The sequence below is a fragment of the Paenibacillus rhizosphaerae genome (genome assembly GCF_014192015.1).
In the GTDB taxonomy this organism is placed as follows: Bacteria; Bacillota; Bacilli; order Paenibacillales; family Paenibacillaceae; genus Paenibacillus_AQ; species Paenibacillus_AQ rhizosphaerae.
On sequence record NZ_JACHXJ010000006.1, the window covers coordinates 115344 to 346029 of the forward strand.

Annotated in this window: 201 protein-coding genes, 1 tRNA gene, 1 pseudogene, 1 riboswitch and 1 other annotated feature (2 of these 205 only partly in view); of the genes and pseudogenes, 65 read left to right on the forward strand and 138 right to left on the reverse strand. The window is 54.2% G+C overall.

The features are described from left to right. From FHS19_RS28290 to FHS19_RS28310, 5 genes are all read right to left on the reverse strand, one after another. Positions 1-463, reverse strand: the 5' portion of a protein-coding gene (locus FHS19_RS28290; RefSeq protein ID WP_183585461.1) for a class I SAM-dependent methyltransferase. Its footprint begins 326 nt before the window's first position; the window shows 463 of its 789 coding nt (coding positions 1-463); its start codon is at positions 461-463; its stop codon lies beyond the left edge, outside the window. Positions 464-627: 164 nt separating this feature from the next. Beyond that, positions 628-885 (reverse strand) — a binding site (T-box leader). 175 nt (positions 886-1060) lie between these two features. Continuing rightward, complete coding sequence (gene atzF, locus FHS19_RS28295; protein ID WP_183585464.1) at positions 1061-2794, reverse strand: allophanate hydrolase; 1734 nt, start codon at positions 2792-2794, stop codon at positions 1061-1063. Continuing rightward, positions 2791-6423, reverse strand: coding sequence for an urea carboxylase (gene uca / locus FHS19_RS28300; RefSeq protein ID WP_183585466.1), 3633 nt, complete (start codon positions 6421-6423; stop codon positions 2791-2793). The genes atzF and uca overlap by 4 nt, the downstream gene beginning before the upstream one ends. After that, positions 6416-7084 carry an urea amidolyase associated protein UAAP2 gene (locus FHS19_RS28305; protein ID WP_183585468.1) on the reverse strand — a complete coding sequence of 223 codons (669 nt, stop codon included), beginning with the start codon at positions 7082-7084 and terminating at the stop codon, positions 6416-6418. The genes uca and FHS19_RS28305 overlap by 8 nt, the downstream gene beginning before the upstream one ends. A gap of 2 nt (positions 7085-7086) precedes the next feature. Next, entirely contained in the window at positions 7087-7809 is a 723-nt protein-coding gene (locus FHS19_RS28310; protein WP_183585470.1) for an urea amidolyase associated protein UAAP1, read from the reverse strand. 117 nt (positions 7810-7926) lie between these two features. After that, positions 7927-8034: riboswitch (guanidine-I (ykkC/yxkD leader) on the reverse strand. A 260-nt stretch (positions 8035-8294) separates the two neighbouring features. On the opposite strand from FHS19_RS28310, the gene FHS19_RS28315 reads away from it, so the two are divergent. Next, positions 8295-9626, forward strand: a complete 1332-nt coding sequence (locus tag FHS19_RS28315; protein WP_183585472.1) for an APC family permease — start codon at positions 8295-8297, stop codon at positions 9624-9626. Positions 9627-9754: 128 nt separating this feature from the next. On the opposite strand, the gene FHS19_RS28320 is transcribed toward FHS19_RS28315, so the two are convergent. The 3 genes from FHS19_RS28320 to FHS19_RS28330 form a co-directional block, all read right to left on the reverse strand. Beyond that, positions 9755-10363 (reverse strand): YdcF family protein, encoded by a 609-nt coding sequence (locus FHS19_RS28320; protein ID WP_183585474.1) that lies wholly within the window; start codon positions 10361-10363, stop codon positions 9755-9757. A gap of 153 nt (positions 10364-10516) precedes the next feature. Then, positions 10517-10590: transfer RNA gene (locus FHS19_RS28325), tRNA-Pro, on the reverse strand. A 151-nt stretch (positions 10591-10741) separates the two neighbouring features. Further along, positions 10742-11119 (reverse strand): MerR family transcriptional regulator, encoded by a 378-nt coding sequence (locus tag FHS19_RS28330; RefSeq protein WP_183585476.1) that lies wholly within the window; start codon positions 11117-11119, stop codon positions 10742-10744. 100 nt (positions 11120-11219) lie between these two features. On the opposite strand from FHS19_RS28330, the gene FHS19_RS28335 reads away from it, so the two are divergent. Continuing rightward, positions 11220-12083: an SDR family NAD(P)-dependent oxidoreductase gene (locus FHS19_RS28335; RefSeq protein ID WP_183585485.1), complete on the forward strand. Its 864-nt coding sequence runs from the start codon at positions 11220-11222 to the stop codon at positions 12081-12083. Positions 12084-12219: 136 nt separating this feature from the next. On the opposite strand, the gene FHS19_RS28340 is transcribed toward FHS19_RS28335, so the two are convergent. Continuing rightward, positions 12220-12711: a hypothetical protein gene (locus tag FHS19_RS28340; protein ID WP_183585487.1), complete on the reverse strand. Its 492-nt coding sequence runs from the start codon at positions 12709-12711 to the stop codon at positions 12220-12222. Between the two features lie 162 nt (positions 12712-12873). Between FHS19_RS28340 and FHS19_RS28345 the strand changes: the two genes are divergently transcribed. Beyond that, positions 12874-13089: a hypothetical protein gene (locus FHS19_RS28345; RefSeq protein ID WP_204797575.1), complete on the forward strand. Its 216-nt coding sequence runs from the start codon at positions 12874-12876 to the stop codon at positions 13087-13089. Between the two features lie 97 nt (positions 13090-13186). On the opposite strand, the gene FHS19_RS28350 is transcribed toward FHS19_RS28345, so the two are convergent. The 9 genes from FHS19_RS28350 to FHS19_RS28390 form a co-directional block, all read right to left on the reverse strand. Next, complete coding sequence (locus tag FHS19_RS28350; RefSeq protein WP_183585489.1) at positions 13187-13696, reverse strand: metallophosphoesterase family protein; 510 nt, start codon at positions 13694-13696, stop codon at positions 13187-13189. Positions 13697-14056: 360 nt separating this feature from the next. After that, entirely contained in the window at positions 14057-14374 is a 318-nt protein-coding gene (locus tag FHS19_RS28355; RefSeq protein ID WP_076175515.1) for a cupin domain-containing protein, read from the reverse strand. A 36-nt stretch (positions 14375-14410) separates the two neighbouring features. Further along, entirely contained in the window at positions 14411-16726 is a 2316-nt protein-coding gene (locus FHS19_RS28360) for a heparinase II/III domain-containing protein (protein WP_183585491.1), read from the reverse strand. Positions 16727-16823: 97 nt separating this feature from the next. Beyond that, positions 16824-17591, reverse strand: coding sequence for an SDR family NAD(P)-dependent oxidoreductase (locus FHS19_RS28365; RefSeq protein WP_183585493.1), 768 nt, complete (start codon positions 17589-17591; stop codon positions 16824-16826). After that, positions 17588-19441: a sensor histidine kinase gene (locus tag FHS19_RS28370; RefSeq protein ID WP_183585495.1), complete on the reverse strand. Its 1854-nt coding sequence runs from the start codon at positions 19439-19441 to the stop codon at positions 17588-17590. Before FHS19_RS28370 ends, FHS19_RS28365 begins: the two co-directional genes overlap by 4 nt. Before the next feature lies 1 nt (position 19442). Next, positions 19443-20483: a response regulator gene (locus FHS19_RS28375; protein WP_183585497.1), complete on the reverse strand. Its 1041-nt coding sequence runs from the start codon at positions 20481-20483 to the stop codon at positions 19443-19445. 105 nt (positions 20484-20588) lie between these two features. Continuing rightward, positions 20589-22160, reverse strand: coding sequence for an extracellular solute-binding protein (locus FHS19_RS28380; RefSeq protein WP_183585499.1), 1572 nt, complete (start codon positions 22158-22160; stop codon positions 20589-20591). A 125-nt stretch (positions 22161-22285) separates the two neighbouring features. Continuing rightward, on the reverse strand, positions 22286-23158 hold the full coding sequence (locus FHS19_RS28385; protein ID WP_183586266.1) for a carbohydrate ABC transporter permease: 873 nt from the start codon (positions 23156-23158) through the stop codon (positions 22286-22288). Between the two features lie 25 nt (positions 23159-23183). Next, complete coding sequence (locus tag FHS19_RS28390; protein WP_183585501.1) at positions 23184-24155, reverse strand: ABC transporter permease; 972 nt, start codon at positions 24153-24155, stop codon at positions 23184-23186. Between the two features lie 132 nt (positions 24156-24287). On the opposite strand from FHS19_RS28390, the gene FHS19_RS28395 reads away from it, so the two are divergent. Continuing rightward, positions 24288-24476, forward strand: a complete 189-nt coding sequence (locus FHS19_RS28395; protein ID WP_183585503.1) for a hypothetical protein — start codon at positions 24288-24290, stop codon at positions 24474-24476. Positions 24477-25598: 1122 nt separating this feature from the next. On the opposite strand, the gene FHS19_RS28400 is transcribed toward FHS19_RS28395, so the two are convergent. After that, positions 25599-26411, reverse strand: coding sequence for an SDR family oxidoreductase (locus tag FHS19_RS28400; protein ID WP_183585505.1), 813 nt, complete (start codon positions 26409-26411; stop codon positions 25599-25601). Between the two features lie 270 nt (positions 26412-26681). Then, positions 26682-27089 carry a MerR family transcriptional regulator gene (locus tag FHS19_RS28405; RefSeq protein WP_183585507.1) on the reverse strand — a complete coding sequence of 136 codons (408 nt, stop codon included), beginning with the start codon at positions 27087-27089 and terminating at the stop codon, positions 26682-26684. A gap of 180 nt (positions 27090-27269) precedes the next feature. Here FHS19_RS28405 and FHS19_RS28410 point away from each other — a divergent pair, with 180 nt between their 5' ends. The 6 genes from FHS19_RS28410 to FHS19_RS28435 all read left to right on the forward strand — a co-directional run bounded on the left by FHS19_RS28410 (position 27270) and on the right by FHS19_RS28435 (position 31807). Beyond that, entirely contained in the window at positions 27270-27650 is a 381-nt protein-coding gene (locus tag FHS19_RS28410; protein ID WP_183585509.1) for a carboxymuconolactone decarboxylase family protein, read from the forward strand. A gap of 239 nt (positions 27651-27889) precedes the next feature. Then, entirely contained in the window at positions 27890-28648 is a 759-nt protein-coding gene (locus FHS19_RS28415; RefSeq protein WP_183585512.1) for a YheC/YheD family protein, read from the forward strand. Positions 28649-28820: 172 nt separating this feature from the next. Then, on the forward strand, positions 28821-29303 hold the full coding sequence (locus tag FHS19_RS28420) for a DUF2975 domain-containing protein (protein ID WP_183585514.1): 483 nt from the start codon (positions 28821-28823) through the stop codon (positions 29301-29303). Positions 29304-29313: 10 nt separating this feature from the next. After that, entirely contained in the window at positions 29314-29538 is a 225-nt protein-coding gene (locus tag FHS19_RS28425; protein WP_183585516.1) for a helix-turn-helix domain-containing protein, read from the forward strand. Between the two features lie 22 nt (positions 29539-29560). Then, positions 29561-30331, forward strand: a complete 771-nt coding sequence (locus tag FHS19_RS28430) for a DUF817 domain-containing protein (RefSeq protein ID WP_183586268.1) — start codon at positions 29561-29563, stop codon at positions 30329-30331. Between the two features lie 351 nt (positions 30332-30682). Then, entirely contained in the window at positions 30683-31807 is a 1125-nt protein-coding gene (locus tag FHS19_RS28435) for an L-dopachrome tautomerase-related protein (RefSeq protein WP_183586270.1), read from the forward strand. Here FHS19_RS28435 and FHS19_RS28440 read toward each other — a convergent pair. The 3 genes from FHS19_RS28440 to FHS19_RS28450 form a co-directional block, all read right to left on the reverse strand. After that, positions 31804-32928: a response regulator gene (locus FHS19_RS28440; protein WP_183585518.1), complete on the reverse strand. Its 1125-nt coding sequence runs from the start codon at positions 32926-32928 to the stop codon at positions 31804-31806. The two genes, FHS19_RS28435 and FHS19_RS28440, sit on opposite strands and share 4 nt — an antisense overlap. A gap of 1 nt (position 32929) precedes the next feature. Further along, on the reverse strand, positions 32930-36055 hold the full coding sequence (locus FHS19_RS28445) for a hybrid sensor histidine kinase/response regulator (RefSeq protein WP_183585520.1): 3126 nt from the start codon (positions 36053-36055) through the stop codon (positions 32930-32932). 346 nt (positions 36056-36401) lie between these two features. Further along, positions 36402-36902, reverse strand: a complete 501-nt coding sequence (locus FHS19_RS28450; protein WP_183585528.1) for a CYTH domain-containing protein — start codon at positions 36900-36902, stop codon at positions 36402-36404. A 406-nt stretch (positions 36903-37308) separates the two neighbouring features. Between FHS19_RS28450 and FHS19_RS28455 the strand changes: the two genes are divergently transcribed. After that, the gene (locus FHS19_RS28455) at positions 37309-38058 is read left to right on the forward strand and encodes a class I SAM-dependent methyltransferase (RefSeq protein WP_183585529.1); all 750 of its coding nucleotides are present in this window, start codon (positions 37309-37311) and stop codon (positions 38056-38058) included. 123 nt (positions 38059-38181) lie between these two features. On the opposite strand, the gene FHS19_RS28460 is transcribed toward FHS19_RS28455, so the two are convergent. After that, positions 38182-38775 carry a TetR/AcrR family transcriptional regulator gene (locus FHS19_RS28460; protein WP_183585531.1) on the reverse strand — a complete coding sequence of 198 codons (594 nt, stop codon included), beginning with the start codon at positions 38773-38775 and terminating at the stop codon, positions 38182-38184. A 221-nt stretch (positions 38776-38996) separates the two neighbouring features. Here FHS19_RS28460 and FHS19_RS28465 point away from each other — a divergent pair, with 221 nt between their 5' ends. Next, positions 38997-39917: an NmrA family NAD(P)-binding protein gene (locus tag FHS19_RS28465; RefSeq protein WP_183585533.1), complete on the forward strand. Its 921-nt coding sequence runs from the start codon at positions 38997-38999 to the stop codon at positions 39915-39917. Positions 39918-40214: 297 nt separating this feature from the next. Beyond that, complete coding sequence (locus FHS19_RS28470; protein ID WP_183585535.1) at positions 40215-41192, forward strand: ring-cleaving dioxygenase; 978 nt, start codon at positions 40215-40217, stop codon at positions 41190-41192. Between the two features lie 31 nt (positions 41193-41223). Here the strand turns inward: FHS19_RS28470 and FHS19_RS28475 are convergent, their stop codons facing one another. The 18 genes from FHS19_RS28475 to FHS19_RS28560 all read right to left on the reverse strand — a co-directional run bounded on the left by FHS19_RS28475 (position 41224) and on the right by FHS19_RS28560 (position 67664). Next, on the reverse strand, positions 41224-42717 hold the full coding sequence (locus tag FHS19_RS28475) for an FGGY-family carbohydrate kinase (protein WP_183585537.1): 1494 nt from the start codon (positions 42715-42717) through the stop codon (positions 41224-41226). 177 nt (positions 42718-42894) lie between these two features. Next, positions 42895-43773 (reverse strand): hypothetical protein, encoded by an 879-nt coding sequence (locus FHS19_RS28480; RefSeq protein WP_183585539.1) that lies wholly within the window; start codon positions 43771-43773, stop codon positions 42895-42897. Positions 43774-44210: 437 nt separating this feature from the next. Then, positions 44211-47750, reverse strand: coding sequence for an FAD-dependent oxidoreductase (locus tag FHS19_RS28485; protein WP_183585541.1), 3540 nt, complete (start codon positions 47748-47750; stop codon positions 44211-44213). Positions 47751-47796: 46 nt separating this feature from the next. Next, positions 47797-49968, reverse strand: a complete 2172-nt coding sequence (locus FHS19_RS28490) for a Sip1-related alpha-galactosidase (RefSeq protein ID WP_183585543.1) — start codon at positions 49966-49968, stop codon at positions 47797-47799. 141 nt (positions 49969-50109) lie between these two features. Beyond that, positions 50110-51159 (reverse strand): ROK family protein, encoded by a 1050-nt coding sequence (locus FHS19_RS28495; RefSeq protein ID WP_183585545.1) that lies wholly within the window; start codon positions 51157-51159, stop codon positions 50110-50112. Next, on the reverse strand, positions 51156-51785 hold the full coding sequence (locus tag FHS19_RS28500; protein ID WP_183585547.1) for a D-sedoheptulose-7-phosphate isomerase: 630 nt from the start codon (positions 51783-51785) through the stop codon (positions 51156-51158). Before FHS19_RS28500 ends, FHS19_RS28495 begins: the two co-directional genes overlap by 4 nt. After that, positions 51769-53211: a four-carbon acid sugar kinase family protein gene (locus FHS19_RS28505; protein WP_183585549.1), complete on the reverse strand. Its 1443-nt coding sequence runs from the start codon at positions 53209-53211 to the stop codon at positions 51769-51771. Before FHS19_RS28505 ends, FHS19_RS28500 begins: the two co-directional genes overlap by 17 nt. After that, the gene (locus FHS19_RS28510) at positions 53208-53873 is read right to left on the reverse strand and encodes a class II aldolase/adducin family protein (RefSeq protein WP_183585551.1); all 666 of its coding nucleotides are present in this window, start codon (positions 53871-53873) and stop codon (positions 53208-53210) included. The genes FHS19_RS28505 and FHS19_RS28510 overlap by 4 nt, the downstream gene beginning before the upstream one ends. Before the next feature lies 1 nt (position 53874). After that, positions 53875-56304, reverse strand: a complete 2430-nt coding sequence (locus tag FHS19_RS28515) for an alpha-mannosidase (RefSeq protein WP_183585553.1) — start codon at positions 56302-56304, stop codon at positions 53875-53877. Between the two features lie 48 nt (positions 56305-56352). Further along, positions 56353-57282 carry a class II fructose-bisphosphate aldolase gene (locus FHS19_RS28520; protein WP_183585555.1) on the reverse strand — a complete coding sequence of 310 codons (930 nt, stop codon included), beginning with the start codon at positions 57280-57282 and terminating at the stop codon, positions 56353-56355. A gap of 72 nt (positions 57283-57354) precedes the next feature. Further along, positions 57355-58077: an aspartate/glutamate racemase family protein gene (locus tag FHS19_RS28525; protein ID WP_183585564.1), complete on the reverse strand. Its 723-nt coding sequence runs from the start codon at positions 58075-58077 to the stop codon at positions 57355-57357. Positions 58078-58084: 7 nt separating this feature from the next. Continuing rightward, positions 58085-59473 (reverse strand): sedoheptulokinase, encoded by a 1389-nt coding sequence (locus FHS19_RS28530; RefSeq protein ID WP_183585566.1) that lies wholly within the window; start codon positions 59471-59473, stop codon positions 58085-58087. A 442-nt stretch (positions 59474-59915) separates the two neighbouring features. Beyond that, positions 59916-61967 (reverse strand): YyaL domain-containing protein, encoded by a 2052-nt coding sequence (locus tag FHS19_RS28535; protein WP_183585568.1) that lies wholly within the window; start codon positions 61965-61967, stop codon positions 59916-59918. Positions 61968-62016: 49 nt separating this feature from the next. Beyond that, positions 62017-63273, reverse strand: coding sequence for an amidohydrolase family protein (locus FHS19_RS28540; protein WP_183585570.1), 1257 nt, complete (start codon positions 63271-63273; stop codon positions 62017-62019). 99 nt (positions 63274-63372) lie between these two features. Then, complete coding sequence (locus tag FHS19_RS28545) at positions 63373-64680, reverse strand: ABC transporter substrate-binding protein (protein ID WP_183585572.1); 1308 nt, start codon at positions 64678-64680, stop codon at positions 63373-63375. 255 nt (positions 64681-64935) lie between these two features. Further along, positions 64936-65757 (reverse strand): carbohydrate ABC transporter permease, encoded by an 822-nt coding sequence (locus tag FHS19_RS28550; RefSeq protein ID WP_183585574.1) that lies wholly within the window; start codon positions 65755-65757, stop codon positions 64936-64938. A gap of 14 nt (positions 65758-65771) precedes the next feature. Further along, positions 65772-66644: a carbohydrate ABC transporter permease gene (locus FHS19_RS28555; protein WP_312887358.1), complete on the reverse strand. Its 873-nt coding sequence runs from the start codon at positions 66642-66644 to the stop codon at positions 65772-65774. A 15-nt stretch (positions 66645-66659) separates the two neighbouring features. Next, complete coding sequence (locus FHS19_RS28560; RefSeq protein WP_183585576.1) at positions 66660-67664, reverse strand: LacI family DNA-binding transcriptional regulator; 1005 nt, start codon at positions 67662-67664, stop codon at positions 66660-66662. Between the two features lie 644 nt (positions 67665-68308). On the opposite strand from FHS19_RS28560, the gene FHS19_RS28565 reads away from it, so the two are divergent. Then, positions 68309-68743, forward strand: coding sequence for a ferritin family protein (locus FHS19_RS28565; RefSeq protein WP_183585578.1), 435 nt, complete (start codon positions 68309-68311; stop codon positions 68741-68743). A 192-nt stretch (positions 68744-68935) separates the two neighbouring features. Here the strand turns inward: FHS19_RS28565 and FHS19_RS28570 are convergent, their stop codons facing one another. Beyond that, entirely contained in the window at positions 68936-69700 is a 765-nt protein-coding gene (locus FHS19_RS28570; RefSeq protein ID WP_183585580.1) for an SDR family NAD(P)-dependent oxidoreductase, read from the reverse strand. A 122-nt stretch (positions 69701-69822) separates the two neighbouring features. Here FHS19_RS28570 and FHS19_RS28575 point away from each other — a divergent pair, with 122 nt between their 5' ends. Further along, a complete protein-coding gene (locus tag FHS19_RS28575) occupies positions 69823-70227 on the forward strand; it encodes a MerR family transcriptional regulator (RefSeq protein ID WP_183585582.1) in 405 nt (134 codons plus the stop codon). 168 nt (positions 70228-70395) lie between these two features. Here FHS19_RS28575 and FHS19_RS28580 read toward each other — a convergent pair whose 3' ends face one another. From FHS19_RS28580 to FHS19_RS28590, 3 genes are all read right to left on the reverse strand, one after another. Then, positions 70396-71169 (reverse strand): SDR family NAD(P)-dependent oxidoreductase, encoded by a 774-nt coding sequence (locus FHS19_RS28580; protein ID WP_183585584.1) that lies wholly within the window; start codon positions 71167-71169, stop codon positions 70396-70398. A gap of 193 nt (positions 71170-71362) precedes the next feature. Continuing rightward, on the reverse strand, positions 71363-72088 hold the full coding sequence (locus FHS19_RS28585) for an SDR family oxidoreductase (RefSeq protein ID WP_183585586.1): 726 nt from the start codon (positions 72086-72088) through the stop codon (positions 71363-71365). Then, complete coding sequence (locus tag FHS19_RS28590) at positions 72085-72465, reverse strand: MerR family transcriptional regulator (protein WP_312887359.1); 381 nt, start codon at positions 72463-72465, stop codon at positions 72085-72087. The genes FHS19_RS28585 and FHS19_RS28590 overlap by 4 nt, the downstream gene beginning before the upstream one ends. A 272-nt stretch (positions 72466-72737) precedes the next feature. On the opposite strand from FHS19_RS28590, the gene FHS19_RS28595 reads away from it, so the two are divergent. Together FHS19_RS28595 and FHS19_RS28600 are read left to right on the forward strand one after the other, a co-directional pair. After that, complete coding sequence (locus tag FHS19_RS28595; RefSeq protein ID WP_183585588.1) at positions 72738-73667, forward strand: copper amine oxidase N-terminal domain-containing protein; 930 nt, start codon at positions 72738-72740, stop codon at positions 73665-73667. A gap of 97 nt (positions 73668-73764) precedes the next feature. Beyond that, a complete protein-coding gene (locus tag FHS19_RS28600; RefSeq protein ID WP_246426877.1) occupies positions 73765-74313 on the forward strand; it encodes an AAA family ATPase in 549 nt (182 codons plus the stop codon). 52 nt (positions 74314-74365) lie between these two features. On the opposite strand, the gene FHS19_RS28605 is transcribed toward FHS19_RS28600, so the two are convergent. The 3 genes from FHS19_RS28605 to FHS19_RS28615 form a co-directional block, all read right to left on the reverse strand. Then, on the reverse strand, positions 74366-74734 hold the full coding sequence (locus tag FHS19_RS28605) for a sensory rhodopsin transducer (protein WP_183585590.1): 369 nt from the start codon (positions 74732-74734) through the stop codon (positions 74366-74368). A 203-nt stretch (positions 74735-74937) separates the two neighbouring features. After that, positions 74938-76098 (reverse strand): MFS transporter, encoded by a 1161-nt coding sequence (locus tag FHS19_RS28610; protein WP_183585592.1) that lies wholly within the window; start codon positions 76096-76098, stop codon positions 74938-74940. Between the two features lie 121 nt (positions 76099-76219). Then, on the reverse strand, positions 76220-76771 hold the full coding sequence (locus FHS19_RS28615) for a PadR family transcriptional regulator (protein ID WP_183585594.1): 552 nt from the start codon (positions 76769-76771) through the stop codon (positions 76220-76222). Between the two features lie 319 nt (positions 76772-77090). On the opposite strand from FHS19_RS28615, the gene FHS19_RS28620 reads away from it, so the two are divergent. The 5 genes from FHS19_RS28620 (at position 77091) to FHS19_RS28640 (ending at position 83809) form a co-directional block, all read left to right on the forward strand. Then, positions 77091-78848, forward strand: a complete 1758-nt coding sequence (locus tag FHS19_RS28620; protein WP_183585596.1) for a cache domain-containing sensor histidine kinase — start codon at positions 77091-77093, stop codon at positions 78846-78848. Then, entirely contained in the window at positions 78841-80406 is a 1566-nt protein-coding gene (locus FHS19_RS28625) for a response regulator (RefSeq protein ID WP_183585598.1), read from the forward strand. Before FHS19_RS28620 ends, FHS19_RS28625 begins: the two co-directional genes overlap by 8 nt. Positions 80407-80524: 118 nt before the next feature. Next, positions 80525-81865, forward strand: a complete 1341-nt coding sequence (locus FHS19_RS28630) for an ABC transporter substrate-binding protein (protein WP_183585600.1) — start codon at positions 80525-80527, stop codon at positions 81863-81865. 199 nt (positions 81866-82064) lie between these two features. Further along, positions 82065-82964 carry a carbohydrate ABC transporter permease gene (locus FHS19_RS28635; RefSeq protein ID WP_094597237.1) on the forward strand — a complete coding sequence of 300 codons (900 nt, stop codon included), beginning with the start codon at positions 82065-82067 and terminating at the stop codon, positions 82962-82964. A gap of 5 nt (positions 82965-82969) precedes the next feature. Beyond that, complete coding sequence (locus tag FHS19_RS28640; RefSeq protein ID WP_376771989.1) at positions 82970-83809, forward strand: carbohydrate ABC transporter permease; 840 nt, start codon at positions 82970-82972, stop codon at positions 83807-83809. A gap of 363 nt (positions 83810-84172) precedes the next feature. Here the strand turns inward: FHS19_RS28640 and FHS19_RS28645 are convergent, their stop codons facing one another. Then, complete coding sequence (locus tag FHS19_RS28645) at positions 84173-84550, reverse strand: hypothetical protein (protein WP_183585602.1); 378 nt, start codon at positions 84548-84550, stop codon at positions 84173-84175. Between the two features lie 459 nt (positions 84551-85009). Beyond that, entirely contained in the window at positions 85010-85141 is a 132-nt protein-coding gene (locus tag FHS19_RS35405; protein WP_281382601.1) for a hypothetical protein, read from the reverse strand. A 229-nt stretch (positions 85142-85370) separates the two neighbouring features. Here FHS19_RS35405 and FHS19_RS28650 point away from each other — a divergent pair, with 229 nt between their 5' ends. Beyond that, entirely contained in the window at positions 85371-85817 is a 447-nt protein-coding gene (locus FHS19_RS28650; RefSeq protein WP_183585604.1) for a DUF6843 domain-containing protein, read from the forward strand. Between the two features lie 204 nt (positions 85818-86021). Here the strand turns inward: FHS19_RS28650 and FHS19_RS28655 are convergent, their stop codons facing one another. Together FHS19_RS28655 and FHS19_RS28660 are read right to left on the reverse strand one after the other, a co-directional pair. Then, positions 86022-87518, reverse strand: coding sequence for a DEAD/DEAH box helicase (locus FHS19_RS28655; protein ID WP_183585606.1), 1497 nt, complete (start codon positions 87516-87518; stop codon positions 86022-86024). A gap of 332 nt (positions 87519-87850) precedes the next feature. Next, the gene (locus tag FHS19_RS28660; RefSeq protein ID WP_183585613.1) at positions 87851-93109 is read right to left on the reverse strand and encodes a phosphodiester glycosidase family protein; all 5259 of its coding nucleotides are present in this window, start codon (positions 93107-93109) and stop codon (positions 87851-87853) included. A 900-nt stretch (positions 93110-94009) separates the two neighbouring features. Between FHS19_RS28660 and FHS19_RS28665 the strand changes: the two genes are divergently transcribed. The 4 genes from FHS19_RS28665 (at position 94010) to FHS19_RS28680 (ending at position 100681) form a co-directional block, all read left to right on the forward strand. Then, on the forward strand, positions 94010-94909 hold the full coding sequence (locus FHS19_RS28665; protein ID WP_076173809.1) for a carbohydrate ABC transporter permease: 900 nt from the start codon (positions 94010-94012) through the stop codon (positions 94907-94909). Between the two features lie 15 nt (positions 94910-94924). After that, positions 94925-95797, forward strand: coding sequence for a carbohydrate ABC transporter permease (locus tag FHS19_RS28670; RefSeq protein WP_183585615.1), 873 nt, complete (start codon positions 94925-94927; stop codon positions 95795-95797). A gap of 117 nt (positions 95798-95914) precedes the next feature. Beyond that, entirely contained in the window at positions 95915-97267 is a 1353-nt protein-coding gene (locus tag FHS19_RS28675; protein ID WP_183585617.1) for an ABC transporter substrate-binding protein, read from the forward strand. 156 nt (positions 97268-97423) lie between these two features. After that, on the forward strand, positions 97424-100681 hold the full coding sequence (locus tag FHS19_RS28680) for a carbohydrate-binding protein (RefSeq protein ID WP_183585619.1): 3258 nt from the start codon (positions 97424-97426) through the stop codon (positions 100679-100681). A gap of 116 nt (positions 100682-100797) precedes the next feature. Here FHS19_RS28680 and msrA read toward each other — a convergent pair whose 3' ends face one another. Beyond that, the gene (gene msrA, locus FHS19_RS28685) at positions 100798-101781 is read right to left on the reverse strand and encodes a peptide-methionine (S)-S-oxide reductase MsrA (protein ID WP_183585621.1); all 984 of its coding nucleotides are present in this window, start codon (positions 101779-101781) and stop codon (positions 100798-100800) included. A gap of 275 nt (positions 101782-102056) precedes the next feature. Here msrA and FHS19_RS28690 point away from each other — a divergent pair, with 275 nt between their 5' ends. Beyond that, positions 102057-102728, forward strand: coding sequence for a YitT family protein (locus tag FHS19_RS28690; protein WP_246426878.1), 672 nt, complete (start codon positions 102057-102059; stop codon positions 102726-102728). A 61-nt stretch (positions 102729-102789) separates the two neighbouring features. On the opposite strand, the gene FHS19_RS28695 is transcribed toward FHS19_RS28690, so the two are convergent. After that, positions 102790-104091: an MFS transporter gene (locus FHS19_RS28695; protein WP_183585625.1), complete on the reverse strand. Its 1302-nt coding sequence runs from the start codon at positions 104089-104091 to the stop codon at positions 102790-102792. A 188-nt stretch (positions 104092-104279) separates the two neighbouring features. Between FHS19_RS28695 and FHS19_RS28700 the strand changes: the two genes are divergently transcribed. Both FHS19_RS28700 and FHS19_RS28705 read left to right on the forward strand, forming a co-directional pair. Beyond that, positions 104280-104549, forward strand: coding sequence for a hypothetical protein (locus FHS19_RS28700; protein ID WP_183585627.1), 270 nt, complete (start codon positions 104280-104282; stop codon positions 104547-104549). Between the two features lie 77 nt (positions 104550-104626). Then, positions 104627-105073 carry a LytR/AlgR family response regulator transcription factor gene (locus FHS19_RS28705; RefSeq protein WP_246426901.1) on the forward strand — a complete coding sequence of 149 codons (447 nt, stop codon included), beginning with the start codon at positions 104627-104629 and terminating at the stop codon, positions 105071-105073. Between the two features lie 59 nt (positions 105074-105132). Here the strand turns inward: FHS19_RS28705 and FHS19_RS28710 are convergent, their stop codons facing one another. The 16 genes from FHS19_RS28710 to FHS19_RS28785 all read right to left on the reverse strand — a co-directional run bounded on the left by FHS19_RS28710 (position 105133) and on the right by FHS19_RS28785 (position 131787). Continuing rightward, positions 105133-108288 (reverse strand): hybrid sensor histidine kinase/response regulator, encoded by a 3156-nt coding sequence (locus FHS19_RS28710; protein WP_312887362.1) that lies wholly within the window; start codon positions 108286-108288, stop codon positions 105133-105135. Between the two features lie 208 nt (positions 108289-108496). Beyond that, entirely contained in the window at positions 108497-109735 is a 1239-nt protein-coding gene (locus FHS19_RS28715; RefSeq protein ID WP_183585637.1) for an ABC transporter substrate-binding protein, read from the reverse strand. Positions 109736-109879: 144 nt separating this feature from the next. Further along, the gene (locus tag FHS19_RS28720) at positions 109880-111505 is read right to left on the reverse strand and encodes a response regulator transcription factor (RefSeq protein WP_183585646.1); all 1626 of its coding nucleotides are present in this window, start codon (positions 111503-111505) and stop codon (positions 109880-109882) included. 33 nt (positions 111506-111538) lie between these two features. Further along, complete coding sequence (locus tag FHS19_RS28725; RefSeq protein ID WP_246426902.1) at positions 111539-113335, reverse strand: cache domain-containing sensor histidine kinase; 1797 nt, start codon at positions 113333-113335, stop codon at positions 111539-111541. Positions 113336-113375: 40 nt separating this feature from the next. Continuing rightward, positions 113376-114377, reverse strand: coding sequence for a carbohydrate ABC transporter permease (locus FHS19_RS28730; RefSeq protein ID WP_183585650.1), 1002 nt, complete (start codon positions 114375-114377; stop codon positions 113376-113378). A 2-nt stretch (positions 114378-114379) separates the two neighbouring features. Beyond that, positions 114380-115258, reverse strand: coding sequence for a carbohydrate ABC transporter permease (locus FHS19_RS28735; protein WP_183585652.1), 879 nt, complete (start codon positions 115256-115258; stop codon positions 114380-114382). Next, positions 115255-117618, reverse strand: a complete 2364-nt coding sequence (locus tag FHS19_RS28740) for a DUF5696 domain-containing protein (RefSeq protein WP_183585654.1) — start codon at positions 117616-117618, stop codon at positions 115255-115257. Before FHS19_RS28740 ends, FHS19_RS28735 begins: the two co-directional genes overlap by 4 nt. Before the next feature lie 11 nt (positions 117619-117629). After that, complete coding sequence (locus FHS19_RS28745) at positions 117630-118244, reverse strand: YIP1 family protein (RefSeq protein ID WP_183585656.1); 615 nt, start codon at positions 118242-118244, stop codon at positions 117630-117632. Beyond that, complete coding sequence (locus FHS19_RS28750) at positions 118241-119740, reverse strand: hypothetical protein (RefSeq protein WP_183585658.1); 1500 nt, start codon at positions 119738-119740, stop codon at positions 118241-118243. The genes FHS19_RS28745 and FHS19_RS28750 overlap by 4 nt, the downstream gene beginning before the upstream one ends. A 12-nt stretch (positions 119741-119752) precedes the next feature. Continuing rightward, positions 119753-120616 carry a carbohydrate ABC transporter permease gene (locus FHS19_RS28755; RefSeq protein ID WP_183585660.1) on the reverse strand — a complete coding sequence of 288 codons (864 nt, stop codon included), beginning with the start codon at positions 120614-120616 and terminating at the stop codon, positions 119753-119755. 2 nt (positions 120617-120618) lie between these two features. Then, positions 120619-121581: a carbohydrate ABC transporter permease gene (locus FHS19_RS28760; RefSeq protein ID WP_183585662.1), complete on the reverse strand. Its 963-nt coding sequence runs from the start codon at positions 121579-121581 to the stop codon at positions 120619-120621. Further along, positions 121578-124568, reverse strand: a complete 2991-nt coding sequence (locus tag FHS19_RS28765) for an extracellular solute-binding protein (protein ID WP_183585664.1) — start codon at positions 124566-124568, stop codon at positions 121578-121580. The genes FHS19_RS28760 and FHS19_RS28765 overlap by 4 nt, the downstream gene beginning before the upstream one ends. A 103-nt stretch (positions 124569-124671) precedes the next feature. Continuing rightward, positions 124672-126111 (reverse strand): ABC transporter substrate-binding protein, encoded by a 1440-nt coding sequence (locus FHS19_RS28770; protein WP_183585673.1) that lies wholly within the window; start codon positions 126109-126111, stop codon positions 124672-124674. Between the two features lie 315 nt (positions 126112-126426). Then, positions 126427-128274: a family 43 glycosylhydrolase gene (locus FHS19_RS28775; RefSeq protein ID WP_183585675.1), complete on the reverse strand. Its 1848-nt coding sequence runs from the start codon at positions 128272-128274 to the stop codon at positions 126427-126429. A gap of 306 nt (positions 128275-128580) precedes the next feature. After that, positions 128581-129978, reverse strand: coding sequence for a family 43 glycosylhydrolase (locus FHS19_RS28780; RefSeq protein WP_183585677.1), 1398 nt, complete (start codon positions 129976-129978; stop codon positions 128581-128583). A 57-nt stretch (positions 129979-130035) separates the two neighbouring features. Further along, a complete protein-coding gene (locus FHS19_RS28785) occupies positions 130036-131787 on the reverse strand; it encodes a glycoside hydrolase family 2 protein (protein ID WP_183585686.1) in 1752 nt (583 codons plus the stop codon). A gap of 176 nt (positions 131788-131963) precedes the next feature. Here FHS19_RS28785 and FHS19_RS28790 point away from each other — a divergent pair, with 176 nt between their 5' ends. After that, entirely contained in the window at positions 131964-132878 is a 915-nt protein-coding gene (locus FHS19_RS28790) for an ArsR/SmtB family transcription factor (RefSeq protein WP_183585689.1), read from the forward strand. Between the two features lie 96 nt (positions 132879-132974). On the opposite strand, the gene FHS19_RS28795 is transcribed toward FHS19_RS28790, so the two are convergent. From FHS19_RS28795 to FHS19_RS28840, 10 genes are all read right to left on the reverse strand, one after another. Then, positions 132975-133934 carry a glycoside hydrolase family 43 protein gene (locus FHS19_RS28795; protein WP_183585696.1) on the reverse strand — a complete coding sequence of 320 codons (960 nt, stop codon included), beginning with the start codon at positions 133932-133934 and terminating at the stop codon, positions 132975-132977. A 176-nt stretch (positions 133935-134110) separates the two neighbouring features. Continuing rightward, entirely contained in the window at positions 134111-134953 is an 843-nt protein-coding gene (locus FHS19_RS28800; RefSeq protein WP_183585698.1) for an AraC family transcriptional regulator, read from the reverse strand. Between the two features lie 92 nt (positions 134954-135045). Further along, entirely contained in the window at positions 135046-135228 is a 183-nt protein-coding gene (locus tag FHS19_RS28805) for a hypothetical protein (RefSeq protein WP_183585700.1), read from the reverse strand. Positions 135229-135418: 190 nt separating this feature from the next. Then, complete coding sequence (gene spoVB / locus FHS19_RS28810) at positions 135419-136975, reverse strand: stage V sporulation protein B (RefSeq protein WP_183585702.1); 1557 nt, start codon at positions 136973-136975, stop codon at positions 135419-135421. A 210-nt stretch (positions 136976-137185) separates the two neighbouring features. Further along, a complete protein-coding gene (locus FHS19_RS28815) occupies positions 137186-137827 on the reverse strand; it encodes a TetR/AcrR family transcriptional regulator (RefSeq protein ID WP_183585704.1) in 642 nt (213 codons plus the stop codon). Between the two features lie 217 nt (positions 137828-138044). Continuing rightward, positions 138045-138878, reverse strand: a complete 834-nt coding sequence (locus FHS19_RS28820) for a MurR/RpiR family transcriptional regulator (protein WP_183585706.1) — start codon at positions 138876-138878, stop codon at positions 138045-138047. Between the two features lie 65 nt (positions 138879-138943). Then, positions 138944-139708, reverse strand: a complete 765-nt coding sequence (locus tag FHS19_RS28825; protein ID WP_183585708.1) for a PHP-associated domain-containing protein — start codon at positions 139706-139708, stop codon at positions 138944-138946. Beyond that, positions 139705-140853 (reverse strand): ABC transporter ATP-binding protein, encoded by a 1149-nt coding sequence (locus FHS19_RS28830; protein WP_183585711.1) that lies wholly within the window; start codon positions 140851-140853, stop codon positions 139705-139707. Before FHS19_RS28830 ends, FHS19_RS28825 begins: the two co-directional genes overlap by 4 nt. Beyond that, a complete protein-coding gene (locus FHS19_RS28835) occupies positions 140854-142680 on the reverse strand; it encodes an ABC transporter permease (protein ID WP_183585713.1) in 1827 nt (608 codons plus the stop codon). It lies immediately after the preceding gene. Between the two features lie 42 nt (positions 142681-142722). Next, positions 142723-144024: an extracellular solute-binding protein gene (locus FHS19_RS28840; RefSeq protein ID WP_246426880.1), complete on the reverse strand. Its 1302-nt coding sequence runs from the start codon at positions 144022-144024 to the stop codon at positions 142723-142725. 439 nt (positions 144025-144463) lie between these two features. Here FHS19_RS28840 and FHS19_RS28845 point away from each other — a divergent pair, with 439 nt between their 5' ends. The 7 genes from FHS19_RS28845 to FHS19_RS28875 all read left to right on the forward strand — a co-directional run bounded on the left by FHS19_RS28845 (position 144464) and on the right by FHS19_RS28875 (position 151360). Then, complete coding sequence (locus tag FHS19_RS28845; RefSeq protein WP_183585715.1) at positions 144464-145258, forward strand: DUF6492 family protein; 795 nt, start codon at positions 144464-144466, stop codon at positions 145256-145258. Beyond that, positions 145255-146367: a glycosyltransferase family 4 protein gene (locus FHS19_RS28850; protein WP_183585717.1), complete on the forward strand. Its 1113-nt coding sequence runs from the start codon at positions 145255-145257 to the stop codon at positions 146365-146367. The genes FHS19_RS28845 and FHS19_RS28850 overlap by 4 nt, the downstream gene beginning before the upstream one ends. Before the next feature lie 38 nt (positions 146368-146405). Beyond that, positions 146406-147746 carry a sugar phosphate nucleotidyltransferase gene (locus FHS19_RS28855; RefSeq protein WP_183585719.1) on the forward strand — a complete coding sequence of 447 codons (1341 nt, stop codon included), beginning with the start codon at positions 146406-146408 and terminating at the stop codon, positions 147744-147746. Positions 147747-147977: 231 nt separating this feature from the next. Then, the gene (locus FHS19_RS28860; protein ID WP_183585721.1) at positions 147978-148433 is read left to right on the forward strand and encodes a GyrI-like domain-containing protein; all 456 of its coding nucleotides are present in this window, start codon (positions 147978-147980) and stop codon (positions 148431-148433) included. Positions 148434-148615: 182 nt separating this feature from the next. Then, entirely contained in the window at positions 148616-149791 is a 1176-nt protein-coding gene (locus FHS19_RS28865) for a sensor histidine kinase (RefSeq protein WP_183585723.1), read from the forward strand. Further along, the gene (locus FHS19_RS28870) at positions 149778-150422 is read left to right on the forward strand and encodes a response regulator (RefSeq protein WP_183585725.1); all 645 of its coding nucleotides are present in this window, start codon (positions 149778-149780) and stop codon (positions 150420-150422) included. The genes FHS19_RS28865 and FHS19_RS28870 overlap by 14 nt, the downstream gene beginning before the upstream one ends. An 83-nt stretch (positions 150423-150505) precedes the next feature. After that, complete coding sequence (locus FHS19_RS28875) at positions 150506-151360, forward strand: CPBP family intramembrane glutamic endopeptidase (protein ID WP_183585727.1); 855 nt, start codon at positions 150506-150508, stop codon at positions 151358-151360. Positions 151361-151477: 117 nt separating this feature from the next. On the opposite strand, the gene FHS19_RS28880 is transcribed toward FHS19_RS28875, so the two are convergent. The 5 genes from FHS19_RS28880 to FHS19_RS28900 form a co-directional block, all read right to left on the reverse strand. Further along, a complete protein-coding gene (locus tag FHS19_RS28880) occupies positions 151478-152122 on the reverse strand; it encodes a TetR/AcrR family transcriptional regulator (RefSeq protein WP_183585729.1) in 645 nt (214 codons plus the stop codon). A 58-nt stretch (positions 152123-152180) separates the two neighbouring features. Further along, positions 152181-153413 (reverse strand): FAD-dependent oxidoreductase, encoded by a 1233-nt coding sequence (locus FHS19_RS28885; RefSeq protein ID WP_183585731.1) that lies wholly within the window; start codon positions 153411-153413, stop codon positions 152181-152183. A 207-nt stretch (positions 153414-153620) separates the two neighbouring features. After that, positions 153621-153989, reverse strand: coding sequence for a DoxX family protein (locus FHS19_RS28890; RefSeq protein ID WP_183585733.1), 369 nt, complete (start codon positions 153987-153989; stop codon positions 153621-153623). 38 nt (positions 153990-154027) lie between these two features. Beyond that, positions 154028-154429: an SRPBCC family protein gene (locus FHS19_RS28895; RefSeq protein ID WP_183585735.1), complete on the reverse strand. Its 402-nt coding sequence runs from the start codon at positions 154427-154429 to the stop codon at positions 154028-154030. Beyond that, positions 154426-154755 (reverse strand): ArsR/SmtB family transcription factor, encoded by a 330-nt coding sequence (locus FHS19_RS28900; RefSeq protein WP_183585737.1) that lies wholly within the window; start codon positions 154753-154755, stop codon positions 154426-154428. Before FHS19_RS28900 ends, FHS19_RS28895 begins: the two co-directional genes overlap by 4 nt. Before the next feature lie 336 nt (positions 154756-155091). Here FHS19_RS28900 and FHS19_RS28905 point away from each other — a divergent pair, with 336 nt between their 5' ends. Both FHS19_RS28905 and FHS19_RS28910 read left to right on the forward strand, forming a co-directional pair. Beyond that, complete coding sequence (locus tag FHS19_RS28905) at positions 155092-155454, forward strand: MerR family transcriptional regulator (RefSeq protein WP_183585739.1); 363 nt, start codon at positions 155092-155094, stop codon at positions 155452-155454. A 20-nt stretch (positions 155455-155474) separates the two neighbouring features. Next, positions 155475-156458, forward strand: coding sequence for an SDR family NAD(P)-dependent oxidoreductase (locus FHS19_RS28910; RefSeq protein WP_183585747.1), 984 nt, complete (start codon positions 155475-155477; stop codon positions 156456-156458). A gap of 202 nt (positions 156459-156660) precedes the next feature. Here the strand turns inward: FHS19_RS28910 and FHS19_RS28915 are convergent, their stop codons facing one another. Continuing rightward, positions 156661-157509, reverse strand: coding sequence for a copper amine oxidase N-terminal domain-containing protein (locus tag FHS19_RS28915; RefSeq protein WP_183585749.1), 849 nt, complete (start codon positions 157507-157509; stop codon positions 156661-156663). Between the two features lie 203 nt (positions 157510-157712). Here FHS19_RS28915 and FHS19_RS28920 point away from each other — a divergent pair, with 203 nt between their 5' ends. After that, positions 157713-158261: a GNAT family N-acetyltransferase gene (locus FHS19_RS28920; protein WP_183585751.1), complete on the forward strand. Its 549-nt coding sequence runs from the start codon at positions 157713-157715 to the stop codon at positions 158259-158261. Between the two features lie 252 nt (positions 158262-158513). Here the strand turns inward: FHS19_RS28920 and FHS19_RS28925 are convergent, their stop codons facing one another. Next, entirely contained in the window at positions 158514-159668 is a 1155-nt protein-coding gene (locus tag FHS19_RS28925) for an MFS transporter (RefSeq protein ID WP_183585753.1), read from the reverse strand. 122 nt (positions 159669-159790) lie between these two features. Between FHS19_RS28925 and FHS19_RS28930 the strand changes: the two genes are divergently transcribed. Next, complete coding sequence (locus FHS19_RS28930; RefSeq protein WP_183585755.1) at positions 159791-160705, forward strand: LysR family transcriptional regulator; 915 nt, start codon at positions 159791-159793, stop codon at positions 160703-160705. Between the two features lie 143 nt (positions 160706-160848). Here FHS19_RS28930 and FHS19_RS28935 read toward each other — a convergent pair whose 3' ends face one another. Beyond that, on the reverse strand, positions 160849-162948 hold the full coding sequence (locus FHS19_RS28935; protein ID WP_183585757.1) for an S-layer homology domain-containing protein: 2100 nt from the start codon (positions 162946-162948) through the stop codon (positions 160849-160851). Between the two features lie 187 nt (positions 162949-163135). Further along, complete coding sequence (locus tag FHS19_RS28940; protein WP_183586285.1) at positions 163136-163450, reverse strand: hypothetical protein; 315 nt, start codon at positions 163448-163450, stop codon at positions 163136-163138. A gap of 126 nt (positions 163451-163576) precedes the next feature. On the opposite strand from FHS19_RS28940, the gene FHS19_RS28945 reads away from it, so the two are divergent. Beyond that, positions 163577-164086 carry a tetratricopeptide repeat protein gene (locus FHS19_RS28945; RefSeq protein WP_183585759.1) on the forward strand — a complete coding sequence of 170 codons (510 nt, stop codon included), beginning with the start codon at positions 163577-163579 and terminating at the stop codon, positions 164084-164086. Positions 164087-164225: 139 nt separating this feature from the next. Here the strand turns inward: FHS19_RS28945 and FHS19_RS28950 are convergent, their stop codons facing one another. Next, the gene (locus FHS19_RS28950; protein WP_183585761.1) at positions 164226-164942 is read right to left on the reverse strand and encodes a class I SAM-dependent methyltransferase; all 717 of its coding nucleotides are present in this window, start codon (positions 164940-164942) and stop codon (positions 164226-164228) included. Between the two features lie 142 nt (positions 164943-165084). Beyond that, positions 165085-165984: an AraC family transcriptional regulator gene (locus FHS19_RS28955; protein ID WP_183585763.1), complete on the reverse strand. Its 900-nt coding sequence runs from the start codon at positions 165982-165984 to the stop codon at positions 165085-165087. Positions 165985-166171: 187 nt separating this feature from the next. Here FHS19_RS28955 and FHS19_RS28960 point away from each other — a divergent pair, with 187 nt between their 5' ends. Together FHS19_RS28960 and FHS19_RS28965 are read left to right on the forward strand one after the other, a co-directional pair. Beyond that, positions 166172-166909: an SDR family oxidoreductase gene (locus FHS19_RS28960; protein WP_183586287.1), complete on the forward strand. Its 738-nt coding sequence runs from the start codon at positions 166172-166174 to the stop codon at positions 166907-166909. Between the two features lie 179 nt (positions 166910-167088). Further along, positions 167089-167262 carry a hypothetical protein gene (locus FHS19_RS28965; RefSeq protein ID WP_183585765.1) on the forward strand — a complete coding sequence of 58 codons (174 nt, stop codon included), beginning with the start codon at positions 167089-167091 and terminating at the stop codon, positions 167260-167262. 191 nt (positions 167263-167453) lie between these two features. Here the strand turns inward: FHS19_RS28965 and FHS19_RS28970 are convergent, their stop codons facing one another. Next, the gene (locus FHS19_RS28970; protein WP_183585767.1) at positions 167454-168269 is read right to left on the reverse strand and encodes an alpha/beta fold hydrolase; all 816 of its coding nucleotides are present in this window, start codon (positions 168267-168269) and stop codon (positions 167454-167456) included. Between the two features lie 26 nt (positions 168270-168295). Then, positions 168296-169534: a YbfB/YjiJ family MFS transporter gene (locus FHS19_RS28975; RefSeq protein WP_183586289.1), complete on the reverse strand. Its 1239-nt coding sequence runs from the start codon at positions 169532-169534 to the stop codon at positions 168296-168298. Here FHS19_RS28975 and FHS19_RS28980 point away from each other — a divergent pair. After that, on the forward strand, positions 169516-170526 hold the full coding sequence (locus FHS19_RS28980; RefSeq protein ID WP_246426882.1) for a LysR family transcriptional regulator: 1011 nt from the start codon (positions 169516-169518) through the stop codon (positions 170524-170526). The genes FHS19_RS28975 and FHS19_RS28980 overlap by 19 nt on opposite strands. A gap of 119 nt (positions 170527-170645) precedes the next feature. On the opposite strand, the gene FHS19_RS28985 is transcribed toward FHS19_RS28980, so the two are convergent. Together FHS19_RS28985 and FHS19_RS28990 are read right to left on the reverse strand one after the other, a co-directional pair. Beyond that, positions 170646-171311 carry a DUF1295 domain-containing protein gene (locus FHS19_RS28985; RefSeq protein ID WP_183585769.1) on the reverse strand — a complete coding sequence of 222 codons (666 nt, stop codon included), beginning with the start codon at positions 171309-171311 and terminating at the stop codon, positions 170646-170648. Between the two features lie 101 nt (positions 171312-171412). After that, on the reverse strand, positions 171413-172204 hold the full coding sequence (locus FHS19_RS28990) for an AraC family transcriptional regulator (protein ID WP_183585771.1): 792 nt from the start codon (positions 172202-172204) through the stop codon (positions 171413-171415). 100 nt (positions 172205-172304) lie between these two features. Between FHS19_RS28990 and FHS19_RS28995 the strand changes: the two genes are divergently transcribed. Next, positions 172305-172754, forward strand: coding sequence for an SRPBCC domain-containing protein (locus tag FHS19_RS28995; RefSeq protein WP_183585779.1), 450 nt, complete (start codon positions 172305-172307; stop codon positions 172752-172754). A gap of 85 nt (positions 172755-172839) precedes the next feature. Here FHS19_RS28995 and FHS19_RS29000 read toward each other — a convergent pair whose 3' ends face one another. Further along, on the reverse strand, positions 172840-173268 hold the full coding sequence (locus FHS19_RS29000) for a MarR family winged helix-turn-helix transcriptional regulator (RefSeq protein ID WP_183585788.1): 429 nt from the start codon (positions 173266-173268) through the stop codon (positions 172840-172842). Between the two features lie 162 nt (positions 173269-173430). Here FHS19_RS29000 and FHS19_RS29005 point away from each other — a divergent pair, with 162 nt between their 5' ends. Then, a complete protein-coding gene (locus tag FHS19_RS29005) occupies positions 173431-174726 on the forward strand; it encodes an amidohydrolase family protein (RefSeq protein ID WP_183585796.1) in 1296 nt (431 codons plus the stop codon). 146 nt (positions 174727-174872) lie between these two features. Here FHS19_RS29005 and FHS19_RS29010 read toward each other — a convergent pair whose 3' ends face one another. The 3 genes from FHS19_RS29010 to FHS19_RS29020 all read right to left on the reverse strand — a co-directional run bounded on the left by FHS19_RS29010 (position 174873) and on the right by FHS19_RS29020 (position 177087). Further along, a complete protein-coding gene (locus FHS19_RS29010; protein WP_183585798.1) occupies positions 174873-175415 on the reverse strand; it encodes a DinB family protein in 543 nt (180 codons plus the stop codon). A gap of 66 nt (positions 175416-175481) precedes the next feature. Continuing rightward, positions 175482-176429, reverse strand: a complete 948-nt coding sequence (locus FHS19_RS29015) for a helix-turn-helix transcriptional regulator (RefSeq protein ID WP_183585800.1) — start codon at positions 176427-176429, stop codon at positions 175482-175484. Positions 176430-176472: 43 nt separating this feature from the next. After that, the gene (locus FHS19_RS29020; RefSeq protein WP_183585802.1) at positions 176473-177087 is read right to left on the reverse strand and encodes a TetR/AcrR family transcriptional regulator; all 615 of its coding nucleotides are present in this window, start codon (positions 177085-177087) and stop codon (positions 176473-176475) included. A gap of 133 nt (positions 177088-177220) precedes the next feature. Here FHS19_RS29020 and FHS19_RS29025 point away from each other — a divergent pair, with 133 nt between their 5' ends. Further along, complete coding sequence (locus FHS19_RS29025; RefSeq protein ID WP_183586293.1) at positions 177221-178417, forward strand: MFS transporter; 1197 nt, start codon at positions 177221-177223, stop codon at positions 178415-178417. 41 nt (positions 178418-178458) lie between these two features. Beyond that, the gene (locus FHS19_RS29030) at positions 178459-179418 is read left to right on the forward strand and encodes an aldo/keto reductase (protein WP_183585804.1); all 960 of its coding nucleotides are present in this window, start codon (positions 178459-178461) and stop codon (positions 179416-179418) included. 107 nt (positions 179419-179525) lie between these two features. Here FHS19_RS29030 and FHS19_RS29035 read toward each other — a convergent pair whose 3' ends face one another. Beyond that, the gene (locus FHS19_RS29035) at positions 179526-180182 is read right to left on the reverse strand and encodes an SDR family NAD(P)-dependent oxidoreductase (protein WP_183585812.1); all 657 of its coding nucleotides are present in this window, start codon (positions 180180-180182) and stop codon (positions 179526-179528) included. A gap of 225 nt (positions 180183-180407) precedes the next feature. Here FHS19_RS29035 and FHS19_RS29040 point away from each other — a divergent pair, with 225 nt between their 5' ends. Together FHS19_RS29040 and FHS19_RS29045 are read left to right on the forward strand one after the other, a co-directional pair. Next, positions 180408-181268, forward strand: a complete 861-nt coding sequence (locus FHS19_RS29040) for a helix-turn-helix transcriptional regulator (RefSeq protein ID WP_246426883.1) — start codon at positions 180408-180410, stop codon at positions 181266-181268. 148 nt (positions 181269-181416) lie between these two features. Continuing rightward, complete coding sequence (locus tag FHS19_RS29045) at positions 181417-182289, forward strand: SDR family oxidoreductase (RefSeq protein ID WP_183585814.1); 873 nt, start codon at positions 181417-181419, stop codon at positions 182287-182289. Between the two features lie 52 nt (positions 182290-182341). Here the strand turns inward: FHS19_RS29045 and FHS19_RS29050 are convergent, their stop codons facing one another. The 11 genes and pseudogenes from FHS19_RS29050 to FHS19_RS29095 form a co-directional block, all read right to left on the reverse strand. Beyond that, complete coding sequence (locus FHS19_RS29050) at positions 182342-182746, reverse strand: pentapeptide repeat-containing protein (RefSeq protein ID WP_183585816.1); 405 nt, start codon at positions 182744-182746, stop codon at positions 182342-182344. A 96-nt stretch (positions 182747-182842) separates the two neighbouring features. Further along, positions 182843-183778, reverse strand: coding sequence for a sigma-70 family RNA polymerase sigma factor (locus FHS19_RS29055; protein WP_221224142.1), 936 nt, complete (start codon positions 183776-183778; stop codon positions 182843-182845). Between the two features lie 80 nt (positions 183779-183858). After that, positions 183859-184527, reverse strand: coding sequence for an FMN-dependent NADH-azoreductase (locus tag FHS19_RS29060; protein ID WP_183585824.1), 669 nt, complete (start codon positions 184525-184527; stop codon positions 183859-183861). 169 nt (positions 184528-184696) lie between these two features. Continuing rightward, entirely contained in the window at positions 184697-185836 is a 1140-nt protein-coding gene (locus tag FHS19_RS29065) for a toxic anion resistance protein (protein WP_183585826.1), read from the reverse strand. Positions 185837-185864: 28 nt separating this feature from the next. Next, positions 185865-187550, reverse strand: a complete 1686-nt coding sequence (locus FHS19_RS29070) for a vWA domain-containing protein (protein ID WP_183585828.1) — start codon at positions 187548-187550, stop codon at positions 185865-185867. A 10-nt stretch (positions 187551-187560) separates the two neighbouring features. After that, on the reverse strand, positions 187561-188289 hold the full coding sequence (locus tag FHS19_RS29075) for a hypothetical protein (RefSeq protein ID WP_183586299.1): 729 nt from the start codon (positions 188287-188289) through the stop codon (positions 187561-187563). A 291-nt stretch (positions 188290-188580) separates the two neighbouring features. Next, a pseudogene (locus FHS19_RS35105) lies at positions 188581-188676 on the reverse strand (immunity protein Imm33 domain-containing protein); the annotation flags it as partial. Between the two features lie 13 nt (positions 188677-188689). Then, a complete protein-coding gene (locus FHS19_RS29080; RefSeq protein WP_183585830.1) occupies positions 188690-189862 on the reverse strand; it encodes an MFS transporter in 1173 nt (390 codons plus the stop codon). A 101-nt stretch (positions 189863-189963) separates the two neighbouring features. Beyond that, positions 189964-191040 (reverse strand): LLM class flavin-dependent oxidoreductase, encoded by a 1077-nt coding sequence (locus FHS19_RS29085; RefSeq protein ID WP_183585832.1) that lies wholly within the window; start codon positions 191038-191040, stop codon positions 189964-189966. A gap of 93 nt (positions 191041-191133) precedes the next feature. Further along, the gene (locus tag FHS19_RS29090) at positions 191134-191412 is read right to left on the reverse strand and encodes an ArsR/SmtB family transcription factor (RefSeq protein WP_183585834.1); all 279 of its coding nucleotides are present in this window, start codon (positions 191410-191412) and stop codon (positions 191134-191136) included. Between the two features lie 193 nt (positions 191413-191605). Beyond that, positions 191606-192109: a GNAT family N-acetyltransferase gene (locus tag FHS19_RS29095; RefSeq protein ID WP_183585836.1), complete on the reverse strand. Its 504-nt coding sequence runs from the start codon at positions 192107-192109 to the stop codon at positions 191606-191608. A 425-nt stretch (positions 192110-192534) separates the two neighbouring features. Here FHS19_RS29095 and FHS19_RS29100 point away from each other — a divergent pair, with 425 nt between their 5' ends. The 3 genes from FHS19_RS29100 to FHS19_RS29110 all read left to right on the forward strand — a co-directional run bounded on the left by FHS19_RS29100 (position 192535) and on the right by FHS19_RS29110 (position 194220). After that, positions 192535-192975, forward strand: coding sequence for a GNAT family N-acetyltransferase (locus FHS19_RS29100; protein WP_183585838.1), 441 nt, complete (start codon positions 192535-192537; stop codon positions 192973-192975). A 191-nt stretch (positions 192976-193166) separates the two neighbouring features. Further along, positions 193167-193751 carry a helix-turn-helix domain-containing protein gene (locus tag FHS19_RS29105; protein WP_183585840.1) on the forward strand — a complete coding sequence of 195 codons (585 nt, stop codon included), beginning with the start codon at positions 193167-193169 and terminating at the stop codon, positions 193749-193751. 22 nt (positions 193752-193773) lie between these two features. After that, positions 193774-194220 (forward strand): VOC family protein, encoded by a 447-nt coding sequence (locus tag FHS19_RS29110; RefSeq protein WP_183585842.1) that lies wholly within the window; start codon positions 193774-193776, stop codon positions 194218-194220. 93 nt (positions 194221-194313) lie between these two features. Here the strand turns inward: FHS19_RS29110 and FHS19_RS29115 are convergent, their stop codons facing one another. Next, positions 194314-194805 carry an EVE domain-containing protein gene (locus FHS19_RS29115; RefSeq protein WP_221224143.1) on the reverse strand — a complete coding sequence of 164 codons (492 nt, stop codon included), beginning with the start codon at positions 194803-194805 and terminating at the stop codon, positions 194314-194316. A gap of 310 nt (positions 194806-195115) precedes the next feature. Between FHS19_RS29115 and FHS19_RS29120 the strand changes: the two genes are divergently transcribed. Continuing rightward, on the forward strand, positions 195116-195937 hold the full coding sequence (locus FHS19_RS29120) for a helix-turn-helix transcriptional regulator (RefSeq protein ID WP_183585844.1): 822 nt from the start codon (positions 195116-195118) through the stop codon (positions 195935-195937). 107 nt (positions 195938-196044) lie between these two features. Continuing rightward, positions 196045-196995 carry an aldo/keto reductase gene (locus FHS19_RS29125; protein WP_183585846.1) on the forward strand — a complete coding sequence of 317 codons (951 nt, stop codon included), beginning with the start codon at positions 196045-196047 and terminating at the stop codon, positions 196993-196995. Positions 196996-197099: 104 nt separating this feature from the next. Here the strand turns inward: FHS19_RS29125 and FHS19_RS29130 are convergent, their stop codons facing one another. Then, the gene (locus FHS19_RS29130) at positions 197100-198305 is read right to left on the reverse strand and encodes an alpha/beta fold hydrolase (RefSeq protein ID WP_204797574.1); all 1206 of its coding nucleotides are present in this window, start codon (positions 198303-198305) and stop codon (positions 197100-197102) included. 34 nt (positions 198306-198339) lie between these two features. Continuing rightward, positions 198340-198513 carry a hypothetical protein gene (locus FHS19_RS29135; RefSeq protein ID WP_183585848.1) on the reverse strand — a complete coding sequence of 58 codons (174 nt, stop codon included), beginning with the start codon at positions 198511-198513 and terminating at the stop codon, positions 198340-198342. A gap of 96 nt (positions 198514-198609) precedes the next feature. Here FHS19_RS29135 and FHS19_RS35800 point away from each other — a divergent pair, with 96 nt between their 5' ends. Beyond that, positions 198610-198699 carry a putative holin-like toxin gene (locus FHS19_RS35800; protein ID WP_219845448.1) on the forward strand — a complete coding sequence of 30 codons (90 nt, stop codon included), beginning with the start codon at positions 198610-198612 and terminating at the stop codon, positions 198697-198699. Between the two features lie 229 nt (positions 198700-198928). On the opposite strand, the gene FHS19_RS29140 is transcribed toward FHS19_RS35800, so the two are convergent. Beyond that, positions 198929-200059, reverse strand: a complete 1131-nt coding sequence (locus FHS19_RS29140; RefSeq protein ID WP_183585850.1) for a beta-ketoacyl-ACP synthase III — start codon at positions 200057-200059, stop codon at positions 198929-198931. Positions 200060-200512: 453 nt separating this feature from the next. On the opposite strand from FHS19_RS29140, the gene FHS19_RS29145 reads away from it, so the two are divergent. After that, positions 200513-201004, forward strand: coding sequence for a DUF1036 domain-containing protein (locus tag FHS19_RS29145; protein WP_183585852.1), 492 nt, complete (start codon positions 200513-200515; stop codon positions 201002-201004). Positions 201005-201188: 184 nt separating this feature from the next. Further along, positions 201189-201719 carry a GNAT family N-acetyltransferase gene (locus FHS19_RS29150; protein ID WP_183585854.1) on the forward strand — a complete coding sequence of 177 codons (531 nt, stop codon included), beginning with the start codon at positions 201189-201191 and terminating at the stop codon, positions 201717-201719. Positions 201720-202140: 421 nt separating this feature from the next. Here the strand turns inward: FHS19_RS29150 and FHS19_RS29155 are convergent, their stop codons facing one another. From FHS19_RS29155 to FHS19_RS29165, 3 genes are all read right to left on the reverse strand, one after another. Further along, positions 202141-202656: a DUF4241 domain-containing protein gene (locus tag FHS19_RS29155; protein WP_183585855.1), complete on the reverse strand. Its 516-nt coding sequence runs from the start codon at positions 202654-202656 to the stop codon at positions 202141-202143. A 217-nt stretch (positions 202657-202873) separates the two neighbouring features. Continuing rightward, positions 202874-203758: an SDR family oxidoreductase gene (locus tag FHS19_RS29160; protein ID WP_183586305.1), complete on the reverse strand. Its 885-nt coding sequence runs from the start codon at positions 203756-203758 to the stop codon at positions 202874-202876. Between the two features lie 106 nt (positions 203759-203864). Then, on the reverse strand, positions 203865-204599 hold the full coding sequence (locus FHS19_RS29165; protein WP_246426884.1) for an SDR family NAD(P)-dependent oxidoreductase: 735 nt from the start codon (positions 204597-204599) through the stop codon (positions 203865-203867). Between the two features lie 184 nt (positions 204600-204783). On the opposite strand from FHS19_RS29165, the gene FHS19_RS29170 reads away from it, so the two are divergent. Continuing rightward, a complete protein-coding gene (locus tag FHS19_RS29170) occupies positions 204784-205422 on the forward strand; it encodes a TetR/AcrR family transcriptional regulator (RefSeq protein WP_183585857.1) in 639 nt (212 codons plus the stop codon). A gap of 135 nt (positions 205423-205557) precedes the next feature. On the opposite strand, the gene sigJ is transcribed toward FHS19_RS29170, so the two are convergent. Further along, positions 205558-206466 carry an RNA polymerase sigma factor SigJ gene (sigJ, locus tag FHS19_RS29175; RefSeq protein WP_183585859.1) on the reverse strand — a complete coding sequence of 303 codons (909 nt, stop codon included), beginning with the start codon at positions 206464-206466 and terminating at the stop codon, positions 205558-205560. Further along, positions 206441-207751: a phytoene desaturase family protein gene (locus FHS19_RS29180; protein ID WP_376771991.1), complete on the reverse strand. Its 1311-nt coding sequence runs from the start codon at positions 207749-207751 to the stop codon at positions 206441-206443. Before FHS19_RS29180 ends, sigJ begins: the two co-directional genes overlap by 26 nt. Positions 207752-208047: 296 nt before the next feature. Between FHS19_RS29180 and FHS19_RS29185 the strand changes: the two genes are divergently transcribed. Next, positions 208048-208638, forward strand: coding sequence for a TetR/AcrR family transcriptional regulator (locus tag FHS19_RS29185; protein ID WP_183585863.1), 591 nt, complete (start codon positions 208048-208050; stop codon positions 208636-208638). A gap of 406 nt (positions 208639-209044) precedes the next feature. Continuing rightward, on the forward strand, positions 209045-209779 hold the full coding sequence (locus FHS19_RS29190) for an SDR family NAD(P)-dependent oxidoreductase (protein ID WP_183585865.1): 735 nt from the start codon (positions 209045-209047) through the stop codon (positions 209777-209779). Positions 209780-210413: 634 nt separating this feature from the next. Here the strand turns inward: FHS19_RS29190 and FHS19_RS29195 are convergent. The 6 genes from FHS19_RS29195 to FHS19_RS29220 all read right to left on the reverse strand — a co-directional run bounded on the left by FHS19_RS29195 (position 210414) and on the right by FHS19_RS29220 (position 217435). Beyond that, a complete protein-coding gene (locus tag FHS19_RS29195; RefSeq protein ID WP_183585867.1) occupies positions 210414-211106 on the reverse strand; it encodes an aspartate/glutamate racemase family protein in 693 nt (230 codons plus the stop codon). A gap of 196 nt (positions 211107-211302) precedes the next feature. Further along, complete coding sequence (locus tag FHS19_RS29200; RefSeq protein WP_183585869.1) at positions 211303-213024, reverse strand: outer membrane protein assembly factor BamB family protein; 1722 nt, start codon at positions 213022-213024, stop codon at positions 211303-211305. Positions 213025-213200: 176 nt separating this feature from the next. After that, positions 213201-214034 carry a carbohydrate ABC transporter permease gene (locus tag FHS19_RS29205; RefSeq protein ID WP_183585871.1) on the reverse strand — a complete coding sequence of 278 codons (834 nt, stop codon included), beginning with the start codon at positions 214032-214034 and terminating at the stop codon, positions 213201-213203. Between the two features lie 3 nt (positions 214035-214037). Continuing rightward, positions 214038-214988, reverse strand: coding sequence for a carbohydrate ABC transporter permease (locus FHS19_RS29210; RefSeq protein WP_183585873.1), 951 nt, complete (start codon positions 214986-214988; stop codon positions 214038-214040). Positions 214989-215063: 75 nt separating this feature from the next. After that, positions 215064-216374, reverse strand: a complete 1311-nt coding sequence (locus FHS19_RS29215; protein WP_183585875.1) for an ABC transporter substrate-binding protein — start codon at positions 216372-216374, stop codon at positions 215064-215066. A 134-nt stretch (positions 216375-216508) separates the two neighbouring features. After that, positions 216509-217435 (reverse strand): helix-turn-helix transcriptional regulator, encoded by a 927-nt coding sequence (locus tag FHS19_RS29220; RefSeq protein WP_183585877.1) that lies wholly within the window; start codon positions 217433-217435, stop codon positions 216509-216511. 96 nt (positions 217436-217531) lie between these two features. Here FHS19_RS29220 and FHS19_RS29225 point away from each other — a divergent pair, with 96 nt between their 5' ends. Beyond that, the gene (locus tag FHS19_RS29225) at positions 217532-218728 is read left to right on the forward strand and encodes an acyltransferase family protein (RefSeq protein WP_183585879.1); all 1197 of its coding nucleotides are present in this window, start codon (positions 217532-217534) and stop codon (positions 218726-218728) included. A gap of 184 nt (positions 218729-218912) precedes the next feature. Here the strand turns inward: FHS19_RS29225 and FHS19_RS29230 are convergent, their stop codons facing one another. From FHS19_RS29230 to FHS19_RS29250, 5 genes are all read right to left on the reverse strand, one after another. Continuing rightward, entirely contained in the window at positions 218913-219758 is an 846-nt protein-coding gene (locus tag FHS19_RS29230) for a Gfo/Idh/MocA family oxidoreductase (protein ID WP_183585881.1), read from the reverse strand. After that, positions 219755-220837, reverse strand: coding sequence for a Gfo/Idh/MocA family protein (locus FHS19_RS29235; RefSeq protein ID WP_183585883.1), 1083 nt, complete (start codon positions 220835-220837; stop codon positions 219755-219757). Before FHS19_RS29235 ends, FHS19_RS29230 begins: the two co-directional genes overlap by 4 nt. Before the next feature lie 269 nt (positions 220838-221106). Continuing rightward, entirely contained in the window at positions 221107-221490 is a 384-nt protein-coding gene (locus FHS19_RS29240) for a DUF302 domain-containing protein (RefSeq protein ID WP_183585885.1), read from the reverse strand. Positions 221491-221554: 64 nt separating this feature from the next. Beyond that, positions 221555-221938 carry a rhodanese-like domain-containing protein gene (locus FHS19_RS29245; RefSeq protein WP_183586307.1) on the reverse strand — a complete coding sequence of 128 codons (384 nt, stop codon included), beginning with the start codon at positions 221936-221938 and terminating at the stop codon, positions 221555-221557. 26 nt (positions 221939-221964) lie between these two features. After that, complete coding sequence (locus FHS19_RS29250; RefSeq protein WP_183585887.1) at positions 221965-222294, reverse strand: rhodanese-like domain-containing protein; 330 nt, start codon at positions 222292-222294, stop codon at positions 221965-221967. A gap of 287 nt (positions 222295-222581) precedes the next feature. On the opposite strand from FHS19_RS29250, the gene FHS19_RS29255 reads away from it, so the two are divergent. Beyond that, a complete protein-coding gene (locus FHS19_RS29255) occupies positions 222582-223427 on the forward strand; it encodes an alpha/beta hydrolase (RefSeq protein WP_183585889.1) in 846 nt (281 codons plus the stop codon). A gap of 184 nt (positions 223428-223611) precedes the next feature. Here FHS19_RS29255 and FHS19_RS29260 read toward each other — a convergent pair whose 3' ends face one another. The 6 genes from FHS19_RS29260 to FHS19_RS29285 form a co-directional block, all read right to left on the reverse strand. Further along, positions 223612-224643, reverse strand: coding sequence for a sialidase family protein (locus FHS19_RS29260; RefSeq protein WP_183585891.1), 1032 nt, complete (start codon positions 224641-224643; stop codon positions 223612-223614). Next, on the reverse strand, positions 224627-225556 hold the full coding sequence (locus FHS19_RS29265; protein ID WP_183585893.1) for an N-acetylneuraminate lyase: 930 nt from the start codon (positions 225554-225556) through the stop codon (positions 224627-224629). Before FHS19_RS29265 ends, FHS19_RS29260 begins: the two co-directional genes overlap by 17 nt. A 14-nt stretch (positions 225557-225570) precedes the next feature. Beyond that, positions 225571-226455 (reverse strand): carbohydrate ABC transporter permease, encoded by an 885-nt coding sequence (locus tag FHS19_RS29270; protein ID WP_183585895.1) that lies wholly within the window; start codon positions 226453-226455, stop codon positions 225571-225573. A gap of 14 nt (positions 226456-226469) precedes the next feature. Then, a complete protein-coding gene (locus FHS19_RS29275; protein WP_183585897.1) occupies positions 226470-227441 on the reverse strand; it encodes an ABC transporter permease in 972 nt (323 codons plus the stop codon). Between the two features lie 77 nt (positions 227442-227518). Beyond that, positions 227519-229048 carry an extracellular solute-binding protein gene (locus FHS19_RS29280; protein WP_183585904.1) on the reverse strand — a complete coding sequence of 510 codons (1530 nt, stop codon included), beginning with the start codon at positions 229046-229048 and terminating at the stop codon, positions 227519-227521. A 186-nt stretch (positions 229049-229234) separates the two neighbouring features. Then, positions 229235-230686, reverse strand: partial view of a helix-turn-helix domain-containing protein gene (locus tag FHS19_RS29285; protein WP_183586309.1) — the 3' portion only. 906 nt of this gene lie beyond the right edge of the window; only the last 1452 of its 2358 coding nucleotides appear in the window; its start codon lies beyond the right edge, outside the window; it ends in the stop codon at positions 229235-229237.

Here is a 230686-nt window from a genome sequence, read left to right on the forward strand (position 1 = left end):
CTCGAATTTCATTATATATTTCATTAAAAGATGGAATATGAACGGTCCAAAAAAAGGCGGCAGATCCTTGATCGTTCAGGAGATCATAGACTTTGCGGTACCCATCTTCTTGCGGTTGGATGAAATGAAACGCAGTTCCCGAAATGGCCAGCTTAAAATGCGTACCCTTATGGTGCCAAGCTTCAAACGGAGAGTGAATAACCGTGACACTGGGTTTGTCCCTGAATTTATTGCGCGTCAAATCCGCCAGATTTTCACCCGCCTCAACGGCAGTTATCTTGGAATAACCTAAGTTAACGATTCCGCGTGTAGCTTGACCCGTACCACATCCAATTTCGAGGATTTCATCTGTTGTTTTCAAATCGGCGTACTCCACCATTTCTCTAAACAGTTGATCCGGGTAACTTGGTCGGTACTTATCGTACTCCTTGGCCATTTCATTAAAGGTGTATTTTCGTTCCATCTCATATACCTCCCCAAATCAATTTGGACAAGAAAAACATCCATCGACGTACCTTCACAGAAGACAGACTGCGTTTAGCGGAAGTTATTCTTGCGATTATAGAATCGTTCAGCTCCGCGGAAAATTTGATAAATTCTATCATCATCTAAAAAACTCCCGCCCCGTAAAGGGACGAGAGTTATCTCCGTGTTACCACCCAAGTTCATCGACGCTCACGCATCGACCTTATTTCGGGTACGTCAAAAATGTTTGTATATACCCTAGCACGATAACGGGTGCGCCCGTCACATCCTACTCCCAATACGGTTTCGAAGTGCAGCTCAGAGACCATGTTCATCGAGCTCATCTTTACCCCTTTTCAGCTCATAGGGGCTCTCTGGAAAAGACGAGGTTCAATGACTCTTTCTCATCGATGCCTTTATAAGGAATATACTGGAATTTTATTGAGTATATCATCCGTTCATTAGGGATTCAACGATTTTATTCTTAACCACGCCCCATAAGGCACCCAATAATACATCCAAGGATGTAACAGCACTACAACGCTAACCGCCCGATTGTTGAACAGGCTGCCGAGATGCAGCCCTTATAAGCCGATTATACTTTCGCCATCGCGTTTCTCCAGCCTCCGGAAACCGTGATGTCCAGTGCCCCTTCCGCGGCGTACGCCTCGCAGACAAAACCCGGCACGCTCCGCCCGTCCGTAAGCTCCACCCGACCGATCCCGAGCGGCGCGGGGATCGAGGCCGTAAACCTGCCAAAAGACCCCACCGGCATATCCCACAGCTCCACCGCGATCGGCGTCCCGCCTAGAGGCGTCCGTACCAGCCCAGGCTTTGGCGGCTCGGTCGCCAGTTTGTACAGCCGGTATACCGGGGCGGTTTGCGCCGCTTCCGCAAATACCGCGCCGAGCCCCGTCATCTGCGGCTCCAGCGGCATGCCGCGCATATGCAGCCCGCAAACGGCGACACGGATCGTGTCCTGCTGCCGCAGCAGGAAGCGCGCGGCCTCGTTCAGGTTCGCTTCTTCTTCAGGCAGCGCAAACAGCGTCACGCCAAAGGGGAGCCCCGGCCCCGCCAGCCCGGCCGGAACCGCCAGCGCACTGAGATCCAGCAGGTTGCAGTGGTTCGTATAGAGGCCCATCTTGCTGTTCGTTCCGACGGGGTCGGCGCCGACCTGCTCCCTCGTCCACGTGCCGCCGCAGGTCGGCAGCACCAGCACGGCGTGCCGCAGCCAGGATCTGACCGTTTGGCGGATCTCAGCCAAACGGTGCTGGGCGCGGAAGAGAGCTGCCGCCGTATGCTCGGCCTTGGCCCCTGAGCGCAGAATCGTTTCCGTCACCGGAAACGTTGACCCCGGATGCGCCTCGATAAAGCCGGCGAGCCCGCTCCAGCGCTCGGCCACGAGCGGCCCTTCGTACAGCAGGGCCGCCGCTTCCTGCAGCAGGGACACATCCACCTGCTGCACGAGAACCCTGGAGCGGGCGATCGTCTCCTTCGCCCGTTCCCAGGCCGCCTCGTATTCGGCCGCGAACGGGCCGAAAAACTCGGGCGGCCCCTGCGGGAGCAGCCACGTCTTCGGCTGCTCGCCGCGGTGCAGCGGACGGTCCGTGGAGTACGGATCGTCCGCGCACCACCCGCGTGCGGCCGCATCCACGGCGGCCGCGTCGTCCACGTGACGGGCGAATACCGTCACGCAGTCGATGCTGCGGCAGGCGGGCACAACGCCCGCCGCAGGCCAGGCGCCGACGGCCGGCTTGTAGCCGACCAGGCCGTTCAGCGCCGCGGGCACCCGGCCCGAGCCGGCCGTGTCGGTGCCGAGCGCAAACGCGGCCTGCCCGCGGGCGACGCTGACGGCCGAGCCGGAGCTCGAGCCGCCGCTGATCAGCTCCGGACGGAGCGCGTTGTGCGTCTCGCCGTAGGGGCTGCGGGTACCGACGAGGCCGGTGGCGAACTGGTCCAGATTCGTCTTGCCCACCGGAATCGCCCCGGCCCGGATCAGCCGCTCGACCACCGGCGCGTGCCGTTCCGGTACATAGGCATAGTCGGGGCAAGCGGCAGTGACCGGCCAGCCGGCCACGTCGATGTTGTCCTTCACGGCAAAGGGGATGCCCCATAACGGACAGACAGCCGAATCCAGCCTCTTCAACCCTTCGAGATAAGGGGCAATTCGCTCCTCTTCCGGCGGCGTGATCCAAATATTCATCCCGTTATCCCGCTCCGCACGTTCGATAATAGCCGCGATCACCTCTTGCGGCGTAAAGCTGCCGCTCCGATAACCCTGCTGAAGGGCATGGATGCTCAGCTCGAATGGAACCGCCTGAATGCTCATGATGCCGCCTCCTTTTCCACCGGATAGATCGCCGCAATGCAGTCACCCGCCCGGACCTGATCGCCGGACGCCACAAAGACGGAGGCAATGACGCCATCGAACGGAGCAGGCTGGGAAAACTCCATTTTCATACTTTCTTCTATTATAATCGTTTCACCCTTGCGGACCTCCTGCCCCGGCTTCACGAGCACTTTCCAGACGCTGCCCGACATTGAGCTGTTTACGCCCAGACTTCCTTCCGGGAGCGTCTCCTTCTCTTGGGTCGCAGCCGCCTCCGGTTCGGATACATGCTCCGCGATGCCAAGCTCCTTCCAGTACGCGCGCTCCTGCTGAAATGCGGCCTGCCGGGACGTCCGGAATGCCGCCGATTCCTCCCGGGTCGTGTCCAGCCAAGCGAGGTACTCGCCGAGATTAAACGTCGTTTCTTCGACGTCTACGGTAAATTCCCCGCGCGGGAAGTCCTCCCTCATTCGCAGCAGCTCCTCCTCCGACACCGGATAGAAGCGGATTTGGTCAAAAAAGCGCAGCAGCCACGGCTTCCCCTGCTCAAAGTTCGCCGTCCGGCGGAATTTGTTCCACATCTGCACCGTACGCCCGACGAACTGGTAACCCCCTGGCCCTTCCATGCCGTATACACACAAGTAGGCTCCGCCGATGCCGACGGCATTCTCCGGCGTCCAGGTGCGGGCCGGATTGTATTTGGTCGTCACCAGACGGTGGCGGGGGTCCAGCGGAACCGCAACCGGCGCGCCCAGGTACACATCGCCCAGCCCCATGACCAGATAGGAGGCGTTAAAAACGATTTCCGCCACCTCCTCGATTGAGCCCAGCCCGTTCATGCGCCGGATAAACTCCAGGTTGCTCGGGCACCAAGGCGCATCCGGACGCACGTTTTGCTGATAGCGCTCGATCGCCAGCCTTGTGGCCGGATCGTCCCAGGATAAGGGCAGCTTTACGATCCTGGAAGGGACCTCGATGGAATCGAGCGGCGGCAGCGTCCGGTCGATCTCCATCACCTTCGCCGCCACTTCCTTCACAGACATGCGGGAGGCGTCGACATGAATCTGCAGAGAGCGGATGCCCGGTGTCATTTCGATATACGGGATGCTTCCGCTGTCCGTGACCGCCTGCATCAGGACATACACCTGGAAGCGGTACAGCAGGTCGAGTTCGCGTTCCCCGTATTCCACCAAAATATTTTCGTCCCCGGAGCAGCGCACCGCGATCGGGAATCGCCGCTCTTCGTCCTCGTAAGCGAGCAGCGGCATATAGTCGCCGCGGGATGTATGCGGAAGCTCGGGCAGCTTCGGCACGGCCTCTCCGCCGGAGAGTTCCCGCAGGAAAGTTTCCTGGGCGGCTCTCAGTTCTTCGGCTTCCTCCACTGTAATCAGCCGGAAACGGACCTGATCGCCCGGGCGGAGCTGCCCGATCTTCCAAAGCTCCGCCGTCGCGGTCGTGACCGGGCAGACGAACCCGCCGAGGCTCGGCCCGTCCGGTCCGAGCAGGATCGGCATGTCGCCCGTCAGGTCCAGGGCGCCGACGGCATAGGCATTGTCATGGATGTTCGACGGATGCAGCCCGGCGTCGCCTCCGTCCTCCCGGGCCCACAGCGGCGCAGGGCCGATTAGGCGGACGCCGGTGCGCGAGCTGTTGAAATGCACCTCCCACACGGTGGAGGTCAGCTGGTCCAAATACGCCGGAAGCAGGTATTCGGCGGTACAATGCGGTCCGGGAATGACCCCTAGGGTCCATTCCCGCGTCAGCGCCGGGCGCGATGCCGCTGCGAGGGAGCTTAGGGGTTCGGGCTGGCGGTCCGGTGAACCGTTCCGGACCCGGAGCACCGCCCCCGGCCGAAGCGCGCTGCCGGTATGCCCGCCGAAGCCGCCGAGCGTAAACGTCGACGCGCTGCCCAGCGTCAGCGGCATATCCAGCCCGCCGGTGACGAGCAGGTAAGCCCGCATCCCGGCGGCGGCTTCGCCCAGTGTCAGCACCGATCCGGCCGAAGCCGTCACCGGGGTATACGCCGGTACCGGTTCGCCGTCCAGCTCTGCCAGCATGTCGGCACCGGTCAGACAGAACCGCATGGCGCCGCGGAAGCGGTAGCTTCCTCCGCGCAGCGTCATTTCCAGGCCCGGCGCTTCCTCCGGATTGCCGAGCAGCCGGTTGCCGATGGCAAAGGCCAGGCGGTCCATCGGCCCTGACGGAGGTACGCCGATATCCCAGTACCCCGTTCGGCCCGGAAGGTCCTGTACGGTCGTCTGTACGCCACCGTCCAGCACCTCGATCGCCGGCTCGGCCGGCTCAAATCCGGCCAGCATGTTTGTATAGACCCGCCCTTCGCGAAATGCATCAGTGTCCAGGAAAGCTTCGATATAAGACTGGTTCGTCGTGACGCCGTACACGCGCAGCGCCTGCAGCGCCTCGATCATCCGGGAGACGGCTTCCTGCCGCGTTTCTGCATGAACGATGATTTTGGCCAGCATCGGATCATAGAGCGTGGTCACTTCGAGGCCCGGCTGAATCCACGTCTCGAGTCTTGCGCGTTCCGGCCAGACCACCGCATCGATCCGGCCGTCCGCCGGACGGAAAGCATTGACACAGTCCTCCGCATACAAACGCACCTGCAGGCTGTGCCCCTCCGGTTCACGCACCCGCTGTGCCAGCCCCGGCAGATCGCCGGCCGCCTCCCGGACCATCCATTCCACGAGGTCGATGCCGAGCACCTCCTCCGTGACGCCATGCTCCACCTGCAGCCGGGTGTTCACCTCCAGAAAGTAGTACTTCTCGTCTTGCGGATCGTACAGAAACTCGACCGTGCCGGCACTGCGGTAACCGGCGGCTGCAGCAAGGCGCCGTGCGCTTTCGTGCATTTCCTGACGCACCGGTTCCGCCAGCAGCGGGGCCGGCGTCTCTTCGATGATCTTCTGGTTCCGGCGCTGTACGGAGCAGTCGCGCTCGCCCAGAGCGATCGCTTCACCGTCGCCGTTACCGAAGATCTGCACCTCGACGTGGCGCGCCCGCGCGATATACTTCTCCAGAAAAACGCCCCCGTCATTGAAATTCGACTCCGCCAGCCTGGTTACGGATTCGAATGCATCCCGCAGCGCCGATTCATCGCCGCAAATGCGCATTCCAATGCCCCCGCCGCCTGCCGTGCTCTTCAGCATGACGGGGTAGCCGATCGCTTCAGCCCTCCCGGCTGCTTCTTCTACCGACGAAATAAGCCCCGTGCCCGGCAGAAGCGGCACCCCCGCCTGCTCGGCCATCGAACGCGCAGTATGCTTCAGGCCGAACAGCTCGATATGCCCGGGGGACGGCCCGATGAACGTGATGCCGTGCTCTGCACAGGCTCTGGCGAATCCCGCATTTTCGCTTAAGAAGCCGTATCCGGGATGCACTGCGTCCGCCCCGGTGTCCAGAGCTGTGCGGAGGATCAGCTCGGCATTCACGTAGCTCTCCTTGGCCGGACCGTCCCCAATCAGTACGGCTTCGTCGGCCTGCTCCACGTGCAGGCTGTCCCGGTCCGCTTTCGTGTACACGGCCACCGACGCAATACCCATAGAGCGCAGCGTCCGGATAATCCGCACCGCGATCGTTCCGCGGTTGGCGATCAGCACCTTTTTAAACATCGCCTTCGCCTCCTTCCGCATTCCAGATCAGCACCTGCGCCGGCGTCGGGTTATAGGCATTGCAGGGATTGTTCAGCTGCGGGCAGTTGCTGATCAGGACGGTCACCGGTGCCAGCGCCGTCAGCTCGACGTAACGTCCGGGGCCGGATACGCCGTCCGCAAAGGTGAGCTCTCCTTCCGGCGTCACCGGTACATTCATGAAAAAATTGACGTTCGGGGCCAAATCCCGCTTTGTGTATTCATCCCGGCCCGCCAGCATGAGCATAAAGGTGTCCCGGCAGTTATGCATCGGAAGCGTGTCGTGGGAATACCGCACCGTATTGCTCTGTGCCGAGCAGGCACCGCCAAGCGTGTCATGCCGGCCGCAGGTGTCGGCCGTAATCTGCAGCAGCTCCCGGCCCGATTCAGCAACGAGCACCGAGCCTGTCGTCAGATAAATGTTGTTTTGGCGGGTAATCGTACGGACCGCACTATAATGATCGCCTGGATTTTCCTTGGAATAAAACAGGGTGTCCACCGCCTGATTGCCCTCCATATCGACGATGCGCAGCACCTGCCCGGGGAGCAGGTCATGAATCCAGCCCTCCCCTGCGGGAATGATGTGGTTGTACACGGCATCCGCCGCGTTTCGTTCGCTTGCCACCGCTTGAAATGTGCTCATTTTCAATTCGCCCCTTTCGTGAGTGCATAGGCATTCCACGTGTTTTCAAAAGCTCGCCGGTTCTCGCCGCAGTGGTTCACACACCGATCGTCTTCCGTCGTTGGCGCGGCATCCTTTATACGGATCTCCACCGCTGCCCCCGGGTACACCGCCGAGGGGTTGAGTGGATGCGGCGTGTTCGACACGACCAGCAGCACATCCATTTCCGTCCGGAGGGTGACCGAGCGCCCATCGGTTGGCTGGGGGACATACCTCATCGTCCCGTCCAGCTCACACACCACTTTCGAGAAGAAATTCACCGGCGCGCTCAAATCCCGCGGCGTTAGGTTGTGGCGGTACAGCTCCACCGTCAGGTTCTCCTCGCCGCTTCGCAGCCAGGCGTTGCGCTCCTGCTGGTACGAAGTCGGACCATACTTGCCGTCCGTTCCCTTACGGGTCGTGTATCCGCCAAGAGGATCATGCCAGCCGACGGTATCTTCTGTGATGGATGCAAGGACGCGGCCCTGGTCACTCATTAGAACGTGACCGGCCGTATAAAAGGCGGTATGCTGCGCTTTAAGCGAATCCGGCATGTTGTACCTCTCTGACGGATACGGTGCATGATAAAGCAGCACGGACACATTCGCCGAATCGCCCGCCGCCGTCAAGGTGACCGACTTGCCTCGGCCGATATAGGCGGACCATTTGCCGCCGGAACCCATCGTGATCGAAAAGCTTGCTGTCATTTTCATTCCTCCTATGGAGCAGGCCTGCTGCCCGGGCATAAACACCAGGTGAGCCTCGAACCTGCGAATATAAAGTAAAAAAAGCCCGGGAGAAACATCAAAGCGTACTTTGATAGATTCTCCCGGGCTTTTTTCCCGCCGTGTACACCAGGCTGCCCCGGTGCGCCTTCTCTCGGACCAGCCAGCCGATGATTGGATCGGCCCGGAACCCTAGAAGACATTTTGTATTCGGTTGTTTATGTTATGAATACTAACATGTATTCTTGGCATCATGCAATAAAAACTTACAAAAAAATAATGAAAATGCGGATAATTGGCTATGGTTAGGGGATTAATGTGAGGTTTTAGACCATGAAGAACCGTAAAATCGTGAATCGTCGAAGAAAAAAGACTTGATTTTTCGGAAATAGCCTGCAAAAATGTGAGGTGTCATGACATATTGAATCGTCGTCAGTTGCTTTATCCCTTTGGAGGAGGAATGTAATATGTCAAATAATATAACATTAAAAAGAGATTTAACCTTGTCCCATGTCGTGACCATGGGCCTGGCCTGGATGTCGCCCATGATCTTTTTCACCAGTTTCGGCGTGCTTCACGAAGGCTCGGGAGGGATGCTCCTGGCCGCTTACATGCTGGCTTTTGTAGCCATCGTCTTCACGGCGGCAAGCTACGGCCAAATGGCAAAAGCTTTCCCCGTCTCCGGTTCGGCCTACACCTACGTGACCAAAGCGATGAACCCGTTCCTCGGCTTTGTGGTGGGCTGGGCCGTCTTGCTCGACTATTTATTTTCGTGCATTATCGCCGTGCTCATGTTCGGAATTAATTTGAACGCTCAGTTCCCGTCCATACCCTCGGCGGTCTGGATCATACTCCTGACGGCCGTCGTCATGGCGATTAATATCATTGGAATCAAAACATCGGCTAATGTCAGCAAAATCTTCGTCCTGATGCAAATATTGTTTATCGCCGGCTTCTGTGCACTCCTGGTTTACAAAGCGATGCAAGGCGGGATCACCGCGGGCATCGATCCGTTTGCCGCAGGAAAAGGCGTCTCGTTCTCTTCCATTCTGGCCGGAGCCTCGCTGGTCTGCTTCTCCTTCCTCGGATTCGACTCCATCACGACGATGGCTGAAGAAACGAAAGACCCGAAGAAGACGATCCCCCGCGCCATTATGGTCATTGTCGTTCTGGCCGGACTGATGTATTTTGCCACCGCTTATTTGATCCAGCAAATGTACCCTTCCTTTTCGTTTGCGAGCGCCGACTCCGCCGGCTTTGAGCTGATGCAGTCCATCGGAGGCAGCGTGCTGGCCTCGGTGTTTACGTTCGTCATCATTTTCTCCATCCTGTCCCAAGGCATGTCCTCCATGACGACCGTCACCCGGCTGCTGTTCGTCATGGGAAGAACCTCTCTCCTGCCCAAAACATTCGCTTCCATCCATCCCAAGTTCCGTACGCCCGTGTTCAATATCGTGCTGGCGAGCGTCATCTCCTTGTCCGCCTTGTTCATCAGCCTCGAAACGGCGATCAAATTCGTGAATTTCGGCGCGCTGACAGCTTTCCTGTTCGTCAACCTGTCGGTGATTTTCCACTACATCGTCCGCGAAAAGGGCCGAACCCCCAAGGACCTCATATTCCGTCTGATGTGCCCGCTCCTCGGTGCCGGCTTCGTGCTGTACCTCGTCACCCTTTTGGATGTATCCTCACTGCTGCTTGGCGGCGGCTGGCTCGTATTCGGACTGTTGTTCTATGCGCTGCGGCGGGCCAAACCGGCGGTTCATGAAGCACCGGCCGCGGAAATGGAGAGCGCGGTTTAAGGAGAAACAACGGAACACCATCCTACCGTTCACGCAAGAGCAGCGGAATTTCGAAAAAAAGAAAAAGGACACGACCCGCCTGAATCGCTCAGACGCTGCCGTTGTCCTTTTTTAGCTGAAACATGGAATTAACCCATATCCAAAATATCGTCCGCAATGATTCCGTTTTGCACATACCGGACCAGCTTGCCGGCTTCATTCGAAGCCCGGTTGAACCCTTCCGGCGTCAACCACCAGTTGTCCTCCCGGGTCGACGCATCCTCTGCGGAACACATCGAGTATTCGATCCAGGAGGGCATGTACGTCTTTAAGGTCAAGTACGCCCGCCGCATATGGTATGCGGAAGTGACGATCAGTATCCGGCGGATGCGGTGCAGCGGAATCGCCCGGTCCAGGACAAGCAGCGAGGCAAGAACATTCTCCTTCGTATGCCGCGACTCCTGCTCCACCAGGATTTGTCCGGCAGGGACCCCCAATTCCACCGCCCTTTCCTTCATCATCAACGCCTCAGGCAGTGGCTGCCCTTTCCAGGTCGTCCCTCCCGAAAAAAGAATCGTCGGTGCCCGGCCATCCTTGTATAATTGAACCGCTGCGGGAACACGGTACCTCGCGGCTTTATTGCTTCCGAACACGAAGATGCAGTCGCCTGGCCGACCGTCATCGAAGATCCCCTTGTACAGCAGTGTGGAAATTTGCTCACGCGATAATTGGCCGGGATTGCATTCTGAAATCATCATCTCCGGCACCCCCGTTTTCCTATGGATTTCTTAGAAAATCTTGCAATAAATGATAGAACCACTTCAATTGTATGAAACAACAATTGAAATGGTTCTCAATTACGCCGTATATGATGACGATGCCCAGGCATCGCCGCGCGATTAAGGGAACTATCGGAGTAGCGGGATTCGAACCCACGGCCTCACCCACCCCAAGGGTGCGCGCTACCAGACTGCGCCATACCCCGATATATGAACCGCATAGCGACATGGTTATAACGCTCAATGTGCTTAGTCCATGGAAATGGTTTCATTTTCCATAACCGTATTTAACGCTATTATAGCGCATTGGCGCGCTCACCTGCAATACTTTAGGCGCGCAGCTTTGCGGATAAATTTTTAATTGGAACTCGAGGCTTCAAGACTTTTGAATAGATCGATTTTATGATCGATCTTCTTCAGCGTCTTCTCAAGTTCCTTCCTTTGATCGATGATTTTCCCACGATAAGACTCCATAAATTCCCTTCGCACGCTTGTGGTAGAGTTTTCGCGATGATGCAAGGCAAGAAACTGCTGCATCTCACGAATGGGCATATCCAGTGCCCGAAAATATTTAATCATTTCAAACCATGCAATATCGGATTCTGAATACCGGCGATACCCCTTTTCATCCCGTTCGATCCCGTCAATTAACCCGATTTGTTCATAATATCGCAGCGTGGGAATGCTTAATCCGGTTTTTTCAGATACTTGTTTACTCGAAAATTTATTATCCATCTATTTATTATAGCAGGTTAGAACGGTGTTGCTATCAAGTGCACTTTATACTGTAACGTTCCATGTAAAGCTATGATTTCATTCGTGAGGTGAAGGGGAAATGGAAGAAACAAGTACGGATATTCAAAACAAGGTGGTTCTGATCACTGGCGGGACATCCGGAGTCGGAAAGGCCATCGCGCTGGGTTTGGCAAAACTAGGGGCAAAGATCGTTATCATCAGCAGAAGTCATGAACGAGGACAGAAAGCATTACACGATATTGCAGAAGCCACGGGAAATGAGAAGGGTGAATTCATGGTGGCTGACCTATCCCTTCAGTCCTCCATCCGGAAAGTGAGTGAAGAGTTTAAACGGAAATATGAACGCTTGGATGTCTTGGCCAATGTGGGGGGAGCGGTTTATTTTGAAAAACAGCTAACCTCGGAAGGAATAGAGCGGACATTTGCGCTAAATTATCTCAGCCACTTTTTATTGACGAACGAGCTGCTGGATACGCTGAAGGAGAGCCGTCCATCGAGGGTTATAACCGTTTCGGGAGCACCCCGATTTCTCAAGAAAGCTAACTTCAATATTGAGGACGTCCAGTCTATAAACCACTTCAGCGGTTTAGGTGCGACGACCCAAGCGCTGTTCGCCAGAGTAATATTTACTTATGAATTAGCGAGACGGCTGGAAGGGACAGGCGTAAGGGCATTCACCTTTCACCCGGGATTGGTTCAATCGAATCTGACTCGCAACGCTCCCTGGTATATAAAAGTGTATGGAAAGTTAGCTAATCGACGGGCAAAAGAGGATTGCGAAATTGGGGTGTATTTAGCTGCTGCTAAAGAAGTCGAAAACGTAAACGGGGTATTCTTCGACGATAAGAAGCAGCTGATGACTCTTCCTATATTGCAGGATGAAGAAATAGGAAGACGGTTATGGAGCATTAGCGAGGAACTGGCCGGTATTTCAAAGATGTAAGCATTTCAAACGGATAACATGAACATCACCGGCGGCTTGATGACGGGCAAAAAACAAAGAACCGCCGCGAGGCGGTTCTTTGTAAATGATGTAAAGTATGCTATTTAAACGTGTAGCCGTATTTTGGAAAACCAATTTATGCCCGCATTTGAACCAGCGCCTGCCCTGATGCAGACTTTTCCCGGTTGCCCAGCAGCGAGGAAATTTCGCCCACGGTATAGTATCCGGCAAACCTTTTTTTCCTTACCGCCTTGGTCAGCCAGCTGAAAAAGTCCCACACCGGGTCATCGACCCATCTTCCGCCATGGTTGACCAGAACGGGCGTATACGAGATTTTTAGCGCGCAAGCCCCCTGCCATTCGAAAAAGAAAATGTTTTCCGTATTTTTTTTCTGCAGCAAAAAGGAGTAGCCGCCTTCCTGAAGAAGATACTTGTCCTGGTTGTGAAAGAAAACCGGTCCCTCTCCCGTCGCCACGATCCCGATCAAGTCGCCGTTGTGCTGAATGTAAAAACCCCGGGTATATTCGATGTTCATTTCGGGTGTTAGCCGAACTTCCTGAAGTGAATAGGGCTCAACTCCCCGGTGTCTGGTTTGCGCTGCGTCCTGAAAATGACTAATAATTTTCATGATTACACATAACCTCCCTCTTCGTACAACGCTTCCATTAGTATAACGCCTGATTCTATACCAATTCTGAACATTCCGGGGAACCGCATCTCCATTGTCCATGCTTCCCTCACCTTCCGGTTCATTTTTTTAGCGCTATGCCATGTTCTTTATCCTCTCCTTTTGGTAAGGGCGGCAACAAGCGTATGGTGCGCGGTCAGCCCGCAGTTGGATGGCCTTGGCGGCGTTTATTGCGAAGACGCGGAAATCGCGGAAGCCGTTCCCGCGGACAGCACCCGCCCGAATGGCGTACGACCCTGGGCCACCGATACGGAACTGGCGATCCGGTTATGGAAGCTCAGCGAGGAATTGATTCATCCGTCGTTTAACACCAACTAAAAGGTGAGAAAAAAAGGAGGTTGAGGGGAGTTCCCTAGGCCTCCATCCTTTATTGTTTATCCCTCAGCCATGACCTTTTAACCTTTTCCCTTCAGTCCTATCCTTTATCCTCAAAAAAAACATGCCGGGGGAAGACTTGACCTTCTTTGATTTCAAGCAGTCCAAACGAATACAACTTCTCCCTGCGCTTGTCTGTAGGAGATCCCGGATTGAACATCAGCACGCCATCGTCCATCTGCAGGTAAGGCTGGTGGGAATGGCCGAACAGGATGCAGGAAACCGGCTCGCCCTCAAAGGCCTTCCTAGCCTTCTGGGGAGTGGCTGCTCTTGATGAATAAGGCTCATGTCCGTGAACAAGCCCAAACTGTACCCCTTCAAAGGAGATTATCTTTTTTTCGCCGAAACGCTCTATCATTTCGTACCCGTCATTATTACCGGCGATGCCGTCCACGGGAGCTAATTTCGACAGCTGATCGTACACCTCCAGGGTCATCCAATCGCCCAAATGGAGAATATGGTCAACCTCCCGGAACGCTTCCGTCAGCTTTGCAGGGAGCTTCACTCTCCCTTCTCTTAAGTGCGTATCCGAAACAATGCCAATAATCATTGCTGTTCCTCCTTTTCTTAATCCGTTCACTTTTCGGCTGATCCCATTTCGCAAGAAAATTGCATTTTTGCAGTTACTCCATCTATACCCTGCCTGACTGATGATCATAAGTGACTTGCGCAGCTATTTTCCCCTTGTCCAACTATTATAGCAACGCCACTGTCTGTGGTCCCGCACAAAAAAAGACCGCCCCGCGGCTTCCATATGGACGTTTCAACGTCCAAAGGGTGCCGAGAGGCCGTCTAGGGGCAGCTTGAGTGAAGGCAGTCATGATACAGTCATTGTACGGTCAATGATACGAACTTGGCCCAGCCTAACTTCGGCCACGCCAAACCGAAGCAACGACTGCCGTGCCGCCAATTAATACTTGATCAAATCGGCACGCAGCGGTGTGAAGCAGTCCAGCAGCGCGCTGGCCTCCAGCGCCTTCGCCCCATGCCTGGCGCCCATCGGAATGACGATGTGTTCGCCCTGCGCGATGACTGTCTTCTTGCCTTCGATCGTGAATTCGACGCGCCCCCGCAGACAATAGGACATCTGCTCATGCGGGTGGGCATGCTCATATCCTTCCGCGCCGGCTTCAAAATGCACCTCCATCATCATCAGCGACGCCCCCGGCTGCAAAATTTTGCGTTTTACGCCGGGCTCCGCGTCCTCCCAAACTCCGATATTGCTCACGATTGTTCCGCCTCCTTATGCTTGTCATTTCATAAACTAAAATGCCTTCGCGATTTCGATCTTCTGCGTTTGCCCGTTGTCCGTCAAATACAAATTATAACTGAATCCTTGATCGTCCATAAAATAGGAAATGTACTTGCTCCCCTCGTCCAGCCGCTTTGGCACGAGCAGTGTGGCGATCCGGTGCGAAGACGCGGCCTGGGTCTCCGCCGACAGATGCCAGTGCGTATCCAGCCCGGCGATTTCCTCGGGATCTACGCCCTCGAATCCGCTTGTCTGCGACAGCTCAAGCTCTCCGGACGTGCTGAAGATGAAGCGCCCTTCCATCAGGGCCTTCTTGCCGTTCACGTGGAAGGACTGGCCCTTCAGCTCCATCTCGTACAGCGTGTGGAAGAGCCACTGCACCCGTCCCGGCTGCTCCAGATCGATCGAATCGACAATAACGAAGTAGCTGTTTTGTACAAAATAAATCTCGCGCTTATACTGCTTCAAATACGGTACGTGCTCCCGGTAAGCGGGGGTTGGATTCAAACGCGCGTAGGATACGCCTTTGTCATGCCAGGCGTCCTCGATCTCGCCTTTAGCTGCCAGGTTCAGCGCCTTGTTCATGCCGGCGAACTGCCCCTGGCCGTCGATGAGGACGGCGTTTTTGGACCTGGTCTGCCTGCGCCAATTCAGATGCATCGAGCTGTTAAACGCTACGTAATACCCGCTCTCAATGGCCAGCGGCTCCCCATAAGCGTGCAGCAGGAACGCGCCCTGATCGCCGTGGCTGTGGCTGACCGAGCCGTACCGGCTGCTCTTCGCGATGAGCGAAATCTGCTCCACAGGATCGTGCAGGCGGTGGTGCATCGCCACCCAGCCGATATCTCGGAACCATTTGACCGGCTCGATGCCGGAAGGCTCCACCGGCTCCACCTGCGGGTAATTCTGCCGGTACACGAGGTCATCGAAGGCAAAATCCCACCAGCCGTAGTTGTAAAACATGCGGTCAGCCTCCGGATTCGCGTCCTTCAGCTGGTCGAAGTACCATTGGTACCATCCGTTTCCGGTGACGCCGGCAAACTCGCGCATGTTGAAGCCGACCTTTTTGATGATGTCGTCCCCGAGCGTCGAGTTGTCGCCAAAGGCCGTGCGTGTCGACGTGGTGGGGCTGTAGCAGTAGAGGGGGAAGTCGCCTGTACGCTGAAAAAAAGGCCGCCGGAACACGTCCAGCTCCGAAAAGTTTTTGAGCAGGTTCAGACCCTCCGTCAGGTAAGCCATGCCCGTCGTCCAATAGTGGGGCCCTTCGGCCCAGCCGCCGTCCTTGCCTCCCCATGGGGAGAACAGCGTGTAATAGTACTCCACCGTGTAGTCCAGCCATTCCCTGGCCTCCGGCTCCTCGCCGAACAACGCGATGCAGCAGGGCACGAGCACCGAGGATAAGGAGCGGACGGCGTGGCTGTCATAAGGGACATGATGGATCTTCGAGCGCTGGATCACATGGTATGCCACCTGCCGGGTCCGGGCGAGCAGCGGCTCCCGCACCGCTTTACGCTCATCCGACGTCAGCTCGCCGTGGAGCCAGTCGTAGCCCCAGGCCAGCGCCGCGGCGATCCGAAACGCCGCTTCGTCGTTATAGTCGCGGCTGGTCGGGCCGTCCGGGTCCCAGGACGCGGCGTGCAGCAGCCAGGCTTTCGCCTTCGCGAGCAGCCCGGCGTCCTGCAGCACGGTACCGGCAACGCTCAGATGCCGGATGGCGTACAGCACCTCCTGGCAGGCCAAATAGCTTCCGCGCCACAGCGCCGCCGTCCGGCGGTTGTCCGGGTAGGGCTGCGGCTCCGCAATCAACTCCCGGGTCAGCCAAGGCTTGACCGATTGCTCGAAGAAGGCCTGCCATCCGCTGCCTGCCGCGTCCTCCCTTACTGTGCCGCGGTATGCCTCCAGCTCATCCGGCTGCAGCCACAGCCGGGGATGGCCGGTGCGCACGCGGCTGTAGCGCTCGCTCCGGGATGGGAGCGCCGTCTCCGGCAGCCCCTCCGGCACCTGGAAATCTCTTACGGTGCTCCATTCGGATTGCTGTGCCTCCGGCCCTTCCCCTTCGAGCAGCGCGTACCGCCAATAATACATTCCCGGCTCCAAGGCCTCAGAAGGCGTAAAGAAATTGTAGGGGATCGGCCCGTAGGTTCGGGTTGTCTCCCCGGTAAAATCCGGCGCGGATGACACCTCCAGCACGTACCGGTCATCTTCCAGCTTCGCCGGAATCCAGGTAAACCTCGGCGGGTTCTCGATCAGCTCCGTTTGCCCCGAAGGCGCATACTGCACCGTTAAATCGCCGCTTTGCGGCTGATACAATCCGTTTGCCGTTGCCATTGTCCGTATCCCTCCAGTTTGGGTGACGCTGTAGTAAGCTTTTGCCCTGATCCTGATCTCGCTGTGCTCTATATGTCGTTGTTCCGTTGTCTGTTCTTTATCGCATGAACAAGCCGCCGTTCACCTCGATGGTCTCACCCGTAAGATAGCGGGACAGGTCCGAAGCCAGATACAGCACCGTATCGGCGACATCCTGCGGCGTCCCTTCCCGCCCGAGCGGGATTTTGGACACCGTGGCGGCCCGGCCCTCATCGGAGGTGAAGGTCGCGTGAAAAGCCGTCCGGCCGATAAAGCCCGGCGAAACGCAGTTGACCCGGATGCCCTGCGGCGCAACTTCCTTGGCCAGACCCTTGGAGAAGGAAATGACCGCCGCCTTGCTGGCCGCATACACCGATGCCCCCGGCCCGCCGCCGTCATGGGCGGCGACCGAAGTCATGTTGATGATGGACCCGCCGCCGCGGGTTGTCATGCCCGGAATGACCAGCTGGCTCAAAAACACGCAGGATTTGAAATTGACGTCCATGACATGCGTATAATGCGCCTCGGTCATTTCCGCATTCGGTACCCGCTTCACCAGGTGGCCCGCATTGTTCACCAAAATATCCACCGGACCGCCCAGCTCCCGCTGAACCGTGTCCAGCATCGCCGTCAGTTCCTCGACGCGGGTGACGTCCGCCTGGACGACGGCGGCCCTGCCGCCCGACTCGGCGATTTCCGCCGCAAGGGCTTCCGCCTCTTCCCGGCCCCGGTTATAATGAACCGCCACCGCGGCTCCCGCGGCCGCGAGTGACCGGGCAGCTTCCCGGCCGATGCCTGAACTGGCACCGGTCACCAGCGCCATTTTCCCCTGTAAATCGATCTTCATCCCACATTCTCCTCCTCATACATGCAAGTCATGCTGCCGTCGAACGGCAGCGACATCCGAATCGTCGTTCCCTGATCCAAAGCGCTGTCTATCGTCAATCCGTACGCTTCCCCATAGACCATCTGAATCCGCCGGTGCACGTTCATAAGGCCCAACCCGCCCTTGTGGTACAGGGAGCCGGAATCGGACTCCGCGAGCCGGTTCAGGTCCAGCTTTTGGCGCAGCGAATGAAGCTTCTCCTCCGTCATGCCGGCGCCGTTATCCTCCACGATCAGCCGGAAGCCGCCTTTCCGGACCTCCGCGCCGATCCGGATCCGGTGATGATCCTGAATCCCGTCGGGGAACGCATGCTGGAACATGTTTTCGATCAGCGGCTGCAGCGTCAGCCGGACCATCTTGTGCAGCAGCAGCTCCGGAGGAACGTCCACGTCCAGCTCAAACTGGCGCTGGGTCCGGTACTGCAGAATCGTCATGTAATTCAGCACATGCTTCAGCTCGTCGACGACCGTAATTTCCGACAAATTCGTCTGAATGGCATACCTCAGCATGGCCGCCATCGCTTCGACCATTTCCATAATTTCTTCGGAGTCCTGGACGACGGCATAGCATTTGATGGTCTCGAGCGTGTTGTACAAAAAATGCGGATTGATCTGCAGCTGCAGCGCCTGAAATTCGGCCTTATGCTGTTCCAGGGCGATTCGCTGCAGGTTCAGCTCCGTCTTGTGCGAGCGGATTTCCGCCTCGTAGACGCGCTCGATCATCTCCGACAACCGCGTCAGCATCACATTGTAGCTCGAGATCAGAAAACCGAACTCATCCTGGCGCTGCTCCTCCCCCTCAATGGTCTTCCACTCGCCTTTTTCCATCATGCGCATGTTGCGGACGAGCTTCTTGAGCGGTTGCACGAGGGACCGGCCGAACCGCCCAGCAATCCACATCGCGACAATTAACGTGATGAAGCCGGCAATGACCGTCGTATAGCGGATGTTCATGATCGGTTTCCGAAGCTCCTTCACCGGGACCGAAATGACCATCTGCCAATCGGCGGCGCTGAGCCGCTGCGACACATACATCCGCTTCTCCCCGTTGACGACGGCCGTAAAGGTGCCCTCCCCGCTGAGCAGGTTCTTCTTGACCTCATCGTCCATGAATTCGGGGATGACGGCATCCTCCGGCTTGTCGACGAAATTGCCCTTGCTGTCCACAATGAAGGAGTAGCCTTTGTCCCCCAGATCCATTTGTCCCCACAGCTTGGATATCTCCCGGGTGTTAAGCTTCATCCCGAGGATACCCCGCGGCTGGTGCGACAGCAGCCCGCGCACGCGGCGGATGAACGTAATGTACTGCTCCTCCCCCGGATCGGCCGTGGCTGAATTAATGATCGCGCCGAGGCCGTCTTTCGGAATATTTTGCTCGATTAAACGATAATACGATTTATAATCCTTAACCTCATCCTGGATGATGTCCTTCGTGGTGATCGCCTTGCCGTCCTGATTAATGACGTAAATCAATTCGATCTGCGGATAAATGATAAAGGCCGAATCGAACACCTTGCTCTGAATCCGCCGCGACAGCTCGTAATACTGGAAACTGTTGTCCGGATCCATCTCCATAAACTTCAAGACATCCGGGTCGGACAGGATGATTTTGCTGGCATTGTCGAACGTCTGAAGGTACAAGTCCGTATGATAGGCCGCATGGGTGATCATTTGGGACAGGTAGCGTTCCAGCTGGCGGTCCAGAAGTTTGGACGACTGCACGTAAGTGATGGTGCCGACCACCGAAAGGGAAATGACGATTAATACCATGAAGTAGCCGAAAATGCGGTGGGAAATGCTTCTGCGGAACATGTCAGATCCCCAGCCGCTGCCGGTATTCCGAAGGCGAGATGCCTTCGTATTTCTTGAAGGTTTTCGTGAAGTTGGAATGGTCGGCATATCCAACCGCGTATGAAATATCGGTGATCCGGTTCGATTCCTCGCCGAGCATCCGCTTGGCGTATTCCATGCGCCGCTTCGTGCGGTACTGGACGAAGGTCTCCCCCGTCGCCTGCTTGAACATGACGCTGAAATAATTCGGATGCAGCCCCAGCTGATCCGCTACTTCCTCCAGCGATACCTCGCTGGCCAAATTGCGTTCGATGTAATGCTTGGCTTCCTCAATCGGGTCTTTCCATTTCCCTTTCCGCTTCCGGTACAGGCGGTCCAGCGTCTGGCCGATCCGCTCGGCAAACCGCCCGAAGGCCTCCTCCCCGGTGGATTCCGGGCTGAGCTCCAGGCTGTCGTCCAGTTCGATGTTCATCTCCCTGGCTCTCAGCTTCTTGACAAGCAGGCCGTGGAATTCCTCCAGCATTTCGGCCTTTTGCCGTTCCTGAAGCTGAAAAGCCGAAGTCTCCCGCCGCCACTCCTCCAGCAGCTCCTGAACCTGGCTGCGGTTCATATAGTAGATGGCCTGGTCAAACCGCTCCAGCCACGCATCCATCTTGGCGACGGAGAGGTAGGCGGAGGCCGGCTTCTGCTTCTCGGCGCGCTGCACCAGGCGCTGCAGTGTATCCGCCAGCTCCCGCTTGGCCACCGGCTTCAGCAGGTATTCCCTGACGCCGAAAGCCATACAGGCCTGGGCATACGAGAAATCGCCATAGCCGGATACGACCACCGTCTGCACCGGGTATTCCTGCTTGGCGATGGCCTCGCACAAGGCCAGGCCGTCCATGACCGGCATCCGGATATCCGTAAACACGAAATCGGGGAGCTCCTCCCCGATCGCCTGCAGCGCCTCGCGCCCGTTGGCGGCGAGCCGGATGGATGAAATCCGGATCCCGGACTGCTGAAGGTATACGCTTAGTCCTTTCAGAATCATAGGTTCATCATCAACGAGCAAAATCCGATGCATCCTCAAGAGCTCCTTTCGATTTCGTATTCAGGATACCGGTTGGGCGGAGGAACCTGCATAGTCCTGCCCGAACCGCTTCATGTGCAGGTGAACGACCGCCAATTCCTACTTCCGCGGCAGGAAGATACCCTCTTTTTTCTGGTAGCGTGCATTGGCCTCTTTCAGCACGTCATTGCCTCCCTTGGACTTCCACTCCTCAATCACCTTCGGCCAATTTTCGATCGGCTCCTGGCCGTAGACCATCTTGACCATGTGGGTGACAAGCACCGGCGGCGGCGTATCCGAGAGCGGGGTGATGTCCGGGTTCTTTTTAAGCGCTTCCAATCTGGGGTCGAATTCGATGCCGTCACGGCCTTCGTTCGCCAGAATGTTATCGAACACGCCCATCAGCTTCCGCCCGTCTTCCGTCAGGCTGAGCGATCCCTTATTGTACGTCGTGTCCTGCACGAGCCACAGGAAGGATTGACGGTAGCGCTCCTCGTCGACCCCTTTGGAGTCGGTTGGCTGTTTGTAGTTGATTTTATCCCCGTCCATCGTGTAGGTCTCACCTTCCACGCCGAAGGTGAAAAACTTCTCGGCCTCATCCGATACCATCCAGTCGAGGAATTGGATGATTTTCTCCGGGTGTTCATACTTCGCATTAATAAAGTAGGAGCGGTTCACATCGCCGTACAAATAATATCCGCCCTTGCCGTCCGGTCCGGTCGGGGACGGGATGATTTCGAGCTTCGCATCCGGAATCGTATCCTGCAGTTGGGTCTGCCATTGGAGCAGCTCGTTGGCGTTCATCGACCAGATGCCGGCTTTTCCGGACAGGATCGTGTTCTTGAACGTCGTCGGGTTAATCGTGGCAAATTCCTTGTTGATCAGTCCTTCATCATACATCGTCTTGTAGGTGGACAGCGCTTTCATCATATTGTCCGCGTCGAAGAATTTGGGCTGCACCTGACCGTCTGCTTCCTCAAACTGGCTTAAATAAGGGAAGACGTCATACGCCCCGAAGACCGTATCCGCATATTTGAAGTCCTGGCGGCCCATGTAGGGATTTTCGACGCCCATCTTCTTAAAAGCGCGCAGCACTTCAACAAAATCCTCGATCGTCTTCGGCACCGGCAGGCCTGCTTTGTCCAGCAAATCCTTGCGGATCCAGGTCGCGCGGCGGGATGGATTGCCGAGCCACTCCGGAATACCATAAATTTTACCTTCATACGTCATGCGATTCCAGGCTTCTTTCGGGATTTTTTGCAGCAGGTTCTGCCCGTACTTCTGCAGCAGGTCGTCCAGCGGCATAAAGACTCCCGCCTCCACCGATCCCGCCATTTCCTTCCCGGTCACGCCGCCCTGGCCCTGTACCACGTCCGGAATGTCGCCCGTAGCAAACATCTGTGCCATCTTCTGGTCGTATTCGCTGTGCGGAACCAGGCGGATGTCCATGTCGGTGTTCGTCAGCTCCTCGAGCTTCTTCACCCACTTATCCGCGTTGATGTCCGGCGACTTTTCCACATGGCCGAAATTCAGCGTCCGCAGCGAAATCGAGAACTTGGTGACTCCGCTGTCTTCCGTACTCGCCCCGGCATCCTTGCCGCTGGCAGATGAATCATTGTCCTTGCCGCCGCACCCGGCGAGCAGGGATGCCGTCACCACGGTGGCCAGCATCAGGCTTACCCACTTTTTCATCGTATCCCCTCTTTCCCCGCTTTGATTCGTTCATCAGTATGCTCTTTGTTGGATTTGGCAAGTTGATTGTATCGTTAACGTTTGCCGGACCGTGAGGTGGCAACTTCAGTTCGGGTAGTTCATTTTTAAGATTTGACCGCTCCCAGTGTAAGCCCTTTCACAAAATGCTTCTGCAGGAACGGATACAGCAAAATGATCGGCAGCGTCGCGATGACAATGGTCGCCATCTTGATCCCCTCCGGAGAGGTAAACGCCAGCTCGCTGAACTGCGAGGCACCGGGGTCGATGCTGAGATCGTCGGTTTCGAACATCTTTTTCAGCAGCACCTGCAGCGGCCACCACTTCGGCTGATCGATGTAATACAGCGCGTTCATGTAGGCGTTCCAATGTCCCACCGCGTAAAAAATGCCGAGTGAAGCCATCACGGGCTTGGAGAGCGGCACCACCATGCTCATCAGGATGCGTACCTCCCCGCAGCCGTCGATGCGGGCGGAATCGATGACCTCCGCGGGCAGCTGTTTGAAGAACGAATGCATCACGAAAAAGTTAAACGCGCTGATCGCGCCGGGCAGAATCATGGCCCAGGGGGTATTCATGAGGTGCAGGTTTTTCATCAGCAAAAAGTTCGGAATCAGCGGCGCGCTGAAAATCATCGTGATCAGCACCATCAGCATGATCAGCTTCCGCCCGACATACTCCTCCCGGGATACCGGGTAAGCCAGCGTTGCCGTCGCCACCAGATTGATCAATGTTCCGGCCACTGTGATGAAGACGGATACCGCGAACGCTCGCCATATTGACGCGTCACTGAACACGTACCGGTAGTTAATTGTCGTGGCGTCCACCGGCCAGAACGTTACCCTGCCCGACGTGACCGCTTCCGATGAGCTGAAGGACTGGGCGATGACGTTCAGAAACGGCAGGAACATGGCGAGCCCGAGCAGGCACATGAACAGGATGTTGAACGCGTTGAATAGTTGATAGCTCCTAGACATCATTCGGTACAACCGTCGTTCCTCCCTTCTAGTACAGGCCTTCGCCCGTCGTTTTCTTGCTGAGCAGGTTGCCGAACAGGACCAGCACCAGTCCCACGACCGATTTAAAAAGGCCCACCGCCGTCGTGTAGCTATACTGCTGCGACAGGAGGCCGGAGCGGTAGATGTACGTGTCGAGAATCTCCCCGTTTTCCGTATTCAGCGCGTTCAGGAACACCCACACCCGCTCAAAGCCGAAATCGAGAAATTTGCCGATGTGCAGCAGAAACAAAATCATGATCGTCGGCAGCAGCGCCGGCAGCGTGATCCGGAGCGTCTGCTTCCACCGGTTCGCCCCGTCGATCTCCGCCGCTTCGTACAGGTCAGGATTAATTCCCGCCAGGGCGGCCAGGTACAGGATCGTGCCGTACCCCATGTCCCGCCAAATGCCCGAGCCGACCAGCACGCTGCGGATGTAGGCATTATCGCCAAGGAAATACACCGGCTCGATGCCGAACAAACCAAGCAGTTGGTTCAGGATGCCCGTGGATGGGGACAAAATGGCCACGGACATGCCGGCGATCACGACCCAGGACAGAAAGTGCGGCATGTACACCACGGTTTGGATGACCCTTTTGAACACGACCAGCCTCAGCTCGTTGAGCAGCAGGGCCAGAATGATCGGGGCCGGAAACGCAATGATCAGGTCGTAAAGCCCGATGAGCAGTGTATTTTTCAAAATCCGCAAAAAGTCGTAATGCTGGAACATCATCGCAAAGTTGGCGAAGCCTACCCACTCGCTGCCGGTGAAGCCTTTGAAAATGTTGTAATCCTGAAACGCGATGATCGAGCCGCCCAGCGGAATGTACTTGAAGATGAGAAAATACACGATCCCGGGGAGGGAAATCACGTACAGCGCCTTGTACTTCCACATGAGGTGAATCAGTCCGCCGCCTTTTCCCGGCCTTCGGACCACGCTCGAGGGTTTCAGCTCGACCGCTTCCGTTTTGATCGTCGACATATCGGTCCTCCTTTTCGCGCACGTCGTATGGCTGTGCTTATTTCTCATAGTAACGGCGGAGGGGTGGGGGATGCTTGGTATGAACAGGGGTGGGCTGGTTATTTTTTAAGGTTGGGGGCGTGGTGGGCGTCGTTGGAAAAAGGACAGAAAACCTTATACAGCATCTGCTATGGGATCATCGAGTCGATTCGAAGAAGCAGCAACGAAACCCATACGTCAGCGCACGGGGGGAGGGACGCATTTGGGGTTCCAGCCGCTGTTGAAGCCGTGTTCCTTGATGAGATGAGGAGGTGGGAACACGGCTTCAAAGGCGGCACGTAAACTTTCCACCCCATATGCTTTCCCTCTTTGGAGTTCAGGTGGCGGGGACTGCTGCTTCCGGGTTGGCTCACCAAGACTAGCTTTGTCCCCTTACTTTAGCTGCTTGGCTTTTTTGTTTTTTCCCTACGGTTACTGCCACCCAGCACTTCTCCCCCGCTCTTGACCTTTAAAATACCCAGCTAGTGGGGAGGAAGTAAAAAAAGAGGCGTGTCGCCTTATGGCACGCCTCTTTCGATCATCGAGTCGATTCAAAGGAGTAGCACGAAACCCAGACTTCGAGCGCTCGGGGGAGGGCGCATTTGGGGTTCCAGCCGCTGTTGAAGCCGTGTTCCTTGATGAGATGAGGAGGTAGGAACACGGCTTCAAAGGCGGCACGTAAACTTTCCACCCCATATGCTTTCCCTCTTTGGAGTTCAGGTGGCGGAGACTGCTGCTTCCGGGTTGGCTCACGAAGACTGGCCTTTTCTCCTTTCTCCAGCTGCCTGGCCATTTGCCTTCTCCTTTGGTTGCTGCTATGAGCAAGACATTCGCCAAGTGACCTTATAAAATAATCAGCTTGTGGGTAGGAAGTAAAAAAGAGGCGTGTATGGCACGCCTCTTTTAGGTTGATTATTGGTCGATTCGAAGGAGCAGCAGTGAAACCCAGACCTCGGCGCATCTTCGTTGGGAGCAAGCCGCCTCGAAGAAGGAATAACGAAACCCAGACTTCGGGCGCACGGGGGGAGGGACGCATTTGGGGTTCCAGCCGCTGTTGAAGCCGTGTTCCTTGATGAGATGAGGAGGTGGGAACACGGCTTCAAAGGCGGCACGTAAACTTTCCACCCCATATGCTTTCCCTCTTTGGAGTTCAGGTGGCGGGGACTGCTGCTTCCGGGTTGGCTCACCAAGACTAGCTTTGTCCCCTTACTTTAGCTGCTTGGCTTTTTTGTTTTTTCCCTACGGTTACTGCCACCCAGCACTTCTCCCCCGCTCTTGACCTTTAAAAATACCCAGCTAGTGGGGAGGAAGTAAAAAAGAGGCGCCTCGCCTTACGGCACGCCTCTTTTAGGTTGGCTATCGATCGCTTTGAAGAAGTCGTAACGAAACCCGGAGTTCGGTGCTCGGGAGGGACTCCCCCCTAGCTCACCGGAACTGCTGAGCAATGCCGGCCATAAATTCCTCCTCCGGCACCTTGCTGCGCAAGTCCAGCAGATACTCGGCGTCCGGACCGGCGATATACCGGAACCGGGGAGAAGGATCGGCCGCTGCCTCGTAAATCGTCTTTGCAATGTGTTCCGGTGCGGACACCTGGGTTTCGAAGCTCTCCAGCTGCTTTTTCATAACGGTGCCGGTATAGGGTGCGTATGCCTCCAGCGAAGCATCCTCCAGCAGGTCCAGTGAGCGTCCGGTAAAATCCGTCGCCACGTTGCCCGGCTCTACGAGCTTCACCCGGATGTTGTGTTCAGCCAGCTCATAGTAGAGCGATTCGGAGAATCCCTCCACCGCCCACTTGCTCGCGTGGTACAACGACAGCAGCGGGAAAGCCACCCTGCCGCCGGCCGACGAGACGTTGATCACCGTTCCGCCGCCCTGGGCCCGGAAATGAGGAAGAAGCGCCCGGGTCGTCTGCATCACGCCATGGACGTTGACATCAAACTGTTTGCGCACCTGGGCGTCCGTCGCTGCTTCAAAAGCGCCGAATGCCGCATAACCCGCGTTGTTCAGCAGGACATCGATCCGCCCAAACCGGTCGATCCCCTCCGCAACCGCCGCCTCGATGGTTTCCTTCCGCTCTACGTCCAGACGGGTCACCAGAACCCGCTCCAAGGACCGCAGCCCGGTTTCCTGTTCCGGCGAACGCATCGTCGCGATCACGTTCCACCCCTGCTGCTGAAAAAACTGTGCCGCCGCTTTTCCAATACCCGATGAAGCACCCGTAATCAAAATCGATTTCACGCCAATTCCTCCTCGTTTCTCATTTTCAGGGAAATTATACCGCAAGAAACGAACTAAGTAAACTGATATTAACTATTATAGTTAACTTTATATAAAACAGTTTTCATTGCTGCAAAATACCCGATTACGAAGGCGGGGCGGACAAAGGTGACTTATAGAGTCCAAAAAGGCAGTCGCCGCTAAGGGTGCCTATATAAATTTCTTTAATGAATTACGTGGGAATGAATTTGGTGTAGACAACAAAAAGAGGCCAACGCGGCCTCTTCTTGATCATTTACCGGTCGGTACATTGAATGACACCGCCTGGCTTTTTTCCTTTTCCATACCTTTGTAATGATCGATTTTATCTTCAATACTTCGCAAATGATCCCGGAGCGCCTGCATTTGCTCATGAATGTGCGCCTGGTGGGCCTCCAGCATTTCCCGCCTTTCCGTTATCGTGGAACCGCCTTCGCTCCGCAGGTCCGAAAACCGCTTCATCTTGCTGATCGGCATTCCCGTTCCCCTTAACCGCATTAAAAATTCAACCCATAACAAATCGGACTCCCGGTACAGGCGGTAGCCGTGCTCATCCCGGGGTACCCCTTCCAGCAAGCCAATCCGCTCGTAGTAACGCAGCGTATGCACGGACAGGCCGGTTTTTTGGGAAAGCTGCTGAATCGTGTATTGGTTCTCCATGGCTGCATTATATCACTAAATCCCTACAAAGCGGGCCCTTTGCTTCGATCTGATCTGATTCCTTGCGTCTCCCGGAACGGGATCACTCCATCCAAAAAAAAGCCTTGCTTTAGAGCGCGCTCAAAGCTGTAGCATATAACTCACGAAGCAGCATAACACCATTTCAGGAGGTTAAAAACAATGACAAACGAACGTTACGAACGCGGATGGGAAAAGCTACTGGAAGTCGACGGAGACGGCGGGCAGCGTGTCATGGATTCGCTCAGCGATATCGCCCCGGACCTGGGGAAGTATATCATCGAATTTACTTTTGGCGACATTTATTCACGGGATGGGCTTGACCTGAGGCAGCGCGAACTGATCGCAATCGCTTCCCTGACGACGCAAGGGGGATGCGAAGCGCAGCTGAACGTGCACATCAACGCCGGGCTGAACGTCGGGCTGACCGCCGGCGAAATTGTGGAAGCCCTCATCCAATGCGCGCCGTACACCGGCTTTCCCCGGGTGCTGAACGCGGTATTCGAGGCAAAACGGATTTTTAAAGAACGCCATTTAATATAATGGGCGAAGGGGCGGCGGATGAGCCGCCTTTTTTGATCTGCTATATAGAATGAACTAAAGAAATGAATGTTATAGGGCCATATTGGGCCGTTATAACAGGAAGTTCAATGGAAAACTTTAGTTCAATCTATCTAGCGGATAGAACTTTAACTTTTTCTGTTCTTATCGCCACAATAGACAGATATCGTTGCAAGCACATCTCTACATTCATATGTTAGGTCAGGAAGGTGGTGGTGTGTATGGCCAAGTACAAAAGCAGCTCGATCAGCGATAAATGGAAGAAAACGAATTGGTTATTAGAACAGGACAATTTACGGAAGCATGTCCCCCACACGGAAACTTTTAATAAAAAAAACCTGTTATCCATGCTTTCCAAATATTCAACCGTTTACTTCAAACCAACGCATGGTTCCGGCGGGGCGGGCATCATTCGGATCAATAAAAAAAACAATGGGTACCAAACCCAATTCAAGAGAGAGAAATCCTTTTTCTCAACCGCTGACGAGCTATATCATATGCTTTCCCGTTTTTCTAACAAAAGGCCGTATTTGTTACAGAAGGGGATCCAATTAGCTAAAACGAACGGAAAGCTGTTCGATATTCGCGTGATGGTCCAGAAAACGAAAAAAGGGGAATGGATCAGTACGGCCGTCTTCACGAAGATCGGGAGTCCTGGAAAGGTTGCAACGAACTATAACCAAGGAGGAAGTATCGGTTTATTTCAACCAACCCTGACAGGCGCGGGGTTACATTCGGCTTCCATTCAAAGTACGGAAGAAACACTGAAGAAGTTAGGGGTTTCGGTAGCGAAAAATTTTGAGCGTCATCTCAGAGGATTTCAGGAACTGGGTTTGGATGTAGCGCTGGACAATAAGGAGAAGCTGTGGATATTGGAGGTCAATACACGGCCGCAAATTTATCCGCTAAAAAATTTAAAAGATAAAAGGTTGTTCAATCGAATCCTTTCTTATGCAAAGCAATATGGAAGGCTTAAATAACTGCCATCAAGACGCCATGACAAACATGGCTTTTTTTGTTATACATACATCGTTTGAAGGAGATCCCTAACACGACTAACAACAAAATGATAATAATATTCATTAATTATTTATTGTAAAACGATAAATTATGTGCTAAATTCGAGACACAATAATGATAAGAGGTGTTTTTATGAAACGGGTGTCGACTCTCTTCTTAAAAGTGGCTGTGTTTCTGATCGGAATGCCGATCCTTGCTTTGTGCATCTTTGTGGTGCCCGGGATCGCGAATTTCGCAGCAGAATTGTATCCGGATCATGCCTATCTCAAATATCTCGTGTTTGTCGATATGTATGCATCCGCGGTCCCCTTTTACATCGCTTTGTATCAATCCTTTAGACTGCTGATTTACATTGACAGAAACGAAGCCTTCTCGGAATTATCCGTCAGGGCGCTGAAGAATATCAAATACTGTGCAGTCGCCATCAGCATCTTATATGTGGCCGGCCTACCTCTCCTATATCTCATTGCGGAGGCAGACGATGCCCCGGGTGTCATCTTGATCGGTCTGGTCATTATTTTTGCTTCCATGGTGATCGCTTTCTTTGCCGCCGTTCTTCAGATGCTCCTGAAGGAAGCGATCGATATCAAATCGGAAAACGACTTAACGGTCTGAGGTGAAAACAATGGCTATCGTAATCAATATCGATGTAATGCTGGCGAAAAGAAAAATGAGCGTAACCGAGCTGTCGGAACGGGTAGGAATCACTATGGCCAACCTGTCTATATTGAAGAACGGGAAGGCGAAGGCGATTCGGTTATCCACGTTAGAGGCGATTTGCAAAGCTTTGGATTGCCAACCCGGAGATATTTTAGAGTATCGGAGTGATGCCGATCATGATGAACCATAGCCGGATGATGGAGTCACCGGTCATCAGAGCGTTCAAGCAGCTCGTTCGATTTGGCTGGGAGCAGGCTTTATCCTGTTTGTTCCCTGTCGTGATTTTTGCCTCCCTGGCTTTGACGAAAATCATTCCCCTCCCCTTTCTGCCCAGGTACGATTGGCTGCTGATCATTTGCCTCCTGATGCAGTGGTGGATGGTGCGCTCCGGACTCGAAACGCGCGACGAACTCAAGGTGATCACGTTGTTTCACCTGATCGGTCTGGCTCTTGAACTTTTTAAAGTACATATGGGTTCTTGGTCGTACCCAGGGGAGGGATACTTCAAAATATTCGGAGTCCCTTTATACAGCGGTTTCATGTATGCAAGCGTCGCAAGTTATCTTTGCCAGGCATGGAGAAGACTCAAGGTTGAACTGGTGAATTGGCCGCCGTTTGCGGTCGTCGTGCTTCTTGCGGCTGTGATCTATTTAAATTTTTTCACCCACCATTTTTGGATTGACGTACGCTGGTGGTTATCCGGACTTGTTATCCTTGTCTTTTGGCGGTCCTGGGTCCAATATGAGGTGAACGGAACGCGTTACCGTATGCCGCTTGCCCTGTCATTTGTGCTGATCGGATTTTTTATTTGGATTGCCGAAAATATCGCCACGTTCTTTGGCGCTTGGCAGTACCCGAACCAGGCCGAGGCCTGGAGTCTCGTTCATCTCGGAAAAGTGAGTTCATGGCTCTTATTGGTGATCGTCAGTTTTCTGATCGTAGCGACGTTAAAGCAGGTAAAGGGAAGCATCCCATCGGAGTAGGCCGGGGACATTTAAGCGATTAGTATCGCAAGTCCGGAAGTGAATATTACAAAAAGAAAGGCGGCCGGAATGGCCGCTTTTTTTGTTCCAGCGTATGCTTTTCGGATGATTCCGTCATTACTGTTATGCTTCCCGCTGTGATGCCCCGCTCCCCGAAAGGGACATAAACCAACCGGGCCCGCCGGGCATATAACTAAAAAGATGGTATGCCGGGTTCATGCCCGGACGAACCCCGCAAGGAGGAATGAGCTCAATATGATCCGATACGAACCTTCCTTATACCGGCCCAAACCGCTCAACAACCCGCCAACCGTTTCTGCGGAAGCCCACCGACCGAGTGCCCCTTATCATATGCTGTTTCATTGGAACCGCCTCGACTGGTATTTCCCCTCATCTGCCATGAAACGGGAATTCGAGTCCCGCGAAATTTGGAAAAAGTGCATGCCTGCCGGCGTCAAAGTTGACCGTCAGGGGCATTTCTATGTTTCGGTTCCGCGCTGGGCGGAGGGTGTGCCAGCCACCCTGAACCGGATCGTGCTCCTGGACGGCAAGCCGGTGCTCGACGCGTTCCCCAGTTGGGAGTGGAACGAGGCCGGTAACGTGAGCATGCTTCAGTCCGTGCTGGGCTATGAGATCGATGAGCAGAACCGGATGTGGATTCTCGACCAGGGAAAAATCGCATACCAGCCTTCCCCCGAAGGCTCGCAGAAGCTCGTCCTATGGGATCTGAATACGAACCGCCATATCGAATCCATCATCATTCCGGATGACGTGGCCCCTTCCCGCACCTCCTTCCTGAACGATGTCGTCGTCGATAACATAAATGGCTGCGTCTACATCACCGACTCCGGCTGCGGGTGGCAGGATCATCCGCTGGACGGCGGGATCATCGTGTACAACATGAACACCAAGACCTTCCGCCGGGTACTGGACCGGCATTACAGCACGCAGGACTTCCCAAAGTTCCGGTTTATGATCGATACCGAGCCGGTCTACCGGAACAAACCGCTCAAAATCGGCGCAGACGGCATCGCCCTGTCGGCCGACAGAGGCACGTTGTATTACTGCCAGGTGACGGGACGCAACTTGTATGCGATTGACACGGCGCTGCTGCGTGACTACGGCACGACGGAAGAGACGATCCGCCGATCGGTCGTCAGCTTGGGCAGCAAGGGCACCACTACGGACGGCATGCACGCGGACAACCGCGGAAACGTGCTGTACACCATGCTGGAAGGCAAAGGCATCGGCTGTTACGTGCCGGAGAGCCGCTCGTTCAACCCGCTGTTTTCCGACGATTTCATGCTGTGGGTGGACGGTGTGGCCTTTGATCAGCGGGGGGCGATTATTTTCAACAGCAACCGGCTGCACCGGATGTTCGAGGAGCCGCAAAACATCGATTGGGATGATCCCTACAACCTGATCATTTGGCGCGCCTATATCGGTCCGGACGTGAAGTCGTACTTGTACGTCTAGAGTATTTGCTCCGCCAGCATCACCGTTTCCATCTCCGGCTCGGCGTCCAGCTCCTCGGACAGGACACGGGCAAAAGTGTTGTAATGCCGCTGTGCCTCGCCCATTTCGCCGGCCTGAACGTAACTCAGCAGAACTTTCCGGCATATCTCATCGGAAAAAGGTTCGGCGCTCTGCAGGCCCAGCAGCCGGTCCAGCGCCTTTCGCCCCTGACCGACAGTTTGTTCATATTCGGCGGCCAGCAGGCTGGAGCGCACGAATTGGCGCCGAAGCTCCTCGCGGGCCGATAACGCCCAGCCGTAATCATGCTCCTCAAGATAGTCGCCCTGATAATGGGCCAATCCGCTCTGCAGGCGCTGCAGGTCGCGCAGGTCACGGATTTCTTCCATGGCGGTATCCCTCAGGAAACGGTCCACATCCACCTCGACTTCCCGCTGTACCAGACAGTAGCTCTCATGAGAGTAATCCACGGTGGAGCCCAGTCCCCAGGATTTCAGCATTTTGCGGACCTGGTACACGGAAGTATGCAGCTGGGTCACCGCCTTATCGGCGGAGAGTTCCGGCCACAGGGTCATCAAAATCTGGTCCTTCGCGACCCACCGGTTTCGGTGATGCACCAGCAGGGCGAACAGCTCCTGCGCTTTCTGCGTCCGCCATTTGAGCCGGCTGCCGCTCCCCGTGCCATCCAGTACCTCAATCCGCTTAAAGCAAATGATTTGGGGCTCCTCCCGGACAAGGACAGGTGCCGCCGGCTGCTGCTGAGGCGCCAAGCGCGCCTCCAATCGGCTCACGGTTTTGGCGAACCGCCCGGGATCGACCGGCTTCAGCAGATAGTCGACGGCGTTCACCTCGAACGCTTCAATCGCGTACTGATTATACGCCGTTACAAACACCACCTGAATGCCGGGATGCATGCCGTTCAGGCGTTCCGCTGCCTCCAGCCCGTTCAGGCCAGGCATCTCGATATCCAGAAACGCGATGTCCACCTGGACCCCCTCGGCATGCTCCAGTGCCGCCCGCACCTGCGTAAATTTGCCGGCGATCTCGATCCGCCCGTCCCCTTGAATCAGCCGCTCCAACTGAAGCAGCGCCGGATTTTCGTCATCGACCAATATCGCTCTCATGCTAGCCCTCCTCTTGTGTCATCCGTGAATCACGCTGCTTTTGCATCGGGACATGGAACCGGACCGTCGTTCCCCGCTCCGGATCACTGCCGATCATAAGCTCCGTGCCAAAGAGCGTCAGCAGGCGGGCGTTAATATTTTTCAGACCTACGCCGTCCCCGGCCCGGCCTTCCCGCACGGCTTCCATCCGTTCCAACGTCATGCCTGTCCCATTGTCCTCGACAGCGATCTCCAGCCGTTCCTCCAGCTCCCGCACGGATATCCGGACCCTGCCGCCCTCTTCCCTGCGCATAATTCCGTGCCTGACCGCATTCTCAACGATCGGCTGGATGGTGAGCGGGGGGACCAGACGGTTCATGTCCGCCTGAATGTCGTAGTCGACCTGCAGCCGGTCTTCAAACCGGGCCTGTTCCAGGTTTAAATAGGATGTAACCAAGGCCATCTCCTGACGAAGGACGGTCAGCTGGTCCCGGTTGCGGAAATCGAAGCTCCCCCGCAAGTACCGGCTGAGCTCGTGCAGCAATTCCGCCGTCTTCTCCGGGTCGACAGGCAGCAGGGCGATCATCGTATTCAGCGCATTATACAGAAAATGCGGCTTAATCTGGGCCTGGAGGAAGGCCATTTCCGCCGAAATCGCGTTCCGGACCGACCTGCGCAGCTCCAGCAGGGTTCTGACCCTGGCCCGCAGCTCTTCGGCATCAACCGGCTTGCGAAGAAAATCGTTCGCTCCAGCCGACAGCCCGATACGGACATCCTCCGGCAGGCTTCTAGCCGTCAGAAGAAGAATCGGAAGGGCCGACAGGGAAAACTGCCGGCGCACGTTTCGGCATAGGTCCAGACCCGACATGCCGGGCATCATCCAATCGGCAATGACCAGATCGATTGACTGCCCGGATTGAATCCTTTCCAGCGCCTCCTGCCCGTTGCTGGCCGCCATCAGCCGGTAGCCCTCGAGTGCCAGCAAATTACGCAGCACCTGAAGATTAACAGGATCGTCGTCCACCAACAGAACGGTGGCGCGTTCCACCCCGTTATCAGGCATCTGCGGATCGGCCGGCGCCAGTGCTGCAGCTGTTTCCTCGCAGATGCGTTCGGAAGAGATCCCGACTGCTGCGCTATCTTCTGTTTTCGGTCTCGGACCGGCGGCAGGAACGGTAAAGTGAAAGGTAGAGCCCCGTCCAAGCTGCGATTCGACCCAAATCCGGCCGCCGCCGAGCTCAACCAGTCTTTTGGTGATGCTGAGACCCAGACCGGTCCCGGAAGATTCGCCGGCCTCCAGCGTGTCCAGTTGATCAAACGGGGTGAAAATAGCTTCCAGCCGCTCCGCCGCAATGCCGATCCCGGTGTCGGCCACCGAAATATGCACGGCGTCGCCCCGCTTGCCGGCCGTAATCCGGATGCTTCCGCTGGAAGTATTCTTCACCGCATTACCAAGGAGATTAAACAAAATCTGCTGAAGACGATCCTCGTCCGTCAGCAGGAAGGGCAGTTCCTTCGGCAGGTTCTCCTCCAGCACGATTCGTTTGCTCTTCGCCAGATAGCGGATAATGTCCAGCACGGACCCGGTCACCGAAGCCAAATCGACGGGCTGCCGTCTCATGACGATCTCCCCGTTCTTCAGCTTGGCGAAATCTAAAATATCGTTGATGAGGAGCGTCAGCCGCTTCCCGGTCGTCATAATCAGCTTGAGATTGCTGCGCTGCTCCCGGTTCAGCTCCCCGGAGGCCCCTTCCAGCAAGGATTGGGCCATGTTGACCATGCCGTGCACGGGTGTCTGCAGTTCATGGGAGGTGTTCGCCAAAAATTCATCTTTTAATCCATCCAAGGTCAGGAGCCTGCGGGACAGCTGCTCCACATCATTAAACGTCCGGTCATAGCGCCGGGCGAGCAGGGCTGACTGAGTCACGACAAACATCAGCATTTCTGCTGGAGTAAAGACCATGCTCTCGTAGACCCCGATCAACGGGAGCAGGTTGGTGATAATAACCATGAGGATGCTGATAATGCCGAGAATCGTCAGCAGGTATTCTCCCGAATTTCTCCGCCGGCGGAGGTCCCGCAGCATGATGCCGATAATGTAGGCGATGCATAACGCTGAGAAGGCCACCAGCAAAGGTTCGATCTTGGAGAACAAAATGCTGGGAAAAATAATCGCAACCGCGATGGATGCCCCGGCGAGAAACGTGTAGGCACGCATCACAACGGGATGAACACCACCGCGTACCGAAGCGGACACGAACTTTAGTAAAAAATAGTATATCAGTGCGGATATCATCAGCTGGCTCTTTAAGATCCACTCATAGGATAGGCCCGGGCCAATGCCGGCGATCAGCTTCTCCCCGTGCAGCAGGACATAACCGATCGCCGTCAGGCAAAACAACCCCAGATGCAGGGAGGCCGGCTCTTTCTTGCGGATTTGCTGAAATCCGAGAAAATATAGGGCGGCGGTAAAAAATCCGGCGATCGTCATCCAGTCGGCGAACAAATACAGCTCCTTGCTCTGCATAATCGCGTGCTGCTCCCCGAACAGGATCGGCGTAAATACCCCGCCGGTTGTATACAAGTAATTGGCGACCTGAACAATAATTTCGATCCGCCCGTCCGAATGGGTGGCAAACCCCAAATAGGGAACGTTCTTCTGAACGCCATCGTCGGCGGTGCGCCCTGGATTCCCGCTGGCTCCGATCTCGTATCCGCCCATGAACACCCGGCTGGCGGAACGGATATTGTTGGTCTGCAGGCCGTACGTCAGCGCTTGCCCCGGCTTGATCTGAACGATCAGGCGAAACGTCCCGTAGCCCTCGGCCGTTCGCTGCCCGTCCTCCGCAATATAATCGTTCCAGGCGCCCGGCAGGCGCGCCATCCCGGACAGCTTTGGACGCGCGTCTTCCCTCACGTTGACGCTGCGATCAAAATCCTCCGGAATCAGCAGCTGGCTCCGGTAAAATTCCCACTCCCCGTTCAAGCTGATCGCTCCGTGATGCCGAAGATCCAAATTGCTGAGGTCAAGCACCCCTTCCACCGCCGAAGGCTGCCTGTCCACCACGAGCTGCTGCCAAACGGCGTACACCGGCAGAAACAGCACCAGCAGCATGCCGATTATAAAAATTATCCATTGCCTTTTCATGCCAACGCTCCCCGGGCTTTACGCAGGGTAAAGCCTGTATTCAAGCCGCTTTCTGCGCGCTTTATTCCGTCAAAGCAACCGCTATACTTTATGTCGGCGCCGTGAGCCCAAAACGTAATAAAAAGCCCCCTCGAAAAAAACATTTTTTTAACAATCAAAAGAAAAATCGTCGATCGGCGTCATTCAGGGAAGCCAAACCGTACAGTGGCAGTTTTAATTGCAATATATGGAATCCAGGCAGCCGAAGCATGAACATCCTTAGATCAAAAAAGAGACCTTTCGGTCTCTTGATTCCCGGTGGCCTCGAACTTGATCTGTCCCATGACCGAAGGGGCTTCATGATTCCCTAACTTTGCCGGGACTGAAGCTCGCGCCACACCTTCTTGTTGCTGTACTCCTTATCCGTACTGATGTCCTGCCCGAACCACGCCGGGGGAACGAAGCTTTCGGCCTCCTCCTCCGAGCCAAACTCCACTTCCAGCACCGTCAGCTTGATTTGATCGTACTCATCGATCTCCACCTGGAGGCCATCCCACAGCGCTGTAGAGCGCTTTTTGATTAAAGGGACGGCGCCATGGGCCTGAATCATCTGATCATACAAGCCGCCGGCGATGGATACCTCCACTTCTTCCCGGGCGATGCCGAACCCCCTCTTGAACGTATGCGTATACGCTACGTCTCCGCTGGCGGTGTCGGTTATTTTCCGAACCCTCAGTTCCTGATCTTCATACAGCGCAAGATACGTCTGCTCGATCAGCTGCTCCTTGACGATGCGTAGTGTTCCTTCCTTAACCTGAGCCGCCGGGAATTCCGGCAGCAAAAATTTGCGTTCAATTTCAAGCGGCACCCGCTGTTCCTCCTTGAAATGGATAAGCCGGTATCCGGCTCTGTCCATCTAGTTAAGTTTGACTTAAGACTTGCCTCTTCCACTTCATCCACAACCAAGCATACCCATTATACGAACGAAACTGTAAGAGGACAAGAAACTGCTGACATGAACGCCGCACTGAAGGAGCTAACAAACAAATTTTGCTTGAAGCCGAGGATTTAGGCCTTTTATAATGTAACTATTCTTTCAAAGGGGTGAAGCGAATCGTGGCACTGCATTTCGTTCGAGGTATGTAGTTTCCGGGCTGGGTCAAAACGCGTACCAGCTATCAAGGGACACGTCTGTCCTTTGATCCACTTGGAAACGAACCGGCAACGTCTGCATGAACCGCTATTCTCTTACACTTTGAAAGGTGGAATGATCTATGGATTCTTTTGATTATAAAAAGTTTTACAATGAGGTCGGCCAAATGAACGGCTGGGATTTCAGCCGGTTGAACGTGATCGTGGAGGATGCCCGGTGGAATTTTTGGAATGAAATCTCCTCCCGCTGCAAGGCCGGAGACATTGTGCTGGATATCGGCACCGGAGGCGGCGAGGCTTTGCTGCGCATGGCGGATGCGGCCCTGCTTCTGATCGGAATCGACCACTCGGAAGCCATGATTCACACCGCCAACCGGAACCGGGAACGAATCGGCAGGTCTAATGTCCGCTTCTTGCCGATGGAGGCGTCCAAGCTCGATTTTCCTGAACGATTCTTTCAGGTGATCAGCTGCAGGCATTCGGAGTTCAATGCGGCCGAAGTGGCCCGGGTGCTGACGGATGACGGGGTATTTCTGACCCAACAGGTCGGCGAAAGCGACAAAAGCAATCTGGCGCAAGCTTTCGGCAGAGGCCAGTCCGGGAACACCAAGCGGGGAACGCTTATGAACCGGTATGCTGCTGAACTTAAGGAAGCCGGATTCAGGCAGATCGATTGCCGGCAATACGATGCGGTGGAATATTATGCGACGGCCGAGGACTTGATATTTTTGCTGAAGCACACCCCCATCATCCCCGGCTTTGGACAATCGGCGTCGGATTTTCAGACGCTGCACCGCTTTATTGCCGAACATCATACGCCGAAAGGAATCCGGACGAACGCAGACCGGTTTATGATCATCGCTTCAAAATGAATGTTTATGGCTAGAATCCGTTTTTTCATCTTTATAGCCTCCTTAACACACAGGCAGCAGCTGACCTTTATGGTCGGCCGCTGTCTTTATTCATGTTATAGCCCTTCGTTAAGCATCATCCTTTTAAGATTCTTCCAAAACGGGAGCCAATCCCGCCGCCGCAACCACCAGCATCTGCTGAACCATCTCTTCCGCCGAGCGATGTTGAGGATCCCTGCTCCACTGTATGGCTGTCCCCAATATGCCCCAGCTTATGAGGAGAGACGTAGGTTCCACAGCTTTTTTTGCCTCCGGCGTCTTCGCTTCCTCGCTCAGCCATGTGAACAGAAGCTGATAGAGTTCTTTATGAATGGCGCTTTCAAACAGCGGTTCATACGGGCTGTTCTCTGGAGTTCGAATCATATACTGCCGGGTAAGGGCAAGAAAATCAAAAACGATTTGAATGAAGGTCCGCAAGCTGCTCATATTTGATATGGAACCGTCGGGTAATTCCCTCGCCAATTTCTTTTGGAATTTTTGCCTCATCCAGCACTCGAGGAAAGCATACTTATCTTCGAAATGCGCATAAAAGGTAGCCCGATTAACCGTCGCCCGATCGGTAATGTCTTGCACGGAAATGGAGTAAATATTTTTCTTCTGCTCAATGAGCTCCATAAAAGATTGCAGTAATAACTGACGCGTGCGCTTCACGCGGGGATCATTAGGGTTTACTGGCATGCTATCACTCCTTGTACTTATAACCTAATAAACAACAAAATCGTGCAGTTGTTGTCTACACAACGAAAACGGCTTCGTGCTGATTGCCTGCATGGCTGTATCAACCTAATATGATTTATACAGTATAGTTTAACCGAAAATGATGTTTAAACAACACTGTTAGTTAGTTGTCCTCTTGAATAAGCTGGGACAGCCATAACCTACGAAAGGGTGAATTGTTCATGATTGTCATTACTACCCCTACCGGTCAAATCGGCAGACAGGTCCTTGAACGCATCATTGATAGCGGAAAGCCGATCCGAGTCATTGCCCGGGACCCGTCCCGGCTGCCGCAGCGAGTGCGCGAAAGTGTCGAGGTCATTCAGGGATCACACGATGACATCGATGTCGTCACGAAAGCATTCACAGGTGCAGAGAACGTTCTTTGGCTGGTGCCTCCGAACCCTCAATCCGGGAATTCCACAGAATACTATTTAAATTTTACCAGACCGGCTTGCCAGGCAATCAAGAGACTCGGAGTGAAGCGTGTTGTAGGCGTGTCCAGCATGGGGCGTGGCTTCGGCAGACATGCCGGGATACTATCCGCAGCGTTTGAGATGGACGCTTTCATTGAAAGCACAGGTGTAAGCTATCGTTCACTGCGTATGCCGTACTTTATGGAAAATCTGTTTCATGATCTGGAATCTATTAAAAGCCACGGAACGTTCTATATGCCTATGGCTGGAGATCAGAAGCTCCCGCTCTGCGCTACCCGGGATATCGCCTCCACAGCAGCTGCACTCCTGCTCGATGAATCCTGGAGCGGTCAAGACAGCATCCCGGTCGTCAGCCCCGATGCTTTATCGCCAAATGAAATGGCGCATGTCTTGTCTGAAGTGCTCGAGCGTCCCATTCGCTTTCAGCAGGTTTCGATTGCTGAGTATGAAGCTACCCTCTCTCAATTTGGAACGGAGGCATGGGTCAAGGACTACATGGATATGGTCATTGCCCAAAATGAAGGCATCTACGATGACGATTTCCAAAAGGCACAGCCTTCTGACACCAGCTTCCGCACATGGTGTGAAGAAGTGTTCCAGCCGGCTATTTTAGCTAAAACGACAGGTCGGCATTCTTTTGCCTCCGTTAACAAAGCTCATCCATGATGTCCCCTTGAGAAACGAATAAAAGGAATCTATGCACGCGAAACCCGGTGTCCTGCGATACCGGGTTTTCATTATGACTTGGGGGTACGAATTACTTATGGCCCATGCATTGTCTCGATATTTGCCGATAAATCATTAACCTTTTGCCGATGGATCTTCCAAAGGTTTGACACATCGAAAATAACATGCTATATTTATCTTAAATTAAAGATTCTTTATAACAAGGAATTGGCGCAAGCCATTTCATTTATGAAAAACAAATTTGAGGGAAGCCTAATTCATTAAGGAGGCATTATCATGAACGGATTAAAAGGAATACACCACGTGACTGCCATTACAAGCAGCGCGGAAAAAAATTATCAGTTTTTCACTTATGTGCTGGGCATGCGCCTGGTCAAAAAAACGGTAAACCAGGACGACATCCAAACTTACCACCTGTTCTTTGCCGATGACAAAGGAAGCGCGGGAACCGACATGACGTTCTTTGATTTTCCCAGCATTCCGAAAGGCGTTCACGGCACCAACGAAATTGCCAAAACGTCGTTCCGCGTTCCGAGTGATGCGGCACTCAGCTATTGGCTGAAACGCTTTGACCGCCTGAACGTGCAGCATTACGGCATCAAAGAGATGTTCGGTAAAAAGACGCTCTCCTTCGTCGACTTTGACGACCAGCAGTACCAGCTCATTTCCGACGAGAACAACGTGGGCGTTCCTTCCGGAACCCCGTGGGAAAAAGGTCCGATCCCGCTGGAATATGCCATCACGGGCTTGGGGCCGGTCTTTGTGAGAATCGCCAACTTCGATTATTTCAAAGAAATGCTGGAGAAAGTATTCGAGTTCAAAGAAATCGGCCAGGAAGGCTCCTACCATCTCTTTGAAGTCGGCGAAGGCGGCAACGGGGCTCAGGTCGTCGCGGAATACAATGCCGTGCTGCCGCCTGCCCGCCAAGGCTTCGGCACGGTGCATCACGCGGCATTCCGCGTTGAGGACCGTACCGTGCTGGAACAATGGATCACCCGCCTGGACGAATTCGGGTTCTCGACTTCGGGGTACGTCAACCGTCACTTCTTCGAGTCGCTGTATGCCCGGGTGGCCCCGCAGATCCTGTTCGAGCTGGCTACCGACGGTCCTGGCTTTATGGGCGACGAGCCTTACGAAACGCTGGGCGAAAAGCTGTCCCTGCCTCCATTCTTGGAACCAAAACGCGAGCAGATCGAAAAGCTGGTGCGTCCGATTGACACCGTGCGCAGCACGATTGAATTCACAAAAGAATAAGTTTTAGTAAAAAAGCAGCTCCTGACCGAAATCAGGAGCTGCTTTTGTAATAGGACAACAAGGGCTGGAGCAGGCCGAGAAAGCCTTGCTCGTACAGTTTCCGGTACGCGAGATGGCGTTCCGGATCCGGCTCGTACACCTTCGCCTCGGGGTAGGTTACGGCAGCAGCCGCCTCGCGGAAGGACGGGTACAGGCCGGCCCCGACGGCGGCGGCCAGGGCAGCCCCGAGCAGCGAGGCCTCCGCTGCGCCGGTCATGGTCAGGCGGACGCCCGACACATCGGCCTTGATCTGCAACCAGTGGCTGTTCCGGGCCCCGCCGCCGACCACATGCATCCGCCGGATCGGGCTGCCGCCGACCCGTTCGGCGCGCTCCCGCAGCAGCTCCAGCTGATAAGCGTTTCCTTCCAGCACCGCCCGGATCAGGTCCCCCTTCTTATGCTTGGCGTCCAAGCCGATGAATGCGGCCCGGGCACCGGGCTCGGGATGCGGGGCACCGCTTCCGGTCAAATACGGATAATACAAAATGCCGGTGGGCTGACCCCCCGTCTCATCCAGCAGCCGCATCATATCCGGGTAGGACAAGCCTGCATCCGATAAGGCTTCGCGGGCCCACTCCACTGAACCGCCGGACGACGAATGGCCTCCCATCCAGTACATACGGCCCGGCACCGGATGAATACCGAAGGACAAACCCGATGCATCGTCGGCATCACCCAGGGGACGCAAGGGGAACGTCCCGACCATTGTTTCGGCGGTCCCCATCGAGTTGTATGTGCTGTCCGGGCCGTCCGGGCAGGCCAGCGAGGCACACACATGGTCATGTCCGGCCAGGATGACCGGCGCTTCGCCAAGGCCCAGGCCGTCCATGGCCGGCAGCACGGTGCCGACCGGCGTTCCCGCCGGCTGAATGGGCGGAAACAGCTGCGGATCCAGCCCGAAGCTGCGGATCAGCGGCTCATTCCAGGCACGGCTGTCGATCCGGTAGGCGTAAGTTCTCGCCGCCAGCGTCTCGTCCTCAGCGATCCTGCCGGTCAGCCGGTAAGCGATGTAGGATGCGGCGGACAGCCATACGCTGCCGCCAAAGGCGTCCGGGCATATTTCCCGCAGCCACAGCAGCTTCGGCAGGCCGTGTTTGAACGACGGCCTCAGTCCGGTCATACGGAACAGCTCCCGTTCATCCACCTCCTGCCTGATCCGCTCCGCCTGCGGTGCCGAGCAGGTTTCGAACCAGGGCAGCAACGGGGTGCCCGCTCTCCCATTTGCCGGGTTCAGCAGCAGGCCGGTCTCCGCCATGCTCGTAATCCCGACGGCATCGATTGCCCCGCCCCGCACTCCAAGACGCTCTACCGCCTGCTGGATCAAACCGGCTGCGGTCTCCCACAGCACTTCCGGGTCATAGACAGTGGTACCGGAGGGGCCCTTCGCCTTCGGGTTCGGTGCCGAGACGACGGCCATTTCCGAACCGTCGTTCCCGAACACCCCTGCTTTGATATGAGTCGTGCCGATATCCAAAGAAAGCAGCATCCCGATTCCTCCTCTCCAAAAAGGGCTCCTCTACGGGAGCCTTATGTATCATTTTTTATACCCCAATAGTAGCATGTAAGATTTCAAGATAACACCCGCTGGTGAGGGCATCATACCTCCGTATCCCCCTAACAGCACCTGCAGCCGGTTATCCACATCCGCCGAGCGCATCAGTCCTTACCAGGACGAAAGCTCCGTCCGCTTCCAGCTGTCTTGGGCAACGCACACATATACATACTGATCGTCCCAGGCCATTTGTCCCTGACTGCAAGGCTCGCTGGATGATTTCGGCGTATGCTTCTCGCGGATGCGGAGCTTGTCTCCGTTCACATCCAGCTTGGTGTCCGGTTCGGCCGTGCCGATCCCGACATTGCCGTCGCTCCGCTGCACGGTCAGCGGGGAATCGACCACTTCGCCGTCATCGCCATAGCGGACGAATTGAAGGTCCGACCCTGTGTTGCCGCCCTTCTCTTTCGTGCTGTCCGCCCGAACGGCCCATCTCGCCGTCGTTTTGTTGTCTTCGCCGGCAACGCTGAACTGGATGTCCCGGTTCGACCCGGTTTCCCCCGCAACCCGCAGGATGCCGTTCATCACATTAAAATTGGATGATTGGGTACGGATTTCGCTGACGTCCGTGTCATAGGGAATTTCCAGCCGCGTGAACAGCTGGTCCGCATATGGACCGTCCGGCGACATCGTCGTTTCAAAGGAAATATGTTTATGGTCGTGCTGTTCGGGATTATTCGCTTTATCGTGGGAGATGATGGCCGTTTTGTCCTTCCCGTTTTCGTCGGCCCAGGCAATCGCCGGTTTGGCGCGGTCGGCCGTCCACTGCAGCCGGATCAGGTCAGACTGATGCCCTTCCTCATTGATCCACTTCTTGTCGGTGGATAAAAGCAAGCGCTCGTTATGCGGAACGACGATTTCGCTGCCGGTCTGTTTCGCTTGATCCAGCACGCCATCAGCGGAACTCAATGTTCGGTCGGTGCATCCGATGCCTACCAAGCAGAGGCCCCCAAGTACTATCTTTGCGATCATCGACCTCGATATTTTCATTGCTATCCCTCCGTTTTCATTTCATTCGACTTTATTCATGTGAATTAGCGCTAAAAGCTCCGTTTGATCGTATACTAGACTGCACACTGCGTACATCCATTTCAGCAAATTTCCCGGAAAAATGATTCTTTCCGTCTATAAAATTTTAAATCCGATGTTCCGATAGCGGTTTTCAAAATAGGTCTTTCTGGTAATTTTTTTCTAAAAATACCAACACGCCGCAAATTATCGCAGCTCCGCCTGCTTATATGAATTTGTACCTATACGAAAAAACGGAGGCGTGACGTTCCAAACGGAAGTAAATAGAACGTAAAATCGAGTTCGATGGTAACGAGGACAGGCACCCCTGGAAGGCAAAACAAAACAACATCACAGCAGCCCGTTCAAACTTCAGATGAATGGACTGCTTTTCTTCCAATGCCCGGCTTCATCCAGCCTTATTGCCCATTCCACGGCACGGGCTGCCGCAGCACGCGTTCGCTGTCCTTCTCCAGATCGAGCGGCATATCCAGGGAATACGGCGGCAGTTCACGGCTTGCGGCGGCAAGCCAGCCGCTCCAGAGCAGCGGATCTTTGCCAAGATCCCTGCCGCTAAGCCGCTTAAGCATCAGATGCGCCTGTTTGGACAGCAGTGAGCGCACGTCCGGCAAATAGCCGATCAGCACCGCATAGCCGGCCGGACTGCCGCATGCCGCCAGCGCCCGGCCGAGGGACAGCTCCAGCATCGCCCGGCGTTCAAGGAAGTAGTCGGGCTGGTACCCCTGATAGCACTGCTGCCCGTGAATGGCGGGGATGCGGTGGAGCTGCTCCAGCACCGGAACGGCTGCAGGGTCGGCAAGCCGTTCCGCCCCTTGGCAGACCGCATCGATGAAATAATAAATCCCCTTACGGCTGTCCTTAAAATCCGCCTCATCCGGTTGCAGCAGCTCCGCCACCCGCTGCCATACGGCTATACTTCCCGGGTCCTTCGTCTGGGCCAGCGAGTACAGAAGATACGCTGCATCCGGCATGGCCCCGTGGTCCGGCGGAAGCTGCACGTACATCATGTTCGCGGTTCGCACCGGAAGCTCAGGCCCGCTCAGCTCCTGCATCAAGGCCTGGATCAATACCCCCGAACCTGAAGAAGATCCCGCCATCGCCAGCGCCTGGGCGATGCGGATTTGACGCGTCCCTTCCGTCCGGGCCAAAGCCTGCTCAAGATGAGGGACAATCCGTGGCCCGGCCGACACGATTTCGGCAAACGGAATCATGCCGCGGTAAATCTCATCCATCCGCATGTTGGCATAATCGTACAGCGGCATGTCGGCTTCAATCCTGCCGACCAGCTGCTCCAGGTCCGTTTCGCTATAGTGATGCGGTGCAAGCCTGCGCTCATGAGTGCCTTCCGGCAAGAGACCTTCTTCAGTCAATCGCCGCTGGAGCATGGTGATGTCCAGGCCGCGCAGGCTGCTGCCGGAGCGAACCGCGGACGCCGCGGCAAGGGCGCAAACACCGCCCAGGTTCTCGAGGTCCGCTTGCATCCGGATGGCCGGCAGGGCGTCGTGCGTGGCCGACACCGCCTTGCCCGCGACCAGCATGCCGTCGATTCCCTTTGGCAGCAGCATCCGGTACGGAATCTCGATCTCCAGGTTCGGCGGGATCAAGCCGACGTTGACCCAGTCGGCACCGCTGACGCCCTTCACGTCGTGATTGCTGAAATGGATGTTCACGACATCCTCCCAGCGCCGGTGAAGCAGCTGGTCGGACAGCTTCATGACGACGTCGCCGAGGATATGCCGGCTCTCACGGGTCGCCACATATATGCCGTGATCATGGCATTCCCCGCCGCGTCTTCTGCCTGCCAAAATAGCACGGGTGTAATCGAGAATGTTTGAGACGTCCACCATGCTGGTAAAATTGTTCTGGATTTTGTCCGGCGAGCGGTACTGTGCAAGGGAATACCACATGACGGTGTGGTCCCTGGCGGAGCCATATACATACTCCGCGCCCGCACAGGCAGCGGCATCGCCGTCGCCCGTCGCGTCGATCACGGCCTGGGCCAGAACCGCCACAGGCCCATAGCGGGTCGCCGCCACCAGGCCGGACGCTGCGGTGCCGTCCATGACAGCTCCAAAAACGATGCTGTTCAGCATAAGCTCCGCACCGTGCTTCTCCGCTTCCGTCAGCAGCGCATGCATTTTAGCTTCGATGCTCCACTTGTTCCCCTTGTAACGCAGCTTTCGCTGCTGCTCCAGAACCTGATCCTGAATGCCGGCGGCAAAGCCCGTCTTCCGACCGAACCAATAGCTGTCCACGCCGCCGTAAGTGCCCGTTCCTCCGAGACCGGGGTTCAAATCTACCAGCAGCGTCCGCATATCCTCCTTGGCGGCGGTGATCGCCGCACACGCTCCACTGCTTCCGCCGCCCGCGACAAGCACGTCCACGGAGGCCGCGACCGGAATTGGCATGGCGGCCGCTTCCGCTGCAGCCAAGCCCGCTTCGCCGTCGAGCCAGGCAGGGATGCGAACCGTCAGCCCGGCCGTGGGGCCTGGCCTGAATTGTGCAAGGCGACCGCCGCTCACGCCTGGGACTGCATCCGCTTGGGCAATCGCTTGAGACGGAACTTGAGTTTCAATTTCGTCACGGCTCTCGCGGACGATTTGCTCAGCCAGCCGTTCACCCAGCCGGGCCGCTCCGCTTGGATCATGAAGGGATACAAGCCCATCGCGGTCCGCTGTCAACCACAGGGACCAGATGCCAGATTCTACTGGCCTGAATTCCGATGCGGCGGTCTGCATCGGCGCAGCGGGAATCTCCAGCTCTTCTGCGGGCGGCGTAGAACCGACGGGATCGACGGCCCGCTTCCCACCCCAATCTGCCGGAAAAACGGACTCCTGCCCGGAAGATTCCGGCACCGGATATGGTCCCGACAGCTCATGCGATGAGGCGCACAGGACCGCTCCGGCAAAGGCCCGCACCTGCTGCAGCAGATGCTCCGCCAGCGCCATGCCCCGCATGCGGGCGTGCATCTCCCGCTTCCCGGCAGCCTCAAGCGTGTTTGCAGCGGGAAGCACCACCGCATACTCCACGAGCCAGTGACCTGCTCCCCGGTAACCCGGGTGGAGGCGAACGGTATTTCCGGCAAGCTCAAGCGCGGCAGGAACAGGCAGCAGCCTCGGGCATAGCGGGGTTACAGCATTTTCATCGCTTTCTACGCTTTCAACGCTTGCCAGCCATCTCAGCCCGGCTTCGGACACGCCGGTAAATTCCAGGGTCCGTGTAAACAACGCCTTTTGTCCCTGCCCATGACGATTCCGAAGGTCCCCATCCGTACCGGACAATCCGGTGAAATCAGATGCTGAAGCCGATCGATTTGATACAACGGGGACATCCGCTGCAGATGCAGGTTCGCCCAGCACACTTAACGCCTCAAAAGCATGGGATACGTCCTGCCCGCACAGCGACGCGGCCAGCGCCGTTTCGGTCGCGTCGACGACCAGGCGGCAGCTGATACGCTGCCGGCCGGACTTGTTCGCCACGATGACGCCGCAAATGCCGCCGGCCGTTCTATCAACAGCGACTGGCAAGGTCGCGTACAGCAGGCCGACCCCCGCTTCCTCCAGCGCCTGTTCCAGCCTGCGTTTGACAAGGTCCGGTTGCAGGGCGATCTCCTCACTCCGCCCGGTGCCAGTGACCGCCCCCGCCTCAGTGGGATCCGAAAGCTGACCGTCTGCATTACGGCCAATTGAGGTATCCTGCCCGGCCAGCACATACCGGATCAGCTTTGGCCAGCGATCCTCGCCGCCGGCCTTCAGCCATGGACGAAGCGTCGCGGTCATTTCCCGCCCCATGTAGGTGCGCGGTTCGATAATCCACACCCGCTGCCCGGCCGCAGCCAGCTCAAGCGCAGCAGCAATACCCGCAAAGGAGCCGCCGAACACGACGGCATCCGTGACCGCGAGCAGCGGAATCCGGGCGGCTTCCACCATCAATTCCATCAGATCTCCTCCTAATTTCCGCTATTCAAACGCCTCATGGCGGCTTTTAGGCCGAGACGATTTCGATTTGTACCGGTTGACCGGGCTCCCCGCAAAGCGCCTCATAAAAATCGCCGAATTCGCCGCCGATCAAAGCGGCGTCTACCGTAAGGCCGTTGGCGGTAACGCTTAAAGGTGCCGTTTTGGAAGCAAACACGAATCGGCCGCCTTCCCTCAAGTGGACCGTCGTCACCTTGCCAACCTCGGTGCACCCGCTGACCGCCGCCGGAGAGATGTATTTGTCGGCCAGCCCGACCGGGGTCACGCTGCCCGTAACCGGAACGACGGCATAGAGGGCGCATCCCCCCTCCTTCAGGCGGATCGGGGTCTGCTCGTCGGCGCGCATCAGCCAGCCCTTGCCGGCAAAATAGTCGTACACGGCGAATTCCCCGCCGCCCAGTCCCGGCACATCAGCCGGTCCGACCGAACCCATTACCTGAGCAGAATCCCCGCTGATATGGAAAGCAGCCACAACCCCGGCACTGCCCGCCCGGTTCCACAGTTTAAGAGGAACGTGCTCTTCCGCCGGATTCAGCAGCAGGCAGTCCGGGGCCGGATTGGCTGTCTCGTCACAGCGGATAACGGTGCCGTCTGCATAGATCAACGGCCAGATGCGCGACGGATCGGTATTTCCTGGAGCGTCGCTGATATAGACCGGACCTCCGCTTACGGCGCGCAGCACCGCGCTCTGCACGTCGTCGTGATTTTTGGACCAGTACATATCCCAATCCCCCCAGTAAAAAGCCCCGTGGTAAAAGGAATTGTAGCCGTTCTGCAGCGCATGCTCCGGAAAGCCGCGCTTCTCCTGCGGCACAAAATCGTCGCTGTTGCGCGAAACGGCCGACTTCGGCCGGTGCCATACATTCTCGGACGCCATCCCCATGCAGTTGATGATCGTTCCGTCAAAATGCAGTGCAACCGAAGCCTCCAGCGCCTCGTGCGCAGCCGCGGCAGCCTGGCCGATGGGCATGCGTCCCTGCAGGTAGTTCAGAACCGCGCTTTGGCTGTCCACCTTGACGAAATCGACGCCCTGGCGGCGCAAAAATCCGTGCCAGGCATGCCAGAAGGCAAAGCCTTTGCCGGCTTCCGGATAAGGGATCAGATTGCCCCGGGGCACCCGGTACAGATAGTCCGCATACGTCCGGGCGATCGCGCTGTCCTCCAGAATGCCGCCCCAGTAGCCGGCGATCGTGTGCCATACTCCAACATGCCGGATGCCGTAACGCTCCTTCAAAGCATGCACGGCACGCTTCAAACCGCCGGGAAACTTGACGGGATCCGCTTCAAAGGAAGACAGCTTGCCCCCGGAAATATCGGACCAGCCGTCGTCAATCATCACCCAGCCGATCGGCAGCCCCAGCTGCTGCAGCTCGGCGGCTTTGGCCAGCAGCCCTTCTTCGTTGACCTGATGGTAAAAAGCGTCCCAGCTGCACCAGCCGAGCTTTTCCAAAATCGCCGGGAACGGCTTCTGATCCCGCGGCAGCGTCGGATAATCCAGCTCATTCAGCGCGGAAGCCACATTGCGCTTGACGAGATCGTAAGGGTCGCTACCGGCCGCAAGGGCAAAAACCAGCGCTTCACAGCGGGTATGCCCATCCTCATAAGTGGATAATCGAAGCGTAATCCCTTCCTCGGATCCGGCGGCATCCGCACGCCACATCGTCCCCGTCACCGGCAGAAGGTGGCAGTATTCGCCTGCCGTCTTCCACAGCACCGACTGCATCTTCTCCGGCAAACCGGCCAGATCGGTGCCAAAATGCGGGCGGGTCCACCAGTCCTTATGCTGGTAGTTAGCCATCAGCCCTTCGATCTGCTCGGCCGGACGCAGCGTCAGCATAACCGCATGCTCCCCTGCGAACGAGCGCTGTCTGCCGAAATCATTTTCATTGACGATGCCGGCTTCCACGGATACCAGAATCGTACCGCCAGACTTCTCTCGCACAAAAATTCGGGCCTGAATAGACTCATCTTCGCTCTGATAGTGAAACCGGGTCTCTCTTAGAACCCCCCGTTCCGTTGGAACTTTCCCCCTTTCCGACCCCGTCAGCCGCAGCCGAACCGCTTCCGTCCCCGACTGAAGCCGAACGGAAAGGCCAAACGGCAAGAGCAGAGCTTTCTCCCCGCTGCCCGCCCCAAGGTCTTCCTTGGAAATAAACGCACCTTGCCCTTCGATACTCATCAACGATTCCCCCTGCTGCTTCCCAAATTGACGAACATGCCAACTTCCAACCATCCATATGACAAAGGCCTGAGGGCTTTGCACTTCCATGCCTCAGGCCGCGAATCCGGTTCACAACGATATGATGAACCTGTTATCAGCTTAAAAGTTCACCGGATCAACCTTCGATTTTCCGGTTCCGTTATTCCCTCGTTCATGCTCTCCCAGCGCGTGAAGCGCAACGGACAAACTCGCCGCATCCCCCACATGCTCGCCGAGCTCCGACGGCAGAATCCGGCAGGCCGCAAGTGTCCCCGGCAGCGCCTCGCGCCGCAGCTCCTCCAGCACAAGCGGCCGGAGCATCTGCTCCTGGCGCGCATAAATGCTGCCGATCACGATCCGCTCCGGATTGAGCGTATCGACGAGAACGGCCAGGCCCCGGCCGAGCTTGCGGCCGATAATGCCTACTGCTTCTCCCGCCAGCGCGTCGCCGGCTGCGGCGGCCTCAAACACGTCCTTCGCCGTCCATGGAGCCCCCCCGCTCCCTTCCGGGTTCGGGGCTGTCCCTCCAGCGCCAGCGAGGGGATTCGCAGCGTCCCGTTCCGCCGCTTCCCTTAAACCGGCAAACAGGCGGGCAATGCCCCCGCCGCTGCAAAAGCCCTCAAAGGAGCCGGCCTTGCCGTAGCCGACCGGCCCTTCCTCCGCCAGGCGGATATGGCCGACCTCTCCGGCCATGTCACTTGCGCCGGCATACAGGGCTCCGTTCAGGATCAGACCCGCGCCCATTCCTGTCCCGAAGGTCAGGAAGATCATGCTGGACGCCCCGCGCCCGGCCCCCCACCGCCATTCGGCGAGGGCGCAGGAGTTGGCGTCGTTCTGGAGCGCGGCGGGGACGCCGAAGCGCTCCCGGAGCGGCGTGAGGACGTCGATGCCGTCCCAGCCGGGAAGGTTCGGCGGGGAGAGAATCAGACCCCGCCGGCTGTCGAGCGGGCCGCCGCAGCTGACGCCGACGGCCGCGAGCGGCTCGCCCCCGCCGGCCGAGGCGGCCAGGCCGGCCAGCTCGTCGCACAGCGACGCCAGCGTTTCCTCCGGCGTCCCCGGCGTCGGGAAGCTGCGCTTGCCCACGATTTCGATCCGGTCACCCTCCGCCCAGCCGAGCACCGCCGCGCATTTCGTTCCGCCGATATCGAGGCCTCCCAGCAGCATGCTCATTCGAAAAAGGCCTCCTCCAGCATCATGCACAGCGTATGGTAAATCGGCAGATGTCTTTCCTGGATATCCGGCGTGCCGTCGTAAGGAACGCAGACCGCAATGTCGCACAGCTCCTTCAGGCGTCCGCCGGTGCGGCCCGTCAGGCCGATCGTGGTCATCCCGAGGGATTTAGCCACCTGAACGGCGCGGACCACATTCGCCGAGTTGCCGGACGTGCTGAACACAACCAGCGTATCCTCCGGCCGGCCATAGCCGTATACCTGCTGGGCCATCGCCATATCGGCGGCAACATCGTTGATAAATGCTGTCGACAAGGCGCTCTGACTGACGAGGGAGATCGCCGGCAGTGCGCCCTGCAGCCGGTCGGCGATATAGGCCCCCTCCTCGCCGTGAATGAGCATTCTATCGCGTTCGGCCTGCGGCAAGCTCCGCTTCAGCATAAAGCCCTTCATCAGTTCGCCCACGACATGCTCGCAGTCGGCGGCGCTCCCGCCATTGCCGGCGAGGAGCATTTTGCCTCCCTGGCGAAAAGAAGCCTCCATTGCCTCAAACGCCTGCCAGACCGCATTCCGGCACGGTGCCAGATCCGGGTATTTCGCAAACAGCTGATCAAAGATCGCGCTCATCGCAGTCACTCTCCCCATGGATGTTCATTCCCTTCAAATGTTCGATGGCTTTGACGATAAACTCCGGGCTGCCGAAGCTGCCCGATTTCAATACCAGTAGACGCCCCCTGCCGTCCAGCGACATGCAGGAGGGCAGCCCCGGCTCAATCTCCTCCAGCACCCGCAGCCCGGCGATGCCCAGCCGGCCGCACACCGCGGAAGAGGTCTCGCCGCCGGCGACCACGAGCCGGCGCTGCCCGGTACGCTCCGCTACCTCGGCAACCGCGCCTGCCAGCTCTTCCGAGACGATGCGCGAGAGTACTGAACCCTCCAGGCCCAGCTCCCTTGCCCGTCTCCGCGTCTCCGACAGCTTGCCGGCATCGTTTGATGCATGGATCAGCACATCGCGTCCGGCTGCCAGCTCCACGCCGGCCCGCCTTACAACGTCGGCAGTGTGCCCATCCTTTTGCGCCGGTTCGAGCAGCAGCAAAGAGTCGAGCTCGATGATCGTAACGCCCGCCTCCCGGGCGTAAGCAATCTGGGCCGCGGTTTGCGGCATCAGGCTGCCTGCCGCGAGCAGTACCCCTTGGCTTCCGGTGCTGCTTCCGGCTGAGCCGGCGATGTCCAGTGAGGCGTCAGCATTTTTGCTCAATAACCCGCTATTTTCCATAAGATCAGCAGCAGTCCGAGCAGCCTGCCCGCTATCCGGACCGGTCCCGGCAATGGGCCGACCTGAGCTTTCCCGGTCAGCATCCGCTCGCTTCAGCAAAGGCGCGAGCTCCTCATAGAGTCCGGAACTGCCGCACAGCAGCGGCTCATCCTTCACCGCCTCGGCGATGATCCGAAGCGACTGCTGATCGCGTACGTCGAGAATCAGGTAGGCGCATTCCTCCCGCATCCGGTCGATTTCCCCGCGAAGAGCATCGGCCCCCTGCTCCACCACGGAGATCGGCAGCAAAGCTACTTTTCGCTCCGTCTGTGCCTGCAGGATCGCCGTCAGTTCCGACTCCTTCATCGGATGCACCGGATCATTCCGGAACTCCGACTCGGCCAGCGGCTTGCCGTGCACGTAATGAACGCCGTTCAGCGTGACGCGTCCGTTCTTCGGAAAACCGAGCACGACGACTGCGAACGACGCGTGTGCCGCATCCAGCATGGCGTCGAACTCGGGACCGATGTTGCCACGGAAAACCGAGCAGGTTTTGTTGATCAGCCTCGAGCATCCGGCGGCCCGGAGGGCGTCCGTGGCCGCGTACACCTTGGCATACGCCTGATCGGCAGGATCCAGCCGCGAGTTCGTGTCCAGCACAAGCACGTCCGGAAGTGTATCCGGCAGACCGCTATGCAGTTCATCCACCGGATATACATGCGTTATCAAGCCTGCCTTGGCGAACATGATGCCAATGTCGTTTGCGCCGGTAATGTCGTCGGCAACGATGCCGATCATCCGTTCCACCTCCTCCGCGGACGGTAGCCGGAGCGCTCCAGAAAGTCGCGCTGAACTGAATCCGGCAGCTCTTGAAGTTTGATGCCGGCGCTCCCGGATTCAATCACCATCCGGCAGGCCATTTCCAGCGTTTGCATCGCCATCCGCGCCTCCTTGATGCTGGTGTCATACACCAGCACCCCATGGTGCTCCAACAGCAGCACATTGGCCTGCTTCGCCTTTTCCCTGACCGCTTCTCCGAGATCCAGGGAGCCTGGATGGGCATACCGGACGCGCTCTACGCGTTCCAGGTAATACATCGTCTCGACAAACATACCGGAGGGAAGCGGAATTTCGGCGCAGGCGAACAGCGTGCTGTAGAACGGCGACGCATGGAGCACCGCCCCGACGTCCGGCCGCAGGTCATATACGGCCTGGTGCATCGGAACTTCCTTGGACGGCTTGGGCCCGGCCTGCACCGGCGCCTCTCTGCCGTCCAAGAAACACTCGGCGAAGTCCCTGTCTCCCAGCTCCCCGAGAAACGTTCCCGTCGCCGAAATCAGAAAGCTTGCCTCATCCAGCCTTGCGCTGATATTGCCCGCATTGCCCCAGGCAAGTCCCGTATCCATCATAAATTTACCGGCCGCCCGCAGCTCGGCTGCCGTTTCTTCGCGGCGGCTCATCTTACAGATCCCATTCCAGAAGGCTGGTTTCCGTTACCGGCAGATTTTTGTCAGCCGGCACACGGAACGTTTTGATTTCCGACGGCTTGAAATCGGCGCGTATGCTGCGTTCCCATTTCGGGAGCCGGATTTCGGCCGTTGTCGCTCTTTTATCCGTCTCATACACGCGGAGGATCAGGTCATCGTTGTCCTCGGCCTTTTTCACTGCACTGACGATGACGTTGTCCCGATCCACCGACAGATACGAATCGGTTTGCGGCAGCTTCCCATCATGATAAGATTCAACGATGGCCACAGGCTTACAGTTCAGCTCCGCGGCACGGCGCACGGTGCCGGCCTGCTCCCAGCCCTCTTCATGAGGAAGGAGCGAGTAGTGGAACTGCTGAATGCCTTGATCGATAAAGGAATACTCACCATCCGGCTCAGGCTCGTAAGGATCGTGATGAGCGAAAATCGGACTGCGCAGTACGGTCAGGGCCAGCTCTTTGTTATGGATGCTGTAGCTGTATTTGGCGTCATTCATCAGGCTCAGACCGTATACGCGGTTCGATCCCTGAACGATCCCCGAATAATCAACCCAGCTCTGACCCGGCTCTTCCTCACCGTTATGCTCGCGCTCGATCGTTCCGTAAGGAATTTCGTACGTATGCCGGCTGAAGACGCAGTTCACCGGGAAGACGAGCTTCAACATTTTAAATTTTTCCCGCCAGTCCACAGTTACGCTGACGTCGATTTGCTGCTGGTCCGGATACATTGCAAAATCCTGCACCAGCCGTGAGTTCCCGTATTCGCTCACCACGCGGATCACTGATTTGACTGGCCCGTGCTCGATACGCTGTACTCTGACCGCCTTGAATTGCCCTACTTTCTGGTCAAAATGAAGCACGTCATGGCTCCACGTGTCGGAGGTGTCATCAATGACGACCGGCCGTGCTCCGTCACCACGCAGCACCTCGTGATCCAGCTTTTTATCCCGCAGGCTCTTGATAAACCCTGTGTCTTTGTCGAACTCCAGCCGCAGGCGGCTGTTTTCCAGGACCAGATCGCTGGCCGTGATCGGTTCCCCGACCGGTTTCAGCGAAGCCGATTCCAGGAACAGCTTGTAGACCCGGTATCCGAGCGGCGGCAGTTCGGCCATAAAGCTCAAACGATAGCGCCCTCTGGCTGCGGCCTGGGACTTCACAGTCTGGAACGGCACCGGCTTGCCGGTATCGTCGACCAACACGCTGTTGTCCTTGATGCCGCCGATCTCCAGCTCGACATTCACTCTGCTGGACCAGGCGTGCGGGTTAAACACGACGATCGGACGCATCGTTTCATCCTGCTCGATCCCGATGTTCCAGGACAGCGACTGGACCGCATAGTTCAACGAGCGGTCGGCGATCGCCATCGCCTCCCCGAATAGATATCTGGCGTCCTCATAAGCAGGCTCCAGGCTTGTTCCGGCCAGGATGTCATGGAACTGGTTGAACAACACGTTTTTCCAGGCACGCGTGAATTCCTCCGGATACGGCTGCCCGGTAATCCATGATGCGAGCGCGGAGAACTTCTCCGCCGCGATCAGCCGGTTCTCCGCCTGCCGGTTCCACTGCTTGATGCCGGAATGCGCGGCGTAGCAGCCGCTGGCATGGTGCTGCAAATCGTCATGCACGACCGGAAAATCAAGCCCGGAATTCACCATATCCTGGAAATACTGATCCGGCGTGGCAAACTCGAGCTTCGGCAGATCAGGCTCCTGGTTCAAGCGCCGGATGCTCTCAATATTTTCCTTGGTCGGTCCGCCACCGTGGTTGCCTACACCGTAGAACAGCATCAGATCGTTCAGCGGTTCCTTGAATTCTCCGAGAGCACGCCGAACGTGATTCTCCAGATCTTTGCCCCAAGACAGGTACTCGAACATAATGCGGAATGTCAGCACCTTGGAACCGTCATCGGACTGCCACCAGAAGAGACGGCTTGGAAGTCCCTTCTCGTTTGGCATCGGCCGCATCATGACGTAGTAGTCCATCCCGCTTTTCTTCAGGATTTGCGGAAGCATGGCGTTATGGCCGAAGCTGTCGACGTTGTAGCCGACCTTGGCGGTCACCCCGAATTTTTCCTTAAAATAGCGCTGGCCGTACAGGCCCTGGCGGACAAAGGATTCGCCCCCCGGAATGTTGCAGTCGGGCTGGATCCACCAGCCGCCGACGATGTTCCACCGGCCTTCTTTCACCCGCGCACGGATTTCTTCGAACATGGCCGGATCGTTGTTCTCGATCCATTCGTACATGGCCGCCGAGCTGGACGTAAAAATAAAGTCCTCCGATTCCTTCATCCGGTCGAGGGCCGAGCGGAAGGTCGCCTTCGCTTCCTGAAAGCCTTCCTGCCACTGCCACAGCCACACCGGGTCGAGATGCGCATTGCCGATCATATACAGCTTTTTGTCATTCATACATGGTTCAGCTCCAATCCATGGTTACTTGGTTTTAGGATGTCCAATTTATTGGAAAAATTGTCCGGCTTGCCCGGCGCTCAGCACAAAATCCTTCATCTTGTTCATCACCGTCCGCTTCACGGCTTCGCGGCCTGCTGCCAGTTGTTCCGGCTTCAGTGTCCGGCACTCTGCGTCCGTCATCCGCTCTTCCCGGCCCAGTGCCGCCAGCAGCGACAGTTCCAGGTCGGTCGCGATATTCACTTTGCTGACTCCGCCCCCAGGCAGGGCGAATGCCTGCTGCATCATGTCCGCCGGGACGCCGGAACCGCCGTGCAGCACCAGATGCACCGGGTTCAGCGCTCGGATCGCCGTCAGGCGCGCGTAGTCGATCTTCGGCTGTTTCACGTTGTAGACGCCGTGCGCGGTGCCGCACGATACCGCCAGCGCGTCAACGCCAGTCAGCCGCACGAACTCCGCCGCCTCATCGGGATCGGTGTACAGCTCCTCGTCGGTTTCGGTTTCGACGAAATCGGTCGTACCGATCATGCCGAGCTCGGCTTCGACCGAGACGCCTCTAGCGTGGGCATATTCGGCCGCCTCCTTAGATTCGCGGACATTCTCGGCGAAGGGCTTCTCCGACGCGTCGATCATGACGGAAGTGAAGCCGGCTTCGATCGCCTCGGCGATGACCGCCATATCCTTCGTATGGTCCAGGTGGAGCACCACCGGAACGGTGATTTGCTGTTCGTCCAGCTGGCGGTAGAATTCCTCCGCGAATGCCTTCGGGGTAATGCCGTACCGGATCAGCTCCTTTTGCGAAATCTGGACGATCAGCGGCGAATCCGCCTCCTGTCCGGCCGCCAGAACGGCGGCGATCATGGACGTATAGCGCGGTGAATATGAACCGATTGCATACTTTCCTGCTTCGGCCGCTTGAAGCGCCTGCTTCAGCGTCAGGACGTTGGATCGTCCGGTAGATCCTGCATGGGTCTTCATGGTGTATAAACTCCTCTCGCTACTCTCTTGTAGAAATGGAAAACGGACCGTGCTTCCGTCCGTTAAGTCTGTTCAGTTCATCCTGTTTGCCGACAACTGCTCGCGCACGCGCTCCATCCCGAAGGCGGGGCTGGTTAGAAAGCGGCTCCGTTCCTCCGGAGGCAGGCCTTCCACCGCCCGCGCCATCGATGCCTGAGCCAATACGACAATGTCGGCTGACCCGGCCATCCGGGACAGCGCTTTGGCAAGTACTTCGTCATGGCCTTGTCGGTCGCCAGCCAGCAGGCGCTCGTACGCGGAAGAGATCACCTCCGGCATCAGCCGGACTTCTCTTCCGAGCCGCTCTGCCTCCCGCTGCAGCAGCCGCTGCGTCGGCCCGAGCGTCGTGGCCAGCGTGGCTGCCACGCCGACGGTTCCGGCGGAGCGCACCGCATGCTCCGCCATCGCTTCGTCGATGCGCACGACCGGCACCGCGATCTCCGGCTGCATCACTTCGCACAGCTCCCCGATGGAGGAGCATGCGTTCAGGATGCAGTCCGCGCCCTGCTGTTCCGCAATGTGCGCATACTGCCGCCATCGCTCTGCGATGGCTTCCACCCGCCCGCCGTTCTCCGCGAGCTCCGGCAGAATCGAATCATCCACCAGATTGATTACGCGGAGGCCAGGCATCAACTGCTGCGCCAGATCCCGCAAGGGATCGACCGTAACCGGGGTCGTATGGATGACCGCCAGTCTGAAGCGTCCCCATTCCTGCGGCAGACGCGTTGTACTTGTATCGACTTTATCCATGTCCATCCCAAGTTCACCCTTTCCTCATTTCGCTCAGCGCCGACCGGACATCGGGATAATATCCCGCCGCCGCAGCGCCGTACACGGCCGCTCCATAGGCCGCTTCCTCCTCCCCGGGCGGAAGCTCAAGCGCCAGGCCGAGCTTCGCTTCCAGCATTTCGCGGAGGAGAGGATTCCGGCGGATGCCGTTGCCCGAACCCGCCGCGGCCGAGATGATGCCGCGCAGCTCCTCTGGCAGCGCGCCGACGTACTGCATCAGCTCGTCGGCCATGCCCTTCAGGAAGCCTGCGGCCAGATGGCCCGGCGTGAAATTGTCCGGCCCGATGCCGCGGATGGACCCCCGGAGGCCCGGATCCTGCCGGGTTCCGTAGAACTGGGTCTGCACCTGAAGCGGTTCATCCCCGCGCCGAAGCGCCTCCCGGGCCCATTCATTCATCCGCGCGTAAATCTCGCCTTCATCCGGAGACGCGCCGAAGGCTCTGCCCGCCTCTTGAAAGAACGCCAGCAGCATGGCGTAGGACTTGCCCCCGCTCAGGGGGGCGCCTACCAGCAGCGAGCCGCCTCCGGGGAACGGCCGGATTTCAAGCCCGGCCGCAGGGTCCAGCTCCTCCGGTGACACGTCGTTGCTTGTAAAAATGGAAACTTGCGAGCCCGTTCCGACGTTGACGAGCAGCGTCCGCTCCAGCTGCGGTACCGAACCGAGAAAGCTCGCTTGGTTGTCCCCGATCGCGCATGCTACTGGCTTTCCGTCCGGTGTTCTCCCGGCCGGCTCCGTGCCCTGGCATACGGGCGGCAGGATGGATGCATCCATTCCGGCCCGCCGCAGCGCTTCTTCATCAAAGCCGCGCCGGCTTCGCGAATACAATCCGATCCCGGCCGCATTGGAAGGATCCATGAGCGGCTTGGCGGCACCCGTCAGCTGCATGGCTGCATAATCACCGATCGTGCATAAGCAAACCGCATCGGTGGGAACGTTCCCGTTTTTCACATGATGAAAGTGCGTCACCAGTCCATAGCCGCTGGCCACCGGATAACCCGTGCACTCCCGAAGGTGCCGGGCGTAAGAGGCTCCCCGGCCTTGCATCGGCTCGTCTCCGCGTCCGTCCTGCCAGGTAAAGAGCGGGCTGACGCTTTGACCTTCCCCGTCGACATAAAGAATGCCGTGCATCTGGCAGGAAATTCCGACCGCAGCAACATCAGGCCATTCCTCCCGGCAGTCCGCAAGCAGCCCGCGGACCCGTTCCATGATCCGCCTCGGATCCTGCAGCCGTTCCCAGCTCTGATTCCCCCCAAGCGACGCATCGTTCGCGCAAGTCGCCACGCGGACCGGCCGGCCCGACACGGCCGAGATCAGCACGACGCTGATCGATGTCGTTCCGATATCAATTCCGGCAAATAACATAGGTTGTCCCCTCCCGTATTCGTCCTGCCATCTCATCGCCTTGCCAAGCGATTCCATGGATTTCCTTATTCTTTTTCGCGGGCATTCAGCGGGGTACCTTCAGGCCGGCCGCTTTTATGTCCTGAAATCCTTTTTCTCGCCGCAAGGGAGGTTCGATGGAATAAAGAACGTCTACCGGCATTTCACAGAGGAGAACGCACATTTTTGGCTCAAGCAATCAGCCTCGGTTTTCTCGCTCCTTCAATCTTTCAAACGAATTCATAAGTTTTTGATCCTGTATTCCGGTCAATTTCGGCCGTGTTTTTGACCCTTAAGTCCTTCGATCTGCTTTTGATCCCTTTCAATAACTTTCATCCCTCAAGTCTTTCGACCAGTTTTCAGATCCTTCAATTTTCGATCAGTTTCTGATCACTCAGTTTTGAATCATTTATTTTTTGATCTTTCAGCTTTCGATCAGCTCGCTCAGTTTCAGCTCCGCGGCGTATTCCGCCGCCTCCTGTGACGCGTATAGAATCAAGCCGATGCACCAGGAGTGCGACAGGGTCAGCATCATTCCTTTGGGTTGGAAGCAGTTCGTGTTGTAATAACGCTCGGTGACCATGCCTTTATAGGCGTTGAAGTCTCCGTCCTCCCGCGCGATAAACTGCAAGAAGCAGGCGATATGGTCGCGGGTGCGGTCCAGGTAATACCGATCGCCGGTATGCTTCCACAGCCGGAGCATCTCCGGCACGCAGAACAGGCCGTAGTTATGCAGATGCTGGTTCGACGTAGAGGCCTGGTCCGCGCCCCGCGAACGGAAATCGTACTGCGCCAGCAGCGTGTGGCGCGGGAAGCACAGATTATACGTCCAGCGGAACGTCATCATCCAGTCCGCCGCGCTGGAAGCCAGCTCCAGCCACTTCGGCTGTCGGTCGAACTCATACAGCAGTACATAGGCGGCGACGGCGTTATAGGCGTCTTCCGAGGTCGGTGTCAGATGCACATCCTCCGGAGCGCCATAGATGTATTCATCCTTGATAAACTTCTCGTAATAGCTGCCGGCCCGTACGGCCGCTGCCGCAAACCGTTTTTCCCCGAACAACGCCGCGCCTTCGAGCAGCGCTGCGATCCACAGCATGCCGCCGGCCCCGTCCCATTCTTCGACCTCACCGGTCACCGCATGGTAATAGGAGCCAAAGTTACCGTCGCCCCGCTGACACGAGGCGGCGAAGTTCAGGTTCGACAGGGCGGCTGCTTCCCAGTCCGGATGCGATACTCCCTGCTCGCGCTCGAAGGCCAGCGCGCGGATCATGAACAGCGTCGCTTCGGCCGCCGTTCGGGCCTGCAGCCAATCGGGCTTCGGATTCCAGCCGGCGGTCCAGCCCCGGCCTTCGATCCAGGACGCCCAGAAAATGCCACTTGGCGACAAGCCCTCGGCGATTTTGCCCAGTACGTCCAGGCCGGCGGCCGTGTACTCGGCAATGCCCTGCCTGCGCCCGTAGGTCAGCAGCGCATGCGCATAGGGCGCTCCGCTGACCCAGCCCACGTGCATATGGGGGCGGTCCCCCTGTCCTTTGACGTTGTTGTTCAGCTCGCGGTCAAACGCCGCCGTTTCGTACAAAATGCGGTGCTCCGGACGATAATGCCACGTAAACAAGCCGTGGGCGGTTAGCTTCGCCGCCTCGTCCAGATTCATCCATGGACGGAGCAGATTGGTATCGGCATGCAGCCGGTACATCCGGCGTACAAAAGGATCGTACGCGTGGGGATCGCCAGCCGCCGTATACACCCGGTAACGCAGCGTCACCTGCTGCCCCGGCTCGAACCGTGCAGACGTCAGGTCCGCCGGTGCCGGAACCGGCTCGCCGACGAACGTCACTGGCTCCTCCCGGTACGGAAAGTTCAGCCAGACCGCCGTTCCGTCCGCATTGCCCCGGAAACCGAGGCCCGTCAGACCCAGCTCCGACATCTCCTCCGTACAGAGCGCGCCGCACATCGCGTCGTTCCAGGCAAACACCGCCGGCAGCGCCGCCCGGTCCGAACGGAAGGACCAATAATCCGATACCATCTGCTCCGGATCTCCGCCCCGGTAGTCGTAGCGGGGATAGCGCCGCAAATTTTTCTCAAAGCGGTTTTCCTTGTAGAAGGCGCCGGGAATCATCCAGTCCGGCTTCCCCGGACCGAGTACCGCTGCCCTAAGGGTCAGCCCCATATTTTTGGGAACGTTCCCGTTATACGTTATACGAAGGGTAACGTCGTAGCCGCCACAGCTGTCTTTTACCGCCTCCCATTTTGCTTCGGCGGCAAACTCGCCCGAAGACCCGGACATCGTCAGCCCTCCATCCGCCAGGGCATCCACCCTTTCGATCGGAACTTCCAGGATCGACCCTTCCAGCGGAGTCCATGCCTCGATCAAATGACCGAACCTTAACAGGGCTTCTCCCTGGTCCTCGCCAGGCGGATACACGTTTAGTACATAACGCCCGCTACCGTCTGCCTCTGCCTTCCATCCCACGATTGACTCCCCTTTCTCCTTATCGCATGCTTTTCTTAGAAACACTTCTTCATTCCATATCCAACTGGTATATCTCGATCAGGTTGTCCCGGAAAATACGCTTGGCGAATTCCATCGCAGCCTTTTCTGACATGCTGCCTTCCTGAATTTTCTCACTTAACACGTCAGCCACGAGCTTCCGTACCAGTTTCAGATGCGCGTAGGTTCCTTCGATATGGTTGTAGTCGCCGCCGAATCCCTGGATTTTCGTCTGCGGCACCATTTCGATCATTTGATGCAGAATCTGCTTGCCGGCCGTCGGCGAGATGATATGCACCCAGGTGAAGTCGGTAAAAACATTCGGATAATTTTTTGCGATGCTTAAGTACGATTGATGGTAAGGAAAACCGCAGTGCAGCAGGACGAATTTGGCGTCCCGGTATTGCGCCAGCAGCGGGAGCAGCAGCTCCGCGTTCGAGTTGGTCAAGATGTTGCCGTTGCCGGACACGCTCGACTCATGATGACCGGTATGAATCTGGATCGGCAGCTCATAGGCAATGGAGCGCTGAATAATGAAATGAATAAGGTAGTCCTGCAGCGCCAGCGTCTCTTCCTTGGACAGCCCTTCCTCCAGCGTATAGCCAAGCAGCCGGTTGAAGACGATCTCGGCTTCATGGAACGTCGGGTTGGTGCTGGCCAGACTCCGCCAATAGGCGTGGCCGAGCTTCGTCGCAACCATCCCTTCCTGTTTGTATCTATGCAATAAGGCATCTACCGCATCGAGATAGCCCCGGAACGAATGCACATGCATGCCGGCGGTTTTCTCTACGTCGCGAATATCCTTCAATGTTCGTAGTTTAAAAGTAAAGTCCAAAAACATGATCGGCCGAAACAGCTCGTAATCCAAATGCGTGGTTTGGATCAGCGTGAACGCCAGGTCGATTTGCGAGCGCTCGTACAGTACTTCCCGGTACCAATCCGGGTTGTTCGTCGCCGCCTTGACCTTCTCGTTAACCTCCAGTATGCCCTGGACGGTCCAGTCTTCAAAGCCGTACAGGTCCTTCATAGCCGTCCGGAACATGTTCGCGTAAGTGGTATTGCACGCGCGCTGCCAATACTGCAAAAAGGTGGCCGCTTTCTCTTCGTCGCTGCGCAGGCGGCCGCTTAAAGCCCCGCGCTGCATCCCGGCCGTAATGAAATCGGAATCGAGGTAATGCATCAGGGAGAAAAAATCCTGCTGTTCTCTTTTTCTGATCTGCGGAGTCGCCAAATGCTCGTGTCCGTCGATGATCCGTAGTTCGCTGATATACTCATGTATGCTGCTCATCGGGCCTTTCTCCTTCCAAAAATGGAGCGGCTGCTCCTCTTTACCATCAGAAAAGCAACCGCGTCTATTTATCTGTCATTTCTGCCCCGAATCGGGCGATCAGTCTACATTCAATTCAGGGAAAGCGTTCTTCACTTCTTTTTTGAAGTTGTTCACGACATCGTCGTAGCTGCGGTTGTTGGTCACCCCGTCACCTGCGACCTTTCTCCACTTGCTCATGATGTCTTCACCGTATTTATCCGCTTTGGCTGCCGGAATTTTTACGACGGTCTCGTAATATGGCTTCAGGACGTTTTCATCACCAAACAGCGGAGATTTATACGTATCCAGGTTGGCTTCGTACACTTTGCTGTTGCCTGGCATGTTGCCCGTTTTTTCCAAGTTGTGCTGCTGCCATTCCTCGCTGGCGATATATTTGATGAACTCGTACGCCAGGTCTTTGTTTTTGGATTTGTCATAAATACCGCGGTACGTACCGCCCGAGTAGAAGCCTTCCGGCGTTTTGGCGACGCCGTATTTGCCTTTGGCCTTATCGTCCTTGTTGTCGACCATAAATCCGGCCCATGCCGGCATTGAAGTCAGGACGACGCTGCCGTCGTTCAGCGCGTTTCCCCAGCCCGCAGACATGAATGGGAGCTTGGCGTCCACATTGTTCTTGCGGATATCCAGCTGGGTTTGATAGATCGTCTGCCATTTCGGATCAATGTTCAGCTTACCGTCTTTCACCCACGGCTGGGTGTTGTAGGCTTCGATGTCGAACAGGTCGCCGGTGTTCTGGATCATATGCACTTTACCGCCGCTGTCCGCTGCCACCTTTTTGCCGAGCTCAACGATTTTGTCCCACGAGCTGACCATGTCGCTGATTTTGTCGGGATCATCCGTACCGAGATACTTCTTGGCCGTATCGCGCTGGTACCAGAAGCCGCCCGGAGAAGAGTGGTCGGAAATCGCCCGCAGCTTGCCGTCCTGGGAACGTCCAAGTTCCTGGACGTAAGGGATGTAATCCTTCACCAGATCCTCGGCGCCCATCGCCGACAAGTCCGTCAAAAATTTCGAATCGATGAATTTGCCGATATACCCGCGCTCCAGGTCGAAAATATCGGGAACGTCACGTCCGGACTGCAGCGCGGTCAGCAGCTTCGTCTGGTATTGGTCGCCCGGGAACATTTTCACGTCTACGGTTACGCCGGGATTCTTCGCATGAAACTGGTCAGCCATGTCCTTCACCTGGTCAAAGAACGTCCAGATGACCAAATGCCCCTTCAATTCGCCGGATTCGGCGGCATTGCCGGATTCTCCTCCGCTTGCGGTATTTCCGCTGTCCGAAGCCTTGCTTCCGCAGCCGGCCAGTATGCTGCCGATCAGCAGGACGGACAGCACCATCATCAGCCATTTTTTCGTTTTCAAAACCGATCTCCCCTTTTGAAGATTATAAAATGGATGGATCATCAGCCGACTGAGCCATTCTATAATCGCATGATAAACTTCCTCTAGACGCGGTCTGTCTTCCTTGATGCTACCTTATCGTGATTGAACTGCATGCATGGATCAATGACACACTCAGTAAACCGTTTTCACCATTGCGTATTTACCCGGCGGTAACCACCGTATGTTCCGGACATCACCCTTTCCCAGGAATTTAAGCTAGCCGTTTCAATTAAGTCATCCCTTGACCGCTCCCGCCGCTACGCCGTCTATAATCCGCTTCGACATGAAGGAGAAGAAGACGAGAATCGGCACGACCGCAATCACGATACCTACATACTGTGCGCCAAAATCCGAAGTAAACTGGGATTTTAGGCTCGCGATCATCACCGGCAGCGTCTGCAGGTTGTTGTCGAACAGGATGATCATCGGCGTAAGAAAATCGTTCCATTTGCCGATAAAAGCGAAGATACCCAGCGTCGCCAACCCAGGACCCATGATCGGCAGCACGATCCGGTTGAAAATTTGCCATTCACCATACCCGTCCATCCGGCCCGACTCAATGATTTCCGTCGGCACCGAGGAATCCGCGAACTGCCTCATCAGGAAGATCCCAAACGCATTGTGGATCGACGGCAAAATGAGCGGCCAGTACGTATTCAGCATGTTCAGCGAATCCATCAGCTTGAAGAAGCCGATAATACCGAGCTGGCCGGGAATCATCATGGTGCCGAGCACGAATATGAACAGAACGTTTTTATACTTGAAGTTGTATTTCGAGAAGCCGTACCCGGCAAGCGCCGCGAAGTAAACGTTAATGATCGTAGACGTGACGGTGATCAGGACGGTGTTCCCGAATCCCCGCCAAATGTTGACCGTGTCCTTCAGCCTCGCGTAGTTGTCAAGAAACTGGTCTCCCGGAATAAGAAGCAGTTTTCTCGCAATATCAGAGTTGGCATGGGTTGAGGTAATAATCATGCTGTAAAAGGGCAGCAGACATGTCGCCGCAACGGCGAGCAGAAACAGGTACAGAATGCCTCGGGTAAATATTTTAGCCATGAAGGTGAACCTCCTTAATCCTTCAGCTTAGATGCTTTGGCCGTAATGGCTGTAAAGAACATGACCACGAAGAAGATTCCGTAGGCGACCGCGGCCCCATAGCTGTAATCAAAGTTTTTGAAAGCCGTTTCATACAAGTACATGACCATCGTTCTGGAGGAGTTCCCTGGTCCGTCCCCGAGCATGAGCGGCGCATCAAACAGCTGCAGTCCGCCGATCACCGAGGTGATGAACACGAACAGGAACACCGGACGCAGCAGCGGCAGCGTGATGTGCAGTGCCGTCTGCTTCTTGGTCGCTCCGTCGACTTCAGCCGCTTCATATACTTCTCTCGGAATGGATTGTAGACCGGCAATAAAGACGATCATATTAAACCCGAAGTACTGCCAGCAGATGACCCCCGATGCAATGATTCTGGACCACCAAGGACTGTTAAACCAGTTGACCGGATCGTGAATGATGCCAAGACTCATGAGCAGCTTGTTGATCGTCCCGGTCTGCCAGTCGAACATGAGGGAGAAGATGACCCCCAGCGTGACCGGCGTAATAATGTGAGGAAAGAAATACACTGCCCGAAAAAAGTGTTTGCCCCGGATGAAGCGCTCGTTAAGCACCAGTGCGAGAAGCACCGATAAGATAAGCTGGGGAACGTTGGACATAATCCAGATGATGAGCGTATTGCCAATCGTCTGATAAAAGAAACTGTCGTGCAGCAGGCGCGAATAATTCGCCAGCCCCACATAGACGGGATCCGAAAAACCGTCCCACTTCATGAAACTTAAGTACAGCGTGTACAGAATCGGCATCAGCCCGAATACGGCAAAGCCGATGAAGAAAGGAGCCACAAAGATGTAACCGTAAAATGATCTATTGACCTTGGAGCCCACCGTTTTCACCCCTCTTTACTTAGTTCCGCAAGAATCCCGGACGATGAGTTTTGGCTTCAGAAGATGGATGGCTTCCTGCTTCTTGTCCTGGACGCCTTCGATTTGTTGAACCAGTCCTTCCGCTGCCTTTCGGCCTATAGCTTCAAAGGGCTGGCGTACTGTAGTCAGTGAAGGATACACCCATTCCGAGATCGAAATGTCATCATATCCGACGACCGACATTTGCTTGGGCACGTTGAGCCCGTGCTCCTGGATGGCCCGCAGTGCGCCGGTTGCCGCTTCGTCGTTGGAGCCGATGACAGCCGAGAAGCCTTTGCGCTCAAGCAGCTGCTGCATGGCCCGATATCCACCCTGACTGCTCCAGTCCGACTCCACCACCCATTCCGGACGGTAGGTCAACCCAAGCGTTTCCATCGCCTGCAAATATCCGTTAAAGCGATGCTGGTTCGCGGCGGCATGCTGCGGTCCTGAAATGTACGCAATTTCCCGGTGTCCCAGACTGTGCAAATATCCGACGATGTCGTAGACTCCCGCCGCATTGTCCACATCTACCGCGAAGATGCCGTCCATGCCGCCGTGATCCCCGATCAACGCGATCGGATACTGCGATTCTCTGATTCTCTCCAAGTCCTCATTTTTGCGTTTTTGGAAGCTCACCAGGATAATCCCGTCCACCTGTCCTTCATATAGAAGGTTGAGAAAGGATATTTCTTCCGAATAGTTGGAAGTCCAGCTCAGAAAGGTACAATTGTATCCTTTTACATTGGCTACTCCCTCAATGCCGCGGATAACGCCGGAATAGAAAATATTCGAAATGTTGTCGACGACAACGGCGATAATGTTCGTCCGGTCGAGTACCAGCCTGCGGGCATTGGCATTGCGGTGGAAATTCAGCTCCTTGATGGCTTTATCCAGCGCTTCCTGCGTTGCTTTTTTAACCTGTTGCCCGTTTAAGTAACGGGACACGGTGCTTTTGCTTGTTCCTGCCAATCTGGCGACGTCGTGAATGGTTGGACCCATTATTATCACTCTCTCCATGTATCGTTTCCCGTGGTTGCGGATCTTTATTCTGCCAGACCGACCAACACGGTATGTTGGCAAGAATGATCACGAAACTCTTTTTTGGGAACGTTCCCATTTTATCAGACAGCCCAGGTTCAAGGAAAGAACTTGTTTAGCAAGACATGCCGTTTCTTTACCGGGAATACTACATGCCAACGCAAGCAGTTGTCTTTCTCGCCTTATAGCCTTCATCGCTGCCCTTAAAGGGTCCCCTATTATCAGGATCTAACAAGGCCTCCATTTACTATCTCAATTTTGGGAACGTTCCCAAAATTGAGGAAATGTCTCTTCAAAACCTTGCTTCGCGGAACTGTTGTATTAAATAAGCAGGTCTAGAAGGAAAATGGAATGGCTGTTTCGAAACCAATTGTCATTTTGGGAACGTTCCCGTTTTGAAGCAGCTACTTGATTAAGATGGGTCTATAATAGCGCTTCCAGGTTGGGGTGTCAACGGGTATTTCAAAAAATAAATATATCCATTTTATGGGCGTCCGCTTACCCATTCCCCTCCCAAACTATTTTTGCCTGAATGAATGACGTTTGCCCAAGATGCTGAATAGGGTGAAGGAAAGCCTATATTTGCGAAGGGAGATATACCGAGGATGTATTACTATACGTGGGACTATCGGGCCCCTGCCTCATCCATTGCCGATCTGGAGAAAGCCATCAACGGCGAATTCTCCGCCGTCGCCTGTTACGAACGTCTGGCGGGTGCAGCGCCGAGCGAAGAGGAACGCACGCAGATCATAGAGATCCGCAAAGACGAAATCAGACACTATCAAACGTTTGCCGGGCTGTACACGTCGCTGACCGGAAGACAGCCGGCACCAGTTATCAATGAGTCCTGCCCCTCCGCCTACCGGGATGGCCTCCACTTTGCCTTCAAGGACGAACAGAACACGGTGGACTTTTACCATGACGCCGCCGACCGGGCGTCCGATCCGGCCGTGAAGCAAGCCTTCCTCAGGGCTGCCGCCGATGAGCAGAACCATGCCGTTTGGTTTTTGTACTTTCTTACGCAGAAGGCCAGAGGGTAACATCTGGAGCTTTGGCAAAGAGCGGAGCTTTCTGCCAATGTTGCCGGGTTCCGGCATTCCCGTTTGAGCGAAAGGACGCATGAAGAACGCCAAACACGTGCCATGCCGGCGACTCGCCTTCCCGATCAATACAAAGGGCCGTCCCCTTGGGGACGGCCCTTTGTATTTCGAGTCTCTTCGTTCGGGTCCGACTTAAAGCATCTGTCCGCCGGATGCTTCCAGGCGCGTCCCGTTCACCCAGCCAAGCTCATCCGTGCACAAGGACGCGACAACCGGGCCGATATCGTCGGCTTCCCCGACCCTGCCCAGCGCAATATTCGAGGCGATAAAGTCCCTCATTTGTTGATTGTCCCTTACGGATCCCCCGCCGAAGTCCGTCGCAATCGCTCCGGGGGCAACCGCGTTGACCCGAATGCCTCGTTTTCCCCATTCTTTGGCCATATACTTCGTCAGGATCTCGATGGCCCCTTTCATGGCCGAATAAGCGCCGAATCCCTCAATCACAAAACGGGTCAGCCCCGTTGAAATATTAACCACCCTTCCGTTGTCCGCGATGCGGGGATACAGCTTCTGCGACAGGAAAAATACGCCCTTGAACTGCACGTTCAGCATGCTGTCGAACTGCTCCTCCGTCGTTTCCGCAACGGAAGCATGGATCCCGAATCCCGCATTGTTGACCAATATGTCGATTTGATCCCGATTCCACTTTTCGCTCAGCACGGTCGTCAGCTGGGAGACAAATGAATCGAAAGAGGATACGTTACCGGCATCCAGCTGCAATGCTGCGGCCTTGCGGCCATTGCCTTCTATTTCTTTGACGACTTTTTCCGCTTCATCCTTCCGGGTGTGATAAGTGATAATAACGTCAATCCCTTTAAGGGAGAGCGCTATAGCGGAATTTCTCCCCAGTCCTCTGCTGCCTCCGGTTACGAGTGCGATCTTCTGTGTTGAATTCATAGTTCCTGTCTCCTTTAATTTGTATTTTAATTGCCATTGTCAACCACTTGATCCCTAGTTATTCGTGGTCTATAGTGTGAGCATAGTACTTCGAGTTAACTCTAAGTCAAGGGGGTAAAAAATTGACCTATACGATTAACGAGGTCGCGGACAAATTCGGCCTGTCTGCGCACACCCTTCGTTTTTATGATAAAGAAGGATTAATGCCCTTTATTGGGAGGGGCAAATCCGGCAACCGGGTATTCACCGAGACCGACCTCAATTGGGTAGCCATGGTGTGCTGCTTAAAGGATACGGGAATGTCCATCAAAGAAATCAAGCAGTACGCTGATTGGTGCATGCAGGGCATGCAAACGATCGACGAGCGGAAGACGATGCTGGCCGATCATCGGAAACAGGTCGTGAAACAAATCGCGGATTTGAAGAAGCACCTGAACCTCATCGATTGGAAAATTGCGGTTTACGACGACCCGGAAAAGGCTGAAGAAATGTACGGCGGCCTCGAGAAAAAAACAGAGAGCACGTAACACTTGCTTAAGCCTGCTGGATGCTTTAAAGTACCGCAAGCCAAAATGGCGCCACAGGGATCCGTCCCTATGACGCCATTTATATTTATTAAAAACTACACTCCAAACGAAGTGCGAAATGGGGATTGTCGATAGTTGTGCTACCCGGCCGCAGCTCCTTTGTACTCCTTACACACCGTAATGCGTAACGCCTCCATCGACAAATAAATTTTGCCCCGTAACGTAACCCGCTCCTTCGGAACAAAAAAACAGAACGGGAGCGACCACTTCCTCCAATCGGCCATATCTTCCCATTGGTGTCCGCTGTTCAATCATTTTTTGGTTATCCGGATCATCGAGGGCTTTTGCGTTAAGAGAGGTCCGGATAAACCAAGGACTTACCGCATTGACGGTAACGCCATGCCGGGCCCACTCGCTGGCAAGCTGTCTTGTCAATTGCACGACGGCCGCTTTGCTGGGCCCATATGCCGTTGAGAAAGACAGCGTGAGTTCCGATGCCACGGAAGCGATATTTACGATACGGCCGCTTTGGCGTCCGATCATATGGCTCCCTGCCGCCTGAGACATCAGAAAAACGGATTTGAAGTTGGTATCGACCACGAAGTCCCATTCTTCCTCACTGAGTTCAAAAGCGGAATGGCGGATATTTGTCCCGGCATTGTTGACCAATATGTCGATTTTCCCGAATCTTTCCACCACTTGTTGAACGGCCGAGTCTACGGAACGCTTATCGGTAACATCGCAAGCGGTGCCGAGCGCACGCCGCCCGGTAGCATGGCTAATCTCATGCGCGGCTGCAATCACCTCGGCCTCGGTCCGGGCAGTTAAGGCGACATCCGCCCCCGCCTGGGCAAGCCCCTCAGCAATCGTTCTTCCGATCCCGCGGCCGGCACCGGTAACGATAGCCACCTTTCCGTTCAAATCAAAGTTGACGTTGACCACTCGATATCCCTCCAATCAAAATGCATATTTCTGATCATAAACCACCTATTCACATAAGTAAAATGCATATTACTTATCATGACCATATCGAATTTGTTATATAAAAATCATTTTAAAAATGATATGACATTTATATAATGCATTTGATCAAGCCACCAGGAAACCATCATGACCACTCAGTTTCAACAAAGGGCTACCAGGAAATGGCCCTCCGTTCCCGGAAATATCCCCCGGTAGGTCCGTCTTCTTCTTCGGCGGTTGCCAGCCACACAGCCGTATCGGCCCCCTCTGCCACCGAGTGCGGGGCATCCGTCCCACCCATATCGGTCTGCACTCTGCCCGGGCAAACCGCATTCGTTTGAATACCGTACGCCGCGGCTTCCTGGTCCACCAACACCGTCAGCGCATTCAGCATCGTTTTGGAAATCCGGTAAGCGGAGGATGAACCCTTAAGCCCGAGGAGACCCTGCATCCCCTGAAAAGAACCGAGACCGGACGACATGTTGACGATCCGCCCGTACCCTTGCTCCTTCATCAACGGCACCACCGCCTGGATCATGCGCAGCGGGCCGAAGAAGTTGGTCTCCAGCGTTTCTTTCATCACACCCTCCTCCACGTCCAGGACGGAAACGCCCCGATCCAGAATGATGCCCGCGTTGTTAATAAGGACGTCCAGCCTGCCGTGCTCCTGCCGAATTCGATACACCACCGCATCAATGCTTCCCGGATCTTGCAGATCCACTGCCTGGACCTCCAGCTCAACCCCCTCCGAGCGCAGTTCGGATACGGCTTGCCATCCCTTTTCTTCGCTCCTGCAGCCGATGATCACATGCAGCCCTTTGTGCGCCAACTGTCTGGCGATTTCTTTTCCGATACCGCGATTCCCTCCGGTGACCAGCGCTACCCGCTTGCTGCTCATGAATGATCGCCCCCTTCCTCCAGTTGACATCTCCAAGCGGTCAGGCATTCCCGCAAATGGTCTTCCGCCTTTCGAAGTGTATCGATCCGCTTCCCAATCTCCGCCAGCTTGGCCTCCCCCACCTGGATCGCTCCGGGCAAGCATTCCTGCCGAACCTCCTCCGATCCGGCGCATGGATAAGCATCGCTGATTTCTTTGGCGCTTAGCCCCAGGCTAAAGTACAGCTGAATGATCCGGACGCGCTCGACGTCGGACGGGTTATACTCCCGGTACCCGTTATCCAGCCGGACCGGATGAAGCAGTTCCTTCTCCTCGTAATACCGCAGTGAGCGCAGGCTCACGCCCGTGACCCGGGACAGCTCGCTAATATGCATCATCGTTACTCCCTTTCATTGGCCTTGCAGCCATCTGTTAACGCAAGTGTAAACCCTCACATCATGTGAAGGTCAAGCGGTGATTTGCGGGTAGATTCATCATTCACTCTGATCGAAGGGCTGTCCGTAAAATTTTCTGGTAAGTGTCTGGAAAACGGGACTGACGGAGGATCTTGACCTCGGTCTTTTTAGGGGCTAGTTAAAATGTAAATAAGTCATACCTTATCGTTTTTTTGACGTCTATATATAGGAATATCTACACAGGAGGGACAAAGATGAAAAAAATCACCATGGCCTCTATTTCATTTCTCTGTGCAGCAGCTTTCATGCTGCCGAATCACAGCATCAGTTCAGCAGCAGCCGGCACGAATCATGAACCTCATGTCATCATTAATAACCAAGCTCTGACTTCGGATAAGATTCTTTTAAAAAATAACCAACTATTTATTAGCTTCGCTGAAGCTAAAGCGTTAGATAATTTAACTTTGCAATGGAATAATGCTGCAAAACAAGTGACCGCAAAAGGTAAGGCTGTCAGTCTATTGCTCACCATCAATAAGGCAATCGCCCTGAAAAACGGAAAAGCTGTTAAGTTGAACACAGCTCCGTTTATCTATGATGGAAAAACGATGATCCCCCTGCGATTTGTCACAGAAGTTATGGGCGGATCTGTTACCTGGAATCCATCTACTCAGACTGCATTCATCACAAAGGCACGCTCATATTTGACAAGCGATCTCATGAGTAATGAGTTATGGGTTGCAAGGAATGCAGCGATCAATCTTCCCCGAGTCTCACTGCTGCCTAAAATAAATACTCCTACCTATGAGACTTCAAGTATCCAGTATTATTTCCCCAAAAAAGTGCACGATCAATTTTTTGAAAAAAACAACCATGTCATCAGTTATTTTGAAATTTCTGATCATACTGCTTATTTGAAATGGCAGGGTCACATCACCAATAAAGCAAGTACGCAGAAGCAGCTGTATTTTATTAACGGAACGATCACCAACGAAATTGGAACCCTGCCTCTATTTAAAGATTCCACATTCGCTGCCTTCCGCTGGATGCCGCATATTGGATCGACCGGCTACAGCTTGATTCATCAGGACGATTGGAACGATGTTGTTTTCAAGGAAACCGAAGTGGACCCAAATGACGCAAAACCAAACTATATAATTGTTCAAATTCCTGAAGAAGAATAGAAACTACCCTATTTACCCGGTAGATCGAAAGGTGGACTGATCAGGCAGGAGCTCCCTTCCGGAGAATCGAATTTATGGGTAACGGGAGGTGAGGATCATGGCAGTTTATAGACCGGACATGACGAAGACACCGGACAGAATTCGCATTATCGGCTCGGTCGGCAGCGGCAAATCCACCCTGGCCAGAGCGTTGTCCGACCAATTGGGCATCCCTTATTATGAATTGGATAATATGGTGTGGAGGCGCACGGACCATGGAGATGTTAAGAACAGCTTCGAAGAAAGAGACCGCATCCTGAACGGCATTCTCGAGCAGGAACGGTGGATTATCGAGGGCGTTCATTATCAGTGGGTGCTGCGGAGCTTCGCGGACGCGGACCTGATCGTATACGTCGATACGCCGATCTGGGTCCGCAATTACCGCATACTGAAGCGTTTTACCGTGCAAAAGCTGGGGCTGGAGCAGGGAAACTACAAGCAGTCGTTCAGCATGCTCCGCAAAATGTACCAATGGAACTACCGGCACGCGAAAAAGGAAAAGCCGGAAATTATGCAGATCGTGGAGCCATTCCGCGGAAAGCTGCGGATGATCAGCAATTCGTCTGTGCGGCAGGCTTTAATGCTGCCCGAAGAGGCCCGGCCCTAAAGGGGATGAGGATACCCTAAAGGGCCTGAGGGGCCAAAAAGCCTGAAGTGCGTTACTCCTTCACCGGATAGGCCATGACGCTCATCAGTGCGTTCTCGGCCTGCGTAGAATCCAGCCGGCTGTACTGCACAAAAATCGGTGCGCTGCCGGTGACCTCCATGGCATAAGGAACCCCTTTGGGTATGTATTTCCCTTCCACATTCAAATGGGCCGTGCGGATATGATTCGTCCGCTGCCCCCCCACGGTTGCAACCATGCCCAGGAGCGGCTCCCGGTCTTCAAAAAAGACGTTGACCGTCACCGTCACTTCTTCTCCGCTTAAGTTCAGCACGCAAATCGATTCGTGGCTTTCCAGCTGGCCGCTGCTCGTCGGCGGGATATACCCGTCGGGAATAATCCACTGTAACTGACCTTTGGACATTGAAATCCCTCTTTTCGAAATTAGTTTTGCCGTGCCTCCTTAGCTAAGCCCATAAGACGGAGACGCAGCCTTTTTTCCATTATAACCCTGCCAGGGAAGCGATTACATCCAATATTCCTTTCTTTTTAGTTAAAAAACAGGGCGGCGGCCAGTACCGCCACCTCGGCGAGACCAACTGGCAGCGCCCTGTCGAGCCGTTCATATTACTCCACGGCCGCCTGCTCCACCTGCCGCTTCGCCAGCGGTTTGCGGACGAACGCCAGAAAGATCAGCGCGGATACCGCAACAGATGCGGCGCAGACGCCGAATAGCGTATTGTACCCCGTGTACTGCGACACCCAGCCCAGCACGATGGAACCCAGGCCAATGCCGAGATCAAAGGCGGTCATGTACGAAGCGCTGGCCGCGCCCCGCCGCTCCGGATCGGCAAGCCGCAGGTTCACCGCCTGCATGGCCGGCTGGGCCGAGCCGAAGCCGATGCCGTACAGCACGGCGGCGGTGATGACGCCGGCAAGCCCGCCGGCGAAGGCAAGGACGAGCAGCCCCGCCGCCGTAACGGCCAGCGCCGGCACGATCACGTAAGCTTCGCCGAGCCGGTCGGCCAGCTTGCCGGCCACCGGCCGCGCCAGCGTCAGGGCCAGGGCGTAGACGAGAAAGAAGGTTCCGGCGTTCACCCGGACCGATTCGGCAAAGAGCGGCAGAAACGTCGTAATCCCGCCGTAGGCTGCCGACAGGAAAAACAGCGACGAGGTGACGGGGAGCACCGATTTTTCGAAAAAGACGATCTTCCGCCGTTCCGTTTGGACCTGAAACGGAATCCGGGTGAAAAAGACCAGGATGAAAGCAGCGGCGGACAGGCCGGTCGCGAGCAGGAACAAATGATGAAATGAGCCGCTCTGGTGCACCCAGGTCCCGAGCATCGGCCCGACCGCCATGGCGATCGTCATCGCCAGGCCGAACCAGCCCATGCCTTCCCCGCGGCGCTGGGCGGGAATGATATCGGTAACCGACGTGCTCACTGCTGTGGTAGAGAGCGCCCAGCTGGCTCCATGAAGAATGCGAAGTCCGAGAAGAACGGCGATCCCTCCAACCCAGTCATACAGGTACATGGACAATACGAAGAACAGCAATCCCCAAATCATAAAAGGCCTTCGGCCATAACGGTCGAGCAGCCCGCCGACGATGGGACGGAACAGGACGGCGCTCAGCGTGAACACGCCGGTCACGAGCCCGACTTGGGATTCGTCCCCGCCCATCTCCTTGATATAGAGCGGCATCGTCGGCAGCAGCAGGTAAAACCCGGTAAACAGCACCAGCATGCCGGCCGTGATTTGAATAAAAGACCTCGTCCAGAGCCTTTCCATGGATGAATTCCTCCCTAACCATGAATAAAGTGATTTCATGCGCTCCAAATCTTCTTGGATCATCGTGCTGGTTCAATCCTTGTGGCGATATCCTCGATCGTCATCTTTTACGACATTTCCATCAATCTTCCTCTGCCTGGATCCGCTCGATCTCAGCGGTGATCCAGGCTTCATCCGCCTCCCCCAGCCGCTTGCGGTAATCGAACATCCGGAGCAGCTGGTTCCGCTGCTTGGCGGGTTCCGGCCGTTGCGACTGCAGATACGCCTCAAACCGGGACACATACTCCCGGCTTCTTCGGATGATCTGCAGGTAATCCTCCAGACAGGCCAGGCGGACCTCCTTGGTCACATAGCCGAAATATACCATTTTGAACCGGAAGATCAGTGCAGCCTCCGCTTCCGGGTTCGGCTCAAGCGTCTCCTTCATTAGCTCATCAAAACGTTCCCGGCCGGCATCGGTAATCGCGTAAATTTTCCGGGTGCGCCCGCCCTTCGTCTCTTCTTCGATCCGCAAATGAATCCAGCCGGCCCCCGTCATCCGCGACAGAAGCGGGTACAGCGTGCCGGAACTGATCTTACGGCCAAGCCCCACCGCGTTGTTCAAGACGTCCTGGAGCATATACCCGTGCTTCTCGCCTGTCATCAATTCGCCCAGAACGAACAATTCGTACACCGTTCTCACCTCCGTTAAAATATGTCGTGTCGATATATATTATATGTCGGATCGACATAATTTCAAGCCTTTATTTTAAAAGGTTTTCCATTGCCTTTGCACATAGAACAAGACGCTTTAGCAAAGGATCCCATGTAAGGATTAGGTCTGAGAAACCGTGCAAAATCACGACACCCGGCCATCCCAATGCCGATAAACCAAAGGCTCCCAAGTCGTCCCCAGTCCCGGTCCTATGCATCTCCCGCCTGTTGACAGCGTTTCCAAAGCGATGACATAATGTTGTACAAAAATCCCGCCTAGGCGGGCGGAGGGAGTAGCCGTGCAGACTTGGAAGAGCCGTTTCAGGCATATGAAAATCAAGAACAAGCTGTCCATCCTGATCGCATTTATCGTTGCCATGACCTTTGCCTTTGCCCTGATCGTGCAGCAGTACGCGTTCTCGGTGTACGACGAGCAGCTGTACGTCAAGTCCTCCCGCGTGCTGTACCTGTCGTCTTCTGCGATCGAAAAAGAGCTCGAGCGCCTCGAGCAGCTGTCCTTCAACATCATCACCGACACGCAGATTCAGTCCCAGCTCAAATCCATCGCCACAAGCGACTCCGATTACGATCGCCTGACCCTGCGCAAGCACATGGTCGACCGGCTCCTCACCTATGTCGGGTCGGAGCCCTCCCTCTACTCGATCCACATGGTCGATGCGGCCGGGGCCCAGCAGGATGTCGGCAGCCTGGTTCCCATTCAGGCCGGAAAACGGGACGTAATCCTCAAGCTGGCGGACAACGCCGGGGGCCAGGCGCGCTGGACCTTCCCCGATGCGTCCGATCCGGCCCTGATCCTGGCCCGCCAAGTCCGTTCCTACTCGGGCACCATGTTCGACCTGCAGGATATCGGTACCATTTTCATGCGGATCAACCTGGAGCGGATCGTGCACGAGCTTGGCGCCGGGGAAGGCGATCTCATCGTGACCTCCGGGCCGGACGTGATTTATCCCTCGCAGCCGCATTTCGATCCCGCCCTCATCCAGACCTCCATCACTGCCGAGACCGGATATTTTATCAAGGAAATTCAGGGAAAGACGTATTTTGTCGCCTACAACCGTTCCTCCGCCACCGGGTGGACCTATCTGAACGTGACCCCGTTCAACCAAATTTTCAGGCAGATCGTCCTGATCAAGGAAATCGTTATCGGCGTCTTCATTCTGATTTTTGCCTTCGCCATTCTGTGGGGCATCCGCTTCTCCCGGGGGCTGACCCGTCCGATCGAGAATTTGATCGCCCGCATGAAGCTCGCGGAGAAGGGGAACTTCGCCGAAGCCAACATTCTTGCCGGCGACCAGGAGCCGCCCGCGATGGACGAACTCGGCCTGCTCCACCGGACGTTCCGCCTTATGGTTGAACGAATCAACGATCTGATCACCGAAAATTACGCCAGCCGCCTCCTGATCAAGGAGACCGAGTTCAAGGCGCTGCAGGCGCAGATCAACCCGCATTTTTTGTACAACACGCTGGAGTCCATCAATTGGATGGCCAAAATCAACAAGCAGACGCAAATTTCCCAAATGGTGCAGGCGCTCGCGTTTCTGCTCCGCAACTCGGTCAGCCTGAAGGAGCCGATCCTCACGCTGAAGGAGGAACTGGAGATGGTGCAGCATTACATCACGATCCAGAAATTCCGGTTTGAAGATCGCCTGTCCTTCCACATGGACGTTCCCGAACAGGAGCATTTCCGGAAAATTCCGAAGCTGACGCTCCAGCCCCTGCTCGAAAACGCAATTCATTATGCGCTGGAGCCTTCCGTCGGCACATGCACCATTTCTTTGACCAGCCGGGAAGAAGCGGACGCGTTTGTCCTCCTCGTCGAAGACGACGGCCCGGGCATGGCCTCAGATACGCTTGAGCTGCTGCGGGAAGGCAGGCTGACCACAGCGGGGAACGGCATCGGCCTGCTCAACATCGACGAACGGATCCGCTTTGCGTTCGGCGACAATTACGGGCTTTTCATCGACAGCGCCCGGGGTCAGGGGACCCGCATTCATATCAGGTTACCGAAAGAAATGGAGGGATCACAGCATGTATAAAGTGCTTTTGGTGGATGATGAACGCATCATATTGGACGGCATTTCGCAAATGGTCGACTGGCAGGACTTCGGGACAGAGCTGACCGGAACGGCCCAGAACGGATTGCTGGCTTACGACCTGATCGCAGCCGATCCGCCGGACATCGTTATCAGCGATATCCGGATGCCCGGACTCGACGGTCTAGGGCTCGTCGCCCAGACTTATGCCACCCACCCAAAGGTCAAATTTGTGCTGCTGTCCGGATTCGGGGAGTTTGAATACGCCAACCGGGCCATGCAGTACGGGGTCAAGCATTACCTGCTCAAGCCGACCGACGAGACCAAAATCGCCGAGGCGCTGAAGGAAGTGACGGCCGAGCTGGATCAGGAGCGTCGGCGGGAAGCTTTTACTCTGGACATGAAACGCCGTTTTGAGAAAGTCATCCCCCATGTCAAAGAACAGGTCCTCCGCGAGTTCGTCACCAATAAAACCTACGGACGGCGTGATCTCGAGGAATACCGCAGCCTGCTTCCCTGCGACTTCGGACGTCCCGTCCGGCTGCTGCTCTGCCATATTGAGGGCGAAGCCGATTACGAGCACCAGTTTGCCGTCAAAAATATTGCCGAGGATCTGCTGCAAACGACGCTGATGAGCACCACGCTGGGCGACCACGCACTGATCCTCATCTCAGGTCCTGAGGACCAGGAGCTGCTTCACAGCCGGCTGCAGGATATCCGCCGCACCTTCCGGCTGTATTACAAAATGAATGTGACCGTCGCCGTCAGCGATCCCGGTCCGATTACGTCCGCGCGAAAGCTGTACCGCGAAACGCTGCAGTGCCTGAACTACCGCTTCTATCTGGACGAGAGCGGGATCATTACGCGGAAGGACACGTTTGTGCCTGACGGCGGCGTCAGCGAGTTTGCCTTTGACGAAGAGCGCCTGATGCTGCCCGTGCGTTCGGGTGACCGCGAGGAGGCGGCGCTCGCTCTGGCCGAGTTCATCGCGGAGCTCAAACGGGCCCAGCTCGGCATCGAAATGACGAAGTCGTACGCGATTTCGATGTATGCCGCGCTGGTGCGCCTGGACGGACCGGAACGGATGGCGGAGGCCTACAGGCGGATCTCCGAGATCGCCGACATGGGCTCGCTGCAGGCGATTCAGTCGTTCCTCGAGGAGACGGTCCGGGACATGACCGAGCGTAATTACGAACGGAATGCGTTCAAATACAACGCCATCGTGCGGAAGGTGATCGACATCGTGGAGGAGCAGATCGGCAACGCCTCCCTGTCGCTGAACCTCGTCGCGCATGAAATGCTGTACATGAACGCCGACTATCTAGGCAAGCTGTTCAAAAAGGAGACCGGCGAGAAGTTTTCCAACTACGTCATGCGCGTCCGCATCCAGCGGGCGACCGAGCTGATGGCCGAAAGTCCCGACGCCAAAATATTCGAGATGGCCGAGCAGCTCGGCTTCGGCGACAACCCGCAGTATTTCAGCCAGGTGTTCAAAAAACAGATGGGCTGCACGCCGTCGGAATATATCCGGAAGCTGACCGGCGGCATCTCTGCTTTTTAAACAAACAGGTCGGTTTTTTTCCTTACCCTGATCGCCGCAAGCGTTGATAATTGGAAATGTAAGCAGTACCAGATAAAGCACGACAATATACCGTTAATCCTATGGGGGAGGAAATGACATGAGAAAAGCGTTAAGCGCCGTTCTTCTTTTTTCCTTGATCACCGGCCTGATCGGCTGTTCCACGGGGGGCAGCAGCGACAAATCGGCCAGCGGAGGCGACGCCGCGCCCGCGTCGACCGCATCGGCCGGCGAGAGCAAAGATCCGGTCAAGCTTCGCATCGCCTGGTGGGGCGGCCAATCCAGACATGATTATACCCTGAAAGTGATCGAAATGTACGAGAAGCAGCATCCAAACGTCACGATCGAGCCCGAGTACGCGCCGTTCGACGACTATTGGAAGAAGCTCGCGCCGCAAGCCGTCGCCGGCGGGCTGCCGGACATCATCCAGATGGACATTTCGTATTTGAGCCAGTACGCCAGCCGCAACCAGCTGGCCGACCTGAAGCCGTTTACCGACAGCGGTACGCTAAATGTCGCCGACGTCAGCGAGAACGCCCTGAAGGGCGGCGAGGTCGACGGCAAGCTCGTCGCCATGAACCTCGGGGTCAACGCCCTGCAGACGACCTTCGACGTCGAGACGATGAAGAAGAACGGCATTGACATCCCGTCCAAAGACTGGACCTGGGACGATATGGGCAAGCTTGGGGAGCAAGCCAAGGCAAAGGGCTTCCAGATCGGCGGATTCGCCTACCATCACGAGGTGTTCTTTCCGTATTACCTGAGAACGATCGGCCAGAAAATGTACAGCGACGACGGCAAAACGATCGGCTATGCCGACGACCAGGCCTTCATCGATTATTTCACGCGATATCAACAATGGTATGACAAGGGCTACATCCTCTCTCTCGACAAAGAAGCGCAGAAGAAGGGCGTCGCCGAAGAGGACGAAATCGTTCTCGGCCACTCCATCTCCGGCATCGGCTGGTCCAACCAGTTCCTGGCGGTGGCAAATCTGGTCAAGGACCGGCCGCTCGAGCTGAATCCGATGCCGGGTCCGGGCACGAAGGAAGGACTGTTTCTGAAGCCTTCCATGTACTTCTCTATCGCGGAATCGTCCAAGCAGAAGGAAGAGGCGGCCAAGTTCATCAGCTTCTTCATCAACGACATCGAAGCGAACAAGCTGATCAAGGGAGAGCGCGGCGTGCCGGTATCCTCCAAAGTGAAGGATGCGCTGAAGCCGATTCTGACCGAAAACGAAGCGAAAATCTTTGATTATGTTACCTGGGCCGAGTCGAACAGCAGCCCGGCTGACCCGCCGAACCCGATCGGATCGGTAGAAGTCGAGAAGCTGCTGCGGGATTTGAGCGAAAAGATTCTGTTCAAGAAAATTCCGATCGACCAGGCGGCGGCGGAATTCCGCAAAGAGGCCAATGCCATCCTGGCCCGCAGCCAGAAGTAACCGGGAGGGAATCCTCATACTGCCTGAAGGAGCCGGGCCCCGGTCGGGTTCGGCTCCTTCCCTTTTGGTTTAGGCGAAAGAACGCGCGTTCTAAACCCTCTTTTTCCGGTGGGAAAGCCGGGTTACTTTATCGGCACGGTGCTACTTTCGCTCACAATTCGGTACGTATCCAATTTTGTAAGCTTAGGGGTTGACGATAATGAAAAGGCTGCGGGATAACGAGCACCTCACCGGTTACGTGTTCACGTCTCCGTTCGTGCTGGGCTTTCTGATCTTTACGCTGTATCCGGTGCTGTCTTCGCTGTATTATTCCTTCACCGACTACAACCTGATGGAGGCGCCGAACTGGCTCGGCCTGGACAACTACAAGCGGATGTTCATGGAAGACGACAAAATCGGCAAATCGTTTCAGGTCACCTTTACGTATGTGCTGGCCAGCGTGCCGCTCCGTCTGATCTTTGCCCTGTTCGTCGCCATGATCCTGAACGTGGCCACGAAAGCGGTCGGCCTGTACCGTTCGGCCTTCTACCTGCCTTCCCTGATCGGAGGCAGCGTCGCGGTGTCGATCATGTGGCAGCAGATCTTCGGGGATCAGGGGCTGGTGAATTCCTTCCTGAACCTGATCGGCATCCATGCCTCGACCTCATGGATCGGCAATCCGAGCACCGCGCTGTGGACCTTGATCGCCCTGTCCACGTGGCAGTTCGGCTCGTCGATGATCATTTTCCTGGCAGGGCTGAAAAATATACCGAAGGACTACTATGAAGCAGCGGGTGTGGACGGGGCCAATGCCGTCCGGCGGTTCTTCAACATCACGCTGCCGATGCTGAGCCCGATCATCCTGTTTAACCTGACGCTGCAGACGATCTCGGCATTTATGACATTTACCCCGGCCTACATTATTTCCCGCGGGGAAGGCGGCCCGCTCGACCAGACGCTGCTCTATTCGCTGTACCTGTACCGCAAGGCGTTCTCGCATTTTGAGATGGGCTACGCCTCGGCGCTTGCCTGGGTAATGCTGCTCATCGTCGGGTTCCTGACCCTGCTCATCTTCAAATCCTCGACCCGCTGGGTTCACTACGAGACGAAGGGAGACTAACGGCCATGACCATGTCCACACCCAAGCGCGTTTTGTACCATGTGCTGGTCGGCATCTTCGCCCTGTTCATGATCTATCCGATTCTGTGGCTGGCGGCGAGCTCCCTGAAGCCGAACGACGAAATTTTCTCGACCGCCTACAGCCTCATTCCGAGCCGGCTGGAATTCGCCAACTACGTTTCGGGCTTCAAGGGATTCGGCGGGACGACGTTTTCGACCTTCTTCAAAAATTCGTTTATCATCGTCGTTCTGTCGACGATCGGCGCCGTCGCCTCGTCGGCTCTCGTAGCCTTCGGCCTGGCGCGGACGAAATTTTTCGGCCAGAAGTTCTGGTTCGCCGCCATGATGGCCACCATGATGCTGCCTCAGGACGTCGTCATCGTGCCGCAGTACGTCATGTTCGCCAAGTTCGGCTGGCTCTCGTCCTTTAAGCCGCTCATCGTCCCGCATTTCTTCGGCACGCCGTTCTTTATTTTCCTGATCATGCAGTTTATCCGCACCATTCCGGGCGAGCTGGACGAAGCGGCGAAAATCGACGGCTGCAGCAAATACGGCGTGTTCTACCGGGTGGTCCTGCCGCTCATCGGACCGGCCTTGATCACCAGCGCGATTTTCTCTTTTTACTGGAGATGGGACGACTTCATCAACCCGCTCATCTATTTGAACAGCCCGGATAAATTTCCGGTATCCCTTGCGCTGAAGCTGTTCCTCGACGGCGAATCGCTGAACAACTGGGGCGGTATGTTCGCTATGGCCACACTGTCGCTTCTGCCGGTCGTGATTGTGTTTTTCATTTTCCAAAAATACATCGTCGAAGGTATCAGCACCACCGGTCTGAAAGGATAACTACAGAGTCTTCCATAAACCAGACGTCCACCTTGCTCAGTATAAAAGAAAGACCGGATTCCTTAAGCAAGGATATCCGGTCTTTTTCATGCTGCCGCGCATACCTCATACAGAACTGAGCGTCATTCCACAGACCGGCCACCCTTCTCCCTTAGAAGCACCCGGCGGAATCACAAAGGGAATTCCCCATTTTTTGGACAACCCGACACTGGGGAATGGCAAATGATAAGAAAAACGGCAGGTCAGCTGTAAGCCGAATCCCTGCCGTCTTTGTTGCGCTTACGTTCCTTGTAACGAAAAGCGGAAGCTGCGCATTCATCATGTTGTTGTATGGTATGAAGTGCCTCTGCCGAGGCCTGCCGTTTACTTTTTCTCAAACAGACCGAGACGGTTGTTGGGCCGGCCGTTCAACCGGATCCCGTCGCCCTTCTTGCCGTTCTTGCTCTCGGAACCGTTCAGGCGGTCTGTCAATTCGTTAAACCAGGCCTCGTCATAGGTGGCCAGTGCCATGTCAATCAGGCTTTCGACGTTATTCTTATCTGCAAGCGGGTTGACCGGCAGCGATCTCAGCCAGGATTCGCGCACACCGATCACGCGTCCGACCGCTTCCTCGTTGTCGGACTGAACGACGCGTACTCTCGCGATGCCCTTATGAGCGTCCACCATCTCAATGTATCCGTGAATAAACTCACCGTCTACCGTCTTTCCTTGGACCCAATCGCTAACTTCGAATCTCATCATTCCACCGCCTATCTTTAAGTATATACAAACTGTAACCAGAAAAATCACAAAATGAATATACTGTAATGATACTAAACACAGTTGGGAATGTCAAATCCGCGAACGACCATTTCGCAAACGTCTCATTTCATGGAATGAGAAAGCCACCTGCCGCCACCTTACCCATCTATAGTGTATGCAGTTAGCGGGCGATGGGTGTCTTTCCAATAGCCCACTTTCATTATTCTATTTGCCATGCGAACTTCCCTACGGGAAGATAGGGGTTTGCTAATGGTTCTCACTTCTTGGCTTATTCTTCAGTGTAGCCTCCCTTTTTTTTCGGTATACTTGCTGTAAAGAAGGCGTAACCTAAAAAAACCACAATGCTCCTCCACATCGTGACTTTGACAAAGGCCGGTGGGCGACCACGGCGTGATTTTCCAAACCGATGAAAAACCACCGGATAGTTAGGCTCCCAACCTATTCCCGGTGGTTTTTCTTGTTTTGCCGTGATTGCTTCAAGGCGTTAACCAAAGTGTTCAAGCCCGTAAAAATGCCGACCAGCTTCAGTCCTCCGTCCAAAAACTTCAGGAACAATTCAAGAATAGACACGGCGCCACCCCCTGTCGGGTTGGCTTCGCCATATCTTCCCACCGGTTACTTTGTCCTCTTGATCACACCATATTTTCCCTGACGGTTTTACCAGTTTATTCAGTTCCGTGACCTCCAGATCATTTGAGTCCGGACGTCCCTGTAATTGCATACGGCAGTGGTTAAACGAAGGGCTTTGTTTTGTAATATAATGTAAGTACCTTAATGAACGAATCAGGGTGGTGATGATTTGAAAGGTCTGATTAGAGCATATAAGGTGTTCATTGCCGTGTTTGCCGTCATCGTGGTTGCTGCCGTTGTGATTGGAACAAGGGGGCTGAATGATCAGGAAAGCCATACGTATGTGCTGCCGGCCGGGTACACAGGATGGGTAGCGGTCATTTACAATCAAAAGGGTTATCCCGAGCTCCCGAAAGAGGGAGATGCCATTGTAAACCACATTCCGACTAACGGAGTTTTAAAGACGTCAAGCGAACCGACAGCCGGCGGGATGACATTTTATTATGCAGATGATCAAGGTCAACGAACTGAGTTGGGGATGGGAATGATTCAGGGCCAGCACATCGGCACGGATACGATCCAGCATCCGGACGGTACGAAAGAAGAAAAAACGATCAATGCGTTTTACGTCGGCACCGAGCAGCAGTATTACGCTCATTTCAAGGAGCAGCCATGATAGATCCATCTTAAAACCACACTGCTGTGATCCTCCAATCATCCATCACTAAGAGCAGCTGTCGCGCCCTGTCCACTAAGCCCCTACATCAGCTCCTTCTTTTATGGAAAATACAAATGACCCACAGGAGGGTCACTGGCAAAGTGTCCTTCCTGTGGGTCACAGATCATCTGCGGTCAACGCATAAAACGCCTAAACTCCATGTTAATGAGACGAGCTTACCTTATTTCTATGGTCCACCCCGCTCTGCTTTGTTCTGCTTTTCGGGCGTCCATGGGGATTTCCATTTACATTCCCTTTGGACTTGGCATTCGCATTTCCCTTCGAATGGCCTCCCTCATCACGCTTCAAGCTGCTGTTCGCGTTCCGATCGGGTTTGCGGGCAGCACTCACCGCCGCCTTAGGGGCACGGTCTTGCTTCGGCTTGCCCCGCTGCTGCCCATCGTCCGTCCGCCCTTTGCGGGCATCTCCAGCCTGCGGCTTGCGGGAATGGCTTGCTTGCGTCTTACCCTGCCGGTTTGCCGCGGAATTCCCCAGTGGGCGATTTACCGCTGCCGCCTGGGGCTCCATCGGATAGTCATGCCCCTTCACTTCGGGAATAGCCTTGCCGATCAGCTTTTCGATGTCCTTCAGGTACGGCAGCTCGTCCGCTTCGCAGAAAGAGATTGCAGACCCGCTCATCCCCGCCCGGCCTGTGCGGCCAATGCGGTGAACGTACGTCTCGGGGATATTCGGCAGATTAAAGTTAATGACATACGGAAGCTCGTCAATATCAATGCCTCTGGCGGCAATGTCGGTCGCCACCAAAATGCGCGTCGTCCCGTTTTTGAAATGGTTCAGGGCATTCTGCCGGCTGTTTTGCGATTTGTCGCCATGGATCGCCTCCGCCGTAATATTCGCCTTCTTCAGGGCGCGAGCCACCCGGTCAGCTCCCCGCTTGGTGCGGGTGAATACCAGGGCCGACTCGATCGAAGGATCCTGCAGCAGCTGGTTGAGCATCTGCAGTTTGCTTCCTGCCGCCAGCAAATAAACCGACTGCTCGATCCGTTCGGCGGTTGAGGAGACCGGCGTCACTTCCACTTTTACCGGATTGACGAGCAGCGTCTGAATCAAGCCGTTGATTTCCGGAGGCATCGTCGCCGAAAAGAACAGCGTCTGCTTCCGCTTCGGCAGGACGGCGATGATCCGCTTCACATCATGGATAAAGCCCATATCCAGCATCCGGTCAGCCTCATCCAGTACCAGCATTTGAATATGCTGCAAATCGATGTGCTTCTGATGGATGAGGTCGATGAGCCGGCCCGGCGTGGCAATCACGATATCCGCACCCTGCTGCAGCGCCCGCTCCTGCGGTTTTTGCGGTACGCCGCCGACAATGACCACCGCACGCAAGCCGGTAAACTGGCTGTACGCCTTCACGTTATCCATAATCTGAATGGCCAGCTCTCTCGTCGGCGTCAAAATGAGCGCGCGGACTCTGCGGCCCGCCCCGGGTTTGCGTGGCTCCCGGCTCAAGAGCTGAATGATGGGCAGGGAAAATGCGGCGGTCTTGCCGGTTCCCGTCTGGGCGCAGCCCAGCAGATCCCGTCCGGCCAGCACGGCGGGAATGGATTGTGCCTGAATCGGCGTTGGTTCGGTATAGTTCTGTTTGGCCAGCGCTTTTAAAATCATCGGGTCAAGCTTCAAATCTTTAAAGTTCATATATGCTCCTTTTACTTTCAAACTTATATTCTTCAATCACGAAGCCTGCGTACTTTTCATCCTAGTCTCCACAAGCCGTTCTTTTACGTCGTAATATATAACGATACCACACATGGACATAAAAAAAGAAGGGGAATCTTTCTCCACTTCCTTAAAAATGATTCAATTATGGACTACAACGGCAATATTTATAGACCAGGTACTGCGTTATGAAAGCTGAGAGCGGATCAAGGGGAATCACGGCGTAACGATAAATCGAATCGGATGATGGCAAAAGAGACCGGCAGGGTCAGCTTACCAAGCTGTTCCCCGCCGGTCTTCTTGTTGTTGGATCAGTAACTCGTTGGATCGTAAATTACCGGATCTTTACCTCCATTTATTTCCCCGCCTGCCCCAGCTTGGTCAGGACGTTGTACAAGATCTGGGCCGTTTCGGCCCGGGTGGCCTGAGCCCCCTCCACCGTTGCCTGGACCACCACCGCCGGGGTTATTGCCTCCACCGTTGCCCGGATTCCCACCGCCTGGGTTGTTTCCCCCGCCGTTGCCTGGATCACCACCGCCGTGGTTATTTCCTCCACCGTTGCCCGGGTTTCCACCGCCTGGGTTGTCTCCTCCGCCGTTGCCTGGATCACCTCCGCCAGGGTTATTGCCTCCGCCGTCGCCCGGATCACCACCGCCGGAGTTATCTCCCCCACCAGGCTGCTCCGGAGCTTGAACGGTAAGTTCATACTCGGCCGACAGCGATCCGTAAACGGCCGATATCACCGTCTTCCCTTCGGCTAGCGCAGTCACTACGCCCTGATCGTTCACCGAAGCGACGTCCTCCCGGCTGCTGCTGAAAGTTACACCGTCCAGCACCTGGATGCGCGTGCCGTCTGCATAGACCGCCTCCGTAACGGTCCGATCGGTCTCCCCTTCCTTCAGCACCTCTTTGCCCTTCAGCGACAACGATTCCGGTTCACTTTCCGGTGCCGGATTCACGGTGACGATGGTCTCCCCGAACAGATCCGGTTTCACCGTGCTAGCCGCCCGGATAACGGCCGTTCCCGTACCTGTCGCCGTCACCGTGCCTTCCCGCGATACCGTCACCACTTCGCCGCCCTCACCGGTCGGCTCGGCGCTGTAGACGGCCCAGGTGACGCTCGGGTCCGCTCCATCCGGCTTCACCTTGGCGGTCAGCCGCCGGGTTTCGCCGACAGCCAGCTTCACGTCCTGCGGCTCGATTTCGACCGATTCCGGAGCCGGAGCCTCGGTCTGCTTCGACAGCGTGAACTCGTCGACGGTTCGTCCGCCGACTGTCTTGGTCACAAAGTGCAGGCTGTCGCCGTCCACCTCGACCGAAGCGTACATTTGCGTCGCTTCGTCGTCGGTGATCCGCTGCCAGTCCCGTTTGGTCAGCGAGTAAAATTTCGGTCCGGTCGAGCCGGCCACGACATAGGTCGTTCCCTGCCCGTCCGGGACAATCTCGTTGTTCATCATCGGGAAGGTCCGCAGATAAATATGATCATGCCCGTTCAGGACGAGATCGACCCGATGCTGCTCAAGCACCGGCGCCCACAGCCGCCGGACGTCGGCCGTATCGTAAATGCTGCCGTACGGGCCGCGGTGGAAGATGGCGATTTTCCATTTTTGATCCGTCTTGGAGAGGTCTTGGTCGAGCCACTCCTTCTGCTCCTCGTACTGGTATTCGCTGTTCAGGACGACAAAATGAATGTCCTTGTAATCAAAGGAAAAATTGCTCCCCGCCAGGCTTGGCAGACCGTTGCCCGGCTGGTTAAAATGGGCCAGGAAATCGTTGTTTTCCTTCGTTCCCATGACCTCATGGTTGCCGATCGCGCCGACCAGCGTTGTGTTCAAGAACGCCTCCTGCGCTTCGCTGAACCACCACTTCCATTCCTGCTCGTTGAAGCCTTTGTCGACCATGTCGCCGACATGGACCATAAACTCGGCATCCGGCGAATCTTCCACCGCCTTCTTTACCGTGTTGCCCCACAGCTTGAACCCTGCCAGATCTCCCGCCTGGGAGTCGGCGAAATACAGGAACTTGGTATGCTCGCCATCAGTCTCAGCTGTCTTGAACGTGCCCTGCGGGCTGTAAAGACCGCTTCCGTCGCCGACGCGGTACACGTATTCGGTGCCCGGCTCAAGGCCGCTCACCGTTGCCTTATGCACCCGGACCGCGCCCAGATCGAGCGTCTGGTACAGATAGCTTGTTCCTTCCGTTTTTACCGTATTCGGCTGGTCAAATCCGGTGAAATCCGCTTTTTTCACCACTTCTACCACGGTCTGCTCCACGGCTAGGCTCGTATGCCAGATGAATCCGCGGGATGCGGCCGGATCCTCGCCCATGCCGACGTTGATGTTGTACGGCGTTTCGGTGCCCGACAGCGGCGACACCTTAAACTCCGCCACCTGACTGTACTGGTCTCCCTTCATCGCCTGCACCTGATATGTCTTGACCTCAGCCGTCAGCTGCTTGGTGCTCAGTTCGCCCTGTGCATCAGTCGTTCCGATCGAACTGCCGTCCGCGGTGATCTGCGCACCTTCCACCGGCTCCCCCGACTCGTCCTTGACCGCAAAGACCGTTTCGTACCCCTGAATGTTGCCGTTCTCGTTCCAGGACAGCGACAGGGCGCTCTTGATATTGGACTTCAGCGGCAGCCCGAAGAAGGGATACACCACGCTGCCTGTGCCGGCAAAAGTCACGTTACCGGACTCGAACCGAATTTCATTCGTTCCGGCGGCGTCCTTTTTCACGTCAAAGCTCATTTGTCCGATCAGATCGCTGTCGGTCAGTCCCGCTTGGTCCAACTGGCTGAAAGTCAGCGCCGCCGTGCCGTCCTCGCCGATGACCGCGCTTGCCTGGGCCGCGTCCAGCTTGCCGCCCGGAATAAACTGGAGATTCTCCACCTTACTCAGGTCAAAAGCAAGCCGGAGCTGTCCTCCCTGCAAGCCGGAGGCCTTCACGCCCTTGATGTCGACCGTGTAGGTACGGCCCCCGTAAAGTTCCTTCGGCGCATCGTAGGTCAGTTTAGAACCGCCCGTGTCCACATTGAACGTCCACGCCTCGGCCATCCGATTGCCGGCCAGGTCCGTCACCGATACTTTGGCCTGATGCAGTCCGTCCACCAGCGGCGTCGCCGGGGTGTAATAAATCCGGCCTTCCGGCGGATACAGCGTGTGCTGCACGCGCTGGCCGTCCAGGTCGAACCGGATCGAGTCCGGATCGATCAGCGTCGTGCCCGGATGCTGCGCCGGATCGTATCCCGCGTCTTCGCCGTACACCTTGATCACCGGCTGGCTGCTGCGGATCGTCTCCCCGTCCGCCGGCGAGAAGTCCTTCAGGATCGGCGGCTCCATATCGTCCTGATTCGGACCGTACAAGGCCCGGATCTGATCGACGTAGATCGCCCCGGCATCCTTCTTGGCGGATGAAGTTTCCATGTAGCGCACCGGCATGTCCATGGTCAGCGGGAGCGTCCGCCCTTTGGGCACTTCCGCCTCCAGGTACTTCCATCCGGTCCAGTCGATGCCGATATTCTGGTCGGTAAAATCGAGCGGTATCGCTCCCTTGCTGTCGCGCAGCTGCGCACGCAGCCAGTGGGTTTTGCCGTCCCCGTATACCCACATGCTGATCTTCTCGGGATATCCCGGAATTTGAATGGCCTCCGCCTGCGTTTCGCTCTGCAGATAGGCGCCCGAAGTTCCCGGCGTCCCGGTAAAGTCATACTCCAGCTTCAGCGAACCGCTCCCGAAACGGACCAAATCTTCATTCGTCTCGATGCTTACCTTTGACGTCTTGAACTGCGCGCCGGCCGACGGCAAGTACTTGTCCAAGCCGTTTTCGAAATCCTCCAGCACGACCGGAGGCTGGCCGATGGTCACATCCATCTGAGCTTCCACCCCCTTGTAGCTCACCACAATTTTGCCGCTCAGCTCGTTGCCTTCCGCCGCGGTAAACACGCCGGCTTCGTCGATCGAGCCGATCGGCCCTTCGATGCTCCAAGTCAGCAGGCGGTTGTCAACCTGCACCGCCTGGCCGTCGCGGAGTGCCGTCACCTTCAGCGTCTCCGACTGGCCCGGCGGGAAGCTGCGCAGCTGATCGCCAAATTTCAGCTCGGTCAGCGTGTCGACCACCTCAACTTTGCCGGCTCCGCTTACGCCGCCGGACGTGACGGAAATATCCGCCAGACCGGGCGTGGAACCCGCCGTAAAGACGCCGCTGCCGTCGATCGTTCCGATCTCCGGGCTGACGCTCCACTCCGGCGTGCCGTCCATCGCGGCCGGATGCAGGTTGGCATCGACGCCGGCCGCCTTAAAGGCCGCCGTCGAGCCGGCCAGCACCCTGGCCAGCTGCGGCTTCACGACCAGCTTGTCCACCGGCCCTTCCGCCGCCTTGTTCACAAGCAGCAGCCCATTGGCTGTCTTGCGCTCTCCGCCGTCCGAGGGGGAGTTCAGCAGCGTACGGCTGGTGTCGCCCGGCATGCGGGCGATAAATGTCGAAGAGCCGCCGCCGTCCAGGTTGATAGCGTTCACGACGCCCATTTCCTCCATGATCTGCCCCAGCTCAGCCAGCGTCACGCCTTCGCTGAAGCCCGGCTGGCGCCCGTCGATTTCCAGCATAACGACGGAGCCGTCCGCTTTCGTACCGATCGCCGTGCGCGGATGGGCCGCCGGGTCGCTGTTCGGCTGCGCCGCCCCGTCCTTGACGAGCAGCGCGGACCCGCCGATGGCCATCGTCACGCCGCTCCAGGCCGGATCGAGGCTGAAGGAGACCGACGCCGTATCCCCTGCCTTGAGGCCGGCAAGCACCGCGCGCTGGCTGCCGGAAGCCGACAGGATGACCTGCCCCGGGGCCGTCGGCGTGCTGCCTTTGTCCTTATGGACGTCGGCTACCTTCAGCTCCAGCGTTTCCCCGCTCTTGACCTCTCCCTTCACGACGTCAAGGACGACTTCGTCTCCCAAATCGTTGGTCATGGTCGAGCCGTAGAAGTCGGGCGTGTACAGAACAAGATCGTTATTGCCCCGCGTCCGGTTGATGGACGTCAGCTCGGTCTCCTGTCCGCCGATCTCCAGCGTCCGCGCCAGCTTCGGGCTCGGCCCGTACATCGTTGCGCCGTCCTCCTTGATGCCAAAAGCGTACCAGTCATTGGGCGGACTCGTCCGTATTTTTCCGCTGCCCATGAAGAAACCAAGCGGGACGCCGGAAGACATATCATAAAAGTCCCCGTTGATCCCGGCGATCACCCGATTCCCCGCTTTGTCGACATCCGCAGCCATTTGGCTGACCGGCTGCATGCCGTATACTTTTCCGTCCGTCATGCCGGGCTCAAGCGCCAGAGCCGGATTGGACGGATCGAACTCCACCATGTGCAGCTTCTCCAGCCCGCGGTCCAGCTTCATGTCCCTCCAGGTATAGAGCGCGCCCGGCCCGATCTGGACCTGCCGCTCATCGACGATGCTTCCGGCTGCCGCAGCCTGTGCCCCGGCTTCCTCCGCCAGCACAGGCCGTCCGCCGGGCAGAGCCAGGGTCAGCACCAGCGTGCCGGCCAGCAGCGAAGCCCACAGGCTCCTCGTTCGTTTTCTTATCATTCCATCCTTGCCTCCCATTCGATCTGACAGAATTCGCGTCCTTCATAGAACGCCTCGACAGCAAAGTATAGCGATGGCGTGTTAATCCATCTCCCCTCTCTTCGTAAAATTTTGTCAATTTTGTGTAAAATAAAGTTATATATTCAATAACAATATAAAATTTTATTTCATAGTTGGATAGGAGCTTTGTAACTAAGATCGGGACAAAACCAGAGGTTTGAAGCCCTGTTTTAGCAGCATCATTCGACATGGAAGGTGAATGCGGCAGATGTGGCGCACCCCGAATAAAAAGAAAGCCCCTGCGCAAAAGCGCAAGAGCAGCCCGTTTTTTACATAACATGATATATCATATGACAAAATCAGCTTATTCCTCTTCGGGCAATACTGAAAGACCAAGCCCGGTATCCGCATTTGTTCGCTATATGTTAAGGCTATACGTGATTAGCTGAAGCGAGCCCTCCCCTTCGGCCTGGATAAGTTGGCCAGATCCCATTTCAGCATCGATTCCGCTTTTGATTCACGCTGCTGACATGACTAACGCCGAACCGCTTGATTCAGCCTCTTCCCCATTCACCTCATATGATATGCGAACCCAATCCATAAATAATATAACAACAGTTACAAAAAAACTTAATTTAGTATATTGACAGTATACTGTTATGTCATTATATTGAGAAATGTAAGCGGTTTATTTTTGTGATACTTGCTCTAAAGATGCAGATGAAATTGAAAGAAAGGAGAAAAAAAAGGGGGCCGGAGTGCAGTCAGGACAGACCGATATCCGCGGATCACCTGCATTCCGAATGCAGTACACCATACTTTACTTTTACGCACGGCGCCGGGAAATAACGTACGCGCACCGTTCCTGTCCGGATGCTGAATGAGGGAGGTATATGAAAAATGACGGTAAGCAAAAAGAAGCTTCGCGGCTGGGCCAAAGGCTATCTGTTTATTCTGCCTTCCATTATTGGCTTCAGCGTGTTTGTCGCCTATCCGCTGTTGTCGTCCATTTATTACGCCTTAACGGAATGGAGCGGCTACGATAAGCCCCGTTTTGTCGGCTTCGACAACTTTAAATACATGTTCACGGAGGACCCGGCCTTTTGGCCTTCGGTCCGGGCGACGCTGTATTTTGTCATCATGAGCGTTCCTTTATCGCTGATTCTGGGCCTTTTGCTGGCCATGCTGCTGAATAAAAGCCTGCCCGGCATCAAATGGTTCCGCACGATTTATTACCTGCCGACCGTCGTGCCGTCCATCGCGACACTCACGCTGTGGCTGTTTATCTATCAGCCCCAGTACGGACTCGCCAACTCGCTGCTCAGGCTGCTCGGACTGCCCGAAGGCACCTGGCTGACGAGCGAAACGACCGCGCTTCCCTCCATCGTGCTGATCGGCCTGTGGCAGGTCGGATCCGGCGTCATTATTTTCTTGAGCGGTCTGCAGTCTGTTCCCCAGGAGCTGTACGAGGCGGCCGAAGTCGACGGAGCCGTCCGCTGGCGGATGGCCCTGCACATTACGATTCCCATGATTACGCCCATCCTGTTCCTTCAGCTCATACTCGGCATCATCGGCGCCTTCCAGGCCTTCAACCAGGTACAGGTTCTGACCGGCGGCGGCCCGAACTTCTCCACATCCCTGCTCAACTTCAAAATTTATAACGACGCCTTTAACGGCCGCATGTTCGGCTATTCGATCGCGGAGGTCTGGGTGCTGTTCGTCATCATCATGATCTTCACCGCGCTGACTTACCGGTATTCGAACCGGTTCGTGTATTACGAAAGCGATAATTCGAAATAAGGAGGCTCTCTGCTGATGGTGATGCAAACGGAAGTACGGACGACGCACAAACCCAGACGGAAATTCAGCATCCTGGACACCATCCGGTTTATCATCCTGACCATCGGTGCCATCGCCATGCTGTTTCCGCTGCTGTGGATGGTGACCATTGCCCTGAAGGGCAACAACGACGTGTTTAAAATTCCGCCCGAGTGGTTTCCCCGGGAGCTGCACTGGTCCAACTTCGTAACCGGAACGCGGGAGATCAACTTCTGGCAGACGTTTGGCAACTCGATGTTCATCGCAGTGGTGTGCACGATCGGCCAGGTCGCCAGCTCCGTGCTGGTCGGCTACGGGCTTGCCCGATTAAGCTTTCCCGGCCGGAAGCTCTGGTTCTCGCTGTTCGTGGGCAGTCTGATGCTGCCGGGCTTTGTCGGCATGATCCCGCTCTTTAACCTCTACACGAGCCTGGGCTGGTACGACTCCTGGCTGCCGATCATCGTGCCTGCTTTTTTCGGGAACGCCACATTTTCATTCCTGTACGTCCAGTACTTGAAGACGATCTCCGTTTCCTTTGACGAGGCGGCCAAAATCGACGGCGCTTCGGACTTCTACATTCTGATGAAGGTGCTCGTACCCATGACAACGCCGGTCATCATGACGATGGTCATCTTCTCCTTCCAGGGAGCATGGAACCAGTACCTCGAGCCGCTGATTTATATTATCGATCCGAGCAAATGGACGCTGTCCCTGGCGATGGCTTCCTACAAAGGCACCTATGCGACCGCATGGAACCTCTTTATGGCCGCGGATCTCATCTACATTCTGCCGATGCTGCTCATCTTTTTCTTCGGCCAGAAGTTCTTCATGCAGGGGCTTGGCTCCGTCAACTCCGCTTCATTAAAATAACTCGGCCGCCCCGGGCGGATGGGAGGTGGTGCCTGCCAGCGGTGAAATGCAAGGAAATGATATATCAGGTACAGGCGTCATTATGTATTCGAAATGAGATATCAGGGAGGTCTTTCTATGACAAAGGGTGCAAAAAAGTGGTTTAGCGGCATGCTCACGTTACTCCTGTTCTCCAGCCTGCTCGCCGCGTGCGGCGGGGGCGGATCATCCGATTCCGCCGGTTCGGCGGGCACGTCCGATTCGGGTGGCACGTCCGGTTCGGAATCGTCCGGCAAGAAGGTCGAAGTGACGATGATCACCTGGGAATCGAAGGAAATGAACGATAAAATCATGGCGTCCATGAAGCAGTTTGAGCAGGAAAACCCAGACATCACGGTGAAACTCATCCCTACCCCGCTCGACAATTACGGCGTGAAGATTAACGGCATGCTGACCGCCAAGAAGGCCCCGGACATTTTTATGACAGGCAACGATATGCTGCTCGACAACGCGTCCAAGGGACTGTTGTACGACTGGACCGCCCAGGCGGATCAGGACAAGGAGTTTATGGACGGCTTCTACAAAGGCGTCGTGGACAGCTGGCATTATGACGGCAAGCTCGTCGGTCTGCCCGGCCTGCTGAATACGTATGGCATTTTCTATAATAAAAAAGCGTTCCAGGACGCCGGTCTGACCGAGCCGAAAATCGGCTGGACCTATAACGACCTGTTCACGGCGATGGAGAAGCTGTCCAGCAAGCAGGGCGGCGTGCAGCAGTTCGGCTACTACGCTCCGCTCGATCCGTACTATGTTTCGCTGTATTCGGTCTCCTCGGGGGCAGCTCCGTTCGCCGATTCCATCCTCAATCCGACCAAAGTGGAAATCAGCGACAAGTTCGTGGAAGGCGTGGAGAAATACAAAGCCGCAATTGCAAACGGTTACATGAATCCGCCGACCTTTGATTTGACCAACGTCATGAGCTCCTTTAAGCAGGGCAAGGTGCCGATGACGCTTCAAGGCCAATGGGTTGCGGACGATTTGATCCGCACGGCGCCGAAGGATCTGCAGTGGGGCTTCGTGCCGATGCCGGTCGTGAACACCCAATCCGAAATTTACGACGCCGTGGGCTGGTGCAGCCCGACTACGGTCAAAAATCCGGAAGCCGTCTGGAAAGTGCTGAAATTCCTGGATTCCAAAATGTACGAAGAAGTGCTGCCGCAAACCCCGGTCGCGCCGGCAGCGTACCAAGCGTCCTCTTCCGCATACTTTGAAGCGCTGAAGACGGCCGGCCATGCCGACGTCGGCGAAGGTATCGACCACATTCTGAAATCGACGGATACGCAGCCGGTCCGCTTCCTCTCGTCCTGGGCGGGCAAAGCCAATCCGTTCGTCGAAGCTTCCTGGAAGAACGTCCTGATGGGCAAGGCGCCGATCAGCGAGCTGAACACGATGGCAGATAAGATCAACAAGGTCATTTCGGAAGCCAAGTAACAAGTCACGGGATTAACGGTACCCCGCCCTTCAGGCACTTGTACTCCTGCAAAACTCCTGCCCTTTATTTGTATCCGAACGCCGGATGCAGGCGGGGACCGTTCATATAATCCATCGTTGCATCGTTCTACAACCACCATAAAGGAGGAGACTTTAATGACGAAGAGCAAACGCCGGATGACCCGGCTGTTGAGCGTGCCGCTGGCGGCCGCCCTCACCCTCGGCTCCGTTACGCTCTGGGGACCGGGCACAACCTATGCGTTCAGCGCCGGGGACGGTGACGCGGCCATCGAGGCGTTTAACGCCAAGTTCTGGGATCCGGCGGCCGGCATGTTCTGGAAGAACACCGACCGCAAGGATCACCAGGATTTCTGGGTGGAAGCCGAGCTGTGGGAATTGGTGATGGACTCGTATCTCCATACGTCGGATCCCGAGCTGAAAGGTCAGCTGCGCAAGCAGATCGACGACCTGTATAACGGCACGGTGGCCAAATACGGCAGCGACTGGACGAACAACCATTTCAACGACGACATTATGTGGTGGGCGATGGGCAGTGCGCGGGCGTATGAAATTACCGGCGACCAGAAGTATTTGGACGCGGCGAAGTACCATTTTGACTGGGTATTCAATACGCAGTGGGACGAAGACTTCGCCGGCGGCGGCATCTGGTGGCTGAACAGCGAGCATAACACCAAAAATGCCTGCATCAACTTCCCGGCAGCTGAAGCGGCGGTCTACCTTTACAACATCACCAAAGATCAACATTATCTGGACGCCGCCAAGCAAATTTTCAAATGGGGCAAAACGATGCTGACCGACGGCAACGGCAAAGTGTTCGACCGGATCGAAACGGAAAAAGGGCCGATTCCGGACGCCACGCACTACAATCAGGGTACATACATCGGCGCGGCGGTAGGCTTGTACCGTATTACCGGGGACACCTCCTATCTGGACGAAGCGGTCAAGGCGGCGGCGTTCACCAAAGACCATTTGGTCGATAACGGCGGCGTGCTGAACTACGAAGGACCGAACCACGACCTGAAGGGCGGCAAAACGATCCTGCTCCGCAACCTGTCCTTCCTGCAAAAGGCGCTGGACGAGCGGACCGAAAGCAAGTACAAGGACTTTGGCACGCAGTTTGACGCGTGGGTTTCTTTTAATGCCGAGCTTGCCTGGACCCACCGCAATGCCGAGAACATCGTCGATGGCAACTGGGCGGGCCAGCTGCTCTCCGGCACGTATGAGTCCTGGGCGTCCGCGGCAGCCGTGGAGGCGCTGAATACGCTGGAGCCGCAGGATGCCGAAATTCAATACCCGGAAAAAGACCCGTACGGCAAAATCGAAGCCGAGCGCTACAACATCGGCCAAGGATTTGTCCTGGAAGGCGCACTGGAAGGAACGCTGCAGCTGGGCGGCATCGAAGCCGGCGACTTTGCGGCTTTTAAAAACGTAGACTTCGGCACCGCCGGCGCCAAAGGCTTCATCGCGAGAGCGGCCAGCGGAACCGGCGGCGGCAACATCGAAGTCCGCCTGGATTCGCTTGACGGGCCGAAAGCCGGAACGCTGAACGTCGAAGGCACCGGAGGGTGGAACAACTATATCGACGCGGTCACCGTGCTCAAGGATGACCAGGGCAATCCGGTTACCATAACCGGCACGCATGACGTCTATCTCGTGTTCACCAAAACGAACGACCAATACCTGTTTAACTTGAACTGGTTTAAATTCACCACCGGGGACCCGACGCGCACCGACGCTTACGCCAAGCTGAAAGGCGTTAACTATGACAGCAGCGAAGGCCTGAGCAAGGCGCAGGGCGGTTTCCTCGACGCGATCCACAACAACGCCTATGCCTCCTATAAAGGCATCGATTTCGGCTCCGGCGCGGCCGGCATAACGGTCCATGTCGCCAGCGGCAATCAGGGCGGATCGATCGAGGTAAAGCTGGATTCCCTGAACGGCCCTACCGCAGGCGTAGTGGAGATTCCAGCTCTCGGCGGATGGGATAACTGGGTGGACATCATGGCCAACCTTGACGATAAGCTCGCGGTGGGCGTGCATGACGTGTACCTCATTTTCCACGGAAAAGACGGCAGCGACTTCCCATGCAACCTGGATTGGTTCACCTTTACGACGATGAAGGGCACGGCGAGAGATGCTTATACCAAGCTGGAAGCTGAAAACCGGACGAACGGCGTCGGCTTCGGCACCGAAAGCGGCGGCGGCCAGACCTATCTGGCCGGTATCTTCGGCCCGAACAACGGGTACGCCATGTACAACTACGTTGACTTCGGCGACACGAGCCCGACGAAGTTCCATGTCAACGCAGCCAGCGACACGAGCGGCGGCACCGTCGAAGTGCGCATCGACAGCCTGAACGGTCCGGTCATCGCCAGCAACAAGGTTACCGGAACGGGCGGCTGGCAAAACTTCAAAGTGTTCTCGACCGATGTGACGACGCCGGTCACCGGCAAACATATCGTGTTCCTGCTCTTTAAAGGTTCGGACTATCTGTACAATCTCGACAAGTTCACCTTTGGCGACCCGTCCGTCTTTACGGCACCTAATCCGCCGACGGAACCGGTGGAAGACCATGTGCCGCCGGGTGACGTGGAGAACGTGCTCGTCAGCCGGGGTGACGGCCAGCTGACCCTGACCTGGGACGGCCCATACGATTTGGACGCGGACAACATCCGGGTCACCGTGACGAGCGGCGGACAGCAGGTCGGTGATGTGCTGGAAGTGAATCGCGGCATTCAAAAGGCCGTCATCCCGGGCATCGAGGACGGCAAGGACTACAGTATCCTGCTCCAGGCCGTGGATAAATCGGGCAACGTGTCCAAGGGCATCACGGTGGACAGCAAGATTGAACCGGCCTACGCCCTGACGGTGAACGGTACGGCCGTGAAGGACGGCGATACGCTGGACGACAGCGGGGTGCTGTCCTTCCAGGCCGGCGGCGGCCTCGCCGCAGGCGGTTCAGCGGTGCTGACGTTGGCCGGTAAGGAATACAAGGTCGATGCGCAGCAGCCTGGCGTCGAGGTGGCCCTGGCCGGCAAGCTGGGCGACCAGACAGTCACCGTCGACGTGTACGGCGGCTCGGGCGAGCCGGCCCGGACGACGCTGCAGCTGCATGTGACGACCGGCCCGGCCTCCATCCAGCAGCTGATCGACCGCTACAGCGCCGCCGGCGATCTGGGCGGCGGGCTCGTGCCGCAGCTGACCAATGCGCTGAAGCAGGCGCAGCACCAATGGGACGGCGGCAAGCCTGACCAGGCCGTGAAGCACCTGCAGGATTTCCTGAAGCATCTGGACAACAAGGGCCAGAGCGGCAATGTCAAAGATGACGCCAAAGCAGTGCTGACCGCGGATGTGAACGCGCTGATCGCCCAGTGGCAGGGCGCGGGAAAGTGATTTTCGCGTAGGTCTGGCGTGATAGTAAACGAGGGGCTGCCCTTTCACGGAATTATCCGTGAGGGGCAGCCCCTTTGTGATGTCGGTTGGGGATTGAAGCTGAAATTGATGCCAGACTACTCCCCTCTTTCTCCCTCAAACAACTCCCTATACTTCCCGTACCCTTCGCGCTCCAGCTCCTCCCGCGGCACAAAGCGCAGCGCTGCCGAGTTGACCTGGTAATGCTGCCCGGCAGGCGGAGGGCCGTTGTGAAACAGGTGGCCCAGGTACGCGCCGGACAGGCGGCCGTACAGAGCGGTGCGCGCTTTGCCGCTGCGCAGGTCAGCTTTCCGGCGGAGAAAGCCTTCGTGGATCGGCCGCGTAAACGCCGGAAAGCCGGTCCCTGCATCGAACTGATCCCGTGAACAGAATAAGGGATCGCCGTTCACCACATCCACGTAGATGCCTTCGCGCTCGTTATTCCAGTACGCATTCTCGTAAGGCAGCTCATCCGCGCCGTGCTGCGTGACCTCGTACTGAAGGCGGGTCAGCTTTTTGCGCAGCTCGGTATCATCCTGCTTTCTGCGCCAATGCTTTTCGGAGAATGTCCCGCGTCCGGAACCCTCATGGTAAAGGTTGTAGTCGTAGCGGTGCGTTTTATAGTAGTCCTGGTGCTCGTCCTCCGCCGGATAGAACGGCCCCGCCGGCAAAATTTCGGTGACGATGTGCCCTTTAAACCGCCCGCTTACAGCAAGCTCCCGCTTGGAAGCCTCCGCTTTGGCCCGCTGTTCCCCGTTATGTACAAAAATGGCCGTCCGGTAAGAATTCCCCCGGTCCATAAACTGCCCGCCCGCATCGGTCGGATCGATCAGCTGCCAGTAGATGTCCAGCAGACGCTCATACGGAAACACCTCCGGGTCAAAGGCGATCTGAACCGCTTCGTAGTGCCCGGTCGTTTCCGTCCCTACTTCTTCATAGGTGGGATGCTCCGTACGGCCCCCGGTATAACCGGACACGATCGAATGGATGCCCGGCAGCTCGTCAAACGGCTGCACCATGCACCAGAAGCACCCGCCCGCAAATGTGGCCAACTCCCAGTCCTGATGATTGTCCTGCTCCATGCCTTTCTCCCCTTTCTTTTCAAAGTAAACATACCACAGTTCCGCATGCCTTGTCCGAGCAGCATTTCATGCAGCTCCCGTTTCCGCAGACCGGGTGAAAGCCGCAGCATGAAGAGGCAGGAAGACGGGCCAGAGGGGGATAAACGGGTCATGGCGGACCAAGTCCATCACTTGTCCGGCATGAATTGGCATCCTTGTCCGCAGACAAGCATACATTTTAGAAAAAGGCTTGACCAGCTTGTGACTACCAAACTATTCACCAAAGGATGATCGGGTTGAAAATACAGTTAATCCCCGGCCGTTACAGGCACCACCGGCACCTGTTTTACCGCCGTCTCAGCAGGAAAGTCTCTCTTATTACAGCGGGAGCGGTGCTTCAAGGCTTTGCGATGGCGGTTTTTTTATTCCCTCACAGCATCCCGTCCGGAGGAGGTGCCGGCATTGCCGTGCTGCTCAATCACGGATTCGGCCTGCCCGTGAGCCTTGGCCTCTGGTTTGCGAATTTCGCCTTTCTGATTTTTACCGCCCATCATTTGGGCATCTTCAGTGCCATTGGCACCATTTACGTCATCACGGCCACGTCCGTATCGGTCAATTTTTTTGAGGTCTATGTCCGGCCGCCGCTGCTGAATGTGTGGCTCGACCTCTTGATCGGCTCCCTTATTCTCGGCACCGGCGTCGCCATGCTCATGAGACAGCGGGTATCCAACGGAGGTATCGGTTATACCGCACTGGTATTGTACAAGTACAAAAAAATAAAACCCGGCACATCCCTTTTCTGGATGAACGGGGTTATCTTTGTCCTGACGGCCTATGTCGTCAACTGGAAAATCATCCTTTTCGCCATAGGGTGCCAATTGATCTCCACCCGGGTCATCAATTACCTGCTCGGCCGTAAGCCGCAGCGGCGATGGGAAGCCGGATTCGCCTGGCGCAGCAAAAAATAGCATCTTTCTCCTGACCATCAAACACGCAAACTGCAGGATCCATCCCAAAGAAAAGGCCGGATCAAGATCCGGCTTTTTGGCGTCCGCCGAACGGCCGAATCAGGCCCGCCGGCTTGTTTCGGTAAGCTTCGGCGCGTTTGCCGCCGGACGGCTTTCCTTCCCCGGACTCGACCCGGATCAAGAATAGAGCAAGCAGCCCGATCACAAACGTCAGTCCGGCAATGGACAGAAACATGCCTGGCCGCGACCATCCCATCATCCACCCGAACAACGGCGGGCCAACCGCCACCCCGAAGAACCGCACCGACCCGTACAGGGAGGTCACAATGCCCCGTCTCTCCTTCCCGACCGCTCTCGTAATAAAGCTGTTGATGCAGGGCAGGATCAGGCCCGTTCCCAAACTGCTGACGGCCAGAATGGCGATGAACAAGGTCAAGTGTCCGATAAACGCCAGCAGAACGTAGGCGATCGTCATCAGAACGAATCCGATCACGATCAGCCGTTTCATCAGCTTATTGTTCTCTTTAATTTGGCTGCCGGTCACGTAGGACGTGGTGCACATGACCAGCAAAGGAATGGCCAGCACCAGCCCTTTGCCGGCTCCCATGATATTGTGTTCCTTTTCCAGCATGTCGGACAGGTAAAAAAGAATGCCGAACAGCGCAAACAAACAGGTCGCGCCGGCCAAGTATGCGGGGATCAGCCAGCGGCCCTCATGCTTGAACACGCTGCCGAGACCATTGACGTATTTCTTAAAAGGCATCGGCTCCTTCTCTTTTTTCTTCTCCTTAATTAGGAGCCAGGTGAGTGTGATCGAAATAATAACGACCGCCGGAAAAGTAAAAAATACGCTATACCATACAATCAAAGCCACCAGCGATCCGAGAATCGGCGAGATGACTTTACCAAAGCCGTTGGATGCCTCGACCAGTCCGAGCACCCTGCTCTCCGCGGATCCCTTGAACAAATCGCCCGTGAGCGCCATGGCGATCGGTGCTGTCCCTGCTGCGCCTATGCCTTGAAGCGTTCGGCCCACCATAATCCAGAGGTAAGGCTGGGGAAACAGAGCTGCCGCGAATCCGGCCAGCAGACCCCCGATGCCGTACAGGATCAGTGCCGGCACGATGACAATTTTCCGGGAAAAGCGGTCGGACAAATACCCCAAGATCGGAATGAAAAAGGCGGCTACCAAAGAGAACGCGGTGATCGTCAGGCTTGTTTGAAACGATGAAATATGAAGCTTCGACTCCATTTGGGGTAGGATCGGAATGAGCATGGAATTGCCCAACGTCATGATGAAGGGAACCGAGGCAATGGCCGCGATCGTTTTCCCCGACGGTTGTTTCTGCTGTTCTTCAGCCATCGCTGGAGTGCTCCTTTCTTAGGAAAGTACAACCTTTTCTGCTTAGATTGTCCCTGGAAACGTCAAGTTATGCTCTGGATTGAGTTTATTCAGAACGTATTCAGAGCCTTATGATCTAATGGAGGTATCGCTTTAAACGGAGGTATGAATACGGTAATCAATGAATGGAATTGCTTGGTGGTGAAGGAATGTTATCGAAAATACAGCAAGAGGCATTGGAACAAGCCCGGAAGCATGGTGGAAAGCTTGTTCGGTGGAATGACGGAGGATATTGGACGTATGAGGGCGTTCTTCCAAAGGCAAGCGGCTCGACAAGATGGCCTGATGGCGAATGGCGCTGTACGACAAATACGATTTTTGCACTGGTCCGCCGCGGGTACATGGCCATGGATGATTGGCATACGTGTTCGGTCGTGCAAGAAGAACCGCCTGAGCAACCGGGTAAAATGGAGCTTTAGAAGGTTTCAGAATACATAAGCATGCCGCTTCCGGGAAAACACGGGGCTATTAGGGGAGAGAAAGCCGCTTGAAGGTAATGATCGTCGATGATGAGTATCTGGCATTATTAAAAATGGAAAAACTGCTTCAGACGCAGACCGCTGTTCCTATTCCGTGGAAGATCATCGGATCCTATATGAATCCCCACGATGCACTGGCGGCGTCCCGGATCGAGGTACCCGATGTGGCCTTTTTGGATATCGAATTACCGGAAATGTCCGGCATGGAGCTGGCTGAGCAGCTGCTGGCAATTCATCCGCAGATGCACATCGTCTTTGTGACCGCCTTTCAACAATTTGCGGTTCACGCATTTCAGGTGAATGCCCTCGATTATTTATTGAAGCCCGTTCAACCCGCGAGACTGGCCGTAACGCTGAAACGAATCGCACAAGGCTTGAGCCTGAAGACTGCGGGTTCCGGAACGATCCTGGTCCCTCTGGAACAAAGCTTGTTGGCAGGCCGGCCCAAATCCGTCAGGGAATGAAACGCTGAATACCACGAACAAAAGCATAAAGTAGCCTGTTCAGCAGGCTGCTTTATGCTTTATTCTATGCTTACTGGGGGGACGAATTCCCGATGGCCCCCGGGGCCCTGGCTCGGAATAACGAAGGACATCGCCGTCCCCTGCCCCACATGGCTCTCGATCCGGAGTCCTCGGCCGTACCGCTGCAGGAGCCTCCGGTTCGTGTTCTTCAGTCCGACGCCACCGGATGACGGTTCGCTGCGGGAATGCGGTTGGAGCAGATTTTGTACTTCCTCCGGACTCATGCCTTTCCCGTTATCCCTGACTTCAAATCGCGTGCCGCCTTCTTCCCGGCGGATGATAATCTGCACGGTTCCGCCTTGAATCCGGCTCAGCAGACCATGCTTCACCGCGTTCTCCACCAGCGGCTGTACCGTGAGCGGCGGAATAAACAGCGATAACTGCGGATCGATATCCCATATGACCGCCAGCCGCGGCCCGAAACGCGCCTTCTCGATGTATAAATATGCCCGGACAAGCTCGAGTTCATGGGAGAGCGGCACTGCTTCCTCCGAGTTAATAAAATCGATGCTGATCCGCAGATAGGAAGTAAACGCATCGGCCAGCTCCCGCATTTGATCCAGATCGATATCGCTTAAAGCCATGATCGAATTGATCGTATTAAACAGAAAATGCGGCTGAATCTGGGCCTGCAAATACGCCGCCTCGAGCCGGAGGCGCTCTTTTGCCGATATTTTCAGCGTCGCCAAGGAGCGTACCCGGTATTTCAGCTCAAGCGCATCCACCGGTTTCGCTACGTAATCGTTGGCGCCGGCCATAAATCCGGCATAGATATCCTCCGGCCGGCTTCTTGCGGTCAGCAGCAGAATCGGCAGCTCGAAGCTGTTGAACCGTTCCCGGACGATTCGCGTCAGCTCATAACCCGACGTATGCGGCATCATCACATCGGAAATGAGCAGGTCCCATGTCGAGGACGAGAGCTGCTGCAGCGCTTCTTTTGCCGATAAAGCGGTGTGAATCTCATATGGCTCCTCAGCGAAAATGCCTGCAAGCACCCTCAAATTTACCGGATCGTCTTCGACGACTAAAATTTTGATCCCACCGGATATCGATTCGTTCAGCGATCCAGCGGCTTGGCCAGCATAAGCCGTCTCCAAGGAGACAGCGGCTTCCGTGATTTGCAGGGAATCCAATATGGCATCCTCCAGCTTCGGCTCGGTACGCCCTCCCACGGAATTGTCTAGATCCGCCTGCAGCCAACCTTCGGCTGTGGGAAGCGAAAAACTGAATACCGCTCCTTGTCCAGGAGCCGATTCGGCGGTCAGCCTCCCTCCGTGCAGCTCGACCAGCTGTTTGCAGATGCTGAGGCCAAGCCCGATCCCCCCAGGATCGTCCTCATTCTGAGCCTGCCCGTAGGGAAGAAAAATCCGCTCCAGTGCGCCCTGTTCCATCCCTCGGCCTGAATCGGCCACACGAATCACAACGGTCCCTTCCTTGGCCTCGGCCGAAATTTCGATGACGCCTTCATCGGTAAATTTGATGGCGTTATGCAGCAGGTTGAACACAATTTGGGTCAGCCTTTGTTCATCGGCATCAACCCGAGGAAGCTTATCCGGTATCGATATGACCACTTGAACGGGTTTCCCTTCCGTCATATGAGCCAGCATGCTGACCACGCCGGACACGACTGATTCAACCTGCAGGGCTTCCCGGCGCAGCACGATCCGATGATCCTTCAGCATGACGGCGTCAAGGAGGTCATTCAGCAGCTGCGACATCCGGCGGCTGATGGTGACGAGCAGCTCCATATTTTGATGGCTCGCTTCCGACATGGAGCGTCCCTCACGGGAAAGGACCGATTGCGCAATGTTGATGATCCCGTGCAGCGGTGTCCGCAGCTCGTGGGAAGTGTTCGCCAGAAATTGATCTTTGCGTTCGTCCGCTTTCCGAAGCTCGGCGTTCAACCTGGCATTCTCCGCCGCATTCCGGAAATATCGCTTAAACCAGTACACCGAAAATCCGACAACCCCAGCCACGATATCGACCGGATAATAAATCGGAGTGAAATTCCAGTCGAAATTGACAAATCCCCATACGATATTGGAAATGACGCTCGTTGCCGCCAGCAAAATGATAAAGGCATCCTTCCGCTTTTGATATACCATCTTGCCGATAAGCGCAAAGAACCAGAAGCTCGGAATCAGGTACAACAAGCCGAAGACATGATGGGTCCTTGTGATATGAACCAGATTGGCCGGGGCTGCAAGGATAAAAATCCAATATATCGCTGAAACGACCAAATATCCAAGGAACAGTGGCCCACGCCGGACTTGCCCGGTAAAGCCCCTGCCCATCAACAGCATGCAGAACGGAACGCCTAAATAAGATATAAGCCGAACTTTCAGCATCCAGGTGTAATTCAGGGGGAACCAGCTCATCAGTACATACTCGTGATCCGAAACCACCGTCAATCCCGCGAAGATGAGCAGGAATACAAAGACAAGCAGGAGCTTCTCCCGCGGGTTGATCATGACCATAATACCGGCGTACAGGGCATGAAGCAGCAGGATCGTAAACACGGCCATCTGAAAAACGATCGAATACCACCATTCATAATCGATAGCCGCCTGTGTCCCGAACCGCATGGACTCGATGATGCCCCCGCTCGTGGGATCATGATAATTCGCCGATTGCACAAAAATATCAATTACGTTCTGCTCATTCGGAGCAGCGTTTTTGGTGAAAGACTGGATGACTGGAATATACGCTTTAGCACTCGCCGCCGGTTTGCCGGCCTCGCCGGCGATGTCCCCATTGACGATCACAACGGATGAAGCTTTAATTTCTTTAATCCATAATTTATAACGCTCGTCCGGCTGCTCATCGACAAGAATCCGGAGCCTGTAGGTTCCGTACCCGAACGACGAACCGCTTTTGTCCTGCCAAGCCGGGCTCCAATCCCCGGGAACCCGGATCATACGCCTATCCAGATTATTTTCGTCCGCTTGGCGGTTGTCCGAGATCAACCGATCCGGGTAAAACTCCCAGTCCCCGTCCAACAAGATGGAATGCCTGTTATCCATGGGATGCCCGCGCAGGTCAAGAATTCCTTGCACAACCTTGGGCTGCTCATCCGTGCCGAACGTATCCGACCAGAACCATCTTGCCCCCAGCATGAGGGCTAAATATGTAATAAATATGATGATTTTCTTCACCAAACTCTTCTGAGCCTCGCTTCTCTTGAAGTCGTCCATATTCATAGTAACGGAAACCGCCGTATCCCGCTATTATAATCTTGGAGCGCCGGAAGATTAGGTCGTAGAAATTCAAATAGATTCTAATTTATGAGAAATTTACGATAAATAGCCGCTCCCGAAGGACCGGCTGCATTCAAAGCATCATTTAACCATGCTGATATTTCGTTTAGTTCGTATTCTTAAATGGCGCACCCCGGTCCATCACCTGCTGCATTTGCTTCGCAGCCTCTATGGGCGTTATGCCTTTCGCCGCAAGCGCCTGAAGTACTTCAAACAGCTTCTGCTGAACATCGGAATTCGTCAGTTCGCGCGTTCCAGCAATGCCGCGTTCCGTATAATAATCAAGGACCGTGGCGAGTGCTTTTTCTTCCATCTGGCCTGCCATAACCTTCCGATCGACTTGGACCCCTGTGGCGCTGGGCAGCACCTGCAGTGAATTGGACCAAACTCGCTGCCCTTCCCCTGTCGTCATGAACTCTATAAACTTCCATACCGCCTCTTTATGTTTCGAATCCCGGTTCATCGCCCAGGCAACATCCACAGTCGCCGTAGCCGTCCGGCGGGTTCCTTCGGTCAATTGAGGCAGTGGAAATAAACCAAAACGGTTCGGATTATAAAAGCCGCTAACTGCCTGACGGGTCATCACGCTGAGCTGCCATGACCCCATACTTAACATCGCCAGCGTCCCGCGATTAAAATCGTGATAAGCATAGGGATAAAGGGCGCGTTCCAAAGCTTGGCTGTCAAATATCCCGTCTTCAAACATTTGTCTCCACCAGCGAAAGCTTTCAACCAGATCCGGGTCCGTCCAGGGAACCAGACCCTGCTCCGCACGGTACACTTTACCGGGGGCGATTTGACCGGCGATGGCCATAAAGATGTCCCGGCAGGCCCATCCCTCTTTCCCTCCGATTCCAATCCCGTTTTGCAATGCAGGATCGGATTTTCGAATGGCGGATATGACATGAAGCAGCTCATCATACGTTCGCGGTTCCTCCAGATTCAAACTCTCGAAAATGGATCGATTGTAAAATATGAGAGGTGTAATGGTAATGCCCCCCGGCAGGACCCGATAATCCTCACCCGAATATGCGGATTGTTCCAAGGCCAGCTTATGGAACCGCGATTTCCAATCGGGGCCCCAGCTTTTCTCCGCGTAGGGACGGAGCGGTTCAAGAAATGATTTGTATTTGTTCGCATTCGCGCCAACCTGCATCGCAATAATGTCCGGTCCGTTGCCGCTGGCTAGTCCGACGGATAACTTCTGAAAATACGCCTCCGATTCGCCGATATGCTGCACGACCAGATCGATGTCCGGATTTTGCTGTTCAAAGGAAATCTCCAAGTCCCGCATCTGATCACCGTTTGGAATCCACTTCCAGAGCACAACTTTTTCATTAGGCATATCGGCTCCATCCTGCTCCGGCAAACGGTTAAGATCAGTGGGAGCAGAATCGCAGGCAGAAGATAGTATTAGAAGACTGGCCAAGCAGACAGAACCGATCCAGCTCCTCCTCATCATACACTCCCCTTCATCCAATGCTTCATTTCAATTTGCTTTATTGTGCAGAACGATTCTCTCATAATTGGCAGGCGTAAACCCGGTCACCGATTTGAAAACTTTAAAGAAGTAGTTGTAATTCTGGAATCCAACTTCACTGTAGATGTCCTTAATTTTTATTTTATTTTCAATCATCTTCTTGGCTGCTTCCACCCTTGCGCGATTCACGTGTTCGACGAAGGGGATTCCCGTTTCTTGACGGAACAATCTGCTTAAGTACACGGGATGTATCCCGACAATAGCTGCTGCATGTCCAAGTGAAATCTCACCGCGAAAATGCGTCCGGATATAATTCATTGCTTTCCGTACATAAAGGGATTCTCCCTCCGGGACGGCTTCCGGCTCAATGAGCTCCGACATGCGAAGCATGCAATCAACTACAGCGGTTTCGCATGCCCCCCATGTCTCATCCGATCCGGATAGCATGGCGGCTCGAAGCTGCTTGGCCAGCTCTTCGGCGCGGGGGCCGAATTGCCGGCCCAATCTTGCCGCGAGCTCACACAATTGATCATTGAGACGGGATACCCGGATGGATGCAGCCCCGCCGCCATCCCTGGCGATTCGGTACAGCTCATTGATTTGCCTCTCTAAAGACGGGATATCCTTGGATTCTATCGAAGCCAGGATGGCCATCTCCTGCCGGATACCCATTATGTATTCCCCTGTCTCCGTTTCGGAGCAGTACCCGCTTTCCGGATAATCCCCACTGGACTTTCTACCTTCTATTAAAGATGCCGCAGCGGCGGAATAGGCTTGAGGGAGCTGATCCATCCTTAAGCAGGGAGCGCTGCACGAATATCGGATCCGGACATTGAGAAATTTGGAGAACAGTTTGGATATCCGGCCCAGATAATGCTCGATTTCCTCATTCAGCTTAAGTTCGCTCCGCGATGATGCCGAATCATACAGGATCGCAAACTGATGCTGGCGGATATAAAGCATTTCGCCAGTGAAATGCTGCTCGAACAGCATGGACACGGATTTCGCCCATTGATGATACTCCTCCTCCGAGAGACCCTGCTCCCCGAGGGTGCCATGATCGACCTGGAGAGCAATAACGACAAGCGTTTTGCCTCTGTACTGCGCTTTGAGGCTTGATTGCAGCTGATTCCAAACCTCGCTGTGCAGCCGGGCTCCACGAAACCAGGAACGGATCTCCTTCTTCATCACTTCGCGGTCCATTCCCGTGGACAACGCGGCGTCCGAGGATGCATGATCCGTCACATGAAAGCGGTTCTGTTCTGCGGCCAGCCGGGCTTTATGCAGGGCGGACAGCAGCATTTCCGGGTTCATCCGGTCTTTGAGCAAATAGTCCACGGCTCCGCCCTTAAAAGAATCCCGCACGTAATCATATCGGTCATAACTGCTCAGCATAATGAATTGGGTAGCTGGGTATTCCGCTTGCGCCTGCCTTGAGAATTGAATTCCATCCATAATCGGCATGTATACGTCGGAAATAATAATGTCAGGCTTCAGCTGGCCCAGCTCATCCATTGCCGATAACCCGCTATCAAAAATCCCGCATATCCGAAACCCTTGCTGTTCCCAATCAATTAGCTCCAGCAAATGATTTCTCGCCAATATCTCATCGTCCACAACCATAACCGTGTTCATTCCGCCGCCCCCTACGAATCGCTTGACCCCCGCTCAAGCGGATGGCCGGGATGAGTCAAAAGGCAATCGCAAAGTAACCTTGGTATATTCTCCTGGCCTGCTGTCCAAGTCGAGGCCATAGGCGCTGCCATAGGTTAGCTGAATGCGCTCATGAACGTTATGAAGACCGATCCCGAACATTTTGCGCTGGTCTTCCTGATTCTTTCCCTGTCTGAATAAATCCAGCATCTCTGCCGGCATGCCCGGACCGTTATCCACCACGGCAATGACCAGGCTGTCATCCTGCTCTGTTCGGATGCTGATCCGGATGAGGCCGCCCTCGATATCCTTCCTCGCTTCGATTCCGTGAAGCAGGGCGTTCTCGACCAAAGGCTGGAGCAGCAGGGGAAGAACCCGGTAATCCTCGAGTCCTTGCTGCATGTCATAATGGATGGCGATATCATCCACATACTTGTAGTTTTGAATATCCATGTAGCATTGTACACTTTGCAGCTCTTCGCTGAGTGTGACCAGGCCTGAATTTTTGCCTGCTGCGCTTCGGAGCAGATGAATCAGGGATCCAGTGACCTGTTCGATGTTGGCCGCATGCTGCAATTTGGCCAAATACCGTATCGTATTCAGCGTATTGTATAAAAAATGGGGATGGATCTGAAGCTGCAGCGCCTTTAAATCCGCTTCCCTCTTCTTCTTTTCGTTCCGTTTGATATCGTGGATTAGAGAGTTTATTGTATCCATCATATGCATAAAGCGGATCGACAGGAGGCCGATTTCATCTTTGGTCCGAGGCAGCTCCTTGGGGCTTAAATCCCCCGATTCTACAGCCTTCATGGCCTTGCTGAGCCGCTTGATATTTTTGGTCGTCTGCTGGGACAGCGCAAAGATCAGCAGGAAGATAATGATCATCACGATGGCGGATGCCCAATACATCCGATCCCGAAGCTCTTGGGAATCCCCGATCAATATTTCGATCGGAATTAAGCCGACCGTGGTCCAGCGGGTATGATCCGACCGATAGATCAAAACCAGCTTCCCATCCTCCTGATACCGGACGCTTCCTCCCCGGGCTTGTACGGCTTTCATGGCCTCGCTGAGCTTGGGGTGTCCGAGAATCAGCTGGGACCAATGTTCATCCTCTCCATAAAGAACGCCCCCGTTCTCATCAAGCAGAATCAATTCGGTTCCAGGTATCGATTGTGCGTTCATCAGGCTGCTGATGGCGCTGTACCGGACATACATGTATACGGTGCCCACGACTTTACCGCCCCGAAGCACGGCCTGCCCGATCACTACGGTATAGCTTTCGTCGCTTTCCGGCTCAAGGCCGCCCGCCAGGTTAATCCGAAGCAGAAGTGCTTTCCCCGAAGCGCCGCTTACATCTTTATTCCAGATATCGCTGATCACATCGTAATACATCTTGGAGAAGCCGGCGGAGAAGACGGTTCCGTCTTCTCCGACGACTTGTATCGCCAATATGCTGCTGTTAAAGGAATAGATCGTTTCCAGAAAAGATTCGACCTTTCGCCTCCGGAGGAGCCGCTCGTAATCGCTTTGCTCCGGTTTTGGCGTAATCGGCTCCGCAATAAATTCCTGATTCATCGATATCAATGTAGAGAGCGAAATGAATTCATTCATCAGAAAATCCAAACTGTGATTGGCGTTCTCGATATTGTCCATCACATACTCCGATGCGTTCCGCTTAAGAATGTTCGTGGTGTTGGAATACCAGATCCAGGTGATCAGGGACAGCGTGACCATCATGATCACGGTGAAAGTCAACACCAGCTTTGCCTGAAAACTCCTTCTCAGCGCCAGTTTTCTTGTCCAATGCATCCGCAATTCCGATATACCTCCATAAGTAACGGTGCAGTTGCTATTCGCCTGCGATACCGGAATTCTCTATGCTTTCCACGAAATAACGTTGTACGAACAAGTAAAGCAGCAGAATCGGAATGATCGTCAACATGACGGCTGCCATAATTTGATTCATCAGGGTTGGAGGCATGCCAATCGCCTGGCTGGAAGATACCGATTGTGCCATCTGCCCCATCTGGGCGTCAGCACTGCCATTGAACGTGGCCATATTTTGCGCTAGATTGAAGAAATCAGGAACAGTCAAATACGTTGTGGGCTCAAACACGTCGTTCCAGTGCCATACCACCGAGAACAGAAATACAACAAGCATTGCCGGCCGGGCGAGTGGGAACATGATTTTCCAATAGGTCCGCACCGGTCCTGCCCCGTCAATCCTCGCTGCCTCTTCAAGTACATGCGGAAGCCTGCGGTAGAATTGAATGAAGATCAGCACAAATAGCGCGCCTTTCAGGCCGTGGCCGAACAAGGACGGCACCACAAACGGCAAATGCGTGTTGATCCAGTTCATATGAAGGAAGGGAATATCGCTGAAAAACAAATATAGCGGAACGACGATCGTCTGGGGAGGCACAAGGAAGGTAAACAAAAGCAGCGCCATCCATAGGCCCCTCCCCGGGAACCTGAACCTGGCAAAACCGTAACCGACCAGCGAACAGCTGAGGATTTGCAGAAAAGCGCTTCCAAAGGAAATGATAGCACTATTAGCAAAACCTGGCCAGTAATGAATTTGTTCCATAGCAATGCGGTAATTGGCAAAGCTGAGATGCGTTGGAATCCACTGCACCGTCGCATTTGCCACATCGACCGAGGTCATGAAGGAACGCGAAATGATGTAAAGCAGCGGGTACAGAAACACGAAGGACAGGCTGAGCATCACCAGATAATAAATGATCGTGCCCATCACCGAACGTGTTCTTTTCACCATGGTGATCTTCCATCTGTCCTGGGTGCCTGGTTTCAGAAGAAGCTGGCGCCGGGCCATCGATTGGATTCTTTCCATATTCATGCCCTCCCTTCGGCCGTAGCCATGCTTTTACGGAAAATGAGAAAGATAATGCCAAGGACGATGAAGATAAACAGAAAGTAGAGCCAGCCGATGGCCGAGCCGTACCCGTAATCATTGTTGCGAAACACGATGTTCATCAGATGATTCATGACGTGGTTATCCGTTTTGGTAAAAGAGTTCACAATGCTGAAGAGGGTGTTCACCAGGATCATCGGCATGATCATCGGAAAGGTTATTTTCCAAAACACTTCCCACTTTGTCGCCCCGTCGCATTTGGCCGCCTCATACAGAATAGGAGATATGGTCTGCAGCCCGGCCAGAAATATTAAGATTTGCACACCGGAATCCCACATGACCAGCGTCAGCGAATCCGCATACTCCAGCACCGGCTCCAGAATCTGTTCCGGAATGAAGAAAGCGAGCTTGCGAAATAAATCGTATTGAACAAAGATGGGCAGCTTGGCGGCTCCCTGGTCAAGCAGCTCGCGGAGAATGGCGCCCGACGCGATAATGACCGGCAGGAAGAACACGCCGCGGAAAAATACCTTGCCCCTCGAGGCCTTGTTCAGCAGCAGGGCGCTAAACATGGCGAACACCAGAATCAAGGGTACCTGCGTAACCATCGCCGTCATGGTCTTCTGCAGAAGGGGCAGGAAATCGACATCCGTCGTAAACGCCTGCCGGAAATAAGTGAAGCCAACGAATGTTGCCACCAGCCCATGCTCACTCGGCTCCAGCCTGTGAAACGCATAATAGAAGGAACGGCCCAGGGGGATCGCCATGAACAACAGAAATCCGACAATCCACGGGAGAATGAAGATATACCCCTCCAGCATATGGCGAACCCGAATGGAAAGTTTCATTTTTAAATTCATGGCGCACTCCCCTCTACCACCGCATAATTTAAGGCTTCAACCTTCGTGTTATCCACTTCAACCGTCTTGCTGCCGTAATTGACGATCACCTGAACGCCATTGGCGTAAGTAGTCCTGAACACCTGGGCACCCAGCTTTTCATGGTTGACCATCTGCTCATTCATCGTTAGGGCGGCAATACGGCTGTAGTCTTCATATTCCTGAACCGAAGCATCCATCCAGTCCCGATAGGCGGAACTGAGCAGCCGGTCCTCGGCTGTCCGCTGGAGCTTGCTCGTCTCTTCCGCGGTCAGCTCATAGGTCGGAATGGCTCCGTATTCCAGGGCTCGCAGCCTGTCATAAACCGCATCGTCTCGAAGATTGGCCGGGCTGGAAGTATAGGGGACCAGTCCATGCATGACCAGCTGGTAGAACGGTACCGTCTCATCTGCATAGATGAAATGGCTCGAGTCCACCGGCGCGCCGTCAATCCGGTCTACGGACCCGAAGGTATACGCGAAGCCGTAATCGACCGACACGGCGCCCGATGCCTTGAACCGCTCCATCGCCTGCCGCCAGCTGGCCGCAGCTTCCGCGCGGGTCGTTTCGTGCGAGCGGTCCTCATCGGAATACAGCATGCTGCCCATATAATCCAGACTCACTCCCGCAACCCCAAATCCTGCGAATTGGGCCAGTTGAGGCTCGATGTAGCGCTTCAACGTCCGCTCGGGCTTCAGCAAGTAGAACTTGCGGGCAGGGTTATTATACTGATTGGAGGTATAGTAGTCATAGGCAGTAAGCACCTCGCGGTCCATTCCCCTGACACTGTCTTTATTTTTGCTTATCCCATCGCTTCCCGAAAAGGCACGGACAAAGTTGGCGGACAGGAACAGGCGGACCCCCTTGCTCTTCGCGTACCCGGCCAGGTCTTCCAGGCCCTTGCTGCCTCCAAGCGGTTTGCTGACAGGAAAATGATCCGGCTGATCTCCATATTTGCCATGGCGGTTCCAGCCGTCGAACGTGACGTCCATTGCCGTGACTCCTTTGGCGGCATAGCTGTCGATGATTTGTTTGGCCTGTTCGAAGGTTGTCATGGAAATAAAGGTTTTGCCGATGATTTCATCGCGTTCGATGCCTCCGAACAGCTTGAGATGCAGGATCGGCTGATTCATTTTGACGGGCGTCAAGCCCTTTTCCTCGATCAGGTAGTTCCGGTAATCGGCGGCCATGCCGATATAATTCGCTTGTTTCCCATCCGAAAGCACATACCTCACCTTGCGGTCGCCCGGGATCATTGTCCCTTGGTAGAAGGGAACTTTGCCGCTGTCGCCAATGAACACAACATCATCGTTCCGATAGATGAATTCCACCGAGGTTCGGTAGAACGGAATATTCCGGATTCCGGAAGGGGTAGCATTGATTTTGGCGCTGTACTCCCCCTCGGTAACGATGCCCAGCGCCCCGGTCCCGTTGCGGTATATACCAAATAGGGGCAGGGCAATGTTCTCCTTCGGCGGCTTCTCATGAAGCCAGTTGGCCTCAACCTCATCATGGGACTGCGTCCGGAAGGCGGCATCCGGCCCGTAAATCGGCTCCGAATATCCCGCATAATACGGAGGATGATTCTTCTTGAACCGCATGAGCGCGCCGGATCCGTCCGGCAGCAGCACGGCTCCGTCATCCTCGTCCAAAGCCGCATTCAGAAACGGCAGCAGCTCCAGACTGACGATGTGCGCGCTTCCGGATTCCTTGATCGAGTCCTGGGGAATGGTCACCTCAAATCCATCGTCCCGCAGGCGGTATTCTATGGCAAAGGCGAGCTTGATCGATGGCATTTCATAGTGGAACCGGATCCCATTCTCGATCTTTTGTTCTTCGACCTTGAGTTCCTTATCTTTGAGCGTATACGTCGATACGATTTCGGATCCCTCCGTGTAGCTGATATGAACCGGTGAGTCGAGGTACAGCTTGTTGCTTGGGGTCGTCTTCCGGTCAGCCTGAGGCGCGCCAAGCCACTCCCGTTTCGACTGATTGTGAACGATGCGGATATTGCCGGTCTTCGGATCATCATACAGCGTGTACTTGGCATTCGAAACGGCCTTGCGGGTCGCGGTCACGGGGTACACCTTTTTGGCCGGCTGCTGAACCGCTGCCTTACCCGCCGCGGGAACATCCTCTTTCACCGAGTCCTTGGTTTCCTGTTCAGCTCCAGGCGGCTCGGCATTGCCGGGGACATCGTCCGCCTCTGCCTGGACCCCGCTCATTCCGGCTTCCCCCTGCTTCGGTTCTGCCGGCTCCGCCCTGCCCATATAAGGTACGCTGACCGCGATCACGGCGGCAATCAGGGCGGACAGGACGGCGTATTTATGCTTTCTTGTCATCTGCATCCCTCCTAATACCGGAATCGCACTTCTTTAATCAGATCCAAGATAAAGCTGCAAAACTGATTGATCAGTCCATACATCAGAATAAGCACGAACAGCATAATCACCATGCCGATCACGGTCAGGAGCGCAATGCCGACCATCTTCCCCAGTTCAAAATCATGCAGCACCTTAATTTTGACGAGCAGCAGCCAACCGCACCAGACCAGCAGCAAATTGGACAGGAACAAAATAATGGATTGTTCGTCCAGGGATAAAATGTTGGTCAGCAGGGTGACAGGAACAATAAACAGGATGTATGGAGCAAGCGCGAACGCACTGCCGACGAAAATTTCCTTGAATTTCCCCTCACCTTCGAGAATGGTGCTCACCGCCCAGTTCGACACGCAATACGCGCCCCATGGCACGATGATCCACATGAATTCGTACACCCATGAAATTTCATAGGGCTGCCTCGTCTCAAATGCATAGCCCGTCACGATGAGCGACAGCATCTTGGCCACAAACAGCAGCAGGATCAGCAGAACTCCCTGCAGCCAAGAAATCCGCTTGGGGTTCTGGATGTCATAGAAGAAATCAATCGGATGGACGATGACCTGCCGGATTAACTGAAGCGTATTCATGGACTCTCACCTTTCCCCCATGTTGATTCCGCCTTAGACGCACCCGCGGTCATCCTGGCTGTCACGACGCGCCGCAGGAAACGAAGAAGCAGCGGCACCGCATAGCGGAGCACCAGGATCAGCAGGATCAAGCCCCCGGCGAACCAGGCGAAATGCTCCCTCATATACGCCTTGCGGTATTCCTTGAACGCTGTGGAATAGTCGCCCTTGGTCTCAGCCAGCTTGAAATATCGCATCGCTTCGCCGTATCGCTCCCCTTTGTAGAGCGACTTGCCGATGGCGTGATAAGCCATGTCGTAGTTGGCGTTATACTTCAGGACTTCCTTCCACATCGATTCGGCCTCCTCATAGCGGCCGTCAACGTACAAGGTCGAAGCTTTGTGCACCAGATCGGCAAATGGTGTCGTCCGGAACACGTCGATCCGGTTGCGGCCTTTATCCAGAACGGCCATCGAGCCGTCCGGCAGCCCCGCGATGTCGGCCGGCGTTTTGAACAGGCCGCTCTGGTCGCCCAAACCACCGTAGACAAACAGCAGATTGCCCAGCTTGTCGTATTCGAACACCTTGCTCGTATTCAGGTCCAGTGCCGAAATAAACCCTTCCGGACTGACGGAGATGGAGACGAAGGAGGACAATTCAAACGGTCCCGCTACGTCATACCGGTCCCCGTACCGTTTCGCCCTGCCCGGGTTCAGCGTATCGACGCCGACGGGGGACAGCCGTTTGATCTGATTCGTTTCCGTCGCCAGCGTCGTCGTATACAGCGAACCTTCCTCATCCTGGGTCACGCTGGAAAATTCCAGCGGCCGCTGCACGGCAAGCTGAGCCTTCTGATCATCCGTTGCAATCGTGTTGACCAGCAGCCTTTTCCAGCTGAAGCCGATATGGTTAGCGCCGAAAAAGCCTTTAAACTGTCCGTTCTTGTCAATCTGGAGCAGCCCCTGCGTGTTTCCTTCGCTGACCACCATCATGACTTCCCGCTTATCCACGGTCAGCTTGGAAGGCGAATAGGTGAAATTTTTCCCGAGAAGCGGGCTATGCGGCACCGTATGTTCCTTCTCGTATTTGCCGCTTGGGCTGAACAGCACAATTCTTTGATTCTTCGTATCCGCCACGTAAATCGTCCCGTTCGGATGAACAAACACGCCTTTCGGCTCGCTGAGGGCTCCCTTGCCTTCCGCATCGCCAATGACGCCCAGCACTTTCATCTCCATGCTTAAGTGCACGATCCGGTTGTTGCCCGTATCGGCCACGAATATCGTGCCGTCCGGCGCGACGAATAAATCCTGCGGCTCCTTAAATGGTCCCGATTCGAGGTCGTAACCGTCCATCGAGTATTGATAGATATAACCGTTAATGGAATGCACGTCCGAATCATGCCGGTTCCATTGATACCCTTCGTACGGCACCGCGGCATGAGAAACGCCGGGAACGAACAGACCGGAGGCGAAGACGGCGGCCAGGATCAGGCCTGTCAGTCGATGTTTTATTCTCATCGGCTTCCCTCCCTACTCTTTCAGACCCGAGTGGGCCATTGTCTGCAAAACCAGCCGCTGCGTAATGACAAAGACCGCAATGGTCGGTATGATCATCAAAAAGCTGGCTGCCGCAAAGGTTCCCACTCTGGCAATGACGCCCGCTCCGCCGCTTATGGTCTGGATGGCCAGCGGGAGCGTCTTCATGTCTTCTTTCGTTGTGTACACCATGGCCGGGTACGGATCGTTCCAAGCCTGAATGAAGCTGAACAGCGCGAAGGTCGCAATGGCCGGCTTCAGCATGGGCATGATGACGCTCCACAGTACCTTCCATTCCGACGCTCCGTCGATCCGCGCTGCTTCAAGCAGCGCATCAGGAATCTGCCTTAGAAACTGCGTCATCAGAAACATGCCGACAGGCGCGGCAAGGTACGGAAGGATCAATGCCAAATAATGATTCATCAACCCGCTCCGGCTGATCAGCAAATACTGGGGAATTTGCAGCACCATCGGAGAGAACATCAGCGAAAGGACGACCATGTTGAAGATGGCCCCCCGGAACGGCATGTTGTGCTTGGCGAGCGGAAATGCGGCCATGGCCGAAATGACGATTCCGCCTGCGACGATCAGACCAGAGACGACGATACTGTTGAAAATATAGCGTGAAAACGGGACGAACGACGTACCGGTGATCAGCAGCAGGTCCCTGAAATTCATCAGAGTCGGATGATCCACCAGAAATCTTGGCGGAAACAGAAACAGCTCGCTGACCGGCTTCAACGATGTCGATGCCATATACACCAGGGGCAGCAGCATCAGCAGCCCGAATCCTGTTAAGAAAACATACAGGAAGATTCCGCTCCAATCGACTCTGCGTCCTTTAACGATGCCATGCATGGCTAATCCCTCCCCAGCAGCTTGAAGATGATCCGGTTGAGTCCGATCATCATAATGAACAGCACCACCGCAATCGCAGACGCGTACCCCATCTCAAACTTGATGAATGCGTAATCGAATAAATGGGTCAAGATCGTATGACCCGCGTACAATGGACTGGGCAGCCCGACCAGTTGGATGCTGACATCGAATACCGTAAGAGAAGATACGACCTGAAGCACGGCCCCAAAGAGAAGCTGCGGCTTCACCGACGGAACGGTAATGTACAGAAGCTCCTGCCACCGGTAGCGCACACCGTCGATAGCGCCCGCCTCATACAAGTCCTTTGGAACGTTCTGGAGACCGGCAAGGAACGCCAGAAACCCTACCCCCATGCTCATCCATAAAGACACGATAATGATGACCGGCACGATCGAGTGAACGTTCTGCAGGAACAAATAGGGTTCGTCGAATAACCCCAGCTTCATCGCGTAATAGTTGATCAAGCCCTTTCGGTCCCCGGCGAATAAATACAGCCACACGACAGACATCGCCACCGCGCTCGTGATGGAAGGCGTGTAGAAGCAGAGCGTATAGAAAAACCGGTACTTCACCGGAATTTGGCTGATGAGCCAGGCGAGCAGAAATGCCATGATATAGCCGACGGGGCCGGTGATAAAAGCAAACTTGAGCGTGGTGCCCACCGCTTTAAGAAAGATGTCGTCATCCACGAACAGCAGCCGGTAGTTCGATAACCCGATAAACCGCGGCTTCTCCAAAATGTTATAGTACGTAAAGCTAAGTCCGATGGACATGAAGATGGGAACGATTGTGAAGAAGAAGAATAGGATCAGGAAAGGAGCCAGCAAGAAGTACGATACTTTATGGCGTTTGATCTCTTTCCACAGCTGCAGCAATCTGCCCGGCGGCGATGCCGCCGTTTGGACAGGCGTGCTCGTGACTTGCGTACCCAGACTATCACTCATGGCTGGTCCTCCCCTTCCTTCCCGGCTTCATCCGTAATACGGTCCAGGCCGAACTCCTCCCGCTTCTTCCGGAGCTCCTTGTCAATCTCCCGGACGCCCTCTTCGACGGCTTCGCGGATGTTCTTGCCGTTCAGCACAATTTCGTTCCACATGTTCGCGATGTAACGGGTCGTGTAGTAACCGCCCAGCACGATCTCCCTTTCCCGGAACCAGTCCCATTGCTCCAGAATGGCGTCGATATCCTCCTTCTGCCACGGCATTCGCTTCAAAGCCTCGACATTCGCCGTGTTCCAGCGGGCTTCGACGCCGAGCAAGGATTCCAGCTCCGTGCCAAACCGCTCCTGCGAGTCGGCACTCGTCCACCACTTCAGAAATTCCCAAGCTTCTTCCTTCTTTGTGCTCTCCTTAAAAATAATGCCGGTCTGCCCCAGACCGCCGGTGGAGCGGTTGATTTGTCCGTCTTCCTGGCGGATGCCCGGAATTGGCTTCATCCCCCACCAGCCCGTAAGCTCCGGAGCGGCCGTGGACAACAAAATATACGTCGAGTAATCCGCCACGCCAATAGGCATCTCGCCCGAGCGGAAACGGTTGTAGAAATCCGCCTGCTTCTGGATTTTGTAATTCGTGAACAGGTCCGTCCACAGCTTCATCGCTGATAACGCCTGCGGTTCGTCCAGGCTCGACTCCTTCCCGTCTTCCTTGTAGAAATCTCCCTTGGATTGAAAAAGAAAGGGAGCGAACTCATTGATCGCCAGATTCGGATTGTTGGCTGCGTGCGGATAGAAAAAGTCCATCCCGTTCTGCTGAAGCTCGGGAATCAAAGCCTTCACTTCGTCCCAGGTCTCCGGAATCTGATCCTCTGCGATGCCTAGCTGTTCCATGATATCCTTACGGTAAAAGAGCATGTAGAAGTTCTGATTCTCGGGAAGGGCATAGTCGCCGCCGTTGTATTTGTACGGGATGAGTGCACCCGGCCGGAATCGCTTCGCCACGTCTTCATAGTCCGGAAAGTCCCTCAGGTTTACGAGACCGTCACGCACAGCAAAGTCGATCGGCACTTCGCCCTCCACTCCCAACGCGACATCCGGCGCGAGTCCGGCGGTATTGGCAAGAAGCAGCACCTGGGTCTGGTTCGCCGGGACGACATTCACGTTCACCTTGATGCCGGTCTGCGGAGTAAAGTCCTCATCAATCATTTGTTTAATGATTTGAACCCAGTCGCGTCCCCGCGCGACCCATATGTCCAGCGTCTCCTGGTTGTCGTACACATTGCCGACGCCGCCGTAATCCTTCGTAAAGGATTGGGAGAAATCGCGTACGGCCGTCCAGGCCCTTACATATACGGGCGCTTCGGCTTTGGGCCACTCATGCCCAGGGGTCTGAACGATCAAGTAGTCCAGAAGCAGGCTCTGCTTGGTCAGTCCGTTCACCCACAGCCCAAGGGAGGACTGCAAATCCGTGATCGCCTGCAGCCTGGCTGGAATGCTTGCTGTTTTGTCCGCCATGCTGATCATTTGGTCCCTGGCTTCGTACAGCGTGCTGATGTCGGAGCTGCCTTCCTTCACCCCAAGCTTATAAAGCTGCTGGATCGCATCATCGAAAGATTTGGCGAGCAGGTGCAGCCTCGGGATCAGGTTCGGGATATTCTCCTCCAGACGCCAATCTCCGTTGGGGTCCGGATTCGTCCCCGTCACGCGGATGACCTCCCGGGACAAGAGGGAAATGTTGTGGGTCGTGTCGGTTACTTTCTCCAGCACTTCACCCAAAGCGCCGACTTGCACTTCCATGCGGACCTTGTGCTTACCCTTCTCCAAATAGAATTGGTAGGGCTTGCCGTCATCTCCGAACTTCGCGATCTCCCACGTATGGCTGTATGGGAAATTGACAGCATTCATCTCTCGAAACGCCAGCTCGCCGTCAATCGTCACTTTCCGCTGGGTCGGGAACCCGTTCAAGAACCACTGGCCATATCTTGCACCCATTTCATACAGACCGCTTTCCGGCACTTCAAACTCCCATTCGGCCCACTGTCCCCCCAACTTCCAGGCGGCACCGCCAAATGTATTCAAGACGATGGCATTTTTGTTAAAAGGCTCCGTGATCGGTTCCCGGTCTTCCACCCGCTGCAGGGTCGGATCCGAACGAAGAACCGCATTTTCCGCCTGAATCTTGATTTGTACGTCCTGTCCGGCTGCCCGGTACCCCTTCTCTTCATACGTCTTGGCGACGTCTTCATAAGCGGGCGTCTGGGCCGGGGAATGAATCGTAATTTGTCCGATAGCCGCAGGCTCACGGATCGCCTCGATTCGAAGCGTGTGCCGGCCCTTCGTCAGATGGAAACGGAAAGGCTCCTGCACGCGGGCTTCCGTATCCTGAAATTCGCGGTACTGCCAACCGGAAACCTCCTCCCGGCGGGGGTTGAACTCATTGCCCTGATTGTCGTACCACGGTTCGCCGACTTCTTTCCACATCCGCTTAAATTCGAGTTTTTTCGCCTGAAAAAACGGATACGCCCCATCCAGCTTCACCGCGCGCACAACGGACGCTCTCTTCCCTTTCAACGCGTAGTAGCTCATCCCCATTTGATAATTGCCGTCCTCCGGGACGTCAAACGTATATTCCACCCAGCTCGACTCTTCCGTCAGAGCCAGCACCCTCCCGCTTTGGCCGCCCAGATTTTCCTCCACCTTCGTTCCCGCATCGCTCACAGCAGAGAAATTCATGGAATCGATCGTCCGGGAAAAACCTTCCGGATCCGCCGCTCCTTCCTGATCGTTCTTGGCCGCATATTTCAAGTAGGATGGCTCCAGCTTGGAGGAAATGTCCTCCTGTTCCAGGATCGAATTCTCGTCCAAATCGGAATATTCCGGTATGGATGCCATCGCCGTATCGTCGTAGCCGCGTCCCGCATTCCAGCAGTACAGAAGGAACGCCAGCACCAGAATGACGGATATCGTTACCTTATATCTCATTACAATGGATATCATAAAAGCCGATCCTCCAATCAAGTCGCCTCCATCAGGCCCGTTTCGAAGCGGACAAGCCGCACCGAAAGGCGCGGCCGAACATATCCGTGATCAGCTTAAAGCGTCACTTCATGTTGAGTTCCTTTTTCAACTTGTCGATATCCGGCTTCAGCTTCCGGTTAATATCGTCCTCGATATTGTTGAGGGTCGTCTTGGCATCGATATTTTTGTCAATGGCTTTCAGAATATGCTCCAGCCATATCGGCCAAGCCTTGCCGTCCAGCGCCGTTAATTTGCGCGGCTGAATCGACTCGGCAATTTTGTTGTACATTTCCAGATCCTTTTGTCCGCCCAGATAAGCATTGGTATGTTCCTTGATGTAATCCTTCGCGTTAATGCTGTTCCAGCCAGGCTGAATGGAATGCTTAATAAACTGCTGCCATGCGTAATCCGTATGCATGAACTCTACCCATTTCCAGGCCAGGTCCTTGTTTTTCCCCTGCTTCGGAATGACGAATCCCGATCCTCCCGATCCCCAGCTGATGCCCAGTGGCGGAGCGGTTGCACGCCATTTTCCTTTCTGATCCGGAAAGTTGCTTTCAATTTCCCGGGCTCCCCAGGATCCAAGCATCACCATCGCCTGCTTGCCGCTGGTCACAAGCGGCTTGCCGCCTTTTGCGTCAAACATACCCATGTGGGGGGCAACCTTCATTTGGTTCTGGCGCTTGGTCACATCCAGCACTTTGGCGAGCTCATCCGTATTGCGGACCCAGTTCAGATCCGTATCGAAGTAGCCTACGGCGTCTCCAGCCCAGTGAATCGGACCGTCCCGCCATTCCATGGCGTATTTGCCGTTGGCCGTCAATGTCTCAACGACCGTCATCCAGTTCTCCGGATCAGCCATATATTCGCCCAAAAGCTCCGGATCGCTCTCCAGACCCAGCTCTTCAAAAATATCCGCGCGGTAATATGCAACCCCCGGAGTCACATCCCACGGGAAGGCGAGCAGTTTGCTATTGTCCATGTTCATCCAGCGAACCCAGTTGTATTCCGTCGTATCGTCTTTGAAAACGCTTGCGTTATAAGGCGCCTGCAACAAATCCTCCAGCACGTCCCCGGCCAAATAACGAGGGAATTGCCCCTGCTCTACCTGAGATACATCGGGAGCCCCTTTGCCTGCCGCCAACGTGGTCTGCAGCTTATCATGAAGCCCGCCGAAATCTATTTCCGTAATCTTGACCTTGATGTTCGGATAGAACTTGTTGAAATCTTTCAGCAGTGCGTCGTAAGGGGCTCTGGTCCAGGTCCAGAAGGTGATTTCTCCCTTCAGGCTTTCATCTACGGCAGGTTCAGGAAACGCTGATGCTTGTTCGGCACCCTCTGCGGATGCTTCTTCCCCATTGGTTTCTTTATCTTCGTTGTTTGAAGCGGCTGCATCATCGCCCTTTTCCTGGGTGCTGCTCTGGGCTGCCGGCGGATTCGAACTCACACCGGAACTGCAGGCAGACAGAATAAAGACGGCGATGAACATCAATAGAACCCCTTTAAGCCATGCTTTCCTCATCGTAAACCTCCTCTTGGAATAACGATCCCACAGCAGCCCTGCCAACCCTTGTGCCATAAGCGTTCACAGCGCTTCGGATCATCATGTCATGACCGTTTTATTGGTCTTTCTACCATTGTAAAGGGATCATTTTTCCGAAAAAATGAACGATTTCAAAAAAAAGCTTTAATATTTTAAAACGCTTTCATTTTTTTAAAAATGCCTATGGTTCCAGCTAGAGCTCAAAGGTACGGTCAGAGACAAAAAAAAGACGGCTTCCGGTAACAGAAGCCGCCATACCTTGCACGCCCGCTCAAGAATCTGGGATACCTATCTTCAATCCAAACGATACAGCAGCCAAAACTGCGCGGGGCCGCCGGGAATGTCCTGCCACGTTCCGACATCCGCACCGCTGTTAATGCCAGCTCCGTTGACGTCAAGCGCTTTTCCCGTCTGTGCATTATACCATTTACAGTACCCGTTGCCGGTATCCACGAGTTTCCACTTTTGCGTATCCAAGCCTTGATACTCCGCTAAGCCCGCTCTTCCCCATGCGGCCGCAGGATCGATCACGGTCAAGGCTTTACCGGAGTCTGGATTCACGAATGAATACGTTCCGTCCTCATTCAGGGCGATCTTCCAGCGCTGCGCCGCCCCTCCGTCAGAATCATCCTTCATCTGGGTCCACACCTCGCCCGCAGCATTTGGATCGATTGCACTGAGAGCTTTTCCGCCATTCGGGTTAATCAGTTTATACTCGGCTCCAGGCTTAATCGAGAAGGTGTTACTGCCAGCAAGTTCAATATAGTCGATGTCAACGGCATGTTTGCTCTTCGCAAATTCGATGACGTTGCCGTAGCCTTTCTTCAACTCCACCTGGATCGAAGCCGTTGCATATTCCTTGCTTCCCGTGTGAGGCAATGCCACCGTCACGGCCGGATGACCATTCACCGACACCTGTTCCGAGGCATCGGGACCTGCGGTGTTCGAATATCTAATGTTTAAGGTATAGCTTCCTTCTTCGGGCACAATGACGTCCTTGATCGACAAGGAGCTGTTCGTGTTATTGAGCCGCACGACTTTGCCGCCGGACGCGCCTGCCTCTTCCTTAACTAACGCTTTGGCGGGTGTTCCATGCTCCGCTTCAATCCGATAATCGCCCGATGGGACTGCAAGTGGGCCGTTTGTCGGAACTCCAAAGTTCGGGGAACCATCCTCATTCCAGGTAAAAGGCTGCACCCGGGTCGGCCGGGGGCCGCAGCCTTGACCGGGGTTGTTGTTGCCGTGGTACACGATTAAATCCTGCGTCCCGTCCTTGGATGGGACAAAGGAGTTGTGTCCAGGAGCGTATACGCCATTTGCCGCCGACTTGGCGAAAACCGGCTGCTCGCTCTTCGTCCACGACGCGGGATTCAGCAGATCGCTTGCAGCATCCGCGCTCAGGATACCCAGTGAGTAGTCATCCTCCCAGCAGGCGCTTGCGGAAAAGACGAGATATATTTTCCCCTGATTCTTCAGAATGACAGCGCCTTCATTAACAGGCATGCCTTTCATTTCCCAATCGTATTCGGGCTTGGTCAGGATACTGCTGTCCCCGTCCAGCGTCCACGGATTCGACATGGGGGCGATGGCGATCGCGCTGCCGTGACTGCCCGACCAATCCCCATAGGCCGCATACAAAAAGTACAGCCGGCCATTATGGTCGAATACGGTGCCGTCCAATCCTGCATACTGTGTATTCAGCTTACCTTTGTCCGTCCAGCTGCCCTGCAAAGGATCCGGAGAATCGTTCTCCAGGACGTATACTCCCCGGCAGTCATCGCCGCAGCCGGTATTCGCCGTATAGTAGATGTACCACTTGCCGTCGATATTGTGAATTTCAGGTGCCCAGATGTCTTTTAAGCCGGAAGGGGGCGTCCATACCGTCTTTCGTTCTCCCAGATCCATCGCGGTCAATGATCTGGATTTCCAAATATCCAGCCTGTTGCCTAACGTGCGTGTAAAGTAATAGTACCCATCCGAATGCAGCATCACGTACGGATCCGCTCCCGCCGTATTGATCGGGTTTGAATAGTTCGTCGTTGATGCAGCTGACGTTGGGTAAGCCCCAAAAGAAGTCCATGTCAGCATAAAGAGAAGAATGAGCGATGCGAATTTAAAACCGATTCTTCTGACAGCATACATTGTTTTGGCACCTCCGGTATGTATAGTGTTGATCGCGATCACGCAAAAACCATTATAGGCCAGGAAAGGCATGTATAGTTCCGGAAAGCGGCATATTTCTGCCGGACAATTAAACATAAGATAAACCGGATTCGACGGTCGAAAGCAAGAAAAACGTGCATCGACGTACATTCCTAGAAGACAGACCGCGGCCGCCCCAAAAAAACCAAAGGCCGGCTCAGGAATGAGCCGGCCAACGATATGAGTCCTTTACAACATTAACGTTCGGATTAAATTCAACTTATAATTACGTGCAGATTCATAATTCTATTTGACACGCTTGATGTCAAAAAAGTCGATCTCCCCGTAGCCTGCGCCCTTGGTGAAGCGGATGGTATTAGTGCCTGCATGGAGCTGAATGCGCGCCGTGGACAATCCCCAGTTCTCCCAGCCTTTATTCGTGATGTAAAAGGGGCTCGGCGTACCCGAATTGACGGCCAGCTGAAGATGGGACCAGTCCCCTCCGGCCGTCCCGTTCGCGGTTCGCGCCATCAGTATATATTCTCCATCCTTCGGCACCTTCACGGCATATTCCACGTAGCTCTCCGGCGTATCGATATGTCCGGCCTTCATGCCGCCCGATCCGTTCGGACTTTGCGAAGCGTAAGCCGCTCCGCCGAACGTCCCTTTTTCCCCCTCAACACGGATGTGCGTTCCTTCGCCGGAAGGCAGTTGAATCGGGACATTGGGATCAGCCGGTATGCCCAGATTTGGCGTATGGTCGGCATTCCACGTGAATTTCTGCATGCGGATCTCCCGGTTCCAACCGGCACCGTCGAATTTGGCCGTATGATATACGATCCAGTCCTCCGTTCCGTCGGGCGATTGGGTAAACGAATGATGTCCAGGGCCGTAAAGCCCGTTTCCGGACGCAAAGATCGGCTGGCTGCGTTTCGTCCAAGAAGCCGGATTCAGCAAATCGCTGGAAACGTTGGCCGTGATGAGCCCGAGGCAGTAATCGTTCGTCCAGCTTCCGCTCGCCGAGTACACCAGGCTGATGACGCCGTCCCGCACGACAACCTGCGGGCCCTCGTTAACGTAAGGCGAGTGGTTGGTCTCCCACGGATAGGTCGGCCTGGAAATTTCAACGCGCTCGGAGTCGATCGTCCAAGGGTTGCTCATGTGGGCGATGTACAGGTTTTGACTCACATTGACATCCCCCTCCCAGCCCGACCAAATAAAATAGAGCTGTCCCCCTGCCTGCAGCACGGTACCGTCGATAGCCCATTTATTCGTCTTGTCGGTGATCTGCCCCTTGTCCTGCCAGGTTCCCTGCGTCGGGTCCGCCGACGTATTTTCCATCACGTACATGCGGTGATTCACGTTGTCGCCGTCATCCTTGGCGTAATAGATGTACCAGGCCCCGTCAATATAATGAAGCTCGGGAGCCCAGATATTGCAGCAGCCCGTTTCGACGACCCGGGTCGGAGCCGCGTCGATCGTCGTCAGCTCGGCCGATTTCCAAATCGTTACGTTGCCGCCTGTCGTTTTCGTGAAATAGTAAAAACCGTCCGTATGCTTGTAAACCCAGGGGTCCGCTCCATCCTGCATGACGACGTTATAAAAATTGTTCCGGCTGGAAGCCGCTTCCGTGACCTGCCCCATGGGGACGAGCAGCAGCATGCATAACGCAAGCAGCAGCGGATTACGCACTATAGCCTTCATGTACAGGTATCCTCCTCTTCGGGAATATAAACTCATACCGCAACCTTCTCCAAAACCTTAATCTTCAATGGCCGCTTTGCGGGAATTGATACGTCGAATCACTTCCGGATCAAACTTCTGGCGTCTGTCGTAGGTGTACAGCCCGTTGACTTCCTGTTCCACGTCATACAGCTGGGTATAACAAAATCCGAACATCATCGGGTGCTCAAGCAAAGCGCTCGTCAGCCCTTCGTACCGCTTGAGGAACGCCTCCTCGGATGTCGGCCGGTCGCCGTAGCCCCAGGCCTTGTCGTCCTTCTGGTCGGGGTTCCACCAGATGCCGCCGTATTCGCTGATAAAATAAGGCTGCCCGCCGTACGTCTGCCGGTTCGGAAACGTGTTATACACTTCACCGCCGGTTTTCATCGGCTCGTACCTGGCCCGGAACGTCTCCGGATTTTGGTCGTAATCATGCAGGTCGAAAATATCCGTCACGACGTGGAAGTTGCCGCTGGTATCGATCACCGGGCGGGTCGGATCCAGCCGTTTCGTCGTCTCATACACGATGCGCAGCACCTCGTTATCCTGTTTGGCCCCGTCCCGGTCCCATGTCTCGTTGAACGGGCACCAGCCGATAATCGCCGGATGATTGTAATCCCGCTCCACACCTTCCAGCCATTCGGGCAAAAACCGCGACAAGCTAGCGGAAGTGGTAATGTCCAGCCCCCAGTTGGCATGCTCTCCCCAGACGAGATACCCCAGCCGGTCGGCCCAATACAAGAAGCGCGGTTCGAACATTTTCTCATGAAGTCTGGCCCCGTTGAATCCGAGGCCCAGCGAAATTTCGATATCCTTCCGCAGATCCTCGTCCGTAGGTGCCGTATAGATGCCGTCCGGGTAAAAGCCTTGGTCCAGCACGAGCCGCTGGAACACCGACTTTTCGTTGATCCGGAACGCCAGGCCGTCCAGCCGCACCGACCGCAGGCCGAAATACGAATCAACCGCATCGGCGTCCGCCTGGCCCGGCCGTTCGAGCGACAGCTTCAGGTCATAGAGCCGGCCGTGGCCCGCCTCCCACAAATGGACTTCAGATACAGGCAGGGTCACCTTGACGCATGGTCCTTGCACCGCAGCCGCGGCCTCGCCGACCTCTTTTCCGTCATAGAAGGCGGACGCCTTCAGCTGCGCTCCGGCGGCGTTTCCACTGACCTTCACTTCCAGATGCACGCATGCATTCGCCGGATCGGCCATGACCTTCATGTCCGAGAGATAGGTTTCAGGGACCTGCTCCAGCCATACGGTCTGCCAAATGCCCGTCGTGCGCGTGTAGTCGCAGCCGTGCGAGTGGAAGCGTTCACTTTGCTTGCCGCGCGGCTGGCTTCCTGAGCGAACGTCATCCTCTGCATAGACGGTCACCACGTTGGCGCCTTCCTTGACATACGGGGTAATATCAAAGCCGAACGAGGAATACCCGCCGCGATGCGTGCCGACGGAGGTTCCGTTCACCCACACCTCGGTTTCGTAGTCGACCGCGCCGAAATGCAGCAGGATTCTGCCGCTGTTCCAATCCTTCGGCAGGGTGAATTCCCGCTTATACCACACGGCGGCCATGAAGTCCTTATACTCCACGCCGGACAGCTTGCTCTCCGGACAAAACGGAACGGTGATCGTTCCTTCGAGCGCGTGCTCCGGCTGGTGATAGCCGCGCTCCTTCCCACTCTTGCCGTGATCGATTTCAAATTGCCAAGGGCCGTTCAAATTCAGCCAGCGGTCCCGCACCCATTGCGGACGCGGGTATTCGGGACGGGGGATGCTGAGGTTCGATTCCATAGAAAAACTCCTTTCCGGGTCGACTTTTAGTTAACTAATTAGTTAATTATTAATCCTAAAATTCTCACATAGATATTAAAATACCTGTTATATTTAGTCAATGATTTTCTTGTTCAGTTAACCATTTGGTTATACAATGGAAAGACAACACCTATAAGACCGAATCGGAGGCCTCTATGGAAATCAAGGTAAGCCAGGAAAATCTACCATTATTCGTTGCACTGGCGTCGGAAACGCGCGTTCGGATGGTCGAAATGCTCAGCAAAGAAAACCTCAATATAAGAGAAATGGCGCAAAGGCTGAACCTGTCCTCCGCCATCGTGACCAAGCATGTTCAGCAGCTGGAAGAAGCGGGCATTCTCCATACGGAGATGACTGCGGGCAAGCGCGGCATGCAGAAGCAGTGCTCTCTTCGTCTGGAGCAGGCATCGCTGGTATTCAAAACGGACGGCGTCCAGCCTCCCGAGACGCATCAGGAAGGCTATGACGTCGACATTCCCGTCGGGCAGTACTCCAGCTGCCAAGTCAAGCCGACCTGCGGATTGGCTTCCGAATCCAAGCTGATCGGCATGCGCGACGACCCGCGGTATTTCGCCGAGCCGGAGCATGTGAAAGCCCAGCATCTTTGGTTCGCCTCCGGCTATGTCGAATACCGCATTCCCAATTACGTCTCCGGCAAAAACAGCATCAGCGAGCTTCGCATCTCCCTGGAGATCGGCGCGGAGGCCCCCGGCTACGCCGAAGATTGGCCTTCGGACATTACCTTTCTGCTCAATGACGTTCCCGTGTGCGTCTGGACCTCTCCGGGCGATTTCGGCAGCGTACGCGGAAAGCTGAACCCTTCGTGGTGGGATCCCGGAAGCTCCCAGCACGGCCTGCTGAAAACGCTGCTGGTGACCTCTTCCGGCACGTATATGGACGGCGTGAGGATGTCGGATGTATCAATACAGGATATTCCGGTCCTGCCCAGAGAAGAAATCCGGTTCCGTATCCTGTCGCCGGAGGACGCGCGGAATGCCGGCGGCGTCAGCTTGTTCGGCAGGCACTTCGGCAATTACGGGCAGGACATTCAAGTCCGGATCCGCTATTAAGCCCGAGGCTCAGGCCAAACGGTCATGTTTACCGGAACATGCCGCTTAATCTGAGCCTTTTTCGTTACTCTTTTCACACGCTTAGCCTTCCATCGATTATTCCTCTCCAGAAGGCACAGGTAGATCATGTGTATCGCTCCAAGGAACACCGAAATCAGGCGTACCGTCCGGATTCCAGACGAACTTCTGTATGCGCGTCGAGCGGAGGCTCGTATCGGAACCGGGCGAAGGAAGCGCATGGTAGACGATCCAATCCTCCTGATCATCCGGAGACTTCGTAAAGCTGTTATGGCCTGTTGCATATACTCCGTTTTCTACGCTTTTGCGAAATACAGGCTGCATCGATTTTTGCCATGAAGACGGATCCAGCGGATCGGCATCTTCACTCATCGTGAGCATCCCCAAGGCATAGTCCTCGGACCAGGTCGTGCTGGCTGAATAAACCAGAAAAATCCGGCCGTTGCGATGCAGCGTAACGGGACCTTCATTAATGGCCATTCCGCCTTGTTTTTCCCACGGGAGTGTAGGGGCAGTAAGCAGGTAATGTTCCCCTGTCAATGTCCAAGGATCGGCCATTTGAGCAATATAGATCGCAGATCCATAATCGGGGAAATTTCCGTAGCCGGCATACAGAAAATAGAGCTGGTTCCGCACGGACATCACGGTGCCGTCCAACCCAGGGACAGGCGTCTCCAGTGCCCCTTTCCAGCTCCACTCGCCTTCCAGCGGATCAGCATTTTCGTTCTCCAGTACGCATATCCGGCGCGATTCATCGCCTCCCCCATCGTTCGCCGTATAGTAGATGTACCATTTGTCATTCAAATAATGTATTTCCGGCGCCCACAAATTGCAGCTGTAGGGGCCTCCCGGTTCGGGCGTCCAGATGGTCTTCTTGCGCCCCCCGGCAATGCCGGTCAAGCTGGAAGATTGGGTAAGCTCCAAGCAGCCTGACCTTGTTGCCATAAAATAGTAGCTGCCATCCGTGTGCTTAAGTACCCAAGGATCGGCAGCGTTGGCGACGATCGGATTGCAAAACGTCTTCGTTTGGTTGGACATGCTCTCACTCCTTTTCCCTGAACAAACCAGTCATCCCTTTAATTATCCGGTGCGGGCCTAAGACTAACAATGATGAAAACGACTTACTCCCCGACATAAAAGGGAATTACCGAATCGTTTTCGACGGACGAAAAAGAGAACCGTCCTGCCAAGAACGGTCCCCATCATCTTTCGATTCATTGATTTTGTTTGCGCCATTCCAGTGGAGTGACTCCAGTCGATTGGATAAAGAACTCATAAAACCGGCTGGATGAGGTAAACCCCACCTCGGAGGCGATCGAATCGATTGCCTTACCGGTTTGCTGTAACAGCCGTTTGGCCTCCATCAAACGAAGGCTGATGATATATTGCTTCGGCGAAACGCCGATCGATTCCGTAAATTTCTTCCGAAGGTTGCTTTCGGACAGAAAATGACGCGCTGCCAGTTCGTTAACGGTAATGCGGGTATGATAGCTGCTGTGGATTTCTTTTAATACGTTTTCTATGACACCATGATGGGTATCTGCTCCTGGCACCGCCGATTCCCGGTTACGCTGGAATACCAGCAGTGCGGTCTCAAAGGCAATCCTCATGATGTTGTAGGAGTCGATCGTTTTCCTTTCCGAGTTCCATTCTTTCTCCAACTGAAATAAACAGATTTCCACCCAGCGCGTATCGTCAGCGTCGAGATGGCTACTGCGGATCCGCTGCGATTGACTCTCCGCTTCATGAAAGAGATATTGGCAGTGGACCGGAAGCTGATCATGGAGAAAATGAACGGAAACGCCTTTCCACGGTTTCGTACACACGAAGCCATGATGCAGCCCGGAAGGGATCAGGATCAGGTCGCCGGCAGCCACCTTGATATTCTGTTCGGAAGAGCTGTAATACCCATCCCCTTCCAAAACCAGGGTTAACTCATCATATTCATGGGAATGCGACATAAAGAGGCCCTCACCTTGACTTGCCTGAAAGGTGTGAGGTTTAAAGCGCTCCATACTAACTACAAAACCCTTAACACGGTTTCCCAAGATTAGCATCCTCTTTCCCTTGACGCTTCTTTCTCCTTTTCATTCTATGAAGTCCGCCTCGCTCCGTCAATGATCGCCAAACGGAGGCCTCTCTCTTAATTTCAATCTATCAACGCAATGAGCCATGCCCCGCTCGCCTTGTCCTTCAATAAAGAATAGGTCATGACGCCTTGCTCTATCTCTTCGTCCATATCATCGAACCAATCCATGTTCGCCTTGATGTCATTCTCACTGAGCATATTTTGTTTGAATTTCGCTGCATCATGATCAACAATGGCTTCCATTATTATTTTGGACCTTCTCGGCTATATCCTGCGTAAAAAAAATCTTCCACGTGATCCTTTCCGATCTATGCCAAAAATGCACCTTCCAACCGGTCAAATGAGCACATGAAAAATCGCATCATTTGAACCTATTGAAAGATGCATATGAGTGTAAACGATTCCCCCTTCTGTAAAGGAGAGACTTCGCTCCTCAGGACACCGGAATCGTCGGCGCCTTCGGCCGGCTGCGCAAAGCCCGGGTCGCCTGCAGGGTGATGGCATACACGAGCAGGGACACCAGAATGGCCCCAAGCAGCGCAGCCGTCGCCCCCAGCTGAACATGCTGCTCCAGGAAACGATGCGCAGCCAATCCCGTCACCGTCATGACGATCCCTCCGAAGCCCGCCTTGATCACCATGCGGAAGTCAAAATAAAAGCCGATCGAGCCCGCCACCGCATAGAAATTGAGCACGGTCAGCATCAGGATGCCGAGCCCGAAGCCAAGCGCAACGCCGCGGATCCCCAGGTTCGAACCGAGCACGAAGATCAGGCTGATCTCAAAAATGTTGGTCATGATATGGTTCCACATCACGGTGGATGCTTTGCCCAGTCCGAGCAGAATCGCCTTCAGCGGCGCCTCAAAATAATGGAGGAAAAACAGCGGCGCCAGCAGCTGCAGCAGCACGCCCGCTTCCGGCGAATGGTACACAACCGTCGTCAGCGGCACCGCCCACATGTACAGGATGACGGTACAGGGCACGCCGACCAGCAGCCCCGTGCGCATCGCCATGTCCATGCGGCTGTGCATGAGCCGGGTGTCGCTCTCCGCGCTGGCCTCGCTGATCGCCGGGATCAGCGCCGTCGACAGCGACTGGGTGAAGAAGCCGGGGAGAAACAGCAGCGGAATGGCGTACCCCGCAAGCATGCCGAACTGCTTCGTGGCCATCTCCACGCCGACGCCGGCCAGGACGAGGCTCTTCGTAATGACGAGCGGCAGAAACGCATGATAGATCGAATGGATGAAGCCGCTGCCGGTCATCGGCAGGCCGATGCGCAGCAGGTCCCGCAGCGTGCGGTCCCCCTTGAGCCGTACGCTCGGAGCAAACCGCCGCTGCTCCCTTGATTTCCCCCGGTTCGCCCATTTGAACACGGAGAACAAATAGAGCAGGCCGACGCCTTCGCCGATTACCGAAGCCCCCATGGCTCCCGCCGCCGCGTAGGCGATCCCGTAAGGCAGCAGCATGTTGACGACGCCAATGATGACGATGATCTGCGCCACATTCTCCAGAATGTCGGATAAGGCGAGCGGGTTCATGTTCTGCCGGCCGCGAAAATAACCCTTCAGCACGGCAGACATGGCGATAATCGGGATGATCGGCGTAATCGCCACCATCGCATAATACGCCCGCTGGTCGGCCAGCACGATCGAAGCGATCCACTTGGAGCCGAACAAAGCGGCCAGGGTCAGCACGACGCTGAGCGTCCCCGTCACCGACAGCGAGACGGCGAGAATCCGTTTAATCCTCGCCTCGTCCCCCTTGACTTCCGCCTCGGACACCAGCTTCGAAATCGCGACAGGCAGCCCGAGCTCGGTCATCGTAATAAACAGCGGAAGCAGCGGATGGGCGATCATCAAGAGCCCTACCCCTTCCGCTCCCAGAAAACGCGCCAGCACAATGCCGTTCACGAACCCAAGCCCCTTGGTAAAAAAGGCCGACAGGGTCAACACGAACGTTCCACGGATAAAGCTTTGCTTGTTCAATCCCATTGGTCACATCCCACCCACTGTTTGTCCTGATCTCTCTTTTATTAGCGTATTCGGACAAGGGGCAATACATGCAGACAAACATACTGCCAAGGCTTGAAAGAGAATCGTCTAACGACGTACCTGCTTGGAAGCAGACCGCATGCAGCGGTAAAAAAATCCGTCCCACCAAAGGGACGGATACGGATTTTTCGTCTTGTTCAATACGGATTCTTAGTATGATATTTTTTGGATCGTCTGCAGCAGCAGCTCTTCCATCTCGGCATCATCCACGGAATCGAGCATGTCCGGGAGGAACAGCTGGTATTTTTTCATCTTATAAAATTCAAACAGCGCCTGCTTCAACGAGAAGTCATGCCTCACGGCGAACGAAGGCTCTACGATATGGCGGAGCATGAGATCGTCTTGCACAACAGATAAGGTGGAGTTAACCGGATGAAAGACGTTCTTCTTCACGCCTGTCTCGTAAAACCGGCGCAGATTCCGGTGCCGCTCCAGTTCCGCTGTGCTCAGCCTTTCGTATAGAACCGGGTATACCGACTTGAGGTCCTCCACCAGAATATCGGGCATGTACAGCACGCATTGCAAAGATTGAATGTATAACATATGGAACCTCTTGCCCCATGAGAGCTCCTCGTCCTGCAATTGGACGTCCGCATTTTGCAGATATACGATGCAGTGATCCACAAACATTTCAATGATTTCGTCTTTGGATGAAAAATATTTGTACAGCGTCACTTTGCTGATATCCATGTGGCGGGCCATGTCGTCCATATTGATGGTGCTGAACTTGCTTTTTCTCAACACAGGCTTGATTTTATCCAGGAACAAATTTTTGTTCTCCATCTTTTTCATGTTGTCCTCCGCTCCAAACGCTTAATACGCCCATTATATCATATTGAACTCCTTTCATTCTGTGTAATCACCTTATATGAAAATAACTAAATTAACGGTTCTATAGTAAACGGGTTCATCTTAAGACGACCGGATCCGTACCGCCGCCTCTTCACACCTCGGGTCATATCTTTAACCCGCTTAACTTTTCACCGCACAAAAAAAGCTGCCGAGCGGTCTAGACCCGCTTTGGCAGCACCTTCTGATATCTGCGCCGCAGTTCGTGCAGCTCCTCGCTTCCCGCAACCGCCTGCTCCTCCATCTGCTTGCCGACCGCCACGATCAGCGTCTCAAGCATGGCCACCGGCGCCACCATGGAATGGAACTCCCACAGCTGGCCGCGTGCGGTGTATAGGGTCACATCGGCTTTCTCCAGCATGCTGCTGACCGCAAGATCGGTGACGAGCAGCGTGCGGTAGCCCTTCACCTTGGCATGGTCCAGCAGCACCGACAGCTCCGGCGACTCGGATACGAAGCCGAAGATGACGATCACGTCCTGGGGCTGTACATGCACCAGCAGGTTAAACAGCTCGTGCCCGCCCCGGTCGAGCCGCTTGACCCGCATGCCGAACCGCGTCAGCCGGAAATCGGTCAGCGCGGCCAGGCTCTCCGCGGAGCCGGGCCCGTAGATGTACACGGTTCCCGCTTCGCGCAGCAGCGACGCCGCCCGGTCAAACGCCTCCTGGCTGAGCCGGTCGGCCGTCTGCTGCAAATAATCCGCGCCGACCAAGAGGCTCTGCGCCGCGTCGTTTTCGTTCATTTTCGAAAACGCCGACTGCAGCTTCTGCGAGGGGGACAGCAGCATTTCGTCCTTCACCTTCTGCTTGAATTCCTTCAAGTTTCTGCATCCCACCTCGGACCAGAACCGCGACACCGTCGATGTGCTGACCTGGCAGGCGGCGGCGATGTCCTCCTCCACCATAAACGGGATGTCTTCCATATGCTTGCTGATATAATCCGCGATCCGCTGGTGTCCGCGGGACAGCTTATGGCCTTCCAATGCAAGGTTCATAATCTTGCCACCTCTCTAAAGCGGGATGAATGATCAACGGCCTTAACGTTATAGAGGATAAACCATTACACAGCCTCTACTTCGACCTTCTTTTTCAACAGCTTCTTCACCGCGCCCGCCGCACGCACCTGCAGATGCAGGCTCGGGGAAATGACCCGCTTGCAGGCCCCCGCCCGGATGGCCGCCTTCAGCTCGGCGACGGTCTCATAATCGCCCGGCAGGACGTTGTACACGCAGCCGACCTGGAACATCTGGTGGGCGTCGCTGCCCGCCACGACCGGCACACCCAACTCCGCGCCAAGCGGCAGCACCAGGGCGATATTTTCCTGGATGCCGATCTCGTGCAGGTCCTTGCCGTTCAGGTCGAACGCGTCAAACCGGCGCAGCAGCTCCCGGTCCACATGGTACAAATGGTTGGACTCCCGGAACGGGTGGCCGCCGATCACCATCATGCCCCGCGGCTCGCACAGCTCGAACAGCTCGGCCAGCCCGATGAACGAACCGGCTGCTGTGTGCGGCTCAAGCAGAGCGCGGACTTCGAGCAGGGCGTCCTTGGGTCCGGAGACGAGAATATGCCCGCCCTCGGCTACGTCCACTTCCATACCTGTAAAGATTTTAAACCCGTCGCGGTCGTAATAGTGGTTGTTGCACGGCAGCATCCGGTCGAGCGTTCCGTAGACCTCGTCGAAGCGGCGCGTATTGAAATGCTCGGTCAGCGTGATCGCCTGCAGGCCCTGATCGCGGGCCTCATCCAGCATCTCGTTGAAATGATCTATGGAAAAATCGGTTTTCTTGGACAATTTAACATGAAAGTGAAAGTCGATATTCATCGGTGTATTTCCTCCAATAGGGGTGTAATAGTCGTCACGCCGGTCTCCAGGCGCCTGCCCGTCTCCCGGTCGTATACGTTGATCCGTTCTTCGCGGAAGGACGCGTACAGCACGCGTCCCGGAGTGTACTCCGGGTCGCCGATAACCCGAGCGCCCAGCTTCTCCTGGCCGTATGCGACCCTCACCAGCGTCTCGCCGCCCGCGGGCAGCACGTCCTCCACCTTCACCGGAATGGAACCGGCGGTGTGGGTCTCGTGCAGCACGACGTCTTCCGGCCTCACAGTCAGGACGACCGCTCCCGCTGCATCCGCTCCGCCGTTCGCGCCTGACAGCCGGAAGCTTCCGAGCGCCGTGCTGACCGTGCTTTCGCCTCCGCTCGTGCGGCACACGCCCTCCACCCGGTTCAGCGGATGGTCCGAGCTGCCCATGAACTCCGCTACCTGCAGCGTCCGCGGATGACGGTACAGCTCGCGCGGGGTATCCGCCTGCACCAGCTCGCCGCCGAAAAACACCGCGACCCTCGTCGACAGCGTGATCGCCTCATGCTGGTCATGCGTCACGTAGACGATCGTCGTGCCCAGCTCACGGTGCAGCCGCTTCAGCTCGGCGCGCATCTCCGTCCGCAGCTTGGCGTCCAGGTTCGAGAGCGGCTCGTCGAGCAGCAGGATCGACGGGGACGTCACGATCGCCCGGGCGATCGCCACCCGCTGCTGCTGCCCGCCGGACAGCTCTCCCGGATACCGGTCCGCCAGCTCGGGGATGCGCATTTTGTCCAGCGCCGCCAAGACGCTCCTGCGGATCTCGGCCTTCGGCTGTTTGCGCACCTGAAGGCCAAAGGCCACGTTGTCAAAGACGGTCATATGCGGCCACAGCGCATAGCTCTGGAACACCAGGCTCACGCCCCGCTTGGCGGGATCCAGATGGTACGCCAGGCTGCCGTCGGCCACCTTGTTCCCGGAGATGACGACCGTTCCCCCGTTCAGCTTCTGCAGGCCCGCGATCGTGCGGAGCAGGGTCGTCTTGCCGCAGCCCGACGGGCCGAGCAGCGTCACGAAATCCCCCTCCTCGACGGTCAGGTCGATGCCCTTCAAAATATGCTTCTGCTGCACATGCACATGAATCTGCCGCAGTTCAATCGCGTTCATTTATTGCCCTCCCCATCCTTTGGTCAAATCGGCCTTCCCGAACTTCACCGCAAGGGCGTAAACCGCCACGACGATCGCGATAATGATCATCAGCACGACGTTGGTGAGCTGGTCATACCCTTTTTCCACATAATAAAAGGTGAGCGTCGTCAGCGTCTCTGTCCGCGGCGTCACGAGCATGATGATCAGCTCCATCTCCTTCATCGCCCCGATAAACACGAGGATAAAGGCGGACAGCAGGCTCTTGCGGCTGAGCGGCAGCAGCAGGCGCCGAAAGCGAGTGAACCAGGAGGCGCCGCCGAGCACGGCCGCTTCCTCGAGTTCCGGGCCGATCTGCATCATGGCGGCGCCGCCCGCCTTGACGGTAAAGGGCAGCTCTTTGACCACCGTGATCAGAATAATAATCGTGATGGTGCCGTACAGCGCCGGAATGAACAGCACCGGCTTCGCAAACATCGTAATATAAATCGCCGCGAGCGAGATGCCCGGGATAAAATACGGGAAAAACGCCAGCTGATCCACAAGCCTGCCCATGGCTGTGTTTTTGCCGCGGGCCACCGCATACCCGAACAGAAGTCCGATGACCGCGGCCGCGACCGAAGCAATGCCGGCGATGATCAGCGAATTCTTCAGCGCCAGCAGGAAAATCGGGTTCTGCAGCACGCCTTTCTCACCGGTGTTAATATTCGGGTCCGATCCGCCCGCCCAGTAATGAAGCGTGAAGTTATCCGGGCTGAGCGAGCCGTCCTTCAGCAGAAACGTCTGCAGCAGCAGCACAATAAAAGGCACGACCGCAATCAACGCCATGCCGGCCACCGTCCCCGCCGCGGCCGGGAGCCGCCATTTGCCGAGCGGCACATGCGTCACCGCGCTGCCCTTGCCCGTCACCGTCACATAGCTGCGCCGGCCGCCAAGCAGGCGCTGGTTGAGATAGATCGCCAGCATGGTGATCAGCATCAGCGTCAGTGACAGCACGTTCGCCTCGGTCGTCAGCCGCGACCGCATGCTGGAGTACAGCATCGTCGAAATCATGTAGAAGTTCACCGGGGTGCCGAGCAGCGCGGGCACGCCGTAGGAACTGACCGCCTTCGTAAAGATCAGAATGAATCCCGACAGCACCGACGGCAGCATCAGCGGAAACACGATCCGGCGCAGCACCTGCATCCGCCCCGCGCCGGCCATTTCGGCCGCCTCTTCCAGCTGGCTGTTCATCGAGCTGAGCGCCGCGCCCACGAGCAGGAAGAAATACACGCTGTCGTGGATCGACAGGGTCAGCACGATCGGCACGAAGCCGTACGCCAGCCAGTCCGGCGGCGTCACATGCAGCACCGACAGCAGAATGCCGGGCGTGCCGCCGATTTTGCTATTTTTAAAAAAGGTCAGCCACGCCTGGGACAGCATCCATGACGGCAGCAAGTACGGGATGATCGCCAGAAACGTAATCGTCTTCTTGAGCGGAACGTCGGTCCGCGTTACGAGCCAGGCAAGCCCGCAGCCGAAGACCATGGACAGCGCCGAGACGGTCACGCCCACCGACAGCGCGTTCAGCACCGGCTTATAGAAGAGGGACCAGCTCATATCGCTTGCCAACACGCGGCTCCAGTGGTACAGCGTCAGGTGCCCCGGGTCCGCCGCGGGCGTAAGCCGGGCGTCCTGGGTTTTCCATACGAACGTCGACCAGATCAGGTTCAGGACCGGCCAGACGATCGTATACGCCAGAAACAGAAGGGCCGCCGCTCCGATCAGGTACAGCGGATTCCGCAGCGCGTCCCGGCACCGGTTCAGCCACCTTGCTTGCCGGGTATTCAACACGGGCTTATGCAGCATCCCGTTTCCCTCCTGTTTGTGTCATTTCGGTCTTTCGGTCCGTCATTTCTGCTTGATCCAGAAGTCGCGGACCTTCGGAGCTTCGAAATACAGCTTCTCCCCGTCAAACACCCACAGGTTCAAATCCTCGAAAGCCACTTCGTTTTTGGTCTTGACATCGGAGCGCGGCACCCAGGAGCCCACTTCATTAAACGGCGTCATGCCTTCGCCCTGGCCGTCCTTCTCACCCATCATCCATCGGATGAACAGCTTGGCCCCCGCCGGATGCGGCGTTTTGTTCGCGAGGAAGAGGTAGCCCGAATCGGGTACCGACGTCTTCGGCTTGATGTCATAGATCGGCAGGATGCTCCAGCCTTTCTCCTCGACCTTGGACACGTCGCCGGATACCGCCAGCCCGACCGCATCGCTGTTCGCCTTGCCGATCGCATCCAGCACGTCGTCGCTTCCTTTTAACACAACCAGCCCGTTGTCGAACAGCTGCTGGATGAACTCGTACCCCGCGTTCTCCGTGCCGTGCAGCTCGATGTCCTTGCCGAACTTTTCCTTGTACGCCGCCGCCATATCGTCGCTGTGGATGACCATCGTCGTAAACAGATCCATGAATGCCGGCGAGCTGAGCGGATCGGCCGTATAGACCTTGCCCTTGAATTCCGGGGTGGTCAAGTCCCACCAGTTCGTCACCGGCGCGGACTTGTAATGTTCGGTATTATAGAAAATGGTGCGGAACTCCAGGTAGTTGGCATACCCTTCGGCCTGCGTGCGGTACGGCTCGTCCACCTTCTCCGCCAGATCCTCCGGCAGGTACTTGACGTACCGTCCCGGCTTCACCATCTCCTCTTCGACGGCCCCGCTCACTTCCTTCGTGATGATCACGTCCGGGTTAAACTGCCCGGCGTCCTGCTCCTTCGTCACCTTGTCCATCATCTCATCGGACTTGACTTTGCTGACCTCGACCTTGATGCCGGGGTACTGCTTCATGAACGTCTCCGCAGCGTCGTTGGCGCGCCCCGAAGTGGAGTAGACGATGACCTTGCCTTCCTTCTTGGCCTGCTCGTACAGCGCTTCCGGTGTTTCGCTGCCGGACGCCTCTGCCGTATCCCCCGCGCTCTGCACTGTCCCGGCCGGCTTGGCCGATGCGTCTGAAGCGCCCGCGGTGCCGCCTTCTCCCTGCCCGCATGCGGTCAGCAGCAGGGCCGTGCCCAAGATGAGCGCCGCCGCTTTGCCTGGCCAGGACCAGGTTGTCCGTTTTCCTTTGGGCGCGTATGTATCCCGCACGGTTCCCGTTTTTTCGCCCGCATTTACCATCAGAATACTCCTCGCATTTCCGTTCCTTTTTGACCTCATATCGTATGGCCTCCCCATCGTTCATTCAGAATTAGCGAAGCGTGATTGATATCCGGATGTTTCGCTTACCTCTTCACTATAGGGACAGAGTGTCAACGGAATGTTAGGCGGACGTGCGATTTCGGTAAAAAATTATCAAAAATTTATTGTAAGATAAAAAACTTTCATTTTTCCCGTGGTGCCGATTCCTTTCTGAAGCGTCCAGGTTTCCTCCGCCTTCTCCCACTGCCGGCATGCCCAAGGCGCCCCTTCGGTTTTCTCGTATCCGCTGCTTTTGATCTATAGAAATCATTTTCATAGTCGTGCCTGCAAACCCCGATCGATTGCACTGTAGTGGCAAATTCCTTGATTTTTGTGCGTTTTGCAATCTCTCTATGCCCATTCCCTTTCTCTCTTCCGGCATATGATGCTCATACATTTGATATTTGGAGATGAGCAGATGACAACCCCCATTGATGTGTTCATTCCGGCGATCGAGAAGGACCTCGCGACCCTCCCCCATGTCATAGATGCCGTTAGAAAATATGTACAGCACCCGATCCATGAAATCATCATCGTGGCGCCCCGGAAGCAGCGGATTCTGGATTTGTGTTCGAAAAAGGGCTGCCGGTTCGTGAACGAGGACACGGTTCTGCCCATTACGAAGAAGGACATACACTACCAATCCAAGACATGGGACCGGTCCGGTTGGTTATATCAGCAGCTGCTGAAGTTGGGCGGCGATAAGGTGTGCTCATCCAAGTACTATTTGGTGATCGACGCCGACACTGTGCTCATTCGCCCCCATACCTTCAAGACGGGCGACAAGACCGTGTTTTACTGCCGGAACTGGAGCCAGCCCGAATACTTCAGCACGTACAGGAAGCTGATGGGCAAAAGCCGCGCTTCCAAACGCTCCTTCGTCACGCATTACATGCTGTTCGAGAAAGCCAAAGTCAGACAGTTAAAGCAGGCGATCGAGTCCAAACATAACACGAGCTGGTACGCCGCCATTTTGAGAAGCATGAACAAGTCCAGGCAATTTGCTTTTTCCGAATTTGAAACGTACGGCAACTTTCTGTATTCGTCGGAACCCGGCAGGATGGCGCTGAAACAGGCCAACAACAAAAGCCTGCATATGAGCTTTTCCCAAATCTCGCCTTCCAAGATGTCGTCCCTGCAGCAAAAATACCGGTCTGTTTCTTTTCACGAACGAAAAGGGTATTCGAAATCTTCCAAGGTGAGCACGAAATGAAGCCCTATGTCGTTGTATGGAAAGGCCCTATCCATAAAGCCAGCGGTCTTGGCCGTGCCAGCAGAGCCTATGCCGTATCCTTGAAGCGGCAAGGGGTCGCCGTCCGATTAAGTCTGCCAAACCACCGCATACAAGACGCCGCCCGAGTCAAAAAGGTTCTCATTTACCACCATCCTCCCAGCCGTATGCAGTGGAAAAAGGCGCGCAGCACGTATGACTTCATCCTGTTAAACACGGTGTGGGAAACGAGCAGGCTCCCCGCAAGCTGGCTGCCTCATATGAACAAATTCGACGCCGTTTGCGTGCCATCCCGGCATAATCAGAGGGTTCTGAGGAACTGCGGCGTCACCGTCCCGATTTTCGTCGTTCCCCATGGGGTGAACGCCCGGGAGTTTCATCCGAACCATCCGAAGCTATCTTTGCCGGCAGCTGCAGGGAGGTTTGCGTTCGTGTCCGTCTTCGGCTTTCAGCACCGCAAAAACCCGGAGGGACTGCTGCGGGCGTACTGGGAGGAGTTCTCCTCCAAAGATAACGTCATACTGGTCATCAAAACGAACGGATACGCGGCTAATGAGACGGAGACGTGGATTAAAAGGCAGGTCATACAGTACAAAAAGAGACTGGGAATTCAAAAGGATACGGCCCCTGTCGTCATCATCGGCCGCCATATGAGTGAAAGCCAGCTAAAAGGCCTGTACGCGCTCGGCAATGCCTTCGTCCTCCCGACACGCGGCGAGGGTGTCGGACTGCCTTATTTAGAAGCGCTGGCAAGCGGCATACCCGTCATCGCTACCGGCTGGGGCGGGCAGATGGATTTCCTGACGCCCCGCAACGCCTTCCTGGTCCCGTATCAGCTCCAGAGCCCGGTGAGCAGCATGAACCGCGCCATTTCCAGAAGGTTCAGCAACCTGTTTGCGCAGAAGGGGCAGCGATGGGCCGAACCGGATTTAAACAGCCTCAAAAGGCTTATGAGGCAAGCGTACGAAAATCCCGGGCTTTGTAAACAAAAAGGAAGCCAGGGCCGAAAGGATATGCTCCAGCTGTCGTGGGACCAGGCCGGAATGCTCATGAAGCAGGCGATTGAAGAGACGATGCGTTCCAAGAAATAAAAGTGAAGGGCGAGGGTTAAAGGAAGGAGGAGAGAAACTTGCGTATCGTACTGTTGTGCGGGGGATCGGGAAAAAGGCTGTGGCCTTTATCCAACGAGATACGCTCCAAGGTATTCTTAAGGCTGCTGACCACAGAAGACGGAGTTAAAGAGTCGATGATCGAACGGATTTGCAGGCAACTGGACGAAGCGGGGCTGCTCCAATCCACCTGTATCGTCACCCACCACAGTCAAGCGGAGATTACACGCCGCTATGTCGGCGACAATATCCCGATCATCAGCGAGCCTTTTAAAAGAGGCACGTTCACGGCCGTCGCTTTGGCCGCCAGTTATCTTCATGAAAAGCTGCAGGCCGATCCGGACGAAACCATCTGCATCCTTCCGGCAGACACGTACGTCGACACCGCGTTCTTCCGGCTGCTGCACCGGTTTCCCGACGTCCTGGGCCGCTCCAAGGCCGATCTCGCTCTCCTCGGCACGAAGCCGGTGGAGCCTTCGGATCAGTTCGGCTATATCGTCCCGGCTCTGCCCAAGGCGGACGGCGAGTATGCTTTCGTCCAGCGGTTTATCGAAAAGCCCAATGTCCGCACGGCCCGCCGCCTCATGGCGCATCAGGCGATGTGGAACTGCGGCGTCTTCGCTTTCCCGTTGAGGTTCATGCTGACCTACTTGAAGGACAAGGGCCACCCTGTCCGGATCGAGGAATGGCTGATGAATTACGAACAGCTCCCCGAAGCCAGCTTCGACCGGGAAGTCGTCGAGACGACCCTCCCTGTCGTTGCCATGGAGTACGGAGGGCACTGGACCGATCTGGGCAGCTGGATGGCGCTTGCCGGCCATATGAAGGATCAAACGGTCGGACTCGGGCACATATCGGACGATTCCACGGATACCCATCTCATCAATGAGCTCCCCTACCCCATTGAAATTATTGGCGTCCCGGGTATTATTGCCGCGGCGAGCTCTGACGGCATCCTGATCGCAAGCAAGGAGCAAGCGAATCGGATCAAGAAACAGCTTGCCCTGGCGCCTCAGATTCCGATGTACGAAGAGAAGCGGTGGGGTTCCTGCCGGATCCTGAATTACGGAACCGATGCATCCGGCGTGGAGACGATGATCAAGCAGGTGCGTCTTGCCGCCGGCAAGTCCACAAGCTATCACGTTCATCACCGGCGGCAGGAATTGTTAACCGTGGTGACGGGCAGCGCGGAAATTATGATGAAGGAGCAGCGGTACCGCCTGAACGCCGGCGACATGCTGAAGATTCCGGCCGGCGCCAAGCATGGCATCAAGGCCGTTACTCCACTTGAGCTGGTGGAAGTCCTGCTCGGCTCCGATCTTGCTCAAGAAGATATCACCCGCATTGCCGTAGACTGGTAGAATGGCCCTGCGCTTGTGCTGCGATCTCTTATTTGCCCGGCATGGCGATGATCGATCATCCCGTTCGTCGCTATTGCATAAGCCGGCAGATTCCGGCTGAATTGAATACAAATGTGTGTCCCTCACCTATCGGTCTTAAAATGTCGTAAATTTGCAGTAGGAATTGTAACCGGCCAAGCCGAAGTAGTCATCGATTGAACATGATTCCGCGAATAGTGGAAAGGGAGGCCGATGATGGAGCCGATGGTGGAGCCGGTGATCAAGACGGAAAGAAAGTCGTTTACCTTGTTCGGATGTTCCAAAGCTCATGATCCGGGCAAGCCGTACCGTGAGACGATTTTCGAATTGTTTGACCAGGTCTGGCATGAAGTACGCAGCAAAGAACTCGCTCACAGGGGAATCAATCACGTCGTCTATGAGCAGGGAAATATGGTGTTTGCGGGAATCGAGCTGGTGGCACCGCCTGAGGAAAATTCCGTCTTGAAGAAAAAAGACGTCGTGCTCGAAAAATACACCTACGGCAAGCACATCGGGCCTTACAGCGAATTGGACGTAACGTACCGGCGTATTGATGCGCTCGTCCAAGCCGCCGGACAACACAAAGAGCTTCCCCTGATTGAGGTTTATGGCCATTGGAACGAGGATGAGTCCAAGCTGGAGACCGAAATCTATCATAATCTCATTTGATGGATCTCAGTGTGCGATGTTCGCTGGGATAATTGGATGACGAAATCAATCTTAGGAGCAGTTTGTCTACTGCTCCTTTTGCTATATAGAGGTTCGACCAGAACAGGGTTCTACTGCTGTTCTTCGTTAATTTTCTTGTCATTTTCATGCAAGTTTTTATCGATTTCCTGTATGATGATGCTATGAAAAAAATATTATCTTTCATGGATTGGGGTATATTCGCTCTTCGTTCGTACCATTATATTTTGCTGTTGTCCCGGGTTCTGGCAGCAAGTGAGTTTTCGAACCGAACGTTACTAAACGTGATCTGGCTGAGCATAGCCCTTGTCGCCCCTTTGCTGTTCTGGTTTCCTGGGCGCCGGATGAACAAAGTCTGGTTTTGCATATTGGAGCTATTGCTTGGCGGTTCTTATTATGTGAATTCTGTCATTCATCCGGACCTGGCTTCGAAAGCCGACTATTTGCTGCCGAGTCTTACCATCGGGTACTTATTAACCAAGCAAACCCTTTGGATCATTCCCTTACTTGTTTTCATTCCTTTTTCCTTTCAGTCTTCCCTAAGATTATCTTGGGAGCAAACCCTAGGGATCGGAACAGACAATCTGCTGTTCTGCTTCATCGGCATGTGGGCAAGCTTCGTAGCCAGTGCGTATAATCAGAAGAATAAACTGGCAGCCGAAGTGGAGCATCAAAATAAGCTCTTAACTCATTACTCGGCCGAGATCGAGAAAATGACTTTGCTTGAAGAACGCAACCGCATGTCCAAGGAGCTTCATGATACACTGGGGCATTCCTTTATTTCACTCATCCTGAGTCTTGATGCTTCTATTGCCCTTATGGATAGCAGGCCCGACGAGGCCAAAGACCGGTTAATTCGCTTAAGAACATTGGCTGAGGAAAATCTGGACGAAATGAGAAACATCGTACACGAGATGGGGGAAGAAGAGGAATCCAGTCTGATCCGACAGGTTGAATCCCTTGCGGCCCGTTTCCGGGAGCACACGGGTACGGCCCTGACTTTGAGTCTGCCGGGGACAGAGCGGTCCATACGTTTTGAAGTACGGCAAGCGATCCTTCGGGTCATCCAGGAATCCTTGACGAATGCACTAAAACATGGAAAGGCCACCCAACTGCATCTGGAGCTTGGATTTTCTGAGAGCCATCTGCTATTATCCGTTCAAAATAACGGCATGCCGATCGACAAGCTTAATTATGGCTTCGGCTTGACCACGATGAAACATCGGGTCGAGCGGTTGGGAGGCAGCTTACACCTATCATCTGGGGAGGGAACTCCCGTGATCACCGAAGTCAGATGCGAAATCCCGCTGAAAGGAGTGATGCCGCATGGTGAAGATTAAAGTACTGCTTGCGGATGATCAAGAGTTAATTCTCGAGAGCTTACATATCGTGCTGTCCATGGAACCGGATTTGGAAATTGTCGGTTTAGCCAGGAACGGGGAAGAAGCCGTAAAGGGCTGCGAGCAGTTTATGCCGGATATGGTGTTGATGGATGTCAACATGCCCGTCATGGACGGCGTCGCCGCAACAGCCCTGATCAAAGAACGAATGCCTGCAACCAAAATCATCATGCTGACCTCCTATAAGGAAGTAGAATATGTGTTAGCGGCGTTAAGCTATGGAGCAGAAGGTTATCTGCTCAAAGCCATTCATCCGAGAGATCTGGCTGCAGGCATAAGGGTGGTTCAGGCGGGAGGAACTTTAATTTCGCAGGAAATGGCGAGTAAAATGATCAAGAACATGAACAGTACCACCCCTGCGAAACATAATGAATTTGGGCTCACTGCCCGTGAAATCGAAGTGCTGCATAAGCTGGCTGCCGGCCTGCGTAATCAAGACATTGCCGAGGCATTGTTTCTCAGCGAAGGGACGGTTAAAAATTATATCTCATCGATTTATTCCAAGCTTAATGTGAAAGGACGGCGGGAGGCCGCCCGTAAAGCCCGGGATTCGGGAATAATGGATCGTTAAATGATGACCAAACGGCACTGTCTCTTTATGACTTTTTCAGCCTATACTCATAGCATCAAACAACAGAGGTGGCGATGTAAGACATGAAGAACAAAGTGTCATTTTGGCGTTTTCCAATCGTCTGGATGATTGTAGGGACCATCGGCATGAGTCTCATCGATACGTTATTCCGGCAGCTGACAGAGCGATTAGAGGGGATAGTCCCCCTTATATTTACATTAGTGATGGGATTTCTGGCCATGTTGGTATATAAGCTCACACTGACATACCTGGCCCGGCGGTCCACCCCCGAGATATCTAGACGGCACGCAGGGATCGAAACGGTTCTTGGCGTACTAACCGGGGCGATTTTTATCGCAGCGTCCGCTATTATTATTATTGCTCTGGGAGGGTACTCCTTTCAGTGGGCAGGTTCCGGGAATACGGGTTTTGTTCTAATAACTACCATTCAAACAGCTTTAGGAGCAGCCATTGTCGAGGAACTTATCTTTCGTGGACTTCTGTTTCAGGCTATGGAGCAATGGGGGGGAAAAGCGCTCGCCCTTGCTGTGACCTCTCTATTCTTTGGGGCTGCCCATCTTGGAAATGCCGGGGCAACATTATGGAGCGCGTTCGCCATAGCCCTGGAAGCAGGTGTTCTGCTCGGAGCCGCTTTCCTGTGGCGGCGGAACTTGTGGTTTACCATGGGACTGCATTTTGCCTGGAATGCCATGGAAGGCTTGCTTGGTATTCCTGTTTCCGGACACGCTGCCGCAGGTCTATTTACTGTAAAAGTGAACGGCGCCGCCCTTCTCACAGGGGGCGACTTTGGACTTGAGGGCTCTATTGTTCCGGTTGTAGTCAGTCTTCTGCTCTCCATTCCTATGCTAATTGGGGCTGCACGGAATCAAAGGAGTAACGTCGGGAACCTTCCTGTACCAAAGTCACAACAGACCTGATCCTCTAACATAAATTTCAGATCTAGCATGGTGTCGACAAGATGGGGGGCTTTCCCCGGAACAGACCTTGATCTTCAGCTGCCCCCCGAACATTTCGAATCATCATTTCGGTTTTCGTCAAGCATGGTTAACCCGCTGCTCTATTCCATCAAGCCATAAGGAAATTCCAGAGTTAAACAGTTCATCCGAACCAATTAACTTAAATATACCTTCTCCGTGCATCCGTTGAAGCAATTTAAATTGCGATAGATCCACATGGGTACTCTCGTTATGTTCTTCCTCTAACGATATCTGTAACTTTCGTTGTTCATATTCTTCAACGACAAAATTGATGACGTAGTTCAACACATGGGTCGTATATGAAAATTTTTGTTTATCCGTCAACGATGTTGGTTCGATCATCTGCAATAGAAATTCAAACAGTTCCATAAAGTCAGCCTCTGGCCTTGACTTCATCAGAAGCTGACCGGAGCAAGGGAATTGCTGAAGCTTGCTTCGAATGACCGCTGCGCTTAGCTGAAGCTTTTCTCGCCAGTCTCCTTGCTTGGGAAGATCACTTATGATTGCTCTTGAAACCAGATTGGCCAACGTTTGATAAAGGACTTGCTTACTCTCGAAGTACCAATAGATCGTGGGGGCTTGAACATTCAATTCCTTGGAAAGGTTTCTCATCGTAAAATTTTCGATTCCCTGGTCGGCGAGAAGCTTCCATGAGGCTGCAATGATTTTCTCTTCGCTGATATGTGGCCTGCGTTTAGGCATAAAAAACATTCCAACTCCATTCCAAAAATTCGTATATGACTTATTATACTCTATATCGTTATTCCTCCAATTCTACATCTTCAGCGGGCAGCGGCTTCTGGTTGAACATGCTTTCTCCTGCTTTCGAGGAGAGCCGAACATCCCGCATCCCACGTTCAATGGCACTCACTTCATAATCGCGTAAAGCGGTCAAAAGCTCCTTTTTCCCGTTTTTCACGTTGATTAATTCCTTCGAGAGCTCATAGGCATCAAAAAGTGCCGCATTCCCACCGATACCTGCCGGTGTCATGGGATGCAGGGCATCTCCCAGCAAAACCAGAGGAGTCGTTTCTTTCCAAGGCTTATACGGCAGAACATTACGGAGGTGATAGACAGCCGTTCTCTCGGGATCCGCTAATTCCAACATCCGTTTTACTTGTGAATGCCAATGTTTGGTTTTCTCCTGCGTAAAGGATAACAATTCAAAACCGTTCCATTGGAAGAGCTGCTCATCAGGAATCCCAAACCATTCAGGCGAGCACGCAAACACAGCGTACAGGTAATCCTGTTGAGGAGAAATCTTCACATTAAGGGACATCAATTCCGGTAATTGTTCAATATTCGGCTTGAAAGCCATGTCTTCAAGAAGAAGGGAAAGTGGAGCATCTCCTTCTGGATTGGTAAGGCGTCTCATACTGCCATCCCCAATGAGCATATTCAGCTCCTTCCTCCGCTCATCATCCAGAAATACCTTGGTATAAAGAGCCCTGCCCCCCGTATCGAAAATGTTCACCCCAGGTTTGTACTGATGCCGGACTTTGGAGCCTCCCCCGTCGGCACCAACCAGGACATCCGCATCCATATGCTCCCCATGTTCGAACCATGCTCTTAAGCGTCCGTTTTCTAACCTTTCATAATGGGTAAACCGGTATCCGAAACGGATCTTGTCACCTAGTTCGCCAAGCAACACTTCACGGAAGGTGAACCGATTTACGGATGGTGTGGCTTCTGCTTTGTTGTACATTGGATGCTGTTCTTCTGTGGGTTCCAAAGAACTGGGATCTAAGAAAACAGGGTGTGCCGGTCTAAATACAGATGTTTCCATATAGAGATCATACAGTTTTTCAGGAAGACAAAAACGCAGTGCCTTTGATCCGTTCTCATTGATTTTGATTCGATATCCGGTTTGGACAAAATGGTCTGCATACTCACGTTCACAAACAAGGAAATCAATGTGATTTTTTTTCAAACCTTGTGCCAAAGCCAGTCCGCCCAGACCGCCACCGATAATTAGGACAGATAGTGAATTCATATCATTTCATCATCCTTTAACTAAGTTAGATTTATCTTCCATCGTTATATTAATGGTGCCCCTCGCTGTTTGTCAATGATTTTGGGAGGACTCTGCCGACACTTCTCGTGATTTGGAGTCTGCATTGGTAGGGGGTTGTACAGCAAAAAGCCCCACATGTTCACCTCGAACATGTAGAGCCTACTATTCCTGGAGCAGCAGATTGGATTACGCAAAAGGCTGGAACATTTGGCCGGCATTCGCAAGGATCAGTGCAATATTCAGTACGGCAAAAAACAAAGCCGGCGCCGTTTGGCCAATCGGATCTTTCGTGCGGATATGCACCAGGCTCGCCACCAGCATCGTAACGCCAAGCCACACTCCCGCCCATGCGACCAGTCCGGTATACCAGTAGCCGGCGATAAGCGCGGCGGCACCTGCCAGTTGAACCAGACCCGTTACCTTAAGGAACCATTGCGGCAGGTGAAGGTGTTCGAACATGTCTGCCCAGTACTTCGCCCCTATCATTTTTGCGGTACCCGAAAACAGGTAGTAAGCAATCAGCAAAGATTGAAGAACGATGGTAAAAATGGTCATTTCGATCTCCTCCTATTTGATCACAGTAATAATGCGGATTACAGCTCAGCCAATACCACTTCAAGCTGGTCGGCCATCTTGACCCAACCGAGTCTGGCCCCGTTATACGACAAGCTCTCGCTTTCAAATCCGGTATGCTCTAGATGAAGGTGGGTTGCGCCGTTGGATGAATGGAGCGTCCATGTAACGACCGTACTTACTCCCGCGGTTACCCAGGTGTAGGATAGGCGATGGGGTTCTTCCACGACCAGCACTTCTGAATCGACGATTCCATCCCATACTTTCGACGGTTTGGCCCGAAATTGAAAGTGATGGCCGACAACCGGCTTAAAGTCGTTATCCATCACCCATTTCGCAAGCATGTTGGAATCAGTCAATGCAAGCCATACTTTCTCAATCGGACTATCGAATTGAAAATCCAGCTTCACTTCCGGTTTCATTCCTCTTCCTCCTTCAACAATTGACTCAGCTTCGCCGATCCTTGGTTCCAAAAAGCCGTGTGAAAAGTGACCCCATCTTCAATTTCTCTCAGAGGCTCTGCGTTTAATCGATACCTCGTTTCCCGTCCAGCCTTGCGGTGCCTGACCAGATCGGCGGCTTTGAGGATCGCCAGATGTTTGGAAACGGCTGTCCGCCCCATCTCGAAATGCACCGTTAATTCGTGTAAGGGCAATTCATCCGCCTCGGCCAGCAATCTAAGCAGCTTGCGCCGCGTCGGATCAGCAACCGCGGCATATACATCCCTCGCTTCATGCTGTTCATCCATTCCCATCATCCCTATTCTGCCCGATGATAGGACACCATATGGTGTCTTATGAATTCATAATAAGACACCTAGTGGTGTCATGTCAATCCCTTCAGTACAGATTGGGCAAGAGAATATGTAAGGCTTGACCCCGCTAATGTGACCACCGAATATGCCGGCCATCAATCAATGAAAATAGCTAAGGACCATTCTTTGCAGGATGGCCCTATGGCAATACATACGCGCCAACCCAACTATTATTTCCAAATGAAGGGAAATTACAGGCGCTTGACTTGGAGTCTACTCCAAGGGCTATCCTATAGATGTCCGGACGACAAGGAAATGAAAGGAGAAGACATGTCGCGACAATACTCCATTTCCCAAATAGCAGAACAAACGGGTTTGACTCCCGATACCCTTCGGTATTATGAAAAGATTGGACTGATTCCATCCCCCGGACGCGGGGCGGGCGGATCGCGTTTATATACCAAAGAAGACATCGGCAAAATTCATTTTCTTCTGCATCTCAAAAATACCGAGATGCCGCTTAAAAACATTCAGGAGTACATCAAGGCGTATGACGCTCAGGATGAGGAGCTGTGCTATCGTCTGCTTGAAGAGCACCGAATCCGCATTGAAGCACAAATGGCCGCATTGAACGAAACACTACAAATCGTCAAGTATAAGCTGGATCACTTTCAAGAAATCAAAGACGGTTAAACGAAAGGAAGATAACGAACATGCAGAAAACTCCCCAAACACCGATCGGGTCCGGATTTGGACCGCGGACGACAGCCGTCGAAGCACTCGGACAAGCCGATTTGACCGGACAAACGGCGGTCATTACCGGCGGACATTCCGGACTGGGTCTGGAAACGGCAAGAGTGCTCGCGGAAGCGGGGGCTAAGGTCATTGTCCCGGCCCGATCCCTTACAGCAGCTCAGGCGGCCATTGCCTCCATCCCTGGCGCAGAGGCGGAGCTGCTGGATTTAACCGATCCGCAGTCCATCGATTCGTTTGCGGAGCGGTTTATCCGTTCCGGACGGCCGATTCATATGCTGGTCCACAGCGCCGGAATTATGGCCGTTCCCCAGCAGTATGACAGCCGGGGCAACGAGCTTCACTTTTCCACGAACTATTTGGGCCCTTTCCGCTTAACCGCGCGGCTGTGGCCGGCACTCCGGCTGGCCGGCGGGGCACGTGTGGTCGTGGTGTCTTCCCGGGCTCACCAGTTCAGTCCTGTAGTGTTCGAAGACATCCACTACAAGGAGCGCAGCTATGATAAATGGTCTGCCTATGGGCAGTCCAAAACCGCAGATGCCCTATTCGCGGTGGAGCTGGACCGGAGAGGACAGGCCTATGGCGTCCGGGCATTTTCGGTGCACCCGGGTTCGATTGTCACCTCGTTAGCCCGGCATTTGTCGGATGACGAACTGATGACCATGGGTGCAATCAACGAGCAGGGAAAACGGCAGTACACCGAATACGATAGCGAACGGAAGACCGTGCAGGAAGGGGCGGCCACTATCGTATGGTGTGCAGCCAGCCGTCAGCTGGACGGTATGGGAGGCGTATACTGTGAAAACGTCGACGTCTCTCCGCTCATTGATGAAGATCAGGTTAGCATACCCGGCGTGCATCCAAGCGCCGTTGATGCAAACGCCGCTGAACGTCTGTGGAGCGTTGGCGAAGAAGGGACAGGCATTCATTTTGACATTTCATAATCGGAGGGTAAGAAATAACGCTCAACTTATCTCTCGAATAAAAATCCTGAACCGGCAAGGTTCAGGATTTTTATTGTTTGAGACGAACATCATACTCTGGTATGCCGTTTTTACCGTTGGGAGATGCGAAGCATCTGACCGATAGAGCAGCAGCCCTTCACATTATTTAGAGGGCACTACGTTGGCCTATACTTGCCTACGTTTACGCTACCGTATTGCTGATCACCTTCAGAAAACCGTTCTTTCCGGCCGCATCCACTAACGATTGAATGGAGTCTCTTGCTGCACCGCTGAACAGGTACCATTGGTCCTCGGCAGCATCATACAGGAGAACCTCCGGGTAGCCGGTCAACAGTTCATCGGGAAATGCGCGAACAAGAGAATAAACATCAAACCGCTGCACGCTGCTCCCCTTCACATCCAGAAAATCATACTGCGCACTTTTTTGATACGACCCGGGTACGTCAATGTTCGCCATCCACGAGTAACTTGCGGGGGCATCGACTTTGGCGCCTTTGTTCCGTACAAAAGCGTCATAAATGGCTGCGTTATACGCATTTCCTTTAAGCTGCTGAACGACGCCACCCATTGTCATGTGGTATTCGTACTGCAGTGCTTTTACTTTTACGTTATGAATCACGAGTGGCGCGGTTTCGACCGTAACCATCGAGCTGCTGTAATTCACCTGACAGCCGAACGTTTCGGCGAGAAAGCGGAGCGGAACCATCACCCGATTGTTCTTGATGTACGGCTTGACATCCAGCTGCACCGCTTCACCATTTTTTACGGCCGCCGTGCTGTTCGTTTCCAGCGTCACTTTCATGCTGCTGTTGGTCAGCGTCACTTTCGAATTCGACCAATCGACCTTGGCCCCCAAATTTTCACTGACCACACGCAAAGGCACCATGGTACGCTTGTTTTTCGTCTCCGGCTTCACATCGGACGCCACCGCGACGCCGTCAATTTGGATGGGATGGTTCGCTGCATAAACAGGCGACGAGGCGATCGCGAGAATGAATGCAAAAATAAGGCTTAGGATGATCTTCTTCATGTTTTGTCATCGCTCCTTCTAATAAGTTTCTATCTTATCCAATCCCCATCCCTTATCCTACCCATTTCTATTATTTATGTTAAGCGTAAACAGGCAATTCCTCCGTACAGTCATGCAGGAACATTTGTCCCTCGCTTCCCTTTCTGTAATAATCAAGTCATCAAGACTGCGACGACCAAAAACGGTTATGGAGGTAGATTCTATTGATCACTGGTGAAAAGGTCGAACTGCGCCCCGTCTCCCTGGATGATTACAGACGGGCATACGCCTGGAGAAATGATGAGGAAACAGCCAAGCTGGAAGCGGGTTCGGCCATGTTCTTGTTCAGCCATGTCCCACTGGAATATCTGGAGGATGCCTATAGGAAGGAGATCATGGAGCTGGATAAGCGGGAAAAAGGACGATTCTCCATTTATACGCGCGGTGAGCACCCCGAGCATATCGGTTTTATTGAGTATCGAGACGTGAACATCGTCTCCCGCCGCTGCACCATCGGAATCGGCATTGGAAACAAGGACTTCTGGGGACAAGGCTGGGGATCGGATGCCCTGAAGGCACTGATCCGGTATGTGTTCCAGACGATGAACCTGAGACGTGTCCAACTCGAAACATGGGGCGGCAATGCAAGGGCCATCCGTTCCTATGAGAAATGCGGTTTTGTTATTGAAGGAAGGCTGCGCGAGCATTCCTATATTGATGGGCAGTACGTCGACAACATCTTGATGGGGCTCTTGAAAGAGGACTTTAAGTGAGGGGAATGCAGCAGCTAAATCTTAAAAAAGAGGGCTGAAGAGCCCTCTTTTTTGTGCTGCTTATACCAGTGGGATGAAGTACCTTATCTCTTCCAATTCTGTGTACAAACCTGCGGATTCATATAGTGATAAGGCTGTTTTGTTTGAAATTATTACCATGAGATTCGCGTTATTTTAAATGATTAGACCGGAGATATCTTCCAACACGAGGCGGGTTCTATTATCATCCCTAGTCAATCTGCCTAACGGCCATTACGAGCTTACGCCTTCCTCAGCCTTTTTCCCCGCGATCAGCAGTTGGACCCCGATCATTGCCACAATAATAACGAGCATGACGAGAAGCGCAGCATGAAAGCTGCCGCTGTAATCATGGATCGTTCCCACCAGCAGTGGGCCGAATGCGCCGATAATGTAACCTCCACATTGAGACATCGCAGCCCACGCCCCGGCCTCCTCCGAGGTGTTCGTCTCGACAATCGGCAGCATCAACGCCAGCGGGAATAATCCGCCTGCCCCGATTCCCAAACAGATGATAGCCGGCAGCATGGGCAGATGGAACAATAACATCACAATGCCGATCAACTCAAACACACTGCATAGAACCAAAAACAATCTTCTTTTGCCAAAGCGGGAAACCAGACCCGGAACGATTAAGGAGACAGGAACTTGGATGATCGTAAAGACGGTAAGGAACACCGCCGAGCTCGACGGACCGTACCCGAAGCTGTGGGCTATCGGTGAAATCCATGCGGTAATGGAGTAAAACATGCTCGCCATAAAACCGAAAAATAACGTTAATAATATCGCTCTTTTATTACGGAGGGGAAGCCTGGAACGAACCAGACCTTTCCGATCGGCCCTGCTGCGGACAAACACCGACCAGATCAGGAGCGCAATAACACCCAAAATGGCCCAGCAAGACAAGGTCAACGTTAAGCTGTGATGGCTTCGCTCGTATATCGGAATGGACAAGGCGGACGCTAAAGCTGCCCCTACGGTCATCGATGCGGAATATATACTGACAATGCCGGGCTTCGTCGGGAAATACTTTTTAATAAAACCGGACAGCAAAGGCCCTGCCAAACTAATCCCGACCCCGCCTATCAACGCAGTAACCACCAGGATCGTAACGGAGCCGACGATTCCCCGCAGAGCGGTGCCTCCTGTAATGAGCAGCAAGGCGATGACAATGGTGCGCTCCAGACCCAACCGGTCACTCAGCGCCGTCGCTGCGGGAGCAAAAATCCCCATACATAATACAGGCAGCGTCGTGAGCAGACTTGCGGTCAGTCCGCTCATTCCCAAATCGCTCTGCATTGTACCGAGCAAAGGGGCGACAGACGTAAGAATGGGCCTTAGGTTCAAGGCTGCGATAAATATAGCTAATAATAAATAGAACTTTCTCATCGATCTCCTCCACCCATCTGCTTCTTTATGTACATTCAGTATATGGAACCACCATTCATTGTTCAATCCTATAATTTATATTATTATGATAGTAAAATACTATTAAAATCAGGAGACCTTGCATGGACACTCGAAATATACAGTACTTTATGGCCGTATATGAGCATCTTCATTTTACGAAAGCCGCCGATGATCTAGGCATCTCCCAGCCCACACTAAGCCAGCAGATTCGCATCCTTGAAGCGGAGTTCGGCATGCCGCTCTTCGACCGCATCGGCAAGAAGGTGGTTGTGACCGAAGCCGGTAAGCTTCTGCGGGAGTATGGAACGAAAATGCTGCAGGCGGAACGGGATGCCAAAAATGCCATCAAGGAGCTCCAGTCCGGCAAACAAGGCACCGTTCGGCTGGCCGTGCTGCCTTCTGACCTGGATTTTCAGCTCGTTCCACTGTTTGTCCAGTTCAAATCCACATATCCTGACATCCAGCTGCAGGCCTTCTCGACGATCTTCGTCCAGGACGAAGTGCTTAACCATAAAGTTGATCTCGGCATTGGATTGCGCGGGCCGGTTGATAAAAGGCTGACCCATATTCCGCTTGGGTGCGAGCCCTATCATGTATTCGTGAATTCGGCAAGCGAGCTCGCCGGCAGGAAGGGGATCACGCTGGAGGAACTGAAGAACCACGCCTTAGTGATGTATCCAAAAGGGTATCTCGGCCGCGATCTGGTTGATGATGTATGCAGACAAGAGGGCTTCGAATTAACGACGGTGATGGAGGCCAGTTCAGCCTCCTCGCTGCTGCAACTAGTATCGGCCGGGATAGGCGCGACGATTCAACCGGCTGGATTACTCAGACAAAATCCGGAGCGGCCCGAAATTGCATCCATCCCGATTACTGGACCGACGCCGGTGCGTCATCTCGAGCTGATGTACTATGCGGATCGATTTATTAGCGGCTCCCAGCAGCAATTGACGAAATGGCTGATTGATTACTTTCACGCCAACATAGGCCAGAATCCGCATGACGCAAACAATTAGGTGGACGCGTGTCATACTGTTATTTCCCGGATCCATGCATACTCCAGACCAATCAAAAATGTGCCAATGGTACGAATATCGAGCGACAGGCGTACTGAATAAAAGCCCGAATCACCTGCCGGTAGATTCGGGCTTAGCATGCTCTATTCCTCGAAAAGCTGATTTTTATCCGCCCCGGAAACGTTTAGCAGAATGTCCGTCGAATTGGCAACCAGCCTGAACTGATTGTCATTTACCTTTTCCGCCGCAGCGGCTACGGATGCACCTTGGAGCTGGCGATTAATGGCTCCAACCAAGGCATCCATGGTGGCATACCGCGAAACTAACGTGACGGTGGCCGTATGCTCCCCATCACTCACATTAAACGTACGATTCTTGCTATGGTCGATATCGGTTCCGTTATATTGGCTCTGCGGAAAGAAATATTCCCAGTCAGCTCCGCCTAACGTAACGGAGGACGCTGAGCCGGTGCTGAACGCAAAGATCGAGAACGTATCCCCGAATCCGACGGCACCCAAAGTTCGCTTCCCCAGGTCGATTCCATGCGCATTGCAGTAATCCTGAATAAAACTGTCGACGGCCGAGCCCACGACTTGCCCTGCAGTAAACTCGCCTAGGGGAATATTCCATGTCAAATCGACAGGGATCGTTATCTTCCCGTCGCTGATCGTGAAATGTTTGGGCGTGCTTTGGAAGTCAGTCGTTTGGACCTGGAAGCTCTCCCCCCGAGCTTGCGTTGCATAGATGGTGGAAAAGTCCAAGTCGGCGATGGCTTTGCTCGTGATCGTCTCCGGTTCGCCAGTGACAGCCTTGACGCGAATGGTAATCTCTTTCGTATCGGAAGCAGCTCCTGCGGCGATGGTCGCAACGAGGACGACGTCCGTATTTTCGTTCAATCCTTCGCGCTTTACGCTACCGGTCGTTATATCCACGATCGATGATTGCCCCATGTTTTTCAGGGTCCAAGTAATTGTCGCACCGTCTTGGGCGCTTGGCAGCTCGATCTTTTCCGCAACGCCGTTGTAAACGATCTGCAGATTCCCTTTAGCTACGGCCACGATGTTCAAATCCCTGATCATGTCCTCGGCATCCGTCAGTTTGCCGATATCGCCTACCCGTGTCTTTTGGCTATCCGTTAAACTATCGTAATGGGCGCGGGCTGACGTTACAGCCGGTTCATCTGTCAGCTTGATATCCGCTTTCGCCGGCAATGCTGCGATTTCCGCTCGGACCGGAGCTGCCGCCTGCTCATCCAACGCTGCTTGGGCTTCCAGTTCAGCAATCGCTTGTTCGGCTTCCGTCAATTTGGCGATGCCGCCTACCAAGGCTTTCTGCGCATCCGTTAACGCATCATAGTGTGCCCGGGCTTGAACGATGGCCGGTTTGTCGGATAACTTGATATTTGCTTTTGCAGGCAATGCTGCGATTTCTGCTTTTACCGGTTCTGCAGCGGCTTGATCCGGATTCTGATGTGGAGTTTCTTCTCCGCCGCCGGAGGGTGCGCCCCCGCCGGAAGATGGCGTCGACGGCGTCGGTGTTGTTGGTGTTGGTGAAGGAGTTGTGGGCGACGTCGGCGTTGTGGGCGGTACAACGGGCGGCTGGGGGCTGCCTTCGTCCGCCTTTGCCTTGTCGTTCATAAACTGGACCGTCACCAGGGCTGCGTCCTGGCGGGTCGCCCGATTTCCGGGATTGAAGGTACCGTCGGGGTATCCATGAATGAGTCCCAATTCAACGGCAGCGGCGACGGCATCTTTGGCCCATGCGGAGATGGATGCAGCGTCGGAGAACGTTAAATTACGGCCTTTTCCTGCAGGGTTGACGCCTAGGGCGTTCACGAAAATCACCGCCATTTGCTCGCGGGTGAGGTTCTGCCCCGCTCCGAAAATCCCGTTCCCCATGCCTTTGAACAATCCTGCCTTGAACGCCGCTTCCACGGCAGCATAGGCATAGTTTTCTTTCGGCACGTCTTTGAAGGTCGGCGTTACCGGCGGATGGCTAAGGTCCAATTGGAGTGCCTTGGCCATGATGATCGCAAAATCCTGCCGCTGGATATCGCTAGTCGGATTGAATTTTCCATCGCCTGTTCCGTGGATGATTCCTTTGCTGACAAGCTCATTTATCGCGTCTTTGGCATAACTGTTTGAAATGTCTGATAGGGGAGCATCTCCGTATGCATGCGGCACCAGAGCGCCTAGTAGGGCGGCGGCGGATAGAATCGATATCGATTTCCCTTTTAAACTCATCTGAATATTCCCTCCCCAATAATAAAATCGCTAGAATCAACGCGTTGATCTGCTGACGACATAAGCCCCCAAGCCCCTCCCTTGCATCCTTATTGATGGTTTTGAGCTGTATTTTAATACTATAAAACGATTTTGGGTAATAGAAAATCCCCCGTAAGGGGGACGCCGGGGGAAGTTGTCCCCCCAACTATTTTTCAGGAACATCCGCCTTTGAGTAATACCGAACAGTCTTCCCGTTTCTTTCTGCATACTCAATTTCTCTTTCCGTGCTGCTCCCAATATAACCTCCGACATCAATGACAAAGATTTCATCGGACATATCAATTTTTTTGAAATGAAGATCGCCGAGCAGTTCTGCCTGTTCTGGCGTCAATGCCATTCCTTCACTCTGCTCAAAAAACGCTAGGCTTATTACAATATTTCCCTTAAGCGTTAAATAAGCGTTGACCTGTTCAAATTGCCTTTTGAATTTAGTAGATCCGCATAAAGTGATTACTCGCATCATTTCACCCTCTCTAAAGAGCAAACTTTCTATTCGTCATCATACCATTTTAACCAGCCTTCAAATAGACGCCCTTCGGTCGCTGTGTTAGAATTCCTTCATGTGGAAAAAGAGGAGTGAAGCAACATGCCAAAAGACCAGCTGCAGCAATTCATTGCTCTCCGTGAACAGGGGCGCGCCAACCAGGATCAAGAGCTTCTGGCCGATGTACGCGCCAGGCTGCTGGAGCTGCTGAATGAAGATCCGAATGATGCGCAGGTGAACTACCAGACCGCAATCGCCCATGACAACTCGGGATTGGGAAAAGAAGCCATCCCCTACTACGAACGCGCCCTGCAGCTCGGCCTTTCCGGTAACGATCTGGAGCGCTGTCTACTCGGTCTGGGGAGCACCTACCGGTACTGGGGCCAATATGAGAAGTCGATCGCAACGCTCCGCAGGGGCGTTCAGGAGTTCCCTGACAGCCGTGCACTCCAGGTTTTTCTGGCCATGGCGCTGTACAACGGCAAGCAGTATAAGGAAAGCGCCGAACTCCTGATTACCAATCTCATGGCATCGACCTCAGATGAAAAGCTGCTTTATTTCAAGCGCGGCATTTTGGCCTATACGGAAGACTTGGACGAAACCGCAGAGTAAGCAGCTCTCCGTTAAATCTGGGGCGGTTCAGCGTCTAACCCTCGTCGTTCTCATGAATCTCGCACGTGAGCAAACAGCCTGCCGGTATACATCGGCAGGCTGTTTCATTGCAGATACCATGCAGGTATTCTGCTTCTATTCACTTTTTAGCGGCGTAGAGAAAGGACTTCGCATCTACCCCCGCCTGCTGAAATTCCCAGTCTCCATATATATTCACCTGCTGAAAGCCAGCAGCAAGCAGATCCTTCCTCAACGTCTCCCTCTCCCTAAAAATCAGCGTGTCCTTTTCGCTCTGAATCTCATGGGTATCCAGATTTTCATTAAAAGTATCGTACGTGACCAGAGGCAGATGGACAGAGGTCGTTTCATGCCAGGTTCTGATGTTCGCCTTCGTTGCCGGATCCACAACTTCACGGAGAGAATGTTCCTTGGTCCAGCGCTCCCAGGCGCGTGCGAGGGGATTTCTGGTGTCGAACAGCAGATATCCTCCCGGCCTCAAGGACTGAAAAATGTTGCGCAGCGTGGCTGTCCATTCCGTGTCCGTCACAAAAACCTGCGCCACGTTGGACGTCATCATCACCAAATCATAATGCTCCGTCCCCAGGTTATCGGACGTTCCAACCTCCCATAGCACGGCGTTCTCCGTGTCCTTCTGCTTGGCGATCCGAATTGACGCCTCGTCGGGATCCAAACCGGTCACGTGATAACCTTTACCCGCCAAATGCAGCGTCAGCCTTCCGGTTCCGCAGCCTAAATCGGCTATTCTGTCAGGCTTGATCCGCTCAATAATGCGCACGAAAAACGTGTCGTCCTTCCCCCATCGGTTCAATTGATCGTAAATTGATTCGAACATCATTTGCCCCCCGCTTCCTTCCTGAATTTTCGCTACACTGATCATAATTCATTGCCCATCAGGGAGATAGGGAAAGAAAAAATATAGCCGTTAAATATCCGTGCAGAGACATGGAATGCAGCAAATCGGATCGCTTTCCGTCACCTTATCCTTCTCCCAGCGAGTCGCGCAGGTGCTGGACATCGCTCATCGGCGGCCGTCCGAATAAACGGGCGTATTCCCTGCTGAATTGGGAGGGACTCTCGTAGCCGACCCGAAATCCGGCCGTTGCAGCATCCAAGCCTTCCGTTAGCAGCAGCCGCCTTGCCGTCTGCAGCCGGATCGTTTTTTGATACTGCAGCGGGCTCATCGCCGTTACCCGTTTGAACTGCTTGTGAAAGGTCGTCGGGCTCATGTTGACTTGAGCGGCCAACGCTTCAATCACCAGCGGCTGGGAGTAATCTCTGTTGATCCGATGGATGGCGCTTGAGATGCCCTGGGCATAGCTTCCGATCACCGCAAACTGCCTGATCAGCGCTCCCTGCTCACCCTGCAGTACCCGGTAAAATATTTCCCGGATGACGAGCGGAGCCAGCATCTCAATATCTGCGGGTGTCTCTAACAGACGGACAAGGCGCAGGACCGCATCCAGCAAGGGAGGCGTGGACGGCTGAACCAAAATGCCCCGCCCTCCAGTCTCTCCCTTTTCTTGTGGCGAAGGGCTGGACTTCTTGTTGATATCCACCAGAACGTCGGGACTCAGCGTCAGTGCCAAGCTTAAATAAGGAATCTCCGGCGAAGCCTCGATAATTTTCCCGATCACCGGCAGATGGACGGAGGTCACCATATAGGTACCGGGTTCAAGCAGGAAGCTGTCTCCGGCTAATGCGGCTGTTTTGGAGCCTTGGGCAATGATGTACAGCGAGGGCATGTTGATCGTATGCGTCGGTTCGGATTCCTTGGACAAACGCCGGAAGCAGAGCCCAGGAATCGCTGTGGTATGCACGCCGTCCACCAGCGCATAACGCGCAATTAGCCGGGCTAATTCAGAAACGTGTTGGTTCAAGGCAGGATCCGCTCCTTTTTATTCAACCTAAGATACATTGATTATATACCACTGCCGGACAGGATTAGGCAAGGATCGCACAAGAATGGTCTACTTGGTTTCATCTGATTTTTCTTATCATGGGAAAAGCAAAGCACAAATATCAGATGAAAGAAGGACTGAAGCTGTGAATAGAAACGATGAAATGATGTCAGGAATCAGAGGTAAAGTCATTGCCATCACAGGCGCAAGCGGCGGAATTGGCGAGGCAGCGGCCGTACGGCTTGCGGAGCGTGGAGCGAAGCTTGTCCTCGGGGCGCGTCGTGCGGATCGGCTCAAGGACATCGTAACGCGGATCGAGAGCCGCGGCGGAGAGGCAGTATATGCAGGCATAGATGTAACCAATCGCGACGACCTGTCCCACCTGGTGCAGCTGGCTTGCGAGCGGTTTGGCAAACTGGACGTGCTTATTAACAATGCAGGAATCGGACCGATTTCGCCGCTCGACGAGCTGCGCGTTGAAGACTGGGAAGCGATCCTCGACGTCAACACAAAAGGCGTGTTATACGGGATTGCCGCTGCGCTGCCTGTTTTTCGTAAGCAAAACTTCGGCCATTTTGTAAATATCGCTTCTACCGCTGGACTGAAGACCGTGGTGAACCAGGCGGTTTATTCCGGTTCCAAGTTTGCCGTTCGCGCCATCTCTGAAGGACTCCGGCAGGAAGCTGGCGGCCGCATACGCGTAACGATCATTTCCCCGGGCGTTGTACAGACGAACTTTATCGACGGGATACCCAATCAAGAAGTGAAAGATCAGCTGACAGCGGTTAGAGACGGACTGGGATTACCCCCGGATGCGGTTGCCCGCGCGATCGCTTTCGCGATTGAGCAGCCGGCTGATGTGGATATCAACGAGATCGTGATCCGTCCTACGGCGCAGGTGTAAAGGATACCCGGTTAAAGATTACACCCTTGCCTCCTTTGTCATCCATTCAAATTTTGTGAACAAGTTTTGTGAACAAGTCAATCGGTAGTTTGGGAGTCAAGCCCCGGATGTATAGACGCAGGCTGGAAGTTGCATCCTAAAGACAAATGGATTGTAGACAAGGGAGGCATCGAAACGGAATGGAAAAGGATAACCACTCAGCCAACGAAGCTGAAGCGAAGGAACAAGCCGCGAAAGCAAACCATAACAAGGTTTCGGAAGTCCAGGACACCGAATTTGCCGGAGAACTGAGCCGCAGCGACATCAAGTCCGCGTTCAAAAATCCGATTACCGGCGAAGAGCGGTTATATTAATCGAGCTGCACCGTAAATCAATGTTTGGCCCGGATTGGGGAGCAGTAAAAAATAAGGTTAATCTTAAGCGCAAGGAGCGCTGTAAGATTAACCTTTTGTATTTGGATGCCGGCTCTGCGGCAGCACCAACAGCAGGTCACCGTCCCAGCTTTCTTTGGATCACTTCCGTCTCCCTTAACTCCCTGCGCTGTTTAGGTGCTGTAGGGATCAGCCAGAAAGTCGTTCACCGCTTGAGCATAACCATGTAAATCATCGGAGTGGACACCGTGACCGCATTGTTCGAAAACGACAAGCTTCGTGCCCGGTCTTCTTGCCTGCATGCGTCTCGCCTGTTCGGTATCCAGGATGAAGCTCCTGCCGCCATGAATCAGGAGGATCGGGCAGCTTGAACGCAGCCAGTCATCCCACCACACCCCGTTGGATTGAGGGACGGATACCTGCAGCCCTTTCAAATCCGTTCGGAAGCCCCAGCCCCATTCATCCTCCAGCACGCTTTCGGCAAAATAGTCGATCGCCCGGAGTCCTGCACTGGCAAGCGATTCCCTCAGCTGCTTCAAGGAAGGCGACCGGAACGGAAGCTTGGCGGCAAAGGAAAAGTCCGCGTTAATCTCCGCACCGATATCCTCCACGATCAGAGCCGTCACCAGTTCGGGATAACGTGCCGCGAATTGATAAGCATTTAATCCACCCAAAGAATGCCCCAAAATCGTAACCGGCTGTCCCCCGAACTCCGACTGGACCAGATTCCAAATATCCATTACGTAATCTTCCCTCGCGTATTCCTGCCCGGGAGGATGGCCGCTCCATCCATGTCCCCGCTGATCCAGAGCAATCACCCGCCAATCCTTGAATCGGGCCGCCAGCTCCGAGAAGGTTCTTGCATTTGCCATGTACCCATGCAGCATCACCAGCACCTGCCTGCTGTCTCCGCCAAAATCAAGATAGGACAGCTGAAGATTTCCCGATTTAAAATATTTTCTTTGTGCCAATGGAGTATGCTCTGTCATTGTACTGTTCCCTCCTTTTATATGATTCAGGCGCCAAGATGCAGGCCACGTGTTTTCGTTTTTCGCTGCTTCTGTCCATACAAGCCCGCCAATCCGGCGGATATTCCCATAAAGATCGCGCCTGACGCCGCGCCGAATTGCAAACCGTACTGCTGCACTCCTACCCCGCCGACGATCGGCCCCATCATTTGTCCTGCCGCGAAAAAAGCGGTGGCGATGCTGAGGCATGCCGCATAGGCGTGATGCGGAACGTGGCGCCGAAGGAGCGAAGTCGTCATCAGCGGCGGAGTAATAAAAGAAACAAGTCCGATCGTCACCGCGCCTAGTGCGGTAAAGAACAAACTCCCGGTCGTTATGCCGAGCACCCCGACGGTACCCAAGGACAGCCCCGCCGCCAGTGTAAACCCGCTCGGCCACCGGTCGATAGCCCTGCCGCCGACCCAGCCGTTAAACAAACCCGCCAAGCCGATACTGGACCAGATCAATCCGGCGAAGAGGGCCGGTATGCCCCTGCTTACCAGATAAGGGATCAGATAGGTGAAGTAAATAATGTAGCCTGCGCCAAAGAAAAAATAAGAACCGATTAAGAACAAGAGCTTCTCGGGGCTGAATAGAAGCCGGTGTATTTTGACGCGTTGTTGATCCGGGGTTTTCATTTCTGCCTGGGACGATGAACTTCCCTGTCTCTGCTTGCCCGTGACCACCGCAAAACCAAAAGCCGCCACGATGCCGAATACGCCCATGGCTGCCCAGGCATACCGCCACCCCTGCAAGTGGGACGGGTCAATCGTAAGGGGTGCGGATAAACCCGTGATCAGAATGCCGGCGGAGCCGCCCAGCCAAATCAAGCCCGAAGCCGCTCCCTGCTCAGCCGGCCGGACGGCGTCCATTGCGATAGACAAGACGAGCACCGTGGCAAGCGCCGATAAAAATCCTATGGCAAAACGCCATAGACCGAGCTGGGCGAAATGACCGCTGAATGCCGAGCCGATCATGGCCAATCCGAGCAAAAAGCATGTCGTTTGATTGATGCCATGCTTGCGGTCCGGAAACCGGGAGATCAAGGGAGGCAGGCACAAGGTCCCCGCCAAATAGCCGATAAAATTAACGGTCCCCAACATCCCCAATTGACTGTAGCTCCCCCCGATTTCCCGCTGGATCCCCGGCAGAAACATGCCGTAAGAGAGCCGGGAAAAACCAAGGATCACAACAAATAACAGCGATGCCCACAAGGTGATCCCGTTCCATGCCGATTTTTGGCCCATCATTTGATTTCCCTTCCATGGTTTGGTTTGAAATTAGTTTAAAAGAGCGCGATTATTTTGTAAAATTGAATTATATGAATAAATCGTTTAAATTTCTTAAACCAAGGATGATGAACATGGATTTGCGAGCCTTAAAAACGTTTGAAGCCTGCGTACGACTCGGCCACTTCCAGAAAGCTGCGGAGGAGCTCCAATATGCGCCATCTACGGTAACCCTTCAGATCCAGCGTTTGGAAGCCGATCTGGGTGTTTCTTTATTCGTTCGGGATGGTAAACGCGTGATCGTCACCGAGGCTGGCCGGTGGCTCCATCAAGAAGCCGGGACTTTGCTGAAGTCCGTACAATCCATCAGGCAGACCGTTTCCGAAATCGCTTCGGGAGAAGGCGGGACCGTTCGTTTCGCCGCGATTGAACCCATCGCAAGCCAAAGACTGGCGGCGGTCGTCGCTGATTTTTGCAGGCTGCATCCGAAAGTGCAGTTAACGATGGAAGTGAGCGGCAGCCAGCCGATTGCGGACAGGGTTCGGTCCGGCGAACTGGACTTTGGGATATGCTCGGTTCCTTCAGCGAAATTCATGCTGAATTTTGAACCGCTGTTCGAGGATCAACTCGGGGTCATGATGCGTGCAGATCATCCGCTTGCCAAACAGGATGATATTGAGGTAAGCGACCTCGCGGGACTTACGGTTCTGGTCAAAGAACCGACTTGTATCTATCGGAAGCTTTGGGAGAGGACGGTGCGCCAAACGGATCCCCATCCTTATTCTTGTATGGAGGTAGGAAGTTTCTTTGTCATTCAGCAAATGCTTAAGGAAGCATCCAGCGTGGGGGTCGTTCCGATGTACAGCGGTCTTGAACTGGAGGGTTCTCTGGTCATCCGCCCATTCTCCGACATCCACCCTATCGTTCCGTTAGGCATCGTTTATAAAGATAAACACCTCTTGGGCAAAGCGACGTTATTATTAATGGATGCTATCAGGGCGATTTCATAGGTGCCGTATTCATTTGTCCGCTCCAAACGCCGGTCAAGACATCATCTTGCCGGCCTTTTACGTATGCTTGGGGTACGGTCTCGCTCCAAAAAATCCAGTTCGCGAGGGCATCATTCCATTTAATAAATAAACGGAACCAATTTTTTGGTTTTCTTCTCATAGTCCTCAAAGGCTACCCCGTATTTTTTTCTCAAATATCGATCATGAACGGGAATATTCTGAAAAACAAACATCGACAACAGAAGAATCGGAACCAGCCCGGACCATAAATTTCTCGTGAGTATCGCAAAACCGCAGACCCAGACTACGTCACCAAAGTAGTTGATATGAATTGCGTATTTGAACAAGCCTCCCGTATAGAGTTTCCCTTGATTTTGAGCGATCTTCTTCCACCTGTCCCGCAGCCATTCGGATAACGAATTAATGAGAGAACCGGCGAAAAAGAGAAATAGGGCGACACCGTCCACTCCATCCAGCGGCTTATCGCGAATACCGCCTAACACGGTGAATCCCATATAATATACAGCGAAAGCAAATAAAACACCTCCGGCTTCGCCCCACGATATCCCCCTTTTCAACAAATAAACCGTCATCCAGCTCATTCGAAAAAAAGTAACCAGGCCACATACCATTAGCATCAAGTTACGCTGCATGTCGCCCTGAGGCAAGTGGAAAGCCACATTCCCATTCATAAATAAAAACCAATAGGCAAATCCAAGAAATAGGCATTCACCGGCAATGATCGTTACTCTTTGCGGCCAAGATTTGTCCTTTGCACCATACATCACGGACCCCCTCGCTTTCCATATCTTTGTGCCATTGACTGCATCAATTTCTCCAATACCACTTTTAACGAACCAATCAGCATAACATCTTAAGGACCGAACTATAGTCCCCGCCGGTAAGCATGTGGAGACGCCCCTACGATCGCCTTAAAATCTTTGCTGAAATGCGCTTGATCGAAATAACCGAGCTCCAAGGCCACCGTCGCGATATCGGCTCCATTTTCAATCGCCTCGCTGGCTTCGTGCATGCGGTATCGCTGAATGACCCATTTGGGGCTTACTCCTAAGTACTCCTTAAACACGCGCTGCAGCGTACGTTTGGATGTGTTGAACCGGTCCACCAACAAGTCTACGCTGGTCATCGAACGATCCACCATGATCGCCCTGACGATCCTGTTCATCTCGTCCACTTTATCATCCGGCTCCGGAATGTAACTGGACAGCAGTCCTTCCATATAGGCAACTCTCTCTTCCAGGCTGTTCGATGCAAAGATCTCCTTCTCCGCCGCTTCCGCATCAAACGGAAAAAACCTGGAGATATCCACCTTACGGTCCACCAGTTCTGACATAGGCTCTGAAATATAACCGTAAAAGGCCCCCGGCCGATACAGAATTCCCGCAATGATCCCCTTCCCCAGCAGGGTATAAGCGGCTTTCCTGCTTTCGATTCCACAGACGTACGAGCTTCCTTGTTCAAAAACGATGTTGACCCCGGGATGCTGCAATACCTCCTGCGTATATGGCGACTGCCCCTCCAAACTCCATTCGACGAACCAGTAATGCTGGATCAGATGCCGGAGCCGTTCTGATGGCGGATGACGTGTAATTTTAACGTTTGTTTGTCCCGGATCAAAATGCAAAATCCCTCGGTTGGGGTTAACCTGATGGCGCATCGAATCCCCCCTAATGGCGCGTTTTTACAAGAAATCGAAAGGACGAAAATGGTACGTTACATGTATAACGTAAGTATATTTGTTTCAAGGGGGATTCGACATGCAGTTAGCGTACACCTTCTACATTGGAGCCAGCCCGGAAGAGGTTTGGGATGTGCTGTTCAACCCCGAGAAATCGTCCCGTGCTTTTATGGGAGGCGTCATCCATTCGAATCTGCAAGCAGGCGCTCCGATCCGGTTCGTCGGCCCTGGGCCGGACGGGGAAAATACGGTGCACATTTACGGAGAAATTCTGGCCTACGAAAAATACCGGGTGCTCAGCTACACCGACCATCCCGGCCCCTCCCACTTCGCCAACCATGAAAGGATGGAGAGCCGGGTTACGATCAGGTTAGAGCAGGTGGGATCATGCACCAAGCTGCACCTCATCAATGATCAATGGACCGACAACAACCCTTTGTTCCTGAAAACCGAGAAGTTCTGGTGGATGATTCTAAGCAATATCAAGTCCATTGCCGAGACCGGCAGCTCCCTCGATTTCGGTTTTTAAATGCGCATCCAGCACCAAAAGACGATCACCCTTAAAGAGGATGACCGTCTTTTTTTTGGCTGTCCGATTTGTTCTCGCAAACGGATTATAAGCGTTCATTAATTTTGATCAGTAGTCCCTTTAACATCTGCTTCTCCTCTTCGGTCAGGGTCTGAACGATTTCATCCTCCACCTTCTGAAAGGAGTCATGAAAGGCATCAATCAATTCAACGGCTTTTGGTAAAACGTAAATATTTTTCTGCCGTTCATTATTGGCCGGAATTTTCCGCTCAATATATCCCTTTTTCTCGAGGCCTTGAAGCATACTCGTTATGCTGGCCCCCTGCAAATGAAACCGATCGGCTAAATCTCTTTGAATGATATCCTTATCCTGGTTTTTATGAATATAATCAAGGACTTTGCCTTGCTGTGCGTTTAATCCGAGCACTTTAATGCTCTCATCCGCCTTTTTCTTCAACTTCAGGCCGATAATCTGAAACAAGTCCAGGTATAGCGTATCCTTGCGAGGTTTCATGATCGTTCCTCCTCGAAATGTTAGGAAACTAACTTTTAACATTTAAACTATACGGGGACTCCATAGACTTGTCAATTTGAATATTAGTTTATTGACTGTTAGATAACTAACTGTTATACTTCGAATTGTTTTTTAAGCACACATCCAAGGAGGAATAACGAAATGAAGAATACGCTAGACAAGGTTACAGCTATTATAAATGCACGGATTTTCGACGGGGAACAAGTGATTGAAGCAAGAAATGTGCTCATTCAAGGGGAGACCATCATTGCCGTGGGCACTGACGTTCCGGAGGATGCAGCCATCGTGGATGCGAACCATGCGACATTACTGCCTGGCTTGATTGATGCCCATGTTCACACTTCCATTGGAGGATTACGGGATGCTGTAAAATTCGGTGTGACGACCGAACTCGAAATGAACGGAGATTTTACCGAAAGAGGACGAGCGATTCAGCTGAAAAATGTGGAAGACGCCGCCGATGTCCGTTCCGCCGGAACCGCGATTACCGCTCCGGGCGGTCATCCGGATGAACTGCTGTCCGATGGGGACGAGATCCCCGAGTTCGTGTTAAAGGAACTGGAGAAGCTATCGAAGGAAGACCGGGAAGCGATGCTGGCGGCTTACGCCCACGATCACGAAGAAGTGCCCCAAGTGACGACGGTGGAAGAAGCGATCAAACACGTGCACACCCAGGTGGAAAATGGCGCGGACTATATTAAAATCATGATTGAAGAAGGCACAGTCATGGGTGCCCCCGGCCTGCCTGTGCTAAGCGACGAAATTCTTAAAGCTGCCGTGGAAGAGGCCCACAAGTTTGATAAAATCGTCATCGCCCACGTCCTGACTGCCCGTTCCTCGCAGACCGCCATCGCTCTTGGGGTGGACGGATTGGGCCACTTGTTTATCGACAGGCCTGCACTCACGCCCGACTTGGTCCAATCCATCGCCGATTCTGGCGCATTTGTGACACCGTGCCTCGTATTGAACTCGTCCATTCTTGGAAATCCGGCATCCGATTTGGCCAATGATCCGCGGGTGCATTCTAAATTAAGCCCGGAATGGATCGATATTTTGAACTCCAGCTTCAATACTTTTCCGCAAGGCGATATGGAGAACAGCTTTAAAAACGTGATGGATCTTCATCGGGCCGGCGTGGACATTCTGGTTGGAACGGATGTCTCTCCTGTGCCTGTTCCGAATCTCGGCGGCCTTGCACATGGTGCCAGCGTCCATCATGAAATGCAGCTGCTCGTTCAGGCTGGATTCACTCCGATCGAAGCGCTTCAGTCCGCCACTTCAAAACCGGCCCGCCGTTTCGGTCTTCACGATCGCGGACGCATTGCCGCAGGTTCGCGCGCAGACCTCATTCTGGTGAATGGCGACCCGACAAGTCATATCTCGGATACCCTGTCGATCGAAGCCGTGTGGCTCAATGGCGTGCAGCAGCAAAGTTAACCAGGAGAACAATTCATTGACTAAACCTTCTGCAAAAGAGAAGCTTTTCCCTACCGGGAAAAGCTTCCTTGTCTAAAAAAAGAATACTGGCTGTTTTTCCGAGCGCATTGGTTGATTATATGCGACGGTCTACGAACGCAATAGGGTTAAACCAAGCTTAACTCGCTTTTCAACCGATCCAGCTGCATAAAATGATGCCGGTAATGCATTTCGACCAGCAAAAACCATTCCGTGGCGGTTAAAGGGCCCAAACGCGGATGGGGGACCTTATATTGCTCAGACGCTCCGGCCAAAGCGGGTTCCGTCCGCTGCATCCGATCCACTACATTCCGGAGCCCTTCGATAATCTGCTCCTTGCTCTCCGGCTGCTGCGGGGTATATTGCGGCGATGCCGGGACCCGGACCCGGACCGGCGGAAAGCTCCCCAGCTCGTATACCTTCCTGCCAGTCTCCGTTTTGCCCTCCGCGGTGGCGAGTGCCGCCCCGTTGCCGGCCAGACAGCTATCAACATGCTGCAGATGCATGAACTGCGCCGTTTGAATCAAATGGATATACATCTGCCCGATCGACCATTCTTCCTCGTTCGTTTTTATCAGCAACTGCTCCATATCAAAGTTCTCCAGTTCAATCAAATACCGTTCTACCGACGTCTCCAAATCCTGCAATGCGTTCGCTGTGCTTTTCAACATGGGAACAACTCCTCTTTATTTCTGGATTTTCTCCCATTATAAAAAACCGCTCCTGACAACAGCGTGTCAGTAGCGGTTTAATATGTTTTCGGCCTCGATCTGAATTTGGCGGCGGAAGGATTCCGGCTCCAGCACGACAACCGCCCCGCCCCAACCAAGGATATAGGGGAGCAGCTCCTCCGGCTGACGCACGCGAAAGGTGACCCGCAGACCGTCCTCGCGCTCTTCCGCCTGTTCCATATAAAAATGCGTGGTCTCGGCGATTTTGTCGGCGATATCCGGATTCGCCCGAACCACCACCCGTAAGTTGCGGTCATCGGGCGGCTGGTAACGATTCAAATCGAATCCGGCCGGCATGGCAAAGCCCTCCTCGAGCACGGCAAGCTCCGTCATCCGCGACAACCGGAAATGGCGGATATCCTGCCGCAGGTCGCAGTGCGCGACCAATGTCCAATTCCCCTGAACGAGCGTCAGTCCGTATGGAGCCGTCTCCCTTATATTCATCCGGCTCCCGTCCGTTTCCGGATATTTTTTTAAATACGCAAACCTGATTTTGCGACGCTCCAGAATGGCACGCCGAATTTGTCCGAGATAGTCCTTTTCCTTCCGGCTGGTTACCGGCTCGCCGGCTTGGAGAAGGCGCATCGTTTCCCGCACTCGCATAGAATCAGCGCGTACCGGCTCCGGCAGAACCGCTTCGATTTTGCGTTTGGCCGCCTCCGCCACCGGGCTGTAGTCCGCATCCAGTCTTTGCTCGATAAAGTCCGCACCCATCAGCAGGGCCACGGCCTCTTCCGCCGTGAAACTGACCGGAGGCAGGAAATAGCCCTCCATCAGGGAGTAGCCCTGCCCGGGAGCCCCGGCGATCGGAACCCCCGCTTCGCTTAGTGCCTGAATATCGCGGTAGATCGTCCGGACGCTCGTTTCGAACCGGGCCGCCAAATCCTCTGCTCTGACCAGCTTGTTTCGCTGCAGCTCCAGCGTAATGGCGAGCTGCCGTTCCGTTTTGTTCATGATCTCTCCCCCGCTGCTTTCATCAGACGATTTGTATTCCTTGTCATCCGTTTTTTCGAGACAGGGCATCCCAGATGCTCATCAAGTGGGTGATGGCTGCGTCAATCTGTCCGAACGGAATACCGTCCCTCGCCTGCGTTGAAATGCCAAGCAGAAACGTGTCGAACATCGTAACCATCATGGGAACATCGACTGTATCGGGCAGCTCACCATTGGCAATTGCCCGTTCGATACAGTCCTTAATCCCGTCCCGGTTTTTTTCCCGCTCCTTGGCCAGCATTTCTTGGATATGCTGGTTCTCGGGCGAACAGCTTATACCGGATAACACCACCAAACAGCCCAGTGGATGAGAGCCTTCGGTCTGCATACGCGCCGAGCGGCGCAGGCCTTGTTCGATGGCGGCTTTCGGTGCCAAACGTTGATCATGATAGCTCTCCATCACCCGGCCGTAAGTTGCTTTATACCGTTCCACCGTCTCGCGGAACAGCGCCTCCTTCGATTCAAACGCAGCGTAAAAACTCGCGGCGGATATATGCCCCATCGCCGCGCGCAATTGGGCCAGCGAAGTGGATTCAAAGCCGTGCTCCCAGAACAGAAACATCGCGGCAAGTACGGCCTCGTCCCGATTAAACGCACGGGGGCGTCCTGTCCGTGGCATACAATTACCCCCTTCATGAGTTTTATACTAATCGATCCAGAAGTCCTTGACAAGTCAGATGGACTGAATTTAATATATGGAATAATCGATCCATAAGTTGTGTTACCAATAGGAGGTCACTCACTTGTCCCATATGTCATCTTCCACGGAAGTGGTCCAGCCGGCATCCGTCCCAGCCAGGCTTCCCTGGCTAGCGCTGCTGGCGCTTGCTATGACCGGATTGATTTGTATTCTCACGGAAACCATTCCGGCCGGGCTGCTGCCGCACATCGTGGCAGGGCTGGATATTTCCAAAGGGATGGCTGGTCAACTCGTCACTCTGTATGCCATCGGCTCGCTTGCGGCGGCCATTCCGTTTGCCATGTTTACCGCCGGAATGAGGCGGCGTCCGCTGCTGCTCGTCATTATTGCCGGATTTTTGGTGTTCAACACCATTACAGCTTTATCGAGCAGCTATGCTCTAACGCTTACAGCCCGTTTTTTTGCCGGTGTGGCTGCCGGTGCGGCGTGGGGCATGATCGCCGGGTACGCGCGGCGGATGGTACCGGATGCCTTAAAAGGCCGTGCCTTGGCAGTCGCCATGGTAGGAACGCCGATTGCCCTTACCTTCGGCGTACCGGCCGGAACCTTGCTCGGCGACCTGATCGGCTGGCGCGCCGTATTTGGTCTGATGTCCCTTCTGACCCTTGTGCTCATGGTCTGGGTGCTGTGGAAGGTACCGGATTATCCCGGGCAGCCGGCAGACGAGCGCATGACGATCAGTCAAGTGTTTGTATTGCCCGGCATTCGGCCCATTCTTATGGTAGTACTCACCTGGATGTTGGCCCATAATATCCTATATACGTATATCGCGCCGTTTCTCGAGCGTTCCGGGCTGGGCAGCCGCGTTGATCTGGTCCTTCTGGTCTTTGGTCTCGCGGCGATCGTCTCCATCTGGATTGTCGGTTTGCTCATCGACCGCAAGCTGCGCCTGTTGACACTGCTCAGTCTGCTCGGTTTTGCGCTGGTTTCGGCTGCATTATGGGTTGGCGGTACATCGATACCGGTCGTCTATGCCGCCGTCGCGTTGTGGGGGCTTACCTTCGGCGGAGCAGCTACGCTGCTGCAAACCGCCCAAGCGAATGCAAGCGGTGAAGAAGGCGTGGACATCGTGATGCCCATCAATACGACCGTATGGAATCTGGCCATCGCCGGCGGGGGCATCGTTGGCGGGGCCTTACTGGAGCTCGTCGGCGTCCAGTCGTTTCCGGCCGTGCTGCTGATTCTGCTGCTGATCGCTTGGATCATCACGTGGAGTGCGAAGCGGCACGGCTTCCCCGGAAAAAAATAATCGGCTTTTATCCTATCCCATTGTTAAAGGAGAAATATACCATGAAAACTTTTCAACTAAAAAACACAACAATCCCGGCTGTAGCTCTCGGCACCTGGTCCTGGGGGAACGGCGCCAACGGAGGGGATGCGGTATTTGGAAATGACCTGACAGACAAGGATTTGAAGCCTGTATTTGATGCGGCGATGGATGCCGGATTAAATCTTTGGGACACGGCCGCAGTGTACGGCATGGGCGCTTCGGAGACGATTCTGGGTCAGTTCATCCGCGGGAGAGACGACGTCTTGATCTCAACGAAATTCACGCCCCGCGCCGGACAGACGGACGAGGCTGTTGAAGAATTCCTCGCAGGAAGCCTCCAGCGGCTTGAAAGGGATCATGCCGACATTTACTGGATCCACAATCCGAAAGACGTCCAGCGGTGGACCCCTAAGCTGATCCCGTTGATGAAGACCGGAAAAGTTAAATACGCCGGGGTCTCCAATCATAATTTGGAGGAGATCAAGCTCGCCGCGGACATTTTGGCTCAAGAGGGGCTTCAGCTCTCTGCCGTTCAAAACCATTACAGTCTGCTCTACCGTTCCTCGGAAGAAGCCGGCATTATTGAGTATTGCAACGCCAATGACTTGATCTTTTTCTCCTATATGGTGCTGGAGCAAGGGGCGTTAACCGGGAAATATAATACAAAGCATCCTTTTAAAGCAGGGACCCGCCGAGGAGACGCCTTTGATGAGAAGGTACTTGCCGAGCTGGAAGATCTGATCGGGGTAATGAGAGAAATCAGCCTCCGTCACTATGTCGAACCTGCTGAAATCGCCATTGCCTGGGCGATTGCCAAAGGAACGGTGCCGATTATCGGCGTGACGAAACCGTCCCATATCGCCAGCGCCGTGTCGGCTATGGACGTCCAATTATCAGATGCTGAAATCGAAGAACTGGAACGGGCCGCCAAGTCAACCGGCGTGGAAATTCGGGGTGCATGGGAAAAGAGCATGATCTAAGCATGGTCTATACTTACCACTATTGAGTTGAAATAAAGGACAGCTGCGAGCGCTCTGCAGCTGTCCTTTTTATGAACCGATCCTTGCCCATGAATAAGCGCCTATGATTATTCCTTAAATAAATATTCCTTCCGGTCTCTATTGCTATACAATTCCCAATACACTTCGGCGATCCGGTCCGGATCGTAATAAGTCCCTTGCTGAACATGATCGGCGATTAGAACCTGGCCCACATAAATTCCATGGGGCTCCAGCGTCTCGGCCAGGGAAAGCGCAAGTGAGCGGACCGCGGCTTTGCCGATGGATAAAGAAGCATACCGTGGATTCGGGTTCAACGCAATACCGCCCCCTGTGAAAAAGAGCGTCCCCTGTTTCCGTTCGACCATGTCCGGAATGACTTGCTGCGCGCTGGTCAACGCGCCGACCGTATTTACTTTCAAGTCATCGATCAGCTGCTGTTCCGTTAACGAAAGAGCATCTCCTGGCGCAATGTGCGCCGCATTATATACCAAAACATCGGTGATTCCATATAAGTTTTCGATCTGTGTAAAGGCTGCTTTGATGGAATCCGGATCTGAAGCATCTGCAGTTATTCCATACGATTCGATATGTACCTGACGAAGATCCTCCAAGCTGCACTGCAGCGAAGTCTCGGTTCTCGATAGAAGAACCACCCGGAAGCCATTGCTCCCGAATTTGCGGGCTATACCCGCACTTACGCCCGAACCGGCCCCTACAATAACCAACAGAGGTTTATGACTCATCCTTATCACACCTTCTTTCAGATATTGGCTTCATTCGTGATCTTTTATATTTCTATATTTCTAATAATATAAATATAAAGGTTCTTCGTCAAACACTTTACTTCCGTTGTTGCAATGCAGTTGAATCATTCAGAATAGGAAAATGGAAATCAGCAGGTTGGAAGGATTACAATGTTCTAAATGGCTGTTGTCGGCCTACTTGGAAACGCAAGGATGGTGACGTACATGAAAATGAAAACAAATCGTTCTTCATCTCCATTGGGCGATTTCATCAAATCGCGCAGGGAACGGCTGCAGCCTTCTGAAGCGGGGATACAGCCGCTGCCCGGAAGAAGGCGTACCCCAGGGCTTCGGCGGGAAGAGGTCTCGTATCTTGCCAATATGAGCGTGACTTACTACACCTGGCTGGAGCAAGGCAGAGAAGCTAATCCTTCGCCGGAAGTGCTGTTAAATATCAGCCATGCGCTGCAGCTCGACGAAGACGAGCAGAAGCATCTGTTCGATTTGGCCCATGTGGACCCGGCAAACGCCGGCGCCGTTCCGAACAGCGAGGAACCGGATTCCGGCGTGCTGCAGCAAATCGTCGATCAACTGTGGTACCCTTCGTTCATCACGGATGCGGGCACGGATGTGATCGCCTGGAACCGCGCCGCAGAACTGATCATCGCCGAGTTCGGCCGTATGCCGGAGAATGAAAGATATATGCTGAACATTATATTTTTCAAGGAGGATTACCGTAAACGGCTTGTGAACTGGGAAAGCTTCGCCCGCTACTCGGCGGCGGTGCTGCGGGCAGGCTTTGATCGCAGCCAAGACAACCCGTTGTACATGGAACGGTTCGAACGCTTGAGACGGGAAAGTGAGGAATTCGAGTACTACTGGAACCTCTACGAAATCAAGCAAAAGCGTGTAACCACCGCCTTGTTCCGCCTTCCGGACGGTCAGGAGATGGAGTTTATGCTCCATTCGGCGGCCGTCATTGACGGCGACCCGGACCTGCACTGGTGTTTCTTCGTACCGGTACCCGGTTCAGGCACGGAGGAGAGGTTAATGTCTCTGCTGGAACAAGATCGGCTGCCTCAATAGAGCAGAACCTATCTCGCCTGGACTGCAGGTGGACATTGGCTTATGATCGTAGACTGTTACTCCCGTTAATAGTATAAACATGCTGTGGCTAGTGCCCTTCCGCTGCTCGTATGATACAGAGGAATACAGCGATTGGAGGGCATTTAGCATGCAAACATGGTTTATTACAGGAGCGTCAGGAGGCTTGGCTTCGCGCATCACCCGCCGGTTGCTTGAAAGAGGCGACCGTGTAGCCGTAACGGTGCGCAAGCCGGGCGTGCTGGACGATCTGAAAGCTCAATATGGTTCCCGATTATGGCAGGCTCATTTGGATCTGACGAACCCGCAGCAAATTGTTGAGGTGATCGAACGGGCATGGGAGGAACTCGGCACGATCGATGTGTTTGTCAATAACGCAGCCTATGGATTGTACGGTGCAGTGGAGGAAGCAAGCGACGGGCAGATCGAGCATCTGTTCAAGACCAACGTCCTTGGATCACTGCGCGCAACCCGTGCCGTCCTGCCTTTTTTCCGCAAACAGGGCAGCGGGCACATCGTGCAGATATCGAGCATGGCGGGTCATTATTCCACGCCGGGAATGGGGCTGTATTGTTCTTCCAAATGGGCGGTCGAGGGCGCTTTTGAAGCGCTGGCCAAGGAAGCCGCGCCGTTCAATATTAAGACGACTATCGTGGAGCCGGGCGGAATCCGTACGAATTTCATTACGAGCAATGCGGTATTCGGAGAACGGATGGACGCATATCGGGACAAGGAGGCAGGCCAATTCGTCAGCCTGATGAAAGGGGAACTGCCGGGCATCGATATGAGCATGTTTAATCAAATGGTTGTCGGCGATCCGGATAAAATGGCGCAGCAGATCATCCACCGCATCGATCAAGGAGAAGGTCCGATCCGGATGGCATTGGGCAGCGATGCCTATGAGCAAATCCGGGAAGCTTTGCTGGACAGATTGGCCGCGCTTGACGCGCAGAAAGAACTCGCTTATTCCACGGATGCGGATGATGTGGTACGGCGGGCATAACCATGAAAGCCACTCCAGACTCTGGGGTGGCTTTCATGGCTTTATCTGTATCCTACTCTCTTTGTTCCATAGGAACATGCTTTTGGATTAATTCTTCGATGTTGATCCCATTGATGACCAATCCCGATATGTCGCAGTTTTGAAAATTGGCGTTCGTTAAATCACAGTCGGTGATCCGCCCGTTCTGGAAGCTGCAGTCTGAGAAACGAACGCCTTCCGTGTTGTGTTCCGCATCAGGCCGGCTTGGATCTCCGTATCCGATGGATTGAAAATGCGCGCCTCCCCATTGAGCACCGTCAATGGCAAGTTCGCTCAAATTCGCATCGGAAATATGCATTCCCGTCAAATTCACATCGTTCATACTGATGCCGCTGCCATTGCAGCATTGAATTTCCGTTCCACTGAGGTCGCAGCAATTGAAGCTTGAATGGCTCAAATTTTGTTGATCCCATTTCAAAATGCATACCTCTTTCCCGATTGGAATTTTTAACCATTCGGGATATTCTACACGTTGTTTCCGAAACCCTTCTTATGTCTGCCATAAAAAACGCCGTCACGAGGTCACATGCTGCAATTTATCCGGATTCGTGACCATAAACATACGGACGGGCCGCGACTCGCTGTCAAACTGGAAGGACAGCACCGCAAAGAGCTCGTCGCCTCGGTTCAACCGCAGGCCGGGCTGCCCGTTGACGTCGATCAGCAGCTGATTCTCGGGCTTGATATTTCCCGGGGCAATCCCTTGAAGGAAGGCCAGAATGCGATGGCTGCCGATAATCGGGAAGATTGCCGAGCGAACCTTGCCGCCGCCATCCGTGTACAATCGGGCATCATCCGCAAGCATGTCGACAAATTCCTTGAAATCGCCGGAATTCGCCGCTGCCATAAAGACGCGGGATAGCAGCTCCGCATGCTTGGCCTGGTCGGAAGTGACGCGAGTGCTTTCTACAGGCACTGCAATCGGCTGCTCGGCGGCCGCTCTCTCCTCCCGCCCTGGAATCGGCGCGGTGCTGATCTTCTGCTTCGCCCGGCTGTACAGCTTCCGGCAGTTCGCATCGCTTTTGTCCAGCAGCTCGGCGATGTCCCGGTAATCGTAATCGAGCGTTTCCCGGAGAATGAAGACGGCCCTCTCCACCGGCGACAGCTGCTCCAGAAGGACGAGGAGCGCGTAGGATACCGATTCGGCTTGGATCGCTGCCGTTTCAGGTGTCCCGCTCGCATCAGCCGTCTCCGGCTCCGGCAGCCACGGGCCGGTATACACTTCGCGTGTTTTGCGGGCCGACTTCAACACGTTGATGCTCCGGTTGGTAACCATTTTAAGCAAATAGGCATTCATGTTTAAAATATGCTCAGTCTGCATCGTTTCCAGCTCAGCAAAAATGTCCTGCACAATGTCCTCGGCGTCCGTGAGTGACCCCAGCATTCGGTAGGCGATGCTGCTCAGCAGCGGCTTATATTCTACATATAAACTGGAGGTATCTATTGTCATCTGCCCATCTCCGTCCCTGCCCTTTTCCACTTATTGTAACATAACCTACATGAATCCGGGGCTGACACCCTCACGAAGACCTACTTGTTCCCTGCCTGATGGGTTACTTGCATCCCCTGATGTGCCAAAGAAGCAGCCGCAGATTCGGCTTCTTGAAATGCCTTGGCCAGCACTTCATCCCTCTTCAAGGAATGATTGCCCTGTGCCCGGATGATTTGATAGTCGACGCCCATAAAGTTAAACATCGACTTCAAATAACGATGGGAGTACTCGACTTCCGTGTACCAATCCTGGTTCGTATAAATCCCGTCGCTTGCCTGAATGACGACAACGTTCCGACCGTCGGTCAGCAGTCCGACCGATCCCTTGTCCGTATAGGCGAAGGTCTCTTTGGCGATCAGAATGTTATCCATATAGTCCTTGAGCTTCGAAGGAATATTAAAGTTATGCAGCGGCATGGCGATGACATACCTTTTGGCGCTCTTGAACTGCCGAAGAATATCCGACATCCGGGAAGTGAGCTGCTGTTCTTCTTCCGTTAAACGCTCATTTTTTTGTATTTTTTCCTGTGCGCTTAAAAATAATCGGTCGATGCAAGGCACGTCTTCCAAATAAAGATCAATTTGTTCGATAGGCCCCTCCGGATTTAGGTTTCGGTAAGCCTCTAAAAAGTGCCGGAGCACGGTCAAGCTTACGGATGAATCGTCTTCCACTTTCGGATGCGCATTGATGACAAGCAGCTTTTCCATAAATTCTATCTCTCCCTCCTGGTTTCGACACCCCTAAAGACAATTCACATTTTGATTTTGTGACATACTCGAGAAATTATTCAAAAAAAAAGGCAGCCGGTCACAAAACCGGCTGTCTTCGCACTTTCAATATAGAGTTTCCATGAAGGTTTCCTTGAATGAATACCGGTTACAGCCCCAGCGCTTTCCCCTTTTCCAGCCGCTGAATATGCTTCTCCCCGTCATCGGACAAGGCCCGGAACTGATTGATCGTTTCCCGCATTTTGGGGAGCGCCGCCTGCTTGTAAGAGCTGATCGCTTCAAAAGCAGAAATCGCATCGGAGAAAGCCTGCTTGAGCGTATCGACGGATACGCTTGTTTCGATCGCCTGCTTCTGGATCGCTACGCCTTGATCCTTCAGCATCCTGGAGGTGCCGGCAATGATATTGTTCGTCGTTTGATTCAGAAGCTCGATCTTCTTCAGCACAATGCCTTGATTGTACAGTGCACTGGCCACGGTCACCGCGATTTTCAGCGCCGAGATCGTGACGGTTTGGGCACGGTCCACGCCCCGGATCAGTTCCCGGTTGTTGCGGATGACCACTTCGTAGGCCATGATGCCCTGTTGGTTGACCACCAGCATCTGCTGGAGATCCATCACGCGCTGCCGCATCGGAAAGAGGACCTCCTCCGTAATAAAACGGACTTTTTCCGGATCCTCTCCCCTTTGCTTGGCCGCTTCAATCTGCGCCTCGATCGATTCGTCCATCAGCGTCCCCAGTTGGATTTCCTTCTTCAGCGTCTTCGTCAGCTCCCGGATCGTTTGCTGCTCCAGTTCCAGCGTCGTGTTGTCGTTTTTGAGCGTCGTTTTCCCTTTATCGAGGGATACCACAATGTCGGCAATGACGTCGTCTGCCTTCTCAAACTTCAAAAAGTATGCCCGAAGCGGGTTGAACAGCTTGCCGAGGAATCCCTTTTTGGCAAAGTCGATCAGACTCGGGTCCAAATCCTTCAGCTGTGTATGCAGCTCCGTCAGCCCTTTGGCAACGGCTCCCCCTTCGTCCCCGCCTTTGGAAAGATTGCCGACGGACACCTGCAGCAGGTTGTTCTTCTCGGAAGAAAGCTTCATCGTATCCAGCCCAAAGCTGTCGATCGATTGCAAAATCTCCTTGCGTTTGTCCAGCGACTCCACATCCAGCTCCATAATGGAAGCCACATTGGCATCGGCGATTTCTTTCAGCTTTGCTACCTCTTCCGGTACCGGTTTGACCTGCTCCTCGATCACAGCCTGGATCTGCTCCCTACTTGAAACACTCATCGTAAACGCCATATCTCATCCTCCCCCTTTGGCTTAACCCTTACATTTGAACGTTGAACAGGTTTCCGATCTTGTACACGACATCATCAGTATCCGCATTAATGCTGGCGGCTTCGTTAATACTGGAAATGCTTTGCAAAGCCTTAATGTTGGCGTTATAGCCAACGGTATAAATCGGAACTTTATAGTTCTCGATTAGTCCTTTAATGTCGCTGAGCGAATTGCCTTTGTTCGTTTCACCGTCGCTTAGCACGAAAATAACGGGCTTCATGTTCGGATCGGCCGCAAGCTGGTCCTGCAGCATCTTGAGCGCCACCACGATGCCGTCAAACGTCGCGGTCTGGCCGCTGGCCTGAAGGCTGTTCACCGCGCCCACAAACATCGACTGCTGATTGACGTCGTATTTTCCGATTGGGAGCTGGATGGTCACGTCGTCGGAATAAGAAACCATGCCGATGCTGTTGTCTTTGCCCAAATATTTTTGGCCCTTGATCAGCGATTCCTTCAGCCGGTTCAACGGTTCACCATCCATGCTGCCTGACGTATCCGCCACAAATACGGCCACGATCGGCTTGCTTCCGTTCTTTTTCTCTTTCCATACCTTCTGGGCGGATGTCAGCAGCTCCCCTTCAATCGGGGCCATTTCGGATTTGTAATCCTCAAGCCCATTGAAGCCTTTGTCTGTCGCTGTTTTAGCGTACTTATCCTGGGTTACGAATTCTGCGAACTTCTTCAAAATGGCCAGCTTCTCCGGTGAAGAATCGCCAAGCGCGTAGAGCGGGCTGTCGTGACGCACGCCAAAAGGAGTGAAGACATAGCCGCTTTTCAAGTCAGGTGCGTTGACGAACGTCTGGTACTCCAAAATGAACCCGTCGAGGGAGCCCGATGTGGCCGCATCCCGCATTTGGATCGTCGTCGAAGCAATGAACGGTACGTTGGCTTGGAATTTCTCGAACCCTTGCACCGCTTTATCGCTTAAAATATTGGAGCTGTCGAACGTATTCAGCGAGGTCACCAGAAAATTCAGACCGGTCGAACTGGCGAAAGGATCCGTATACCCCATGACAAGCTCATTGCTTGCGATCGCATCCGTTACCGTTTTGACATTAATGGAGCCGTACTTTTCAACGAGTTCATCGTATTTGGACTTCTTGATGACGATCCCGGGAACGTTGCCCACGAGGCGCTTCGCCACCAATTGGGTTTTGACCCCGCTGGACTTGACCATCTCTCCCCATAATTCGTTGGAAGGCGTAAAGCCATCCGGTACGTATTTACCTGACATGATATAATCCGCCGCCGTGCCGGAAGCGATGTTGCGAACCTGAACCGATACGGGAGTTCCGTTTACAGCCACGTTCGCTTTATTGAACTCCGTCGCCGCCTCCGTTAGCCAGCCGTCCACGCCTGTTCCCGACTTCTCGGTCGACGAGAAGATCTCGACATATTGTTCATTGGTGTTCGGAACCGTAATCGGAAATTTGCTGATATCCGGAAGGGAAGAGGCCACATCCACCGGGTCCAGGTCAATTTGTCCTTTTACAGGCGTTGCCGTTGACGGTGAAATCTTCGAATACAGTTTATCCAGCCGCTTGGCCGCATCTTCCGCGGTCACCTGGTCCTTCGATTTCCCGAGATTTGAGGTTACCGTAATTCCCCCGTACACAAGCGCAAATACAAAAATCAACACGATCACTGAAGTCAGAATAAACCTGCCCTTCTTCACATGAACACCTCTAATTCTTATAATATTTGGTTTGGTTAATTAACAGATCGATTTCCTGCATGCAGGGCATCTTCTCGATGTCGCCGGCTTCGAAGCTGTCCAGGCGGGATATTTCCAGCAGGAGCTTATCCAGCTTGAGCAGGATCTCTTCGTTGGTAGCCAGGGAGTTCTTGGTGAACGTTAAATACTCGTTGTAGATCTGCTTTCTTTCTTGGAGTAGTTCTGGAGGTAGTTGGGAGGCTTTGGATCCACTGAGACTTTTAAACTCGGATTCGTCGAATGCGCCCAGCCGGTTCAGGGTGCTTTTGAGGTTGAGGTAAAATACGTTTTCTACCGCCTGGACCGTCGACATGAATTTTTTGTAGCTAAGCTCGCTCGGATCGAAGCGCTGGGTTAACACGCCGACCAATTTGTACTTCTTGCGTGCGATGCGGTCGAGCTGATTTAAAGCAAAGGATATATCCGCTTCTAACGCTTTTACTTTCTTGTAGTACTGCAAGGCATTCACATAGTCGTCATGCGTCTGGATCTGTTTGACCGGCACGGCGGCCGGAGTCTTGGCGTTAACAATGTAGACCGAATAAATGAGGACCAGAACACTCGCCAGAAGGAAGGTAATCCCGAATGCCGTCGAAAGGGCGCTCGCGCCGATGCTAAGATCGATAAACCCTGGGGAAAACAGAACGATGTTCACGATGATGACTCCCAGGGTGATACCCAGCAATTTTATGTATTTCATTCCCAATTAGGTTCGCACCTCCTTCATCACTAATTTCATCCTTTACCATATTCTACATGATGACGTTTTGGGATGTCATTTTTTGTAACGGCTTATTTTTTATACGGCAGATCTTTGTTTTGGCTTCAACTAAAAGGCTAATAATTTTCCTTATGCTCGGCAAGGTGGCAGTATGAACGAATGGAAGTCCCCTTAGCCGCAAAAAGACAGCCGCTTTAAAGCCGGCTGCCTTCATTTCGGATAGAGCTACCGCTTTCTGTATTGCTGTCTGCATCACTTATTTTCTAATTGCAATTGCATGTCATACCACACATCCTCGTAATCATTGGCCACTAAAAATCTCCAACACGGCGGTAAGCCAAGGTACCTTTTAATGTCCGGACTCCAGGGAATCGTTCGGTTAGCCCTCCAATGTTTGTTCTTCTAATGCAGACCGGCGGCGCATTGACAATGAATACACGGCGGGGATGAGCCCAAGGGCGACCCCTATTCCACCCAGCCAGCCGGCTGCTGCCAGAGAGATGCTATCCACAATAAGGCCCCCGATGACGGCGCCTACAGCCATCCCCAACTGCACAATAGAGTTATTCAAGCTTAAAATGATCCCTGAAGCCTGGGGAGCCATACCGATTAAGTACACTTGCTGAACCGGACCTGTCGACCATGCAAAGAAGGACCACAGCATCAGCAATGGGAGCACAAACATGGAGTAGTGGGAAAACACCGTCAGCAAAAATAAAATGCCGGAGTGAAAGATCAGACCGCCCACCATCGTACGGGGGATCCCCCATTTATCCGCACCATAGCCGCCGACTTGGGAGCCCAGGAGACTTGCCAGTCCAAATGCAAACAGCCCGATGCTTACCATCCGTTCGCTCATTCCCGTAATAGTCAGAAGAAACGGCGTGATATAGGTATACAGAATCGTATATCCCAATATCCAGAAAAAGCTGATGGACAGCGCAACAGAAATCCGAGGCGTTTTGAACAAGGCGAGTTGTTCCCGAATGGGAACGGGAGCCTCTCCCTCTGATTTGGGAATCGCCAACAGAAGAACCAACATGGCGAGCAGGCTGAGCACCCCGATCCCTGTGAAAATGACCTTCCAGTCATACGAGCCCGCAATGACCCTTCCCAGAGGAACTCCCAGAATGAGCGCGAGATTAAAGCCCAAGAGTACGGTGGCGATCGAACCGCCCTGCTTACCGGGATGCGCAATTTTGGTCGCAACGGTAAGGGCGACAACCATAAATACCCCGGTGCTGATCGCCAAAATGATTCTTGCCCCCATCAGCATGCCGTAGCCGGTGGATGTGATGGTGATCAGGTTACCTATGAAAAACAAAACCAAAGCCGACAGCATAAGCTTTTTCCGGTCTATTCTGGCCGTGAGCGCAACCAGTATCGGAGTACCGATCGCATAGGCAAGCGAGTAGACGGTAATCAGCTGGCCGGCCGCAGCTACCGACACGCCCACGTCCTTTGCAAGCATATCCAATATGCCGGAAATCACAAATTCCGAGGTTCCGACTAAAAAGCTCGCAATCGCCAATATATAAATCTTCCATCTCATATCGTATCTCTCCTCATTCCATCATTTTGACAGTTCTAAATCTGTGGAAGTCCTAGTTAAAAAAAATAATACTTTCATCCATAGGCATCTCCTGGCCCAGGTCAATACACTCTATTATTACCGCTTGATGCTTGACGGTTGAGCTCTTGACGGACTATCGGTGCTACCTTGGTGCCGAGCAGCTCAATCGTTCGCAGCAATTCGCGATGAGGGAGCGTGCTGAAATCCACGTACATGAGGAATCGGGTCAGGCCCAGGTTCTTGTGCAGCAGTAAGATTTTCTCCGCCACATATTCAGGGTCCCCGACATAAAGAGCGCCATGCAGGCTGCAGGATGCATCGTATGAGTCACGTGTATAAGGAGACCAACCGCGTTCCCGTCCGATCCGGTTCATTTGGGCCGCCATTACAGGATAATACCGCTCTGCCGCCTCTTGAGTCGTATCGGCTATAAAGCCATGCGAGTGCGTAGCAATCTGCAGCTGGCTTGGATCATGCCCAGCTTTCACGGCCGCTTCCCTATAGAGCTCCACCAAGGATGCGAATCGCTGCGGCGGTCCGCCAAGGATGGAGAAGACGATCGGAAGGCCCAGCAAGCCGGCCCGAATGGCCGAATCCGGGCTGCCGCCCGTGCCGACCCAGACCGGTAAAGGCTGCTGCACAGCACGAGGATAGATGCCCATATTGTCAATCGCAGGACGATGTCCGCCGCGCCATGTCACCCGCTCCGAAGCACGGATCTTGAGCAGCAGTTCCAGCTTCTCTTCAAACAATTCCTCGTAATCCTTCAGGTCATAGCCGAACAGCGGAAACGATTCGATGAACGAGCCTCGTCCGGCCATGATCTCAGCCCGCCCGTTTGACAGTCCGTCAAGCGTCGCAAAGTTCTGATATACCCGTACCGGATCGTCCGAAGACAACACCGTTACCGCGCTCGAGAGTCGGATGTTCTTCGTTGTCGCCGCAGCGGCAGCCAATATGACGGCTGGCGACGAGCTTGTATAGTCGATACGGTGATGCTCGCCGATGGCAAAGACGTCAAGGCCAACTTGATCTGCCAATTGGATCTCTTCGATCGCTTGACGCAGCCGTTCGGCATGTGAGACACCCCCTTTTTCGGGATCTGCATGAAGAAACGTGCTGATTCCAATCTCCATCGTATTGGCTTGGTTGCTCATGAGTACACTCTCCTTTTCCATGGGGTATAGAGGATGATTCGTACAACTTCCATTTCCTCAGTTCTAGAACTATAGAAATGTTGGTTAAAAAAATTACGCCATTAAATAAGGCGCAAATTTTTCCGCCACTTCTCGATTGACGTTATAGTGGATATACGATCCGCTTTTACGGGAATCAATCAGACCCGAATCCGTCAGCTGCTTCAGATGATGCGACAGCGTCGAACCCGCAACCGACTCAAGCTTTTCACCGATGGCCGTGAAGCATAAGTCGCTTTCTTTCGAGAGCAGCAAGGCGATTTTCAGCCGGGTTGGTTCCCCCAAAGCTTTATATACCTTAACGGCCTGCTGATCTGTTTGGTGATCCCCCATAATACTCGCCTCCTCCATCTATTCCGCAGTTCTATAACTATCGAAGTCCAGTTTAGCATGATGCCTTTGGAAAGTAAAGGCGTTCCACCTTGCAGCTGCTAATGATCTGCTAGTTCAATGAAAGGCAGCCGGCTCCAAGCGCCGGCTGCCGCCTTGTTTTAGTTTTAGTTTTGGTTTTGTGTTCGACCCAGTCCTAGACGCAAGTAATAGAGGCTCGCGAGTTGAGCCGCAATACCGTGATTCGCTCGTCACCGATCACTTCACCACTGTCACGGAAGCCGAAGCTTTCATACAGCTTTTTGGCAGGCTCGTTATCGGCCTTGTAAGAAATCCAGCAGTATTGTGCAGGACCTGCCGGGAAGGTGCGGATAAACTCCAACACCTTTTTCATGGCCTCCCGGCCATAGCCCTTGTTCTGGTGCCGCTGATCCATCATCAAGCGCAGGATGCAGTAACCGTCGTCCGCAATGGCCGGCGTATCGTAACCGGTAATTTTATACGTGATCATGACAAAACCGACGGGCTGCTCATCCTCGTAAATGGCAAACGGAAAAGGATGACCCCCATTGGTTGTAAGAACGTAACAAGAAGCCACGCTGGACAAATTGGACGCAACGAAGCGGCGCTGATCTTCCGAAACCTCTAGTTTAAATATTTCACGTCTGTTATCGAGCGTGATTTTTCTGAGTGTAATCATGCAGGATTTTCCCTTCCTTATCTTCGGCAAGAATAATGATTTCGTTTATGCGCCGCGGTCGCTTTATTAACATACAATCTATGCCAAAAAAGTAATAGACTTATATTGAATTTTTTTATAGACTAATATGTATCCATGGCATTTTTAGGAATATGTCTATATGGCATTTCGTTAACCGGCGCTTCCTTGTGCCGGTTTTTTATTTTTATAACGATCACAAGAAAAACGTCTATCGACGTATCTTCAAAGAAGACAGACCGCGTTTAAAGGTCATTTTTCTTGCAATATCAGGAAGCCATGGCTCTGGAGTTTATACGCTCTGATATTATAAAAAATTGAAACCATTCATTATTCCCAGAATGAGGAGACCCCGTGCTGATATGGATTTTAACTAAATTCATGTTTAATCATTGGAGGTTGTTATCATGCGAGAGATCGATTACAGCCATGATTTATGGCAGGATGATGAAGTTCGATTGCGTGCCATCCAGCCTGAAGATTGGGAAAGTTCTTACATAGGTCTCTTTGACACTCCCGCACGCCTCCTACTGGAGTGTGCTATCGGCGGAATCAATTTAAACAGTATCGACGAGCGAAATGGAACGTTTAGTATCGGCATCGTGATCGATAAAGAGCATCGTGGTAAGGGCTACGGCACCCGGGCAATGGAAATCCTCTCAAAGTATGCCTTTTTGGAACGAAGGCTTCATAAATTTAATGATTGCGTTCTTGAAGGAAATGAAGGTTCTTCGAGGATGATGCAAAAACTCGGCTGTGTTCAAGAAGGTGTGCGGAGGCAAGTGGTATATATCAATGGCAAATACATGGATTTTATTCAAAAGCAAAATGAGAAGCTCAACCTATAAACGGAGAAGGGGCAGCCTAGCGCAGCTTCTTTTTTATAAATTCACTAAATAAGGAAAGTACGAACCGTCGATTTTTCACAATACTCCGGGTGGTGTTCTCTGTTATGATCTCGTTAGAACTTCCATAAATGGTGTGTGAAGCTCTTTCCAAAACCCGTTCTCGTAGAACACACGAAGAGGTGAGTTACACGATGGAAATACCCGATACCATTTATCAAAAACAGATGTCATTGCTTGATCAGAAGACGATGCCGCTCTATGTCCCACGTGCTGGAGTTTGGCTCCGCCTTGCCCTCACATTGGAAGGAACGGTGCGCCGCAGTTCTTATGCCAAGCAAGTCCTCAGCTCACAGCAATTTAACGCCGCACGAACGCGCTGGACTGCTGCCGATTTGACTTTTCTGCAATCTGCACTGGAGCCGCTTTACAATGCACAGGGTCAAATCCGTATGAGTACACTTGCCGCTGAGTGCGATCTTTCATTGCGCCAATTTGAACGGCGATTTAAGCAGTGCATGGGCGTATCGCCCAAGGTATTCGCACGTCTCCTCCGCTTCGAGGCACTGCTTACCTCATGGATACAAGGGCCTACCTGTTCTCTTGCTGACGTCTCTTCCTATCTTGGCTATCATGATCAAGCTCATGTCATCCATGAATTCAAGACTTGGGCAGGCTGCACGCCAACGGCGTTTCTCGCACGAGCCAAGCAGAGGGAGATGCGGAGGCCTATCATTACCGAACCTCGATATGTTCCTGAGCCTCTATATATCGTCTAGAAATAGAAGGAGCTGATATAGTATGTCTCACTCAGAACAAACATTTCAAATCCCTTGGCATGGTATTCATCACATTGCTTTGAATACAGCGGATCTGGACGCGACGATTCGCTTCTACCGGGACGTGTTGGGGATGCATGCCAGTGACATTGCCCCATCCCAAGAAGGACGCGGCAGGCATTGTCTTATTTTGGTTAAACCCAACGACGACAACGTATGGGGCTTCCATTTTTTTGAACGCCCCATAGAAAAGACAACACTGGGGGCTTCGGATACCCATCCGCAGAGTTTCGTCCCCCATATTGCCTTGCGGCTCCCGGACGGAACTGCCGCACACGCCTTGCGGGAGCGCTTGAGCCATGCTCATGTTTCCATTACAGAGATTCCCGAACTGGGGTCGTTTGTGTTTTTTGACAACAATCATCTGTGTTTGGAAGTCACTTGGCCCAAAAATGAACATGTCTCTTAAAAATAAAAAAGTCACAGCCACGATATCTGTGGTTATGACTTTTCGCGTTTATGGCTGACGCTCCCGGGAGGAGAGCTTACCGTCATCATTTATTTAGGATTCCAGTATATCTTCGACATCACCTAACATGATGCCGGCAATCGTCTGAAAATCCTCAAATCCGATCTCAAATTGCCCATAACGGAAAGCATATCCCCAGCTGCGCTTCCCGCGGGTAAAGGTAAGCCGGTCCAATAAAGGGGCAATCTTCACTTCACGGCATGGAAGGTAACGGATATCCCGGCGATACGGCACAAAGGATTCGGACATCGGATACTCGTAGACCCTGTCACTTGTCACCTGCCCAATAGCGGTAAAAGCTTGAAGCGGCTCCCCTTTCGACATGTCGGTTCGTGGAGAGTAGTATATGAGCCAATCGCCGGGACTCATCCGGCGCAAAGGCGCTGCTTTTCCATGACAGAGCTGGGCAAATCCGCCCTGAACCCCCCGCTTTACGTGAGAGGCGGATACAACGCCAATCCAGTAACGGCTCTTTTGCCGGTCTGCGGTAACCGGTATGGTTTGAGTCTCGTTTTTCTTTTCCAATATCGGTGCCTCCTTAATACATCATCTCCTATGACTATATAAAAACGCTACTGACATCTGCATGTCAGTAGTGTTTTAGCATCAGGGTTCAAACCCATGATATGTTCTAAAAGGCTCTCACAAAAAAATCGATGTTCATGTTAGGCTCCTTTCAAAACAATACTTACACCTGAATGATGACTACTTGATCAGTCCCATTCCCCTTCCTAACGTCACAGGACCCTATGGTATACTTGTATCGTAAATCAGCCCCAATGATCATGCTGATAACTTGAACGAAACCCAATCCAACAGGTGGTGATCGGCATTAATGACGGTTCCTAACAGCAGAGCCAAAACGATGGGAGCGTTCCTCAAATCGCGGAGGGAACGCCTCTCGCCAGAAAATGCGGGGCTCAAATTCTCTAGCGGCCCGCGGAAAACGCCTGGACTGCGGCGGGAAGAAGTAGCCATTCTAGCAGGCGTAAGCGCCACTTATTATACGTGGCTGGAACAGGGACGAGAGCTATCCGCCTCCAGGGAAGTCATCGAGGGCATCGCCAGTGCGCTTCAATTATCACCGGACGAGAGAGGCCACTTGCTTCAGCTGTGGAATCCTTATGGGCCCGATCCAAATTATGCGGATTCGGCGCCTCCGGCTGCCGTGGATCCGCAGCTGCAGAAGATCATCGATCAAGTAGCTTATCCCTCTTATATCACCAATAATAGAACCGAGGTTCTCGCTTGGAACGAGGCGGCCCGCAGGTTGTTAACCGATTTCGCTTCCGTTCCGGCTGAGAAACGCTCTTTAATTCGGTTGGCATTTGAAAATGGGGAATTACAGCGGCGGATTGTGAACATCGATGAATTCGCGAGTTATGGAGTCGCCGTATTCAGAACCCATTACGATAAGCACCGGGACGATCCTTGGTTTGAGGCGACGGTGCAGCATCTGATGCAAAGCAGCGAGGAATTCCATCAATTGTGGAAACCATACGAAATTCGGCTCAAGAAATTAGACAGGGTTATTTTGCAGCCCTCCGCTTCTGATGAACCTGTGGCTTATGACATCCGGCCGCTCGCGAATCTGTCCGACAATCCGGATCTTCACATTTGCGTCTATATACCTTCAGCAGAGGATCATGAAGACTGACGGGTAATATTTTTACTAGTAAAAACGCTGTGTGGTTGCCTCAAGTTGGATCGCTTAGAATAAGTTCATGTTCAAGCGATACTAACGCAGGAAGCGAGGGAATCCCTATGGTACAGAAAAGAAAACTAGGCAAAGAACTTGAAGTATCGGCCATCGGCCTTGGAACAATGACGATGCCGAATAATGATGCATCCGTCCGCACGATCCAGGGAGCGCTGGATCTGGGCGTGACGATGTTCGATACGGCCGATTATTACGGCGATCCGGAGTTCCGGCGGTTCGGGGAAAATGAGAAGCTTGTCGGGCGCGCTCTGAAGGGCCGGCGCGACGAGGCCATTATCGCCACCAAATTCGGCATTACGCACGGCCAAGGTCCGAAAGGCGATCCCTCCTACATCAAAAAATCGGTCGATGCCAGTCTTTACAGCCTGGGTCTTGATCATATCGATCTTTATTACCAGCATCGGCCCGATCCCAACACGCCGATCGAAGAAACGGTCGGAACGCTGGCCGACCTTGTGCAGCAAGGGAAGATCCGGTACATCGGGTTATCGGAGGCGCCTGCGGACACCATCCGGCGAGCCCATGCGGTCTATCCGATTACCGCGGTCGAAACCGAATACTCGCTGTGGAGCCGGGAAGTGGAGGATGAAGTTATCCCGGTACTTCGGGAGCTGGGAATCGGCCTCGTCCCGTACAGCCCGCTGGGCCGCGGCTTTCTCACCGGTCAGATCAAGAAACCTGAGGACTTGCCGAAGGATGATTACCGGCACCGTTTTCCGAGATTCCAAGGCGAGAATTTCGTGAGAAACGTCGAGGTTGCCTCCCTGGTCGAAAAGATGGCCTCGCAAAAAGGCTGCACGCCTGCCCAACTGAGCCTAGCCTGGCTCTTGGCGCAAGGCGAGCAAATCGTTCCGATCCCGGGAACGAAACGGCTGGACCGCATGCAGGAGAACCTTGGCGCGCTGCAGGTGACGCTAACCGCCGACGAATTGGCGGAGATCGAACGAATCTCACCAAAAGGCGTCGCCTTCGGCAGCCGCTTCCACAATTCCTGACTCGTATGAATCGGGAAGGCATACGATCTTTGAAATACATGAAGGGCACCCGTTAGGGGTGCCCTGATTTTATATATTTTTTTAACCCTCTTCAAAGTGTTATGTTATCTCATAAAGCTGCGAAGTAATCCAGCCAACGCTCGCGGCCGTTCCAAGGCCAGACAGTGTCCGCAGTCCAGTGACTCGGCCGTTACGTCATCCGCAACCCGTTTGGCTACGCGATGAACGTCCCCGTTCATAAAGTGAATGCCTCCTATGGCGATTACAGGCATCTTCAGTTTACGCTGCATGTGCTTTTTCACGAAATCCACGTTGTCAAAATCATGACGGTACACTTCGAAAATGGGACGAAGACCTCCGGGGGCAGCCGAGCCGCGGACGACTTCATCGAGGAGGTCCTGCGAAATCGCACTTGGATCCTGGCATTCATCCCGCATCAACCGTCCCCAAAATTCCCTTTCCTTGCCCGCGATCAAAAATTCAGGCACATCCGGTACGGCAAAAAAGTTAATGTGCCAGAACCAGTGATTGGAATAAACGTTTTCTGGCTTTAAAACGGACCAATCTTCCAGACCAAGACCTGGCAGCAGCATCTCGGAAAAAGATAGCTTTTTCACCCGATCCGGATATCTGACCGCCAGTGCGTAGGAAAAAGCCGCTCCCCAGTCCTCACCGTGCACGTAATACGTGTTGCAGCCCAATTGTTCCATCAGCTGGGCGATATCCTCTGAAATATGATTCATGCTGTAGCCGCTCGGGGGTTTACCCGAATCCCCAAAACCGCGAATATCAGGCGCGATGACCGTATAGCGATCCGTCAAAAAGGGGATGAGTTTATACCAGTAGAACGAAGTCTTCGGCGCACCGTGCAAGAGCAGCAGAGGTTCACCCGAGCCGGCGGTCACGTAGTGTAGGCGGACCCCATTAACGGTTACACGTCCATGGTCTACTTTTTTTCCGTTGTGATCATACATTTGCTTCGGATCGGACTGCCATGGAAATCCGTCCATGGACCTAAGTAAGGGTTGTGTCTGAACAAACCGATTAAACTCGGTATGCAAATCATGACTACGCTGAAGCAGCCGATGCAATGCCGCCGGATGACAGCCTGAAACCAGAAATCGCTTCGCCTCCGTTTCCAATTCGCGAAAGGCGTCCTCCCAGGCTTTTAAAGAAGGATCGCTTCGATCTGGAACCGCCTTAGATCTACAGGTTAACGAAATATACTGGATTTCTTTGGAGCAGCCGTCCATAATGCGGGCGCAGACCGACACAGGATCCTCAACCGGATATCCATAATAGGCGTACAACGCGTATCCTCCTTAACCTAATCATGCCATTAAGTTATGCGGGCAAATGCCTAGTGGTGAACTTGATCTGATGGCCCAAGCCGTTCAGCGGCGGTTCCAGCGAAGCCGGTATCGCCCCTTCACACGGTAGCTGAGCCTCTTCCTCCGGGCCGGCAGCCACAGCGGAACCATCTTCATAGGCATACCCTTTTTCATAGCAACGATACAAAAAGGACCCTCCACTGAGGGTCCCCCTATGGTATAATCTGGTTTGTACAACATATCGGCTTTAAGGGCGGTCGGCTAATCTCCCGGAAGGGAGGTGATGCCTGTGGAGGTATACCAAACATTGACGCTAATGATTTCCTTCGCGACTTTGGTGGTGTTAATACTTTCGTTCCACAAAAAGAAATAGACCGCCCTAGGTAAGGTAAACGGTCTATTTCTGTACTGTTTCTCCGAAGCCGACCGCTCTTTCAGCGGCTGTTGTACGGGGGATCGTGTTAGCCGCACGATCCCTTATTTATTGTTATCTTAGCATAAGGCCGGATATACCACAAGTTATGGAAATCGTATTGGATACTCTATTTTTACAGAGAGGCAATCCAGCACATGAAAAAGTTCCCCTCCATTGGGAATGGCCCCTAGGAAGCCCCAACCACCGTCAACAGCATCGTCGATGCCTGAAAACGGCCGCTTTCCGGTACGACGCACACGATCTGCTGCCCCGCGGAGAGGCGCCCGGAATACAGCAGCTCCTCCAGCATGATGTAGATCGAAGCGGCCGCTGTATTTCCTTTGGTATACAGATTTGTGAACCATTTTTCCTCAGGGATCGTCACGCCGCCCTGCTCGAGCAGTTGGAAGATCTCTTCCCTGAACACATGCGACGAATAATGGACCACCATCCAATCGACCGCGTCCGGGTCTATCCGCCCTTCTTCCACCAGCTCTAAAAACCGCCGCGTCCCGACCTTCGTAATTTCATTGACCAGCCGGACGTCCTGCTTCAAATTCAGCGCGCCGTGATCGGCCGCCTCATGAATGGAGGGATAATCCAGCCAAGATCGGTTGCCGTCCTCCTTGCTCATGCCGGAATACATGCAAGTCTCGTACTCATTGGCATACGACTTATTGTCGATCCACTCGATGCGCAGGGAGAGCCCCTGGGCGGAAGGTTCATTTTGCAACAGGGCCGCTCCTGCTCCGTCCGACAGCATGAACCGCAGAAAATCCGTGTCGAACGGTACCCGCCCGTTGCTGTAAATGCCCTGCGCCTCGAATTTCGTATGTTTGAACTCACGGCTCAGAAACTCGCTGGAACAAGCGATGGCCGTCCGGTGCTCTCCTGACTTGATATGTAAAAAGGCGTTCTTCAGCGCATGCATCCCGCTCGCGCATAACCCCGAGTGTGAAGAAATCTCCATAACCGGTAGTCTCATCTCGGCGTGCACCATACTCGCAAAACCCGGCAGCAGCAGGTCCGCTCGTGTCGTACCGGTTGCCAAGAACTCAACGTCCTCCGGACGTACGCTGCCGCTGCGCTCCATCGCCTCGCGTATGGCCAGGGCCGCCATCTCCGCGTTGGTATACAAGCTCTTCTGTTCCTTGTCCATGGCATAGTAGCGCTGCTTGATCTGATTCTTTTCCAAAATGATACGCTTCGTCTTCGAGGATTTGCCTCCAACTTTACCAAGGTAATCTTCCATTTCCTCATTGCCCACCGGTGCTCCCGGAAGGAACTTCCCCATGCTCGTGATATAAACAGATTTCATATAACACCTCACTAAAGATATGATTACTAATTATGATATTAATCCCACTAATTGTAAAGTAGATGAAAAATTAGTAGATTTAATTACTCTTTAAAGGTGTTTTTTAACAACAAAAAACCGCTTTAATAAGGCAGCGGCAGCCTCTGCGATCCACTCTTTTACCGTTGCAGTCACGGGATGAAGGAAGCCGGTTCGAATGCAGCGCAAGGAAAAATGGCGATAACAGAAAGGCTCAATCAAGAATGGCATACCATATCTTATTGGCAAATGGTTCATACGTGTTAGGTGGATGCGGGATTAAGATTAAGTTGGGTATATGCCCCCACGATCCATCCCATGCAGCTGATCTTCAGTTTGGACTCTTTCATCTTCCGTTTGTCTATGTCCCTTTCAAAAAACTCACATAGATTAATAGTGCAGGACCGACTTTTTGAAAAGGATGGAGTGGATGCTATGAGTTTTTATGTCAGAAACAGTACACCGAACCCCGTATGGGTCGCGGTGGGGTACTATGATCCGGATTGCAGCCCGATCACTTATTCGAAAGCTGGCTGGTACCGGATTACCCCTGGAAGACGTATGCTCCTCGTAACGGGATCCTCCGTAAATCAAACGTATTATTACTATGCATTTGACCAATTCGGCAATACGTGGAGCGGAAATTTCTTCACGTATGTTCCTACTGAGGCTTTCAACATGTGCTGGATCGAAAGATGCCAGGGCACGGGGTGTAGAGAAGTTGGGTTCGATCGGGTCATGGTCGGCAATTTCCAGAACTACACTCTTAACCTTGTGGAAGCCGCAGGCGCAGCGAAATCAAGAAATACGAGAGCAGCGAAAAAGGGTACGCGGAAATTTAAATTAGGCAAGGCCAGCTTAAGAAAAACCCCTGGTAAATTGGGCAAACTGGGCAAGGTTAGAAAGCCGAAATTTGGCAAACGGTAGTAACCTTTAATTCCTAGGCCGCATGATTCTTCTCCGGGATCGGCGGCTTTTGCTATTTTTCACGCATCATGCTATAGTCATTAGTCTGCTTAGATTCTTTTACATAATCAAGTTACGAGGAAGGAATAGGCCACCCGTATTCAGAATGATTAGTATCCATATGAACCGGTAGGAGTGATGAATAATGAGTCAACACGAGTTGGATATCGTTGTCAAACCAGCCGAGGAGTCCCAATTGGATTTTCTTGAGGAAGTGTTCTCCCCCGGTAATTTGACGAAACCCCAGTATCGCCGATTCGAAGTACAAAAGAAAGGGGAAGGCGTATATCTGATCGCATGGCATACAGGCCATCCGATTGGACACTTCTTACTGCGATGGAGTGGTCCTAAGGATCCTCGTGTAACCCAATATATCGATATAACGCACAGTGCCTTTCTTGAGGGAGGGCTCACTAAAGATGATTACCGTAAAAAAGGCGTAGCGACAGCAATCATTCGTGAGGCCGAGAAATTAGCAAACGAAAGAGGATGCACCCATATCGGGTTGGAAGTGAGCAGCAAAGACAATCCCGACGCAAAAAGGCTGTATGAACACCTCGGTTATATCGACTGGGGTTACGGTGAATTTGAAATCAGCTGGGAATACCATGATAAGCATGGGACAAGCATTCGCTCCGATATTGTTATTTTCATGCAAAAACCACTAGGTCAGTAAACAGCGGCATCCTGGGGGCTTTTCTATTCATTGATCTCATAACCTTTTAAATTGTGCTTGTTTGTCCAGTCAAATCTATCCGTGAAATCATAGATTGTAATATAGGAGGTGATTTTTATGTGTTGTAATCGAAAAAAAGAAAAAGTCATCGTCGTAAAGCTGCACCCCGGTCAAAAAGCTGTAGTCATTTGTAAGAAAAAGAAAAAGCATCGGCATGATCATTGGAAATTTTATTAATTCATCTGAAAGAACGCTCTTTGAGCGTTCTTTTTTGTTTCTCTCCCCCTGCGATGTTCTCCTTATGTAATGCTTAAGTACTCTTTGATGCCGTCAACAATCGCTTGAGCTGCTTTGTACTGAACGGTGTCCGACAGCATCGTAGTCTACCCACCGTAATGATTATATCTACTCCTGAAACAAACTAGCTTTTAATAAACACAATCTTCACGGCAACCACCTGATTGTCGGCATTTACAGCCTTGTATACCCCATACGCCCCGTCACCCATGCCTGTGCGCGAAACGACGCCGCCATCCAGGACGCCTGCTTCCTCCCCGCTCTCGGTGAGATCGCAGCAGGCGAAATACCACTCGGTATCTTGGTCCTGCTTACCGTCAGGGGCATCCGCATCCGGAATCCGGTGCTTGACGATGTCAAAAATCCCGGCCTGCCCGCTGTCCACCCCGGCCACAAAAGAACACTTGATCCATTCCAGCGACGCCGCCTGTTCCGACACGGAATGGTGGTAAGCCGTCAGCTTGGCGTTGGCTTCGCCCCAGTCGCGGACATCCACTTTCTCTACTTCTCCCACCCACGTGCCCGTTATGGCGGATTCCAATACGCCCATAATAATCGTATCCCGATCCAATTCATAACAAGGATCCGCTACTACCAATTGACCGGAATTCACTTCAAAATTGCCTAGTTGAATGACCAATAAGGATACCTCCAATAACTGTGATGATTTGGGTTTATTGTAACATGTGTGGGGGAGGAGATTAAATCGAGGCAAAAAAGTCTTGGCCTGCGCCCAATACTTCCATGAAGGAGTTACTGAATCACAAGCCAAGACATTTTTACTCATCAATGTTACCGTCAGGCGATTTCATTAGATAACCTTCAGAAAAACCCTTCGTTCACCCCATCCATCAATTTTAACGGTTGAAGTAGTGTCCCTGTTCCAGATCCGCGATCAGACCAGGGTTCACGGGCTGCCATCCTAAGCGTTCCTGGGTCAGTGCGCTCGACGCCAGATTGTCGGTCGACGCGGCGAAGGCGAGCCACCCGAAGTAAGCGTCCGCCTCCTCGCGGGGAATGCTGCGCACCGGCAGGTTCAGGTGCCGGCCGATGACCTCAGCGATCTCCCGGAAAGGCACGCCCTCATCGCCGACTCCGTGATACACGGCACCAGCGGCCCCTTTTTCCAACGCCAGTCTGAACAAGCGCGCCGCATCAAGCTGGTGAACCGCCGGCCAGCGGTTGAGTCCTTCATCCACGTAAGCCGCAAAACCTTTTTCACGCGCGATACTGATCAGAGTCGGAACAAAGCCCTGCTCGCCCGGGCCATGCACGGACGGTGACAGGCGGACGACCGAAGCTCTCACTCCGCGTCCAGCCAGCGCGAGCGCAGCCTCCTCGGAGCGGCGCGGCGTAGATTGGGTCGACTTGTCATCTTCCGTTCCGAGCCGCCCCGGCGTAAGCATCAGCGTTCCCGAGGTCGCCACGAATGGCTTTCCAGTACCCTCGAGCGCCGCCCCGATCACCTCGATCGCCTTGCTGTCCGTCTCAGCGGCTGCCGCGAAGTCCGCGAAGTCGTGTTTAAAAGCCAGGTGAATCACGCCGTCCGCTGCGGCGGCGCCTTCCTGCAGGTTGTTAAGGTCATCCAGGGAACCACGGAGCACTTCAGCCCCGGCAGCCGTCAGCGATTCGGCAGACTTATCCGAGCGGGCGAGCCCGACGACTTGATGTCCTGCGGCAATGAGTTCGCGAACAACAGCGGAGCCGACAAACCCCGTTGCGCCTGTTACAAAGACGCGCATATTTTGTGTATTTTCCATATTGATCACTTTCCCTTTCTTGGTTCGTTTAATCAATGGTCAGCAAACTGCGGTTTTTGACGTACTTACATTTGCGAGCCGCCTCCGTCTACGGGGAACTCAGCCCCCGTGGTATAGGTCGCATCGAAGGCGAGGAACAGGACGGCTTGGGCCACCTCGCGGGCTCCCCAAAACGCAGCATCGGGTTCTCTTGTCTCATCTGCGCCCTGGTCTGTTCCGCGGCTTCGGCCGGCATCGATCTGTCCAGAATGCCTGTGTCGATCGGGCCGGGGCTGACTGCGTTCACACGAATCTTCCGAGGCAGCAGCTCGCGGGCGAGACTGCGCGTCATGGAGCGGAGCGCTGCCTTGCTGGCAGCGTACGCGCTGATCATCGGAATTCCGAGCACGTTCGCGACCGAAGTCGTGAGAACCACGCCGCTCCCCTCGTTAAGCAATGGGACGAGCTTTTGAACGGTAAAGTAAGGGCCCTTGGTATTGATGGCGAGAACCTCATCGTACACCTCTTCCGTAACGGACTCAAAAGGAACGAAGCGCGTCACGCCAGCATTGACGAACAAGGCATCGATCGTGCCAAACTCCGCCTTCACCCGGTCGGCCAAGGCGTTGATATCCCTCAACGACGAGGCGTCACTCACGACAGCGATAGCGTTGTTCCCCAATTGTTTCAGGGCCGAATCGAGCGTGGACTGGGTGCGGCCGGTAATCAATACACGCGCTCCCTCATCCACCAGCATCTTCGCTGTCTCCAGGCCGAAGCCGCTGCTTCCTCCTGTAATGACGACCCGCTTGCCCTCGTATTTCCCTTTTTCCACAGTACTCATCTTTTCACTTCCTTCCTTGGCTTAGAGGCTCATTTATTTTTGCAAGACCGATTATAACTCCACAAATTAATTAAGTAAACAAAATTAATAAAAAAAGTTAATTTATTAATTTTCGTAAAAAGTGTTTGTGATCCCAGCGAAATCGTTATAATATGTTGTATAAGCACAAAGGAGGCTTCATTTCGTGAGAAAAGCGGTAAGCGCCGATCATTACATCGAGAAAATAAAACCGATCATCCGAAAGAACAAATTCAGCCAGCTTAAAATAGACGATATCGCCAAATATATGGATATCAGCAAGGTGACACTGTACAAGCACTTTTCATCCAAGGATGACATTATTCAGCAGGTCGTAGAGTATGAGATGAACTATTTGCAGCAGGCCGATGTCGTTGTGAACGACGAAACCGTTTCTTATATCGAGCGTTTTCAGCAAACGTTCCTGCAATCGCTGATCTGCGTCATTTATATATCCGATTTGTTCCTGGAGGACCTCAAGGAATTCTATCCGCGGTTATTTGAAGGTCTTGTCATTGCCCAGCAGAATCGGAATAAAAAGCTGGAGAGCTTTTTTGAAGCCGGGATGGATCAGGGCATTTTCAACCGGATGAATGCGGTGCTGTCTTTGGTTCAAGACGACGCTACGCTGCGGCGGATTATGGAACCGACGTTCAGCATCCAGTGGTATGACCTCACCTTGAAACAAGCCGTGATGGAGTTTTACCGAATGAAAAAGTATCAAATGATTCGCCCTGAGCATTGGGACAAGGTTGATGAATCCCAGATTGAGGATGAGGTCGTTAGGATTTTGCAAACCATATAATTAGATCCCTGAACACCAAAAACCCCGCTGGCTCGCGCCAGCAGGGTCTTTTTCACATATGCTGCTATTCTGTTGTTCCTCTAGCTTAACGACGATCGCGGGATGCATAATCGTTTGGTTGGTTAGCTGCGCCTATCACGGCGTGCCCGATTCATCACCTAGCGGCTCGAGTGCCGGCAGGTGCCTCAGCTTCTCCGGATTTCCTAAAGCGTAAATCGATTGGATCTTGTCATCTTTAAAAGAAAAAGAATACACGAACTGATCCCCGTTATCGATCGCAAGCCGGAAGCCCGGTATACCGTTGACGGAAACAAAGGAATACGTATATTTCCCCACGTACATTTGGAGCAGATTAAGCAGCAGCTTGATGACCCGCTCGAATCCAAGGACAGGCACCCGTGCCGCTGTGACCTTGCCGCCGCCGTCGGAGATCATGGCAGCGCCCTCGCTGACCAGCTCCAGAAGCCGGCTTGTATTTCCTTGCAGAAGGGAACTGACGAAATCCTTCAGCTTCTCTTCGGCAATGTGAGGCGGGAGAGTTTGCTCGGAATCGGCCTGGATGCTCTTTTTGGCCCGATGGAAAATTTGCCGGCAGTTCGCAGTGCTCTTGCCAACCATCCCGGCAATCTCGTCGAATGAATAATGAAAAATTTCGCGGAGGAGAAAAACAGCCCTCTCAACGGCACTAAGCTGCTGCAGGAGCAAGAGGTATGCCGTCGATATGGATTCGCGCCGCAAGTAAATCTCGGACGGATCGGCTTCGGCAGCATCCAGCGAACCGATCAGCGGCTCAGGAAGCCAGGGACCGACATAGAGCTCCCGTTTCTTCGCCGAGGAACGGAGCAGATCCAGGCATCGGTTGGTGACGATTTTGTACAAAAAGGATCGCTCATTCCGTATTGCATCAGGCTCCTCCAGCCGACCATAGCTTATAAAGGTCTCCTGCACGATATCCTCGGCGTCCATAACGCTGCCCAGCATCCGGTAGGCATAGGATATCAGCGGTTTTCTATAGGTTTCATACAATTCTTCTATGCTGCTCATGGGTCCCCCTTCCCTCACTCTCCAGGGAGAGAATATGCCGCACAGCCCTTTTCGCGCTGGCCGTCGCGGCGTCGGCTAGTAATTCCCCGTGCGAAGCCCAATCTCCTGCCACGTACAGCCCCTTGATTTCCGGTACAGCGGGCCCCGGGTTCTCCTGACGGTTCAGGTGCATAAAATCGTGGCACACCGTAATTTTCGGCAAATACTGCCGGACGATAAGCTCATCCCTCCAGCCCGGCTGCACCAGATCCAGAACTTGTTCCAGATCCTGCAAATCCTGATCCGGATCGCTTTCCGGCCCCTTGTATTTGATCACGGTGACAACCTGTGAACCATCGTCGCTAAGATAAGCGGCGCGCGACTGATTGGACAGAAAGACGGTCCGGTCGATACCGTACACGAATTGCTGATCCGGCTTTGGCAGACGCCGGAGGGCCACATCCAGGCACGCAGCCGTAATTTCGACCGCCTGCTCCTTCCAGGTGTGAAGGGCGGTCGTTTCAGCTCCAGGCACCAGCTGATGAGCGACCGCGGGCGAGGCGGCGACGATGACGGCATTCGCCTTGATCGTCGTTCCATCTTCGCAGAGCACATACCGTACCGAGCCTTCAGCATGCCCGATCGACACGGCCTTGCTCTTCGAGAGCAGCTTCACGCCGACATCCTCAGCCAGCTTGCCTAGCTCGTCGACCATCACGCCCCAGCCCCGGTCCAGATACAGCACGCCCTTCAGGGAGTTCTGCAGCTGCCGCAGCACCGGACCCGCCGCCTGCAGATCCGGCGCTACCACGTAGCTCGCCGTACGCAGAAGCGCATAAAACAAATGCCGCAGCATAGGGTCCTTGATATTCCCCTCCAGCCATTCCCGGAGACTGACCCGCTCGTACCGGAGCGTATCCATTTTGCCCAGCTTCGCCAGCCAGGAGGCGAGCTCCACCTTCCCTTTCCAGGACAGCAGCGGCGTGGTGAAGAGCGATTTGACCCCCATCGGCATGGTCACCAGCTTCCCGTTCCAAATGCCGAGTGCATCGGTGGATGGCTGGCCCCCCTGCAAACTTAGCCCGAGCTCGCGGAAGGTCGCAAGCGCATCGCCGTGATACAGGGCGTGCCCCCCCAGATTGAAGTATGCTCCCTTCTTCTTTACCGTGATGGCCCGGCCGCCGAGGCGCTCCTGCTTCTCGATCAGAATTGTCCGCTTCCCCGCTTTTGCCGCATACACCGCCGCCGTCAGACCTGCTATGCCCCCGCCAACTACCGCTACATCGTAATCGTACTCCATCTCCATCTCGATCATTCCTTTCGGTGATTTTACCCGTATGACGGGGAGGGAGGATGGGATGTGACAACATCGGCCGGAAAACTTCTTTAAATATTTTTTGGCTGTACGGGCGTACCCCAAACTCTATATCATTAAAAAACGCGCTTTGGCGGGCGCGCTGCGATGATAACTTTTATTTTAACTGATCCGTACGGAATTCATCGGGGACCGGGAGTATAATGACGTTAGGTCATCATTATCCTGCTTGATGCCTTGATTGCTCCATTATTGACTCCCTGGTAAACAACTGATATGATGACACCATGAGCAGACCAAGAGAATTCGATGTCGATCGTGCGCTTCATCAGTCCTTGGAGGTATTCTGGACGAAAGGCTTCAAGTCGACTACTTTTGAGGATTTGACCCACGCGACGCAAGTGAAAAAACAAAGCTTATATTGCGTGTTCAAGAACAAGCGGGATTTGTTCCTGAAAGCATTGGCACTTTATCGCGAAGAACGCATAGCATTTCTGGAAGAGATGGCCTCCCGGGAGGTGTCACCGTTGGAGAAACTGGAGGTCATCTGTGACTACTCACAGTATCAGAACAAAGAAACGTGCCGTGGTTGCTTTATGGCCAATTCCGCAATGGAATTCGGAAACGATGACCAGGAAGTCTACCACGAAGTATCGTTGATGTTCGAACGTGTCGAATGTATTCTCGAGAAGATCATTCGCGAAGGCCAGGAGCAAGGGCTGGTTACGAACTGTCAGAGCAGCAAAGAACTCGCCGCTTATCTAAATAACGCGATTAGCGGGGCGCGTTATATGGAGAGGGCCGGCGCCTCCAACGAGCAGATCAATGCTGTGTTGCATACGTCATTTACGCTGATGCTAGCGAAGAACGCTCGCTAGTGTCAGTTGATCAGTGCAAACGTTTCCCCCGGTTAGCAGGCGAAAAAAGCGATAAAACGAAGACGCCGCGATGGCGATTTCTTATAATGGAAGTTAGTTATCGTTATAAGCGGCAGTTTCGCCTTTCGGATTACTAACGGAAGGAGGTTCTCTTGCTCGGAACGGTCGACATTAGGCAGTAGTTGGACATGCTCTATTTTTTTCGCCCCTTTCTTGACCCTGTAGTCAATAATGAAAATGATAAAACAGGTACACCTTAGGTGTCATTCGAAAGCAACTCGGGAAAACAAAGTGCATTTTGCACTTCATTAATTGCTTTCCGGTTAATTTTTATCTTTTTCTTGACTTGATAGTCAATAATAACTGACCACAAAAAAATTCATTAATTCTTAAAAGGAGAGAAATCATGGGAAAACTTGATAGAAAAGTTGCAGTAATAACGGGTGGATCAAGCGGCATGGCGCTCGCCAGCGCCAAACTGTTTGTTGAAGAAGGCGCCCATGTTTTCATTATGGGGCGCAGACAAGAAGCTCTGGACCAGGCCGTCGAGCAGATCGGCCGGAACGTGACCGGCGTGCGCGGCGATGCAGCTGACCTGGACGATCTGGATCGCTTGTTCGATACGGTCAAGCGGGAAAAAGGCAAGATCGACGTGCTATTCGCAAGCGCCGGAACGGCGGAACCCGCCAAGCTTGGCGAGATTACGGAAAAGCAGTTCGATACGACCTTCGGTCTGAACGTGCGGGGCACACTTTTCACGGTACAAAAGGCGTTGCCGCTGTTCAACGATGGCGGATCGATCTTCATGACCGGGTCAGTCGCTTCGATCAAGGGCTGGTCTGATTACAGCGTATATTCAGCGAGCAAGGCTGCACTGCACTCATTCGCCCGCACGTGGCTCAACGAGCTGAAGGGCAGGAAAATCCGGGTGAACGTGCTGAGTCCGGGGCAGATCCAAACACCGATTCAGGAGCAGTTGTTCGACGCGGAGACGAAACGGCAGTTTGAATCCTTGATTCCGCGTGGAGAGATTGGCCGCCCGGAGGAGATTGCAACGGTTGCGCTGTTTCTTGCTTCGGACGACTCGAGCTATGTGAACGGGGTGGAGCTGTTTGTCGACGGCGGTACCTCGGCAATCTGAAATCGCACCGCAAAAAAGAGAAGGGATGAGCCCTTGGCGCTTGCGCTGTGCCCCCTTTATCTTGCGAACGTAGAGGAGGCATGCATTGAAGTAACACGTCCGTCCAAGCAGGGGTACGGAAACGATTTGTAGATGGAGGGGCTACGCTGGAAAACAATGGAGCTAGCGGAACAACACGTTTGATACTGTACGATAAACCAGGTTCCTCACAAATAAAGTGATTGAAATTCCTTTACCATTTTGATTTTGGGAACTTTGGTTTTAACAGGCTTTAAAATCGCCCTACCTGGAACGTCATTCTCTGTGGTGCAGCGCTGATTTTGCGTTGCATGGATGGCTAACGAGGAACGTTAGTTCAATAAAGCAGCAGCAGTCTAGGGCTTTTTTCTCAGTTCGTGGCTGCTGCTGTTACGTTTTTGGGGTTAGTCTATTACTTATTTTTCGAGAATGTGACGGTTTGTAAATCGAAAAAACCACGCGGCTGCAATACATCCAGTCTAATACTTTTATTTTCTCTATACACCAAATACGAACAATATACTTGTTAGTAGATATGTAATAAAAAATCGATTTGTGAAATTGAATTCCATTTTCTTCTCCCCTTTTTAAGAATTTCATCCAATGACCTCCAACTTCACGGTTCTATAGACATATTTACGGCTTCGCAAGCATGGATGTAGGTTGTGTCAAACAGAGGAACTTCAGCGTCCTCCGGCTTCACCAGCAATCCAATTTCTGTACAGCCTAATATAATCCCCTCGGCTCCAGATTCGATTAAGCCCTGAATCACCTTTTTATAATACTCTCTGGATTCCTGATGAATCTTGCCCAGGCATAACTCTTCGTAAATGATCTGGTTTACGGCCTCCCTGTCATCCCGATTGGGAACGATCACTTGAATCCCGTTCAGCTCCAGGCGTGATTTATAAAAGTCCTGTTCCATGGTGTACTTCGTGCCAAGCAGCCCAACCGTCTGAATCCGGCTTTCCTTGATTTGGGCTGCCGTAGCATCCGCTATATGCAAAATGGGGATCTGGATCTTGGACTGAATATCATCGATCACTTTGTGCATCGTGTTAGTACAAATGACGATAAAGTCAGCGCCCCCTTGTTCCAAAGCGCGTGCGGTTTGGCCTAACACTTCTCCCGCCTTTTCCCAGGCGCCTTCTGCCTGGTAACGTTCAATTTCTTCAAAATCAACACTATATAAAAGACACTGCGCCGAGTGCAGCCCGCCTAACCTTCTTCTTACTTCTTCATTGATCATTCGATAGTACTCAATAGAAGATTCCCAACTCATCCCGCCAATAAGGCCAATTACTTTCATTTTGCTCATCTCCATTGCCCTTGGTTTGTCCTCAACAATCGGCTCCGATTAACCTTCATTGCTGTAAAGAGAATGTAGAAAAACGGCGGTCATGCCGCCGTTTTTAGTATACATTAGCCTGATTGAGGACCATAGGAAATTTTCTATTCGTTCTGTGTCCCTTACCCCTGCCTCTAGCCGCAAGGATTTGCCAGCCTTATTTCGCGGCGGCCTCCTTGGTTACCTCCACCGTGCGTGTCCCGGCGTTCCATTTTACCTGCACGCCCAGCAAATCGCCGAAGTCTTTGATCGGTACGTAGAGCAAGCCGTTCAGCGTCGCCGGCGAGTAAGACAGTGAGGCTTGCTTCCCGTCTGTGAGAGCAAAAGGGGAGCCGTCGGCGATCGAGAAAACGCGCGTTCCGTAGGTTACAGTCGTCCGCTTCGTCTTGGCGTCGTAGGCGACCTTGGCTCCGAGCGCTTCGGTCAGCGACCGGAAAGGGATGAACATCCGGTTGTCAACCGACATGACGCCCGCTCCAACCCGCAGCGGAAGTGCCTTCCCATCCAGCGTGACCTTGGCATCCGACTTCACGAAGGCGCCTGCCGCACTGCCCGCAGCAGCCCGCTTTGTCAATTCGGAAGGCAGCGGATACGCATACAGTTGGCCTTCCGCCTGGACGAGCAGCATGCCGCTTTCCACCTGGAACGCACCATAACTGCGCGCCTTCGTCTGTGCACGGAACAAAGCCTTACCCGTCGAGACGTTCAGCGCGTAGACGGTACCGTCACTCTGGCCGACGTACAAGCCGGATTGGATCATATCGATGCGGCTGGCCGAATTATCGTGGCCGTTATAATAGACCTGTGAGCGATCCACGATTTTTCGCGCATGAATCCCGCGGTTGTCGTCATTCAGGAAAAACAGCTTGCCGTTATAAGGGCCAGCGATGAACTCACCCCGATCCGCGATCAATTCCGGCTTCACGACGGCGGGATCGGCGTCGTAATTGAAACGGTAGACACCCTCGCCATTCACGGCCGCATAGACGTCATTGCCGTCCATCACCACTTTGGATGGGGGATAGACCGGATTGCCGTCAGCCTTTATGGCAACGAATTTCTTGCTCGCTGTGATCTTGCCGGTCTTCACATCCACCTCGTCGATGTTCGCCGAAGTCTCTACATAATCAGCATTCGGCCATTGGTCCTGGAAGTACAGCTTATCCCCTTCCGACTTGAGAAGCCCCGTATGGTCGCCCGGCAGCCGCCACAGCGTCTTGCCCGTAGCGGGATCGATCGCGTAAGTTGTATAGACGGTGATCGCTCCCGATTCCACGGCGCCCGAGAGCAGTGTCCCTCCCACGCGTTGAGGCAAGGACTTACCGTCCAGGTTCCTCCACTTTTCCTTGCCTGTGACAGGGTCGATCGAGATGAGCGAACCGCCAGCAAAGACGTACAACGCCCCGCCGTCCACGGATATCGCCGGCGCCTGCCCCGATGGAGCCCGATAGATGCGTGCGCCTTTGCCGGTCGCCGCATCAACCCGGTAGACCGAGCCGTCTTTGGCGCCAACGTAGAGTTTGGTTCCGTTCGCACTCGTGATGGTGGCGTCACCTAGTCCCGTCCCGAACGACCACAGCGTCTTCCCGGTGGCGGCCTCCTTCGCGATCAGTTTGCCGCCTGCGATGTAGTAGACCTTCCCCTGCCCCGCTATAACTACGGAAGGATTGGAGGCAGACGAGTCCTTCGGCGCGTCAAGCACCGCCGTCCACTTTGGCTTGACAAGCGGTACCGGATTCGTCACATAAAATTCCGAGCCCGGGCTCGAATAGCTTGCGTTCGGTCCGGAGGTTTGAGCCCACGCGGACGGGCCTGTCCAGGCGCTCCCAAGCGTCCCGGCGAGCAGCAGCCCGGCAGCCATCATAGTCCATTTTCGCATAAACGATATCCTCCCAGCTTTTAACGAAATTTACCTACTGTCTTATGGACGCTGTCAGCCGCGGCAAAGTTACAAGGTTGAAGAATCGAAAAAAAGGCTGATTGGAGTTTCCAACCAGCCTTTGTATATGGGGCCAATACCCGCCTTCCTTTTGAGATCGCCATGGGGCGCATGAATCATTTGAACCCCGTAAACGCAGATCCGGATTGCATATAGTACTTCTGCCCGAAAAAATAGAGCAAAATCATCGGAATCGCCATGATCGTCGATGCAGCCATCAGCTTTTCCCATTGCGCCCCGTGATCCTGCTGGAATCCCTGCAGACCGAGCGTCAGCGTCCACTTGGCGGCATCGTTCAAGTAAATGAGCGGCCCCATAAAGTCCGTATAGGCACCTACGAAGGTAAACAAGGCCACCGTCGCTAATGCAGGCTTCAAGGTCGGCATAATGATTTGCGAGTAGATACGGAACTCGGATGCACCGTCCATTTTCGCGGCTTCGGACAGCTCCTTAGGGATGCCTAAGAGAAATTGCCTCAACAAGAAAATGTAGAACGGTGCGCCGAAAAAGGCCCCGATCGTCAGCGGCAGGATGGTGTTGATCCAGCCCAGCTTGGCGAAAATGATGTACTGCGGAATCAGCTGCACTTGCGACGGCAGGATCATCGTTGCCAGGACGATCGCGAAAATGATCTTGCTCCCCACCCACGGAATCCGGGAGATCGAATAGGCCACCAGCGGAGAGGCGAACAATTGCCCAACGATGCAGACGACGCAGATGACCAGGGTGTTCAGCATATAGTGCCCGAATGGCACCGTTTGGAACGCAGCCTTGTAATTCGACCATTGAAACGACTCCGGCAGGATGCGCGGCGGCAGTTCAAAAATTTCGTTCGACGACTTGAGCGAAGTGAACACAAGCCAAACGAACGGAAACAGAAAAAAGAATGCGAACAGAATCAGCATCGTATGCGGAAAAATTTTCGTACGAAGCAGCTTGCCAGCGCTCATCCGCTATTCACCTCCGTAGTAGACCCAGCGTTTGGACGTTTTCAGGACCAGCAGCGTAATCAGCATGACGATCACGAACAGGATCCAGGCCAGCGCCGAGGCGTATCCCATTTTCAGATTGATGAAGGCTTCCTGGTACAAATTGACGGCATAGAACAATAACGACTGGCCGGGACCCCCAAGAGCGCCCCCGCTGGACTTTCCACCCGCCAGGATGTAGGATTCCGTGAAAATTTGAAATGCCCCGATGAGTCCCATAATCAGCTGGAACAAAATGATCGGCGACAGCGCCGGTACCGTAATTCTCCAGAACCGGTGCCACCAGTTGGCGCCATCCACCTGGGCCGCTTCGTAGTAGGTTTGCGGAACCCCTTGAAGCGCCGCGAGAAAAATGAGCGCCCCCGCACCGGAACCCCAGAGCCCCATCAGGATCAGGGAAGGCTTGGTGAACCGGGGGTCGAGCAGCCAGGCCGGATCGGGAAGATGTACCCACCGCAAAAAAATGTTGACCAGGCCGAAGTCCGGATTCAGCATCCAGGTCCAGAGCAGGGCGCTCGCCACGCCGGGAATAACGGCCGGAAGATAAAAGATCGTGCGGTAGTAACGGATGCCCTTCACCTTAAAGTTCAGCAGCAGCGCAATAAGCAGCGAGCTAAACAGCGTGACAGGAACGGATATGAACGCCATGAACAGCGTGTTGCTGATCGATTTATAGAAGCTGCGGTCTTTCATGATCGCCGCGTAATTGTCCATACCCACCCATTTCGGCGGATTGAACAGATCGTATTCCGTTAGGCTGAAATAGAGGGAGCTGAAGAAAGGATACACGGTAAAAATCAGAAACCCGATGATCCAGGGGGAAGCGAAGATCAGCCCCAGCCAAAAATAATGCCACTCCTTCCTCGTCCAGCCCCTTCTCCGCCTAGGCGCCGCTGAGGATATCGTTTCAAGCATCTGCACGTCCTCCTCGTGATTGTTGGAATGCGGGCCCGGCCCAGGAGCGGACCGAGCCCGGATGTAAAGACCGGATTATTTGACTAAAGGCTGAATTTTGTCCTTCACCCGTTTCAATCCTTCGTCCAAGCTGACTTCTCCACGCAGAATCGCGTTATACTGGTTCGAAAATTCAGTCATGTACTCCGTCGAAAAGGACGTGGCCGGGAAGGAATGCAGGTTCGGGCTTGAGGAATACTGTAAAAACTCCTGGAAGCCCGGCACCTCCTTATAGATTTCATGCGTCTGCAGCGAGGTTCGGGTCGGCAAATTGCCGATGGCCGCGGTGAACTCCGCCATCTGCTCCGGCTCGGTCATCCATTTCAGGAACTGCCACGATTCCTCCGGATGCTTCACGCCTTTCGGGATGTAAAACACGCTGGTTGAGACGTTGCCCGGGTCCTTCAGATCCGGGTTGCTCTCATCGTACGGAATGGGCGCAATGCCGTATTTCAAGTTCGGGGCGTACTGCTTGATGAACGTCGGCAGCCATTCACCGTCGATCGTCATCGCGTATTTGCCCGTAAAGAATGGATTCTGCGGCGACATGTACTGCCCCAGGCCGGACGCGAAGCGGTCGAGCTCCTTCGATCCGAATTGGTCCCAGATTCCTTTTCCGAATTCCACGGCCTTCTTGACCCCCGCATCGTCCGGCGTGACCTGCTTCTTATCCGCATCGTAATAGGATCCGCCATAGGCGTAGCTGAACGTATAGGCATCGACACCGGGCCACAGGCCCAACTGCTGCAGCTTGCTTCCATCCTTGACGCTCAGCTTGGCGATGTACTCCTTGAGCTGGCCCATGGTCTCCGGTGGACCGCTAAAGCCTGCCTTCTCCAGCAGCTCCTTGTTATAGAAAAGCATGGAGACGTGCATCGCGATCGGTAAAGCGTACGTTTTTCCATTCGACTGGGAAGAGCTCAGTGCAGCGGGCACAAAGTCGCCAAGGTCGACGTTATCCTTCTTGATGAAATCATTCAGCGGCATCATGGCTCCGCGCTCGCCCCACGGCACGACATCCTGACCGAAGTTGGACGCGACGTCGGGTGGATTACCTCCGGTAATCGCCGTCAGCTGTTTTTGGTAATCGCTCTGGGACAACCCCTTCACCTGAATGTCCGGGTTGGCGTCATTCCATTTCTTGATCAATTTCTCGAGGGCTTCCGCCTCCATGCCGGTCCAGCCATACCAGAAGCTCAGCTGCACTTTTTCTTTCGGGGCATCGCCGCCCTTCGCTTCGCCGCCTTCCTGGCCTCCGCTTGCCGCATCTTTGCCGCCGCAGCCCGATAGGATCGCGACCAGCAGGAAAACCATCATGAGCCCCCATGTACTCCCTTTTCGCATCATGTCTCTTCCCTCCTTAATCTTGGGGCGGCAGCGCCGCCAAAGCGCGCTTGCCGCCGTCAACTACCCAAATGTTATCATGTAAGCGTTTTAGTTAATTTCACTATTGTCTCTAGTAATTGGATTATCGTTAAAACTTAAAATGGCTTGCCCATCACCTGTTTTCGGAACTGGTTCGGGGAAATGCCCGTGTATTTTTTGAAAATCCGGCAAAAATACGCGAGCTCGTTGAACCCCGTGGCATAGCATACGTCCGTGATGGACATGGACGGCCGCTGCAGCAGGACAAGCGCGTTGGATATCCGTAAATCGACGAGATAGCGGTTGAAGGTCTTGCCCGTCCACTCCTTGAACAGCCGGCAAATCGTCGGCTTCGACATGTTGGATATGGCGCATATATGCTCCAGCTTGATATCTTCATGCGCATTCCGGTCGATGTATTCAACGACCTTGTTCATCGTGTCGCGGTACCTTTCGATTTTTTGGAACCCGGCCTTCACCAGTTCCCCATTCACCTGGCGGATGATGATCGACAGCAGCTGTAAGAGGCTGGCCTTCAGCACGATTTCAAAAAAGGGCGTCCGCTCCTCGTATTCCCCGAGCATGTCCTGGAGCAAACCGCGGATTCTGCCGTCCGTGACACCGTCGAAGGCGATCTGCGAATGCGGCGTGCAGTCCGACTGCGAGAAATGCCTCAAATACTCGGCGTCGAAAAACCTCCGCTCTCCCGAAGGATCCGCGAAGCGCTCGTTGATGAAGGACGGCATAAATTCGCAGCCGAGGATCTCCCCCTCGGTCTCGAAGGCCTGTACGCGATGCAGCGTAAAGGGAGGAACGAGGAACAAATCGCCTTGCCGGATCCGGTACTGCCGATTGCCGATCGTGTGCACGAACTCGCCTTTGGATACGTACCAGATCTGATAATAGTCATGGAAATGGGTGGACAGGCTGACGAGGGTGTTCATCCGGTACATCTTGCAGTGCAAATCCGCCAGCATCTCGAGCTTGGAATTGAAATAGATGACTCCGGCGCGGGTCAATCGATCGATATCGAGCTTTTTCATTCGGCATGACTCCTCTCAATTGATACGGAAGTACAATCTTTCCCCCCGCGAATCGCCTAGAATGGGATTCAAAAATCAAGGGAGGCTTGCACTTGCATGAAGACTAAAATCGCTTATCTGGATGGTTTAAGAGGACTGGCAGCCTGCGTAGTCGTGGTTTCCCACTTTTGTCAAATCTTCGCACCGTCCGTCTTCGAAGGAAAACCGGAAATCGCCCACTTTCCCTTTGAAGGCTTGGCCGCGCGAACGCCGCTGAACCTGATGTTCAACGGCAACTTCTCAGTTTGCGTCTTTTTCGTGCTGAGCGGATACGTGCTGAGCTGGCGCTATTTTCTCACGAAGGACAAGATGCATATTTACGCGTCCGCGCTGCGCAGGTTTTTCCGGCTCGCCATTCCGGCTTCGCTGTCCGTTTGCCTCGCTTTCGCGGTTATGCGGCTGGGCTGGGGATATTTTGACGACATCCGCCAAGCAACCCAATCATCGATGCCCGATCCGTTCACGGCCAGCCCCCGTATTCTCGTCATGATCCAGGAGGCGTTGTACCACACCTTCTTCACTTATGGATCCGCTTACAATCCTGTGCTATGGACCATGACCTACGAGCTGCTGGGCTCCTTTCTCATTTTCGGATTTCTGCTGACCCTCGGCCGCTTCAGGCTGCGGATCATCGGTTACGCCGCTCTTGCGGTGCTCCTCGCCGACTCCTATTACCTCGGATTCGTGCTCGGCATGGTGCTCAGCGACCTGACGTACAGCGGCCGCAACCTGCTGACCGCCGTTCTTCCGCCTTGGAGCGCTCCTTTGTTCCTGGGCGCCGGGCTGTTTCTAGGCTCTTTCCCTTACGTTGGGATCGATAACACCATCTACTCCATCTTGGTATGGAAAGGCTCGTCCGCCTTTTCGTTCTTCGTGTTCTACCATACGCTGGGCGCTGGCCTGACTTTGACGGCCTTGCTCATCTCGCCCCGCCTCAAATCGCTATTCGGCCGGCAGCCCTTCCTCTACCTCGGCACCCTATCCTTTTCCCTATACCTGGTTCACTTCACCGTCATTTGCTCGCTTGGGTCCTATCTGTTCTATCAGTTCCACCTCCTGTTCTCTTATGGCCTTAGCACAGTCCTCACCGTTATCCTAACAACTCCCTTTATCTTTGCATTAGCCCATCTTTACTGCCGGTTCGTCGACGCTCCCACGCTGGCAATGCTCAGTCCATGGAGCAGGCGGGTCATGGATCGGCTGGTTCGGAAAAAGTCCGGCCGCATGACGGTTGAAAAATCGAAGAGTGTATAGCACATGACTGCTGGCCAACCCGGTCTAATGCAAAAAAATCTCCATAGACTCGTTTCCAGCGCCGTCGTGCGTTGGCAACGAGTCTCCATGGAGATTGCATACTGCGCTTATATGGATTCAGGCGCAACGCAAAGCAGCCATTCCCGTTCTCCGGATAATGGCTGCTTTGTTCTGTTCCTGCCGCTTACAGGCCCTCGGGCAAATCGATCCAGCGATACGGCTGCTTGAAGGCGATCCGGCCGTTTTCAATGATCGACATGATAGCGACCGTCTCGGCAGGCGGCACACTCACCTGTCCGGTCTCGAAAAACGCCACCAGCTCCTGAATGAAGCGCTGAAAATAATCCGAGACCGGCTGCACGACGCGGCAGGTACCCGAATCGTAGTTGACGGCCATCATGAACGGACAGCCCGGACCCGGCTGTTGGATCGTAGCCTGCCGGCCGCCAGCGAACTCGATCAGAAGGGCCGGCGCAGCCTCCGTGCCGACGAACATGACGCGCTTCGCGTCCGTGCCCATGAGCGCGACGACCGGTTCGATCTGGTGGATCGAATAGTTCTCGAACGAACCCGGGCCAAGGCTCGAAATCACCCGAATCCCTGTGCGCTCGATCTCCCCGTATTCGTCGGCATAACGCAGCGCGGACGATGAAAACAGCGGTGTGTGATGCTGTGCAGCCCGCTCGAACAGACGCTTGGCGGCTGCCCGGTCAGGGGCAAACGTCTTGTCCACGTACGTTGCTTTCCCCGAGGCGAGCGGCAGCTCCGCCAGCGGCTCATGCTGCTCCGGGTTGTCAGGCGACAGCACGATCAGATAGTCGCTTTGGGCGATCACCTCTTCGATCGTGTCGCACCACGTTACGTCATGCTTTGCGCACCATTCCCGATTGGTCATCCCATGCTCCGCGTCCTTGACCGCATACGCCAAGGCGACCTCCATCGCCCCGCCCGAGGCGTCCCTGATCCATCCGGGGTATTGGTTGGCATGCCATTCGTCCAGGTAGTAGTCGATAAAGCCGATTTTCTTCATGCCGGTGCCACTCCAGCTTCCGTTAAGGAAATCTCACGGCTGTCTTCGGAGGATTGGTAAATGGCCTCGATCATTTGCGCAGTCAGAATCACCGTGTCAATGTGCGACGGCAGCTTTTCACCGGAATGGATGCCCGCGATAAAGCCGTCGATCTCCTCCTGGAACGCATTGGTCTTCGGATAGTTCGGCGTGCTTTCAATCAATGCGCCGTGCTTCGCCGAATACAGCGTAAACTCCTGACCGTACTGAAGGCGAATACCCGCCTTGTCGCCGAGGAAATCGATGTACGTTTCTTCCACGCCGATGTTTTGCGCCCAGGCGCCGTTGACCGAAATCGACGGGCCTTCGGTCCGAATCATGGCTGTCACGAAGTCGTCGACGTCATAGCTGCCTTCATAGTTTGGTGGGCCCGCCCACATGTTCAGGTAAGCGTAATTCTGCATATCTTTGCCCAGCTTGGAGTACGCCTGCCCCGTCACCGTCTTCGGCCGCGGATCGCCCGCGCAGTACATGACGATATCCAGATAATGAACGCCCCAGTCGATCAGCGCCCCGCCGCCGGCGACCGCCTTGGTCGTAAAATCACCGCCGAGGCCGGGAATGGAGCGATGCGCGCGGAAGCTCACGACGACGTGGTACAGCTCGCCAAGCTCGCCGCTTTCGATCATCCGCTTGATGATGTTGACGCCTTTATTGAAGCGGTTGACGACGCCGATGTTCAGCGTCATACCGGTTTCATGCTGCACCTTCTGCATCTCCAGCGCTTCCCGGTACGTCCGCGCCGCCGGCTTTTCGCACAGCACATGCTTGCCCGCCCGCATGCAGTCCATCGCGATCTGAGCATGAACGTTGTTCGGCGTGCAGATCGATACCGCCACCACCTCCGGATCCTCCAAAATGACCTGATAATCCTCCACTGCCGTGCCGCAACCGTACTGCTCGACCGCTTTCTCGGCCCGTTCCTTGCGAATGTCGCAGAAATACTTGATATCGGCATCCTTGTTCGCCACGTACGCCGGGATGTGCGCATTGTTGGCAATGGTCCCGCAGCCGATCACGGCTGCAATCGTTTTTGACATAACCAGTTCCCTCCGATGGTCTGAACCCGGTCAGGCAGATCCGGATTGCAGAGAGTATTTTGACCGGCAAAATGATTCAAAAAAAAATGCCATCAGCCTTCTCAGCTGACAGCATCTCATTCGTCTATCGTTCACGGCCAACTTACCGACATGGTATCATGTAAGCGGTTTAGTTGATTTTACTATCGTATGGGAAAATAGGATTATCGTATCCGTTTTGATATCCGCAGGGGTGGCGGTTTTCGAAGATCCCTGGTTCATGTTCAGTGTTATATACTCTTATCTACACATACCGTCAGGCGCTTTTCAATATCAGACGCAATGCTCATCAAGGCATCGTTCTCTGCCAGCCCGATCAATGCCGTTGGTTTCGGCATGCCGATCTTGGTTGTTCCGTTCTCCACGTATATGGCCAGCTTGCACGGCAGGAAATATCCGACCAACGCATCTTCGGACAATACCCGTTTAGCTTCAACCGGGTTACAGACCTCCAGGATCTCATACGGCATATCGAACTCAACACCCTTTTCGTGAAGCTTCTCCTTCATGTCCAACCGCCAAAGGACGCCGAACTTTTCCGCCTTCAGGTTTTCTGTTAGAGCTTCAATCGCTTGTTCAATCGTTTTGGTCGTTTCAACCGTGTAATGAAACATCGCATGTCAGCCTCCCGTTTTGATCTCACCATTAGGTTAACTTAACCAAATATAATCATGGATATTACTTACGCGACAGTTTTCCGTTCCAGGCGCCCAGGCCGCCCTGTAGATGCCCCAGTTCCTTGTGCCCGTTTTTGAGCAGCATCTTCGCCGCGCTTTTACTGCGCATACCGCTTCGGCAGTAGAGGAGCACCGGTTGATCCTTCGGAATTTCAGAGAGCAATGAGGGCATTTGGGACAGCGGTATATTTCGGGCCCCGGCAATAAATCCTCCCTTAAATTCACCCGGTTCACGAACATCGATCAGTATCGGTTTACCCGGCTTCTTCATTTCGTTATGAAACTCCTGCGCGTTTAGGTTCCGGAGTCCTTTAACCGGTTTTAACCTCGAATATACAAACCATGCGAACAGCGCGATGACAACGATATTGATGATTGTACCCATTTGCAAAATTCCCACCACCTTTAGCTTTAGCTTTCGCTTGTATCAAAATAGACAACATCATCCCAGTTGTTCATGCCTCCCGTCATATTCACCACGTCGAATCCTTTTTCGCTCAGCAGTTCACACGCAAGGCCGCTGCGATTGCCACTGCGGCAAATCACGATGATCTCCTTCGATGAATCCAGCTCATGCAGCCGTCCGGAAAGCTGCCCGAGCGGAATATGCTTGGCGCCTTCTACATGACCCGCAGCCCACTCCTCGGGCTCGCGAACATCCAGCATATACAACTTCTCGCCTTGATTCAGTCTCGATACCACTTCCTGTGGTGTCGTTGCTTTGGGAAAATTAAATGCCATGCTGTTTCACTCCTTATTTTCGTTACCAGCGGCCTGTTCGGCCAGATAGATCACATGAATAACACAGATCCAATGAATAACGTTCCCTCGGAGTATATCCGAGATGAACCTTCGTATTTATACACATACCCCTATAGGTATATTAATAGCGATTTGACCCCTTTGTCAACTTTGGTCCTTCCCTTAGAAGGAATTACCAATAGGAACAACGCATCCCAAACCAGGACCCTTCATTCATATTCAGTTCATAAAGCTGCTTTATTATCTTCCTACAAGGAGGAGATGAAATGAGTACGATGAAAATAGAAATGTTATCTGTGCCTGGAGCAAGCATCCACTACGAGGTTCGCGGAACGGGCCCTGTGCTTCTGATGATCCACGGAGGATGCGGCGACGCCGACGTATTTCTGGAGGTCGCGGATCTGCTTGCCGATCAATATACGGTCGTCACTTACGACCGCCGGGGCCACTCCCGCAGCAAGCTCACCAATCCGGCCGAAGATTACCGGATCGAGACGCATAGTGACGATGCTCACCACCTCTTGGCCGCGTTAACCGATGAGCCGGCATACGTTTTCGGTAGCAGCTCCGGCGCGGTCATTGGACTTGATCTGACGATGCGCTATCCCGGCCAGGTGCGCGCGTTGATTCCGCACGAACCGCCTTTACTGGATCTTTTACACGGCGATGAACGATTAAAGGCCAAGACAATCATGGAGGACCTGATCGCCGATCACCGCAAGTTAGGCTTATTCCCGGCTTTTTTCAAGTTCACTTCATCCATTGGACTTCAAAACGACGACGGCAACAGCCCTTCTTCGCCGCCGAGCGATGAGCAAAAGGAGCGCATGATTGCAAATATGGAGTACTTCATGACGAATGAAGCTCCGGGTGTGCTCGGTTATGCTTTCAATCTGGAGCAGCTCCAAACTGCGTTATCTCATTCTATAGCACAAGTCTGCCCCGCTGTAGGCAGTACCTCCAGACATTATTTTCCCACCCGCTCCGCCGAAGGATTGGCAGAACGTTTAGGAGTTGAAATCTTCGAGTTTCCGGAAAATCACATTGGCTACCAGGTGCAGCCAAAGCCGTTTGCCGAGCGCCTGAAAGACGTTTTGAGCTCACTAGGGTAGTATTAAAAACCGCTCTCTACCGCCATTACACAAGAATAGCCAAGAAGGCGATGTTCCCCCTCTTGGCTTTTTCCCATATCTCATAATGACTGATGAATGTCAGTGAGGAAATTGTTGGAGCAATGTCCCTAGGAATATTTTTTAGGTCATATGAAGAATCATGTAATTCGCCGTGATTGTGCGATTATTCCCCAGGCGCAGCAGCCGGTTCGAGCAGGAAATCGTTCTCCCGGAAGCTGTAGCCGCGGATTTGCCCTTTCGGGGCATCATCGACGATATAATTAACGACATAAATTTCTCCGTCCTCGAATTGCACCCAGCCCGAATAACCGAGATCGGACACCGGACTGCGGTCGTAGTCGACCGGCATGATACGAGTCCATTGATCTTTCCGATTCTCCGCGGCAGCCGACTCCTGATCCGTTATCGCTGCGAAAAAATTTTGCGTCCATTTGCCAAGCCAGCCTTTGCCGCCTTGCATAAACCGGTATGTAATCAGCACAGTTCCGCTTTGGAGCAGTCCGGCTACGGGGCGGTGACAACCCGGCAGAGGGGTTCGGTACAGCTCGCTCCAGCTTTCTCCAGAGTCGCGGGAGATTGTTTTATAGCAATCCCATCCTTCGCCTGAATTTTCGCGCAGGAAAGCGACTAGCGTGCCGTCCTGCAGCGGAAGGATGCTGACTTCGCACAGCTTCAAGCCCTCCTGCGAGGCTACGAGCACCGGCTCCGACCAATCTTTACCTTCGTTGTCCGAATAGCGGAGCCACTGGCCGTTCCGGTCGTGAGCCGAAAGCAGCCATCGTCCGCTGGGCAGCTCACACAGCTTATCCGGCACGATCCCTTCCAGCGGCGTTTCGATCGGTCCGGACCATTCCGTTCCTTCATCGTCTGCGAACCATAAATAATTCCTTGCATTGGTTTCTTTGGCCCCGGAGATCCGATCCGCAACGATCGCGAGACGTCCTCCGCTCAGCCGGGATATCCGGGCGCAGTTCCAATAAGGCCTGCCGCTCGTCGTCTCGGTTAACGCCCGCTTATTCGTCCAGGTTCTCCCCCGGTCCATGCTTTCGATCAATACAAGCCGTGAAGCGGAACGGTCGCCGTGATGGGTCGTTTGGGTAAAGACGCAGATCAGCTTGCCTCCTCTTGTCAGGACAACATCGGGCCAAGCCTCATACCAGGTATCATCGCGGCTGATTTTAAATTTTTGGATCATAGACTTTTCTCCCCTTTTCTACACTTAAGATGTCTGATATTGCATAAAAATGGTCGATTTCCGCCTGCTGTTCCGCGCTAAACCGTTTCAGCGGCTGACGGGCCGCGGGATTAGCGATGATGCCTTGCAAGTAAAGCATCCGCTTCTCGTACGGAATAACGTCGTAATCCAGCATATGGGCGATCACGGCGTTCGTCTTCACTTGCAGCTCCCGAACGGTATCCCAATTGCCAGCCGCTTTCACCTCGTACATCCGGAGGAACGGATCCGGCATCATATTAAACGTACTGCCGATTGCGCCGTCCGCCCCGAGCAGCAATCCTCCGGCCAGTACTTCGTCATGGCCGTTCCAGATCAGGAAGTCGTCCCCGCACCGGCTCCGGATCTGCTGCATCTCGAATAAGTTCATTGAGGTGAATTTGACTCCGAGACACTGCGGGTTCCGCGCCATCTCCTCATAGAAATCGAGGGATAGCTGAACGCCGGTTGCACCTGGATAATGATAAACGATCATGGGCAGGCGCGATGCCGACATAATCGAAGTGTAATGCTCCTGGATTTCTTGCAAGCCGACTTTATAATAGAAAGGAACGACGGCAGAGATGGCGTCTGCCCCGGTTTCTTCCGCATGACGCGCCAGGCTCATGCTTTCCATCGTGCTGACAGAGCCGACATGCGAAATGACGACGGCGCGGCCTTTGACCGCTTCGACGACAGTCTCCAGTACCTTCCTCCGCTCCTCAGACGTAAGAATGAAGCCTTCCCCCGTGCTGCCGCCGACATAAAAGCCATGAATGCCGCAGGCGGTCTGATGCTCGACAAGCCGGGCCAGCGAATCGGGGTCCACCTCGAGCTCCTCGTCCATCGGAGTAACTAGTGCTGTGAATATTCCTTTGAATCGATTTCGGTCCATCTTATTACGCTCCTTTAGCCTTTAATTGAGCCGACCATGATGCCTTTCACGAAGTATTTTTGAATAAACGGGTAAACAAACAAGATCGGCAGCGTGCTGATGATGATCACCGCGGATTTAAGTGCAGCTGCCGGCGGAGGATCCCGGATATATTCGACTTGCGTCTCATCCTGAATGACTCCCGTCAGCAAAATATTGCGCATGATGACCTGAATGGGCAGTTTACTCTGATCGTTAATATAGATCGATGCGCCAAACCATTCATTCCAGTGGCCTACAGCGTAGAACAGCCCGATCGTCGCGATCGCGGGCATGGAAAGCGGCACGACAATTGACCATAATATCCGGGCCGGCCCTGCCCCGTCAATAATCGCTGATTCCTCCAGCTCCTCTGGCAGCGCCTGAAAGAAGTTTCTCATGATGAACAAATTCCAGGCGCTGATCAGACCGGGTACGACAAGCACCCAAAGCGAATCCTTGAGCCCAAGCTTGTCGATCAGCATGTAGCTCGGAATAAGGCCGCCCGAGAAAATCATCGTAAGAAAGATGAACGATACAATGGCGTTCCTTCCCGGAAGCGTCCTCCGCGCAAGCCCGTAAGCCAAGGTGGCGGTAAACAGCAGGTTCAGGAAAGTCCCGACGGTAACACGGAACAAAGTCACCTTATAGGCATTGAAAATAATCATCCCGCGGTTCAGAAGCATATCGTAAGCTCCGAAGTCAAGCTTCTCGGGGATGAGGATAAAGGCTCCTCTCCGCATCGATTCCTCAGTGCTGACGAATGACGTGGACAGGATTGCCAGGAACGGAACGAGAAATGCCAGGGAAAGGAGAGTAAGCGCCACAATATTAAAGACCTCAAATACTCGTTCGGATGCGGATGCTTTCCGTAAACCCAAAGGATGGACACCTCCTACCAGATGCCGGACTGGTTCATTTTCTTGGACACGTAATTCGCGCCGAGAATCAGAACCATAGCCAGTACGTTTTTAAACAAACCGACGGCCGTCGCGAAGGAATAATTTAAATTGGTCAAGCCTTCCCTGTACACATAGGTGTCGATAATATCCGCCACTCCATAGACGGAGGGGGAATACAGAAGCAGCACACTCTCGAACCCTGCGCTCAGCAAGCCCCCTATCGACAATATCAGCATGATCGCAATAACCGGCGCTATACCGGGAAGCGTAATATGCCAAGCCTGGCGGAAACGGTTCGCGCCGTCCATTCTCGCCGCTTCGTACAATCCGGGATCAATCCCCGACATTGCTGCCAAATATAAAATGCTCCCCCATCCTATCGTCTGCCACACATGGGATATGACGAGAATACTGCGGAAATAACCCGGGCTTCCCAGGAAATGATAGGATTCTCCCCCAAAAGCGACGATCAGGTTATTGATCAGGCCGCCATCGGTCGAGAGCAGCATCATGACAAGACCGGCCACGACGACGGTGGAAATAAAATGCGGTAAATAGGAGATCGTTTGAACGATCCGTTTGAACGCCGCGTTACGCAATTCGTTAAGCAATAACGCAAGCAGAATCGATGCCGGAAACCCGAATATGAGCTTGTACCCGCTGATGAGCAGCGTGTTTTGCATCACGTTCCAGAAATAATAGGAGTTCCAGAACCTCTCGAAATGTTTAAGCCCGACCCATTCACCCGTCAGGATGGCGTCTACACCTTGGAACGGAGAGATGTCCTTGAAGGCGATGATGATGCCGAACATCGGAATATAGTCGAAAACGAGAAAATACAAGATTCCCGGCAGAATCAGTAAATAGTAGAACCGGTGCATTTTGATCGCCGGCCATAACCGCCTCCTCCCGACGGCGCGTAATTCGGCGGGCGATTCGGAAACTTCTGCATTCAACGCTTCCATTGCCCATTCCCTTCCTTCGGTTTCGGCGGAACTCCTGTGCTTCACTCACTTAGAAAGTTCGTCCTCCGCCAAAACGATCATTTCTTCTTCTCGTTGTACTGTCTCGTATACTCCTCGATCCACTGATCGAGTCCGGCCTGATACAGCTGCTCGATGTAGCCGTCGAACTCACTAATCGGCCTAGCCCCGGTCACGAATTTGACCAGTTCCTCGCTCCTCAGCCGGTCAATGTCGCTGTTCGTCGGAATATTCTCCGCAAGCGCATCTTTATCGTAGATGATCGTAGAGTCGATAGGCATTTTGGCGACCTCGAGATTCAGCGCTTCCTTCGTCAAATAATCGGCATGCATTTTTTTCACTGGATCGTTGAAGGCGTATTTCAGCTCCGTCGCCGTGCCGAGCGATACCATATATTCGCCGGCGTACGTAATATCCGGAGTCGTCAATTCGATATCGAACTTGTTGTCGCCCGTGTACCTCCAATCCTTACCGAATGCCGCCGTCAGCGAATTTGTCGGAATATCCTGGTATTGATGGTTAATAAACTTCATGACGGCATCCGGATGCTTCGCTTTTTTCGTAATGACCATCGAAGCGGTGCTGCCCGGGCTTGCGGTCATCAGCTTCCCTTTTGGCCCTTCGATGCCGCGGATAATTTCGTATTCTGCGCCTTCCGGGAGCGACGGCTTAATCTGAGGGAACAGAAGCGTGATCCGGGAATACCACATGGATGACATCCCGACCCGGTTCGTTTTCAACAGCTCGAGCGGATCGAATTTGGAGAAGGATTCTTTGTAGATATAGCCCTTCTGGTACCAATCGGCCATTGTCGCCATGAAATCCTTAAATCCCGGAGCCAGCTCCGCCGGCTTCAGTTTGTTGTCCGCGGGATCGATCCAATTGCTGTTGCCGTCCTGCAGAAATCCGCCCATGAGCGCATTTTTGATCCCGTTGAGGTCCGTCATCATCGGGATGGTATCGTCCTTGCCGTTACCATCCGGATCCTGTTCCTTGAATGCCTTCATCACGGCTTCCAGTTCCTCTAGATTTTGGGGCATTTCGAGATTCAGCTTTTTTAACCAGTCGGAACGGACCCAGATCGGATAATGAACGGAAGGCTCGCCGCGGGGGATGCCCCAGATTTTTCCGTCCTTGTCCGTCATATACTCCCAAGCTTCCTCCGGCCATGCTTTCTTGATATCCTGGCCGTATTGATCGAGCAAATCGTTAAGCGGAATGATGGCTCCCTTCGAGGCGTAATCGTCCCAATTGCCCTGAAAGGTATCCACTTCATCGCTCGAGCCCAGCATCAGGTTCAGCTTCTCTTCTGCCGAGCCGGTAGGCGGCACGATAGCGATCGGCTCGATGCCCAACGTATCCATGTAATGCTGCTTCATTTCTTCCAGCTTTTCAGGTACGCTGCCCTCCGGCTTCTGATTCAGCGCGCCTGTATTCTGATAAATGTAGATTTTAGGCAGTTCCTTCGTTGGGCCTCCGCTTTCCGTTGCCGTAGGCGCGGGATTATTGCCGTTCCCCCCTGAACATGCTGTCAATGCGACGGCAGTCAGCAGAGCGGCAGTGACAGCCCCCGCTTTTTTTCCGAACATACCGTTTCCTCCTTTGCGATTGATCCCGGGGACTCCGGGTCATCAACAGCATAAACCTGACTGTAAGCGTTTTAAATATCAGCCTTTTGACATCCGTACCGCGATTTTGATATGTCAAAAAATCAATATCCGCCTTCCTGCTGCGATTAGGCGTGTCGCAGGAGAACAGAGGATGCCAGGTTCCTTTTATCCGTATAATTTTTTGTATTCGCCGGGTGTGATGCCGATCGAATCTTTGAATACCTTTATGAAATAGTGGGAGTTGCTGTAGCCGACCCGCTTTCCGATATCGCCGATTTTCATGTTGCCGCTCTTCAGCAGCTCCTTGCTTTTTTCGATTCGGATCTGTTTTAAGTAATCAACGAACGGCTGACCCGTGATTTGTTTGAATAAACGGCTGATATACGCGGGATTGAGATTAAGCCGCTCCGCGGCCAGGTTAAGCGACAAATCGCTTGCATAGTCCAGCTCCATCATCGCAATGACGCGTGAGATATGATGATGCCCTTTCGCGTTCAGCTCCCGCTCGATGCGGCCGGCGGCCACTGGGATAAGCTCATGGAACCAGACGCGGATTTGATCCATCGATTCCAGCTCCAACAGCTCCCGGTAAAGATTGCGCCCGTCGCCCGACACGCTCCCCGTGTCTGCTCCAAGCTCGTGGTAAGCGTTCATAATCGCAGTCAGCAGCTGCATGAACAAAGGCTGGATCTGGTTGTAATGAAGCATGCCTCTGCTGGCGTTTACTTCTTTCGCGATCAGGTCGAATGTCTGGAGGGCTTCGCCGGTTCTCGCCGTCTTGAACTGGCTGATCAGTTTCTCCTCCAGCTGCTTCGGGTAGACGTAGACGCTTCCACTGTCGATCCTTACATCCTCAATGGAGATCAGCTCTCCGTCCCCGTACAGGATCCGGTATTTCAACGCCTCCAGTGCCTCCTCGAAGGCAACCGGCAGCTCGAAGGCGGTGCGGCATACCCTTCCGATTCCGGCCGTAACCCGTATATGCAGCGACTCCTCCAAATACTCGATCAGCTCCTGTCCGAGCCGGAACGCATCCTGCCGGTTCATGCCGGACTTATTGACGACAATCGCGATCACCTCTTTGTCGGCTTCCACCGCCATTCCGCTTGGCTGGCTCTCCAGCCACAGCTCGGCCATCTCCATGAAGCGGAGCTTGAGGAGATCTTTGGCGATCGACTGCTCGGCCTCGTCTCCGCCGCCAGGGGGAAGATTCCATTGGAATACAATCACCGCCAAATGTTCCAGGTCGAGCTCGATCCCAAGATAAGCTTGGTTGACGGCGATTTCGTCCAAGGTCATCCGATGCTGCCGAAGCAGCGATAACTTGAACCGCTCCCGCTGGAAAGGAAGACTTTCCCCGAGCTTCTCTTTGTAATAATCCCGCTCGTCTAACGCGGACCGAACGTATTGCCCAATCGAGCCAATCTCGTCGAGCGGAGCCGACTTCTTATCCGGATCGCTTCCGATCATTTCCTTCAGCAGAGAGATCGGACGGTACAGGCTTCTTGAAGAAAAATAAACGAGCGTAAGCGTGATGAGGACAAGAAGAAGGGCGGAGAGGAAGATCATTTGCTTGATGGAAGAGGTCCCTTTCGATAAGGCTTCCATATCTGAAAT

Bases quoted from the DNA above. Each gene is read 5' to 3' on its own strand.
- FHS19_RS28590 (WP_312887359.1), bottom strand. From the start codon at position 72,465: ATGATGCATATTAGCGAGCTGTCCCGGGTCACGGGCGTGAGCCTGCGC.
- FHS19_RS28910 (WP_183585747.1), top strand. From the start codon at position 155,475: ATGCAGAAAACTCCCCAAACACCGATCGGGTCCGGATTTGGACCGCGG.
- FHS19_RS28425 (WP_183585516.1), top strand. From the start codon at position 29,314: ATGGCTATCGTAATCAATATCGATGTAATGCTGGCGAAAAGAAAAATG.
- FHS19_RS28785 (WP_183585686.1), bottom strand. From the start codon at position 131,787: ATGGAATCGAACCTCAGCATCCCCCGTCCCGAATACCCGCGTCCGCAA.
- FHS19_RS28715 (WP_183585637.1), bottom strand. From the start codon at position 109,735: ATGCCTAATGAAAAAGTTGTGCTCTGGAAGTGGATTCCAAACGGTGAT.
- FHS19_RS29060 (WP_183585824.1), bottom strand. From the start codon at position 184,527: ATGGAAAAGCTGCTTGTCATCAATGCGCATCCGAAAGTGGAAGACGAT.
- FHS19_RS28375 (WP_183585497.1), bottom strand. From the start codon at position 20,483: ATGCATCGGATTTTGCTCGTTGATGATGAACCTATGATTCTGAAAGGA.
- FHS19_RS28675 (WP_183585617.1), top strand. From the start codon at position 95,915: ATGACAAAGGGTGCAAAAAAGTGGTTTAGCGGCATGCTCACGTTACTC.
- FHS19_RS28950 (WP_183585761.1), bottom strand. From the start codon at position 164,942: ATGATGTTCGAATCAATTTACGATCAATTGAACCGATGGGGGAAGGAC.
- FHS19_RS28815 (WP_183585704.1), bottom strand. From the start codon at position 137,827: ATGAAAAAGATGGAGAACAAAAATTTGTTCCTGGATAAAATCAAGCCT.
- FHS19_RS28460 (WP_183585531.1), bottom strand. From the start codon at position 38,775: ATGCCAGTAAACCCTAATGATCCCCGCGTGAAGCGCACGCGTCAGTTA.
- FHS19_RS29065 (WP_183585826.1), bottom strand. From the start codon at position 185,836: ATGGCGTTTACGATGAGTGTTTCAAGTAGGGAGCAGATCCAGGCTGTG.
- FHS19_RS28455 (WP_183585529.1), top strand. From the start codon at position 37,309: ATGGATTCTTTTGATTATAAAAAGTTTTACAATGAGGTCGGCCAAATG.
- FHS19_RS28525 (WP_183585564.1), bottom strand. From the start codon at position 58,077: ATGGACATGGATAAAGTCGATACAAGTACAACGCGTCTGCCGCAGGAA.
- FHS19_RS28745 (WP_183585656.1), bottom strand. From the start codon at position 118,244: ATGAATACGCTTCAGTTAATCCGGCAGGTCATCGTCCATCCGATTGAT.
- atzF (WP_183585464.1), bottom strand. From the start codon at position 2,794: ATGAGCATTCAGGCGGTTCCATTCGAGCTGAGCATCCATGCCCTTCAG.
- FHS19_RS28365 (WP_183585493.1), bottom strand. From the start codon at position 17,591: ATGAAGATCGATTTACAGGGGAAAATGGCGCTGGTGACCGGTGCCAGT.
- FHS19_RS28935 (WP_183585757.1), bottom strand. From the start codon at position 162,948: ATGAGTTTAAAAGGGAAATCGATATCGATTCTATCCGCCGCCGCCCTA.
- FHS19_RS28705 (WP_246426901.1), top strand. From the start codon at position 104,627: ATGATCGTCGATGATGAGTATCTGGCATTATTAAAAATGGAAAAACTG.
- FHS19_RS29030 (WP_183585804.1), top strand. From the start codon at position 178,459: ATGAAAACTTTTCAACTAAAAAACACAACAATCCCGGCTGTAGCTCTC.
- FHS19_RS28905 (WP_183585739.1), top strand. From the start codon at position 155,092: ATGTCGCGACAATACTCCATTTCCCAAATAGCAGAACAAACGGGTTTG.
- FHS19_RS28495 (WP_183585545.1), bottom strand. From the start codon at position 51,159: ATGAGCATGCTGCTGGGAGGCCTCGATATCGGCGGAACGAAATGCGCG.
- FHS19_RS28775 (WP_183585675.1), bottom strand. From the start codon at position 128,274: ATGTATGCTGTCAGAAGAATCGGTTTTAAATTCGCATCGCTCATTCTT.
- FHS19_RS28795 (WP_183585696.1), bottom strand. From the start codon at position 133,934: ATGTCCAACCAAACGAAGACGTTTTGCAATCCGATCGTCGCCAACGCT.
- FHS19_RS28735 (WP_183585652.1), bottom strand. From the start codon at position 115,258: ATGAATTTAAAAATGAAACTTTCCATTCGGGTTCGCCATATGCTGGAG.
- FHS19_RS29095 (WP_183585836.1), bottom strand. From the start codon at position 192,109: ATGATTACACTCAGAAAAATCACGCTCGATAACAGACGTGAAATATTT.
- FHS19_RS28335 (WP_183585485.1), top strand. From the start codon at position 11,220: ATGGAAGAAACAAGTACGGATATTCAAAACAAGGTGGTTCTGATCACT.
- FHS19_RS28340 (WP_183585487.1), bottom strand. From the start codon at position 12,711: ATGAAAATTATTAGTCATTTTCAGGACGCAGCGCAAACCAGACACCGG.
- FHS19_RS28965 (WP_183585765.1), top strand. From the start codon at position 167,089: ATGGAAAAGGATAACCACTCAGCCAACGAAGCTGAAGCGAAGGAACAA.
- FHS19_RS28860 (WP_183585721.1), top strand. From the start codon at position 147,978: ATGATGGAGCCGATGGTGGAGCCGGTGATCAAGACGGAAAGAAAGTCG.
- FHS19_RS28485 (WP_183585541.1), bottom strand. From the start codon at position 47,750: ATGGAATTGATGGTGGAAGCCGCCCGGATTCCGCTGCTCGCGGTCACG.
- FHS19_RS28680 (WP_183585619.1), top strand. From the start codon at position 97,424: ATGACGAAGAGCAAACGCCGGATGACCCGGCTGTTGAGCGTGCCGCTG.
- FHS19_RS28585 (WP_183585586.1), bottom strand. From the start codon at position 72,088: ATGAGCAGCAAGCGGGTAGCGCTGGTCACCGGAGGGAATCGCGGTATC.
- FHS19_RS28475 (WP_183585537.1), bottom strand. From the start codon at position 42,717: ATGCTGCTTTCTTTGGATATCGGCACGACTCATATCAAAGCAGGGGTG.
- FHS19_RS29230 (WP_183585881.1), bottom strand. From the start codon at position 219,758: ATGAAGAAAATCGGCTTTATCGACTACTACCTGGACGAATGGCATGCC.
- FHS19_RS28470 (WP_183585535.1), top strand. From the start codon at position 40,215: ATGAACGGATTAAAAGGAATACACCACGTGACTGCCATTACAAGCAGC.
- FHS19_RS29080 (WP_183585830.1), bottom strand. From the start codon at position 189,862: ATGAGATGGAAGATTTATATATTGGCGATTGCGAGCTTTTTAGTCGGA.
- FHS19_RS28930 (WP_183585755.1), top strand. From the start codon at position 159,791: ATGGACACTCGAAATATACAGTACTTTATGGCCGTATATGAGCATCTT.
- FHS19_RS28350 (WP_183585489.1), bottom strand. From the start codon at position 13,696: ATGATTATTGGCATTGTTTCGGATACGCACTTAAGAGAAGGGAGAGTG.
- FHS19_RS28595 (WP_183585588.1), top strand. From the start codon at position 72,738: ATGAAAAAAATCACCATGGCCTCTATTTCATTTCTCTGTGCAGCAGCT.
- FHS19_RS28560 (WP_183585576.1), bottom strand. From the start codon at position 67,664: ATGGGTCCAACCATTCACGACGTCGCCAGATTGGCAGGAACAAGCAAA.
- FHS19_RS28420 (WP_183585514.1), top strand. From the start codon at position 28,821: ATGAAACGGGTGTCGACTCTCTTCTTAAAAGTGGCTGTGTTTCTGATC.
- FHS19_RS28700 (WP_183585627.1), top strand. From the start codon at position 104,280: ATGTTATCGAAAATACAGCAAGAGGCATTGGAACAAGCCCGGAAGCAT.
- FHS19_RS29000 (WP_183585788.1), bottom strand. From the start codon at position 173,268: ATGAAACCTCGCAAGGATACGCTATACCTGGACTTGTTTCAGATTATC.
- FHS19_RS29180 (WP_376771991.1), bottom strand. From the start codon at position 207,751: ATGGAGATGGAGTACGATTACGATGTAGCGGTAGTTGGCGGGGGCATA.
- FHS19_RS28645 (WP_183585602.1), bottom strand. From the start codon at position 84,550: ATGATGAGATTCGAAGTTAGCGATTGGGTCCAAGGAAAGACGGTAGAC.
- FHS19_RS28890 (WP_183585733.1), bottom strand. From the start codon at position 153,989: ATGACCATTTTTACCATCGTTCTTCAATCTTTGCTGATTGCTTACTAC.
- FHS19_RS28970 (WP_183585767.1), bottom strand. From the start codon at position 168,269: ATGACAGAGCATACTCCATTGGCACAAAGAAAATATTTTAAATCGGGA.
- FHS19_RS28510 (WP_183585551.1), bottom strand. From the start codon at position 53,873: ATGAGCCGCCGCGAAGAAACGGCAGCCGAGCTGCGGGCGGCCGGTAAA.
- FHS19_RS28870 (WP_183585725.1), top strand. From the start codon at position 149,778: ATGGTGAAGATTAAAGTACTGCTTGCGGATGATCAAGAGTTAATTCTC.
- FHS19_RS28740 (WP_183585654.1), bottom strand. From the start codon at position 117,618: ATGACAAGAAAGCATAAATACGCCGTCCTGTCCGCCCTGATTGCCGCC.
- FHS19_RS28880 (WP_183585729.1), bottom strand. From the start codon at position 152,122: ATGCCTAAACGCAGGCCACATATCAGCGAAGAGAAAATCATTGCAGCC.
- uca (WP_183585466.1), bottom strand. From the start codon at position 6,423: ATGTTTAAAAAGGTGCTGATCGCCAACCGCGGAACGATCGCGGTGCGG.
- FHS19_RS28730 (WP_183585650.1), bottom strand. From the start codon at position 114,377: ATGGAAAGAATCCAATCGATGGCCCGGCGCCAGCTTCTTCTGAAACCA.
- FHS19_RS28410 (WP_183585509.1), top strand. From the start codon at position 27,270: ATGACAAACGAACGTTACGAACGCGGATGGGAAAAGCTACTGGAAGTC.
- FHS19_RS29165 (WP_246426884.1), bottom strand. From the start codon at position 204,599: ATGAGTACTGTGGAAAAAGGGAAATACGAGGGCAAGCGGGTCGTCATT.
- FHS19_RS28565 (WP_183585578.1), top strand. From the start codon at position 68,309: ATGTATTACTATACGTGGGACTATCGGGCCCCTGCCTCATCCATTGCC.
- FHS19_RS28940 (WP_183586285.1), bottom strand. From the start codon at position 163,450: ATGCGAGTAATCACTTTATGCGGATCTACTAAATTCAAAAGGCAATTT.
- FHS19_RS28755 (WP_183585660.1), bottom strand. From the start codon at position 120,616: ATGCATGGCATCGTTAAAGGACGCAGAGTCGATTGGAGCGGAATCTTC.
- FHS19_RS29275 (WP_183585897.1), bottom strand. From the start codon at position 227,441: ATGGAAGCGTTGAATGCAGAAGTTTCCGAATCGCCCGCCGAATTACGC.
- FHS19_RS28310 (WP_183585470.1), bottom strand. From the start codon at position 7,809: ATGACAGCAAGCTTTTCGATCACGATGGGTTCCGGCGGCAAATGGTCC.
- FHS19_RS29235 (WP_183585883.1), bottom strand. From the start codon at position 220,837: ATGTCAAAAACGATTGCAGCCGTGATCGGCTGCGGGACCATTGCCAAC.
- FHS19_RS28750 (WP_183585658.1), bottom strand. From the start codon at position 119,740: ATGAGAATAAAACATCGACTGACAGGCCTGATCCTGGCCGCCGTCTTC.
- FHS19_RS28665 (WP_076173809.1), top strand. From the start codon at position 94,010: ATGACGGTAAGCAAAAAGAAGCTTCGCGGCTGGGCCAAAGGCTATCTG.
- FHS19_RS28985 (WP_183585769.1), bottom strand. From the start codon at position 171,311: ATGTATGGTGCAAAGGACAAATCTTGGCCGCAAAGAGTAACGATCATT.
- FHS19_RS28515 (WP_183585553.1), bottom strand. From the start codon at position 56,304: ATGAATGACAAAAAGCTGTATATGATCGGCAATGCGCATCTCGACCCG.
- FHS19_RS29025 (WP_183586293.1), top strand. From the start codon at position 177,221: ATGTCATCTTCCACGGAAGTGGTCCAGCCGGCATCCGTCCCAGCCAGG.
- FHS19_RS29255 (WP_183585889.1), top strand. From the start codon at position 222,582: ATGAGTACGATGAAAATAGAAATGTTATCTGTGCCTGGAGCAAGCATC.
- FHS19_RS29035 (WP_183585812.1), bottom strand. From the start codon at position 180,182: ATGAGTCATAAACCTCTGTTGGTTATTGTAGGGGCCGGTTCGGGCGTA.
- FHS19_RS29210 (WP_183585873.1), bottom strand. From the start codon at position 214,988: ATGCTTGAAACGATATCCTCAGCGGCGCCTAGGCGGAGAAGGGGCTGG.
- FHS19_RS28570 (WP_183585580.1), bottom strand. From the start codon at position 69,700: ATGAATTCAACACAGAAGATCGCACTCGTAACCGGAGGCAGCAGAGGA.
- FHS19_RS28770 (WP_183585673.1), bottom strand. From the start codon at position 126,111: ATGAGGAAAGCATGGCTTAAAGGGGTTCTATTGATGTTCATCGCCGTC.
- msrA (WP_183585621.1), bottom strand. From the start codon at position 101,781: ATGGAGCAGGACAATCATCAGGACTGGGAGTTGGCCACATTTGCGGGC.
- FHS19_RS28315 (WP_183585472.1), top strand. From the start codon at position 8,295: ATGTCAAATAATATAACATTAAAAAGAGATTTAACCTTGTCCCATGTC.
- FHS19_RS28605 (WP_183585590.1), bottom strand. From the start codon at position 74,734: ATGTCCAAAGGTCAGTTACAGTGGATTATTCCCGACGGGTATATCCCG.
- FHS19_RS28800 (WP_183585698.1), bottom strand. From the start codon at position 134,953: ATGCTAATCTTGGGAAACCGTGTTAAGGGTTTTGTAGTTAGTATGGAG.
- FHS19_RS29220 (WP_183585877.1), bottom strand. From the start codon at position 217,435: ATGAAAAAGCTCGATATCGATCGATTGACCCGCGCCGGAGTCATCTAT.
- FHS19_RS28360 (WP_183585491.1), bottom strand. From the start codon at position 16,726: ATGGCAACGGCAAACGGATTGTATCAGCCGCAAAGCGGCGATTTAACG.
- FHS19_RS28850 (WP_183585717.1), top strand. From the start codon at position 145,255: ATGAAGCCCTATGTCGTTGTATGGAAAGGCCCTATCCATAAAGCCAGC.
- FHS19_RS28945 (WP_183585759.1), top strand. From the start codon at position 163,577: ATGCCAAAAGACCAGCTGCAGCAATTCATTGCTCTCCGTGAACAGGGG.
- FHS19_RS28520 (WP_183585555.1), bottom strand. From the start codon at position 57,282: ATGAAGACCCATGCAGGATCTACCGGACGATCCAACGTCCTGACGCTG.
- FHS19_RS29040 (WP_246426883.1), top strand. From the start codon at position 180,408: ATGAAAATGAAAACAAATCGTTCTTCATCTCCATTGGGCGATTTCATC.
- FHS19_RS29105 (WP_183585840.1), top strand. From the start codon at position 193,167: ATGGAAATACCCGATACCATTTATCAAAAACAGATGTCATTGCTTGAT.
- FHS19_RS29265 (WP_183585893.1), bottom strand. From the start codon at position 225,556: ATGGACCGAAATCGATTCAAAGGAATATTCACAGCACTAGTTACTCCG.
- FHS19_RS29015 (WP_183585800.1), bottom strand. From the start codon at position 176,429: ATGAACAAAACGGAACGGCAGCTCGCCATTACGCTGGAGCTGCAGCGA.
- FHS19_RS28440 (WP_183585518.1), bottom strand. From the start codon at position 32,928: ATGAGAGCGATATTGGTCGATGACGAAAATCCGGCGCTGCTTCAGTTG.
- FHS19_RS28380 (WP_183585499.1), bottom strand. From the start codon at position 22,160: ATGAAAAAGTGGGTAAGCCTGATGCTGGCCACCGTGGTGACGGCATCC.
- FHS19_RS29190 (WP_183585865.1), top strand. From the start codon at position 209,045: ATGGGAAAACTTGATAGAAAAGTTGCAGTAATAACGGGTGGATCAAGC.
- FHS19_RS29085 (WP_183585832.1), bottom strand. From the start codon at position 191,040: ATGAGCAACCAAGCCAATACGATGGAGATTGGAATCAGCACGTTTCTT.
- FHS19_RS28540 (WP_183585570.1), bottom strand. From the start codon at position 63,273: ATGAGCAGCATACATGAGTATATCAGCGAACTACGGATCATCGACGGA.
- FHS19_RS28845 (WP_183585715.1), top strand. From the start codon at position 144,464: ATGACAACCCCCATTGATGTGTTCATTCCGGCGATCGAGAAGGACCTC.
- FHS19_RS28765 (WP_183585664.1), bottom strand. From the start codon at position 124,568: ATGATATCCATTGTAATGAGATATAAGGTAACGATATCCGTCATTCTG.
- FHS19_RS28305 (WP_183585468.1), bottom strand. From the start codon at position 7,084: ATGAGCACATTTCAAGCGGTGGCAAGCGAACGAAACGCGGCGGATGCC.
- FHS19_RS28370 (WP_183585495.1), bottom strand. From the start codon at position 19,441: ATGTTCCGCAGAAGCATTTCCCACCGCATTTTCGGCTACTTCATGGTA.
- FHS19_RS29090 (WP_183585834.1), bottom strand. From the start codon at position 191,412: ATGGGGGATCACCAAACAGATCAGCAGGCCGTTAAGGTATATAAAGCT.
- FHS19_RS28435 (WP_183586270.1), top strand. From the start codon at position 30,683: ATGCTGTTTCATTGGAACCGCCTCGACTGGTATTTCCCCTCATCTGCC.
- FHS19_RS28960 (WP_183586287.1), top strand. From the start codon at position 166,172: ATGTCAGGAATCAGAGGTAAAGTCATTGCCATCACAGGCGCAAGCGGC.
- FHS19_RS28825 (WP_183585708.1), bottom strand. From the start codon at position 139,708: ATGAATATCGACTTTCACTTTCATGTTAAATTGTCCAAGAAAACCGAT.
- FHS19_RS28670 (WP_183585615.1), top strand. From the start codon at position 94,925: ATGGTGATGCAAACGGAAGTACGGACGACGCACAAACCCAGACGGAAA.
- FHS19_RS29195 (WP_183585867.1), bottom strand. From the start codon at position 211,106: ATGAAAGTAATTGGCCTTATTGGCGGGATGAGTTGGGAATCTTCTATT.
- FHS19_RS28840 (WP_246426880.1), bottom strand. From the start codon at position 144,024: ATGAGGTCAAAAAGGAACGGAAATGCGAGGAGTATTCTGATGGTAAAT.
- FHS19_RS28900 (WP_183585737.1), bottom strand. From the start codon at position 154,755: ATGGATGAACAGCATGAAGCGAGGGATGTATATGCCGCGGTTGCTGAT.
- FHS19_RS28635 (WP_094597237.1), top strand. From the start codon at position 82,065: ATGAAAAGGCTGCGGGATAACGAGCACCTCACCGGTTACGTGTTCACG.
- FHS19_RS28990 (WP_183585771.1), bottom strand. From the start codon at position 172,204: ATGCGCCATCAGGTTAACCCCAACCGAGGGATTTTGCATTTTGATCCG.
- FHS19_RS29185 (WP_183585863.1), top strand. From the start codon at position 208,048: ATGAGCAGACCAAGAGAATTCGATGTCGATCGTGCGCTTCATCAGTCC.
- FHS19_RS29280 (WP_183585904.1), bottom strand. From the start codon at position 229,048: ATGTTCGGAAAAAAAGCGGGGGCTGTCACTGCCGCTCTGCTGACTGCC.
- FHS19_RS28925 (WP_183585753.1), bottom strand. From the start codon at position 159,668: ATGAGAAAGTTCTATTTATTATTAGCTATATTTATCGCAGCCTTGAAC.
- FHS19_RS35800 (WP_219845448.1), top strand. From the start codon at position 198,610: ATGCCTGTGGAGGTATACCAAACATTGACGCTAATGATTTCCTTCGCG.
- FHS19_RS28330 (WP_183585476.1), bottom strand. From the start codon at position 11,119: ATGGATAATAAATTTTCGAGTAAACAAGTATCTGAAAAAACCGGATTA.
- FHS19_RS28995 (WP_183585779.1), top strand. From the start codon at position 172,305: ATGCAGTTAGCGTACACCTTCTACATTGGAGCCAGCCCGGAAGAGGTT.
- FHS19_RS28885 (WP_183585731.1), bottom strand. From the start codon at position 153,413: ATGAATTCACTATCTGTCCTAATTATCGGTGGCGGTCTGGGCGGACTG.
- FHS19_RS28725 (WP_246426902.1), bottom strand. From the start codon at position 113,335: ATGCATTGGACAAGAAAACTGGCGCTGAGAAGGAGTTTTCAGGCAAAG.
- FHS19_RS28390 (WP_183585501.1), bottom strand. From the start codon at position 24,155: ATGTCGACGATCAAAACGGAAGCGGTCGAGCTGAAACCCTCGAGCGTG.
- FHS19_RS29145 (WP_183585852.1), top strand. From the start codon at position 200,513: ATGAGTTTTTATGTCAGAAACAGTACACCGAACCCCGTATGGGTCGCG.
- FHS19_RS28780 (WP_183585677.1), bottom strand. From the start codon at position 129,978: ATGAAGGCTATAGTGCGTAATCCGCTGCTGCTTGCGTTATGCATGCTG.
- FHS19_RS29110 (WP_183585842.1), top strand. From the start codon at position 193,774: ATGTCTCACTCAGAACAAACATTTCAAATCCCTTGGCATGGTATTCAT.
- FHS19_RS29075 (WP_183586299.1), bottom strand. From the start codon at position 188,289: ATGAAATACATAAAATTGCTGGGTATCACCCTGGGAGTCATCATCGTG.
- FHS19_RS28895 (WP_183585735.1), bottom strand. From the start codon at position 154,429: ATGAAACCGGAAGTGAAGCTGGATTTTCAATTCGATAGTCCGATTGAG.
- FHS19_RS28820 (WP_183585706.1), bottom strand. From the start codon at position 138,878: ATGAACCTTGCATTGGAAGGCCATAAGCTGTCCCGCGGACACCAGCGG.
- FHS19_RS28385 (WP_183586266.1), bottom strand. From the start codon at position 23,158: ATGATGTCTAGGAGCTATCAACTATTCAACGCGTTCAACATCCTGTTC.
- FHS19_RS28405 (WP_183585507.1), bottom strand. From the start codon at position 27,089: ATGGAGAACCAATACACGATTCAGCAGCTTTCCCAAAAAACCGGCCTG.
- FHS19_RS28805 (WP_183585700.1), bottom strand. From the start codon at position 135,228: ATGGAAGCCATTGTTGATCATGATGCAGCGAAATTCAAACAAAATATG.
- FHS19_RS28600 (WP_246426877.1), top strand. From the start codon at position 73,765: ATGGCAGTTTATAGACCGGACATGACGAAGACACCGGACAGAATTCGC.
- FHS19_RS28445 (WP_183585520.1), bottom strand. From the start codon at position 36,055: ATGAAAAGGCAATGGATAATTTTTATAATCGGCATGCTGCTGGTGCTG.
- FHS19_RS29125 (WP_183585846.1), top strand. From the start codon at position 196,045: ATGGTACAGAAAAGAAAACTAGGCAAAGAACTTGAAGTATCGGCCATC.
- sigJ (WP_183585859.1), bottom strand. From the start codon at position 206,466: ATGAGCAGCATAGAAGAATTGTATGAAACCTATAGAAAACCGCTGATA.
- FHS19_RS28835 (WP_183585713.1), bottom strand. From the start codon at position 142,680: ATGCTGCATAAGCCCGTGTTGAATACCCGGCAAGCAAGGTGGCTGAAC.
- FHS19_RS28465 (WP_183585533.1), top strand. From the start codon at position 38,997: ATGATTGTCATTACTACCCCTACCGGTCAAATCGGCAGACAGGTCCTT.
- FHS19_RS28320 (WP_183585474.1), bottom strand. From the start codon at position 10,363: ATGATGATTTCAGAATGCAATCCCGGCCAATTATCGCGTGAGCAAATT.
- FHS19_RS28610 (WP_183585592.1), bottom strand. From the start codon at position 76,098: ATGGAAAGGCTCTGGACGAGGTCTTTTATTCAAATCACGGCCGGCATG.
- FHS19_RS28865 (WP_183585723.1), top strand. From the start codon at position 148,616: ATGAAAAAAATATTATCTTTCATGGATTGGGGTATATTCGCTCTTCGT.
- FHS19_RS29005 (WP_183585796.1), top strand. From the start codon at position 173,431: ATGAAGAATACGCTAGACAAGGTTACAGCTATTATAAATGCACGGATT.
- FHS19_RS28830 (WP_183585711.1), bottom strand. From the start codon at position 140,853: ATGAACGCGATTGAACTGCGGCAGATTCATGTGCATGTGCAGCAGAAG.
- FHS19_RS29160 (WP_183586305.1), bottom strand. From the start codon at position 203,758: ATGCGCGTCTTTGTAACAGGCGCAACGGGGTTTGTCGGCTCCGCTGTT.
- FHS19_RS28505 (WP_183585549.1), bottom strand. From the start codon at position 53,211: ATGATCGGCATCGTTGCCGACGACATTACCGGCGCAAACGACATTGGC.
- FHS19_RS29020 (WP_183585802.1), bottom strand. From the start codon at position 177,087: ATGCCACGGACAGGACGCCCCCGTGCGTTTAATCGGGACGAGGCCGTA.
- spoVB (WP_183585702.1), bottom strand. From the start codon at position 136,975: ATGGGATTGAACAAGCAAAGCTTTATCCGTGGAACGTTCGTGTTGACC.
- FHS19_RS28975 (WP_183586289.1), bottom strand. From the start codon at position 169,534: ATGGGCCAAAAATCGGCATGGAACGGGATCACCTTGTGGGCATCGCTG.
- FHS19_RS28695 (WP_183585625.1), bottom strand. From the start codon at position 104,091: ATGGCTGAAGAACAGCAGAAACAACCGTCGGGGAAAACGATCGCGGCC.
- FHS19_RS28500 (WP_183585547.1), bottom strand. From the start codon at position 51,785: ATGAGCGCGATCTTTGATCAGCTGTTTGCGAAATACCCGGATCTGGCA.
- FHS19_RS29045 (WP_183585814.1), top strand. From the start codon at position 181,417: ATGCAAACATGGTTTATTACAGGAGCGTCAGGAGGCTTGGCTTCGCGC.
- FHS19_RS28550 (WP_183585574.1), bottom strand. From the start codon at position 65,757: ATGGCTAAAATATTTACCCGAGGCATTCTGTACCTGTTTCTGCTCGCC.
- FHS19_RS29245 (WP_183586307.1), bottom strand. From the start codon at position 221,938: ATGGGTACAATCATCAATATCGTTGTCATCGCGCTGTTCGCATGGTTT.
- FHS19_RS28415 (WP_183585512.1), top strand. From the start codon at position 27,890: ATGGCCAAGTACAAAAGCAGCTCGATCAGCGATAAATGGAAGAAAACG.
- FHS19_RS29100 (WP_183585838.1), top strand. From the start codon at position 192,535: ATGCGAGAGATCGATTACAGCCATGATTTATGGCAGGATGATGAAGTT.
- FHS19_RS29150 (WP_183585854.1), top strand. From the start codon at position 201,189: ATGAGTCAACACGAGTTGGATATCGTTGTCAAACCAGCCGAGGAGTCC.
- FHS19_RS29250 (WP_183585887.1), bottom strand. From the start codon at position 222,294: ATGGCATTTAATTTTCCCAAAGCAACGACACCACAGGAAGTGGTATCG.
- FHS19_RS28915 (WP_183585749.1), bottom strand. From the start codon at position 157,509: ATGAAGAAGATCATCCTAAGCCTTATTTTTGCATTCATTCTCGCGATC.
- FHS19_RS28490 (WP_183585543.1), bottom strand. From the start codon at position 49,968: ATGAGTATCGAAGGGCAAGGTGCGTTTATTTCCAAGGAAGACCTTGGG.
- FHS19_RS28875 (WP_183585727.1), top strand. From the start codon at position 150,506: ATGAAGAACAAAGTGTCATTTTGGCGTTTTCCAATCGTCTGGATGATT.
- FHS19_RS29240 (WP_183585885.1), bottom strand. From the start codon at position 221,490: ATGTTTCATTACACGGTTGAAACGACCAAAACGATTGAACAAGCGATT.
- FHS19_RS28760 (WP_183585662.1), bottom strand. From the start codon at position 121,581: ATGAGTGATAGTCTGGGTACGCAAGTCACGAGCACGCCTGTCCAAACG.
- FHS19_RS29260 (WP_183585891.1), bottom strand. From the start codon at position 224,643: ATGATCCAAAAATTTAAAATCAGCCGCGATGATACCTGGTATGAGGCT.
- FHS19_RS29200 (WP_183585869.1), bottom strand. From the start codon at position 213,024: ATGCGAAAATGGACTATGATGGCTGCCGGGCTGCTGCTCGCCGGGACG.
- FHS19_RS29120 (WP_183585844.1), top strand. From the start codon at position 195,116: ATGACGGTTCCTAACAGCAGAGCCAAAACGATGGGAGCGTTCCTCAAA.
- FHS19_RS29225 (WP_183585879.1), top strand. From the start codon at position 217,532: ATGAAGACTAAAATCGCTTATCTGGATGGTTTAAGAGGACTGGCAGCC.
- FHS19_RS28790 (WP_183585689.1), top strand. From the start codon at position 131,964: ATGGAAATCAAGGTAAGCCAGGAAAATCTACCATTATTCGTTGCACTG.
- FHS19_RS28660 (WP_183585613.1), bottom strand. From the start codon at position 93,109: ATGATAAGAAAACGAACGAGGAGCCTGTGGGCTTCGCTGCTGGCCGGC.
- FHS19_RS29140 (WP_183585850.1), bottom strand. From the start codon at position 200,059: ATGAAATCTGTTTATATCACGAGCATGGGGAAGTTCCTTCCGGGAGCA.
- FHS19_RS28625 (WP_183585598.1), top strand. From the start codon at position 78,841: ATGTATAAAGTGCTTTTGGTGGATGATGAACGCATCATATTGGACGGC.
- FHS19_RS28530 (WP_183585566.1), bottom strand. From the start codon at position 59,473: ATGTTATTTGCCGGAATTGATATCGGAACGACATCGATCAGCGTCGTG.
- FHS19_RS28655 (WP_183585606.1), bottom strand. From the start codon at position 87,518: ATGAACTTTAAAGATTTGAAGCTTGACCCGATGATTTTAAAAGCGCTG.
- FHS19_RS29010 (WP_183585798.1), bottom strand. From the start codon at position 175,415: ATGTTGAAAAGCACAGCGAACGCATTGCAGGATTTGGAGACGTCGGTA.
- FHS19_RS28980 (WP_246426882.1), top strand. From the start codon at position 169,516: ATGCCGATTTTTGGCCCATCATTTGATTTCCCTTCCATGGTTTGGTTT.
- FHS19_RS28640 (WP_376771989.1), top strand. From the start codon at position 82,970: ATGACCATGTCCACACCCAAGCGCGTTTTGTACCATGTGCTGGTCGGC.
- FHS19_RS28720 (WP_183585646.1), bottom strand. From the start codon at position 111,505: ATGAACACGGTTATGGTTGTGGACGATGAGATATTGGCGAGAAATCAT.
- FHS19_RS29205 (WP_183585871.1), bottom strand. From the start codon at position 214,034: ATGAGCGCTGGCAAGCTGCTTCGTACGAAAATTTTTCCGCATACGATG.
- FHS19_RS29055 (WP_221224142.1), bottom strand. From the start codon at position 183,778: ATGACAATAGATACCTCCAGTTTATATGTAGAATATAAGCCGCTGCTG.
- FHS19_RS29215 (WP_183585875.1), bottom strand. From the start codon at position 216,374: ATGATGCGAAAAGGGAGTACATGGGGGCTCATGATGGTTTTCCTGCTG.
- FHS19_RS28480 (WP_183585539.1), bottom strand. From the start codon at position 43,773: ATGAAAATATCGAGGTCGATGATCGCAAAGATAGTACTTGGGGGCCTC.
- FHS19_RS28630 (WP_183585600.1), top strand. From the start codon at position 80,525: ATGAGAAAAGCGTTAAGCGCCGTTCTTCTTTTTTCCTTGATCACCGGC.